166 protein-coding genes, 4 tRNA genes and 2 other RNA genes (2 of these 172 cut by a window edge) are annotated in these 172,157 nt (G+C 69.6%); 86 read left to right on the top strand and 86 right to left on the bottom strand.

Annotated features, from left to right (window positions below; all coding sequences use genetic code 11):
- From ASF60_RS19500 to ASF60_RS19475, 6 genes are all read right to left on the bottom strand, one after another.
- Positions 1–453, bottom strand: the 5' portion of a protein-coding gene (locus ASF60_RS19500; protein WP_056188931.1) for an NUDIX hydrolase. Its footprint begins 303 nt before the window's first position; the window shows 453 of its 756 coding nt (coding positions 1–453); it begins with the start codon at positions 451–453; its stop codon lies beyond the left edge, outside the window.
- Positions 398–889, bottom strand: coding sequence for a DUF983 domain-containing protein (locus tag ASF60_RS19495; protein ID WP_056189031.1), 492 nt, complete (start codon positions 887–889; stop codon positions 398–400). The genes ASF60_RS19500 and ASF60_RS19495 overlap by 56 nt, the downstream gene beginning before the upstream one ends.
- Positions 890–929: 40 nt before the next feature.
- On the bottom strand, positions 930–3,239 hold the full coding sequence (gene rnr, locus ASF60_RS19490) for a ribonuclease R (protein ID WP_056189028.1): 2,310 nt from the start codon (positions 3,237–3,239) through the stop codon (positions 930–932).
- 155 nt (positions 3,240–3,394) lie between these two features.
- Complete coding sequence (locus ASF60_RS19485; RefSeq protein WP_338011513.1) at positions 3,395–3,790, bottom strand: hypothetical protein; 396 nt, start codon at positions 3,788–3,790, stop codon at positions 3,395–3,397.
- Positions 3,791–3,912: 122 nt separating this feature from the next.
- Positions 3,913–4,491 carry an NADPH-dependent FMN reductase gene (locus ASF60_RS19480; protein WP_056188928.1) on the bottom strand — a complete coding sequence of 193 codons (579 nt, stop codon included), beginning with the start codon at positions 4,489–4,491 and terminating at the stop codon, positions 3,913–3,915.
- Positions 4,492–4,618: 127 nt separating this feature from the next.
- Positions 4,619–5,521, bottom strand: a complete 903-nt coding sequence (locus ASF60_RS19475; protein ID WP_056188924.1) for a LysR family transcriptional regulator — start codon at positions 5,519–5,521, stop codon at positions 4,619–4,621.
- Positions 5,522–5,641: 120 nt separating this feature from the next.
- Here ASF60_RS19475 and ASF60_RS19470 point away from each other — a divergent pair, with 120 nt between their 5' ends.
- Positions 5,642–6,412 carry an SDR family oxidoreductase gene (locus tag ASF60_RS19470; protein ID WP_056188921.1) on the top strand — a complete coding sequence of 257 codons (771 nt, stop codon included), beginning with the start codon at positions 5,642–5,644 and terminating at the stop codon, positions 6,410–6,412.
- A gap of 59 nt (positions 6,413–6,471) precedes the next feature.
- On the opposite strand, the gene ASF60_RS19465 is transcribed toward ASF60_RS19470, so the two are convergent.
- The 12 genes from ASF60_RS19465 to ASF60_RS19410 all read right to left on the bottom strand — a co-directional run bounded on the left by ASF60_RS19465 (position 6,472) and on the right by ASF60_RS19410 (position 16,544).
- A complete protein-coding gene (locus ASF60_RS19465) occupies positions 6,472–7,191 on the bottom strand; it encodes a cytochrome c biogenesis CcdA family protein (RefSeq protein ID WP_056188918.1) in 720 nt (239 codons plus the stop codon).
- 9 nt (positions 7,192–7,200) lie between these two features.
- On the bottom strand, positions 7,201–7,608 hold the full coding sequence (locus tag ASF60_RS19460) for a thioredoxin family protein (protein WP_056188916.1): 408 nt from the start codon (positions 7,606–7,608) through the stop codon (positions 7,201–7,203).
- Between the two features lie 36 nt (positions 7,609–7,644).
- A complete protein-coding gene (locus tag ASF60_RS19455) occupies positions 7,645–8,250 on the bottom strand; it encodes a rhodanese-like domain-containing protein (protein ID WP_082508082.1) in 606 nt (201 codons plus the stop codon).
- Positions 8,228–9,079 (bottom strand): quinoprotein dehydrogenase-associated SoxYZ-like carrier, encoded by an 852-nt coding sequence (locus ASF60_RS19450; RefSeq protein WP_056188914.1) that lies wholly within the window; start codon positions 9,077–9,079, stop codon positions 8,228–8,230. The genes ASF60_RS19455 and ASF60_RS19450 overlap by 23 nt, the downstream gene beginning before the upstream one ends.
- A gap of 165 nt (positions 9,080–9,244) precedes the next feature.
- Complete coding sequence (locus ASF60_RS19445; RefSeq protein WP_056188910.1) at positions 9,245–10,144, bottom strand: MBL fold metallo-hydrolase; 900 nt, start codon at positions 10,142–10,144, stop codon at positions 9,245–9,247.
- 71 nt (positions 10,145–10,215) lie between these two features.
- Positions 10,216–11,163: an L-histidine N(alpha)-methyltransferase gene (gene egtD / locus ASF60_RS19440; RefSeq protein WP_056188907.1), complete on the bottom strand. Its 948-nt coding sequence runs from the start codon at positions 11,161–11,163 to the stop codon at positions 10,216–10,218.
- Positions 11,164–11,165: 2 nt separating this feature from the next.
- Positions 11,166–12,131, bottom strand: coding sequence for a methyltransferase (locus ASF60_RS19435; RefSeq protein ID WP_056188904.1), 966 nt, complete (start codon positions 12,129–12,131; stop codon positions 11,166–11,168).
- A gap of 3 nt (positions 12,132–12,134) precedes the next feature.
- Entirely contained in the window at positions 12,135–12,890 is a 756-nt protein-coding gene (gntA, locus tag ASF60_RS19430; RefSeq protein WP_056188901.1) for a guanitoxin biosynthesis heme-dependent pre-guanitoxin N-hydroxylase GntA, read from the bottom strand.
- Between the two features lie 239 nt (positions 12,891–13,129).
- On the bottom strand, positions 13,130–13,828 hold the full coding sequence (locus tag ASF60_RS19425) for a hypothetical protein (protein WP_056188898.1): 699 nt from the start codon (positions 13,826–13,828) through the stop codon (positions 13,130–13,132).
- A gap of 236 nt (positions 13,829–14,064) precedes the next feature.
- Positions 14,065–15,477: a type I glutamate--ammonia ligase gene (gene glnA / locus ASF60_RS19420; RefSeq protein WP_056188895.1), complete on the bottom strand. Its 1,413-nt coding sequence runs from the start codon at positions 15,475–15,477 to the stop codon at positions 14,065–14,067.
- A 247-nt stretch (positions 15,478–15,724) separates the two neighbouring features.
- The gene (locus ASF60_RS19415) at positions 15,725–16,186 is read right to left on the bottom strand and encodes a GNAT family N-acetyltransferase (protein ID WP_056188891.1); all 462 of its coding nucleotides are present in this window, start codon (positions 16,184–16,186) and stop codon (positions 15,725–15,727) included.
- Positions 16,187–16,205: 19 nt separating this feature from the next.
- Positions 16,206–16,544 (bottom strand): P-II family nitrogen regulator, encoded by a 339-nt coding sequence (locus ASF60_RS19410; protein ID WP_003600526.1) that lies wholly within the window; start codon positions 16,542–16,544, stop codon positions 16,206–16,208.
- 194 nt (positions 16,545–16,738) lie between these two features.
- Here ASF60_RS19410 and ASF60_RS19405 point away from each other — a divergent pair, with 194 nt between their 5' ends.
- Entirely contained in the window at positions 16,739–18,244 is a 1,506-nt protein-coding gene (locus ASF60_RS19405; RefSeq protein ID WP_056188888.1) for a bifunctional ADP-dependent NAD(P)H-hydrate dehydratase/NAD(P)H-hydrate epimerase, read from the top strand.
- Here ASF60_RS19405 and ASF60_RS19400 read toward each other — a convergent pair.
- The gene (locus ASF60_RS19400; RefSeq protein ID WP_443136783.1) at positions 18,241–19,773 is read right to left on the bottom strand and encodes a multicopper oxidase family protein; all 1,533 of its coding nucleotides are present in this window, start codon (positions 19,771–19,773) and stop codon (positions 18,241–18,243) included. The genes ASF60_RS19405 and ASF60_RS19400 overlap by 4 nt on opposite strands.
- Before the next feature lie 203 nt (positions 19,774–19,976).
- On the opposite strand from ASF60_RS19400, the gene ASF60_RS19395 reads away from it, so the two are divergent.
- From ASF60_RS19395 to ASF60_RS19365, 7 genes are all read left to right on the top strand, one after another.
- Positions 19,977–20,061 (top strand) — tRNA-Leu (locus tag ASF60_RS19395).
- A 174-nt stretch (positions 20,062–20,235) separates the two neighbouring features.
- Positions 20,236–21,672 carry a trigger factor gene (gene tig / locus ASF60_RS19390; protein WP_056188885.1) on the top strand — a complete coding sequence of 479 codons (1,437 nt, stop codon included), beginning with the start codon at positions 20,236–20,238 and terminating at the stop codon, positions 21,670–21,672.
- A gap of 132 nt (positions 21,673–21,804) precedes the next feature.
- Positions 21,805–22,431, top strand: a complete 627-nt coding sequence (locus ASF60_RS19385) for an ATP-dependent Clp protease proteolytic subunit (protein WP_026176059.1) — start codon at positions 21,805–21,807, stop codon at positions 22,429–22,431.
- A gap of 235 nt (positions 22,432–22,666) precedes the next feature.
- Entirely contained in the window at positions 22,667–23,938 is a 1,272-nt protein-coding gene (gene clpX, locus ASF60_RS19380) for an ATP-dependent Clp protease ATP-binding subunit ClpX (protein ID WP_055955375.1), read from the top strand.
- Between the two features lie 275 nt (positions 23,939–24,213).
- Positions 24,214–26,640, top strand: a complete 2,427-nt coding sequence (gene lon / locus ASF60_RS19375; RefSeq protein WP_056188882.1) for an endopeptidase La — start codon at positions 24,214–24,216, stop codon at positions 26,638–26,640.
- A gap of 152 nt (positions 26,641–26,792) precedes the next feature.
- Positions 26,793–26,868, top strand: a tRNA-Val gene (locus ASF60_RS19370).
- Positions 26,869–26,967: 99 nt separating this feature from the next.
- Positions 26,968–27,249, top strand: coding sequence for a hypothetical protein (locus ASF60_RS19365; protein WP_244477029.1), 282 nt, complete (start codon positions 26,968–26,970; stop codon positions 27,247–27,249).
- On the opposite strand, the gene ASF60_RS19360 is transcribed toward ASF60_RS19365, so the two are convergent.
- The 4 genes from ASF60_RS19360 to ASF60_RS19345 form a co-directional block, all read right to left on the bottom strand.
- On the bottom strand, positions 27,250–27,822 hold the full coding sequence (locus ASF60_RS19360) for a CAP domain-containing protein (RefSeq protein ID WP_082508081.1): 573 nt from the start codon (positions 27,820–27,822) through the stop codon (positions 27,250–27,252).
- Between the two features lie 134 nt (positions 27,823–27,956).
- A complete protein-coding gene (locus ASF60_RS19355; protein ID WP_056188881.1) occupies positions 27,957–28,172 on the bottom strand; it encodes a hypothetical protein in 216 nt (71 codons plus the stop codon).
- An 80-nt stretch (positions 28,173–28,252) separates the two neighbouring features.
- Positions 28,253–28,329: transfer RNA gene (locus ASF60_RS19350), tRNA-Asp, on the bottom strand.
- 26 nt (positions 28,330–28,355) lie between these two features.
- Positions 28,356–28,432 (bottom strand) — tRNA-Asp (locus tag ASF60_RS19345).
- 376 nt (positions 28,433–28,808) lie between these two features.
- On the opposite strand from ASF60_RS19345, the gene rpmI reads away from it, so the two are divergent.
- The 8 genes from rpmI (at position 28,809) to ASF60_RS19305 (ending at position 35,886) form a co-directional block, all read left to right on the top strand.
- Positions 28,809–29,012, top strand: coding sequence for a 50S ribosomal protein L35 (gene rpmI / locus ASF60_RS19340; protein WP_018044555.1), 204 nt, complete (start codon positions 28,809–28,811; stop codon positions 29,010–29,012).
- Positions 29,013–29,060: 48 nt separating this feature from the next.
- On the top strand, positions 29,061–29,432 hold the full coding sequence (rplT, locus tag ASF60_RS19335; RefSeq protein ID WP_056188878.1) for a 50S ribosomal protein L20: 372 nt from the start codon (positions 29,061–29,063) through the stop codon (positions 29,430–29,432).
- Between the two features lie 214 nt (positions 29,433–29,646).
- Positions 29,647–30,729 carry a phenylalanine--tRNA ligase subunit alpha gene (gene pheS / locus ASF60_RS19330; protein ID WP_056188875.1) on the top strand — a complete coding sequence of 361 codons (1,083 nt, stop codon included), beginning with the start codon at positions 29,647–29,649 and terminating at the stop codon, positions 30,727–30,729.
- A 21-nt stretch (positions 30,730–30,750) separates the two neighbouring features.
- On the top strand, positions 30,751–31,047 hold the full coding sequence (locus tag ASF60_RS19325; protein WP_056188872.1) for a hypothetical protein: 297 nt from the start codon (positions 30,751–30,753) through the stop codon (positions 31,045–31,047).
- Complete coding sequence (locus ASF60_RS19320) at positions 31,047–31,529, top strand: hypothetical protein (protein WP_056188870.1); 483 nt, start codon at positions 31,047–31,049, stop codon at positions 31,527–31,529. The genes ASF60_RS19325 and ASF60_RS19320 overlap by 1 nt, the downstream gene beginning before the upstream one ends.
- A 17-nt stretch (positions 31,530–31,546) precedes the next feature.
- Positions 31,547–33,970: a phenylalanine--tRNA ligase subunit beta gene (gene pheT / locus ASF60_RS19315; RefSeq protein WP_056188865.1), complete on the top strand. Its 2,424-nt coding sequence runs from the start codon at positions 31,547–31,549 to the stop codon at positions 33,968–33,970.
- 15 nt (positions 33,971–33,985) lie between these two features.
- Positions 33,986–34,828 carry a DUF1186 domain-containing protein gene (locus ASF60_RS19310; RefSeq protein WP_056188863.1) on the top strand — a complete coding sequence of 281 codons (843 nt, stop codon included), beginning with the start codon at positions 33,986–33,988 and terminating at the stop codon, positions 34,826–34,828.
- 290 nt (positions 34,829–35,118) lie between these two features.
- Positions 35,119–35,886 (top strand): Bax inhibitor-1/YccA family protein, encoded by a 768-nt coding sequence (locus ASF60_RS19305; protein WP_056188862.1) that lies wholly within the window; start codon positions 35,119–35,121, stop codon positions 35,884–35,886.
- 132 nt (positions 35,887–36,018) lie between these two features.
- On the opposite strand, the gene ASF60_RS19300 is transcribed toward ASF60_RS19305, so the two are convergent.
- A complete protein-coding gene (locus ASF60_RS19300) occupies positions 36,019–36,393 on the bottom strand; it encodes a DUF2794 domain-containing protein (protein WP_056188858.1) in 375 nt (124 codons plus the stop codon).
- Positions 36,394–36,792: 399 nt separating this feature from the next.
- Here ASF60_RS19300 and bluB point away from each other — a divergent pair, with 399 nt between their 5' ends.
- The 7 genes from bluB (at position 36,793) to ASF60_RS19265 (ending at position 43,986) form a co-directional block, all read left to right on the top strand.
- Complete coding sequence (bluB, locus tag ASF60_RS19295; RefSeq protein WP_244477030.1) at positions 36,793–37,425, top strand: 5,6-dimethylbenzimidazole synthase; 633 nt, start codon at positions 36,793–36,795, stop codon at positions 37,423–37,425.
- Between the two features lie 197 nt (positions 37,426–37,622).
- Positions 37,623–38,153: a L,D-transpeptidase gene (locus ASF60_RS19290; RefSeq protein WP_056188852.1), complete on the top strand. Its 531-nt coding sequence runs from the start codon at positions 37,623–37,625 to the stop codon at positions 38,151–38,153.
- Between the two features lie 617 nt (positions 38,154–38,770).
- A complete protein-coding gene (locus ASF60_RS19285; RefSeq protein ID WP_056188848.1) occupies positions 38,771–39,799 on the top strand; it encodes a 2-keto-3-deoxygluconate permease in 1,029 nt (342 codons plus the stop codon).
- On the top strand, positions 39,799–41,067 hold the full coding sequence (locus tag ASF60_RS19280; RefSeq protein WP_244478507.1) for a four-carbon acid sugar kinase family protein: 1,269 nt from the start codon (positions 39,799–39,801) through the stop codon (positions 41,065–41,067). Before ASF60_RS19285 ends, ASF60_RS19280 begins: the two co-directional genes overlap by 1 nt.
- The gene (pdxA, locus tag ASF60_RS19275) at positions 41,064–42,065 is read left to right on the top strand and encodes a 4-hydroxythreonine-4-phosphate dehydrogenase PdxA (RefSeq protein WP_056188845.1); all 1,002 of its coding nucleotides are present in this window, start codon (positions 41,064–41,066) and stop codon (positions 42,063–42,065) included. Before ASF60_RS19280 ends, pdxA begins: the two co-directional genes overlap by 4 nt.
- Before the next feature lie 94 nt (positions 42,066–42,159).
- On the top strand, positions 42,160–42,933 hold the full coding sequence (locus ASF60_RS19270; RefSeq protein ID WP_082508080.1) for a DeoR/GlpR family DNA-binding transcription regulator: 774 nt from the start codon (positions 42,160–42,162) through the stop codon (positions 42,931–42,933).
- 81 nt (positions 42,934–43,014) lie between these two features.
- Positions 43,015–43,986, top strand: a complete 972-nt coding sequence (locus tag ASF60_RS19265) for a Gfo/Idh/MocA family protein (protein WP_056188842.1) — start codon at positions 43,015–43,017, stop codon at positions 43,984–43,986.
- A gap of 68 nt (positions 43,987–44,054) precedes the next feature.
- Here the strand turns inward: ASF60_RS19265 and ASF60_RS19260 are convergent, their stop codons facing one another.
- From ASF60_RS19260 to ASF60_RS19240, 5 genes are all read right to left on the bottom strand, one after another.
- The gene (locus ASF60_RS19260) at positions 44,055–45,212 is read right to left on the bottom strand and encodes an FAD-dependent monooxygenase (RefSeq protein ID WP_056188839.1); all 1,158 of its coding nucleotides are present in this window, start codon (positions 45,210–45,212) and stop codon (positions 44,055–44,057) included.
- Between the two features lie 76 nt (positions 45,213–45,288).
- A complete protein-coding gene (locus ASF60_RS19255; RefSeq protein ID WP_056188837.1) occupies positions 45,289–45,837 on the bottom strand; it encodes a cytochrome b in 549 nt (182 codons plus the stop codon).
- The gene (locus tag ASF60_RS19250) at positions 45,834–46,946 is read right to left on the bottom strand and encodes a catalase family peroxidase (protein WP_056188834.1); all 1,113 of its coding nucleotides are present in this window, start codon (positions 46,944–46,946) and stop codon (positions 45,834–45,836) included. Before ASF60_RS19250 ends, ASF60_RS19255 begins: the two co-directional genes overlap by 4 nt.
- A gap of 9 nt (positions 46,947–46,955) precedes the next feature.
- Positions 46,956–47,729, bottom strand: coding sequence for an anti-sigma factor family protein (locus tag ASF60_RS19245; protein ID WP_244478506.1), 774 nt, complete (start codon positions 47,727–47,729; stop codon positions 46,956–46,958).
- Positions 47,726–48,256: a sigma-70 family RNA polymerase sigma factor gene (locus tag ASF60_RS19240; protein WP_056188831.1), complete on the bottom strand. Its 531-nt coding sequence runs from the start codon at positions 48,254–48,256 to the stop codon at positions 47,726–47,728. The genes ASF60_RS19245 and ASF60_RS19240 overlap by 4 nt, the downstream gene beginning before the upstream one ends.
- 275 nt (positions 48,257–48,531) lie before the next feature.
- On the opposite strand from ASF60_RS19240, the gene ASF60_RS19235 reads away from it, so the two are divergent.
- Together ASF60_RS19235 and ASF60_RS19230 are read left to right on the top strand one after the other, a co-directional pair.
- Positions 48,532–48,801, top strand: a complete 270-nt coding sequence (locus tag ASF60_RS19235; RefSeq protein ID WP_056188828.1) for a hypothetical protein — start codon at positions 48,532–48,534, stop codon at positions 48,799–48,801.
- Positions 48,802–48,866: 65 nt separating this feature from the next.
- On the top strand, positions 48,867–49,997 hold the full coding sequence (locus ASF60_RS19230; RefSeq protein ID WP_056188825.1) for an FAD-binding domain-containing protein: 1,131 nt from the start codon (positions 48,867–48,869) through the stop codon (positions 49,995–49,997).
- A 60-nt stretch (positions 49,998–50,057) separates the two neighbouring features.
- On the opposite strand, the gene ASF60_RS19225 is transcribed toward ASF60_RS19230, so the two are convergent.
- The 4 genes from ASF60_RS19225 to ASF60_RS19210 form a co-directional block, all read right to left on the bottom strand.
- Complete coding sequence (locus ASF60_RS19225; RefSeq protein ID WP_056188820.1) at positions 50,058–50,954, bottom strand: 3'-5' exonuclease; 897 nt, start codon at positions 50,952–50,954, stop codon at positions 50,058–50,060.
- Positions 50,955–51,138: 184 nt separating this feature from the next.
- On the bottom strand, positions 51,139–51,405 hold the full coding sequence (locus tag ASF60_RS19220; RefSeq protein ID WP_056188817.1) for a hypothetical protein: 267 nt from the start codon (positions 51,403–51,405) through the stop codon (positions 51,139–51,141).
- Between the two features lie 200 nt (positions 51,406–51,605).
- A complete protein-coding gene (locus ASF60_RS19215; RefSeq protein WP_056188814.1) occupies positions 51,606–51,914 on the bottom strand; it encodes a cupin domain-containing protein in 309 nt (102 codons plus the stop codon).
- 76 nt (positions 51,915–51,990) lie between these two features.
- Positions 51,991–52,221 carry a DUF1674 domain-containing protein gene (locus ASF60_RS19210; RefSeq protein ID WP_056188810.1) on the bottom strand — a complete coding sequence of 77 codons (231 nt, stop codon included), beginning with the start codon at positions 52,219–52,221 and terminating at the stop codon, positions 51,991–51,993.
- Positions 52,222–52,305: 84 nt separating this feature from the next.
- Here ASF60_RS19210 and ASF60_RS19205 point away from each other — a divergent pair, with 84 nt between their 5' ends.
- Positions 52,306–53,676 carry an RsmB/NOP family class I SAM-dependent RNA methyltransferase gene (locus ASF60_RS19205; RefSeq protein WP_056188807.1) on the top strand — a complete coding sequence of 457 codons (1,371 nt, stop codon included), beginning with the start codon at positions 52,306–52,308 and terminating at the stop codon, positions 53,674–53,676.
- A 2-nt stretch (positions 53,677–53,678) separates the two neighbouring features.
- Positions 53,679–54,851, top strand: a complete 1,173-nt coding sequence (locus ASF60_RS19200) for a hypothetical protein (RefSeq protein WP_056188804.1) — start codon at positions 53,679–53,681, stop codon at positions 54,849–54,851.
- A gap of 165 nt (positions 54,852–55,016) precedes the next feature.
- Here the strand turns inward: ASF60_RS19200 and ASF60_RS19195 are convergent, their stop codons facing one another.
- The 7 genes from ASF60_RS19195 to ASF60_RS19165 all read right to left on the bottom strand — a co-directional run bounded on the left by ASF60_RS19195 (position 55,017) and on the right by ASF60_RS19165 (position 62,906).
- Entirely contained in the window at positions 55,017–56,237 is a 1,221-nt protein-coding gene (locus ASF60_RS19195; RefSeq protein WP_056188998.1) for a molybdopterin molybdotransferase MoeA, read from the bottom strand.
- Between the two features lie 107 nt (positions 56,238–56,344).
- Complete coding sequence (gene moaC / locus ASF60_RS19190) at positions 56,345–56,830, bottom strand: cyclic pyranopterin monophosphate synthase MoaC (protein WP_056188801.1); 486 nt, start codon at positions 56,828–56,830, stop codon at positions 56,345–56,347.
- A 10-nt stretch (positions 56,831–56,840) separates the two neighbouring features.
- Positions 56,841–57,692 carry an indole-3-glycerol phosphate synthase TrpC gene (trpC, locus tag ASF60_RS19185; protein WP_056188798.1) on the bottom strand — a complete coding sequence of 284 codons (852 nt, stop codon included), beginning with the start codon at positions 57,690–57,692 and terminating at the stop codon, positions 56,841–56,843.
- Positions 57,693–57,701: 9 nt separating this feature from the next.
- The gene (trpD, locus tag ASF60_RS19180) at positions 57,702–58,727 is read right to left on the bottom strand and encodes an anthranilate phosphoribosyltransferase (RefSeq protein WP_056188795.1); all 1,026 of its coding nucleotides are present in this window, start codon (positions 58,725–58,727) and stop codon (positions 57,702–57,704) included.
- 64 nt (positions 58,728–58,791) lie between these two features.
- Positions 58,792–59,406 (bottom strand): anthranilate synthase component II, encoded by a 615-nt coding sequence (locus tag ASF60_RS19175; protein WP_056188791.1) that lies wholly within the window; start codon positions 59,404–59,406, stop codon positions 58,792–58,794.
- 64 nt (positions 59,407–59,470) lie between these two features.
- Positions 59,471–60,994, bottom strand: a complete 1,524-nt coding sequence (gene trpE / locus ASF60_RS19170) for an anthranilate synthase component I (protein ID WP_056188790.1) — start codon at positions 60,992–60,994, stop codon at positions 59,471–59,473.
- Between the two features lie 7 nt (positions 60,995–61,001).
- A complete protein-coding gene (locus ASF60_RS19165; protein WP_056188787.1) occupies positions 61,002–62,906 on the bottom strand; it encodes a peptidylprolyl isomerase in 1,905 nt (634 codons plus the stop codon).
- Positions 62,907–63,156: 250 nt separating this feature from the next.
- On the opposite strand from ASF60_RS19165, the gene tpiA reads away from it, so the two are divergent.
- From tpiA to ASF60_RS19140, 5 genes are all read left to right on the top strand, one after another.
- Complete coding sequence (gene tpiA / locus ASF60_RS19160) at positions 63,157–63,921, top strand: triose-phosphate isomerase (RefSeq protein WP_056188784.1); 765 nt, start codon at positions 63,157–63,159, stop codon at positions 63,919–63,921.
- A 118-nt stretch (positions 63,922–64,039) separates the two neighbouring features.
- Entirely contained in the window at positions 64,040–64,798 is a 759-nt protein-coding gene (locus ASF60_RS19155) for a GNAT family N-acetyltransferase (protein ID WP_056188781.1), read from the top strand.
- A 165-nt stretch (positions 64,799–64,963) separates the two neighbouring features.
- Positions 64,964–65,374, top strand: a complete 411-nt coding sequence (gene secG / locus ASF60_RS19150; protein ID WP_056188778.1) for a preprotein translocase subunit SecG — start codon at positions 64,964–64,966, stop codon at positions 65,372–65,374.
- Positions 65,375–65,563: 189 nt separating this feature from the next.
- Positions 65,564–67,192 (top strand): CTP synthase, encoded by a 1,629-nt coding sequence (locus ASF60_RS19145; protein WP_056188775.1) that lies wholly within the window; start codon positions 65,564–65,566, stop codon positions 67,190–67,192.
- A gap of 140 nt (positions 67,193–67,332) precedes the next feature.
- A complete protein-coding gene (locus ASF60_RS19140) occupies positions 67,333–67,635 on the top strand; it encodes a hypothetical protein (protein WP_056188772.1) in 303 nt (100 codons plus the stop codon).
- 44 nt (positions 67,636–67,679) lie between these two features.
- Here the strand turns inward: ASF60_RS19140 and ASF60_RS19135 are convergent, their stop codons facing one another.
- From ASF60_RS19135 to ASF60_RS19125, 3 genes are all read right to left on the bottom strand, one after another.
- Positions 67,680–67,904 carry a hypothetical protein gene (locus ASF60_RS19135; RefSeq protein WP_056188769.1) on the bottom strand — a complete coding sequence of 75 codons (225 nt, stop codon included), beginning with the start codon at positions 67,902–67,904 and terminating at the stop codon, positions 67,680–67,682.
- 197 nt (positions 67,905–68,101) lie between these two features.
- A complete protein-coding gene (locus tag ASF60_RS19130; protein WP_082508078.1) occupies positions 68,102–69,016 on the bottom strand; it encodes an alpha/beta hydrolase in 915 nt (304 codons plus the stop codon).
- Positions 69,013–70,026, bottom strand: a complete 1,014-nt coding sequence (locus ASF60_RS19125) for an SDR family oxidoreductase (RefSeq protein WP_056188766.1) — start codon at positions 70,024–70,026, stop codon at positions 69,013–69,015. The genes ASF60_RS19130 and ASF60_RS19125 overlap by 4 nt, the downstream gene beginning before the upstream one ends.
- Before the next feature lie 189 nt (positions 70,027–70,215).
- Here ASF60_RS19125 and ASF60_RS19120 point away from each other — a divergent pair, with 189 nt between their 5' ends.
- From ASF60_RS19120 to ASF60_RS19110, 3 genes are all read left to right on the top strand, one after another.
- Positions 70,216–70,668 (top strand): DNA polymerase III subunit chi, encoded by a 453-nt coding sequence (locus ASF60_RS19120; RefSeq protein ID WP_056188763.1) that lies wholly within the window; start codon positions 70,216–70,218, stop codon positions 70,666–70,668.
- 368 nt (positions 70,669–71,036) lie between these two features.
- Positions 71,037–72,680, top strand: coding sequence for a S10 family peptidase (locus ASF60_RS19115; protein WP_156634302.1), 1,644 nt, complete (start codon positions 71,037–71,039; stop codon positions 72,678–72,680).
- A 10-nt stretch (positions 72,681–72,690) separates the two neighbouring features.
- The gene (locus tag ASF60_RS19110) at positions 72,691–73,077 is read left to right on the top strand and encodes a hypothetical protein (protein ID WP_056188759.1); all 387 of its coding nucleotides are present in this window, start codon (positions 72,691–72,693) and stop codon (positions 73,075–73,077) included.
- Positions 73,078–73,086: 9 nt separating this feature from the next.
- Here ASF60_RS19110 and ASF60_RS19105 read toward each other — a convergent pair whose 3' ends face one another.
- From ASF60_RS19105 to ASF60_RS19080, 7 genes are all read right to left on the bottom strand, one after another.
- Positions 73,087–74,100, bottom strand: coding sequence for a peptidoglycan -binding protein (locus ASF60_RS19105; RefSeq protein ID WP_056188756.1), 1,014 nt, complete (start codon positions 74,098–74,100; stop codon positions 73,087–73,089).
- A gap of 1 nt (position 74,101) precedes the next feature.
- Complete coding sequence (locus tag ASF60_RS19100; protein WP_056188753.1) at positions 74,102–75,097, bottom strand: MotA/TolQ/ExbB proton channel family protein; 996 nt, start codon at positions 75,095–75,097, stop codon at positions 74,102–74,104.
- A gap of 145 nt (positions 75,098–75,242) precedes the next feature.
- On the bottom strand, positions 75,243–76,064 hold the full coding sequence (locus ASF60_RS19095) for a TIGR00282 family metallophosphoesterase (protein WP_056188751.1): 822 nt from the start codon (positions 76,062–76,064) through the stop codon (positions 75,243–75,245).
- Between the two features lie 9 nt (positions 76,065–76,073).
- Entirely contained in the window at positions 76,074–76,682 is a 609-nt protein-coding gene (locus ASF60_RS19090) for a 5-formyltetrahydrofolate cyclo-ligase (RefSeq protein ID WP_056188749.1), read from the bottom strand.
- Positions 76,672–76,829: non-coding RNA, 6S RNA (gene ssrS / locus ASF60_RS24035), on the bottom strand. Before ssrS ends, ASF60_RS19090 begins: the two co-directional genes overlap by 11 nt.
- An 81-nt stretch (positions 76,830–76,910) precedes the next feature.
- On the bottom strand, positions 76,911–77,270 hold the full coding sequence (locus ASF60_RS19085; protein ID WP_056188746.1) for a cell division protein ZapA: 360 nt from the start codon (positions 77,268–77,270) through the stop codon (positions 76,911–76,913).
- A gap of 36 nt (positions 77,271–77,306) precedes the next feature.
- Entirely contained in the window at positions 77,307–77,588 is a 282-nt protein-coding gene (locus ASF60_RS19080; RefSeq protein WP_082504217.1) for a DUF4164 domain-containing protein, read from the bottom strand.
- Positions 77,589–78,094: 506 nt separating this feature from the next.
- Between ASF60_RS19080 and gap the strand changes: the two genes are divergently transcribed.
- The 8 genes from gap (at position 78,095) to ASF60_RS19040 (ending at position 85,410) form a co-directional block, all read left to right on the top strand.
- Entirely contained in the window at positions 78,095–79,102 is a 1,008-nt protein-coding gene (gene gap, locus ASF60_RS19075) for a type I glyceraldehyde-3-phosphate dehydrogenase (protein ID WP_056188743.1), read from the top strand.
- Between the two features lie 84 nt (positions 79,103–79,186).
- Complete coding sequence (locus ASF60_RS19070) at positions 79,187–79,639, top strand: hypothetical protein (protein ID WP_056188740.1); 453 nt, start codon at positions 79,187–79,189, stop codon at positions 79,637–79,639.
- A gap of 38 nt (positions 79,640–79,677) precedes the next feature.
- Positions 79,678–80,880, top strand: a complete 1,203-nt coding sequence (locus tag ASF60_RS19065; RefSeq protein WP_056188736.1) for a phosphoglycerate kinase — start codon at positions 79,678–79,680, stop codon at positions 80,878–80,880.
- A gap of 196 nt (positions 80,881–81,076) precedes the next feature.
- The gene (fba, locus tag ASF60_RS19060; RefSeq protein ID WP_056188733.1) at positions 81,077–82,150 is read left to right on the top strand and encodes a class II fructose-bisphosphate aldolase; all 1,074 of its coding nucleotides are present in this window, start codon (positions 81,077–81,079) and stop codon (positions 82,148–82,150) included.
- Positions 82,151–82,170: 20 nt separating this feature from the next.
- Positions 82,171–82,851 carry a thiamine phosphate synthase gene (locus tag ASF60_RS19055; protein ID WP_056188730.1) on the top strand — a complete coding sequence of 227 codons (681 nt, stop codon included), beginning with the start codon at positions 82,171–82,173 and terminating at the stop codon, positions 82,849–82,851.
- The gene (locus ASF60_RS19050) at positions 82,848–83,873 is read left to right on the top strand and encodes a tetratricopeptide repeat protein (protein WP_082508075.1); all 1,026 of its coding nucleotides are present in this window, start codon (positions 82,848–82,850) and stop codon (positions 83,871–83,873) included. The genes ASF60_RS19055 and ASF60_RS19050 overlap by 4 nt, the downstream gene beginning before the upstream one ends.
- 148 nt (positions 83,874–84,021) lie before the next feature.
- Positions 84,022–84,816 (top strand): inositol monophosphatase family protein, encoded by a 795-nt coding sequence (locus ASF60_RS19045; RefSeq protein WP_056188728.1) that lies wholly within the window; start codon positions 84,022–84,024, stop codon positions 84,814–84,816.
- Between the two features lie 48 nt (positions 84,817–84,864).
- The gene (locus ASF60_RS19040) at positions 84,865–85,410 is read left to right on the top strand and encodes an adenine phosphoribosyltransferase (protein WP_056188726.1); all 546 of its coding nucleotides are present in this window, start codon (positions 84,865–84,867) and stop codon (positions 85,408–85,410) included.
- Positions 85,411–85,548: 138 nt separating this feature from the next.
- On the opposite strand, the gene purQ is transcribed toward ASF60_RS19040, so the two are convergent.
- The 5 genes from purQ to ASF60_RS19015 form a co-directional block, all read right to left on the bottom strand.
- The gene (gene purQ / locus ASF60_RS19035) at positions 85,549–86,229 is read right to left on the bottom strand and encodes a phosphoribosylformylglycinamidine synthase subunit PurQ (RefSeq protein ID WP_056188724.1); all 681 of its coding nucleotides are present in this window, start codon (positions 86,227–86,229) and stop codon (positions 85,549–85,551) included.
- A complete protein-coding gene (gene purS, locus ASF60_RS19030) occupies positions 86,229–86,468 on the bottom strand; it encodes a phosphoribosylformylglycinamidine synthase subunit PurS (protein ID WP_056188721.1) in 240 nt (79 codons plus the stop codon). Before purS ends, purQ begins: the two co-directional genes overlap by 1 nt.
- Before the next feature lie 115 nt (positions 86,469–86,583).
- Complete coding sequence (locus ASF60_RS19025) at positions 86,584–86,820, bottom strand: hypothetical protein (RefSeq protein WP_056188718.1); 237 nt, start codon at positions 86,818–86,820, stop codon at positions 86,584–86,586.
- Between the two features lie 132 nt (positions 86,821–86,952).
- A complete protein-coding gene (locus ASF60_RS19020) occupies positions 86,953–87,555 on the bottom strand; it encodes an ActR/PrrA/RegA family redox response regulator transcription factor (RefSeq protein WP_056188715.1) in 603 nt (200 codons plus the stop codon).
- 54 nt (positions 87,556–87,609) lie between these two features.
- Positions 87,610–88,995, bottom strand: coding sequence for an ActS/PrrB/RegB family redox-sensitive histidine kinase (locus ASF60_RS19015; RefSeq protein ID WP_056188712.1), 1,386 nt, complete (start codon positions 88,993–88,995; stop codon positions 87,610–87,612).
- Between the two features lie 194 nt (positions 88,996–89,189).
- Here ASF60_RS19015 and ASF60_RS19010 point away from each other — a divergent pair, with 194 nt between their 5' ends.
- Both ASF60_RS19010 and ASF60_RS19005 read left to right on the top strand, forming a co-directional pair.
- The gene (locus ASF60_RS19010; RefSeq protein WP_056188707.1) at positions 89,190–90,491 is read left to right on the top strand and encodes a polyhydroxyalkanoate depolymerase; all 1,302 of its coding nucleotides are present in this window, start codon (positions 89,190–89,192) and stop codon (positions 90,489–90,491) included.
- A gap of 56 nt (positions 90,492–90,547) precedes the next feature.
- Complete coding sequence (locus ASF60_RS19005) at positions 90,548–91,282, top strand: M48 family metallopeptidase (RefSeq protein ID WP_056188703.1); 735 nt, start codon at positions 90,548–90,550, stop codon at positions 91,280–91,282.
- Between the two features lie 14 nt (positions 91,283–91,296).
- Here ASF60_RS19005 and ASF60_RS19000 read toward each other — a convergent pair whose 3' ends face one another.
- Complete coding sequence (locus tag ASF60_RS19000) at positions 91,297–91,674, bottom strand: hypothetical protein (protein WP_156634300.1); 378 nt, start codon at positions 91,672–91,674, stop codon at positions 91,297–91,299.
- Positions 91,675–91,942: 268 nt separating this feature from the next.
- Between ASF60_RS19000 and ASF60_RS18995 the strand changes: the two genes are divergently transcribed.
- The 4 genes from ASF60_RS18995 to ASF60_RS18980 all read left to right on the top strand — a co-directional run bounded on the left by ASF60_RS18995 (position 91,943) and on the right by ASF60_RS18980 (position 96,944).
- Complete coding sequence (locus tag ASF60_RS18995; protein ID WP_244478510.1) at positions 91,943–92,410, top strand: invasion associated locus B family protein; 468 nt, start codon at positions 91,943–91,945, stop codon at positions 92,408–92,410.
- Between the two features lie 95 nt (positions 92,411–92,505).
- On the top strand, positions 92,506–93,171 hold the full coding sequence (locus ASF60_RS18990; RefSeq protein WP_056188977.1) for a hypothetical protein: 666 nt from the start codon (positions 92,506–92,508) through the stop codon (positions 93,169–93,171).
- Positions 93,172–93,205: 34 nt separating this feature from the next.
- Positions 93,206–95,218, top strand: coding sequence for a glycosyltransferase family 2 protein (locus ASF60_RS18985; protein WP_056188700.1), 2,013 nt, complete (start codon positions 93,206–93,208; stop codon positions 95,216–95,218).
- Positions 95,219–95,222: 4 nt separating this feature from the next.
- On the top strand, positions 95,223–96,944 hold the full coding sequence (locus ASF60_RS18980) for a glycosyltransferase (RefSeq protein ID WP_244478505.1): 1,722 nt from the start codon (positions 95,223–95,225) through the stop codon (positions 96,942–96,944).
- Between the two features lie 6 nt (positions 96,945–96,950).
- Here ASF60_RS18980 and purC read toward each other — a convergent pair whose 3' ends face one another.
- Together purC and nth are read right to left on the bottom strand one after the other, a co-directional pair.
- Positions 96,951–97,745 (bottom strand): phosphoribosylaminoimidazolesuccinocarboxamide synthase, encoded by a 795-nt coding sequence (purC, locus tag ASF60_RS18975; protein WP_055955211.1) that lies wholly within the window; start codon positions 97,743–97,745, stop codon positions 96,951–96,953.
- A 223-nt stretch (positions 97,746–97,968) separates the two neighbouring features.
- Entirely contained in the window at positions 97,969–98,733 is a 765-nt protein-coding gene (nth, locus tag ASF60_RS18970; RefSeq protein ID WP_082508074.1) for an endonuclease III, read from the bottom strand.
- Positions 98,734–98,753: 20 nt separating this feature from the next.
- Between nth and ASF60_RS18965 the strand changes: the two genes are divergently transcribed.
- The 5 genes from ASF60_RS18965 to ASF60_RS18945 all read left to right on the top strand — a co-directional run bounded on the left by ASF60_RS18965 (position 98,754) and on the right by ASF60_RS18945 (position 105,116).
- Positions 98,754–99,290, top strand: coding sequence for a DUF2244 domain-containing protein (locus ASF60_RS18965; RefSeq protein ID WP_056188694.1), 537 nt, complete (start codon positions 98,754–98,756; stop codon positions 99,288–99,290).
- A gap of 1 nt (position 99,291) precedes the next feature.
- A complete protein-coding gene (locus ASF60_RS18960) occupies positions 99,292–99,870 on the top strand; it encodes a DUF3016 domain-containing protein (protein WP_244478504.1) in 579 nt (192 codons plus the stop codon).
- A gap of 195 nt (positions 99,871–100,065) precedes the next feature.
- Entirely contained in the window at positions 100,066–100,776 is a 711-nt protein-coding gene (locus ASF60_RS18955; RefSeq protein ID WP_056188692.1) for a response regulator transcription factor, read from the top strand.
- Positions 100,773–102,182 (top strand): HAMP domain-containing sensor histidine kinase, encoded by a 1,410-nt coding sequence (locus ASF60_RS18950; protein WP_056188688.1) that lies wholly within the window; start codon positions 100,773–100,775, stop codon positions 102,180–102,182. The genes ASF60_RS18955 and ASF60_RS18950 overlap by 4 nt, the downstream gene beginning before the upstream one ends.
- A 3-nt stretch (positions 102,183–102,185) precedes the next feature.
- Positions 102,186–105,116: a bifunctional [glutamine synthetase] adenylyltransferase/[glutamine synthetase]-adenylyl-L-tyrosine phosphorylase gene (locus ASF60_RS18945; protein WP_056188685.1), complete on the top strand. Its 2,931-nt coding sequence runs from the start codon at positions 102,186–102,188 to the stop codon at positions 105,114–105,116.
- Between the two features lie 22 nt (positions 105,117–105,138).
- Here the strand turns inward: ASF60_RS18945 and ASF60_RS18940 are convergent, their stop codons facing one another.
- Together ASF60_RS18940 and pepN are read right to left on the bottom strand one after the other, a co-directional pair.
- On the bottom strand, positions 105,139–107,529 hold the full coding sequence (locus ASF60_RS18940; RefSeq protein WP_056188682.1) for a PAS domain-containing sensor histidine kinase: 2,391 nt from the start codon (positions 107,527–107,529) through the stop codon (positions 105,139–105,141).
- A gap of 193 nt (positions 107,530–107,722) precedes the next feature.
- A complete protein-coding gene (gene pepN, locus ASF60_RS18935) occupies positions 107,723–110,353 on the bottom strand; it encodes an aminopeptidase N (RefSeq protein WP_056188679.1) in 2,631 nt (876 codons plus the stop codon).
- Between the two features lie 129 nt (positions 110,354–110,482).
- Between pepN and gloA the strand changes: the two genes are divergently transcribed.
- A complete protein-coding gene (gene gloA, locus ASF60_RS18930; RefSeq protein WP_056188675.1) occupies positions 110,483–110,923 on the top strand; it encodes a lactoylglutathione lyase in 441 nt (146 codons plus the stop codon).
- A gap of 81 nt (positions 110,924–111,004) precedes the next feature.
- Here gloA and ASF60_RS25225 read toward each other — a convergent pair whose 3' ends face one another.
- Positions 111,005–111,172, bottom strand: a complete 168-nt coding sequence (locus ASF60_RS25225) for a hypothetical protein (RefSeq protein ID WP_200935899.1) — start codon at positions 111,170–111,172, stop codon at positions 111,005–111,007.
- A 258-nt stretch (positions 111,173–111,430) separates the two neighbouring features.
- Between ASF60_RS25225 and rnpB the strand changes: the two genes are divergently transcribed.
- The 11 genes from rnpB to ASF60_RS18880 all read left to right on the top strand — a co-directional run bounded on the left by rnpB (position 111,431) and on the right by ASF60_RS18880 (position 125,725).
- Positions 111,431–111,841: RNase P RNA component class A (rnpB, locus tag ASF60_RS19540), an RNA gene on the top strand.
- A gap of 512 nt (positions 111,842–112,353) precedes the next feature.
- A complete protein-coding gene (locus ASF60_RS18925) occupies positions 112,354–113,343 on the top strand; it encodes a cytochrome-c peroxidase (protein WP_056188968.1) in 990 nt (329 codons plus the stop codon).
- A gap of 48 nt (positions 113,344–113,391) precedes the next feature.
- Positions 113,392–115,053, top strand: coding sequence for a methyl-accepting chemotaxis protein (locus tag ASF60_RS18920; protein ID WP_056188672.1), 1,662 nt, complete (start codon positions 113,392–113,394; stop codon positions 115,051–115,053).
- A 435-nt stretch (positions 115,054–115,488) separates the two neighbouring features.
- Positions 115,489–116,547 (top strand): 16S rRNA (cytosine(1402)-N(4))-methyltransferase RsmH, encoded by a 1,059-nt coding sequence (gene rsmH, locus ASF60_RS18915; protein WP_056188669.1) that lies wholly within the window; start codon positions 115,489–115,491, stop codon positions 116,545–116,547.
- A complete protein-coding gene (ftsL, locus tag ASF60_RS18910; RefSeq protein ID WP_056188666.1) occupies positions 116,544–116,972 on the top strand; it encodes a cell division protein FtsL in 429 nt (142 codons plus the stop codon). Before rsmH ends, ftsL begins: the two co-directional genes overlap by 4 nt.
- A 77-nt stretch (positions 116,973–117,049) precedes the next feature.
- On the top strand, positions 117,050–118,888 hold the full coding sequence (locus tag ASF60_RS18905; RefSeq protein ID WP_156634297.1) for a peptidoglycan D,D-transpeptidase FtsI family protein: 1,839 nt from the start codon (positions 117,050–117,052) through the stop codon (positions 118,886–118,888).
- Entirely contained in the window at positions 118,885–120,363 is a 1,479-nt protein-coding gene (locus ASF60_RS18900) for a UDP-N-acetylmuramoyl-L-alanyl-D-glutamate--2,6-diaminopimelate ligase (protein WP_056188664.1), read from the top strand. Before ASF60_RS18905 ends, ASF60_RS18900 begins: the two co-directional genes overlap by 4 nt.
- Positions 120,360–121,832, top strand: a complete 1,473-nt coding sequence (locus ASF60_RS18895; protein ID WP_056188660.1) for a UDP-N-acetylmuramoylalanyl-D-glutamyl-2,6-diaminopimelate--D-alanyl-D-alanine ligase — start codon at positions 120,360–120,362, stop codon at positions 121,830–121,832. The genes ASF60_RS18900 and ASF60_RS18895 overlap by 4 nt, the downstream gene beginning before the upstream one ends.
- A gap of 83 nt (positions 121,833–121,915) precedes the next feature.
- Positions 121,916–123,001 (top strand): phospho-N-acetylmuramoyl-pentapeptide-transferase, encoded by a 1,086-nt coding sequence (mraY, locus tag ASF60_RS18890; RefSeq protein ID WP_056188657.1) that lies wholly within the window; start codon positions 121,916–121,918, stop codon positions 122,999–123,001.
- A gap of 5 nt (positions 123,002–123,006) precedes the next feature.
- A complete protein-coding gene (gene murD, locus ASF60_RS18885) occupies positions 123,007–124,368 on the top strand; it encodes a UDP-N-acetylmuramoyl-L-alanine--D-glutamate ligase (protein WP_056188655.1) in 1,362 nt (453 codons plus the stop codon).
- Positions 124,369–124,465: 97 nt separating this feature from the next.
- Positions 124,466–125,725: an O-antigen ligase family protein gene (locus tag ASF60_RS18880; protein ID WP_056188652.1), complete on the top strand. Its 1,260-nt coding sequence runs from the start codon at positions 124,466–124,468 to the stop codon at positions 125,723–125,725.
- A gap of 9 nt (positions 125,726–125,734) precedes the next feature.
- On the opposite strand, the gene ASF60_RS18875 is transcribed toward ASF60_RS18880, so the two are convergent.
- The 3 genes from ASF60_RS18875 to maiA form a co-directional block, all read right to left on the bottom strand.
- Complete coding sequence (locus tag ASF60_RS18875) at positions 125,735–126,094, bottom strand: hypothetical protein (protein ID WP_056188649.1); 360 nt, start codon at positions 126,092–126,094, stop codon at positions 125,735–125,737.
- A gap of 22 nt (positions 126,095–126,116) precedes the next feature.
- The gene (locus tag ASF60_RS18870; RefSeq protein ID WP_056188646.1) at positions 126,117–127,448 is read right to left on the bottom strand and encodes an NAD(P)/FAD-dependent oxidoreductase; all 1,332 of its coding nucleotides are present in this window, start codon (positions 127,446–127,448) and stop codon (positions 126,117–126,119) included.
- Positions 127,449–127,706: 258 nt separating this feature from the next.
- Positions 127,707–128,351 (bottom strand): maleylacetoacetate isomerase, encoded by a 645-nt coding sequence (gene maiA, locus ASF60_RS18865; protein ID WP_056188642.1) that lies wholly within the window; start codon positions 128,349–128,351, stop codon positions 127,707–127,709.
- Positions 128,352–128,538: 187 nt separating this feature from the next.
- On the opposite strand from maiA, the gene dgcN reads away from it, so the two are divergent.
- Positions 128,539–129,570 carry an N-acetyltransferase DgcN gene (gene dgcN / locus ASF60_RS18860; protein WP_056188639.1) on the top strand — a complete coding sequence of 344 codons (1,032 nt, stop codon included), beginning with the start codon at positions 128,539–128,541 and terminating at the stop codon, positions 129,568–129,570.
- Positions 129,567–130,553 carry an N-acetyl-D-Glu racemase DgcA gene (gene dgcA, locus ASF60_RS18855; protein ID WP_056188636.1) on the top strand — a complete coding sequence of 329 codons (987 nt, stop codon included), beginning with the start codon at positions 129,567–129,569 and terminating at the stop codon, positions 130,551–130,553. The genes dgcN and dgcA overlap by 4 nt, the downstream gene beginning before the upstream one ends.
- Positions 130,554–130,557: 4 nt before the next feature.
- Here dgcA and ASF60_RS26045 read toward each other — a convergent pair whose 3' ends face one another.
- From ASF60_RS26045 to ASF60_RS18845, 3 genes are read right to left on the bottom strand one after another with little or no spacing between them, the layout of a single operon-like run.
- Positions 130,558–130,692, bottom strand: coding sequence for a hypothetical protein (locus ASF60_RS26045; RefSeq protein ID WP_274533567.1), 135 nt, complete (start codon positions 130,690–130,692; stop codon positions 130,558–130,560).
- The gene (gene cydB / locus ASF60_RS18850; RefSeq protein WP_056188633.1) at positions 130,689–131,729 is read right to left on the bottom strand and encodes a cytochrome d ubiquinol oxidase subunit II; all 1,041 of its coding nucleotides are present in this window, start codon (positions 131,727–131,729) and stop codon (positions 130,689–130,691) included. The genes ASF60_RS26045 and cydB overlap by 4 nt, the downstream gene beginning before the upstream one ends.
- A gap of 38 nt (positions 131,730–131,767) precedes the next feature.
- Positions 131,768–132,085 (bottom strand): hypothetical protein, encoded by a 318-nt coding sequence (locus tag ASF60_RS18845; RefSeq protein ID WP_056188630.1) that lies wholly within the window; start codon positions 132,083–132,085, stop codon positions 131,768–131,770.
- Between the two features lie 333 nt (positions 132,086–132,418).
- Between ASF60_RS18845 and ASF60_RS18840 the strand changes: the two genes are divergently transcribed.
- From ASF60_RS18840 to ASF60_RS18830, 3 genes are all read left to right on the top strand, one after another.
- Positions 132,419–134,416, top strand: a complete 1,998-nt coding sequence (locus ASF60_RS18840; RefSeq protein WP_056188626.1) for a sensor histidine kinase — start codon at positions 132,419–132,421, stop codon at positions 134,414–134,416.
- 91 nt (positions 134,417–134,507) lie between these two features.
- The gene (locus ASF60_RS18835; protein ID WP_056188964.1) at positions 134,508–135,206 is read left to right on the top strand and encodes a peptidoglycan-binding domain-containing protein; all 699 of its coding nucleotides are present in this window, start codon (positions 134,508–134,510) and stop codon (positions 135,204–135,206) included.
- A 31-nt stretch (positions 135,207–135,237) separates the two neighbouring features.
- Positions 135,238–135,579, top strand: a complete 342-nt coding sequence (locus ASF60_RS18830; RefSeq protein ID WP_056188623.1) for a DUF1491 family protein — start codon at positions 135,238–135,240, stop codon at positions 135,577–135,579.
- A gap of 37 nt (positions 135,580–135,616) precedes the next feature.
- Here the strand turns inward: ASF60_RS18830 and ASF60_RS18825 are convergent, their stop codons facing one another.
- The 3 genes from ASF60_RS18825 to ASF60_RS18815 all read right to left on the bottom strand — a co-directional run bounded on the left by ASF60_RS18825 (position 135,617) and on the right by ASF60_RS18815 (position 140,710).
- Complete coding sequence (locus ASF60_RS18825; protein ID WP_056188617.1) at positions 135,617–136,741, bottom strand: DUF2336 domain-containing protein; 1,125 nt, start codon at positions 136,739–136,741, stop codon at positions 135,617–135,619.
- A gap of 288 nt (positions 136,742–137,029) precedes the next feature.
- A complete protein-coding gene (locus ASF60_RS18820) occupies positions 137,030–138,664 on the bottom strand; it encodes a heme biosynthesis protein HemY (protein WP_056188615.1) in 1,635 nt (544 codons plus the stop codon).
- 126 nt (positions 138,665–138,790) lie between these two features.
- Positions 138,791–140,710: a hypothetical protein gene (locus ASF60_RS18815; RefSeq protein WP_443136782.1), complete on the bottom strand. Its 1,920-nt coding sequence runs from the start codon at positions 140,708–140,710 to the stop codon at positions 138,791–138,793.
- Between ASF60_RS18815 and ASF60_RS26305 the strand changes: the two genes are divergently transcribed.
- Positions 140,646–141,137, top strand: a complete 492-nt coding sequence (locus ASF60_RS26305) for a pentapeptide repeat-containing protein (protein WP_443136784.1) — start codon at positions 140,646–140,648, stop codon at positions 141,135–141,137. The genes ASF60_RS18815 and ASF60_RS26305 overlap by 65 nt on opposite strands.
- Here the strand turns inward: ASF60_RS26305 and ASF60_RS18810 are convergent.
- Entirely contained in the window at positions 141,059–141,784 is a 726-nt protein-coding gene (locus tag ASF60_RS18810; RefSeq protein ID WP_056188609.1) for a uroporphyrinogen-III synthase, read from the bottom strand. The genes ASF60_RS26305 and ASF60_RS18810 overlap by 79 nt on opposite strands.
- Positions 141,785–142,000: 216 nt before the next feature.
- Here ASF60_RS18810 and tsaD point away from each other — a divergent pair, with 216 nt between their 5' ends.
- From tsaD to ASF60_RS18785, 5 genes are all read left to right on the top strand, one after another.
- The gene (gene tsaD, locus ASF60_RS18805; protein ID WP_056188606.1) at positions 142,001–143,044 is read left to right on the top strand and encodes a tRNA (adenosine(37)-N6)-threonylcarbamoyltransferase complex transferase subunit TsaD; all 1,044 of its coding nucleotides are present in this window, start codon (positions 142,001–142,003) and stop codon (positions 143,042–143,044) included.
- Positions 143,037–143,930 carry a GNAT family N-acetyltransferase gene (locus tag ASF60_RS18800; protein ID WP_056188604.1) on the top strand — a complete coding sequence of 298 codons (894 nt, stop codon included), beginning with the start codon at positions 143,037–143,039 and terminating at the stop codon, positions 143,928–143,930. Before tsaD ends, ASF60_RS18800 begins: the two co-directional genes overlap by 8 nt.
- A 13-nt stretch (positions 143,931–143,943) precedes the next feature.
- Positions 143,944–144,975, top strand: a complete 1,032-nt coding sequence (locus tag ASF60_RS18795; RefSeq protein ID WP_056188602.1) for an NAD(P)H-dependent glycerol-3-phosphate dehydrogenase — start codon at positions 143,944–143,946, stop codon at positions 144,973–144,975.
- Positions 144,972–145,451, top strand: a complete 480-nt coding sequence (locus tag ASF60_RS18790; protein WP_056188600.1) for an opioid growth factor receptor-related protein — start codon at positions 144,972–144,974, stop codon at positions 145,449–145,451. The genes ASF60_RS18795 and ASF60_RS18790 overlap by 4 nt, the downstream gene beginning before the upstream one ends.
- Before the next feature lie 107 nt (positions 145,452–145,558).
- Positions 145,559–145,975, top strand: coding sequence for an EVE domain-containing protein (locus tag ASF60_RS18785; protein WP_056188596.1), 417 nt, complete (start codon positions 145,559–145,561; stop codon positions 145,973–145,975).
- 21 nt (positions 145,976–145,996) lie between these two features.
- On the opposite strand, the gene ASF60_RS18780 is transcribed toward ASF60_RS18785, so the two are convergent.
- Together ASF60_RS18780 and ASF60_RS18775 are read right to left on the bottom strand one after the other, a co-directional pair.
- Complete coding sequence (locus ASF60_RS18780) at positions 145,997–146,656, bottom strand: response regulator (protein WP_056188593.1); 660 nt, start codon at positions 146,654–146,656, stop codon at positions 145,997–145,999.
- The gene (locus tag ASF60_RS18775; protein ID WP_056188590.1) at positions 146,653–148,137 is read right to left on the bottom strand and encodes an ATP-binding protein; all 1,485 of its coding nucleotides are present in this window, start codon (positions 148,135–148,137) and stop codon (positions 146,653–146,655) included. Before ASF60_RS18775 ends, ASF60_RS18780 begins: the two co-directional genes overlap by 4 nt.
- A gap of 85 nt (positions 148,138–148,222) precedes the next feature.
- On the opposite strand from ASF60_RS18775, the gene ASF60_RS18770 reads away from it, so the two are divergent.
- Both ASF60_RS18770 and ASF60_RS24765 read left to right on the top strand, forming a co-directional pair.
- Complete coding sequence (locus ASF60_RS18770) at positions 148,223–149,137, top strand: DUF6925 family protein (RefSeq protein WP_156634293.1); 915 nt, start codon at positions 148,223–148,225, stop codon at positions 149,135–149,137.
- Between the two features lie 237 nt (positions 149,138–149,374).
- Complete coding sequence (locus tag ASF60_RS24765; RefSeq protein ID WP_056188584.1) at positions 149,375–150,325, top strand: hypothetical protein; 951 nt, start codon at positions 149,375–149,377, stop codon at positions 150,323–150,325.
- A gap of 180 nt (positions 150,326–150,505) precedes the next feature.
- On the opposite strand, the gene ASF60_RS18760 is transcribed toward ASF60_RS24765, so the two are convergent.
- Entirely contained in the window at positions 150,506–152,227 is a 1,722-nt protein-coding gene (locus ASF60_RS18760) for a DEAD/DEAH box helicase (protein ID WP_056188581.1), read from the bottom strand.
- Between the two features lie 420 nt (positions 152,228–152,647).
- Between ASF60_RS18760 and ASF60_RS18755 the strand changes: the two genes are divergently transcribed.
- On the top strand, positions 152,648–153,754 hold the full coding sequence (locus tag ASF60_RS18755) for an NAD(P)/FAD-dependent oxidoreductase (RefSeq protein ID WP_056188578.1): 1,107 nt from the start codon (positions 152,648–152,650) through the stop codon (positions 153,752–153,754).
- Between the two features lie 10 nt (positions 153,755–153,764).
- On the opposite strand, the gene ASF60_RS18750 is transcribed toward ASF60_RS18755, so the two are convergent.
- The 4 genes from ASF60_RS18750 to ASF60_RS24020 all read right to left on the bottom strand — a co-directional run bounded on the left by ASF60_RS18750 (position 153,765) and on the right by ASF60_RS24020 (position 155,823).
- Positions 153,765–154,190, bottom strand: coding sequence for a GFA family protein (locus ASF60_RS18750; protein WP_056188576.1), 426 nt, complete (start codon positions 154,188–154,190; stop codon positions 153,765–153,767).
- Positions 154,191–154,261: 71 nt separating this feature from the next.
- Positions 154,262–155,017: an FAD-binding oxidoreductase gene (locus ASF60_RS18745; protein WP_056188574.1), complete on the bottom strand. Its 756-nt coding sequence runs from the start codon at positions 155,015–155,017 to the stop codon at positions 154,262–154,264.
- Positions 154,977–155,582, bottom strand: coding sequence for a sulfite oxidase-like oxidoreductase (locus tag ASF60_RS18740; protein ID WP_056188961.1), 606 nt, complete (start codon positions 155,580–155,582; stop codon positions 154,977–154,979). The genes ASF60_RS18745 and ASF60_RS18740 overlap by 41 nt, the downstream gene beginning before the upstream one ends.
- Positions 155,583–155,658: 76 nt before the next feature.
- The gene (locus ASF60_RS24020; RefSeq protein ID WP_082487210.1) at positions 155,659–155,823 is read right to left on the bottom strand and encodes a YqaE/Pmp3 family membrane protein; all 165 of its coding nucleotides are present in this window, start codon (positions 155,821–155,823) and stop codon (positions 155,659–155,661) included.
- A 229-nt stretch (positions 155,824–156,052) separates the two neighbouring features.
- Here ASF60_RS24020 and ASF60_RS18735 point away from each other — a divergent pair, with 229 nt between their 5' ends.
- Positions 156,053–156,790: a hypothetical protein gene (locus ASF60_RS18735; protein WP_056188958.1), complete on the top strand. Its 738-nt coding sequence runs from the start codon at positions 156,053–156,055 to the stop codon at positions 156,788–156,790.
- 87 nt (positions 156,791–156,877) lie between these two features.
- Here ASF60_RS18735 and ASF60_RS18730 read toward each other — a convergent pair whose 3' ends face one another.
- The 5 genes from ASF60_RS18730 to ASF60_RS18710 form a co-directional block, all read right to left on the bottom strand.
- On the bottom strand, positions 156,878–158,191 hold the full coding sequence (locus ASF60_RS18730) for a DUF4167 domain-containing protein (RefSeq protein ID WP_056188573.1): 1,314 nt from the start codon (positions 158,189–158,191) through the stop codon (positions 156,878–156,880).
- A gap of 391 nt (positions 158,192–158,582) precedes the next feature.
- Positions 158,583–159,575, bottom strand: coding sequence for a peptide chain release factor N(5)-glutamine methyltransferase (gene prmC / locus ASF60_RS18725; protein ID WP_443136781.1), 993 nt, complete (start codon positions 159,573–159,575; stop codon positions 158,583–158,585).
- A 19-nt stretch (positions 159,576–159,594) separates the two neighbouring features.
- Positions 159,595–160,680, bottom strand: a complete 1,086-nt coding sequence (gene prfA / locus ASF60_RS18720; protein WP_056188570.1) for a peptide chain release factor 1 — start codon at positions 160,678–160,680, stop codon at positions 159,595–159,597.
- A gap of 81 nt (positions 160,681–160,761) precedes the next feature.
- On the bottom strand, positions 160,762–163,026 hold the full coding sequence (gene ptsP, locus ASF60_RS18715; RefSeq protein ID WP_056188567.1) for a phosphoenolpyruvate--protein phosphotransferase: 2,265 nt from the start codon (positions 163,024–163,026) through the stop codon (positions 160,762–160,764).
- A gap of 67 nt (positions 163,027–163,093) precedes the next feature.
- Positions 163,094–164,329 (bottom strand): aspartate kinase, encoded by a 1,236-nt coding sequence (locus tag ASF60_RS18710; RefSeq protein WP_056188565.1) that lies wholly within the window; start codon positions 164,327–164,329, stop codon positions 163,094–163,096.
- Positions 164,330–164,588: 259 nt separating this feature from the next.
- On the opposite strand from ASF60_RS18710, the gene ubiG reads away from it, so the two are divergent.
- The 3 genes from ubiG (at position 164,589) to ASF60_RS18695 (ending at position 167,050) form a co-directional block, all read left to right on the top strand.
- Positions 164,589–165,335 (top strand): bifunctional 2-polyprenyl-6-hydroxyphenol methylase/3-demethylubiquinol 3-O-methyltransferase UbiG, encoded by a 747-nt coding sequence (gene ubiG, locus ASF60_RS18705; protein WP_056188563.1) that lies wholly within the window; start codon positions 164,589–164,591, stop codon positions 165,333–165,335.
- 50 nt (positions 165,336–165,385) lie between these two features.
- A complete protein-coding gene (locus ASF60_RS18700; protein WP_056188561.1) occupies positions 165,386–165,964 on the top strand; it encodes a YbhB/YbcL family Raf kinase inhibitor-like protein in 579 nt (192 codons plus the stop codon).
- A gap of 111 nt (positions 165,965–166,075) precedes the next feature.
- Entirely contained in the window at positions 166,076–167,050 is a 975-nt protein-coding gene (locus ASF60_RS18695) for an NADPH:quinone oxidoreductase family protein (RefSeq protein ID WP_056188558.1), read from the top strand.
- A gap of 369 nt (positions 167,051–167,419) precedes the next feature.
- On the opposite strand, the gene ASF60_RS18690 is transcribed toward ASF60_RS18695, so the two are convergent.
- The 3 genes from ASF60_RS18690 to ASF60_RS18680 form a co-directional block, all read right to left on the bottom strand.
- Entirely contained in the window at positions 167,420–168,433 is a 1,014-nt protein-coding gene (locus ASF60_RS18690; protein ID WP_056188553.1) for an adenosine kinase, read from the bottom strand.
- Positions 168,434–168,525: 92 nt separating this feature from the next.
- Entirely contained in the window at positions 168,526–168,858 is a 333-nt protein-coding gene (locus ASF60_RS18685) for a hypothetical protein (RefSeq protein ID WP_056188551.1), read from the bottom strand.
- 215 nt (positions 168,859–169,073) lie between these two features.
- Positions 169,074–170,000 carry a sulfite oxidase heme-binding subunit YedZ gene (locus ASF60_RS18680; protein WP_056188547.1) on the bottom strand — a complete coding sequence of 309 codons (927 nt, stop codon included), beginning with the start codon at positions 169,998–170,000 and terminating at the stop codon, positions 169,074–169,076.
- Positions 170,001–170,244: 244 nt separating this feature from the next.
- Between ASF60_RS18680 and ligA the strand changes: the two genes are divergently transcribed.
- Positions 170,245–172,157: the 5' portion of an NAD-dependent DNA ligase LigA gene (gene ligA, locus ASF60_RS18675; protein ID WP_056188544.1), read on the top strand. 541 nt of this gene lie beyond the right edge of the window; the window shows 1,913 of its 2,454 coding nt (coding positions 1–1,913); it begins with the start codon at positions 170,245–170,247; its stop codon lies beyond the right edge, outside the window.

Below are 172,157 nucleotides of genomic sequence, written 5' to 3'. Positions count from 1 at the left end.
TTCGAGATCCGGCATCACCGCCGCCGCGCGAAACGCATCCCAGGTCCCCGCTGGCGTCGTCTCCGGCGGTCCGTATTCCCGAGTTCCGAGCAGCAGGCCGGTCTCCTCGTAGGTCTCGCGGATGGCCGCCAGGGCGAGGGCGCGCCCCAACCCGTTGCCCCCGCGCGGGACGCGGACCGCCAGCGCGTCGGACGCCCGCGCCGAGAGGGCACCGGCCACTGGCATGTGGCGATCGCACGGCTCGATCCGCCCGCCCGGGAACACGAATTTGCCCGGCATGAAGGCAAGCCCCGGATGGCGCCGACCCATCAGAATTTTGGGAATGCGCCGGGTACGGTCGAGAATGATCAGAGTCGCGGCATTGCGGGGCCGGAGCGCTGGCTTGCGCGCCGGCGCCTCAGGCGGGGCCGAAGCCGGCAACTCGGTCGGCGCTGCGCCCGTCACCTGATCCATGCCGTGTCTCCTCGCCCTGCGGTTCGGTGCCCGCACGCGGCACCGGTAGCTTGGCAAAGCCGTGCATGCCAAGCGCATATTGCAGGCCGACCACGGCGCCCTTCACGGGCTGCAGCAGTGCCAGCGACCCGAGCAGCGTCACGAGGGGCCAGAAGCTGAGCTGAAACCACAGGGGAACGTCGTAATTCATCTCGGTTTCGAGCAGGAAATACCCGACGATGTGACCGACGATGAAGATGACGATGTAGGGCGGCAGGTCGTCGGCCCGGTGATGCGCAAGTTCGAGATCGCAGACGTCGCAATGCGGCCGGACCTTGAGGAAGCGGCCGAAAATCCGGCCCTCGCCGCAATGGGGGCAGCGGCCGATGAAGCCGCGCGCCATCGCCCGCACCAGCGGTGTGCGTTCGTGGTGGCCCGGTTCGATTCCGTCCGTCATCTCGGCTCCTCGCATGACCTGGCAGCCTAGCCCCTTCCGCTCAGCGGCGCGAGCCGCGGTGACGCGACCCGGTGCTGCGGATGCCGGGCGGGCGCCCGGGCGCGCCGGGCTTGCGGATGGCGCGGTTCGGCCCGGGGCGTGCGGCACGCTCCGGCCGGGCCTGCCCCTCGGACAGCAATTCGAAGCGCAGGGCCCCGGCCACGGCAGCGGCTTCCACCAATCGGACCTCGACCCGGTCGCCGAGGCGGTGGGTCTCGCCCGAGCGCTCGCCCACCAGGGCGTGCTTGGCCTCGTCGTGCCGGTAATAGTCCGCCCCGATGGTCGAGATCGGCACGAAGCCGTCGGCCCCGGTCTCGTCGAGCTTGATGAACAGGCCGGAGCGGGTCACGCCGGAGATCTGGCCGGTGAAGGTGGCGCCGACCCGGTCGGCGAGATGGTGGGCGATGAGGCGGTCGATGGTCTCGCGCTCGGCCGCCATGGCCCGGCGCTCGGCGGCCGAGATCTGCTCGCCGATCTGGTCGAGGGCCGCCACCGTGACCTCCGACGACAGGCCGTCCGGGCCGAGGCGGCAGGCCGCGATCAGGGCCCGGTGGACGATCAGGTCGGCGTAGCGCCGGATTGGCGAGGTGAAGTGGGCGTAGCGACGGAGGTTCAGGCCGAAATGGCCGAGGTTCTGCGCCGCGTAGACGGCCTGGGCCTGCGAGCGCAGGACCACCTCGTTGATGAAGATCGCGTGCTCGGTCTCGGCCACCGTCCCGAGGATGCGGTTGAACAGGGCCGGACGCAGGATGCCTTCCTTGGGCAGCTTGATCCCGATGGAGGCCAGCACCTCGCCGAGCGCCCGCATCTTCTCCAGGGCCGGCTCGTCGTGGACGCGGTAGATCAGCGGCTGCTTGGCCTGCTCCAGAGTTTCGGCCGCGGCGACGTTGGCCTGGATCATGAACTCCTCGATGAGCCGATGGGCATCGAGACGGGCCGGCACCACGACGCGGTCGACCGCGCCGTCGGCCGTGAGCAGCACCTTGCGCTCCGGCAGGTCGAGGGCGAGCGGACCGCGGGCCTCGCGAGCCTCGCGCAGAGCCGCGTAGGCGGCCCAGAGCGGGCGCAGAACGGGCTCGAGCAGGGGAGCGGTGATGTCGTCGGCGAAACCGTCGATGGCGGCCTGGGCCTGGGCGTAGCTGAGCTTGGCCCGCGAGCGCATCATCACCCGGTGGACGCTGTGCCGGCGCTTCGCCCCATCGGCCGCGATGACCATGCGGACAGCCAGGGCCGGCCGGTCCTCGCCCTCACGCAGGGAGCAGAGATCGTTGGAGATGCGCTCGGGCAGCATCGGCACGACGCGATCCGGGAAATAGACCGAGTTGCCGCGCACCAGGGCTTCGCGGTCGAGGGCCGAGCCCGGGCGCACATAGGCGGCGACATCGGCGATCGCGACGGTGACGATGAAGCCGCCGGCATTGGCCGGGTCGGGATCGGGCGTCGCCATCACGGCGTCGTCGTGGTCCTTGGCGTCCGGCGGATCGATGGTCAGCAGCGGTTCGGCGCGCCAATCCTCGCGGCTCACCAGGCCCACCGGCACCACTGCATCGGCCTCCGCCAGGGTGGCCGCCGCAAACACGTGCGGGATGTGGTGGAGGTGCAGCGCGATCAGGCTGACGGCCTTCTCCGACCCCAGCGACCCGAGGCGCTCGCGGACCCGGCCCTGGGGCAGCCCGAAGCGGCTCTCGCGCTGGAGGCTGACGCTGACGAGGTCGCCATCGCGGGCCTCCCCCTCCTCGCCGGCCGGAATCGCGATCTCGCGCCCCTGTGCCCGCTTTTCGACGGGGATGATGCGTCCGCCGTCGGGACCGGCCCGGAAGATACCGATGATCTCGGCCTTGTTCTTCCCCAGAACCTTGATGACGCGGCCGGTGTAGCGGCCCGGCTCACCGGCGCTCGCTTCGACGCGCAGGAGCACCCGGTCGCCGATACCGGGCGCCGGCTGGCCCGGACGCTTGCCGCCGCGCGGCAAGGCGACCGTGATCTTCGGGGCGGGGCCGTTGCCGACGTCCCACTCGGCCGGGCTCGCCAGGAACTCGCCGTCGCGATCCCGTGCGGTGATGTCGGCCAGAACCACCGGCGGCAGACGGTCGGACGGTGCCAGCCCGCCGCGCCCACGCGCGATGGCGCCGTCCTCCTCGATCTCTTTCAGGATGCGCTTGAGACCGATGCGGTCGGCGCCCTTGATGTTGAAGGCCGCCGCGATCTCGCGCTTGCCGACCGTCTCGGTCGAGGCGGCGATAAAGGCGAGGATCTGCTCGCGGGAGGGGAGGCCGGCAGCGCCGGGATTCGGATTGATGCGTTTTGCCAAGGGATCCGGCTCGCTGCGCGGGCGCGAGGCCATACGCGGTAGAACATGTCTCGCCGGGAGCGGAAGCGCCGCCCGGCTGCTCTTGCTAACATGGGCGCTGGACGCCGCCCCGGCAACGGCATCCGCGAGGGCATCGGATCCGCCGTCGACAGGATTCAGCCGGTGGCTGCCGACTTGCGCAGGCGCTCGACGGCCGCATCGACGTCGAAGCCGGGCGCCGTAATCTCGTCGAGGGTGAACGGAGACAGAGCCGGGAAGCCGAACTGCACCTGGTTCTCGGCCTCGCGATACTCCGGCGCCTCGGCATCGCGGACCGCCAGGGTCCAGAATCCCTCGATGTTGAGGCTCGCCACCCGCGTCGGTTCGGCGGCGAGCGTCGCCTGCACGTCCCGGGCGGCCGCCCGCCAAGCCGTGCTCGCGTGATCGTCCGACATCAGGGCGGCCCGCACCAGGGCGGCGAGCAGGGTGCGGATCTCCGCGCCGGGAGATTTGTGTGTCGTGGACGGATCGGGCGTGGCGGCGATGGTGGACATGGTGGACATGGTGGACATGGGGGCCTCGGCTCGGGTGGTTCGGGTCGGGCGTCACACGGGCAAGCCCTGCGCCAGGGCCTCGTGATTCCAGTCCCTGCGACAGCGGCTCTTTCCCACGCTTTGGCCAAACCGGGTCCGTCTCAGTAGGGCGTGCCCTTGGCGCGCTGCGCCCGAAGCGCCTCGGCATACCAGACCAGCTCGTCGAGGAAGCGTTGGGCCGCCCTGGGCAGCCACTCATCCTGCGCGACGCCGGCCTCGTCGAGGGCCTTGCCGACGCGGGGGATGGGCAGCAGCGAGGGAATGCTCGATGCGCCGAGCTCGGCCAGCATGGCGCGCAACGGCATCGCCGCCCGCACGCCGCCATATTGCCCGGCCGAGTAACAGACGATGCCGGAGGGTCGCCAGGCATACTCCTCCAGGAAGTGGTCGAGGGTGTTCGCGAGGGCCGGCGGGATCGCATGGTTGTATTCGGCCGAGACGACCAGGAACGCATCGGCGCGGCGATACAGGGTCGCGAGGTCTTCGAGCACGGCCGGCGCGGTCCCCGCCGGGTATTCCTTGTACATCCGGTCGAGGAGCGGGAGGTTCAGCACGGCCGGGTCGACCAGCGGCGCCTCGATGCCGCGGCTTTCTAGGGCGGCGATCACGAAGCGGGCGGCGCGCAGGCCCTGACGGTCGGCGCGCACGGAACCGAGGATGACGGGGACGACGAGGGGCATCGGGATCTCCCTGACGGTTGCGGCCCATCGGTCCGCCGGATCGACGGCCGCGAGCGCTCTCGCTGATGGACCAAGATCGACCCGGTTGTGCAAGCCGAGTCGCGGGGCCGGCGATGCGCCGCCGCCTTCAGGTTGACGCCTGTCGATGCCGCAGGGCGTCGACCACCACGGCGAAGGCGGGGGCGTGCTGGCGCTGGCTCGGATAGTAGAGGTGGTAGCCGGGAAACGGCTCGCACCACGGGTCGAGAACCCGCACGAGCCGTCCGTCCGCCACATCCGCCAGGACCTGGTCCTCCGGCAGGTAGGCCAGCCCGAAGCCGGACAGGGCCGCCCGCCGGATCAGGCGCAGGCTGGTGAACACCAGCTGGCCCTCGACCCGGACGTTGATTTCGCGGCCCGCCTTCTCGAACTCCCAGGGGTAGAACCCGCCCCGGGTCGGACGGCGCAGGTTGATGCAGCGATGGGCCGTCAGATCTTCCGGATGGGTCGGCCTGGATCGTCCGGTGAAGTAGGCGGGGGTGCCGACCACGGCCATGCGCAGATCGGGACCGATCCGCACCGCCACCATGTCCCGCTCGATGTGCTCGCCGAAGCGCACGCCCGCGTCGAAGCGCTCGGTGACGATGTTGGTCAGGCTGCCTTCCGTGACCACCTCCACGGCGATGTCGGGGTAGTCCGGCAGCAATCTCGCAAGAGCCGGCCACAGGACGGTCTCGGCTGCGTGATCGGGTGCGGTGATCCGCACGAGTCCGGCCGGCTTGTCCCGCAGAGCGGTCAGTGCGGCGAGGCCGGCCTCGATCCCGTCGAGATGCGGCCCGATGCTGTGGATCAGGCGCTCGCCGGCATCGGTCGGGGCGACGCTGCGGGTGGTGCGGCTGAGCAGGCGGAGTCCCAGCCGCGCCTCCAGGTCGCGGATGGTCTGGCTGAGAGCCGGCTGCGACACGCCGAGCTGCGCCGCCGCGCGGGTGAAGCTGCGCTCGCGGGCGACTGCCAGGAAGGCAACCAGATCGTTCACGCTGCCGCGCGCCATTGATAACCTGGACTTATGAACCCATGCGGGTTTCAGCAGCTAATCGCTGATCCGCCGAGGCGCTAGGTCTCTTGCAGCATCCTCGGTCCCCGATCGAGGCGGAATCAGGAGACCTGCAGCATGACGATGGATCGAACCGGCGCCGACATCCGAAGGGTCGCTTTCGTGACCGGGGCGACGAGCGGCATCGGCCGCGCCACGGCGCTGGCCTTCGCCCAGGCCGGCATCAGCGTTGCGGTCGCCGACGTCGCCGAAGAGGCCTGCCGCGAGACGGCGCGGCTGATCGAGGCGACGGGTGCCCGGGCGATCGCCGTCCGGTGCGACGTGACGCGGGCGGACGACGTGCGGGCGGCCCTCGATCGGACCGTCGACACCTTCGGGCGGCTCGACTTCGCCTTCAACAATGCCGGGATCGAGCAGCCGGTAACTGCCATGGTCGATCTCAGCGAGGAGACCTTCGACCGGATCGCCGGGGTCAACCTGCGTGGCGTGTTCCTGTGCATGAAGTACCAGATCCCCCTGATGCTCGCGAGCGGGGGCGGCTCGATCGTCAACACCGCCTCGGGCGCCGGGGTGAAGGGCATCGCCGGTCAGGCGGCGTATTGCGCCGCCAAGTTCGGCGTCATCGGCCTGACCAAGGCGACGGCTCTGGATTATGCCGCGCAGAACATCCGGGTGAACGCCATCTGCCCGGGCATCATCGACACGCCGATGATGCAGCGCTTCACCGGAGGCACGCCCGAGGGCATCGCCCGGGTGATCGCGCAGGAGCCGATCGGCCGGATGGGCCGGCCCGACGAGATCGCCTCCGCCGTACTCTGGCTGTGCTCGGACCCGGCCGCCTTCGTCATCGGGCATGCCCTCGTGATGGATGGCGGCCAGACGGTCTAGGGACCGCGATGGAGCCGCCCGAACCAATCGATTCCCGAGCTGCGCACCGGGGCGCGGCGTCAGTACCGCGTCGTCAGCCGCGTCAGCCATTCAGGCGAGGCTTCGACGAGGCGGGTTTCCAGCGCCTTGTCGTAGCCGAGCACGATGGCGAGGCCCGTCACCACCAGGACGAGGCCGAGGGCGGCCTTGAGCCCCTTGCCGAGGCCCATCATCCGGTCGCGCCAGCGCACCAGCGTCGCGCGCGACAGGGTGCCGAGCAGGACCAGCGGCAGGGCGGCGCCGAGGCCGAACAGCACCATGGTGAGGGCGACGGACCCGAGATCGCGGCCCTGCGCGGCGAGGAGCGAGGCCGCCCCGAGGGTCGGCCCGACGCAGGGGCTCCAGACCGCGCCGAGGAGGAGCCCGACGCCGAACTGCCCGGACAGGCCCGCGGTGGAGAGGCCCCCGAAGCGGGCCTCGGTCCAGTCGCTCACCGGCCCGGCCGCGACCGCGAGCCGCGTCTGCGCCGCCGGCAGCATCAGCACGCATCCGAGCAGGATCATCAGAATGGCCGCGCCGGTGCGGAACAGGCCGGTGTCGAGGCCGAGGCCGAAGCCGATGGTGGCCACGAACAGCCCGATCGCCACGAAAGAGAGAGCGAGTCCGGTGGCCAGGGCCAGGGGGCCGTAGCGGTGCTCGGACGCGGCCGCGCCGAGGAGCAGCGGCAGGAGCGGCAGCACGCAGGGCGACAGCACCGACAGCAGGCCGGCGAGGAAGGCGAGTCCGAGGCCGTTGCCCATGGGGGTGCCCTAGAGGGTCTTCTCGACGAGGCCCTCGATCCATTCCGGCTGGGTCTCGCCGACCGAGCGGCCGGTCTCGGTCTCGCCCTTGAAGGCGATCAGGGTGCTCTGCATGCGGGCGTCGAACCGGCGCAGCACATCCTTGCGGGTGTCGAAATCGACCTCGAAGATCACCAGGTCCTTGAAGCGGGCCTGCTCGCCGAGCTTGGCCAGGATCGGCTTCTGGGTCTTGCAGATCGGGCACCAGGGGGCGCTCACCTCGATGAGGATCGGCTTGCCCGCCTTCTGCGCCGCCTCGAAGGCCTCCGGCGTGTAGGGCAACGCGTCGGCCGCCTGGGCCGGGACAGTGAGGCCCAGCGGAGAGAGGGACACGGGGGCGAGAGCCAGGAGCATGAGGATCGAGCGGCGGTTCGGCATGGGTGGCGTGACCTTCGGCAGGGAGAGGATGTGATTCTAGGGCCCGCCGCCCGTCTTCAGGGCGCGCGTCCAGGCGGCGTCGGGCCGGATCGCCCCCGTGTCATGCCTCTCCTGCCAGCCCTCGATCCCCGCCGGGAACCAGTGGACCGACCGGTAGCCCAGGGTGACGAGGCGCTTCCCCAGGTTCCAGCTGCCCCAGCAATCCGGGTGGCAGTAGGTGACCACGGGGCGGGTCCGGTCCCCCCGCGTCAGGGTCTCGATCCGCTCGGCCAGGGCGGCGGCGTCTTGGGCCGAGAGGGTTCCGGACCCGGCGCCCGGCAGCCAGATACTGTCCGGGATCGCCCGGTGGATCGGCCGCCACAGGCGCCCCGGCGCGAGATCGCGCGGCGTCGGATCGGATTCCGAGACGTCGATCAGGAGGGTGTTGCCGGCGCCGATCAGGGCCTCGACGGCCTCGGCGTCGATCACCGTGGCACCCGCCAGAGTCTTCGGCGTGTAGCCCTGCAGCGCGCCGTCCCAGTAGCCGGCGGGCTCGGGCACAGCGACGGGCGAATCCGCCGGCGCGGCGGCGCCCAGGAGGGTGGCGACCAGGACGAGGCCCGCGCGGCGTCGCAGGGCGTCAGTGACTGGCGGCCGGCACATCGAAGCTGCGCTCCCAGCGCCCACCCTGGTTGTCCTGCGTCACCACCGTGACCGGTCCCTTGCCGGCGGGTCGCAGGGCGAAATTGATCACCGGATTGGCCGAGATCGAGATGTCGCCCTCCATCACGAAGACGTTCTGCGTGCCGTAGGTGACGCTGATCCGGTTGATGTAGCGGGCTGGCGTGTACTCGCGGCTGACCTGGTTCATCTGGAGCCCGGTGAAGTTGGGATGGCGGATCATCAGCGTCGCGGCGATCGGCTTGCCGGAATCGGTTGCGCCGGGAGAGGCCGCGCCGGAAGCCGGGTCGGCGAATTTCAGACGCATGTCGCCCATGCCCTTCATCGCCTCGTCGTCGGTCATGCCCATCGGGGCCGAGCACCCGCCCGATGCCTTCACGAACTGGGTGGTCTGGATCAGGGCGCCGTCCTGGGTCTCGGCCACCGCGTGGACGTTGCTGTAGGTGTTTACCCGGATGCGCAGCTTCAGTTCCTCCGGGTCGGCGGCGGGACCGAAGGTGAAATGCGCGGCCAGGGGCGCCGGGTTGTCGTCGATGACCAGGTAGAGGCCCTTGATCCGGTCCTTGTCGGTCATGGTCATCGTCAGCGGCACGAGCGCGGCGTCGTTGGCGCGGTCCGGCAGGTCCATGCGGACCAGGGGCTTTGCGGTCTCGACCGCGCGATCCCCGAAGAGCGATTGCCGCAGATCCTTCCAGCGCGCCTCGCGCTCGGCGACGTCGTCGCCGGCCGCGGCCCGGGCGGCGCCCGATGCCGCCAGCCCGGTGAGCAGCAGGCCGGCCAGGGCGGCGGTGGCACGGTGGGACATCCGCATGGCGTGTTCTTCCTCGCACGATGGTGCAGGCTTTTTCGCCGGATGCGGCGGCCCTTCGGCGAATCTTACGCCAGGGTCGCGCGAATGTCCGCAGATCGGGTGATCGGTGTGGTGATATCCTGCGCAAGTTTGCGTGACGACGGGTGACGCGCCTGCCTTACCCTCTCAGCGCTCGCGGTAGGCCCCGCCATTCTCCGCCGTCGCCGGAGCGTCGACGTAGCGGCCCTGGCCCGGAACCGCGATGCGGTCGAAATCCTGCGCGAGCGCGTCGAGGGCCCGACGCATGTCGGGACCTGCCAGCGGGCGTCCGTGCCCGGTGATCACCCGCTCGGGCTTGAGCGCCGCCAGGATCTCGACTGAGCGCCGGGCGGCCGGCCAATCGGTGGTGAGGTACATGGGCGGGCCGTGCAGTTCGGGTTCCTGCATCATGACCGCGTAGGCGGATTCCTGAGCCGTGGTCACGAAGGCGTCGCCGACGATGAGCGACCGATCGCCTTCCCGCCACAAGGAAATGTGGCCGGGCGAATGCCCCGGGGTGTGGAGCCAGCGCCAGCCCGGCATCGACGGCACGCTGCCATCCTGCGGCAGGGCGTGCAGGCGTTTGCGGACGTCGACGGGGCGCGTCGGGTAGAGCGGCGCGATCCGTGCCATCACGCCGCCGCCCACGCTCGGGTCGGGCGCCGGATAGGCGGCGGACCCGTCGAGATAGGGGTGCTCCGCCGCATGGGCGTAGACCGGTGCGTCCCAGGCCTCGGCGAGATCTTCCAGCACCCCGACATGGTCGAAGTGCCCGTGGGTGAGAACGATTGCCGCTGGCCGCGCGCCATTGCCGAAGCGCGCAGCGGCGGACTTTTCGATCCGTCCCCGGGAGCCCGGGAGGCCGGCATCGATCAGCACCCAGCCGCGGTCGCCAGCGTTGGGTGAGCCGAACAGCACCACGTTGACGATGGCGAGGCGCTGATAGGCGAGATCGTCCGTCACCGCATGGGCCTCGCCGGCCTCGTCCCCATCGAGCCCCAGATCCTGAATGACGGCCTCCCGCGAGACCGGAACCTGCTGTGCCATGTTTGCTCTCCCGGGTTGATGCGAAGGGGACTCAGCGGAGTAGGGATCCGGCGAAGAGGCGATCCGGCCGATCAGCTCCGCAGCAGGTGAAGGCTGAAGCCGCCGCCCGTGCCGAGCCAGTGCGTTTCCGGATTCCAGCCACTTCCGGCCGCCAGGAGCGCGAAGGCCGCGGGCGTGTACTTGTGCGAGGTGTCGGTGCGGATGCTGTCGCCGGCGGCGAAGTCGATCCGGGTCGGGCCGAGTCGGACGCTGGTCGGCGTGGTCGCGGTCAGGTGGGCCTCGACCCGGAACGGATGTTCACACAGGCGCACCTCGTGCCGAAAGGCGTCCAGGTCGAAGTCAGCGCCAAGTTCCCGGTTCATCCGCTCCAGGATATTGCGGTGGAAGGCGGCCATGAGCCCGTCGGCCCCGCCATAGGCCGCCTGCAGCGCACCCCGCTCGATGGTCGGGTCGGCCCCGATCAGGAATAGGCAGGAGCCGAGGGCCTCCCGGGCGCGGGCCAGGAAGGCCCCGGCCTCGTCGGGCGTGAAATTGCCGATGCTGGTTCCGGGGAAGAAGGCCAGCACGGGCCCGCCCGACCTCGGCAGGGGGAGGCGGAACGGCTTGCTGTAATCGGCGCAGACCGCCTGCATGGCGACCTGCGGGTAATCCGGAGCGAGTCTCCGGATCGCCTCGGCGAGGTAATCGCCCGAAATGTCGACCGCGATATAGGCGGCCGGACGGTCGAGAGCGTCGAGCAGGGTGCGGATCTTGCGGCTGGCGCCGCTGCCGAACTCCACAACGGTGGCGCTCGGTCCGATCCGGGCCGCCACCTCCAATGCCACGCCCGGCAGCAGCGCGATCTCGCGCCCGGTCGGGTAGTAATCGGCGGTGTGGCAGATGCGGTCGAACAGCTCGGACCCGGCTTCGTCCCACAGATACTTGCCCGGTAGGGTCCGGGGCCGTGTCTGCAGGCCCGCCAGGGCATCGCGCAGGAACTCGGCGCGGTCGGTGTCCGCGATCTGCGGGGCCGCCGCCATGCTCAGCTCCGCGTCGCCGTCAGGACGACGAGCGCGATGCGCTCGACATCGCCATAGGCCGGGTCCGCGAGTTCCTCGCCGTACTCGTCGGGATCGAACTCGCGATAGGTCCAGCTCAGGCCGGCCTCGGCGCAGAGGGCGGTTGCCGCTTCGCGGAAGGGGTCGCGCCCCTCGACGATGGCGGACCCGGTGAACAGCACGAGACTGCCGCCGGGAGCCAGACGTGCGCGGGCCGCCTCCACCACCGCCAGGGACAGGCCGGCCCCGAGAGGGCCGCCACCGTGGCGGTAGGCGCGGGCGCCGCGATCGATCATGAATGGCGGGTTCGACACGATGAGGTCGAACTCGCCTTCGACGGCGGTGAGCATGTCACTCCGGTGCAGGCGCACGTTGCCGACGCCCGCCGAGCGCGCATTGACCGCCGCCGCCCGCAGGGCCGCCGGGTTGATGTCGACGAGGGCGACCTCCGCGTCCGGCGCCCGTTTGGCGATGCAGATCCCGGCGGCTCCGGAGCCGCAGCCGATATCGACCGCCCGCCGGACAGGGGCTTCGCGCTGCTCCAGATGGGCGACGACAGCCGCCGCAAAGCGCAGGGTGTCGGGGCCGAAGAACACCGCGTCGGCTGCGCTCGGCGGATAGGCCGAATGCAGGAAGAGTTCGCCGTCGAGGCTGGAGAGGCGGACGTTCGGGGTCCGGACGTCGCCCTGCGCCGAGACCGCTCCGGCGCGCTCCAGGGCGGTCAACACCGCCTCCGGCAGGATCTCGGGCGAGAAGGGGCGGCTCCAGCCGAGCACGTCCCGCAGGTTTCGGGCACGGGCGTTCTGGGGCCGCGCATTGACATGCGCGTGGGTGGCGGGCGTGACCGTCGTGAAGCTGTAGCCGGTCTCGCGCACGGCCTGCACCAGGGCGGCGAGGCTGTCGGGATCGGTGTCCGGGAACGGGATGGCCTGGGCGGTGACGGCGTCCATGCCTTAACCCTCCACGCCGTCGGCGACGAAGGCGCCCTTGCGCAGGGCGGCCAGAACCTCCGCGCCGTCCCAGCTGGCGGGCTTGGAACGGCGACGGAACGGGCAGGTCCAATCCTCGGGGACGGCCCGGCCGCTGAACTGGCGCGCGGCCGAGCGCTCGCCATGCCCGGCCAGCATCGGGTTGGGCGATCCCGCGAACGCGACATCGCGCTCGACGATGCTGTCGCGCAGATGCTCGTAGCGGCCCTCGGCCCGCAGACGTTGGAACTGGTCGTGCAGATTGAACACCAGGGCGGGGGCCGCGAAGCGCCGGGCCGGGCGGCTCGCGGCCGGATGCAGCCCCACGATGAAGAAGCCCTCGCCGCCGAGGCTCACCGAGAAGTGCGGGTCCTCGGGATCGGCGGCGACGCGGTCGTCATGCGGCTGGCCGAGATGCCCGTCCCGGTCGGACAGGGCCTGGACCCGCGCCCATAGGTCGGTCTCGAACCCCTCCTCGGAGGTGGTTGCGGCGCCCTCGAACAGGACGGCGAAGCTGCGGAACATCTCCGGCGACTGGAGATAGCGCGCGATGAAGGCCAGGAGCGCGGCGTAGATCCGGGCATCGTCGGATGCCTGGCCGATGCCGCGCGCCACCACCACCGTCATGCCCCCGCGCGACAGGGCCGATTTGGCGCCGACACAGGGGAAGGGCCGATGCCGGATGAAGTCGCGGAACCGTTCCGCCAGGGGGTGATCCGTATCGACGGGAGGAAACAGCATGGCCACTCAAGATCAGGAACAGCAACACGATGCTGCTGGACGCGCCTCACCGGTTCCAACGGCAAGCAACGCATGTGTTTTTCAAGACCAGGCTGGTACGGATGGAGCGGGGATACGCCTGCAGCCTCAAGTGAAGGTGCCGCGATAGCCTCGTGTTCCCTGAAAAACCGTCGCAGGCATGCACCATGAGAGGACATGTCGCGGCTCGACGACGGCTCGCGCCATCTGGCGGGGTCGGATCACCAGAGCGAGAATTCGGTGGCGAAGTCGGTTGTCTTCAGGCGCGCGCAGATTTCGGGTTCGGTCCGGCAATCGGCGCGCGGGCGTAGCGCCAGGGTGCCGTTCGGCTCCGTGACGAAGCGAAGCTGCACGGCCGGATCGTCGCCCCGCGTGTAGGCAAGGCCGACCTCGAAGCGCACGAAGTCGAAGCGGTCGCGATCGGCATAGACGATCAGGTCGCGCGAGACGGATTCGCCGGGATTGAGGTCGGAGGGTTCGCCGCCTGCGTCGGTGGCGCCGGCGAACAGGCGGCTCTCGCGCAGGATCGCCTCGCCGGGGCCGTCGAAGGTGTAGGCGCGCGCCGTGGTGGTGCGGTCGGGCGCCGTGGCGCCGTCCCGCGTCTGCGCCTCGAAGCGCACGCGCACGCCGGTCACATTGTAGACGAGACCGAGCACGCGGACGCCGGTCTGGCCGACATTTCTGCGCGTCACGGTGGAGCGGATGGCCACGTGCTGGCCGCGCTCGCCCGCCCGCACCAGGTTCGTGGTGACCGAGACGGCGGGCGGCTCAAGCGCCGGCTTGATCCGGGCCTCGTAGATGAAGGTGTAGACGGCCCAGGCCCCGGCCGCGAGGATCGCCAGGGTTTGCACCAGGGCATTGGCGCGCTCGAGGCGGTCGCCGCGCCGGAATCCGGTGTCTCCGGCGTCGTCCTTCGGCATTTCCTGTCCTGGTTCCCTCTCCGGCCGCTTCCCAGGCCCTCTGTCGGGGCGGCAAGCCGAGTGGATCGGTCATGGTTCCCCAGGACGCATCCATCTCCGGGCAGTGGCAACCTGAGACAGCACGGAGCCGAATCAGAACCGGGCGCCCGAAACGCGAGACGCCGGAGCCCCTCGCGGAGCCCCGGCGTCTCGGATCGTTCCGGGCGAGACGGGCACGAAGCCCGGCCCGCGCGCTCTCAGAGCGAGTAGTACATCGTGAATTCGACCGGGTGCGGGGTCATCTCGTAGCGCATGACCTCGGTCATCTTCAGCTCGATGAACGAGTCGATCTGGTCGTCGGTGAACACGTTGCCGGCCTTGAGGAAGGCGCGGTCGCGGTCGAGGTTCTGCAGCGCCTCACGGAGCGAGCCGCAGACGGTCGGGATCTTCTTCAGCTCGCGCGGGGGCAGGTCGTAGAGATCCTTGTCCATGGCGGCGCCCGGATCGATCTTGTTGATGATGCCGTCGAGGCCGGCCATCAGCAGGGCCGAGAAGGCGAGGTAGGGATTGGCCATCGGGTCGGGGAAGCGAACCTCGACGCGCTTGGCCTTCGGGTTCGTGGTCCACGGGATACGGCAGGAGGCCGAGCGGTTGCGCGCCGAGTAGGCGAGCAGCACGGGAGCCTCGTAGCCCGGCACCAGGCGCTTGTAGGAGTTGGTCGACGGGTTGGTGAAGGCGTTGAGCGCCTTCGCGTGCTTGATGATGCCGCCGATGTACCAGAGGCATTCCTGGCTGAGATCGGCGTACTTGTCGCCGGCGAAGAGCGGCTTGCCGTCCTTCCAGATCGACTGGTGCACGTGCATGCCCGAGCCGTTGTCGCCGAAGACGGGCTTCGGCATGAACGTCGCGGTCTTGCCGTAGCTCTGGGCGACCTGATGGATGCAGTACTTGTAGATCTGCATGTGGTCGGCGAGCAGGGTCAGGGTGTCGAACTTCATGCCGAGCTCGTGCTGGGCGGACGCCACCTCGTGGTGGTGCTTCTCGACCTTCACGCCCATCGACTGCATGGCGGCCAGCATCTCGCCGCGCATGTCCTGCGCCGAATCCTGCGGCGGCACCGGGAAATAGCCGCCCTTGGTGGCGACGCGGTGGCCGAGGTTGCCGCCCTCGTAATCGGTGAACCCGTTGGTCGGCAGCTCGGTCGAATCGAGCTGGAAGCCGGTGTGATACGGGTCGGAGCCGAACTTCACGTCGTCGAACACGAAGAACTCGGCCTCGGGACCGACATAGATGGTGTCGCCGATACCGGTGGACTTGAGGAAGGCTTCGGCCAGCTTGGCGGTGCCGCGCGGGTCGCGGCTGTAGGGCGCGCCGGTGGAGGGCTCGAGCACGTCGCAGACGATCGACATGGTCGAGGCCGAGAAGAACGGGTCCATGCAGGCGGTGGCCGGGTCCGGCATCAGCAGCATGTCGGATTCGTTGATGGCCTTCCAGCCGGCGATCGACGAGCCGTCGAACATCGTGCCTTCGGAGAACATCTCGTCGTCGATGAGGGAGACGTCGAACGTGACGTGCTGCCACTTACCGCGCGGGTCGGTGAACCGAAGGTCGACGTACTTGACGTCGTTGTCCCTGATTTCCTTCAGGACGTCGGCTGCTGTCTTGGCCATCCTCGGAGGTCTCCTTCATGTCTCGGCCCGTTGCGGCCGTGGTTTTGCCGCAGCGGGCATCGGCACGCCGCAGAGCGGAAGGGTATTGGGCGCCGAGCGTTTAGCGCAGCTACGGCGCCTCGGCCAGCGCAATTTCTGCGCGCCCGTGACTTGGCGGCTGTCAGAAGAGACGCAAAAACAGAAACTTAGATCTGTCTCTGGTGTTTCCGGGGTCGCCCACGGGCCGTGTCTTCGGTCCTGGCTGCCGTCAGCGCGGCAGGAGCTTGCGCATCTGGACGCAATCGGCGGCGTCGCCAACCAGCTCGGCGGCGTCCCACCCGAAGCGTTCCCAGTCCATTGCCTCGTAGAAGCCCACCGCGTCCTGTGCCGCGTTTACGAACAGCGTGTGGATGCCGAGTCCCCGCGCCTTGGCTTCGACCTCCGCGCCCAAGCTGCGGCCGAGGCCTCGACCCCGGCGGTCCGGTGCGATGGCCACCAGCCGGACGATGCCGGTTCCATCGCGGCGATCGTCGAGGCGTACGACCCCCACTGATTCGTTCCCGGAAATCAGGAGGAGCGGATGGTGGTTGGCACGACGGTCGTCGGGGTGGTTCTCGTCGTAGCCCGTCCGCCCGCGCGCCGTCCAAAGGTTGTCGCGCCGGAGGGTATGGTATCGGCGCCAGTCCGAGGGGCTGGTCACCGGATCGAGCCGGCAGGACGTCTCGGTCACGGGACCTGGCGCTCGCCGCTCAGATCGCGTCGGTGCCGGTCTCGCCGGTGCGGATGCGGATCGCTTCCTCGATGGTCGAGACGAAGATCTTGCCGTCGCCGATGCGGCCGGTCTGGGCCGATTTGCGGATCGCCTCGACGGCGCCCTCCACCAGCGCGTCCGACAGCACGATCTCGAGCTTCACCTTGGGCAGGAAGTCGACGACGTATTCGGCCCCGCGATAGAGTTCGGTGTGGCCCTTCTGGCGTCCGAAGCCCTTTGCCTCGATCACGGTGATGCCCTGAAGGCCAACCTCCTGCAGGGCTTCCTTCACCTCGTCGAGTTTGAAAGGCTTGATGATCGCTTCGATCTTCTTCATGCCGGGCGGGCCTGACCTCGATGCTGCTTGACCCATCGTTGGTATCATCGCCGTTCGGCCTTCGCCACGCCGATTTCTTCGGTGACGCCGGAAAACTGCACAAGGAATATGCACGCACCGCAAATCGTTTAGGCGATGAGCGAACCTGAGGCTGTCGCGTGAAGCCCAGAGGTGCATTCGAGAAGGGATTCCCCATGACCACCCTGCGACTGCTCAAGGTCGAGGCGATGCGCCGGGTCGATGCAGCCGCGATCGCGGGCGGAACATCCGGATTCGCCCTGATGGAGCGGGCCGGAGCCGCCGTGGCGGAGCGCGCCCGCGCCCTGGCCGGGGAGGGACTTCGCATCCTCGTCCTGTGCGGACCGGGCAACAACGGCGGCGACGGCTACGTGGCGGCGCGCCTGCTCGCCGAGGCCGGCCACTTGGTCGACCTCGCCGGGCTGGTGCCCCCCGGGGGCCTGTCCGGCGATGCGGCGCAGGCGGCCCAGGGCTGGAGCGGCCCGGTCCTGGACCTCTCCGCGATCGTCGACCTGGCGGCTTACGGCCTCGTCATCGATGCGCTGTTCGGCGCCGGTCTGGCCCGCGACCTCGAGGGCGAGACGGCCGCCTTGGTAGACCGCCTCGGGCAGGCGTCCTGCCCGATCCTCTCCGTCGACGTCCCGAGCGGAATCGATGGCGATTCCGGGGCCGTGCGCGGCGTCGCGGTGCGGGCGACCGAAACCGTCACCTTCGTGGCCCTGAAGCCGGGGCACCTGTTGCAGCCCGGCCGCGCGCATGGCGGCGACCTGCACGTCGCCGATATCGGCACCGGCCCGGCAGCGCTGGAGGCCGGCCTCGCCGGGGGAGCGCCGCTCTGGCGCAATGGACCTGGCCTGTGGGAGGCGGCGTTTCCGCGCCTGACCGCCGCGAGCCACAAGTACACGCGCGGGCACGCGGTCGTCCTGTCCGGGCCGGCCACCCGCACGGGGGCCGCCCGGATGGCGGCGCGCGCAGCGTTGCGGGTCGGGGCCGGCCTCGTCACCCTGGTCTCGCCGACCGGGGCGCTGGCCGAGAACGCCGCGCATTGCACTGCGATCATGCTGCGGGCCTGCGACAGCGCCGACGACCTCGACGACCTCCTGGTCGATGAGCGCCTCAACGTGGTGCTGGCCGGTCCCGGGCTCGGGATCGGCGCGGCCACCCGCGATCTGGTGGCGGTCGCCGCCGCCGCCGGGCGCGCCCTCGTCCTCGACGCCGATGCGCTGACGAGCTTCAAGGGCCAGCCCCACCTGCTCGGCGCCCATCTCGCCGATGGCGACGCCGCGGCGGTCCTGACGCCGCACGAGGGCGAGTTCGCGCGCCTCTTCGAGGGCACGGAAGCGGGCGATCCGGAGGCCGACAAGGTCGAGCGTGCGCGCCGGGCCGCCGCCCTGGTCGGGGCCGTCATCGTCCTGAAGGGGGCCGATACGGTGATCGCCGCCCCCGACGGACGCGTGGCGATCAACGATCACGGCACGCCCTATCTCGGCACCGCCGGCGCGGGCGACGTACTCGCGGGGCTCATCGCCGGGCTGCTGGCCCAGGGGATGGCGCCGTTCGAGGCCGCGGCGGCGGGAGTCTGGGTCCACGGCGATGCCGGCCTGCGCCACGGCCCCGGCCTGATCGCCGAGGACCTGCCGGACATGATGCCGGCAGTGCTGCGCGCCCTCGTCCCGGTTTAAGTCACCTCGAACAGCGTCCACAGGCCGGTATCGAAGCGCTCCAGCACCGTCGCGCTGATCAGCCAGCGCCCGGGATTGTCGGCCTTGAAGGCGATGCGCGCGGTACGGCCTTCGAGAAGCTGGAAGGTGTCGAGCCAGTAGGGCTCCCAGCCGTCGTCGAGGGGGTGGAGCAGCCGGAACGCGTGGCCGTGCAGGTGCAGGGATTGCGGGAACGCGGTCTCGTTGCGGATGGCCAGCACCACCACCTGCCCGCGCTTCACCGAGAACAGCGGCGCCATTCCGGCCGTGCCGGGGGCGCCGTTGACCGCCCAGATCCGGGTGGGATCGCCGGTGTAGCTCGGCTCGGCGGCCGGCTTGTCCTTGTCGATCCGGGCGCCGCCCGTGAGGGTGATGTCGCGCCGGACGGCATTCTGCAGCTTGACCTCGGCCGGCAGCAACGGGTTGTCGCCGATCTTCGTGATCGGCGGCCGCGGCGGCGCGGCGGCCTCCGCGGTGAGGCCCAGGGTGGCGAGCGCGATGCCGTTGCCGATCAGCGCCGTGATCGCACCGGTGGTCCCGGCCTCGGTCGGCATGTCGAGCATCAGGTCGTAGCGGGTGCCGGGCGGGAACGGCAGGGTGGCGCGAAGGGGCTCGAAGGTGTCGGTCGGCTGGCCGTCGACCGCCAGCACGTAGACCTTCACGCCGTCGAAGCGGATGCGGGTCGCCCGCGCATTGCAGACGTTGCCGAGGCGCAGGCGCAGACGGCTGCCGGGCCGGGCCGTGATCGGGGCCGGGACCGGCACGCCGTTGAGGGTGACGAGGCTGCCGAGGCGGCCGGAACTCGCCGCGAAGGCCGGCTGGCCGAAGGGCAGCAGAGCGTCGGCGTCGTCGAGGCGCCAGTCCTGCATCAGCAGGGTCAGGTCCTGGTCGACGGCGGGCGGGGTCGTCTCCTCGACGACGAGGGCGCCGGCGAGGCCGCGTCCCGAGGGCTCGCTGGAGCCACCCACCACCAGGGGCCGAATCAGGAACGTGCCGGCATCGGGCGGTACGAATGCGTAGGTGAAGTCAGTGCCCGGGGCGATCGGCGCCTGGGTTACGCCGCCGACCCCATCCATGGGGTTCTGGTTGCGCACCCCGTGCCAGTGCAGGCTGAGGGGTTTGTCGGTCCGGTTCTCGACGTTGAGCCGGGCCGTCTCGCCGCGCCGGACCCGGACCACCGGCGGCGGCGCCTTGCCGTCGAACGACCAGACCGGCGTCGGGACGGCGGGTTCCGGCTTCAGCCGCAGCGTGTTCGGCGCGGCCGACAGGGTGCGAGCCGGGCCGTCGGTGGCCGGTGCGCGCGCGGACGGAGGTGCGGAAGGGGGAGGCGTCTTCGTCCCTTGCGCCCGTGCGCCGCTCGGCAGCAGCGCCAGGGCCGCCACACCACCGAGCCAGGTTCGCCGCGAGGCCGAGACCGGATCGTTCGGGCCGAGCGATCGAGGGGTCGGCAGGGGATCTCGCAGCATAGAACCTCGCAGCATGGCATGGTGCAGCATGGAATGACGCAGCATGGGACTTCGGCGGAAGACCGGGGGCGGAAGACCGGGACGTCCGGGCAGCGCTTGTAGAATGCGGATTCGGCGGATGCCAATTCGGGGTCGCCCGGCCCGTCGCGGCGATCCGAACGGCCGCCTGATTTTTTTGCTGCGGCCCGTGGCGCGCGTGCTATAGGACCCCGCTCTGGCGGCGGAATGCGCGCTGGGCGTTGGCGCTTGCGGGCGTGGCGGAACTGGTAGACGCGCTGGATTTAGGTTCCAGTGTCGCAAGACGTGGGGGTTCGAGCCCCTCCGCCCGCACCAGTCCATCGCCGTCGGGAACGGATTGGCTCACAGCGATGGCCGGTCGGCCCGCCGCAGGGAGCCGGCCTTCAGCGGCGCGCAGTCCTGGCGCCGACCTCGTCGTGCCCGCCCGGGCGGGCCACGAGGGACCGACCGAATTTGCGCGATCACACGGACGACAGCGGAAAGACGACCATGCAGGTGACCGAGACACTCTCCCAGGGACTGAAGCGCGAGTTTCAGGTCCTGCTCGCCGCGAACGAGCTCGAGGAGCGCCTGACCAGCGAGCTGTCGACCCTCAAGGACAAGGCCCAGATCAAGGGCTTCCGTCCGGGCAAGGTGCCGGTCGCGCACCTGCGCAAGCTGTATGGCCGCTCCGTGATGGCCGACGTGCTGCAGAACGCCGTCAACGAGGCGAACCAGAAGATCGTCACGGACAACAACCTCAAGCTCGCTCTCGAGCCGAAGATCGAGTTCCCCGGCGAGCAGTCGATCGTCGAGCGCGCCCTCGATTCGAAAGCCGACGTTTCGTTCAACGTCGCTCTCGAGGTTCTGCCGACCTTCGAGCTGGTCGACCTGTCCGACGTCAATCTGACCAAGCAGGTGGCCAAGCCCTCCGATGAGGAGGTCGACGAGGCCATCACCCGCATGGCATCGTCCAACCGTGCGTTCGCGCCCCGCGAGGAGGGTGCCGCCGCCGAGACCGGCGACCGCGTCACCATCGACTTCGTCGGCCGCATCGACGGAACCGAGTTCGACGGCGGCAAGGGCGAGGGCATCGACCTGGAGCTCGGCTCCGGCTCGTTCATCCCGGGCTTCGAAGAGCAGCTCGTCGGCGCCAAGGTGGGTGACCAGCGGGTGGTCAAGTCGACCTTCCCGGAGGCCTACGGCGCCGCGCATCTCGCCGGCAAGGATGCCGAGTTCGACGTCACCGTGACGGCGATCCAGGCTCCGGGCGAGACCAAGATCGACGACGAGCTCGCGAAGAACTTCGGCATGGAGTCCCTCGACAAGCTGAAGGAGGCGGTCTCCACCGCCATCGGCAGCGACTTCGAGGCGCAGTCCCGGCGCAAGCTCAAGAAGGACCTCCTCGACGCTCTCGACACCAAATACGCCTTCGAGCTGCCTCCGAGCCTGGTCCATCAGGAGTTCGCCGCCGTGTGGGCCCAGGTCGAGCAGGACCTGAAGACCCGCGAGAAGACCTTCGAGGACGAGGGCACCACCGAGGAGAAGGCGACCGCCGAGTATCGCAAAATCGCCGAGCGCCGCGTCCGCCTCGGCTTGGTGCTTGCGCAGGTCGGTGAGACCGCCGATATCAAGGTGACGGACGACGAGGTGAACCAGGCGCTGATCGCCCGGGTGCGGCAATATCCCGGCCAGGAGCAGCAGGTCTGGGATTTCTACCGCAAGAACGCCCAGGCGCTCGCCGAGCTTCGTGCGCCGATCTTCGAGGAGAAGGTCGTCGATCACGTGCTCGCGCAGGTGACGCTCACCGAGGAGCCGGTCTCGAAGGAGGCGCTGTTCGCCGACGAGGACGACGCTTCGGCCGAGGGCGAGGCCAAGGCCGAGACGACCGAGTCGGCTTCGACCGGAACCGACGAGGGCCTGCCCGCCGTCGCCAAGGCCGACTGAGCCTGGCTGCTCCCACGAGGGCGGCGGGCTTGAGAGTAAGGCGATGTTCACCATCGCCGTAGTTCGCTGAAACGTCCGGTGCGCGCCCGATTCGCGGCGCGGCCGGACCCCTTGTAGCTGGGGCACGTGATGATGAGAGATCCGGTCGACTATTATAACAGCGCGCTCGTGCCCATGGTGGTCGAGCAGTCGAGCCGCGGTGAGCGTGCCTTCGACATCTACTCGCGCCTGCTGCGCGAGCGCATCATCTTCCTCACCGGTCCGGTGGAGGATTACGGCGCGTCGCTGATCGTGGCGCAGCTGCTCTTCCTCGAAGCCGAAAACCCGAAGAAGGAAATTTCCTTCTACATCAACTCGCCCGGCGGCGTGGTGACCTCGGGCCTGTCGATCTACGACACGATGCAGTTCATCCGCTGCCCTGTGACGACGCTCTGCGTCGGCCAGGCGGCGTCGATGGGGTCGCTGCTGCTGACTGCCGGCGAGCCCGGCCACCGCTTCGCCCTGCCGAACGCCCGGATCATGGTCCACCAGCCCTCCGGCGGCTTCCAGGGCCAGGCCACCGACATCCTGATCCATGCCCGCGAGATCGAGGCGCTCAAGAAGCGTCTCAACGAGATCTACGTGAAGCACACCGGCCGCGACTACGACACCATCGTGCAGGCGCTGGAGCGCGACAACTTCATGACGGCCGACGCCGCCAAGGAGTTCGGGCTCATCGACGAGGTGATCCAGAAGCGGCCCGAGCCCGCCGCCGCCTGATCGCGGGCGCCACATCTCGCAACGACCGCCGGACTCGTCCGGTCCGGCGCGTCGTTACGAGGCGGCTGCATTTCGCCGCCCCGCCTTGATCCCGTCGCGGTCGCGTGCTTGCATCGCCAGTCTGATCGAAGCCGGCAGATGCGCGCAGGTGACTGTTTCTTTAGGCGGACGCCATTAAATTCGAAGGATGCGTGTGCGCCCCGGACCGGCGCCATGCCCGCGAACGGAGACCGATATGAGCAAGACTGGCGGCAACGACTCGAAGAGCACGCTGTACTGCTCGTTTTGCGGCAAGAGCCAGCACGAGGTCCGCAAGCTGATCGCGGGCCCGACGGTGTTCATCTGCGACGAGTGTGTCGAACTGTGCATGGACATCATCCGCGAGGAATCGAAGTCCTCCCTGGTGAAGTCGCGCGACGGGGTGCCGACCCCGAAGGAAATCCGCCGCGTGCTCGATGACTACGTCATCGGCCAGGATTTCGCGAAGAAGGTCCTCTCGGTCGCGGTCCACAACCACTACAAGCGCCTCGCCCATGCCTCGAAGCACAACGACGTCGAGCTGGCGAAGTCGAACATCATGCTGATCGGGCCGACCGGCTCGGGCAAGACGCTGCTGGCCCAGACCCTGGCCCGCATCCTCGACGTGCCGTTCACCATGGCGGACGCCACCACCCTGACCGAAGCCGGCTATGTCGGCGAAGACGTCGAGAACATCATCCTGAAGCTGCTCCAGGCCTCCGACTACAATGTCGAGCGGGCGCAGCGCGGCATCGTCTACATCGACGAGATCGACAAGATTTCGCGCAAGTCCGACAACCCGTCGATCACCCGCGACGTCTCGGGCGAGGGCGTGCAGCAGGCCCTCCTGAAGATCATGGAAGGCACCGTCGCCAGCGTTCCGCCGCAGGGGGGGCGCAAGCACCCGCAGCAGGAGTTCCTGCAGGTCGACACCACCAACATCCTCTTCATCTGCGGCGGCGCTTTCGCGGGCCTGGAGCGGATCATCTCGGCACGCGGCAAGGGCACCTCGATCGGCTTCGGTGCTACCGTACAGGCTCCGGACGACCGCCGCACCGGCGAGATCTTCCGCAACGTCGAGCCCGAGGACCTGCTGAAGTTCGGCCTCATCCCCGAGTTCGTCGGCCGCTTGCCCGTGCTGGCGACCCTCGAGGACCTCGACGAGACCGCGCTGAAGCGCATCTTGCAGGAGCCGAAGAACGCCCTGGTCAAGCAGTACCAGCGCCTGTTCGAGATGGAGAATGTCGACCTCACCTTCCAGGAGGAGGCGTTGTCCATGGTCGCCCGCAAGGCGATCGAGCGGAAGACCGGTGCCCGCGGCCTGCGCTCCATCCTGGAGACCATCCTGCTGGAGACGATGTACGACCTGCCGGGCCTCGAATCCGTCGAGCAGGTGGTGATCGGCCCCGAGGTGGTCGAGGGTAAGGCCCGGCCGCTCTACATCCACGGTGACCGCAACAAGGAAGCCCCGGCCAGCGTCAGCGCCTGAGGCGCCGCGCGGGTCTCGTCAGGTCTGGGTTGAGCCTCGGGGCGGATGCTTGAAAACATCCGCCCCGATTTCCATCTCAGGCTCAGCGCGATGGCCGCACGCTCACCCGCCGAGGTGCGGTGTCCCGCCACCAGCCGCATCCCTGAACACGGTCCTCCGAGGGACCGTTTCTTCCCAACACGCTTCCGACCCCCTCGCGGCCCGGTCGGCCCCTGGCAGGATGCTTGCTCCCTGGGAGGAGCGACTGCCCGGCGTCCATCATGAGGAAGTCCGATATGACTCAATCGAAATCGCGCCAGCCGGTCGTTCCGGGCTCGACGGGCTCTTATGCCGTCCTTCCCCTGCGCGACATCGTCGTTTTCCCGCACATCATCGTGCCGCTGTTCGTCGGTCGCGAGAAGTCGATCCGCGCCCTCGAGGAGGCGGTCCGCACTGACCGTCACATCCTCCTGGCGACGCAGATCAATGCCAGTGAGGACGACCCCTCGCCGGACGCGATCTACAAGATCGGCACCCTGGCCAGCGTGCTGCAGCTGCTGAAGCTGCCCGACGGCACCGTGAAGGTGCTGGTCGAGGGCGCCGGCCGCGCCAAGATCTCGCGCTTCACCAAGTCCGACACCTATTACGAGGCCGAGGCCGAGACCCTCACCGACGAACTCGGTGACAGTGTCGAGGCGGAAGCCCTCGCACGCTCGGTCATCGCCGAGTTCGAGAACTACGTGAAGCTCAACAAGAAGATCTCGCCCGAGGTCGTCTCCGCCGTCACCCAGATCGACGAGCCCTCGAAGCTCGCCGATACCGTCGGCTCGCACCTCGCGGTCAAGATCGCGGACAAGCAGGCGATCCTGGAGATCCCCACGGTGGCGCAGCGCCTCGAGCGCGTGCTGTCGCTGATGGAGAGCGAGATCTCCGTGCTCCAGGTGGAAAAGCGCATCCGGACCCGCGTGAAGCGGCAGATGGAGAAGACCCAGCGCGAATACTACCTCAACGAGCAGATGAAGGCGATCCAGAAGGAGTTGGGCGACTCCGAGGACGGCAAGGACGAGCTGGCCGAGCTCGAGGAGAAGATCGAGAAGACCAAATTCACCAAGGAGGCTCGCGACAAGGCGGTGGCGGAGCTGAAGAAGCTGCGCCAAATGTCGCCGATGTCGGCGGAAGCGACCGTGGTGCGCAACTACCTCGACTGGATGCTCGGCATCCCGTGGGGCAAGCGCTCAAAGATCAAGAAGGACTTGCTCGGCGCCCAGGTCATGCTCGACGAGGACCATTTCGGCCTCGACAAGGTGAAGGAGCGGATCGTCGAGTACCTTGCCGTGCAGCAGCGTGCGAACAAGCTCACCGGCCCGATCCTGTGCCTCGTCGGACCTCCGGGTGTCGGCAAGACGTCGCTCGGCAAATCCATCGCCAAGGCGACGGGTCGCGAGTTCGTGCGTATGTCGCTCGGCGGCGTGCGTGACGAAGCCGAGATCCGCGGCCACCGCCGGACCTATATCGGCTCGATGCCGGGCAAGATCGTCCAGTCGATGCGCAAGGCGAAGACCTCGAACCCGCTCATTCTGCTCGATGAAATCGACAAGATGGGCATGGACTTCCGGGGTGATCCGTCGGCCGCCCTGCTGGAGGTTCTCGACCCGGAGCAGAACGCCACGTTCAACGACCATTATCTAGAGGTGGATTACGACCTGTCGAACGTGATGTTCGTCACCACCGCCAACACCCTGAACATCCCTGCACCCCTGATGGACCGCATGGAGGTGATCCGCATCGCCGGCTACACCGAGGAAGAGAAGCTCGAGATCGCGCGCAAGCACCTGATCCCGGGCGCCGTGAAGAAGCACGGTCTCGACGCGAAGGAGTGGCAGATCGACGATGCCGGCCTGCTGATGCTCATCCGCCGCTACACGCGGGAGGCGGGCGTCCGCAACCTGGAGCGTGAGATCTCCAACCTGATCCGCAAGGCGGTGAAGGAGATCCTCATCACCAAGGTGAAGGCCGTCGCCGTCACCGAGGAGACCCTGCCGGTCTTCCTCGGCCCGCCGAAGTTCCGCTACGGCGAGATCGACGAGGAGGATCAGGTCGGCGTGGTGACGGGCTTGGCCTGGACCGAAGTCGGCGGCGAGTTGCTGACGATCGAAGGCGTCATGATGCCCGGTAAGGGCAAGATGACGGTCACGGGCAACCTGCGCGACGTGATGAAGGAATCGATCTCCGCTGCGGCGAGCTACGTCCGCTCGCGGGCCGTCGATTTCGGCATCGAGCCGCCGCTCTTCGAGCGTCGGGATATCCACGTCCACGTTCCGGAGGGGGCGACCCCGAAGGACGGTCCGTCCGCCGGCATCGGCATGGCGACCGCGATCATCTCGACGCTGACGGGCATTCCGGTGCGTCGCGACGTGGCGATGACGGGTGAGGTGACCCTGCGCGGTCGGGTGCTCCCGATCGGTGGCCTGAAGGAAAAGCTGCTCGCGGCTCTGCGCGGCGGCATCAAGACGGTCCTCATCCCCGAGGAGAACGCCAAGGACATCGCCGAGGTGCCCGACAGCGTGAAGAACGGGATGGAGATCATCCCCGTCTCGCGGATGGACCAAGTGCTGCAGCACGCCCTGGTCCGCGTCCCCGAGGCGATCGAATGGGAGGAGCCTGCCCCGAAGGTCCGTCCCGTGATCGCCGACGAGGAATCCGCGACGGTGATCGCCCACTAGGGCGCTCATGCTCACCCCTCCGGGGCTGAGCAGACCCTGATGCGACACGAGGCCTCGGCGGATACGCCGGGGCCTTTTCTCTGCGGTGAGGGCTGCGATGCAGGCAAGAGGGTTGCGCCCGATCCTCCGCTTCCGCTACGAAGCGGCGCATCGGGCGGTTAGCTCAGTTGGTAGAGCGTCTCCTTTACACGGAGAGGGTCGGCGGTTCGAGCCCGTCACCGCCCACCAGACACCTGTCGTCAGGTCTGCTGTCCCATGAGGCGTGCAGGCGCGCGCGCCATCGCGTAGGACTCCCGGGCGAGCGACGATTTCTGCAGGGGGGCATCCGTGAGCGATGAAGCCGGAACGGATCTGCAGCCCGCGCGGGGATTCCCGCCGCCCTGGATCGTGGTCGAGCGGGCCGAGAGCTTCTGCGTCGAGGACGGCGAAGGGCTTGCGGTGGCCTGGACGTACTTCTCCGACGATGCCGATCGGCGGGCCGCGACCGGGGTGATGACCCGGGACGAGGCGCAGCGCATCGCCAAGGCCATCGCGATGGTACCCGAGATGCGGACGATCATCCGGTCCCTGCAGGATGGGCTGGCCGAGGCGGATACCGACGGCGCCTAGTCAGCCGCCGGTCATGACCAGGGCCCAGAAGCGCTTGTAGCGAGTGCCGGGTGCGTCCACCCGGGCGATGCCGACGCGCTTGAGTTGCGGCATCAACATGTTTCGGTTGTGCTCGGGTGAATTCTTCCAGCGGGCCAGCACCTCGTCGAAGGTGGCCGAGCCGGCGCTGAGATTCTCGGAGGCGTAGGCGCGGCCGAACCCGGCTTCCGCCATCCGGGCATTGAAGGTGCCGCCGATCTCGTGGCTCAGGCGCCCGGCCTTCGCGTTGGAGGCGGCCTGATAGGATGCGGCCCGGATCAGGCTCGAATCGATTACCACCGGGCCGAGGCCGTGCTGGGCCCGGTAGCGTGAGATCGCGGCGGCAGCCGCCTGTTCGTCGAGGATCACCACGCTGGTCGGCTGATCGGGTGCGAGCAGGCTCGCCGGCGAGCCGCAACCGGCCAGCACCAGGAGAAGGGATAGGGCGGCGATCCGCGCGCCGGCCTCGGACCCGGAGAATCTCGACCGAGGACAGGGGAGGGGGGTGGCGTGAACGGATGTCGCGATTTCGGGGGCTAGAGTTTCAGAAGGCATGGTTTGGGACGGGACTCGCGGCAGGCTTCGGGTGTGAAGGCCTTCCCGGTCCGATGCGGCGAAAACGCGGCGTGCTCCGAGTTGGGGCGCGCCGTCTCACGCCTGTGGTGCGTCGGCCACGGTCGGTGGAGCGATCAGATCCGCGTGCCGTGATCGCGGGGCGGCGCGCCGCAGCGCCAGGCCATGATGCGAAACTCGGGATGCGTGCCGATCCACTGGGCCAATTGCGGCTGGGCCACGTGCAGGCAGGCCGGGGCGTCCTCGACATCGAGGGCGAGCTTGCGCGACTCGCAGGTGTCCGGCGCGCGCGCGAGGCAGACAGTGAAATAGAGGAAGAAGACGCCCGACATCCGTCGCTCTCCGGTCCGATGACAGGAGAAGGGTAGGGCGGAAGGAGGCAAAAGCGAGATGAACCGTGTCGCGAACACGATGGCGCGGGCGACGGGACTCGAACCCGCGACCTCCGGCGTGACAGGCCGGCACTCTAACCGACTGAGCTACGCCCGCATCCTAGATTCGGAACAGAAGTGACGTGGCGCGGGCGACGGGACTCGAACCCGCGACCTCCGGCGTGACAGGCCGGCACTCTAACCAACTGAGCTACGCCCGCTTGACGTCCCGCCCCGTTTCCGGCGGTGTCGGGGGTGTAGGTTCCGGGCCGGGGGCTGTCAAGCAACCGCGCGCCGCAATTCCGAGGGAATTTCCAGCTGCCGACGTTGCGCGGGATCCCGCCTCGGGTCTGGCGCAGGACATTGCCGAAACTTGGGCCGGGGCATGGCTCGCGGCATGGCCAGAGCAGGGCCCGGAAGCTCGGCGCCAAACCCGGCATTGAACCCGCGTCGCTTTTCTGTCATAGCCCCCTCGCGTTGAACCGCCCGGCCGATAGGGCTGCCGTGGCGGTTCGTGCTGCTCCATCAGAAGCATCAACCGAGCGCATCTCTTCGATCCGAACCGGATCGGAGCCGCTGCGCGTTCAGGAGAGCCAAATGCCCAAGCTGAAAACCAAGTCGGGCGCGAAGAAGCGCTTCAAGATCACCGGCACCGGCAAGGTCATGTATGCCCAGGCCGGCAAGCGCCACGGGATGATCAAGCGGACGACGAAGCAGATCCGCAACCTGCGCGGCACCACCACCCTGTTCGAGGGCGATGCTGCCAACGTGAAGAAGTACTTCCTGCCGAACAGCCGGTAAGCCTTCACGACGCCGACACTGCTTTTTTCGTAATCCAGGAGAACACCCATGGCCCGCGTCAAGCGCGGCGTGACCAGTCACGCGAAGCACAAGAAAGTCCTCAAGGCCGCCCGTGGTTATTACGGCCGCCGCAAGAATACGATCCGGATCGCCAAGCAGGCGGTCGAGAAGGGCATGCAGTATGCCTACCGCGATCGGAAGAACAAGAAGCGCACGTTCCGCGCGCTCTGGATCCAGCGCCTCAACGCCGCGGTCCGTGAGCATGGCCTGACCTACTCGCGCTTCATCAACGGCCTGTCGATCTCCGGCATCGAGGTGGACCGCAAGGCCCTGTCCGAGCTCGCCATCCACGAGCCCGCCTCCTTCGCGGCAGTGGTCGAGTTGGCCAAGGCTGCCCTTCCGGCCGCCAAGGCCGCCTGAGGCGAGCCCGGCTCGCCCGCGAGCCGAGCGCTGTTCTTCACGAAAGGCGCGGCGCCCCCGGGGAGCCGCGCCTTTCGTCTTTTCGTACCACACGGGTGTTTTCCGGCTCCCCGCCGCTTGCATTGCGGGCGCCGCCCGGGAAAACCCTCGCCCCAGGCCGATCGAGCCCGCCCGGCCCTCTCGGGGTCGGCGCCGCAGCCGGTGAGTTGAATCGATGACCGATCTCGATACCCTCGAAGGCGACCTGCTGCGTCAGGTCGCGGACGCGTCCGACGAGGCCGCCCTCGATGCCGTGCGCGTCGCGGCCCTCGGCAAGAAGGGGTCGGTCTCCGAACTCCTGAAGACCCTGGGGTCGATGACGCCCGACGAGCGCAAGACCCGCGGTCCCCTGATCAACGGTTTGCGCGACCGGGTGCAGGGCGCCCTCGCCGCGCGCCGCGATGCGCTGGCCGAGGCGGCGCTGTCCGCCCGTCTCGCGGCCGAGCGCATCGACGTGACTTTGCCGGTGCGCGAGGCGCCGGAGGTACGCGGCCGCGTCCACCCGATCAGCCAGGTCATGGACGAGATCACGGCGATTTTCGCCGATATGGGCTTCTCGGTGGCCGAAGGTCCCGACATCGAGACCGACGACTACAACTTCACCGCCCTCAACTTCCCGCCCGGCCACCCGGCCCGCGAGATGCACGATACCTTCTTCCTGGCTCCAGACCGCAACGGTCAGCGCAAGGTGCTGCGGACCCACACCTCGCCGGTGCAGATCCGGACCATGCGGGCCCAGCAGCCGCCGATCCGGGTGATCTGCCCGGGCCGGACCTACCGGCACGATTCGGACCAGACGCATACGCCGATGTTCCATCAGGTCGAGGGACTGGTGATCGACAAGGCGGCCAACATCGCCAATCTGAAATGGGTTCTGGAGGAGTTCTGCCGCACCTTCTTCGAGGTCGAGTCGGTGAAGATGCGGTTCCGGCCGTCCTTCTTCCCCTTCACCGAACCGTCGGCCGAGGTCGACATCCAGTGCTCGCGCAAGGGCGGCGAGATCCGCTTCGGCGAGGGCACCGACTGGCTCGAAATCCTCGGCTGCGGCATGGTTCACCCCAACGTGCTGCGTAATTGCGGCCTCGATCCCGACAGCGTTCAGGGCTTCGCCTTCGGCGTCGGCATCGACCGGATCGCGATGCTGAAATACGGCATGCCCGACCTGCGCCCGTTCTTCGAGGCGGATGTGCGCTGGCTCGACCATTACGGGTTCCGGCCGCTCGACATTCCGAGCTTGGTGGCCGGTCTGACGGGCTAGGTCATCAGAGGGATCCAGGCCATGACCGCGACGGATATCGAAACGATCGTTCATCGGACCTTGAGCGAAACGCTTGGCCCGTTCGGCTTCGATCGCGCGGAGGTGCGCCCTTACGTCGATCACGCCGGAGACGAGGCGCTGGCGATCGTTGCTCACTTCAAGCCCTCGGCCGTACCGGCCGCCCAGCGCCCCTCGGTCAGGGCCATAGGCCTGTTGCGGAGCGAGCTTTTGGCGAATGGGGAGGAGCGCTTTCCCTATCTCGATTTCTCCGTGTCCAACGAGGACCTGCCACCCGACGATACGGCCGAGACCGAGTGATGCCGAAGCTGGGTAACCCGCTGGTCTATAATCTCCTCGAAGTTGCGGACGGCTTGGCGCTGTCGCCCGGTACGCCGAACGTCAGGAAAGCGGCCATGCGCCGAGCTGTCAGTACGGCCTATTACGCGGTGTTCCACGCGCTCTGTTACCTGTGCGCGGATGAACTGGTCGGCTGGAGCAGAACGGGGACACACGATCCAATCTATCGATCTGTGGATCATGGGTCTGCAAAAACGCGCCTCGCAGGCAAGGCCGCGGAACGGATCGGCTCGACGGTTCTCGCAATCGGTGCCGCATTCACCAAGCTTCAGGACGATCGACATGCGGCCGATTACGCGTCGCCGGTCCTTCCTGTCAGTCTGGAGCGGACCCAGACGATCATCGCTTCGGCTCGGCAGACCATTGCGCTGATCGAAGAACTGCAGAAGCCGCAACGTCTCGAACTCGCGATCCTCCTGGTCGCCAAACCCCGACCAATCTGAGTCGAAGAGCCGAACCCATGAAATTCACCCTCTCCTGGCTCAAGGACCACCTCGATGCCGAGGCCTCCCTGGAAACCATCGCCGAGACGCTGACGCGGATCGGTCTGGAGGTCGAAGGCATCGAGGACAAGGCCGCCAGCCTGAAGCCCTTCGTGGTGGCGCATGTCCTCACGGCCGAGCAGCACCCCAATGCCGATCGCCTGCGCGTGTGCACGGTCGACGCCGGCGATGGCCAGCCGCTCCAGGTGGTGTGCGGCGCCCCCAATGCCCGCGCCGGCATGAAGACGGTGTTCGCGCCCCCCGGCACCTACGTTCCGGGCCTCGACAAGACCTTGGCGGTCGGCACCATCCGCGGCGTCGAGAGCCACGGCATGCTGTGCTCGGGCGCGGAACTCGGCCTCGGCGAGGAATCGAGCGGGATCCTCGACCTGTCCGAGGACGCGCCCACGGGCCGGCCCTACGCTCTCTACGCCAAGCTCGACGACCCGGTGGTCGAGATCAATCTGACTCCGAATCGGCCGGATTGCACCTCGATCCACGGCATCGCCCGCGATCTCGCGGCGACCGGGCTCGGCGATCTCAAGCGGCCGCCGCAGCCGCCGGTCCGCGGGGAGGGCGCCTGTCCGGTGCCCGTCACCCTCGACTTCGCGGCGCCCGATGCGGGCCTCTGCCCCTATTTCACCCTGCGTCTCGTGCGCGGCGTCACGAACGGCCCGTCGCCCGACTGGATGCAGGCGCGCCTGCGGGCGCTCGGCCTGCGCCCGATCAACGCGCTCGTGGACATCACCAATTACCTGACCTTCGATCGCGGCCGGCCGCTCCACGTCTTCGATGCCGCCAAGGTGGCGGGCGGCCTCATGGTGCGTCGTGCCCGGGACGGCGAGACGCTGAAAGCTCTCGACGGCAAGACCTACGCGCTGAGCGAGGATACCGTCGTCATCGCCGACGACAACGGCGTCGAGTCGATCGCCGGCATCATCGGCGGCGAGGCCTCGGGCTGCGACGCGTCGACGACCGATGTCCTCATCGAATCGGCCCTGTGGGACCCGGTGAACATCGCCCAGTCCGGCCGCCGGCTCGGAATCATCACGGATGCCCGCTACCGCTTCGAGCGTGGCGTCGATCCGGCCTTCACCCTGCCGGGCCTCGACCTCGCCACCCGCCTCGTGCTGGAGATCTGCGGCGGTAGTCCGAGCCAGCCCGTGATCGTCGGCGAGCCGCCGCAGACGGAGCGCGTCATCGACTTCCCCTGGACCGAGACCCGGCGGCTGGCCGGCATCGAGCTGTCCCGGGCCGAGATGAAGGTGTCCCTGGAGGCCCTGGGCTTCCACGTCGCCGGCTCGGGCGACCGGGTGAAGGTGCTCACTCCGTCCTGGCGCCCGGACGTGGAGGGCAAGGCCGACCTCGTCGAGGAGATCATCCGCATCGCCGGGCTCGACCGCATCGAGCCGAAGCCGCTGCCGCGTATCGAGGCGGCGGTGGGCAAGCCGGTGCTGACCGTGCTGCAGAAGCGCACGCGCCTCGCCAAACGGGCGCTGGCGAGCCGAGGCCTCGTCGAGGCCGTGACCTGGTCGTTCATCCCGCACGACGACGCGGTCCTGTTCGGCGGCGGCGGGGCGGACTTGGCCTTGGCCAATCCGATCGCCGCCGATCTCTCGGACATGCGCCCGAGTCTGGTGCCCGGCCTGCTCCGCGCCGCCCAGCGCAACGCCGACCGCGGCAGCGCCGACGTCGCCCTGTTCGAGGTCGGCCAGTGCTTCGCCGACGACCAGCCGGAGGGCCAGACCATCCGGGCCGCCGCCATCCGGCGCGGGACCGCGACCCATGCGGGTGCGGGACGCCACTGGGATGCGCGGACTGACGCCGTCGACGCCTTCGACGCCAAGGCCGACGCCCTGGCCCTGCTGGCCGCCTTCGGCATTCCCACCGGCGGCCTGCAGGTCGTGGCGGGCGGGCCCGGCTGGTTGCATCCGGGCCGGTCCGGCACGCTCCAGTTCGGCCCCAAGAACCCGGTCGGCTTCTTCGGCGAGGTGCATCCGCGCGTGATGAAGGCCCTCGACCTCAAAGGACAGCTCGTCGCCTTCGAGATCACCCTCGACGCCGTACCGCTTCCCAAATACCGTCCCACCAAGGTGAAGCCCGCCCTCGGGCTGTCGGACTTCCAGCCGATCTCGCGGGACTTCGCCTTCGTGGTCGGACGCGATGTCGCTGCCGGCGAGGTGGTGAAGGCGGCGCAAGGAGCGGAGCGCAAGCTCATCACCGGCATCGACGTCTTCGACATCTACGAGGGTGTCGGCATCCCCGAAGGCTCGAAGTCGGTGGCGATCGCGGTCCGGCTCCAGCCGGTCGATCGGACCCTCACCGATGCGGAGATCGAGGCGGTGACCGCCCGCATCGTCGCCGAGGTCGGACGCAAGACCGGGGCGACTCTCCGCTCCTGACAGGACACCGCACGCATGCTCGATCCGGCTCTCGTCTCCGCGCTCTCGGCGGCCAAGCACCTCCCGGTCCGCGAGATGCGCGAGGCCCTGGCGGAGCCGGACCGGATCGCCGAAGCGGTGCTCGACGTCCTCGATCGGGCGGCCGGGCCGCCGGACCTCGCGGAGGCCGAGGCCGACCTGCTGTTCTGGGGCCTGCATGTCCTGGCAGCCGCGCGCGACACGCGGGTGTTCAAGCCGCTGGTGCGGCTACTGCACGCCGACGGGGAGGCCCTCGACATCCTGATCGGCGACGCCGTGACGACGACGCTGGCCAAGATCCTGGTCAGCGTCTTCGACGGCGGGGTCGATCCGCTCTCCGCCCTGCTGGTCGACAGCACCACGGACGGCATGGTCCGGCACGAGGGCTTCGCCGCCCTGGCCTATCTGACGCAGACAGGCCGGATTCCGCTGCCGGTGGCGCGCGACCTGCTGGTCCGCTTCGACGACAAGCGGACCGCTGTGGAGGGGGATGTCAGCTGGGCCGGCTGGGAAGAGGCCATCGCCCTGCTGGGCCTGCGCGAACTGGAGCCCCGCGTCCGTGCCGCGCGCCGCGACGGGCGGCTGACCGACGAGTTCAGCGATCCACCCTGGTTCGCCAAGACCCTGCGCCACGCGGAGGCGCGCCCCGACGACCTCTCGCGCTTCGACCCGGAGCGGTTCGGACTGATCGAAGACCCGGTCGCGGCTCTGGCCTGGACGGCCGAGGATGTCGGCCAGCCCGTCCGCAACCCGTTGAAGAGCGTCGGCCGCAACGACCCGTGCCCCTGCGGCAGCGGCAAGAAGTTCAAGAAGTGCTGCCTCGACAAGGCGGCGGCCTGATCCGCCGCACAGGCGCGCTTGGTTCCGAAGACCAGACCGGGGCACTGTGCCTTGGTTAACCGGGCCTCGTTCAATCCTCACCTGTCGACGGACGGATTTAATCCCCGACGAAAGTAGGAAAATAGCAGCACAGGCGGGTGCGATTCAGCCCTTTCAGCCTTGGCTGGCCCCTTGTGCAGGGCAGCGTGACCGAACATATTTCGTCCTGAGGCGCCGCAGGGTGCCAGAGGTCCTGTGCGTGAGCCTCCTTCCGAAATCACACGCTGAGAGAGCTTCCAAGGGAAACTCCCATGGCATTCGATAACAGCCCCTTCCGGTACGGCGCTCAGCCGACCGGGTACGCCGGTAGCCAGGTCGAGATCGACCAGGGTCTGCGCAGCTTCATGCTCGGCGTCTACAACAACATGGTCGTTGGTCTCGGGATCTCGGGTCTCGTGGCGCTGGGCCTCAACATGGCCGCCGTCGCGCAGACGGCGGCCGGCGGCCTTGCCCTGACGCCGTTCGGCCAGCTGCTCTACACCAGCCCGCTGAAGTGGGTCGTGATGCTGGCGCCGCTCGCCTTCATCTTCATCTTCTCGATGCGGATGGACCGGATGTCCGCCTCCTCGGCGCGCCTGACCTTCTTCGCCTTCGCGGCGGTGATGGGCGCCTCGATGTCCTCGCTTCTGCTCGTGTTCACGGGCGCCAGCGTGGTGCGGGTGTTCTTCATCACGGCGGCGACGTTTGGCGGTCTCAGCCTCTACGGCTACACCACCAAGCGCAGCCTGTCGGGCATGGGCTCGTTCCTGGTGATGGGCCTGATCGGCCTCATCATCGCCTCGCTGGTGAACATCTTCCTCGCCTCTTCGGCGCTTCAGTTCGCGATCTCGGTGATCGGCGTCCTGATCTTCGCAGGCCTCACCGCCTACGACACGCAGAAGCTCAAGGAGATGTTCCTCTATAGCGGCGCCGATGCCGAGGGTGCGGCCAAGCTTTCGGTCAACGGTGCCCTGACGCTGTACCTGGACTTCATCAACATGTTCCAGATGCTGCTCTCGCTCCTCGGCGACCGCCGCTAAGCGAACCGAATCTCCAACGAAGAAAAGGCCCCGGCGGGACACCGCCGGGGCCTTTTTCATGTCGAACGGGTTGGTCCGGCTGACAACGTCTGGGGAGCGGCGCCCCTTGCCCTCGGTGTATCGCCCCCCGCGTCACACCGCGCGCAGGGGCGGCTCCAGCACGGCCAACACCCGGGCGAGATCGGTGCCACGCTTCATCACCAGCCCGGAGGCTGCCACCACCGCGTAGGCGCCCTGACGCCGGGCTAGCTTCGGGTCCTTCTCGACCCGGTACAGTGGCATCTCCGAGCTGCGCCGATAGATCGAGAACACCGCCTTGTCGCGGCGGAAATCGAGGGCGTAGTCGCGCCATTCCCCCTGCGACACCATCCGGCCGTAGAGATTGAAGATCACGCGCAGCTCGGCACGGTCGAAGGCGATCTGAGGGGTGACCGGCACGTTCGGGAAGGGGATGACCCGGGCGGCAGGCTCGGGCAATCGCGGATCGGCACCGGTTGTTTCGCTCATCGTCGCTCCTGTCCGGGGATTGATCCCTCATCATGGTGCCGTGCCTTCCCACCCGCAAGGGCGGCGATTCGGCCGGGCGCCGGCAAGACCCATCATCACGATTTTGCCGCCGTCAGGCCCAGGGTCGGCCTTGATGAGCGCCGATACCTGTGGCCGAAACTTCGTCGATCCCGTGCCGGTGCGGCGTCCGATCTTCACGGCTCCCCAGCTCCTCGGCCGGCGCCCGGGTCCACGGGACCGACATTCCAGAGGTTTCGAGACCCAAGGACTTCAGGCCGCCTCTTCGGAGCGCGGCCCTTTTTTTCAAGTTTGCCTGCGAAGCCCGCGCCGCGACGAAAATCTTCTGCCGCGGCGGCAAAGTCCGGCTAAGAAGACTGAAATGTACCGCGGGGACGGATCGTGGCCAGCTTCGATGCCGATTTTCGTGAGACGCTCACGACCTTGTTCGCCTGGCGCCGCGACGTGCGCCGCTTTCGGACCGACCCGGTGGACGAGACGCTGCTGCAGCGCTGCCTCGACCTGGCGGCCTTCAGCCCCTCGGTCGGGAACAGCCAGCCCTGGCGCTTCGTCCGCGTCAGCGATGCGGACCGCCGCGCCGCGGTGATCGCAAGTTTCGAGCGGTGCAACGCGGCCGCGGCCGAAGCCTATCAGGCGGAGCAGCGCGAGGCCTATGTGCGGCTGAAGCTCGCGGGCCTGCGGGAAGCGCCGGTGCACCTCGCGGTGTTCTGCGACGAGGCCACGGTGACCGGCCACGGCCTCGGGCGGGCGACCATGCCGGAAATGCTGCGCTACTCCGTCGTCACCGCCGTCCAGACCTTCTGGCTCGCAGCCCGCGCCCATGGACTGGGAGTCGGCTGGGTCTCGATCCTCGAGCCTGGAGCCGTCTGCAAAACGCTGGACGTTCCCTGTGCCTGGAGCCTCGTGGCCTATCTCTGCGTCGGGTTTCCGGTCGAGGAGCACGAAGACCCGGAGCTTGTCCGTCACGGCTGGCAGCAGCGGCTCGCATCCGGCATGACCCTGATCGAGCGCTAAGGACCGTTCGGATCAACAGAGTCAATGAAGTCTAAAGATGAACACTCGGATTTAGCTTGATTGTGGTCGCGGGACTTTACCGCGCTTGCTGATTTCCGGGTCATACGGCACGCTCAGCACTTCGCTTTACCGGAACGAGACCTTGGATGCGCGATTGATGATCGGGCAAACGGTCACGCTTTCGGAAGGCACGGGTCATGGTTCGGCAGGGCAGATGGGTTTTGGCGCTCGCAGGGGCGGTCCTCGGGGTGAACGGCGGGGAAGCAAACTTCCTGGTGGCTTCGGCCCAGGCGCGCGAGGTCGTCGCCTTTCATGAAGGCGTGATGCCCGGCTCGATCATCGTCCGCACCTCGGAGCGCCGCCTCTATCTCGTCAACGGCGACGGCACCGCGATTCGCTATCCAGTGGCCGTCGGCAAGCCCGGCAAACAGTGGAGCGGCGCCACCCAGATCGACGGCAAGTATGTCGAGCCGGCCTGGTCGCCGCCGCGCGAGGTCAAGCGCGACAACCCGCGTCTGCCCTCGGTGATCGCCGGTGGATCGCCGTCCAATCCCATGGGCGTCGCCGCCATGACCCTCGCGGGCGGCGAGTACGCCATCCACGGCACCAACCGGCCGAATTCCATCGGCACTTACGCCTCCTACGGCTGTATCCGCATGTACAACCAGGACATCACCGACTTGTATGAGCGCGTCTCGGTGGGCACGCAGGTCTACGTGACGCGCTGACTCCGTCGCGCGCCGAGCGCGCGACGCGTCGAAACAGGCGCGCGGCGCGTCGAAACAGGCGCGCGGCGCGTCGAAACAGGCGCGCGGCGCGTCGAAACAGGCGCGCGGCTCTGGCTGGACAAGCGTGCCGGCGCCGCCAGGGTACGCCGTTCCAGCCTTGCGAACGCCGCCCCTCTCTCAGATCCGACGAAGAGCGCCGTCCCGCCCTGCCGGATCGGCTCCGACGCGACCATCCGATCGACGGGGCGGTTCTCGATCGGCATCCGCGAATCCGACAGTCCCGAGACGCGCAGCGCGGCCGTTGGCCGGGCGAAGGTCCCCTGTGCGAAGCCATCGCTCCGCCATCTCGCGTAGGCGGTTCGAGGCCGCCCCTGGCGCGACGCCACCGGACGCGCGCTGGCCTCCGCCGCATCGCTGGACCCGTCACTCGCGCCCGCCGTGCCTGTCCCGACCCCGCCAGTTGTGCGCGACTTGCGCAATATTATTGACGAACTGCGCAAAATGCGCAGATGATCGACGTCGTTCCGGGAGGAAACGTGTTCGTTGCCGATTGTTCGGCAGATCCGGGATGAAGTCAGAATCAAAATTGCGCAAAATGCGCAGGGAGATCGTCCGACATGCAGATCCCGATCAAACGGACCATCGAATCCGTGCCTGGCGGCATGATGGTCGTGCCGTTGCTGGCCGGCGCCCTGATCGCCACGTTCTTCCCCGGCACGCCGAAGCTGTTCGGATCGTTCACCGGAGCGCTGTTTTCCGGCGCTCTGACGATCCTGGCGGTCTTCTACGTCTGCATGGGCGCCAGCATCGATTTCCGCGCGACGCCCTACATCATGAAGAAGGGCGGCACCCTGCTGGTCGTCAAGGTCGGCATCGCCATGATCCTCGGCCTGATCTTCGGGCAGGTGCTCGGCGAAGCGCCGGTGGCGGCCGGCATGTTCGCGGGGCTGTCGACCCTCGCCATCGTCGCCGCGATGAACGACACCAATGGCGGGCTCTATATGGCGTTGATGGGCCAGTACGGGCGCCCGCGGGACGTCGGCGCCTACACCGTGATGTCGCTGGAGAGCGGGCCGTTCCTCACCATGGTGACTCTCGGGGTGGCGGGGCTCTCGGCCTTCCCCTGGCAGACGCTTGTCGGCGCGATCCTGCCGCTGCTCGTCGGCATGATCATCGGCAACCTCGACCGTGAGATGCGAGCCTTCCTCAGCCGGGCGATTCCCGTGATGATCCCGTTCTTCGCCTTCGCGCTCGGGGCGGGCCTCGACCTGTCGAAGGTCTGGCAGGCCGGCCTGCTCGGCCTCGCCATGGGGGTCGCCGTGGTGGTCTTCACCGGCATCCCGCTGTTCTTCGCCGATCGCCTGACCGGGGGGACCGGCGTCGCGGGCGTCGCCGCGGCCTCGACGGCGGGCAACGCGGCGGCGGTGCCGGCGATCGTCGCCTCCGCCAACCCGGCCTATGCCGATGCGGCCGGGCCGGCGACCATCCTGGTGGCCGCCTGCGTCGTCGTCACGGCGATCCTGGTTCCGATCCTCACCGCCTGGGTGTCGCGGCGCTTCGGCGATCCCGAAGTGGTTGGCGCCGAAGTGGCTGGCGCCGAGGAGGCTACAGATTCCGCCGCCGCGCCGACCGTTGCCGGCCGCTGATGATGTCCAACCGCTGGCTCATTCTCGCCGATGACCTGACCGGCGCCGCGGATTGCGCCATCGCGTTCGGGCGCCGCGGCCTCGCGGCCGCGGTGACCTGGGACGTCACCACCTCGGGCGATGTCTCCCCGGATGACTCCAGGCCCCTGCCGGTGCTCGCCTACGACGCGGACAGCCGCGGCCTGTCCGCGTCCGACGCCGCCGAGCGCCATCGCGGCCTCCTCGAACGCTGGCTCGAACCGGACAGGGTTCTGTTCAAGAAGATCGATTCGACGCTTCGGGGACAACCCGCCGCCGAGACCGCCGCCACGATGGCTTACCTGATGGAACGGACCGGCGCCGCCTTCGGGATCTGCGCCCCCGCCTTCCCGGCGACCGGCCGAACCACGCTGGCGGGCCACGTCCATGTCGCCGGACGTCCCTTGGAGGATGCCGAGGTCTGGCGCCGGGACCACACCTACGCCAGTGCCAATTTAGGCTTCGTGCTGGGCACGGCCGAGATCGAGACGACGCTGGTTCCGCTCTCCGCCATCCGCAGCTCCGATCTCGCGTCCCGTCTCGCCCGCATCGCCGAAGGCGGACCGGGCGTGGCGATCTGCGATGCCGAGACGGACGGGGATCTGGCGCGGATCGCGGCGGCGAGCCTTGCCGTGGCGCCGGTTCCCTTCTTCATCGGCAGCGCCGGGCTGGCCCACGCTCTCGCGGACACCCTTGCGCCCGCCCCGACGGGGGCGGTCCACATCCCCCCGAGCCGATCCGGCAGCCTGATCGTCGTCGGGTCGCTCGCGGCGGCCTCGCGCGCGGCCATGCGAAGGCTTGCGGCGCAAGACCACGTCGTCCATCTGCCGGTCTCGCCCGATACGCTGCTCGGCGATCTGGCCGGCCGGGCCGATCTGGCCGCCCGCGTCGCCGCCGTAATCGCGGCGGGGGACGACGCCCTGGTGGAGATCGCCATCGGCGACGCCCTCGACATGAGCCTCGGACCGCGCCTTGCGCGGGCGCTCGCCGAGGCCCTCGATCCGATCGCGACGCGGATCGGCGCCGTCGCGGCGACCGGCGGCGAGACCGCCGCCGCGCTCCTCGCCCGCTTCGGCATCGACGGGATTCGCCTCGTCGACGAGATCGAACCCGGCGTTTCCCTCGGCCTGACCCTGGGCCGTCTCTCGATTCCCGTCGCCACGAAGGCCGGCGCCTTCGGCGACGCCGAGAGCCTCATCCGTATCAGCGAGCGCCTGCGCGCCGTCCGAACCCAAGGAAGCTTCTCATGACCCGTCCGACCATCGCGATCACCATGGGCGATCCCGCCGGCATCGGCCCGGAGATCATCATGAAGGCGCTGGCGCACGCGGATGTCCGGGCCCTGTGCCAGCCCCTGGTGATCGGCGATGCCGAACGTCTCCGGCAGGCCGGCCGGCTCGTCGGCACCGACATGTCCGTCGAGTCCCTGTCCGATGCCGGCGCGGCGGACTTCCAGAAGACGGCGGTTCAGTGCCTGGACCTCCAGGTCGTCCCCGCCGACCTGCCGTTCGGCCAGGTCTCCCCGGTCGCGGGCGAGGCGGCCTACCGCTACATCGAGAAGGCCGTCGAGGTGGTCCAGGCCGGGCAGGCCCAGGGCATCTGCACCGCGCCGCTCTCCAAGGAGGCCCTCCACGCCGCCGGTCACAAGTTTCCGGGCCATACCGAATTGCTCGCGCATCTCACGGGTACGCCCGAAGTCTCGATGATGCTGGTTTCGCCCAAGCTCCGGGTCATCCACGTCACGACCCATATCGGGCTCATCGACGCCATCGCGAAGATCGAGCCCGGCCTGGTCGAGCGCGTGATCGCACGCGGCCACGGCGTCCTGGTCAAGGCCGGGATCGCCAACCCCAAGATCGGCGTCTGCGCGATCAATCCGCACGCCGGCGAGAACGGCCTGTTCGGCCGGGGCGAGGAAGCGGCCAAGATCACGCCGGCGATCGAGGCCTGCCGCGCCAAGGGCTGGGACGTGCGCGGCCCGCTGCCGGCCGACACCCTGTTCTTCCTGGCCGGACGTGGCGATTACGACATGGTGGTGGCGATGTACCACGATCAGGGTCACGGCCCGATCAAGGTGCTGGGCCTCGAGGCCGGCGTGAACATCACCGTGGGGCTGCCGGTGATCCGCACCTCCGTCGACCACGGCACCGCCTTCGACATCGCCGGGACCGGCATCGCCGACGAGCGCAGCCTGATCGAGGCCCTGCGTCAGGCCGTCGACCTCGCTCCGAAGGCGCAAGCCGCCTGAGACACGAGGCTTTCCGGCGGGGATGGCTGAAACCTCCTGGCCAGCGCCGCCGGGCTCAGCCATGACGCGGGACCGAAGGCCGGAGGACCGCCCCATGTCGATGCGCAGCCAGGAGCGCCGGAACCTGCTGCTGGAGGCCCTGAGCGTCGGCGAGATCGACGTCGACGAGGTCGCCCTGCGCCTGAACGTCTCCGCCTCGACGGTGCGGCGCGACCTTCAGCACCTCTCGGCCATCCGCGCCGTGCGCCGGACTTATGGCGGCGCGATCCTGGCGAGGCGCCCGCCGGAAACCACGCTGGCCGAGCGGCTCGCGGTGAACGGCGCCGAGAAGCGGGCGATCGCGCGGGCCGCCCTCGACCTGGTGGCGGATGGCGACACGCTGATCCTCGATGCCGGCTCGACCGTGGCCGCCTTCGGCCAGCTTCTCGCCACGCGGCGGCTTCGGATCATCACCAACAACCTGGCGCTCCTGCCCTTCCTCACCGAGGCACCGGGGCTCGACCTCGTGGTGCTGGGGGGGGCGCTGCGGGCCACCAGCATGAGCACCATCGGACCGCTCGCGGTCGAAGCGCTGCGCTTGATGACGGCCGATCGCGCGATCCTGAGCGCGGACGGCGTCGTGGCGGGGCGCGGCCTGTGCGAGGCCAGCCTGGATCAGGTCACGCTCAAATCGCTCATGATGCGGCAGGCCCGCGAGGTGATCGTGCTCGCCGATGCAAGCAAGCTCGGTCGGGCGGAGCAGACCGCCTGGGCGCCGCTCCCCCGGAACTGGACCTTGGTGACGGATTCGCACCAGCCGGCCGAGGAATTGCAGCGCCTCTCCGAAGCCGGCGCCGCATTGCGCATCGCGACCGCCTCCGAGACGTGAATCGGAAGCCTCCCGGGCGCTGGCGCCTGCGGCCCGAAGAACCTCGTCTCCGCAACCCTCATTCCTGAAAGCCTTTCGCCTATGACGCGCGACACCCTTGCCCTCGGAATCATCGGCGCCGGCATCATGGGCGAGCGCATGCTCGGCGTCCTGGCCGGGCCGGATGCCGGGTCCGTGCGGGTCGCCGGGATCTGGGACCCGTCCGAAGCGGCGCTCGCGCGCATCGCCGCCCGATATCCGGCGGTGCCAAGGCTGGCGGATGCGGATGCGCTCATCGCGGCCAGCGCCTGCGTCTACGTGGCCTCGCCGCCCGCCTCGCATCTTGGCTATGCGCGCCGGGCCGCGGCGGCCGGCCGGAGCCTCTTCCTGGAGAAGCCGCTGGCCGTCGATGTGGCGGAGGCGCGCCGCTTCGTGGATGAGGCCGACATCCGGGGCGCGGTCAATTTCCCGTTCGCCGCCGCGCCGGCCGTCGCCAGGCTCGTGCGCTGGATCGCCGAGAGTGTCGTCGGGACGCCGCGCCGCCTCACCATCGCGGTCGCCTTCGCGCACTGGCCCCGGCCCTGGCAGGCGGATGCGGCGAACTGGCTCGATGCGCGCGCCGAGGGCGGTTTCACGCGCGAAGTGGTCTCGCACTTCCTGTTCCTGGCCCGGCGTCTCCTCGGCCCTTTGGCATCGCTGGAGGGTCATGCCGACTTCCCGCAGGCCGGTCGGGCGGAGCGGGCGATCGAGGCGACGCTGTCGGCGGGCGGCGTCCCGGTCCGCCTTCGAGGCCAAGTCGGCGGAACGGACCTCGCCGACCACAACACCTGGACCCTGGAAGGCGACGCCGGCACCATTCGCCTGCGCGACTGGTCCATCGCCGAGCGGATGGGACCGGACGGGCATTTCGTAGCTGCGGAGGACGCGTTACCCAACGATCGCGCCCGGCTGATCGCCCTTCGGGGTCAACTGGACGGCGTCGTCCGGATGGCGCACGGCGAGCCGCATCCCCTCGCCACCTTCGCCGAAGCGCTGAACGTTCAGGAGATCGTCGAGAGCCTGATCGCCGCGTGAGCCCGTCCCCGGGAGACATCGACGGCCGGGATCGACGGGTCCGAACCGCCAGCGTTCGCGCGCGGTCTTCAGGCCGGGACCGGGATGCGCAGGGGTTGGTAGGTGGCCCGGTAGCTGCGCGGCCCGATGACCGGGAGCAGCAGGTTCCGGGCCCATCCGGGCAGCCGGGCGGTGCGTGACAGCCGGTCGGTCATGGCCTGGACATGGGCCACGCGGGGCCGGCGCAGGGCCTCGTAGGCCGCGCCCACCGTGCTCCAATCCGTCCGCTCGGCCAGCAGCGCGGCGAGCACCAGCGCATCTTCGAGGCCGAGGGCGGCGCCCTGGGCCCAGACCGGGGCGGTCGCGTGCGCGGCGTCGCCCACCAGCACCACGCGGTCCCGGGTCCAATGCGGAATCCGAACCTCCTCCAAAGGTGAGTGATAGAGCGCGCCCGGCCGGGCCAGGACCGCCTCGAGGGTGTCGCGCACGAGGCGCGGGAACGACGCGAAGCGAGCACGGGAGGCGGCCAGGTCCGGCCCCGGATTCGTACTCGGCGCTTGGCCGGACGCGGAAGCCCCCGAGATCGAGATCCAGCCGTAGACCTCATTCCGATCGACCGGGATCATCAGGAACAACCCGCCCGATCCGGCCCACAGCGTCCAGGCGTCGAGGCCCGGGTTCGGCGCCATGAAGCGCCAACTCGCCGGTGCCAGCATCGCCGCGCCGAGCGCGGCATCGCCGAACACGTCGCGTCGTACCCGGGAATGCACCCCGTCGGCGCCCACCAGGAGCCCTCCGGTCTCGACCTTGCCGTCCCGACCGTCGACCGTGACGCCCTGCGGCTCCGGCCGCACCGCGCCGATGTCGAAGCCGAGCCGGAGATCGGCCGGGGGAAGGTCGCGCGCCAGCAGGCGCAGAAGGTCGGTGCGGCGCAGGCAATGCGGACGCATCTCGTCTCCCCAGAACGCCGCCTCGTCGACGGCGAAGAGGAGGCGTCCGCTCTCGGTGCGGTACTCGCGTCGCCGCACCGGCGAACCCACCGTGCGCAGGGCATCGCCCAGGCCGAGCTGCGCGAGGGCCTGGACCGCGTTCCCCGGCAGGTTGATGGCGAGGCCCGCATCGGCCGGCTCGTCGCGCCGTTCCAGGGTCAGCGTCGGAATGCCGTGCCTGTGCAGCGCCCGCCGGGTGGCCAGACCCGCGATGCCGCCCCCGGCGATGAGCACCCGACCCGTTGCGGTGTGGTCCATCCGGCCTCGCCTCGTATTCTGTGGCGTGTTCATTGCGGTCGTGCTGATCGGGGGTCGTGCTGCTCAGGCGTCGTGCTTATCGCGACCGGGATGGCGTCAGGCGCAGGGCCATGCTGGCGAAGACACCGTCCCGGCGGATCAGCCCGTGCATCAAAGCCGCCCCGAGATGGGCCAGGATGAGGCCGAACAGGGCGTAGGCCAGGACCGTATGCAGCGGACGGAGCCAGGCATAGAGGCCGGGATCGCGCGGCAGAATCGGCGGAAGCACCAGCGCGCCGGCGAGTCCGATCGGATACCCGGCCGCCGACAGCATCGCCCAGCCGATCAGCGGCAGTCCGAGCATCAGCCCATAGAGCAGGATGTGGGAGGCATGCGCCGCCTGCCGCTGCCAGCCCGGAAGGTCGGCCGGCAGGTCCGGCGGCGGATGGCGCCAGCGATTGGCGAGGCGCAGCACCGCCAGGACCAGGATGCCGATCCCGAGGGGGCGGTGCAAAGCCACGAGGGCCTGATAATGCGCCAGCGAGGTCACCATCGCGACGCCGATGAACAGCATGGCGAGGATCAGGCCCGCCATGGCCCAGTGCAGCAGCCGTGCCGGCCGGTTGAAGCGTGCGGGGTGGCTCACAATCCGGCTCCTGACGCGGGGGTGTCGTGGACGGCGCTGGGCGACTTCGGCTCGCCGGCGCGGCGCGTGAAGGACTGGGAATAAGCCGCCGAGCGGGCGCTGAGCAGCGGATCGTCCGAGCCCGCGATGCCGGCGGGCAGCACCAGGGGGTCGAAATTGACGTCGCGGCAATTGCCGTCGGCCTCCGCCTCCGTCGCGGTGACGACGACGCTCCCGAGATCGACGGTCGCGCGGTCGGTCGGCCAGACCAGTGTCGCGTCCGCCGTGGGATCGCCCGTTTCGCCGAGCGTGGCGACGAGGTGCCAGCGCACCGGCGCTCGACGGACCGCGGACGCGAAGGCGTCGAACAGGACATTCTTGTCCGCCCGTGCGCTCTGGGCCGCGCTCTCGGCCGTGGCGGCCTGATCCGGCACGAACGCCCAGCGCACGGGCGTCTCCGTGCCGTCCCGGGCGACGAACCGGAAGGCGTTGAGGCTGCGGAAGGTGTCGTCGGCGAACCCGGCGGTGATCGTCCGCGCCTTTATCAGGGCGGCCGCCTTCGCGCTCTCGGGATGCCCCGCGAAGAACGCCTTCAGCGCGTCGGGGTTCGGCTTGCCCGTGCCCGGGTCCGGTTTGGCGGCGAGGAGCTGTTCGTAGAACGCCTCCGGGGTGCGGACCGGGAAGACCGGGATGTCGTTGTTACCGGTGCGCCATTCCTCGCCGTTGGGCAGGTGGAATCGCAGCGCGAGGCTGCGCACCGTGGTGGCTGCATCCGCCGCATAAGGCTGGCCGCCCGCCAGCGCGATGCGCCCGGTGACCGGCGTGACCTGCCCGGCGCCGAACAGCGACGCCTTCGACAGGCGCGCCCCCCGGCCGCTGCTCTCGAAGCGGCCGGCGAGGCAGAGCCCCTTGGCATGGTTGCGCCGGAATCCCGGATGCGGGCCGTTGACCCGCTCGAAGCGGTCGACGATCCGCGCCTGGTCCAGCGCGCCCGGCGAGAGCCAGCCGCCGACGGCGGCGAAGGCCCCGGCGGTGCCGGCGACGAGGCCCCCGATGGCGCCGAGCCGGAGGAGGACGGCGCGTGGGGTCAAGCCCGGATCGGCGCCCGTGAGGTCGTTCAGGATGGACATGGCGGACCTTCAGATGGCCTTCGCGGTGGCGCGCCGGATCGTATCGGCGAGGGGGTGCAGGATTGCGGGATCGGCGGCCCCGACGAGGCTGTAGCCGAGCCCGTCCTGGGCCCAGGCGTAGCCGTTCGCGGACGCTGTCGCGTAGGGCCGCATCGGCGCGTCGCCGGGCACCGACATGGGCCGCATCAGCATCACGAAGCGCGCGCCGTGGCCGTCATCGTACATCAGAAGCCCGGCCGGCCCCTGGGGCGTGGCGACGAGGCGCCCGCCCATGAGGCGATAGCCGGCGCCGCTCAGGTCCGGCACGCCGACCGGCCGTTTGAGCCGGGCCGAGAACCAGCCCGCGATCTCGTCCCGGTTGGTGGCTGCCAGCTCGACCGGACGGGTGTGGTCGGGGGCATAGACCGCGTAGTTCATGCTCGCCGACTGGGCCAGGGCCTCGATGCCGGTCGGCATCGGCGAGACCGCCTCGCGCAGGCCCCAGCCTCCGGCCCCTCCGACCAGGAGCAGAAGCCCGGCCGCCATCGCGTGCCACGCCGGACGAGGTGGCTGGCGGCGCGCCTCGGCGATCCGCGCCAGGTTCAGCCGGGCCGGCACCGGCTCGGCCGCGACAGGCGCGAAGGCGGCGCGCATCTCGGCGCGCAGGGCGACCAGACGCTCGACCCGTGCCCGCGCCTCGGGATGGTCGTCGAGAAAGGCCTCGACCTCGCGCTGCCGGGCCGCCTCGAGCCGCTCATCCACGAGGCCCTGGAGATCGTCTTCGCCGATCGGACGCATGGTCATTTCACCCTCCGCAGGAGCGGGCGCTTGGCCGGAACGGTCGCGTCGGCGCCGTCCATCAGTTGGATCATCCGGTCCCGCGCCCGGGACAGGCGGGACATCACGGTCCCGGTCGGGATGGCGAGGATGTCGGCGGTCTCGGCGTAGGACAGGCCCTCGACCGTCACCAGCAGGAGGACGCTGCGCTGCTCTTCCGGCAGGGCGTCGAGCGCGCTCATCAGATCCCGGTGGCGCAGGCCGCTCTCCTGCGTCGGCGCCACCGCGAGGTTGGCCTCCGCGGTGTCCTCGATCGGCAGGTGGGCGCCACGGCGGGCGCGTCGGCGCATCTGCGTCACCGCGAGATTGTGGACGATCGCGAAGAGCCAGGTCCGGGCGTCGCCATCGGCCCGGCGCTGGTGCCAGCGGCCGACGGCGTGCTCCAGGCAATCCTGCACGAGATCGTCGGCATCGGCCGGGTTGCGCAGCAGAGCCCGCGCGTAGCGGCGCAGCGCTGGAATCAGCGGCTCGATGAGGCGCATCATGTCCGTCATGTCCGGTCTCCTGGCATGGGCGGGGCTCCTCTTCAGTTCGGGCCGAACGCGCTTCGGAACCGGCTACGGGGGCATGGACGCGGCCGAGCCCCGATTATTCCACGCGCGCATCGAAATCTTTCTCGCATGCCTCGCGTCTTGCCCCTCGATGGTCTGATCTCGGATACGAAGTCCGAATTCTTTAGTGGCCGGTGGAATAAGCAACCGAACACATCGTCTGTCCGGCATCCCTGCTTGACGCTGTTGGATCAGGCAGGATCCACAGGAGGCCCGACATGACGATGTTCAAGACTGTTTCCGCCGTCGTTCTCGCATCTGCCGCCAGCATCGCGGCCCTGACCGGCGCCTCCCAGGCCCGGACTTTCCCGCACCCGACCGAGAGCCCGGCGATCACCGGCTCGATCCTGACGCCGCCGCGTTCGGCGGACTGGCTCGGCGGCCCGGACACCGACAGTGGCAATGCCCGCAACCCCGCCCTGCCGGGCTACGCTCAGGCCCGCGGCCAGGAAACCGGCGGCCCCGCCCGTGAGCTGATCCCGAACTAGAACGCCCCGGTCCGGTGGCGATTGGGTCGCATCGGCCACGGACCGGGCGGCCCTAGCTCAGGGCCATGTCCCACATTCGCCCCCTCACCCGCGCCGCCGGCCTTGCCCGCCTCTCCGAATTTCTCGGGGGCGCGGGCGTGGCTTATGCGGCCGACCGCAACACCGATCGGGGGCCGGGGGCTGCGCCGACCACGTCGGCGCTGTCGCCCTACCTGCGCCGGCGTCTCATCACCGAGGCGGAGGTCGTGGCGGCGGCCGACGCTGCGTTCGGCGACGGGGGCGCGGAGAAGTTCGTCTCCGAGGTGTTCTGGCGGACCTATTTCAAAGGCCACCTCGAAACCCATCCCTCCGCCTGGACCGACTCTCGCGCACTGGTCGCGGACGGGCATGCGCGGCTGGCCGCCGACCCTGGTCTGCGGCGAACCTACGAGGCGGCGATCGAAGGACGGACCGGCATCGACGGCTTCGACGACTGGGCTGGCGAACTCGTGGCGACGAACTGGCTGCACAACCATGCCCGGATGTGGTTCGCCTCGATCTGGATCTTCACCCTGCGGCTGCCATGGGCGCTCGGGGCGGATTTCTTCCTGCGTCATCTGCTCGACGGCGATCCGGCCAGCAACACGCTGTCCTGGCGCTGGGTGGCGGGCCTGCACACCCGAGGGAAGCCTTATGTCGCCCGCGCGGAGAACATCCGCCGCTACACGGACGGGCGCTTCGATCCGGTCGGGCTCGACGAATACCCGGATGCGCTCGACGAGCCGATGCCGCCGCGCGAGGTTCCGCTGCCGCCGGCCGACACGGCGCCGGAGGGCGAGGTCGCCCTGTTGCTGCACCTCGACGATCTCCACCCGGAGAGCCTGCCGCTGGGGACCGCGCGAGTCGTGCGCATCGGCGGCCTGATCGTTCATGCCGATGCCGCCGCCGATCGGGTGAAGGCGGCGGACGCCGCCGCGATGGCGGACGCCCTGTCCCGGGCGGAGGCCCATTTCGGGTGCGCGGCCGGTCCGGCCGGGGCCGATTGGGCCGGCGACCTCCCGGTGGTCACGGCCTGGGCGCCGGTCGGACCCTCGGCGGCGGCCCTGCCGGATGCCTGCCGCCGCGTCCGGCGCCCGTGGGACGAAGCCGCGTGGGCGCGGTCGACGCGGGGCTATTCCCGCCTGCGGTCCGTCATTCCCGCCCTGCTGGGGCGCTGAGTTCTCGCGCGCAGGCCGCGGAGGGGACGTGTCGGCAGTAGGGCACGTCCGACGCCGCCCTCAGGCTTCCGGATTGGTCCGGACCGAGAACCGGTCCCGCGCCGTGATGCGGTCCGCCACGAGGTCGTGGACCTCGCGCTGGTAGATCTCCCGGCACAGGAAGGCGCGCTCGACGTCGAGGCGGTCCTCCGCGATGTCGATGTACCAGCAACGGCGTCGGCCGCTCCAGCGATAACTGCGGCCTTTCAGAACGTCCTTCTGGGCGATCGGCGAGCCGGCGGCCCAAACCCGCACCGTCGGCTTGCGGGCGGTCTCCAGCAGGCACGACAGGGCCAGGCGTTTAGAGGTCTTCAGCGGGGCGGCCAACAGGGCAAGCAGCGCCCGGCAATCGTCGATGGCGCGATGCCCTTTGTGGAAGACGCCGTAATCCATCAGCAGGTAGCCGAGCTTCAGGCCCTCGTGTCCCTCGTCGCGCCAGGGCACCTGATGGCAGGAACAGGCCCAGTTCTTCTCCGCGAAGACCGGCCAGCGGGTCTCGCACATCTGCCGGTCGAAGCTGGCGTTGTGGGCGATCACCACGGCGGCGTCGGCCACCATGGCGTGCACCGCCGCATCGTCGATGGCCTGCCCGGCCACGTCGGCGTCGCTGATGCCGGTGAGGCGCGTGATCTCGGGCGGGATCGGGCGCCCCGGGTCCTGGAGCTGGTTCAGGGTCTCGAGCACCCGGTAGACCCGCCCGCTGGCACCATACGCGAACTTGATCATGCCGAGTTCGATCACGGCATCGCGGCTGTGATCCACTCCCGTCGTCTCGGTGTCGACGATCAGGCCGATGAAGGTCGGCTCGTCCGGCGGCTCGGCGCTGTCCACGAACGGCCTGATCTGGCGCAGCACCCGGTACGCCCCCGTGGTCTCGAGGGCATCCGCGATCGCATCAAAGGCGTGTGTCGGTTCCACGGCGTCCAGGCTCGGATGGTCTCCGGCCGCTCAGGCCGATGGGGCCGAGCGGGTTCGGCGGAAACCTAGGTGCAGAGCCGATCCGCCCGATAGCGGTTACGCCGCGAAATCCCCAGCAAAGTGCGAGGGCGGATGACGATGATCGGTGGTCCGTCCAGCAGGGTCGATGTCTTCGCAGGGTGGATCAGCGCTCAGGCTTGTCGAGGCCCAGGTATCCGTGCGCCTCCGCCGGCGTCATCGTCCGGATCGCCGCATCCGAAAACCCCAAGCTGCGAAGCGCGGTCCTCTGGCGATTGGTGATCATCAGCGAAATGGCGGGCGATGCGACGGCAGGTTCGGCGCGGAACTCCGGATCGTTGTCCTGTGCCCGGCGGCGGCGTTCCCCGAACACCGCGTCCGCCGTCTCGCGGTCCAGGAATCGGAACAGATCGTCATCCGATTCACCCGCCATCCGGTCCGCCCTCCCAGTCAATCGTCCTGTACCCATACCGGAGGTCGCAGCAAACCGGACGTCGATTCAAGCACGCGGGAGGACCGAGAGGACATGACGCGACGCCCACTCGACCGTCCGGCGGCCGGCGCAGGTCCGGGCTCCGTTTCAGAGAACCCGACCCCGCGCGGCCACGGCGGCCGCGCGGGACCTGCAGGCCCTCAGCGGGCCGGCGGCGACGTGGCCTCGACGGCCGTGAAGGCTTCGAGGATGCGGTAGGTGTGCTCGGCACCTTCCGGAACCAGCCAGGAATCGCCGGGCTCCAGCAGAACCTTCTCGCCGTCCACGATCAGCTCGGCGCGGCCGGCGATGACGTAGCCGACGGTCTCGTAGGGGCGCTTCGCCATCGGCTTGTCGGCGCTCGGCGCCTCGTCGCGCCACATGCGCATCGCCACGGTCTGTCCCCGGGCCAGGGCGACCTCGCCGTGCGGGCCTTCGCCTGCGTTGTTGCTCGAAACCTTGGTGGCCATCGGGTTGTCCTTCGGTGCTGACGCGGTGGCCGGAACAACGGAGGGGGATGCCGGACGTTCCGGCGGCAACGCGTCCTCAGAAATCGACCGCGATGCCCTTGATCTCCCAATCGTCGTAGCGCACCGGCTCCAGCCCGCCGCGGCCCTGGCGCTCGCGCTGGGCCGCGATCTCGGCGGCGTGGGCATCGATGGCGTCCCGGCGTTCAGCCGCCTCGGCCAGCGCGCGAGCCGCCTCCGGCGTCAGGCGCCTGTTCGCCTCCGGCTGGGGCTCATCCGCGCGGTTTTCCGTCGGTTCCGGGCTCGTCATGGCTTGCATCTCGGTGTGGCGGGTGGAAGGGCATCGCAGACAGGTCCGCCGCGAGCGGGCTCAAGAATTCAGGAAGTGGCATTCATGGCGACAGGTCGCAATACGGATGCGCCGACGGCGCCGATCGACCGCACCGTCGCGGGCCTCGCCGCCCGTCAGGTCGCTCACAGCGCGGTGGCCGACCTCATCGGCAAGACCCGTGGCTTCGCCCTCGAGGACGCACTCGCGCAGGCCGGCCGGAACGCCGGTCTCGACGCCGCCGATGCCGGGCTGGCTCGCGCCATCGCCACCGCCACCTTCCGGCGCCTCGGCTTCCTGCGCCGGGTCCTGGCCGAGCGCATGGCCCAGGGTCTGCCCGAGGACCAGCCGCGCCTCGTGGCGCTCCTGGCCACCGGGGCCGTGCAGATTCTCGATCTCAACGTGCCGGATCACGCCGCCGTCGATCTCGGCGTACGCCTCGCCAAGGCCGATCCGCAGCTCCAGCACCTCACCGGACTCGTCAACGCGATCCTGCGCCGGATCGTGCGCGAGCGCGAGGCGATCGTCGCCGATCCGGGGGACCCGCTCTCCGACAACACGCCGGACTGGCTCGCCCGGCGCTGGCGCGCGGCCTATGGCGACGAGACCGCGCGGGCCATCGCGGCCGCCCATCTCCAGGGCGCCGCCCTCGACATCACCGTACGGGGGTCGGCGGCCGAATGGGCCGAACGCCTCGGCGGCGTCGCCCTGCCGACCGGCAGCGTGCGCCTGCACGAGGTCCGCTCCGCCGTCGCCGACCTGCCGGGCTATGCCGAGGGGCAATGGTGGGTGCAGGACGCCGCTGCCGCCCTGCCGGCGCGGCTCCTCGCGGTCACGCCCGGCGAGCGGGTCGCCGATCTCTGCGCGGCGCCCGGGGGCAAGACCGCGCAGCTCGCCGCCGCCGGTGCCTCGGTGCTGGCGGTCGACCGGTCGAGCCCGCGCCTGGAGCGTCTGTCGCAGAACTTCGCCCGGCTCGGCCTGGAAGCGGAGATCCGGGTCGGCGATGCCTTGGCGATGCCCGAAGAGGGCGCTTTCGACGCCGTCCTCCTCGATGCGCCGTGCTCGGCCACCGGCACTCTCCGGCGCCATCCCGATGTGGCCTGGACCAAGACCGAGAGTGACATCAGCCGCCTCATCGGCCTGCAGAAGCGCCTGTTCGACAAGGCCGCCGCCCTCGTGCGGCCCGGCGGCCGCCTCGTCTACTGCACCTGCTCTCTGGAGCGGGAGGAGGGGGAGTACCAGGTCGCGACCTTCCTCACCCGCAACCCGGACTTCGAGCGCGTGCCGGTGCAGGCCTCGGAACTCGGCGGTTTGTCGGAGCCGATCGACGCCGCCGGCGACCTGCGCACGCTGCCGGCGCATCTGACCGGTGAGGCCCCGGAACTGCGCGGCGGCCTCGACGGGTTCTTCGCCAGTCGTCTGCGCCGGAAGGGTTGAGGATGCGTCCCGGCCGGATCGGAGGCGCCATCCGAGCGGCTGTCCGGTCCGGCGTCCTGTCGTGCGCCCTGGCGGGCGTTCTGCTGTCCTCCGTCACGGCGGCCCGGGCGCAGGTCGATCCGCGCATCCTGCCGCTCCACCCGGCCTATGCGCGCAATCCCACCTGCGCGCCGGTCGCGGCGACGATCCCGTTCGACGTCCATGAGGGCACCCGCGACGTCGCGCTGTCGCCCTCGCCGCGCGAGATGCCGCTGAACCAGGGCGAGAGCGCGATCTGCTTCGCCTACGCCACGGCCGACATGATCTCGCACCGGCTCGGGCGTCAGATCTCGCCCCTCGACGTGGCGACCAAGACCTACTTCGCCGATCCGGAACGCCTGACCGCGATCCCGGCCCTGCGCGCCCATCTGAAGGCCCATCCGAACTGGCGGGCCGACATCGCCTGGAGCCGCAACGCCGCCGAGATGTCCAACATCGGCAACCCCAAGCTGCTGCCGTATTTCGACAAGATCGAGGGTGGCGAGGAGGACACCGCCGCCCTGCTCTACAACATCGGCGGCCTGTGCGAGGATCGGGACCTGCCGTCCAACGACGGCTATCGCTACGCCGACCGGACCCTGCGGGCGCTGCGCTACCGCAGCCGCCTCGCGCCCCGGCCCCTGTGCTTCCGCAGCCTTGCCGGAACCGTGCCCCATCTGCGCGATTCCCGCACCGACACCTTCAACGCCGGCTGGATCGCCCACGTGGAGGCGCGCTGCCGCCGGGTCCCCTTGCCGGTGCCGCTGCTGCCGGTCTCCTATCGGGTCGCCGCCAACCAGGCGGAGTTCGCCGCCCTGCGCGAGGCCGGCCGGCCGCCGGGGCGCCGGGCGGTCGCCCGCATCCTGGCGATGATCGATTACGCCCTCGACCACGGCCGGGTGCCGACCATCGGCTACAGCTGGTACCTCCTGGAGGACCGCGACCCGAAGGACCCGGACCTGCACGCCGATCACGCCAGCCCCGTCATCGGCCGCCGCAAGGTCGGCGGCAGCTGCCAGTATCGGGTCCAGGACAACACCGGCGAATACTGCGCCCGGATGCGCGAGGGCATGCGCGAGGCCTGCGACAACGGTCGGGTCTGGGTCGATGAGGAAGCCCTGCGGCGCACGCTCTACAGCGTGACCTATCTTCGCTGACGGCGTCGCGTTTCGGCGCGGGAACCGAAACGCGGGTCCGGCCTGGACGAGGGCTGCGTCGGAGGGATGCGAGTCCCGGCTGGAGTTTGGCTGGGATCGGGGGAAACCGATTATCCCGACAAGACAAAGAAACCTGACGGACTCCAGTGCCTTGGAGCCGGGCGGTCAGAGCAGGCGCCGGTCCAGGCGCAGGATGCGGCAGGGCGCACCGGCCTTCGCTGCGGGGGCGTGCGGCGCGCGGATCAGCAGCGCTTCGGCCGATCCGAGGATGCGCAGCATCGACGAATCCTGGCGGTTCTCCGGATACACCACCGGCAACCGGTCGGGCGCCGTCTCGATGCGGGCGCGCAGGTAATCCTGGCGCAGGTCGTTCTCCGCGAGGTCGCAGCCGAGGATGGCCGGCTCCGAGGCATCCGCGGCCGCGTGCGGGTTGCCCAGGAGTGCCCGGATCGCCGGAACCACGAACAGCAGGCCGCACACCACCGACGCGACCGGGTTGCCGGGCAGACCGAGCACGGCCATGCGGCCGAGCCGGCCATGCATCAGCGGTTTGCCGGGGCGCAGGGCCACGCGCCAGAAGCCAAGGTCGAGGCCCCGGGCGTGGAGGGCCGATTGCACGAGGTCGTGGTCGCCGACTGACGCGCCCCCGAGGGTGATGAGCAGGTCCGCCTCCGCCGCGACGGCACGGCCGATGGCATTGTCGAGGGCCGCCAGTGTATCCCCGGCGATCCCGAGGTCGATCGCCTCGGCGCCGGATTCCCGGACCAGGGCCGCGACGGCGAGGCCGTTGGAGGCGACGATCTGGTCCCAGCGCGCCGGTTCGCCCGGCGCCACGAGTTCGTCCCCCGTGGCCAGGATCGCCACGCGCGGGCGTCGCCGCACGGGCAGGACGGCGTGCCCCCCGGCGGCCGCGAGGGCGATGCGGCGGGGATCGAGGACGTCGCCGGCCTTGAGCAGGGGGTCGCCGGCCCGGAAATCGAGTCCGCTCGGGCGGATGAAGCGTCCGGCCGGCACGGATTCCCGTGCCGTCACGGTTTCTGGGGCTGCTTCGGCGTTCTCCTGGATCAGGATCGCGTCGGCGCCCTCCGGGACGGGCGCGCCGGTGAAGATGCGTACGGCCTCGCCGGCCCCCATGGCGCCGGCGAAACCGTGGCCCGCCGAGCTGGTGCCGACGAGCCGAAGTGCGACGGGCGCCGCGTCGAGGTCGGCGCTGCGCACCGCGTAGCCGTCCATCGCCGAGGCCGGGAAGGGCGGCTGCGTGCGCAAGGCGGCCAGATCGGCGCCGAGGGTCCGGCCGGCGGCCTGCCCGATGGCGATCGCCTCCGCCGCGACGGGGCCGGGGATGCCGGCGAGAACCCGCGACAGGGCCTCGGCGACCGAGATCATGCCGGACCCCTTCCGACCTGAACCTTTGCCGCTCGGATCCTTGCCGCTCGGATCCTTGCCGCTCATATCCTTGCCGCTCGATTTCCGGCCAGGCGCGTCCTGGCCGCTCAAGCGTGATCCTCGGCTCGGTAGGCGCCGGAGCGGCCGCCATCCTTGGCCAGCAGGCGGATGCCCTCGATCCGCATGCCGCGATCGGCTGCCTTCACCATGTCGTAGATGGTCAGGCAAGCGACGGAGACGGCGGTCAGCGCCTCCATCTCGACGCCGGTCGGCCCGAGCACCTTCACCTCCGCCGTCACGCGCAGGCCGGGCAGGCTGTCGTCGACCTCGCAATCGACCCGGACCTTCGAGAGCAGCAGCGGATGGCACAGGGGGATCAGCTCGTGCGTCCGCTTGGAGGCCATGATGCCGGCGAGCCGCGCCGTGCCGATGACGTCGCCCTTCTTGGCGTCGCCCTCGCGGATCAGCCGCAGGGTTTCGGGCAGCATGACGACGCTTCCCGTCGCGCGGGCGGTGCGGGTGGTCGCGTCCTTGTCGGACACGTCGACCATGTTGGCCGCGCCGGTGGCGTCGAGATGGGTGAGTTCGGCCATCGTCGCGTCCTCAGGCCTTCGCGTCGCCGAACAGCAGGCGCCGGGTGGCTGCCGTCACGTCGGCCTCGCGCATCAGGCTTTCGCCGACCAGGATGGTGTCGAGGCCGGCCTCCGCCAGGCGGACCACGTCGGCATGGCCGGCGATGCCGCTTTCGGCCACGGCGATCCGGTCGGCCGGCACGCCCTCGGCGAGGCGGATCGCGGTCTCGAACGAGACCTCGAAGGTCTTCAGGTTGCGGTTGTTGATGCCGACCAGCCGGGTGCCGAGCGGCAGGGCGCGGGCCAGCTCCTCGGTGTCGTGGACCTCGACCAGCACGTCCATGCCGAGATCGTGCGCGGTCTCCACCAGGGCGGCGGCCTCGTCGTCGTCGAGGCAGGCCATGATGACCAGGATGCAGTCGGCGCCCCAGGCCCGCGCCTCGAACACCTGATAGGGCTCGAACAGGAAATCCTTGCGCAGGACCGGCAGGGCGCAGGCGGCCCGCGCCTCGGTGAGGTATTCGGGCTTGCCCTGGAACGAGGGCGTGTCGGTCAGCACCGAGAGGCAGGTGGCGCCGCCGGCCGCGTAGGCGGCGGCGAGCACGGCCGGGTCGAAATCGGCGCGGATCAGGCCCTTCGACGGCGAGGCCTTCTTCACCTCGGCGATCAGCGCCGGGCGCTTCTCGGCGATATGCGCCGCGATCGCATCGGCGAAGCCGCGCGGGGGCGAGACGTCGGCGATGCGCTTCTCGAGCTTGGTCTGCGGCACCCGCAGCTTCGCCTCGGCGATTTCACGCCGCTTGTAGGTCTCGATGCGGGTGAGCACGTCCTTGCGCTCGGCGGGAACGACGTGCGCGACGGACCCGGATTTGGGCTCGGACATGACGGGCTTTCAGGCGTGCGAGCGAAGGTTCGAGAGGCGAACCAGCCTATGGAGTGTGGCACGCGCGGCGCCGCTGTCGAGGGCCTGTCCGGCCCGGACGACGCCTTCCGCGAGGGAGCCGGCGGCCTCGGCCACCACCAGGGCGGCGCCGGCATTGAGCACGGCGATGTCGCGATAGGCGTTGCGCGCCCCGTCCAGCACCTCGGACAGGGCGGCGGCGTTGTGCGCGGGGTCGCCGCCCCGCAGGGCTTCGAGCCCGTGCAGCGGCAGGCCGACCTCGCGCGGATCGATGGTGAAACGCGAGATCCGGCCGCCCTCCAGCGCCACCACGGCGGTGGGGCCGGTCACGGTGATCTCGTCGAGGCCGTCGCTGCCATGCACGGTCCAGACCCGGTCACTGCCGAGTTCGGCGAGCACGCCGGTCAGCGGCTCGGCCCAGGCCGGCGACGAGACGCCGAAGAGCTGGCGCCCCACCCCGGCCGGGTTCGCCAGGGGACCCAGCATGTTGAAGATCGTCCGCGTCGGCAGCTCGGCCCGCACCGGGGCCACGTGGCGCATGGCGGCGTGGTGCGTCTGGGCGAACATGAAGCACAGGCCGGCCTCGGCCAGGCAGAGGCTCAGCTCGTCCGGTGCGAGGCCGATGCGGACGCCGAGCGCCGCGAGCACGTCGGCGGCGCCCGAGCGCGAGGTGGCGGCCCGGTTGCCGTGCTTGGCCACCGGCACGCCGCAGGCGGCGGTGACGATCGCCGCCAGGGTCGAGACGTTGTAGCTGCCCGAATGGTCGCCGCCGGTGCCGACCACGTCGATCGCGCCCGGAACGCTGCGCACCGGCACCATCCGCGCCCGCATGGCCTCGACGGCGCCGATGATCTCGTCCGGGGCCTCGCCGCGGACCTTGAGCGCCATCAGGAAGGCGCTGGCCTGGACCGGCGTGACCTCGCCCGAGAGCAGATCGTCGAAGGCCTGCCGCGCCTCGGCACGGTCCAGGCCCGCGCCGGTGGCGACCTTGGCGAGGAGGGGCTTGAAGGATTCCATGTGGCTCGGGCGTGACGGTCCGGCGCGGAGAACCGGAGTGATTCCAGACAGGCGACGTAACCCGTCAATGCACGCCGTCGCGGTCCTTGTCACGCGCCGCATTCCACGTGGCCGCGATGTCCAGGAAATTCCGCAGGATCTGCGATCCGTGATGCGACAGGATGCTTTCCGGGTGGAACTGCACGCCGTGGACGGGGAGATGCGCGTGGGCGAGCCCCATGATCAGGCCGTCGGCCTCCGCCGTCACCGTCAGGTCCGTCGGGCAGCCGTCGCGCTCCACCACCAGGGAATGGTAGCGCGTGGCGTCGAAGGGGCCGTTCAGCCCCCGGAAGATCCCGGACGCCCGGTGCCCGATGCTGGAGACCTTGCCGTGCATCGGCGTCGGTGCCCGCACCACGTCGCCGCCGAAGGCCTGGCCGATGGCCTGGAGCCCGAGGCAGACCCCGAAGATCGGGATCTCGGCCGACAGGTCCTTGACCACGTCGAGGCAGATCCCGGCCTCGTTCGGCGAGCAGGGGCCTGGCGAGAGAACGATCGCGTCGGGCCGGCGCGCGCGGATCTCCGCGATGGTGATCGCGTCGTTGCGCACCACGTCGATCGAGCCGCAGAGCGGGCCGATCAGGTGGACGAGATTCCAGGTGAAGGAATCGTAGTTGTCGATGACGAGGACGTCGGACATCGGAGCTTCGCGCGCGGGCATGGAGGCGGTGTGGCGCGAGTCCGGCGACCCGTCAACCGGTGCGCTATTGCCCCCGTCGCGCCCGGCTCGCGAACACCACCGCGTCCTCGGCCGCCCGGAACAGCGCCTTGGCCTTGTTGACGCATTCCTGCTGCTCGGAGGCCGGGTCGGAATCGTAGACGATGCCGGCACCGGCCTGGACGTGCATGCGGCCGTCCTTCACCAGGGCGGTGCGCAGCACGATGCAGGTGTCCATCTCGCCGCGCGCGCCGAAATAACCGATGCAGCCGCCATAGGGGCCGCGCTTCTCGCGCTCCAGTTCGTCGATGATCTCCATCGCCCGCACCTTCGGCGCGCCCGAGACCGTGCCGGCCGGGAAGCCCGCCGACAGCGCGGCCAGCACGTCGTGCTTCGGGTCGAGCTCGCCCTCGACGTTCGAGACGATGTGCATGACCTGGCTGTAGAACTCGAGGAAGAACGAGCCCGTCACCGTGACGCTGCCGATGCGCGAGACGCGGCCGACATCGTTGCGGCCGAGGTCGAGCAGCATCAGGTGCTCGGAGCGCTCCTTCGGGTCGGCCAGCAGCTCGTCGGCCAGCGCCTGGTCCTCGGCCGGATCGGCCCCGCGCCGGCGCGTGCCCGCGATCGGCCGGATGGTGACGCGCCCGTCGCGCACCCGCACCAGGATCTCGGGCGACGAGCACACGAGCTGGAAGTCCTCGAAGTCGAGGTAGCACAGGAACGGGGCCGGATTGGTCCGGCGCAGCGAGCGGTAGAGAGCCAGGGCCGGCAGGGTGAAGGGCGCCTCGAAGCGCTGCGACAGCACCACCTGGAAGACGTCGCCGGCGACGATGTACTCCTTCGCCCGCGCCACCATCCTGAGGTAATCCTCCGGCGTGGTGTTCGAGACCGGCTCGGGATGCGCGATGGCGCGCGGGTCGATCCGGGCCTCGACAGGCAGGGGGCCTTCGAGGATTTCGGCGACCCGCTCCAGGCGGTCCAGGACGGCTTCGTAGGCGGCGCGCGCGGAGATCCCTTCCGTCGGGCGTACCGGGCCGACGACCGTGATGAGGTCGCGCACCGAGTCGAACACCACCATGATGCGGGGGCGCACCAGGATCGCGTCCGGGACCCCGAGGGGGTCGGGGTTCGGCGAGCCGAGGGTCTCCATCGTCCGCACCATGTCGTAGCCGAGATAGCCGAACAGGCCGGCGGCCATGGGCGGCAGCGGATCGGTGGCGCCGTCCACCCCGATGGCGCTCTCGGCGATCAGGGCGCGCAGGCTGGCGAGGGGGTTCGCCTCTTCGGGCGTGAACGCCGACAGGTCCGGGCCGCGCGCCAGTTCCGCCCGTCCGTCCCGGCAGCGCCAGGCGAGGTCGGGGTCGAGGCCGATCATCGAGTAGCGCCCGCGCACCACCCCGCCCTCGACGGATTCGAGCAGGAAGGCCGTGCCGGAATGTTGCGCCCGCAGCTTCAGGAAGGCGGCGACCGGCGTCTCCAGATCCGCCACCAGGGTCAGGTTGAGGAGGGTCGGGCGACCCGCCGCATAGGTCTCCGCGAAGGCCGTAAAGGCAGCGTCTTCGGTCATTGCCGGCTCAGTACTCGCCGCCGCCGATCGCCCGGCGGACGGCCGCCTGGTTGACCGTGACGCCCACGGAGGTCTGCACGTCGCCGATATACTGGCCGAGCACGTCGTCGGCGATGGTCGGCTGGAAGCGCTTGGTGATGGCCTCGTCCTCCGGTGAGCCCGGCACGAAGGCCGGCATCGTCGCGGCCGTGACCTTGAACAGGGCGCGGCTCTCGCCGGCCTCGGCCGAGGCCGCCTTGTTCACCGGCGTGGCGAAGGCGCGGTTGACCACGTCGGCGGTCATGTCGCCCTGCGGCTGGTTGCGGGCGAGATCGGTCACGGTCTGGACGTTGAGCCCGGCTTCCGCCGCCACGGTCTCGACGGCCTCGCCCTTGTCGAGGCGGGCGGTGAGGTCCTTGGCCTTGGCGATGAGGCGGCTCTGCGTCTCGGCCGCGCGCCAGCGGGCGACGACCTCGTCGCGGACCTGGTCGAGGGGCTTGTCGTGGGCGCGGTCGATGTTGGTGATGTCGTACCAGACATAGCCGCCGGACTTGGTTCGCAACGGCTCGTTGTCGCTGCCCATCTCGGCCCGGAACAGGGCGGACAGGGTGGTGTCGCGGTCGGGGATGCCGTCCACGGTCTTGCCCTCCGGGTCGAGGCCCTGGGCGGTCACGGCCGGGATGGTGCGCAGCGGCAGGTCGCGCTCCTTGGCGATGTCGGCCAGCGGCTTGGTGTTGGCGCGCTGATCCTCGATGGCGTCGTGGGCCGCGTCGATCCCGCTGGTGGCCCGCTCGAGGGCGATGGTCTTGGCGATCTCGGCGGAGACGTCGGCCAGGGGCTTCACGGTCTCGGGCTCGATGGCGGTGACGCGCAGGAGCACCGTGCCGAAGCGGCCCTTCACGGGGGCGCTGACGCTGTTCACCGGCAGCGCGAAGGCGGCGTCGGCCACGGCCGGATCGAACAGCTCGGCCTTCGTCAGGGTGCCGAGCGACAGGTCCTTGGCATCGGCTCCAGTGCCGGCGGCCACGGCCTCGAACGGCTTTTCGCCGGCCTCGATCACCTTGCGGGCGGCCTCGGCGGCCGCGGCGTCCGGGAACACGATCTGCTGGATCGTGCGGCGCTCGGCCGTGCCGTAGCGGCCCTTCTCGGCGGCGTAGCGCTTGGCGATGTCCTCGGCGCTGACGGCCTCCGGCTTGGCCATCGCCTGCGGATCGAGGACCAGCAGGGTGACGGACCGGGCTTCGGGGGCGCGGAAAGCGTACTTGTTCTCCTCGTAATAGGCCTTCACGGCCTCCTCGCTCGGCGCCGGGATCTCGCCGGCCACGGAGGGCGGCAGCATCATCAGGGCCACGGAGCGCCGCTCGGTGGTGTAGCGATGCACCGCCTCGCGCAGGGCTTCGGGCACGTGGAGGTCGGCCGCCACCGCCTCGGCGAGCTGGAGGCGGGCCGCCACGGCGCGCTGCTCGCGCACGAAGGTGGCCTCGTTGATGCCGGCGCGCTGGAGCGTCTGGTAGAACAGGGCCGGCTCGAACTTGCCGTCCGCGCCCTGGAAGCTCTTCTCCTCCTGAATCGCCCGCAGAACCGCCGCATCGGGGATGCTCAGGCCGAGGGCCGCGGTCTGCTGGTCGAGGGAGGCCTCGCTGACGAGCTGCGCCAGCACCTGCCGGTCGACGCCGAGCCCCCGGGCCTGGTCCGGCGTCAGGGTGCGGCGGGTCTGGCTCTGATAGCGCTGAAGCTGGTTCTGGTAGGCGGTGCGCAGGGTCTCGGCCGAGATCTGCGCCTTGCCCACGGTGGCCACGCTGCTGGACGAGCCGGCGCGGAAGAACTCCTCGACGCCGAAGATCGCGACGCCCGCGATGAGGAAGGTGAAGACCACCGTGAGGATGATCTTGCCGAGCCAATGCTGGCTGGCCTTGCGCATGTTCTGCAGCATCGAACGTCCGGGTACCCGTCGGGTGGGCGTCGGGAGACGCCCGTCATTCCAGGGAAAGCCGCCCGCGATAGACCATCCGGGCTGTCACCGCAAAGGGCGTCCGGCGTTTGCGCCGCCTCCGAGCCTCTGTTACGGGCGGCGCAATCGCCAAGCGAAGCCATTTCTCGCCACGCAAGGTTTTATTGCCAGGCGAAGCGATGCAGGGCCGAGCGAAGCCGCAGAAGCCGAAACCACATCAGTGAGGAACGGGATGACGAAGTCGGGGCGACGGCCTCTTATTGCCGGCAACTGGAAGATGAACGGCCTGCGCAGCTCGGTCGCCGTGGTCGAGGCGGTCCGCCACGGCCTGACGCCCGACCTTCTCGATACGGTCGACGTCCTGATCTGCCCGCCCTCGACGCTGATCGCATCCTGCGTCGCCGCGGCCTACGGCTCGCCCATCGCCATCGGCGGCCAGAACCTTCATGCCAAGCCGAACGGCGCCTTCACGGGAAGCATCTCGGCCGAGATGCTGGCCGATCTCGGGGCCTCCTACGTCATCGTGGGTCATTCCGAGCGCCGGGCCTACCATCACGAGACCGATGACGGCGTCCACGCCAAGGCGCTCGCGGCGCGTCGCGCCGGCCTGTGCGGCATCATCTGCGTCGGTGAGACCCAGGAAGAGCGCGAGGAGGGCCGGACCCTCGACATCGTGCGCGCGCAGCTCGCCATCGGCGTGCCGAAGGGCGCCACCGCCAAAGATACGGTCATCGCCTACGAGCCCGTCTGGGCCATCGGCACCGGCCTGACCCCGACCCCGGCCGACATCGCCGAGGTCCATGCCTCGTTACGCGAGATGCTGGGCCAGCTCATCGGCGCCGAGGCGCAGGCCGTCCGCATCCTCTATGGCGGCTCGGTCAAGCCGAGCAACGCGCGTGAGCTGATGGCGGTGGAGAACGTCGACGGCGCCCTGGTGGGCGGCGCCAGCCTCGTCGCCGACGATTTCCTCGGCATCGCCCGCGCCTACATGCGCTGAGGTCCCGATACGCCGGGCCGGAGCGCCGGACATCCGCTCCGGCTCGGGATCGCCTTCACGGCACCGAAAATATGGACGTGTGAACCCGATAGGCCCGGCTCGGCAGGGGAGGGCGGACATGTCCTGGACGTCGGATGCGGATTTGCACTGGTCCGTCGAGGAGGCCTGTGCCAACGCCCGGCCTTCGCCAAACCAGATCGTGTTCGGGGGCTGGCTTCTGCGAGCCTCCGGCGGGCCGACCCGGCGCACCAACGCGCTGAACCCCCTGCGCGGCCGGCGCGACGATCCTGCGGCGGTGATCGCTGCGGCCGACGCGGTCTATCGCGGCCTCGGCCAGCCGCTGATCGTCCGCGTTCCCGATCTCGCCCCCGAGATGGATGCGGCTCTGGACCGCCTGGGCTTCCGGGCCGAAGGCGAGACCGACACGCTGTTCGCCGCCGGCGCGGCGTGCCACGCGCCCGCGCCGGCCGATCTCGTCCTCACGCCCGAACCCGATGCGGCCTGGTTCGCGGCGCAATCCGCCTGCGAAGGTCCCGTCTCCGCCCTCGCCGCGCAGACCTACCGGGCTTCGCTCGCCAGCCTCCTCCTGCCGCGTGTCTTCGCGCGGCGCATGCGGGACGGGCGGCCGGCGGCGGTCGGCTACGGTGCCCTCGATCGTGGCCTGCTGGTGCTCGAATCGGTGGTCACCCATCCGGAGCATCGCCGGGCGGGACACGCGACGGCGCTCGTCGCCGGCCTGATGGCCTGGGCTCGGGCGCGGCAGGCGGAGGGGGCCTGCCTGCAGGTCGTCGCCGACAACGGGCCGGCCCGGGCGCTCTACGAAACCCTCGGATTCTCGCGTCGGTTGTACGGCTACCGCTACCGGCGCCGCGACTGAGCCGGCCGGCCGGGCGCCGGTTGGCGCAGGCAGCCATCTGGTGTATGGCCCCACGACATTGTCGGCGGCGCCAGGACTCTCCGGCCCGTGGCGCGCCCGCGTCCGACCCGATGCCCGCCCGGGCCCCGGGGCCGGCGCGCGCATGATGAAGATTCCGGATTTCCGATGCAGACCGTTCTGATCTCGATCCACCTCATCGTCGTCCTCGGCCTGATCGCCGTGGTCCTGCTCCAGCGCTCCGAGGGCGGTCTGGGGCTGGGTGGCGGCGGCAGCGGCGGTGTCGCCGGCTTCATGACCGGTCGCGGTCAGGCCAATGCGCTCACCCGCGCCACCGCGATCCTCGCCGCCCTGTTCTTCACCACCAGCATGGCCCTGGCGATCCTGTCGCATCGCAGCGCGGCACCGCGCTCGATCCTCGACGGGACCGGCACCAGCCAACCCGCGACCCAGCCGAATGCCGGCAACCTGCTCGACACCCTGCGGAACCAGGGCGGCGCGCAGCCGGGCACTCCGGCGCAGGTGCCCGAGACCGCGCCGGCCCAGCCGGCCGTGCCGCAGGCGCCGCAATCGCGCTGAACGTGTTGAGCCGGGGCGTTCGCCGCACCGGACGATTGTGAAGAGCGCGGCGTCCGAGGCATCGGGCGCCGCACAGCGTTCCACCGCCACGCCGAAACGAGTGTCTCACCGCGCCTGCGACCGCATGGCGGGGGACAAGCGTTTTTGTCGTTTGGCGAATCGTTCTCCCTTGTTTATGGACCGAGGCCCATGACGCGGTACGTATTCATCACCGGCGGCGTGGTTTCCTCGCTCGGCAAGGGCCTCGCATCGGCGGCCCTCGCGGCCCTGCTCCAGGCACGGGGCTACAAGGTCCGCCTGCGCAAGCTCGACCCCTACCTCAACGTCGATCCGGGCACGATGAGCCCGACGCAGCACGGCGAGGTGTTCGTCACCGACGACGGCGCGGAAACCGATCTGGACCTCGGCCATTACGAGCGCTTCACCGGTGTCGCCGCGACCCGGGCCGACAACATCACCACCGGCCGGATCTATCTCGACATCATCACCAAGGAGCGGCGCGGGGATTATCTCGGCGCGACGATCCAGGTGATCCCGCACGTCACGAATGCGATCAAGGACTTCGTCCTCGAGGGCAACGAGGCCTTCGACTTCGTGCTGGTGGAAATCGGCGGCACGGTCGGCGACATCGAGGGCCTGCCGTTCTTCGAGGCGATCCGCCAGCTCGGCCAGGAGCTGCCGCGCGGCGCCACCGCCTTCGTGCATCTCACCCTGCTGCCCTACATCCCGTCCGCCGGCGAGCTGAAGACCAAGCCGACCCAGCACTCGGTCAAGGAGCTGCGCTCCATCGGCATCCAGCCCGACATGCTGCTGTGCCGCTGCGACCGGCCGATCCCGTCGGACGAGCGGCGCAAGCTCGGCCTGTTCTGCAACGTGCGCGAGACGGCCGTGATCGAGGCCCGCGACGTCGATTCGATCTATGACGTGCCGCTGTCCTATCGCGAAGCCGGCCTCGACCGCGAGGTACTGTCCCATTTCGGCCTGCCGTCGCAGGACGAGCCGGACCTGTCGCGCTGGCGCACCATCTCCGAGCGGGTGAAGAACCCCGAGGGCGAGGTCTCCATCGCCATCGTGGGCAAGTACACCGGCCTCAAGGACGCCTACAAGTCGCTGACGGAGGCGCTGACCCATGGCGGCATCGCCAACCGGGTCAAGGTCAACCTCGAGTGGATCGAGGCCGAGGTCTTCGAGCGCGAGGACCCGGCACCGTTCCTCGAAGGCATCCACGGCATCCTGGTGCCCGGCGGCTTCGGCCAGCGCGGGGCCGAGGGCAAGATCCGCGCGGCCCGCTACGCCCGCGAGCGCAAGATTCCGTATTTCGGCATCTGCTTCGGCATGCAGATGGCGGTGATCGAGGCGGCCCGCTCGCTGGCCGGCGTCACAGGAGCGAACTCCACGGAATTCGGTGAGACCGCCGAGCCGGTGGTCGGCCTCCTGACCGAGTGGCTGAAGGGCAACGAGCTGGAGCGGCGCGCGGCGGCCGGGGATCTCGGCGGCACCATGCGGCTCGGCGCCTATCAGGCGAGCCTGCGGCCGGACACCAAGATCGCCGAGATCTACGGCACCACCGACATCTCCGAGCGCCATCGCCATCGCTACGAGGTCAACATGGCCTATCGCGAGTGCCTGGAGGCCAAGGGCCTGCGCTTCTCCGGCCTCTCGCCGGATGGCCTCCTGCCGGAGACCGTCGAGCATGTCGGCCACCCGTGGTTCATCGGCGTGCAGTTCCACCCGGAACTGAAGTCCCGCCCCTTCGAGCCGCACCCGCTGTTCGAGAGCTTCGTCGGCGCCGCCATGGTGCAGAGCCGGCTGGTCTGAGGCAGCCCGAGGCCCGGCCGACGGGCTCGGCGGCGACCCCGAGACCCGGCGGCGCGGAACATCCGCTGCGGCTCTGCCATTGACAGCGGCCCGAGGCGTTTATCCGCCTCCTCGGGAAGTCCCCGCACCGGAGCCGCCGCATGCCGCCGACCTTCACCGCCGAATTCGAGACCCGTCGCGACGCCGAGATGAGCGTGGAGCATCTCGTCCAGGAGCATGGGCTCGACCGGAAGGCGATCATCGTCGTTTCTGCGGGCGACCAGAACAGCGCCGGGGTCGAGCAGGCCGGCGCAGACCTGGAGGACGGCCGCAACAAGACCGAGACCGAGGGCGAGCCCGCCCTGACCGGTGCGATCCAGGTTCGCGTCGAGGCCGACGATACCCAGCGCGGCGTCATCGACGAATCGTTCTCGACCTTCGGCGGCAAGATCCGCCAGGTTTGATCGGACGCTTGCGTCTGACCGGAGCCCCCGGTCGGGGGGCGCCCTCAGGCGGCGAGCTTGACCTCGACCGGGGCCACGGACGCCCGCGGTCCGAACAGGTGCTGATGCAGGGCGTTCGGGCAATGCGCCCGACCGGCCGCATCCGTGATGACGACCTCGGTCATCCCCGCCACCATCAGCGACCAGCCCTGCTCGACGGCGCCCAGGATCGAGCTGTGACGAAAGCTGAAGCGGCGCTCGGATACGCGCGCGCTGACGGTGAAGTTCACGGGGGATATCCTCATGTGATCGCGGCGCGGACCGATCTGGGGCACGCGCGCGGAAGAACGGATGAACGGATGAAAGGGCAGGGGAGGCGTCGGCGATCCGCAGGCCGGGTGCGGCTGCGAACAGATCGTGTGTGCCCTGCAATAGTGGCTCTTGATTGACGAAGCCTGAGGAGAATCCGGCGGCCGGCGATTTCTTTTCAGACCTTTTCGTGGCCCTGTCCGACGATGGCCCGCGTGGCCGCCAGCACGGCCTCCGGGTGCTGGTGGTGCAGCATGTGCCCGGTGCGCGCGAGCCCGCTGAAATGGGCGCCCGGAATGCGGTGGGACGCCCAGAGCCCGTGGCGCGGCGTGCTGACCACGATATCCGAATCACCCCCGAGGATTCGCACCGGCACCCGGCAGGTGTGATAGGCGAGGGCGCTCCGGATCAGGCCCGCCAGGAGGCCGGCCGCGTCCTCGCCCTCCGCCACCAGCTGCTCCGCGTTTCCCGCGAGCCCGAACGGATAGGCTTCGGCATAGGCCTGCGGCATCGTCCCGGGCAGGAACATGGCGTTCCACAGCAGCGGCAGCAGGGCCGGATCGGACGAGCGTCCGAGTAACCCCGACAGCCAGTTGCCGCCCGGCACCGCCCGGGGGCCGAACAGCAGGTGTTCGAGGCGGGGTTCGGGGAAGCAGATCGGCGCCAGCGCCACAACGCCCGCGATCGTATCGGGGAATTGCAGCCCGTACGCGAGGGCGACGGCGGCGCCGAACGAGTGCCCGACGATCACCGGCCGCTCCAGGCCGAGGGCCGCGATCCCGTCCCGGATCAGGGCGGCCTGTCGCCAGGAATGGGCATCGGCCGGTCCGCTGCGCCGGCTGAAGCCGTGTCCCGGCCGATCGACGGCGATCACCCGGAACTGCCCGGCCAGCATCGGCACCGGGCCGAGCCACATGTCCTCCAGCGACATCAGCGTCCCGTGGATGACGACCACCGGCGATCCCGCGCCGGTCTCCGCATAGGCGAGCGTCCGGCCGCCCCCGAGATCGAGGGTGGAGCGCGGCACCAGGCGCGCGGCAACGGTGGGCGACAGCACCCCGATGGGGCTGGCGATCGGCTCGGGCTCGCTCACAACGGGCGCCGGCGCCGACGGCTCTGGCTGGCGACGAGGGCGGTCGCGGCGAGGCCGAGGCCAATGCGGATGGCCGTCGCGGCGGGATGCAGCGAGGCTCGGGTGTAGGTGCTGGTGCGCCGGACATAGCCCGGCTGGTCGCCATGGGCCTCGCCGTCCTGGCCCGGATTGTGGAGCGCCCCTTTCGGATCGCGCGGCGTCTCGCTGCGCTTCTGAAAGGCGATGATCGCCGGGGCCAGCAGGTCGTAGGCGCCGGGCGAGAATTCCTTGAGGCTGGTCAGGGCCTTGCCGCCGCCGCCGACCACGATGTCCCGCTCGGGGTGTACGGCGGCATGCAGGATCGCGTGCGCCACCTCCTCCGGCCGGTAGACCGGCGGCGGCAGCATCGGCTCGTGGTCCATGTAGTTGCGAGCGCGGTGCGGCAGCGGCGTATCGATCGAAGTCGGCTTGATCAGCGTCACCGAGATCGGCGCGCCCTCGTGGACCAACTCCATGCGCAAGGCGTCGGTGAAGCCTTTGATGGCATGCTTGCTGGCGCAGTACATGCCCTGGAACGGGAAGGCGAGATCGCTGGCGACGCTGCCGATGTTGATGAGACTTCCGCCGCGCTCGCGCAGGTGCTCCACCGCGATCAGCGAACCGTAGACAGTGCCCCACAGGTTGGTCTGGAGCAGGCGCTCGTGGTCGGCATCGGTGACCTTGCCGAGCGGTCCGTAGATGGTCAGGCCGGCGACGTTGACCCAGGTGTCGAAGCCGCCGAACGCCGCGATCGCCCGGTCGGCGATGGCCTGCACGTCGGCGCGCTTGCCGACATCGGCCGCGACGGCGATAGCGTGGCCGCCCTGGCTCTCGATCTCCTGCGCGATGCGTTCCAGGGTGTCCCCGCTCCGGGCCGCCAGCACCACCCGCGCGCCGGCCTGCGCCGCCATCCGGGCCGTCGCGAGACCGATTCCGCTCGATGCGCCCGTGATGACGATGACTTGGTCGCGCAGCTTCTTGCGATGGTGCATGGTGGTGGCTCCCCGGGTGGTCGGTTCGGATCGCCCGAACGCCTGTTGGTACGGTTACTCACCGAACGCCCGAGGGTTCTGTCGTGGAAGGGCCTGCGCGGTTTTCACGCGCGCGTTTTCCGGGGCTCGCCCGGGTGGGGCGGGACGGACCGGCTGGCAAAGGCGCCCGATAGGACTACCTTGCAGCCTGTGACCGAGATCCTGTTCTACCATCTGCAGCACCAGCCCCTCGAGGCCGTCCTGCCGAACCTGCTGGAGCGCTCCCTGGAGCGCCAGTGGCGCGCGACGATCCAGGCCGCCAGCGAGGAGCGCCTTCAGGCCCTCGACGACCAGCTCTGGACCTATAGCGACGACAGTTTCCTGCCGCACGGGACCGATCGCGATGCCGATGCGGCGAGCCAGCCGGTGGTGCTGACCCTGAAGGACACCAACCCCAACGCGGCCTCGATCCGCTTCCTGGTGGAGGGGGCCGACCTGCCGCCGGATGCCGCCGGTTACGCCCGCATCTGCGTCCTGTTCGACGGGACCGACCAGGAGGCCCTCCTGCGCGCGCGCGCGCAGTGGAAGCAGGCCAAGGCAGCCGGTCACACCATTGCCTACTGGCAGCAGGACGAGGACGGCCGCTGGCAGAAGAAAGCGTGATCCGCTGTTCGGCCAATCGGCCTGGAGGATCTGACCCGGCGGCGCTCCCGCTTTCGGATCGCTTTCGTCCTCACGCAATACAGCGCAACACCGCCCCTCTTCCCAGCGAATCTCGGGTTCGTGGAGAGGTCTTGGTAGTGCCGCCACCCGTTGTCATCCCGGGGCCGCGCAGCGGAACCCGGGAACCAGAAACCCCAATCTTGCGGAGTCTTGCACGGTCAGCGGCCCTGGACTGCACGCCTCCGGCGCGCGCCTTCGGGTCCGGGTGCGCCTGCGCCGTCTCTTCCCCTGCGCCGTCTCTGAGTCGCTGGGTCGGGGCCGGTCTGACCCCGCCGCCGCATCGCGACCCGTCGCCGAGAGGATCCCCCATGAGACGACACGCCAAGAGACGACACGCCCTGAGAGGTTGCGCCATCGGCCTCGCGTCCCTGATGCTTGCCGCGCCGTCGCTCCAAGCCCAGCCAGCCCCGCAAGCCCAGCCCGCCCCGCAAGCCCAAGCGGCGGAAAAGGCGCAGGCGAGCGACAAGCCCGCAGAGGCGCGCAAAAGCGCGGACAAAGGCGCCGAGACGCGTGGCATCCCCGGCGGCAAGCTGCCAGCCGATGCCGTGACCGAGCACAGCGTCACCTTGCCGGGTGGCCGCGTCCTCGCCTTCACGGCCCGGGCCGGCAGCCTGCCGCTGGTGGACGAGGCGGGGAAGCTTCAGGCCGAGATCGCCTACATCGCCTACACGCTGAAGGGTCAGGACGGGGCGGCCAACCCGGGCGAGGGGGGGCGCCCCGTCACCTTCGCGCTGAACGGCGGGCCGGGTGCCGCCTCGGCCTACCTCAATATCGGGGCGATCGGCCCCTGGCGCCTGCCGGTGGAGGGCGCCAGCATCAGCCCCTCGGCACCCATCGGCCTCGTGCCGAACGACGGCACCTGGCTCGATTTCACCGACCTCGTCTTCATCGATCCCATCGGCACCGGCTACAGCCGCGCCGCCGACGGCGATGCCAAGCGCTACTGGAGCATCGACGCCGATGCCTCGGTGCTGTCCTCCGCCATCGCCCGGTGGCTGCGCACCAACGACCGCATGGCCGCGCCGAAGTTCTTCGTCGGCGAGAGCTACGGCGGATTTCGCGGCCCCCTGATCGCGTCGAAGCTCCAGGAGGAGATCGGGGTGGGCCTGTCCGGCATGGTGCTGCTCTCGCCCGTGCTCGATTTCGCCTGGCTGCAGGCGCCGCGCACCACGCCGTGGGGCCACGTCATCAAGCTGCCGTCCTTCGCCGCCGCCGCCATCGAGCGGGCGGGCGGCACGCCGACGCGCCAGACCATGGCCGACGCGGAAGCCTACGCCACCGGCCCCTATCTCGCTGACCTGCTCAAGGGTCCGTCCGACAGCGCCGCAGTCGCGCGGCTCGGCGACCGGGTCGGTGCCCTGGCGGGTCTCGACCCGGCCTTCGTCCGCCGGCAGGCCGGGCGCCTGTCGGGACAGAGCGTCCAGCGCGAGATCGGCCGCGACACCGGTCGGGTCGCGAGCGCCTACGACACCGGCGTGACCGGCTGGGACCCGGACCCGAGCGCGGCCTATTCAGGCTTCGAAGACCCACTGCTCACCGGGCTCCAGGCGCCGCTGACCAGCGCCATGCTGGCGCTCTACACCGAGAAACTGAACTACCGGGTGCCGGACCTGCGCTACGAGCTGCTCAACAGCGCGGTGAACCGGGGCTGGACCTGGGGCGGCGGCCGCTCGGCACCCGAGGCGCTCGGTGCCCTGCGCGGCGTGCTCGCCCTCGACGGCAACCTCCGGGTGCTGGTCGCCCATGGCTACACCGATCTGGTCACGCCGTACTTCGCCTCGAAGCTGCTGATCGACCAGATGCCGGCCTTCGGCGGCGGACGCCTCGATCTCGCCGTGTACCCCGGCGGGCACATGTTCTATTCCCGTCCCGATTCGCGCGCCGCCTTCCACACGGATGCGGCGGCTCTCTTCGCGGCCGCGCTCAAGGCGCGCAACGCCGCGCAGCGCTGAGGACCTGTCCGTGCCTGCTTCCTTCCGCCCGCGTCTGCTCGCTTCCATCGGTGTGATCGCGCTCGGCCTCTCGGCCTGCACCAGCACCGAGGAGGCCCGCGCGCCGGCGCCCGCTCCTGCGCCTGTCCCGGTGGCCAAGCCTGTCCCGGTGCCGACCTTCTCGGGTCCGGTCCTGACCCAGGAGGGGACCTGCACCGCCCCGGCCCCCGTGGGCGCGAGCGCCGTCGAGATCGGCATCGGCGAATGCGATTTGGTACGCCTGAAGGGCAAGCCGCCCACCGACGTCCTGGTCGGCGAGGGGCGTTCGGGACGCGAGGTGCAGGTGCTCTACAACGAGCCGGGCGCGAAGGAGCTGTACTTCTTCGTCAACAACCGTCTCGACCGGATCGTGAAGTGAGGCGCCGCCTCACCGCTCGGTGAGCTTCATCTCGATCCGGCGGTTGCGCGCATAGGCCTCCTCGGTCGTTCCGGCCTCGATCGGCTGGAACTCGCCGAAGGCGGCGGCGAGCAGGTGCTGGGGCGGGATGCCCTTGGCCACCATGGCCTGCACCACCGCGATGGCGCGGGCCGCCGAGAGCGCCCAGTTCGAGGGGAACTGCGACGACGCGATCGGCCGCGCATCGGTGTGGCCGTCGATGCGCAGCACCCAGGGAATGTCGGCCGGGATCTGCTTCGACAGATCGAGGATGGCTCCGGCGATCCGGTCGAGTTCCGGGCTCGCCTCGGGCTTCAGGCTGGCGGAGCCGGCGGGGAACAGCACCTCGGATTGCAGCACGAAGCGGTCGCCGACGATGCGGATGTCCGGGCGGTTGCCGAGAATCTGGCGCAGGCGCCCGAAGAAGTCGGACCGGTAGCGCGCCAGTTCCTGGACCTTCTGCGCCAGCGCGACGTTCAGGCGGCTGCCGAGATCGGCGATGCGGGCCTGGCTCTCGCGGTCGCGATTCTCGGAGGCCGCCAGCGCATCCTCCAGCGCCGCGAGCTGCCGGCGCATCGCCGCGATCTGCTCGTTCAGAAGATCGATCTGCGACGCGGCCCGGGCCGTGTTGGCGCGCTCGGCCGCCAGCTGCCTGTCGACCTCGCCCTGGCGCCCGGCGGAGCCCTGCGCCGCCTCGGCCTCGGCCTTCAGGCGATCCCGGTCGGCCTGCGCGCCCATAAGGGTGCTGCGCAGCGACGAGGCCTGCTCCTCCTGGCTCTTGCGGGTCGAGCGCTCCAGCGCCAGCAGGTCGGTGAGATCGGCGATCTGGCGATTGAGCCGGGTCAGTACCGAATCACGGCCGCTGATCTCCTGCGACAGGAAGAACTGCCCGACGACGAAGATCGTCAGCAGGAAGACCACCGCCAGCAGCAGCGTCGCCAGGGCATCGACGTAGCCCGGCCAGACGTTGAGGCTCCGGTCGCGGCGGACGCGGGTCGAGGCCATCTCAGTTCCGCTCGCGGGCCAGGCGCTCCAGCACCTGCTTCAACTCGCGCTCGCGATTCGCCTGGGCCTCGACCCAGTCGCGAATCATCTGCTGCTCGGCGCGCATGTGCTGGACCAGCCCCTGGATGCCCTCGGCCAGATTGGTCATCGCCTGCGTCGCCACCCGGCCGTTCGCACCCTCCGCGACCACCGCGGTCAGCCGGTCGACGGCATCCTTGAGCTCCCGGGCACTGGCGGGGTCCTGGACCGGAAGCGGCGCGGCCTGTGGCTTCGCGAAGGCCGCGACCTCGACGCGACCCTGCGGTATATCGCCGGACAGCAGCCAGTCCTCCAGCTCGTTGTGGAAGCGGGCATGGGCCTGCCCGGCCTGCAGGTCGAGGAAGCCGATGATCAGCGAGCTCGCCAGGCCGAAGAGCGAGGCCGAGAAGGCGAGACCGATGCCGGAGAGCGGTACCGCGAGCCCGTTCTTCAGCTCGTCGAACATCGCCGCGGCCTCGCCGCCGCCCCGCATGGTCCGGATCACGGCGCCGACCGCGCTCAAGGTGTCGATCAGGCCCCAGAACGTGCCCAGCAGGCCGAGCAGGATCAGGAGGCCCGAGACGTAGCGCAGGATCTCGCGTCCCTCGTCGAGGCGCGCTGCCGCCGTATCGAGGAAGGCGCGGGATGTCGGCAGCGTGACGCCGTCGTGCCGGGCCGCGATTGCGGGGGCCAGCGGCGCCATCAGCGGCGGCGCCCGGCTCGGGCTCTCGCCGGCCGCGACCGCGTTGACGTAGGCGGTCTCGCGGTAGAGCCGGATCACCTGTCCGAAGGCCAGCAGCACCGCGATCAGCAGGACGCCGAGGATCAGCCCGTTCAGGCCCGGATTGGCCAGAAAAGCCGGCGTGATCTGCCGGAACAACACGAAGGCGAGGAAGCCGACGAGGATCAGGAAGACCAGCATCCGAACGAGGTAGATGCCGGGCTTGGCGATCGTCGCGGGTGCGGTGGGGGTCGCCATCGTTTCGGGCACACTCTTCGACGCGGAACTGGCAGCCCGCGCGCGGCGGACCTCGGGACGAACCCGGCGGCACATTGCAGGGTGGTTCGGCCCCGATCAAGTCGCGGGAGGCGTGATCCCGTGGAAGCGCACGGCGTTGCGGCCCCTAATCCCAGTCGCGCGGCCAGGTCTCTTCCAGGTGCGGACCGAGCCGGACGGCCGCGACGCTCCTGGCTAGGCCGGTGGCATCGTCGGTCTCCACCGCGATCCCGCACAGGGTTCCCTTGCCCTGAGCGGCCTCGAGGCGGGCGCCGGGCGTCTTTTGAAGGAAGCGGCGCAGCGGCTCGTCCTTCTGCATGCCGAGGATCGAATCGTAATCGCCGCACATGCCCGCATCCGAGAGGTAGGCCGTGCCGCCGGGCAGGATGCGGTGGTCGGAGGTCGGCGTGTGGGTGTGGGTACCGACCACGAGGCTGGCCCGCCCATCGAGGAAGTACCCGAAGGCCTGCTTCTCGCTGGTGGCCTCCGCATGCACGTCGACGATGATCGCGTCCGCGACGGCACCGAGCGGACAGGCGGACAATTCCCGTTCCGCCGAGGCGAAGGGATCGTCGAGGGCATCCATGTAGATGCGTCCCATCACGTTCAGGACCAGGACGCGTGCCCCCTTCCGGGTCTCGACGACGGTGGCCCCACGCCCCGGTGTCCCCGCCGGATAGTTCGCGGGCCGGACCAGCCGCGTCTGGCGCTGGATGAATACCAGGGCTTCGCGCTGATCGAAGGAGTGATTGCCGAGCGTCACCGCATCGGCACCCGCCTGGAGAAGTTCATCGCAGATGGCTTCGGTGAGCCCGAATCCGCCAGCCGCGTTCTCGCCGTTGATCACCACGCAATCGAGGCGCCAGCGCTCGCGCAATCCGGGCAAGCGGTCCGTGATGACGGTCCGGCCGGGGCGGCCGACCACGTCCCCGAGGAAGAGAATGCGCATCGCGAAGGGTCAGGTCCGTATCAGCGGGACGGCGCCCGCTTCGGTCACGAGATGATCCAGGGGCTGGTCATGCGGCTCGGCGGGGACCTCGTCCACCGCCTGAACCGAGAAGGCGATTCCGATCGTGAGCACAGGGCCGTTGCGCGACAGGCGCTCGATGGCCTGATCGTAGTAGCCGCGACCGTAGCCGACGCGATGGCCGCGCCGGTCATAAGCCGCCAACGGAACGATCAGGGCAGTGGGATCGAGCGGGGGCAGATCGTCGTGCGGTTCGCTGAGGCCGAACCGTCCGGCCACCAGGGCTTCGCCCTCGCGCCACTCCCGGAACACCAGTCCGGCGGGCGTGACCTTGGGCAGAGCGATCCGTTGACCGCGGGCGAACAGCAGGCGGGCGAGGGGACGCGGGTCGACCTCGCTGCGGATCGGCCAGAACGCTCCGACGATTGCGGCCTCAGCGAGGGACGGAATGCCCATGACGACGCCGGCGATCCGCTCGGAACCGATCCTTCGGTCCTCGGACGGCATGGCGTCGCGTCGGGCCAGGGCCGCGTTACGCAGAGCCGCTTTCCGGGCGGAGATCGCGATGTCGGGGGGGGAAGAGTCTGAGTGCGGAGCCACGTGAGCCGTTGGAGTGTCGATCCCGGGAAACCTACAGTGTAGGTGGGCGCCGTGTTGGCCAAGTCCAGGGACAGGGCCAGGGACAGCTCCCTTGGGAGTCGATAAGGCCCCGGGGAAAAGTTCTCCTGACGGACCCGGCAGCCCCGCATCCCCCATGTAGCGTCGGCAGGGGAATGGCGCCAGGGGGGGTGCGGTCGCGGTCCGTCGAAATACCGGCGGATCGGGGTCTCAGCCGGCGGAAACCAGGTGTGCCAGGCGTTCGATCCGGTCCGCGCATCGTTCGAGGCCCGCAGCCACCTGCGCCTCCTCATCGGCTCGAACCGCATCGGCGGATTCCACTCGGGCTCGCAGAGCGGCCGTCTCCTGTTCCAGGGCGGCGAGGCGCCCTTGCGCCTCCTGCAGTTCGTCGGCCTGCATCAGCGCGGCCATGACGTGCAGCCGCATGTCGCCGATCTCGCCGAAGGCCCGTCGCATCTCGGTGATGCGGGCGTCGAGGCCCTGCGCCAGCGCGGTCAGGTGCGCCTCCTCACCATCGGCGCAGGCCATCCGGTAGTTCTTGTCGTCGATGGTGACGTTGATCTGGGGCATCGGGCTTCGGAGTGATCGACCGTGACGCGTCAGGAGTTAGCGGCTGGCGCGCGAGGGCGCCAGCACACCCTCGACCGCATCGATCGCCTGGCCGAGCCGATGCTCAACATTCGCCGAGGTCGCCTCGACTTCGGCCAACCGGGCGCTCGCGGCGTCGAGTTCGGCTGCGAGCCGCGCTCTGTCCTCCCCCATGATCGCCAATTCGGTTTCCAGGTCGCTGGGATCGCGCTCCGCCTCGAAGCGCTGGGTCACCGCACCTTCCAGCCGTGTCAACACGGATTCGAGGCGTTGCAGCGCGTGGTCGATAGCCTGGCTCACGGACGGTCGCTCTTCATGGTCCACATCTTTCTCGCGGGTGCCGATCCGCTGTTTCCGCGGGGTGTGGAGCCGCAGATCCACTGACGGAGGGCTGTCGGAGGACCGGGTTCTGCATTCGCACAGCCACAGCGTACCCGCATGCAGTCGTCGATCCAGCCCTCCGAGTACGCCATGTGACCTTTGCCAGGATTTGTCACCATGTTAGAGACCGGCCGCTCGCAGACCGGTTATACGGCATCCCGAGACACTTACAGGCAGCTTGTCAGGAGATCCGGCGATAGCCCGGGTGATCCGAGGAGCCGCCTGATCAGGGTCCCGCCGCACGCTTCCTCCGGTCTTCGGCCGCACATGACGGCCTGCATCGGCGCGACAATTCATCTGTCGTTCAACCGGGGCGGGCTGAGAGCGGACGACAGATCGAGGCCTGCCCGTCGGGCGCGCCGCGACGATCAACATGCTGAAGGGTGCCGCGAAGCCGGCGCCCGAATTTGGGAAGGACTCACGCCGTGTCGGTGAAGGTTGCCATCAACGGGTTCGGACGCATCGGCCGCAACGTCCTGCGCGCCATCCATGAGGCCGGCCGCCAGGACATCGAGGTGGTGGCGATCAACGATCTCGGTCCGGTCGAGACCAACGCCCACCTGCTGCGCTTCGATTCGATCCATGGCCGGTTCAACGCCAAGGTCGAGGTCGATGGTGACTGCATCGTCGTCGATGGCAAGCGCATCCGGGTCACGGCCGTGCGCAACCCGGCCGAACTGCCGCACCGCGAACTCGGCGTCGATATCGCCCTCGAGTGCACCGGCATCTTCACCTCGAAGGACAAGGCCAAGGCCCACCTCGACGCCGGTGCGAAGCGCGTCATCGTCTCGGCCCCCGCCGATGGCGCCGACCTGACGGTGGTGTACGGCGTCAATCACGACCAGCTGACCGCCGACCACCACGTCATCTCCAACGCGTCCTGCACCACCAACTGCCTCGTACCGGTGGCCAAGGTGCTGAACGATCTCGTCGGGATCGAGCGCGGTTTCATGACGACGATCCACTCCTACACCAACGACCAGCCCTCGCTGGATCAGATGCACAAGGACCTCTACCGGGCCCGTGCCGCCGCGCTCTCGATGATCCCGACCTCCACGGGGGCTGCCAAGGCCGTCGGCCTGGTGCTGCCGGAGTTGAAGGGCAAGCTCGACGGGACCTCGATCCGCGTGCCGACCCCGAACGTCTCGGCCGTCGACCTCGTGTTCACGGCCAAGCGCCAGACCACGGTCGAAGAGATCAACAACGCGATCCGGGCCGCTGCCGATGGTCCGCTGAAGGGCGTGCTCGCCTATACCGATCAGCCCAACGTCTCGATCGACTTCAACCACGATCCCCACTCGTCGACCTTCCACCTCGACCAGACCAAGGTCATGGACGGCACCTTCGTGCGCATCCTGTCCTGGTACGACAACGAGTGGGGCTTCTCGAACCGCATGGCCGACACGGCTGTGGCCATGGGCAAGCTGCTCTGAGCCACGCCATCGTGTGCCGGATCGCCCGTTACGGACGATCCGGCGCAGTTCCAGGCAAGCGCGCTACAGGCTGGTGTTCCTGACATGACAGAGACTTCCCCTACCGGACGCGACTTCATCCCAGGTAACCCAGCGTCGCCGCCCTCGACGGCGGCGACCGGCCCGGGCGCGACCCCGCCCGTGGTGGTCGGCAAGGCGGAACCCCTGCCGGCCCAGAACGGCGCGCCCGGCGGCGACCAACTTGCCCGGATCGAGGACAAGTGTGCCCGAATCGAGGACAAGTACGCCCGCTCCGAGGCCCTGCTCTCGCGGGTCGAGGAGAAGGTCGAGGGCGCAGCCGGCCGCATGAACGAGGCAGCCCGGCAGAGCGATCTCTCGGCCCTGCGTAGCGAAGTGCGCGCCATCGCCGACCGCACGCGCGGCCTGCCCGGCTCCGGCGCCTTGGTGTTGACTGCCGTGATCACCGCAGTGCTCACGGTGGCGCTCACCATCGCGGCGCAGCGCTTCCACCTCGACGCTCTGCTGCCCCCGCGCTGACCGCGTCCCGCTCCGATCCTTCCAACGCTCAGGCCCCGATGACCGCTTTCCGCACCCTCGACGATGCCGGCCCGCTTCAGGGCAAGCGCGTGCTCCTGCGCGTGGACCTGAACGTGCCGATGGAGGCCGGGCGGGTCACCGATGCTACCCGCATCGAGCGGATCGTACCCACCATCGAGGACATCGCCGGCAAGGGCGGTCGTGTGGTGTTGCTGGCGCATTTCGGGCGCCCGAAGGGTAAGCCGGTGGCCTCCGAATCCCTGAAGCCGGTGGTGGAGACCCTGAGTCGAAAGCTTGGTCGCCCCGTCGCCTTCGCCGAGGATTGCGTCGGTCCAGTTGCCGCCGAGGCGGTCTCTCGCCTGAAGGACGGCGAGGTCGTGCTGCTCGAGAACACCCGGTTTCATGCCGGTGAAGAGAAGAACGACCGGGCCTTCACCGAGCAGCTAGCCGCCAACGGCGATCTCTATGTGAACGAGGCGTTCTCGGCCGCGCATCGTGCCCATGCCTCCACCGAAGGTCTGGCCCATCTGCTGCCCGCTTATGCCGGTCGCCTCATGCAGGCGGAGCTCGAAGCGCTGACCAAGGGCCTGGAAGCGCCGACCCGCCCGGTGATCGCGCTGGTCGGCGGAGCCAAGGTCTCCTCCAAGATCGATCTGTTGCAGAACCTCGTCGCCAAGGTCGACATGCTGGTCATCGGCGGCGGCATGGCCAACACCTTCCTGCACGCGCAGGGCAAATCCGTCGGCAAGTCCCTGTGCGAGAAGGACCTCGCCGATACCGCCCTGCGCATCATCGAGGCGGCGAAGGCGGCCCAGTGCCGGATCATCCTGCCCGTCGATGCCGTCTCGGCCTCCGAGTTCAAGGCGAATGCCGCTCATGAGACCGTGCCGGTGGATGCCGTGCCGGAGAGCGGCATGATCCTGGATGCCGGTCCGGCCTCCGTCGCCGAGATCAACGCGGCCATCGACGCGGCCGCGACTTTGGTCTGGAACGGGCCGCTCGGTGCCTTCGAGTTGACGCCCTTCGACGCTGCGACGGTCGCAGCCGCCCGGCACGCGGCCGAGCGCACGAAGGCCGGGAAGCTCGTTTCCGTGGCGGGTGGCGGCGATACGGTCGCGGCCCTCAACCACGCGGGTGTGGGCGAGACCTTCTCCTACGTTTCCACCGCCGGCGGCGCCTTCCTCGAATGGCTGGAGGGCAAGGCCCTTCCGGGCGTCGAGGCCCTTCGCGCGAAGGCCTGAGCGAACGGGGCGCGGCAGACCGGGCGCGGGTGGACGAGGCTCCCAGATGCAGGGCTGCCTCCCCGGATTGCTGTCCCGCGAGAGTTGCAACGGATCGCCAAAGGTCCGAAAAGACGAACCAAATTCGAATGACCGTGCGCTTCGGCGCAATAATCGACGGATCGCCTCGGCGGCGATCGTATCTGAGGAGAAATCCATGGCCCGCATCACCCTGAGGCAGCTCCTGGACCATGCCGCCGAGCACGAATACGGTGTGCCGGCGTTCAACCTGAACAACATGGAGCAGGGGCTCGCCATCATGGCGGCGGCGGATGCCACGGATTCGCCCGTCATCCTCCAGGCGAGCAAAGGCGCGCGCGCCTATGCCAACGACATCGTGTTGGCCAAGCTGATCGACGGTCTGGTTGAGATCTATCCTCACATTCCCGTCTGCATGCATCTTGACCACGGCAGCGACGAAGCGACCTGCGCCACGGCGATCCAGTACGGCTTCACCTCGGTGATGATGGACGGGTCGCTGAAGGCCGACGGCAAGACTCCGGCGGATTACAACTACAACGTCGAGATCACCCGCAACGTCACCAAGATGGCCCACTGGGCCGGCGTCTCGGTGGAAGGTGAGCTCGGCGTGCTCGGCTCGCTCGAGAGCGGGCAGGGTGAGGCCGAGGACGGCCACGGCGCAGAAGGCGTGCTCAGCCACGACCAGCTCCTGACCGATCCGGACGAGGCGGTGAAGTTCGTCGAAGCCACCAAGGTCGACGCCCTCGCGGTGGCGATGGGCACCTCGCACGGGGCCTACAAGTTCACTCGGAAGCCCGATGGCGACGTGCTGGCCATGAACGTGATCGAGGAGATCCATCGCCGGCTGCCGACGACCCACCTCGTGATGCATGGCTCCTCGTCGGTGCCGCAGGACCTGCAGGACATCATCAACCAGTACGGCGGCGAGATGAAGCCGACCTGGGGCGTGCCGGTCGAGGAGATCCAGCGCGGGATCAAGCACGGCGTGCGCAAGATCAACATCGACACCGACAACCGCATGGCGATGACGGGCCAGATCCGGAAGATCCTGGCCGAGAACAAGGCGGAGTTCGACCCGCGCAAGTACCTGAAGCCCGCCATGGAGGCGATGACGAAGCTGTGCCGCCAGCGCTTCGAGGAATTCGGCACCGCCGGACAGGGCTCGAAAATCCGTCCGGTCTCCGTGGCGACCATGGCCAAGCGCTACGCCAACGGCTCCCTCGATCCGAAGATCGGGGCGGCGGGCTGAGGCCCGCGAAAGGACCCTCGATGTCGGAACCCCGCACCCGCCTCGCCCTGCTCAGCCCGCACCGGGTCGAGGCCGGTGACGCCGACGCGCTCGCCGCCGCGATCACGGCGGCCTGCGCGGCCGGCGATGTCGCGGCCGTCCTGCTGCGACTCGCCCCCGCCGACGAGCGCAGCCTCGTCAATCTGGTGAAGCGTCTGGCGCCCGTGGCGCAGGAAGCCGGGGCCGCCGTGGTGGTGGCCTGCACGGGCTTTGCCGGCGATCTCGTCAGCGTCTCGGCGCGCGGCGGGGCGGACGGCGTGCATCTCGACAAGGCGCGGGACGGCGATTTGCGCGACCTGCGCGAGCGCCTCGCCGATGGACGCATCCTCGGCGCGGGCGGCCACGAACAGAAGCACGCCGCGATGGAGGCCGGTGAGGCCGGCGTCGACTACGTGATGTTCGGCGGTCTCTACGCCGATGGAATCGCACCCGAAGCCGCGACGGTCATCGAGCGTGCGAGCTGGTGGACCGAGATCTTCGAGACGCCCTGCATCGCCGTCGCGCATACGCAGGACGAGATCGGCCCCATTCTCGAGACCGGAGCCGAATTTCTCGGTCTCGAGAGCGCGCTCTGGATCGGCGACCAGGCCGACGTGACCGCGATCCAGGCCGCGGTCGGTCAGGCGCGGATCGCAGCGGCAGCGCGGGACGCCGCCTCGTGAGGCTGGCGCTCGGCTTCCTGGCCCTGGCGCTCTGCGGCTCCGAGGTCCGCGCCGCGTCCTCACTCTCGCCCGAAGCGGCCAAGCCCGCGACGCGCGAGATTTTCACGGCGCCCCTCAAGGAATTGCCGACGCCCTACTCGCCGAACGCCGCTCGGGTGGTGCCGTTCACGTCCAAGCCGAGCGACAAGCCGGTGGATACCGCCTTCGGCGCCTACCAGCGCGGGCAGTACACCACGGCCTTCCGCGAGGCGACGAAGCGGATCGCCGCCGACCCCAAGGACGCGGCGGCGATGACGCTCTTGGGCGAACTCTACAACCAGGGGCTTGGCCTGAAGCAGGACCCCGTAAAGGCGGCCGAGTGGTATCGCCTCGCAGCGGCGCAGGGCGATGTCCACGCCATGGCCTCCCTCGGCCTGATGTCGATCGATGGGCGCGGCGGTGCCAAGGATCTGAAGGCCGGGCGGCAGTGGCTCGAGAAGGCCGCCGACAAGGGTGACACCACGGCGGCCTATAACCTCGCCCTGATCCTTCTGGGGACCGGTACGGAACCCGATCAGGCCCGGGCTGCCACCCTGTTCCGCAAGGCCGCCGAGGGCGAGATCGGCGCGGCCCAGCATGATCTCGGCGTTCTCTACCTCCAGGGCCGCGGTGTCCCGAAAGACCCGACCCAGGCAGCCGAGTGGTTCCGCCGGGCCGCCGATAACGGCGATCTCGCCGGTGAGGTCGAGTTCGCCATCCTGCTCTTCAACGGCATCGGTCTGCCCAAGGACGAGGGTCGGGCCGCACGCTACTTCCAGCACGCGGCGGCGCGGGGCAACGCCATCGCGCAGAACCGGATTTCCCGGCTGTTCGTGGTTGGGCGCGGCGTCCAGAAGAATCTGGTCGAAGCGGCGGCCTGGAACCTCGCGGCCTCCGCGCAGGGACTCTCGGACCCCTGGCTCGACGACAACCTGAAGACGCTGGATGCGGCCGAGCGCAGCCGGGCGGAAGCCCTCGCCGCCGAGCGCGCCAGGGTGAACTAGCTTCACCCGGAGGACGGCCCCGCCAAGACCGGGGGGTGAGTCCGCGCGCAAACGTGCTATGGCCGCGCGAAATCTCCCGGACTGCAGGGTCTTCGTACCCACGGTCCGGGCATCGACGTTCTTTGAACCGACTTGGACCTGCAGATCGATGATCAGCTCACCCCTCATGACCGTGATGGTCGACGCCGTCCGCAAGGCGGCCCGTGGCCTCAAGCGCGACTATGGCGAGATCGAGAACCTTCAGGTCTCGCGCAAGGGCCCGGGAAACTTCGTGTCGGCGGCCGACCGCAAGGCCGAGGAAGTCCTGAAGGATGCGCTGATGAAGGCGCGCCCCGGCTACGGACTGATCCTGGAGGAGACCGGCAACATTGAGGGGGCCGACAAGAGCCACACCTGGCACGTCGATCCGCTCGACGGCACCACCAACTTCCTGCACGGCATTCCGCATTTCGCGATTTCGGTGGGCCTGGAGCGCGAGGGCCAGATCGTGGCCGGCGTGATCTATGATCCGGCCAAGGACGAGCTGTTCGTGGCGGAGCGCGGCAAGGGGGCCTACCTGAACAATCGGCGCCTGCGCGTCTCCGGGCGGATCGACATGGCTGACGCCCTGGTGGCCTACGGCTCGCCCTATCTGGGCCGGGGGGATCACCCGAAGCTCCTGCGCGAGGTCGCGGCCGTGATGGCGGTGACCGGCGGCGCCCGCCGCTTCGGTTCAGCGGCCCTCGACATGGCCTACGTCGCATGTGGCCGGTCCGATCTGTACTGGGAACGCGATCTGCAAACCTGGGACTTCGCAGCCGGGATCATCCTGGTGCGCGAGGCCGGCGGGTTCGTCACCAGCGCGGATGGCGGCGCCGAGCCGCTGGCCGCCCGCTCCGTCGCCTGCGGCAATGAAACCCTGCATGGCGAACTCGTGAAGCTCCTGCGACGTGCCAACGCCTGAGGGCACCGTCCCGTCGCGCTTCCCACTCCCTCGACAAAGGCCGCCCGCATGGAACCCCGCCGCCATATCGCGTTGAAGGATTCGATCCGCTCGATCCCGGACTATCCGAAGCCCGGGATCGTGTTCCGGGACATTACCACGCTGCTGAGCGATCCGCGGGCCTTCCGGCGCGCGGTTGATGCGCTCGTCCATCCCTTCGCCGGCGGCCGGATCGATCAGGTGGCCGGGATCGAGGCCCGGGGCTTCATCCTTGGCGGGGCCGTGGCGCACCAGCTGTCATCCGGCTTCGTGCCGATCCGCAAGAAGGGCAAGCTCCCGCACACCACCGTGTCGATCGCCTACGCGCTCGAATACGGGACCGACGAGATGGAAATCCACGTCGACGCCATCAAGCCGGGCGATCGGGTGTTGCTGGTGGACGATCTCATCGCCACGGGCGGCACGGCCTGCGCTGCGGTGAATCTGCTGCGCCTGATCGGGGCCGAGGTGGTGGCGGCCTGCTTCGTCATCGACCTGCCGGATATCGGCGGCGCGCAGAAGCTGCGCGATCTCGACGTTCCGGTGCGAACCCTGATGGAATTCGACGGGCACTGAAACGCCCGTGTTTCGACCTCTCGTCGAGGGCGTGATTTCTCTGAAGCGAGCGGGAGCGCCGTCGCTCTTGAATCGAAACCGAGAGACCGCCCGATATCCTGGACGGTCGCTCTCGGCAGGGGTGCAGAATGGCGCGGGCTAAGCCGTCAGGCTGGTGAAGAGCCCTCGCCCGTCGGTTCCACCCACGAGACCTTCCACGAAGTTCTCCGGATGCGGCATCAGCCCGAGCACGTTGAGCTGCTCGGAATAGATGCCCGCGATCGAATTCAGCGAACCGTTGCGGTTGGCATCCACCGTCAGGTTTCCGGCGGCGTCGCTGTAGCGGAAGGCGACCCGGCCCTCACCCTCGAGGCGGGCGATCGTGTCCGGGTCGGCAAAGTAGTTCCCCTCGCCGTGGGCGACGCAGACGTCGATGACCTGGTCCTTGGTATAGGCCGAGGTGAAGCGGGTATCGGCGCGCTCGATCCGCAGAAGCTGGCGGTGGCAGATGAAGCGCCGGTCGACGTTGCGCATCAGGACGCCCGGCAGAAGGCCCGATTCGCACAGGATCTGGAAGCCGTTGCAGATGCCGAGCACGAGGCCGCCGCGGGCCGCATGGGCGCGGACCGCATCCATCGCGGCCGCGCGGCCCGCAATGGCGCCGCAGCGCAGATAATCGCCATAGGAGAAGCCCCCCGGCAGCACCGCCAGATCGGTTCCAGCCGGCAGCTCCGTGTCGGCGTGCCAGACCTTGACGACGTCGGCGCCGGCCTGGGTGAGGGCCCGGGACACGTCCGCATCGCGGTTGGAACCCGGGAAGACGATGATGGCGGCGCGCATCAGGCGATCTCGATGGCGTAGTTCTCGACGACGGTGTTGGCGAGCAGCTTTTCGCAAGCGCTCTTCAGCGTCGCCTCGGCTGCCGCACGGTCGTCACCCGCGATCTCGACGTCGAAGACCTTGCCCTGGCGCACGCTATCGATACCGGCGAGACCGAACGAGGTCAGCGCCGCCTCGATCGCCTTGCCCTGCGGGTCCAGCACGCCGGTCTTCAGGGTGACGATGATGCGTGCTTTCATGGGGTCGAACTCATCTCGTGTCGGGGCACCCTGCCGATAATCGGGAAATGCCGGACAGGCAACGCGAAACGGCCCCGGAGGGGCCGTTCAGGGTCGTCGAAGCGAACGGATCGGTTCAGCGCGTCGCCGATTTGCGATCCCGAAGGGGCTCGATGGTGGTGGCGCGGCGCCAGAGCTGCAGCATCACCCAGGCGGCGAACAGGCTGAACACCGCCATCAGGACATGCCCCACGGTCTCGCCGAGATCGAACATACCGGCCAGGGCCCAGCCCGCCGCGATGGCGACCGCGAACACTTCCGTGCCGACGAGCACCATCATGCTGAGAATGGTGATGAGGTTGCGCGTGTTCAAAGCTGTCAGTCCCGTTGCGGGCGTCACGCCGAGAGACTCGGCGCTCCCATCAGAAAGGGCGACGTAGCGCGAACCGGGCTGGTCGCGCAACGTCGCCCCTGTTGACCCTTCGGGTCTTACGAGCAGCGATGTTCAGCGCGGCGCGCGCTTGGCCAGGATGCGTTGAAGCGTACGACGATGCATGTTGAGCCGGCGTGCCGTTTCGGAAACGTTCCGTCCGCAGAGTTCGTATACTCGCTGGATGTGCTCCCACCGCACCCGGTCGGCCGACATCGGGTTCTCGGGCGGATCGGCCCGTTCCCCAGGCTGTGCCATCAGCGTTCCATGGATTTCGTCGGCATCGGCGGGCTTCGCGAGGTAGTCGAACGCACCGAGCTTCACCGCGGTCACCGCGGTTGCGATATTGCCGTAGCCGGTGAGAATGACGCCGCGCGCTTCGGGGCGACGCTCCTTCAGGCGAGCGATCACGTCGAGCCCGTTGCCGTCGCCCAGGCGCATGTCGATCACCGCGAAGGCCGGCGGGCGAACGTCGACGAAAGACACGCCTTCGGCAACGCTCTCGGCCACCTGGACTTCGTAGCCGCGCATCTCCATGGCGCGGGCGAGGCGCGTGGAAAAGGGCTTGTCGTCATCGACGATCAACAGCGTGCGGTCCGTAAAGGCCGCCAAGGGATCGTTGTCGGCAAGCTGCGCGATATCGGCACTCGGCGCCGTTGTTCCGGTATGCGTCAGCATCCGACGCTCCTCCGTCTGTCCTGAACCAATTGCGATCGGGTTTTCATCTGACGTTTATATAGGTGTCGCACCGGTTTCGGTTAGGGGTTGCCCACGATTCAATTGCGCATGATGCAGCGCGATGGCGTCCCGCTCGAAGATGTGGCGTGCCCAGCTGATGCGGACGACTGCGCCAGTCGCCTCGTGTTGCGAGACGTTCGACAACGTCAACTGCGCGCCCGAGCGTTCGATCAGTGTCTTGGCGATGAAAAGTCCGAGGCCGAGCCCCGCACCCGTACTGTCCGGGCTGTGCGACCGATCCGGGCTGCGGGTGGTCACGTAAGGCTCGCCCGCCCGCAGCAGAACCTCACTGGAGAAGCCCGGTCCGTCATCGCGGATCTCGAGCCAGACCCGTTCGAGGGTCCAACGCGCCTCGATGATCACCCGCGATGTGGCGAAGTCGACCGCGTTGTCGACGATGTTGGCGAGTCCGAACATCACGCCGGGGTTGCGTCGGCAGGCCGGCTCCGGGCCTTCGCCCTGATTCGAGACGTCGAGAATGATCCCCATGGCGCGCTGAGGCTCCACGAGCTCTTCGACGAGGTGGCTTAGGCTCACCGTCTGCAGAATACCGGTCTCGTCGCTGTCGAGGGACGTCAGCTTGGAGAGGATGCCGCGGCAGCGATCGACCTGATCGCGCAGCAACGCCAGATCCTCGCGGACCGCCGGGCTGGCGGTCGTGGCCAATTGGCGCGTCAGCTCCTTGGTCACCACCATGATGGTCCCCAGGGGCGTTCCCAGTTCGTGGGCCGCCGCCGCCGCCAAGCCGTCGAGCTGCGACAGGTGCTGCTCGCGCGCCAGGACCAATTCGGTGGCGGCGAGTGCCTGGGCGAGCTGGCGCGTCTCCTCCGCCACCTTCCAGGCATAGACGCCCGTGAAGGCGGTTCCGAGCAGGATCGCGGTCCAGATGCCCGAAATGTAGAGGAACGGCAGTTCGAGCCGGCCGTCGGCGAACCAGGGCAGGGGGCGGTGGACCAGCGCCAGCAGGGTGGCGAGGCCGATGGCGAGCAGGCCGAGCGCCAGCGTCCGCTCCGGTGGCAGCGCCGTCGCCGAGATCAGGACGGGAGCGAGGAACAGAAGCGAGAAGGGGTTCTGCAGCCCGCCGGTGAGGAACAGCAGGGCGGCGAGCTGAACGATGTCGAAGGCCAGGAGCAGGGCCGCCGAATCGTCGCTGAGGCGATAGCTCGCCGGAAACCGGATGCGGAGCGCGAGATTGAGCCAGGACGAGGTGGCGATGACCAGGAAGCACCAGCCGAACGGAAGCGGCAGGCCGAGGCCGAACTGCGCTCCGACCACCGCCGCACTCTGCCCGGTAATGGCGAGCCATCGCAGCCGGACGAAAGTATCGAGACGCAGATGCCTGGCGTCACGGACGAAGCCGTTGGTGCTCATGTCGATCATGTCAGAAGAACGATAGGGCCGGGTTGTCTCGCGTCTATCCCTCTGGGGTCAGCAGATCGCTCTTGTCGACCGGGCATTTGCGCTAGTTCGGACCGGGTGGATCGGCGCCAAGCGAATCGCGGACGAGCCGGGCGGCGCACTTCGGCCCATGGAAGGCTCGTAAGACGCGCGGCCCGAAGGCGGCGGAGCAGATCATGAACCTGTCCTATTTCTGGTACGAAGCGGCCCGACTCATGACGGCGCCGGCGCGTCTGGCCGCCGACATGGCGCGGCACAGCCTGCAGAATCCGGCCAACCCGCTGGCCTATTCGCCCTATGCGCGCTCTATGGCGGCCGCTTGCGAGATGTTCGAACGCGTCACACGGCGCTACGGCAAACCGAGCTTCGGTTTCACCAGCATCATCATCGATGGCGTGTCGGTGCCGGTGAGCGAGCGCGTGGTGTGGGAGCGCCCATTCTGCCGCGTTGTCACCTTCGATCGCGGCTTCGTCCGCGGACTCGCCGAGCCGCAGCCCAAGCTGCTGATCGTGGCGCCGATGTCGGGCCACTATGCCACGCTCCTGCGCGGCACCGTCGAGGCGATGCTGCCGCATCATCAGGTCTTCATCACCGATTGGACCGATGCCCGCATGGTGCCGCTCGCCGCCGGGCGCTTCGATCTCGACACCTACATCGACTATCTCATCGACCTGTTCCGCGACCTCGGGCCGAACCTGCACGTGATGGCCGTATGCCAGCCGGCCGTGCCGGTGCTCGCCGCCATCGCGGTGATGGAGGCGCAGGGCCACGCTCCGGTGCCGGATTCGATGACCCTGATGGGCGGCCCCATCGACACCCGGCGCTCGCCCACCGCCGTGAACTGCCTGGCCCAGGAGCGCGGCACCGCGTGGTTCGAGCGGAACTGCATCACCACGGTTCCAGCCGCCTATCCGGGCGTCTGGCGCAGGGTCTATCCGGGATTCTTCCAGCTCTCGGGCTTCATGGCGATGAACCTCGACCGCCACGTCAACGCCCATGCGGAGATGTTCGACCATCTCGTCACCGGGGATGGCGATTCGGCCGAAAGGCATCGCGAGTTCTACGACGAATACCTCGCTGTGATGGACCTCACGGCCGAATTCTATCTCCAGACCGTCAAGACGGTGTTCGTCGACCATGCCCTGCCGAAGGGGACGATGATCCATCGCGGCACGCGGGTCGATCTCGGCGCCGTGCGCAGCTGCGCCATCCTCTGCATCGAGGGCGAGAACGACGATATCTCGGGCGTCGGCCAGACCCAGGCCGCCCTCGACCTGACGCCGAACCTACCGCCGGAACGCAAGGCCTATCACCTGCAGACGGGCGTCGGGCATTACGGCGTCTTCAACGGCTCGCGCTACCGCACCGTCATCGCCCCGCGGATCGCAGCCTTCATCCGGGATATGGGGCGATCCTCGGGCGCCGCGGACGGGAACGGCGCGGCGATCGACGGGCCGGCCCCCGAAGCTCAGACCTGAGGATTGCGGTGCGCGGATCGATGGCGGAGGCCCGCGACAGCGGTTAAGCTGGCGTCATGCGATTGGCGTTGCTGCGCGGGGCGGACCCGGATCACCTCGACATCGTACACGAGGGCGAGAGCCTGCGTGTCCTGCTGCGGCGTCGGCCGACGGCCCGCCGCCTGACCCTGCGCGTCTCCAGCGCCACCGGCGAGGTGGTGATGACCCTGCCGACCCGGACGTCGGTCGGCGTCGCCCGGACCTTCGCGGTCAGCCACGGCGGCTGGATCGCCGCACGCCTCGCCCGGATGCCCGAGAAGGTGGCCTTCACGCCCGACGCGGTGCTTCCAGTCCGCGGCGTCCCGCATCGGATCGTCCATCGCGACCAACGCAGCGGCATTACCCGCCTGGAGCATGCCGGCGGTGAGCCTGTGCTGTCCGTGGCCTGCGACGCGCCGCATATCGGGCGACGGGTCGGGGATTTCCTGCAACGGGAAGCCCGGCGCGACCTCACCGAGGCCGTCGCCCGGTATACCGAGGCCCTCGGGCAGGGGCCGACGCGCATCACCCTGCGGGATACCAGGAGCCGCTGGGGCTCCTGCACGGCCCGGGGCGAACTCAACTTCTCCTGGCGGCTCATCCTGGCGCCGCCGCTGGTGCTCGATTACCTCGTGGCGCACGAGATGGGTCACCTGCGCGAGATGAATCACTCGGCACGGTTCTGGACCCTCGTCGGATCACTCTGCCCGCACGTGGACGAAGCCGAGCGCTGGCTGAAGCGCAACGGAGCCACCCTCCACCGTTACGGCTGAGGCAGCCGCAAGCCTCAGCCTCTTGCGCGCAGGACGCGGCCGCGAACGACCTGCTCGGCCGGCCAGGTGGGGCGGGGATCGACGTCGCCGGGGTTGAGGGTGCGCGGCGCGACGTTATCGCAAACCTCGCGCTGGCGCAGGATCACCGGCTGGCCGAATTCGTCCCGTCTGCGGATGATGCCGCCCTCCCGGCAGAAGCCCGCCAGCTCGGCGGCGTTTCCGGCCCGGCGTCCGCCCGGCGTCCGGGCGATCGGCCGGTGTTCGATCACCAGCGGACCGTCCCGGTTCAGCGAGCGTTCGATGTAGGTCGTCTCGCCCACGGGCAACGGCTCGGCGACGGCCGGTCCGGCGAAGGCAAGAGTGGCGAACAGGAGTGGGGCGCGCAGTCGCATGGATTCGTCCGTTGGCGAGCAAGCTTGGCGGTCAAGCGTGGCGGTCAGCACTAGAGGCTGTACGCGCGGCGCGATAGTCGGTTCCCATGGGCCGGCCTTCGCTTGACAGGCAATGGCCCAGCATGGTCGGAACACCCGTGTTTTCGGTTAACGGCTCGCGGGGCATCGGGCCAGACGAAAGGGTCGACGCGTGGGGTTTCGTGGAATGGTGCAGCGCGCACGCGGCCTGGTCGCCCGGGGTGTCGCGGCAGGCGCGCTTGGCGCGGCGATGCTGATCGTCGTCTTCGCCACGGAGGGTGCCTCCGCTCAGGGCATGGTCCGAAACACCTTCGGCGATTGGCAGTTGCGCTGCGAGACGCCGGCCGGCGCGAAGGCCGAGCAATGTGCCCTGGTGCAGTATCTCGCGGCCGAGGATCGGCCGAACCTGACCCTCGTGGTCATCGTGCTGAAGACGGCCGACAATCGCGGCTACCTTCTGCGCGTCGTCGCCCCGCTCGGGGTCCTGCTGCCGTCCGGTCTCGGGCTGAAGATCGACAAGACGGATGTGGGCCGGGCCGGCTTCGTGCGCTGCCTGACCACCGGCTGCGTCGCCGAAGTCGTGATGGATGACGGCTTGATCAAGCAGTTCAGCGCTGGCGCGCAGGCGACCTTCATCGTCTTCCAGACGCCCGAGGAGGGTGTCGGCATCCCGCTCTCGATGAAGGGCTTCGGCCAGGGCTTCGACAGCCTGAAGTGATGCGCTTCACAGGGGTCGGGCGTGCGATGCCGGTTGGATTCGGAAAGCGTGCCGGGCAATCAAGTTGGATCTGGGCAATGGATCTGAGCAAACGCATGGATAAAAGCCGACGCGCGGGCGGGCAGCGTCTCGGGTTCCTCCTGGCGGTCGCTCTGGCGGCGAGCCTCGTCGGCGCCGACACGGCTCGGGCGGAAGAGGGCAACATCTTCACCAACATGTTCAAGTACGGCGGGACCACCGTGCCGCCGTCTCAGCCGGACGACAGCGACCCACCCTACTGCCCCACGGTGGCGGTGCCGGAAGGCGGCGCGGCGACCCAGGCCTATGGCGGCCGCAGCGGCGACAGTGCGAGCCTTCGCCATCAGGTAACGCTCGGGCGCCTCGCCCGCGAATGTGCGAGGCTCCAGGACGGATCGATCTCGGTCAAGGTCGGGGTCGAGGGGCACGTTCTGCTCGGCCCGCTGGGCAAGCCCGGTCGCTTCGATGCGCCTGTCACCATCGCCATCAAGGCGGGGGACAAGACGGTGACGTCGCGCGTTCACCGGGTGTCGGTGACGGTATCGCCTGGGGAGGCGCAGGGGCTGTTCTCTTTCGTCGAGGACAACCTCACGGTTCCGGCCGCCCTGGCGCGCGACTACGACATCGAGGTCAGGCTCGGCGCCGCACCGCAGCGTGCGGCACCCCGCAAGAGAAAGCCTCCCGTCGCCGCCGCGACGTCCGAAGACCGCGTCGCCACGCCCAACAAGGACGCGGCAGAGTGAAGAATGAACGCGTGCGGGGGATGTCCTGACCGAATTGGGTCGCTCCGTCGCCTTCACGCTCGATCCCACGCAGGATCCCGTCTTCGACCGGCGTCTCGGCCTCTCGGCGCCGGCGCGCGGACGCTGGATCGTGCTGACCTACCGCGGCGACCCGGTGCCCCGGCCGCTGCGCCCGCTTCTACGCCTCACCCGTGACGACGGCCGCTGTGAAACCTTCGTGCTGCCGGCACCGGTCCAGGGCGCAGCCGTCTGGCTTGGCTACCTGCCGGCCGATTGCGCGGCGGTGGACCTCGCCATCGATGGGCGCGGCTTCGAGTTGGAACGGGTCGGCCTACGCTCCGAGGCGAGCCTGTTCGGCGAGTGCCTGCGCAAGCGGCCCCTGCGCGCCATCGCGGCGGGCTATAACCGCTTGAGGCGCCATGAGCGGCGCTATCGCGACATCCTGCGCGGTAGCTGCGCCGTCACGCCGCGCGGAGCCTTCGATGCCTGGGCGAGGGACCGAACGCGCGCCGATCGCGGCCCCGTTCCGGCAGGCCCCACGCTGCAACTGATCCTTCCGGCCCGGCGCGAGGAAGGCGAACGGGTCGCCGAGACGATACGCAGCCTCCAGGCCCAGCGGTTTTCCGCCTGGCGCCTTCACGTGGCCTGGGATCACGCGGGCGCCGATCCGATCCCCGCCGATGCCCGCATCGTAGAGGGCCGGTGGCCGACCGCCGGGTGTTTCGGCGATCTCGTCGGGCGGGCCGAGGTGGCGGCCCTGCTGACTCCCGGTGACAGGCTCGATCCCGACGCTCTCGCGATCCTGGTCCGCACCCTGTCGGACGCGCCGGCGTCGGAGATGATCTATGCCGACGCCTGCATCGGAGCTGGGACGCCCGAGAGCGCGCGACTGAAGCCGGACTGGAGTCCCGATCTCGCCCTCACCACCGCCTATATGGGCACACCCACGCTCTATGCCGGCGCGTTGCTGGAAAGCCTGCAGGCCCTGCCCCTGGACGCTCAGGATACGTTCCCCCTCCGCCTGGCTCTGAACGCCACCGGCGCGGTCTCCTGTGCGCGGGTCTCGCATGTGCCGCGAATCCTCTCGCAGGGAGAGGTGCCCGACTCGGATGCCGGGCAACGCCACGCCGCCGTTCTTCAGAGGTATCTCGACACGCACCGCCTCCCGGCGCGGGTCGAGGCCCATCCACGCGGCTTCGACCTCCTCTGGGCCCTGCCGGAGCCGCCACCCCTGGCCAGCGTGATCATCCCGTCGCGCGATCGTCTCGATCTCATCCGGGTCGCGGCCGATGGAGTCCTCAATGGGACGGCCTACCCGGCGATCGAACTGGTCATCGTCGACAACGGCTCCGTCGATCCCGCCGTCCTCGCCTATTACGACGGCCTGAAGCAGGATTCGCGCGTCCGCATCCTGTCCCATCCCGGCCCCTTCAACTTCTCGGCGATGATCAATGCCGGCGTGGCCGCTGCGCGCGGATCGGTGGTCGTCCTCCTCAACAACGACGTGGCGGTGCTGCGTGAGGATTGGCTGGAGGTTCTGGTGCGGCAGGCCTGCCGGCCCGAGATCGGCGCGGTCGGTGCCAAGCTGCTCTACGCGGACGGAACCCTGCAGCATGCCGGCGTCGTGGTCGGTCTCGGAGGCAGGGCCGGCCACATCCTGCGTCGCCGTCCGGCGGCCAGTCCGGGCGTCCTCGGCCGAAAGCGGGTGGCTCATGAGGTCTCCGCCGTGACCGCCGCCTGCCTCGCCGTCGAGCGGCACAAGTTCGACGCCGTCGGTGGCCTCGATGCGGAGACCTTCGCCATCGACTTCAACGATGTCGATGTGTGCCTGCGCCTCGCCGCCGCCGGCTACCGCACGATCTGGACGCCCCGTGCCGTCATGGCCCACCTCGAATCGACCAGTCGTGGCCCGGCGATCGGCGCGGCCCGGCTCCGCTTCGAGCAAGAGGCCGAGCGCTTCGTCGCGCGCTGGGGCGGGACCATCCGGCACGACCCCTATTACCATCCGGCCTTGTCGCTCACGACTTTCGGGGAAGACCTTGAATAGGCCGGTGGCGGGCGAGGCGTCGCCCGCCCTGGCCTTCGCGACGGCCGCGCGGGAAGCGGCGCCTGTGCGCTGGCTGAGGGCCGCCGCGATCCTCGCGCGATCTCCCCGCGAAACTGTCGCGATTCTGCGCGCACGGTTGGCGGGCAAGCGGGTCCGGGCGCAGCAGGCGAGAGCGGCCCTGTTCGGCCTCGATCATGGATCGCTCCAGGCTTCGCCGGCCGTCCAGGCGCGACTCCTCGCTGGAACCGCGACCGAATTTGCTCGAACCGACGTCGAGGATGTGGCCATTCTCCTCCCGGGAGATTTGGCAAGTTTGCGCCTTGCAGCGGCTTTTTCGGGCCGTGCCGCGGCTTGTCTGGGCCGTGCGGCGGCTTCGGCCTCGATCCTTGTCCTGACGGCACCGGGACATGCCCTCGTGCCGGGAGCGACCGATCGCCTGACTGAACTTTTCGCCCAGGCTCCGACGATCCAACTCGTCTATGGCGACGCGCTGCTCGGGCCGGTGACCGGTGCCGCGACGCCGCTGCTGCGCCCCGCCTTCGATCCCGAATACCTGATGGCCGTGGACTATATCGGACCGGTCCTGGCGATCCGCCGAAGCGCCCTCGCGGCCATCGTCGGCCCGGACGACGCCGCCAGCGGGGCCTTCGAACTCGTGCTGCGCACGGCCCGGCATTTCGGGCGCCAAGCCATCGCGCATCTGCCCGGCATCCTCTCCCGAAGCGATCCCGCGGAGAGCCCTCCGGCCGGCGACCCGGATCAGGCCGCAATCCTGCGTCGAAGCCTGGACCGGAGCGGTGGACACGCGATCGCGATCACCATTGAGCCGGACGGCATCCGGCGGCTGTCGCATCCGCTGCCGGAACCACATCCCCTGGTCAGCCTGATCGTGCCGACTCGCGACCGCGTCGACCTCCTCCGAACCTGCCTGACCAGCCTGATCGACCGCACAGACTGGCCGCGGCTCGAAATCCTCATCTGCGATAACGACAGTCGCGAGCCCGAGACCCTGGGGTATTTCCGGGATCTGACGGCGCGGGGCGTGGCCCGGATCATCCCGTGTCCGGGCCCCTTCGACTTTGCCGGGATGAACAACGCGGCCGCCGGCGCCGCACGGGGCCGGGTTCTCGCCTTCATCAACAACGACGTGGAAGCGCTGCATCCGGACTGGCTCGAACGCCTCGTGCGCGAGGCCCTGCGGCCCGATGTGGGGGCGGTGGGCGCCAAGCTGCTCGATGGGCAGGGCCGGATTCAGCATGGCGGCGTGCTGCTCGGCCCCGGAGGCCTCGTCACGCATGCGCATCGCTTCTTTGCCGGGAATGCCCCCGGCTACCTCGCGGGCCTGCGGGCGACGCGCGAGGTCTCGGCCGTCACGGCAGCCTGCCTCGTCGTGGAGGCCGCCAAGTTCTCGACGGTCGGGGGCTTCGATTCAGCGGCTTTCGCGGTCGATTTCAATGATGTCGACCTGTGCCTGCGCCTCAACGCGGCCGGGTATCGCACCCTGTTCGTCCCGGGGGCGGTGCTGCGGCACGACGAGGCTGCGAGCCGGCGCTGGACGCTCGCTGCGCGTGCCCGCCACGGGCGCGAGGTCGTGGCCTTTCAAAAGCGATGGGGGCCGCTGCTGGCGCAGGACCCCCATTATCATCCCGGGTTCGACCCCGATCTCGGCACCTATGCCCGCCTGCGGCCGGGCTGGCCCGGGGCCGGCCCGATACGCGCGCGCTGAACGGGCCTACTGGACCAGGCGCGGACCGCCGGTCTGAACCTTCTCGTTCTCGGACATGATACCAAGACGCTTGGCGACCTCGGTATAGGCTTCGATCAGGCCACCGAGATCCTTGCGGAAACGGTCCTTGTCGAGCTTGTCCGACGACTTGATGTCCCACAGGCGGCAGGAATCCGGGGAGATCTCGTCGGCGACGACGATGCGCATCATATCGCCTTCCCACAGGCGGCCGGTCTCGATCTTGAAGTCGACCAGACGGATGCCGACGCCGAGGAAGAGCCCGGACAGGAAGTCGTTGACCCGGATGGCCAGGGCCATGATGTCGTCGATCTCCTGGGGCGTCGCCCAGCCGAAGGCGGTGATGTGCTCTTCCGACACCATCGGATCGTTGAGCGCGTCGTTCTTGTAATAGAACTCAATGATCGAGCGCGGCAGCTGCGTGCCTTCCTCGAGGCCGAGGCGCGTGGCGAGCGAGCCGGCGGCGACGTTGCGCACCACCACTTCGAGCGGAATGATCTCGACTTCGCGGATCAGCTGCTCGCGCATGTTGAGGCGGCGGATGAAGTGCGTGGGTACGCCGATGTCGTTGAGATGCTGGAAGACGAACTCGGAAATCCGGTTGTTCAGCACGCCCTTGCCGTCGATGACGTCATGCTTCTGCGCGTTGAAGGCGGTGGCATCATCCTTGAAGTGCTGGATGAGCGTTCCCGGCTCGGGACCCTCGTAGAGGACCTTCGCCTTGCCCTCGTAGATGCGACGGCGGCGGTTCATAGGCGTGTACCGTGGTTTGAGGAAGTCCATGGGCCGTGACTCCTTGCGAGCGAACGATGCGGAATCCGCGGCGTGGCGGCCAGAGAGAGAGGCCGGGCCGAGAGACACGTCGTACGTCGAAAGCCTCCGCGACCGTGGCGCAAACTACCCGAAGCAAGCTGGCAGCACAACGCGTTGGCCGGATGGGTCCCATGCCGCCTGGGGAGAGCCGGGCGAGCGATCGGAGGCTTTTCGCGCGCGGCCGATCGGAGCGTCAGGCTGATGGCGTCGGGGGAGCCGGTGCCGAGGGAGCCGGTGTCTTGGCTGGGAATCGGCACAGGTCGGCGATCGGACAGCGATAGCACTCGGGCTTGCGCGCCTTGCAGATGTAACGTCCGAACAGAATCAACCAATGATGGGCGTTCAGCCGGTAGGGCGCTGGCACGATCGCCTCCAGCCCGGCCTGGACCTTGTCGGTGGTGGGCGCGACCACCAGGGGGATGCGGTTCGAGACCCGGAAGATGTGGGTATCCACCGCGATTGTCTCCTCGCCGAAGGCGACGTTGCGCACGACGCTCGCGGTCTTGGCGCCGACTCCCGGCAGCACCTCCAGCGCCGCGCGGTCGCGGGGCACTTGTCCGCCATGGCGCTCCACCAGGAGGCGCGACAGCGCGATCACGTTCTTCGCCTTGGTGTTGAACAGCCCGATGGTGCGGATGAAGTCCCGCACACGCTCCTCACCCAGGGCCAGCATCGCCTCCGGGGTGTCCGCGATGGCGAAGAGCGGCGCGGTGGCGAGGTTGACGCTGCGATCCGTCGCCTGCGCCGAGAGCACCACAGCCACCAGCAGGGTGAAGGGGTTCTGGAACTCCAGTTCCGCCCGCGGTTCTGGGTTGGCGGCGCGCAGCCGCGAAAAAATCTCGGTGACCGTCTCGGGTCCCACCGGTTCGGGCGTTGCGGGTACCGCTGCGACGATCGGCGCGGCGAGGCGCGCGGAGATCGATGATTTCCGGGGTCTGGTCGGCTGTCGGCTCGGCATCTGCGCGTTATATTCCCTGCATGGCGAGCGGCAATCATCACGTTCCACGGATCGGCCGGCATCCGGACGGCCTCGATCCCGACAGCATGGATCGGCCCGTGTTCCAGGCCACCATCCGGCCGCACCAGTCGCTCGGCCCCGACGGCTTCCGCATCGTGATGGGCCTGTGTTGCGCCGTCTCCCTCGTGACCTCGATCGCCTGCGTGCGGGCGGGCTTTTGGCCTGTGGCCGGGTTCTTCGGACTCGACATGATCGCCCTGTATGTCGCCCTCAAGGCCAGCTTCCGGCGCGGACGCTCCTTCGAGGAGGTGGTGATCACCCCGATTGAAGTGATGCTCGCCCGCGTCACCCATCGCGGCGAGCGGCGGGAATGGCGCTTCAATCCCCTTTGGACCAAGCTGACCCGGGTCGAGGACGAGGAGTACGGCATGCAGAGCCTCACCCTCGAATCGCGTCGCGAATTCGTCGTGGTGGCGCGCGACGCCTCGCCCCCGGAGCGCGAGGTGATTGCGGAGGGTCTGACGCGCGCCCTCGCGCAGGTGAAGAACGGATACTGAGATGGCTGCCGGCGGACGGGCCAGACTGGCGATGCTGGTTGCCGTCGGTGGACTCGGTCTCATGGGTCTCGCCCTTCCGAGCCTCAGCCTCGCGGGTCCCGCTTCGGCCACCCCCGCGCAAGCCCGAGTCACGGTCCGTTTCGTGGCACCGGAGCGCTACACCGATGCCGACGACCGGTACGGTTCGGGACCGGCCTTGCGCGGAACATTGGCCGAGATCCGCCGGATCATCGAGGCGTCCGCCCTCCGGGTGATGGGACCGGACGACACGCTCGTCGTCGACGTCCTCGACATCGACCGGGCCGGATTCGTACGGCCGGACCTCAACATCCCCTCCGGCCTGCGCTTGGTCAGCGATGTGACGCCGCCCGCCATCCGCCTGCGCTACGATCTGGGGCGCGGGAAAAGACGGATCGCTTCCGGCGAGGAGCGCCTGACCGACATCAACTTCCTGTTCGGCGCGCGCGGCGCGGCGGCCACCGGCAGCTTCGGCTACGAGGAAGAGCTGCTGCGCCGCTGGGCCCGCGAGCGGCTGTCCGCCCGCGACGGCGCCTCCGCCCCAGGCCTGCGCCCGCAGTAGGACGCGGCGTCCTCCGGCCGTCCGTCTCATCCGCGTTCCGGTCCGCACATGACCAAAGCGTCATGTTGCCGCCAGCCTCGCGCAACGGTTGCGCTCCTACCGTCCCGGTCTTGGATCGCGGACGGAGGGCGCAGCATGAACGTGACCGGACAAGGCGGTTTCGTAATCCCGGGCGAGCCCCTATCACTCCGTCCCATGCGTCTGCTCATCATCGAGGACGACCGCGAGGCGGTCGCGTACCTGGTCAAGGCCTTCCGGGAAGCCGGCCACACCGCGGACCATGCCTCCGATGGCCTCGATGGCTACGCCATGGCGCAGGGGGGCGATTACGACGTGCTCATCGTCGATCGCATGCTGCCCAAGCTCGACGGCCTGTCCCTCATTCGCTCCCTGCGCGAGCAGGGGGTGACCACCTCCGTCCTCATCCTCTCTGCCCTGGGCCAGGTGGACGACCGCGTGAAGGGCCTTCGCGCCGGCGGCGACGACTACCTGCCCAAACCCTACGCCTTCTCCGAACTGCTCGCCCGAACCGAGGTGCTGGCCCGGCGCCGGGCCGGTTCGGGCGCGGCGGCGGAGGCGACGGCCTACCGGGTCGGCGATCTCGAACTCGACCGCCTGTCCCATCGCGTCACCCGGGCCGGACAGGAGATCGTGCTGCAACCGCGCGAATTCCGCCTGCTCGAATACCTCATGCGCCATGCCGGCCAGGTGGTGACCCGGACGATGCTGCTGGAGCATGTCTGGGACTATCATTTCGATCCGCAGACCAACGTCATCGACGTGCATGTCTCGCGCCTTCGCGCCAAGGTCGACAAGGATTTCGAGCACCCGATCATCCACACCGTGCGCGGGACCGGCTACGTGCTGCGGGTCGACGAGGTGCGCGGGCACGGCACGGCGCCGTGACGACGTTCGACGACGCCCCCGGCGGGCGCCTGCGCAACCTGTTCCGCACCACGGCCTTCAAGCTCTCCGTCGCCTACCTGCTGGTGTTCGCCACCTGCGCGCTGGCGGCTCTGGGCTACGTGGCCTGGAATGCGAGCCGGGTCCTCGACGACCAGATGGTCTCTACCATCGAGGCCGAGATCAACGGCCTGTCCGAGCAGTACAAGGTCGGGGGCCTGCGCCGACTGATCGCCGCGGTGGAGCGCCGGGCCGGCGAACCCGGGGCCTCCCTCTACCTCGTCACCAACGCGGCCGGCGAGCGCCTCGTCGGCAACATCGCGGCGCTTCCGACCGGTCTCATCGTCGATCCGGGGCAGACGGAAGCCGACTACGCCCGCAACGGAGGATCGCAGAGCCTCGATCACCGCGCCATCATGCAGATCTTCGTACTGCCGGGCGGTTTCCGGCTCCTGGTCGGGCGCGACGTCGAAGAGCGCGACCGCCTGCGCTCCGTCATCGGGCGGACCTTCGGCTCCTCGGTGGGTCTCGTCGTGGTGCTCGGCGTGGTAGGCGCCTGGTTCATCGCCAGCCGCGTGCTGAAGCGGGTCGATGCCATGACGGAGACCACCCGCCGGATCATGGCCGGCGACCTCGACGGACGCCTCGCGGTGGCGGGCAACGGCGACGAACTCGATCGCCTCGCGCGCAATCTCAACGCGATGCTGGAGCGAATCGGCGAACTGATGCGGGGCCTGCGCGACGTCTCCGACAACATCGCCCATGACCTGAAGACCCCGCTGACCCGCCTGCGCAACCGGGCCGAGGAGGCTTTGCGCAGCGCCGAGTCGCCCGAGGCGCTGCGTACCGCTTTGGAGGGCGTGATCGAGGAGAGCGACGGCCTGATCCGGGTCTTCAACGCCCTCCTGATGATCGCCCGCCTCGAAGGCGCGAGCGCCCGCGAGGAGTTCCAGGTCTTCGACGTCGGTGCGGTGGTGCAGGCGGTGGCGGAGCTGTACGAGCCCCTGGCCTCGGAGCACGGGCTCGCCCTCGTCGTGGTGACCGAAGGCGACCCGCTGACCCTGCGGGGCAGCCGCGAACTGGTCGGTCAGGCCGTGGCGAATCTGGTCGACAATGCCGTCAAGTACGGAGGTCCGGACGGCGAGATCCGCGTGTCGGCCGTTCGGACCGGCGACACCCTGCGCCTCAGCGTTTCGGATTCGGGACCCGGGATCCCCTCCGACGCACGGGGGCGGGTGCTCGACCGCTTCGTCCGCCTGGAAGAGGCCCGCTCGCAACCCGGATTCGGTCTCGGCCTCAGCCTCGTCAACGCGGTGGTGCGTCTGCATCAGGGGACATTGGCCCTCGAAGACCATGCCCCCGGCCTTTCGGTCGTGATAACCCTGCCGGCGGGAGACGCGGGAGGATAGGGCATGTCGCAGGGGGCCAGCACGCCGAAGGGCACCCTTCGGGCGCGTCTTACGGCCGCGCCGGTGCTGTCCGATCCCGAAAGTGCGGCCGCTCGGCTGGCGGATCTGGAGTCCACGCTTCCAGCCGGGTGCCTCGATGCCCCCTTACGGGCGCTGCTGGCGGGACTGGCCGACCACGCGCCGTTCCTCTGGCAACTCGTGCTGCGGGAGCCGGACCGCTTCGCCGCCCTGGTCGAGGCGGAGCCCGATGCGTCTCTCGCGGCGATCGTGGCGCGCCAGCGGGTGGCGGGGCGGAGCGGCGATCTCGACGCCGTCGCGAAGGCCTTGCGGCGGAACCGGGCGGAGCATGCCCTGCTGGTGGCGCTCTGCGATATCGGCGGTCTGTGGCCCCTGGCGAACGTGACCCAGGCCCTGTCCGACTTCGCCGATGCCTCGGTCCTGGCCGCCGCCGACGCGATGCTGCTGCAGGCCGCGGCGGCGGGGCGTTTCCTGCCGCGCGATCCGGACGATCCGCAAGTGGGCTCGGGCCTCATCGTCCTGGCGCTCGGCAAGCACGGCGCGGGCGAGCTTAATTATTCCAGCGACATCGACCTCGTGGTGTTCTTCGATCCTGAGGTGGCGCCCCTCAAGGGGGACCTGCCGCCGACGCCGTTCTTCACCAAGCTGGCGCAGGGCATTGCCAAGCTGCTGCAGGAGCGGACCGCCGACGGCTACGTCCACCGCGTCGATTATCGCCTGCGTCCGGACCCCGGTTCGACGCCGGCGGCGCTCTCGCTGAACGCGGCTTACGTCTATTACGAGAATCTTGGGCAGAATTGGGAGCGGGCCGCCTACATCAAGGCGCGCGCCATCGCGGGCGATATCCCGGCGGGCGAGACCTTCCTGGCCAATCTGCGCCCCTTCGTCTGGCGCAAGTATTTCGACTTCGCCTCCATCGCCGACGTGCACGCGATGAAGCGCCAGATCCATGCCGTGCGCGGCCACGACACGATCGCGGTGGCGGGCCACGACATCAAGCTCGGGCGCGGCGGCATCCGGGAGATCGAGTTCTTCGTCCAGACCCAGCAACTGGTCTTCGGCGGGCGCAGGCCCGAGCTGCGCGGCCGTCGCACCATCGCGATGCTCGACGGCCTGACCCGGGACGGCTGGATCGACGCGACAGCCCGCGACGATCTCACGGCGGCCTACGACTTCCTACGCACCATCGAGCACCGGCTCCAGATGCTGCGGGACGAGCAGACCCAACGCCTACCCGCCGACACCGACGAACTCGACCGGTTCGCCCGCTTCGCCGGTTTCGCGACGCGCGAGGCTTTCGAGGCGGCGCTGCTTCACCATGCCCGCCGGGTCCAGGGCCATTACGCGCTGCTGTTCGAGGCTGAGCCCGACCTTTCCTCCGACGTGGGCGATCTCGTCTTCAGCGGGACGGGGGACGACCCGGCCACCCTCGCGACCCTGCGCAAACTCGGCTTTCGCGAGCCCGAGCGCGCGGTGGAGACCGTGCGCGGCTGGCATTTCGGGCGGCGCCCCGCCGTGCGCACCCCACGCGCGCGCGAAGTGCTGACGGAGCTGGTCCCGGCCCTGATGCAGGCGCTCGGCGGCACGGCGCATCCCGATACGGCCCTCGACACCCTCGACCGGGCCTTCGCCCGGATGCCGGCGGCCCTCGAACTCCTGACGATCCTGCGCTCGAACGAGCGACTTCGGCTGCTCTTCGCCGATCTCCTCGGTACGGCCCCGCGCCTCGCCGAGACCGTGGCGTTCAGCCCCCATGTTCTCGATGCGGTGATCGATCGCGATTTCGCCGAGGCCGAAACGGATGCCGGAGCCCTGGCGACGCAGTTCCGGGCGCGCCTGGGCAATCCGACCGATCATGAGGATTTCCTGGACCGGAGCCGCGACGCGGCGCGCCAATTACGCTTCCTCACCGGCGCGCGCCTGCTCTCGGGCGTCCTTTCTCCGGAAGAAGCCGGTCGCGCCTTCGCGGGCATTGCCGACGCGGTGATCGCCGCCACGGTGGAGCGCGTCTCCGCGGGCTTCTTCGCCGAGCACGGTGCGGTGCCGCAGGGGCGCTTCGCGGTCCTCGGTCTCGGCCGGCTCGGCTCGCGCCAGCTCACGGCCGATTCCGATCTCGATCTCGTGCTGGTCTATGATTTCGATTCCACCGACCGGATGAGTGCCGGGCCGAGGCCTCTGGACGCGGCGGTGGCCTACAACCGCCTGGCCCAGCGCATCGTCGCCGCCCTCACGGTGCCGACCCGCCGCGGGCATCTCTATGAGGTCGACCTGCGCCTGCGGCCCGGCGGTGGCCAGGGACCGGTGGCCGTGCAGTGGCGCGGCTTCCGAACCTATCAGGCCGAAGACGCCGAACTCTGGGAGCACATGGCTCTGACCCGGGCGCGTGTCATCGTCGGCGATGCGAGCCTCACGGGCGATCTCGACGGGGAGATCCGCGCCCTCGTGAGCCGTCCGAGGCCGGCGGCCGAAGTCCATCGCGCGGTTCGGGACATGCGCCGCCTCGTGGAAGCGGAAAAGGGTCATCGGGGGGCCCTCGACCTCAAGCTCGCCCCCGGCGGTCTGCTCGATCTCGACTTCCTGGCCCAGGCCCTCGTGCTCGGGCAGGCGCATGCGACGCCGAATCTCATCGGACTCGGGGCCTGCGCGGTGTTCAGCCGCGCGGCCGATCACGGCCTGCTTCGACGATCGGACGCCGACCGGCTCGCGGAGGCCTACCGCCAGTTCGACGATGTCCTGCACTGGCAGAGACTGATGGTCGAAGGCGATCCGGCCGAGGCCGCGCCGGTGGCCCTGTCGCGACTGGCGGTGGCGATGGGGGCGCCCGATGCGGCGCGACTGGTCGCGGCCCTGGACGAGACTCGCGTCGAGGTGCGCGCCCTCTTCGACCGTCTGCTCGGTGCCGGCGCGGCGGACTGATCCGCCCACTCGACCGCAGCGGTCAGATCTGCTCGGCCTGGGGCTCCATGCGCCGGGCGGTGGCACCGGCCGCGTCGCGCAGGGAGGCGACGGTCTCCTGGGCAGCTTCGATCGACAGGCTCCGCAGGTGCTCCGGCGTCGGGATGGGCATCCGGACCAGCACGATGGTGCCGAGACCTTCCTGGGAGCGGATGCGCAGGCCGCCGCCGTGCAGCTCAGCCATGGAGCGTGCGATGGCAAGGCCGAGCCCGGAGCCCTTGTGGCTGCGGGTGAGATTGGTCTCGACCTGCTGGAACGGCGCGCCGAGGCGGCTCAGGTGGGTCTTGGGGATGCCGATGCCGGTATCCTCCACGAAGATGTGGACGTGGTCGCCGGCGGGACGCGCCTTGATGATGATCCGGCCGTCGCCGGCCGGCGTGAATTTCACTGCGTTCTGCACGAGGTTCGTGAGGATCTGGTGCAGGGCACGCTCGTCGGCCAGCACCGTCAGGGCCTCGACCACGTCGACGCAGACGGTCAGAGACTTGGCCCGGGCGGCGTCGCCGACCAGCTTCAGGGTGCCCTCGATGGCGCCCGCGACCGCGATCTCGCGTGGGGCGAGCTTCACCGTCTGCGCCTCGATGCGCGACATGTTGAGGATGTCGTCGATGACCGAGAGCAGGTAGTCGCCGCTCGACCGGATGTCGCGGCAGTAATCGGTGTAGCGCGGCGAGCCGAGGGTGCCATAGACCTCGCTCTCCATCAGCTCGGCGAAGCCCATGATGGCGTTGAGCGGCGTGCGCAGCTCGTGGCTCATATTGGCCAGGAACTCGGACTTCGCCTGGTTGGCGCCCTCCGCTTGGGCCTTCTGGTCGAGGTAGCGCTCCGCGAGATCGGCGAGCTGCTGGGTCTGGAGTTCGAGGGTGCGGCGCGAGCGCTTGAGGTCGCGCACCGTCTCGATCAGCTCGCGCTCCGACTGGACGAGCTGTTCCTGGTGGCGCTTCAGGTTGGTGATGTCGGTGCCGACCGAGACGTAGCCGCCGTCCTTGGTGCGACGTTCGCTGATCTGGAGCCAGCGCCCGTCGGTCAGTTCGGCCTCGAAGGTGCGGGCGGTGGCGCCGCTCGGCTCGAGGTCGCGCAATTCCCGCCGCACGGGGGGCAGCACGCCCCGGCCCATGATCTCGGCGTAGCGCTTGCCCGGCGTGGCGTCCTCGGAGCTGAGCGCGTGCAGGTGGCGGAATTTCGAGTTGCAGAGGACGAGGCGGTTGCCGGTATCCCACAGCACGAAGGCCTCGGAGATCGCCTCGACGGCGTCACGCAGGCGCATGTCGGCGGTGGCGTTCAGCTCGGCGAGGTTGCGCTGCTCGGTGACGTCGAGGGCGATGCCGACGAGGTGGCGGCCGCCGTCGATGGTATCGGGCACGATCTCGGCCCGCATCCGCATCCAGACCCAGTTTCCGTTGGCGCCGCGGACCCGGAACTCGTGGTCGACGGTCGACTGGCTGGCGGCGAGGTGCCGGGCGAGGCTGTAGAGGTCGCCGTCGTCGGGATGCACGAGGGCGTTGACGTCGCCGAAGGAGAGAAATTCTCGCTCGCGGTGGTAGCCCAGCAGGGCGTACATCGAATCCGACCAGTAGATGCGCCCACGTGGGATATCCCAGTCCCACAGGCCGCATCGGCCGCGCCCGAGGGCCGTATCGAGGCGCTGCTTGATCTCCTCGCAGACCCGGTCGACGGCGTGGGCCCGGCGCGTCTGCAAGGCGTAGGCGATGCCGGTCCCGATGATCACCAGGGCGGCGGCCCCGAGCAGGATCGCCTGGTTGCGCATGCGCAGGGTCCAGGCGGCGGTGATGCCGGTGAGAGGTTGCAGCACCGCCACCTGGCCGCGCCCGCCAGGCAGGCTGCGCAGGGCCGCGATCACCACCGAACCGTCGGACAGGGTCACAGTCATCACGCCGGCGCTCTCGCCGAGGGTGCTGAGGGCCTGCATCTCGCCCAGATGCTCGGTGAGCGTCCGCCTCGGGCCGGGGAGGGGCGGATTCGCCGCCACGATGACGTCGTTGGGGGAAATCAGCAGGATTTGGCGCCCGGCATGGAGCAGGCCCGGCGGCAGCAGGGCGCCGAGATTGCGATGGGCCTCGTTCGCCTTGGCCTCGCCGTCGATGTCGATGTTCGCGAAGGCTGCCGCGGCGAGCCGGGTCACCGCCTCCACGTCGGTGGTCGCCGCGCGGATCACCTCCGCCCTCTGCGCCTGGAGCAGCATGGCCGCCACGGCGCCGAAGCAGATCAGGAATGTGGCGAACAGCGCCGGCAGGGCGAAGCGCAGCCAGGTCTCCGCACGGACGAACCGGACATGCGCGGCGTGTTGGGGCCGGTGGATGCCGAGAATCGTATCCGCACGCGCGGAGAGGGAAGCGGAATCCGCCTCCAGCATGAACGAACTCCGCAATTGGGATTGTCTGGCCTGGAGCGCGGATCAACCCGCGTTCCGAATCGTATACGATTCAACATTTCCGCCGGGGGTTTGTCCACGCGTTTTTTCCGGCCACGCTTGACTCCCCGCGCGAATCGAAGCGCGGAAATCCGTCTCCGATCCGTCTGAAAAACTGATTCCCGCCAAACACTTGCTAGCCGGCAAGCGTCCGCTGGAGGATGTCCGAAACGTCCCGTGACAGACCCGCAACACCCTGAATTTTCGTAAGCGCGGCCTTTGCCCGGTCGCGGCGTTCCGGCTCCATCATCCGCCACGATCCAAAAGCCGTCAGCAGGCGTGCGGCCACCTGCGGGTTGGTCGAATCGAGTGCCAGAACCGCGTCTGCCACAAGAGCATAGCCGGTGCCGTCCGGCCGGTTGAACTGAGTCGGATTTGCCATCCCGAAACTACCGATCAGGGACCGGACTCGGTTGGGATTGGTCATGGTGAAGGCCGGATGACCCTGGAGCCGGCGGATGCGCACCGGCGTGCCCTCGTCGGGAATCGTCGCCTGGATCGCCAGCCACTTGTCGAGGACCAGGGGCTCCGACCGGTAATCCGTGGCGAAACGCGCGAGCGCATCCTCGCGGGCCGGGCCGGAGACCTGGGCCAGGACCGCCAGGGCCGCGAGACGATCGGTCATCGTGGTGGCGGCCTCCATCTGGGCGAGGGCGAGACCGGTCGCGGCCTCGGGATCGGCCGCCGACATCAGGTCGAGGGCGGCGTTGCGCAACGCCCGCCGCCCGGCTGCCGCCGCATCGGGGCTGAAGGGCATGCCCGCCGGTTCAGCCAGTGCTTCACGCAGGCCGGCGAGCCGGTCGCGAAGGCACGCTCCGAGGTGCCGCCGCAGGGCATGGCGTGCCCGATGGATCGCGTCCGGATCGATGTCCGCCGCGATCTCGTTGGCCACGTCGGCCTCGCTCGGCAGGGCGAGGATCAGGGCGGCGAAGGCCGGATCGGACAGGGCCTCGGCGTCGAGGAAGGCGGCGAGCGCGGTGCCGAGGCCCTCGGCGCCAGCGTCGGAGACCGTGCCCGAGCGCGATCCCTGGACCAGCAGGCGCATGGCCACGCCCTGGGCCGCCTGCCAGCGGTTGAACGCATCCGGGTCGTGGCGCAACAGGGTCAGCGAATCGGCATCGGTCATCTCGATCTCGACCCGGACCGGGGCGGAGAAGCCGCGGAACAGCGACGGCACCGGGCGTTCGCCGACGTTCGTGACGACGAGGGTGTCGGTGTGCCGTTCGAGCACGAACACGCCGTCCTCCATCCGGTCGCTCCGCGCCGCGACGAGGGGACCGTCCGGCCCGACGAGGCCGAGCCGGATCGGAATCACCAGGGGCGGGCTGTCGGACGCGCCCGGCAGACTCTGCCGAAACTCCAGGCGGTAGGTCCGGGCCTGCCGATCGTAATGCGCCTGCACCGCGACGCGCGGCGTGCCGGGGCGTTCGTACCAGCGCGCAAAGGCGCTGAGATCGCGCCCGGAGGTCGCCGCGAAAGCGGCGAGGAAATCCTCCACCGTGGCGGCCGTGCCGTCGTTGTCGGTGAAGTAGCGGTCCATCCCGGCCCGGAAGGCTTGCGCGCCCAGGAGCGTGCGCAGCATCCGTACGATCTCGGCGCCCTTCTCGTAGACCGTGGCCGTGTAGAAGTTGTTGATCTCGGTGTACTGCCTCGGCCGAACCGGATGGGCGAGGGGACCGGCATCCTCGGGGAACTGCCGGGCGCGCAGGGTGCGGACCTCGCCGATGCGATGGACGGCGCGCGAGCGCATGTCGGAGGAGAATTCCTGGTCGCGGAAGACCGTCAGGCCCTCCTTGAGGCAGAGCTGGAACCAGTCCCGGCAGGTGATGCGATTACCGGTCCAGTTGTGGAAATACTCGTGCGCGATGATCGCCTCGATGGCCGCGTAATCCGCATCCGTCGCGGTCTCGGGCGAGGCGAGCACGTAGCGGTCGTTGAAGATGTTGAGGCCCTTGTTCTCCATCGCTCCCATGTTGAAGTCGGAGACGGCGACGACGTTGAATACGTCGAGGTCGTAGGCGCGGCCGAAGGCGGTCTCGTCCCAGGCCATCGAGCGCGCGACCGCGTCGAGGGCGTAATCGGCACGGTCGGCCTTGCCGGGTTCGACGTAGACGGCGAGTTCGACAATGCGGCCCTCGCTGGTGGTGAAGGGGCGCCGCACCAGATCGAGGCGTCCGCCCACGAGGGCGAAGAGATAGGCCGGCTTCGGGTGCGGATCGTGCCAGATCGCGAAGTGGCGCCCGGGGCCGGCCTCGCCGCGCTCCACCGGGTTGCCGTTGCCGAGGAGCACCGGCGCCTCGTCGCGGTCGGCCTCGATCCGGGTGGTGTAGACCGCCATCACGTCCGGCCGGTCGAGGAAATAGGTGATCCGGCGGAAGCCGTCGGCCTCGCACTGGGTGCAGTAGACGCCGTTGGAGCGATACAGCCCCATCAGCTTGGTGTTGGCCGTGGGATCGACCCGTGTGGCGATGCTGAGGGTGAACGGGCCGGCCGGGGGATGCACCAGCGTGAGGCTCGACGGGGTGAGGCTGTAGGCCTCGGGCGGAAGGGGCTGGCCGTCCAGGGCGAGGCCGACGAGGGTCAGGTCCTCGCCATCGAGCACCAGGGGCGCCCCGGGCCGCCCGGCCGGATTGGGATGGAGGGTCAGTTCAGCCCGCACCGTCGTCGCGCTCGGGTGGAGCGCCACGTCGAGAGCCACCGTCCCGATCAGGTAGTCGCTCGGGCGGTAATCCTCCAGGCGGATCGGGATGGGCGTTTCGGTGCGCATGCGGGGTCCTTCGGCTGCGGCGCCACTGTGCGGGCGAGGCGGCGCCGGCGCAACGCGCCGTCTGACAGGCGCGTTGACGCGCACCCACCTGGGGCCACATAGGCGCTGTTCCTCGGAGAGCACCAACCCATGCGATTCCTTCACACTATGGTCCGCGTCGCCGACCTCGACCGCGCCCTCGACTTCTACGTCAACACCTTCGGGCTTCAGGAGGTGCGCCGGGTCGACAACGAGAAGGGCCGCTTCACCCTGGTCTTCCTGGCGGCCCCCGACGATGCCGGCACCGCCAAGGAGACTCAGGCCCCGGTCATCGAGCTGACCCATAACTGGGACCCCGAGACCTATTCGGGTGGCCGCAACTTCGGGCATCTCGCTTACGAGGTCGATGACATCTACGCCTTCTGCGCCAAGCTGCAGGCTGCCGGAATCACGATCAACCGCCCGCCGCGCGACGGCAACATGGCCTTCGTGAAGTCCCCCGACGGCATCTCGATCGAGCTGCTGCAGAAGGGACCGGCCAAGCCGCCGCAGGAGCCCTGGTCCTCGATGGAAAACACCGGCACCTGGTAAGCTTCCAGCCTCCGACCGTGAGGGTTTGCAATCGCGAGAGCCGCCTGCACCGAAAGGTGCGGGCGGCTCTCGACCTTCGAATCAAGGCTCGGGCACGGGTGTGATGCCGAGTTGGCTGAGCTTGGCCGTCACGGTCTCGATCGGCCGACGCAGCTTCAGGCTCATCACCGAGACGGGGATGCCCTCGCGCGCCATCGCGGTGAGTTGCTGGACGGATTCGAGCGTCCAGGCCGTGTCGTTCGTCGCCATCGCTTCCTCCTGTTCCGAACGTCGTCTGCGGTGCGGGTCTGCCCGCCTCGCCCTTCGAGACGTGGCACTGACGAGGATGTGGACAAGGGGGCGGGCAAAGGGGCGGGCGAGCGGGCGGGCAAGTCCTCCTTCGAGATGCCAGCAAGCCGGGCGCCGGAAATCTCGCACCCCCGTGCGGAACATCGCGCCGGAAGTCCCCCGCGCCTTCTCACTCGGGCCTTGACCCCCGGCCCGCGCCCGGCGCACACCCGCGCCGGATCAGTCGGCCGGGCGGCCGCTCCGGGCCTCAGGCCCGGGGAGGAAAGTCCGGGCTCCATGGAGAGACGGTGCCGGATAACGTCCGGCGGGGGCGACCCCAGGGACAGTGCCACAGAGAGCAGACCGCCACGGATTGGCGTGAGTCGATCCGCGGTAAGGGTGAAAGGGTGCGGTAAGAGCGCACCGCGGACGCGGCAACGCGGACGGCACGGCAAACCCCACCGGGAGCAAAACCGAATAGGGGCGACACGGCGGGCCTCGCGGCCCGTTCAGGCCCTCTCTCCAGGCTCGTCGCCCGGGTTGGTTGCTCGAGGCGGTCGGTAACGATCGTCCCAGAGGAATGGCCGCCACGTTCGGATGCCGTCAGGCGTCCGGGCCCTACAGAACCCGGCTTAAAGGCCGACTGATCCACCTCGCGCTTTCGGGAGCTGCCCAAGAGGATACCGGCATGTCCGGGCTGCCGCGTCAAAATGCGCCGGACCGATTTCATGCGTGACGGCCGGGGTTCCGCCTCCGGGATCGTTCGTGCTCCGAGCCGGCGCAAGCATTTGGACGCCATGCCGTAAGTTATCGGACCGAATCCTTGGCGGAAATTTCGGTTTCAGATCAAGATCGAACCCTTCGAACCGGATGACCAAGGATTTCGATCGGATACGATCGAGCCAGAACGCCTGGCATCCGAAATTGTCTTCCTGACCCAACGAAGAACATGTTTCCGAAGTGCCAGAGACAGCTGGAAAACATGGAATGAAGATCCGTCATCCTTCGATTACATGGCGGAATCTATTGGCTTTATAAAATATTCAGGCAAGGAAATATTTAATTCAATTCCCGTATTCGGGCTTCCTCAAGTCGAAATTCGTTTCTTTCGACTATTGGCGGAACCGGTCCGAGGTTAGGCAATGGCTTTTCTGCGCGGGGTGATGATGCTGGCCGTCGGCATGGTGTTGTATGCGGGCGACGGAGCGACTTCGGCAGAATTGGACGATCTCAAAGCGCGTTACAAACGTCCGACCGCGATCCCGTTTCCGGAGGCCGCGCCCTATTCGCCGCAATTGGCGACGCTGGGCAAGATGCTGTTCTTCGATCCTCGTTTGAGCGGCAAGCAGAACCTGAGCTGTGCCAGCTGCCACAATCCCTCCTTCGGCTTCGAGGTCCCGGTCGCCGGTGCCATCGGGGCGACCAACACGCCGCTGGGCCGCAAGGCCCCGACCGTGCTGAACGCCGCCTGGATTCCGACCCTGTTCTGGGACGGGCGCGCGCCGGACCTCGAGACGCAGGCGATGGGGCCGATCACCGCGGATACGGAGATGGACGGCAAGTTTCCCGAGATCATCGCCCGCCTGAAGGGCACGCCGGAATACGCGGCCTGGTTCGCCAAACTGTTTCCCGGCAAGGGCGTGACACAGGAGGCGATCCTCACCGCGATCGCGACCTATGAGCGGACGGTTGTGTCCGGGTGGGCCCCGTTCGACCGCTGGGTGGACGGCGATGAGGCGGCGATGGCGCCAGCCGCGCAACGGGGCTTCGCGCTGTTCAACGGGAAAGCCGGTTGCGCCGGCTGCCACACCGGCTGGAACTTCACCGACAACCAGTTCCACGACCTCGGCCTCCCGACCAAGGATATCGGGCGCGCGGCCTTCGAACCGGATGCGCCCCTGGCGCGCCATGCCTTCAAGACGCCGGGCCTGCGCAACCTGACCTACCGCGCCCCCTTCGGCCATGCCGGCCAGTTCGCCAACCTGGAGTCGATCGTCGACTTCTACGAGACCGGAGGCATCGTCCGCCCGTCGAAGTCGCCGCTGATGAAGCCCCTCCGGCTGGCGCCGGAGGAGCGCGCCGACCTGATCGCGTTCCTGCGTTCCCTCACTGCGGAGCAGACCCGGACGGCGCTGCCGAATCTTCCGAACTGAAACCTGCCGAACGGCGCCTGAACCAAGTCCGATACGAGAGCCACCGCGATGTCGATCCGCTACACGATCCTGCTTCCGCTCCTCGGCTTCATGCTCCTGGCCGGTCTTCTCTCCGGCGTGACCGGCTGGGTCGGCCTCGGAGCGGTCGGCGACCTGTCCCTGCTCGGCTCGCGCACCACCGAGACCAACGAGGCGAGCCGCATCGCGCGTGACCGCTTCAACCGCGCCGAGGATCTGATCGCCCGCGTCAGCGCCATGACCGATCTGGTCGACATGGGCCCGATCAACCGCGAGTTCACGGCGGCGAGTGATCAGATCATGGCTCTCCTGGGCCGGCTCGAGGCTCTGGCCCAGTCCGATCGGATGCTGATCCTGGCCCGCAGCGCCCAGGCCGAGGCCCGGCAATGGCGCGCCGATGCGGAAGTCCTGCTCGGCCTCCGGCCCTCCGCCCAAGTCCCGACTCTGGAGCGGATGGCACAGGAGAACCAGCGCCTGCGGCAGCGTTTCGACGAGGCCGTCGCGCTGGCCGCCGAGGATGCGCGCGCCCAGATCCAGGCCACGCATGCCGGCACGGTCTGGAAGATCTGGGCCATGCTCGGCCTCGTCGGCGGCGTCGTCCTCGTCGGCTCCGGCACCGCGTGGTGGCTGGCCGGAACGCTGGCCCGTCCGCTGGAGCGCCTCACCGAGGACACCACCCGCCTCGCCAACGGCGACACCGACGTGGCCCTGGCGGCGACCCGGCGCCGGGACGAGATCGGCGACATCGCCCGGGCGGTGATGGCCATCCGCGACATGTCCCTGGCGGACGCCGCCGAGCAGCTCCAGACCACCGAAGCGGCGCGGCTGCGCGAGGATCAGGCCCGGCGCACCCTGCTGCGCGACCTCGCCGACCGCTTCGAGCGCTCGGTGGGCGGCATCGTCACCCACGTGGCCGAGGCGGTCACCGGGCTGCAGTCGTCGTCGGACACTATGCGGAGCGCGGTCGAGGGCACCGCCCTGCGCTCCACCAGTGCGGCTGAGGCCGCGCGGCAGACGTCCGGCAATGTTACCGCCGTGGCGGCCGCCGCCGACCAGCTCGGCTCGACGGTGGGGGAGATCGGGCGGCAGGTCGATCAGGCCAGCGAGATCTCCGCCGCCGCCGTGCAGGCCGCATCCCGCACCGGCGCGACCATGGCGGCGCTCTCCGCCGCCGCGACCCGGATCGGCGACGTCGTCGGGCTGGTCTCGACCATCGCCGGCCAGACCAACCTCCTCGCCCTCAACGCCACCATCGAGGCGGCCCGCGCGGGCGAGACCGGCCGCGGCTTCGCCGTGGTGGCGGCGGAGGTGAAGGAGCTTGCCTCCCAGACCAGCCGCGCCACCGAGGAGATCCGTCAGCAGATCGGGGCAATCCAGGCCGCCACCGGCGGCGCCGCGCTGGCGATCGAGGAGATCACGTCCCAGATCCACGCGATGAGCGGCGTCACGACGAGCATCGCCGGCGCGGTCGAGGAGCAGGGGGCCACCACGCAGGAGATCATGCGCAGCATGATGCAGGCCTCCTCCGGCACCGACCGGGTGACAACCGACATCTCCGAGGTCGCCCGTTCGGCCGACGCTGCCGGCCAGGTCGCCCAGTCTGTGGCGACCGCCGCCGATGCTCTCGCAGGTCAGTCACGGACCCTGCGGGCCGAGATCGAGAACTTCCTCGGCAACGTCCGGGCGGCCTGATCGCGATTGCTTGGCGACGACGGCCGAAGCCGCGTCCTCCGCGCGAGAAGTTCTGCCGCCTCGACGCCGACATCGAGGCGCCGGCGCGCATCCCGGATGTGCCTTTGACGCCCGATCCTTACGCTCGGTTAACCTTGCTGAGGTCTGATCGACGCTGGCCGCTTCCCCTCGGCCAGGTTCGTTGACGGCGCTCAGAGGCCCATGGTACCCCGATTCATCCCGTCAACGGCGAATTTCGGATCGACGGACGCAGCCTGTCCCAGGCAGGCCGGTGTCCGCATGCGCGGTCGCGTCTCGCGTCGACCCGGAGACGCCCCGTCTCTCCGAGCCGCGCCTGCGTGCTCCAGCCCCGTGGAAGGGACGCATGCGCCGCTTCACTCCCGTCGATTTCCGGCTCCGCTTCGGAGCGCAACGGCGGCACGCCGAGGCCATCCGATGATGCGTGCTCCTCGCGAAGCGCGGGTCCCGCGCGCCCTCGACGGCGCGCCGCACGTCCCCGTCCTCCTCGGTGAGGTGCTGGCCGCCCTCGATCTGCCCGGCCGCAGCCTCGCCGTCGACGGCACCTTCGGGGCCGGCGGCTACACCCGCGCGATGCTGCAGGCCGACCCAGGCGTTCACGTTCTGGCGATCGACCGCGATCCGGGCGCGATCGCGGGCGGCGCCCCCCTGGTCGCCGAGGCGGCCGGACGCCTGACCCTGGTGCCGGGCCGTTTCGGCACCCTCGACGCCTGCGTGGAGGGCGCCGGCCATGCGCTGGCCGATGCCGTGGTCCTCGATATCGGCGTGTCGTCGATGCAGATCGACCAGCCGGAGCGCGGCTTCTCCTTCCGCAACGACGGCCCCCTCGACATGCGCATGGAGCGCGCAGGCCCGAGCGCGGCCGACCTCGTCAACGAGTCCGAGGAAGCCGACCTCGCCGACATCATCTTCCATTACGGCGAGGAGCGCCGCTCGCGCGCCGTCGCCCGGGCGATCATCGAGGCCCGCCGCAAGGGGCGCATCGAGACGACCGCGGCGCTGGCCGACATCGTCGCCAGCGTGGTCTGGGCCGATCCGGCGAGCGGCATCCATCCGGCGACCCGGACCTTCCAGGGTCTGCGCATCGCGGTGAACGACGAACTCGGCGAGCTGGTCCAGGCGCTGCACGCCGCCGAGCGCATCCTGCGGCCCGGCGGTCGCCTCGCGGTGGTGACCTTCCACTCGCTCGAAGACCGGATCGTCAAGCAGTTCTTCTCGGCCCGCAGCGGCCGGGCGGCCCAAGCCTCCCGCCACCTGCCGAGCCTGGAGGCCCCGGCGCCCCGGAGCTTCGGCGCCGTCACCAAGGGACCGGTCCTGCCGAGCTCGGCCGAGACCGCCGCCAATCCCCGGTCCCGCTCGGCCAAGCTGCGCGCGGTGGAGCGCACGGACGCGCCCGCGCCCGAACCCCTGGCGGCCATCGAGACCCTGGCGGCGCTGCCGGCGCGGACGGGTCGGAGCGGAGGGGCACGCCGGTGATCCGTTTGCTCAACCTCATCGCGGTGCTCGGGCTGATCGGCTCGGCGATCTACGCCTACTCGATCAAGTACGACACCCTCTACCAGGCGGGACAGGTCTCGAAGGCCCAGACCCAGCTCAAGAAGGAGCGTCAGGCCATCGCGGTCCTGCGCGCCGAGTGGCAATTGCTGACGCGGCCGGACCGGCTTCAGGCAGCGGTCGATCGCTATCTCGCCCTCGAGCCCATCGGCACCGCCCATCTGGGGCGCCTGGCCGACCTGCCGGCGCGTCCCGATCGCGGCGACGAGATCGGGCGGCTCCTCGCTGCCACGGCGACGCCCAAGGAGAAGCCGGTGGCCGCTCGCGGGTCCGATGAGCCGCGCATCACCGGCAGCATCACGCCCCGCACCACCACGACCAGAACTCCGACCACGCCTTCGAGGTAGTGCCCGTGTCCGAAGTCCCGACTCACGACGCAGCCGAGTCGACCGGCGCGCCCGCCCGCGGGGAATCCGTCGCGTCCGTGGAAACCGTCGCCCCCCAGGGGCCGGCCTCCGCGCCGGGCGCCGCCCAGGTCGAACGGACGGTACTCGAGCCCGCGCCCGAGGCACCGGCCGCACCGCCGGTGTCGCGGGCCGAGTGGGTGCTCCGGCACGCGAAGGCGATGTTCCACCTCGCCATCGAGCGGTCCTATACCCGCGTCGGGCTCGTCGGTCTCGCCTTCGCGCTGGTGTTCGCCACCATCGCCGGGCGCCTGATTTTCGGGGCGGCCTTCCCGGAGCCCGATAACGGCGATCGCCGGATCGCGGCGGCCGCCACGACGGCGATCCGCCCCGACATCGTCGACCGCAACGGCGAGATCCTCGCCACGGATATCCGCACGGTCTCGATCTTCGCGGAACCGCGCAACATCTACGACAAGGACGAGGCGGTCGAACTGCTCACCGCCGTGCTTCCGCAGATCAACGCCACCGAGTTGCGCGCCAAGCTCTCCACCAAGAAGGGCTTCGTCTGGGTCAAGCGCGAGATCACCCCGAAGCAGCAGGCCGAGGTCCACCGTCTCGGCATCCCGGGCATCGGCTTCCTGCCCGACCACAAGCGCGTCTACCCGAACGGCGTCGCCGCCGCCCACATCCTCGGTGTGACCAACCTCGACAACATCGGCATCGCCGGCATCGAGAAGTACATCGACAACCAGGGCAACAAGGCGCTCAACGATTTCGGCCTCGTGGCGAAGCAGACCGACCTCGCGCCGGTCCAGCTTTCCATCGACCTGCGAGCGCAGTTCGCGGTGCGCGATGAACTCGCCTGGGGTCTGGAGCACTTCAAGGCCAAGGCCGCCGCCGGCATGATCCTCGACGTGCAGACCGGCGAGGTGATCGCGCTCGCCTCCCTGCCGGATTTCGACCCGAACGATCCGGCCGACGCGCTCAACCCCGACCGCATCAACCGCATGAACGTCGGCGTCTACGAGATGGGCTCGACCTTCAAGGCGATGACCCTCGCGATGGCGCTCGATTCCGGCAAGTACAACGTCAACTCCACCTTCGACACCCGTGGCGGCGTGCTGAACTGGGGCCGCCAGAAGATCCACGAGTATCACGGCACCAACCGCGTCATCACCATGCCGGAGGTGTTCACGCACTCGTCGAACATCGGCTCGGCAAAGATGGCGCTCGGCATCGGCGTGCCCGGCCACAAGGCCTTCCTGAAGAAGATGGGCCTGACCGACCGCATGCGGACGGAACTTCCCGAGAGCGCCGAACCGCTGGTGCCGCCGCGCTGGACCGAGATCAACACCATCACGATCGCGTTCGGCCACGGCCTCGCGGTGGCGCCGATCCAGGCGACGGCGGCGGTGGCGGCTATCGCCAATGGCGGCTTCCTGATGACGCCGACTTTCCTGAAGACCACGCAGGCGGACGCCATGGTGAAGGCCACCCGCGTGCTCAAGCCCGAGACCAGCGAGGCGATGCGCTTCATCATGCGCCTCAACGCCGTCGAGGGCTCGGCCAAGAAGGCGTCGATCCCGTACTACTTCGTGGGCGGCAAGACCGGCACCGCCGAGAAGGTCATTCACGGCCGCTACGTGAAGAACCGCCTGTTCACGACCTTCATGGCCGCTGCCCCGATGAACAACCCGAAATACCTCTTCGTCACCATCATGGACGAGCCGCAGGGCCTTCCGGAATCCGGCGGTTACGCGACGGCCGCCTGGAATTCCGGTGTCGTTACCGGCCGTGTGATCGAGCGGGTCGCGCCCATCCTCGGCCTGCCGCCGCAATTCGATCCGCCGGTCAAGCCCTTCCCCCTCATGGTGAAACTCGGCGCCTATCACGCGACGCAGGTGGACGGGCGATGAGCGGGCCGACCCTCGGCTCACTGTTTCCCGAGGCCGAGGCGGCCTTCGCCGGCCTACCCGTCTCCGGGTTGACGGCTGATTCGCGCAAGGTCGCGCCCGGCATGGTGTTCGTAGCCGTACCCGGCACCGTGGCGGATGGAAGGCGCTTCGTGGCGCAGGCCGCGCAAGCCGGTGCCGTGGCGGTGGTGAGCGAGGGCGCGCGGCCGGCCGATCTCGACGGAGCCGTGCCCTACATCGCCGTCGCCGATGTGCGGCGCAGCCTCGCACGCGCCGCCCGCGCCTTTTCGGGCCGGCAGCCGGCCCAGGTCGTCGCGGTGACCGGCACAAGTGGGAAGAGTTCGGTCACGGATTTCGTGCGCCAGATCCTGGCGCGCCTCGGCGTCGAGGCGGCGAGCCTCGGCACGGTCGGCATCGTCACCAGCCGCGGCGCGATCTATGGCTCGCTGACCACGCCCGATCCCGTCACGCTCCACGCCACCCTGGCGCAATTGGCCGATGACGGCATCGGATACCTCGCCATGGAGGCGTCCTCCCACGGCATCGAGCAGCGACGCCTCGACGGCGTCGATCTCGCGGCGGTGGGCTACACCAATCTCGGGCGCGATCATCTCGACTACCACGCCACCATCGAGGACTACCTCGCCGCCAAGCTCCGCCTGTTCACGACCCTGGCGCAGCCCGGCATCCCGGCAGTGATCAACCTCGACGGCGCCTATGCCGACGTGGTCGTGGCGTCCGCCGCCGCGCGTGGGCTCGACATTCACACCACCGGCACCAAGGGTGACACGGTGCGCCTCATCGCGGCCCGCACCGAAGGTTTTCATCAGCACCTCACCCTCCTGGCGCCGGGCACCAGCGGCGTTCTTGAGGAATACGGCGTCCGCCTGCCCCTCGTTGGCGGCTTCCAGGTGGAGAACGCGCTGCTCGCCGCCGGTCTCGTCCTGGCGACTCCGGCCGGTCAGGCGGATCGCCCCGGCGTCATCGCCGCCCTCGAACATCTCACCGGGGTTCCGGGCCGGATGGAGCGGATCGGCGAAGTCAGTGGCGGGCTCTGCCTCGTCGATTACGCCCACAAGCCCGAAGCGCTGGAGGGCGTGCTGACGGCGCTGCGCCCGTTCGCGACCGGGCGCCTGCGGGTGGTCTTCGGCTGCGGCGGCGATCGCGATACGGGCAAGCGCCCCATCATGGGCGCCATCGCGGCACGGATGGCGGACGCCGTCATCGTCACCGACGACAATCCCCGCAGCGAGAACCCGGCCGCGATCCGCGCCGCGATCCTGGCCGCTGCCCCGGGAGCGATCGAGATCGGCGACCGGGCCGAGGCGATCCGGACAGCCGTGCGGGCGCTCGCGCCCGGTGACGTGCTGGTGGTGGCCGGCAAGGGCCATGAAACCGGCCAGATCGTGGGGTCACAGGTTCTGCCCTTCTCGGACCACGACGTCCTCCGGGCTGCGATCGCGGAACGCTCACGATGACCCAACCGAACCCGCTCTGGACGCAGGACGCCTTGGAGGCCGCCACCGGCGGGACCGTGCACGGCGCGCCGAGGGCCATCACCGGCGCCTCCATCGACACCCGCACGCTGCAGCCGGGCGACTTGTTCTTCGCCATCAAGGGCGAGGCACGGGACGGGCACGATTTCGTCCGCGCCGCCCTTGAGCGCGGCGCCGGCGCGGCGGTGGTCGCCGCCGAACGCGCGCCGGACTTCGCCGGGGCCGGTCCCGTCCTGGCGGTTTCCGGCAAAGCGTCCGGCTCGGGTGACGATCCCGTTCTCGACGCCATGCGGGCCTTGGGGGCCGCCGCCCGGGCCCGCAGCCGGGCCGGCATCGTCGCGGTGACGGGGTCGGTCGGGAAGACCGGCACCAAGGAAGCGCTGCGTCACGTCCTGTCGGCGCAGGGAATGACCCACGCCTCCATCGCCTCCTACAACAACCACTGGGGCGTCCCTCTGACCTTGGCGCGGATGCCCGCCGATGCGCAGTTCGGCGTGTTCGAAATCGGCATGAACCATCCGGGCGAGATCGTGCCGCTGACCGCCATGGTGCAGCCGGACATCGCCCTGGTGACCACCGTCGAGCCCGTGCACATCGAACACTTCGCCTCGCTCTCGGCCATCGCCGACGCCAAGGGCGAGATCTTCTCCGGCCTGAAGGCCGGCGGCACTGCGATCATCGCCCGCGACAATCCGAGCTATCCGCGCCTGCTCGCCCATGCCCAGGCCTCCCGCGCGGGTCGCGTCATCACCTTCGGCGAGCATCCGGAGGCGGATATTCGCGCTCAGCGCATCGTCCTGCGCCCCGACCTCTCGGTGGTGGACGCGGTGGTGATGGGCATCCCCGTCACCTATCAGCTCGGCACGCCCGGCCGGCACACGGCGATGAACTCGCTCGGCGTGATGGCGGTGGTGCATGCGCTGGGGGCCGATCTCGCCCTCGCCGCCCTGTCGCTCGCCGCCCTGCGGCCGCCGGTCGGTCGCGGCGAGCGCACCGCGCTGGCGATCGGGGCGGGCGAGGCCTTCCTGGTCGACGAGAGCTACAATGCCAATCCGGCCTCGATCCGCGCCGCGCTCGCGACGCTGTCGGCCATCGAGACCGGCCCGCGTGGACGCCGCATCGCCGTGCTGGGCGACATGCTCGAACTCGGACCCGAGGGCGAAGCCCATCACCGCGACTTGGCCGGACCGGTGGAAGCGGCCAAGGTCGACCTCGTCTTCACGGCCGGTCCGCTGATGCGCAACCTCTTCGAGGCGCTGCCGGTGAGCCGGCGCGGCGCCTGCGCGGCCACCTCCGCCGACCTGCTTGAATCCGTGCTCTCGACCCTGCGCCCCGGCGACGCCGTGATGGTGAAGGGCTCGAACAGCATCCGCATGGGCCGGATTGTGGAAGCGCTCAAAGCCCGTTACGCGAACGCCCTAGCCGAACCGCCTCACGCCGCCGCGCGCTGAGGCGACCTTCATCACGGCCGGGGAGGGGACGCGTACCCCGTGCCTTCGGCCGAGTTTCGAACTGAACCACGGCCGGGTGCTGGATGCTGTATCTCCTGTCGGACTTGAGCGGCACCGTCTCCGCCCTCAACGTCTTCCGCTACATCACCTTCCGTACCGGCGGCGCGCTGTTCACGGCGGGCCTGTTCGTGTTTTGGTTCGGGCCGCTGATCATTTCGCTGCTGCGTCTGCGCCAGGGCAAGGGCCAGCCGATCCGCGAGGACGGCCCCCAGTCGCACCTGCTGACGAAGCGCGGCACGCCCACCATGGGTGGCCTGATGATCCTGGCCGGCTGCGTCGTGGCGATCCTGCTCTGGGCCAATCCGCGCAACCATTATGTCTGGGTCACCCTGGCGGTGACCCTCGGCTTCGGCGCCATCGGCTTCTACGACGACTATCTCAAGGTGACGAAGCAGTCGCACAAGGGCTTCTCAGGCAAGTTCCGCCTCCTGCTGGAAGCGGGTATCGCCCTCGCGGCCTGTGTGCTGATCTCGGTCTACTCGGCCCCGACCCTGCAGAACCAGCTCGCCTTCCCGGTGTTCAAGGACGCGCTCCTGAACCTCGGCTGGTTCTACGTGCTGTTCGCCGCCTTCGTCATCGTGGGAACCGGCAATGCCGTGAACATGACCGACGGCCTCGACGGCCTCGCCATCGTGCCGGTGATGATCGCCTGCGGCACCTTCGGCGTCATCGCCTACCTCGTCGGCAACGTGTTCACGGCCGGCTACCTGCAGGTGAACTACGTGCGCGACACCGGCGAACTCGCGGTGGTCTGCGGCGCGGTGATCGGGGCGGGGCTCGGCTTCCTGTGGTTCAACGCGCCGCCCGCGCAGGTCTTCATGGGCGATACCGGCTCGCTGGCGCTCGGCGGTCTCCTCGGCACCATCGCGGTGGCCACCAAGCACGAGATCGTGCTGGCGATCGTGGGCGGCCTGTTCGTGCTCGAGATGATGTCGGTGATCATTCAGGTCGCGTCGTTCAAGCTCACGGGCAAGCGGGTCTTCCGCATGGCCCCGATCCACCACCATTTCGAGCAGAAGGGCTGGAAGGAGCCGCAGGTCGTGATCCGGTTCTGGATCATCGCCGTGATCCTGGCGCTGGCCGGCCTCGCCACTCTGAAGCTGCGCTGATCCGCATGACGCCCGTCACCACCTTCGCCGGCCGGAAGGTCGCCTTGTTCGGCCTCGGCGGCTCCGGCCTCGCCACCGTGCGCGCCCTGATCGCCGGGGGCGCCGACGTGCTCGCCTGGGACGATTCCCCGGAGAGTACGGCGCGGGCGCGCGACCAGGGCATCACCGTCTTCGACCTGAACGAGGCCGACTGGACCGGCTTCTCCGCCCTGATCCTCGCCCCCGGCGTGCCGCTGACCCACCCCGTTCCCCACTGGACCGTCACGAAGGCGCGCGAGGCCGGCATCCCGATTATCGGCGATATCGAGCTGTTCGTCCGGGAGCGCCGCGCCCTTGCGCCGGGCGCACCCTTCGTCGCCATCACGGGCACCAACGGCAAGTCGACCACCACGGCGCTGATCGCCCACATCCTGACGGCGGCCGGCCGCGACGTGCAGATGGGCGGCAATATCGGCACCGCGATCCTGTCCCTGGCGCCGCCGGCGCCCGACCGCATCCACGTGATCGAGCTGTCCTCGTTCCAGATCGACCTGACGCCGAGCCTCGACCCGAGCCTCGGCATCCTCCTCAACATCACGCCGGACCACCTCGACCGCCACGGCACCCTGGCCGACTATGCGGCGATCAAGGCGCGGCTGGTGGCGGGGGCGGACCGCGCCATCGTCGGGGTCGACGACGATCTCAGCCGGACCATCGCGGACGCCTGGACGGGGCCTTGCGTCCGCATCCATGTCGGAATGCCGGATGCCGATTTCGACGGCCTGTCGGCCCGCGACGGAACGGTGTTCGACGCGGACGGCACCCCGATCGCGGACCTCAACGGCATCGGGTCCCTGCGCGGGGCGCACAATTGGCAGAATGCCGCTGTGGCGGCCGCCTGCGTCCGGGCTCTCGGGATCGGCGATGCCGAACTGGTGGCGGGTCTCCGGAGCTTCCCCGGTCTGCCCCACCGCATGGAAGAGGTCGGCCGGCGCGGGCGCGTACTGTTCGTCAACGATTCGAAGGCCACCAACGCCGATTCCACCGAGAAGGCCCTGACCGCCTTCCGCGACATCCACTGGATCCTCGGCGGCAAGGCCAAGGAGGGCGGCATCGCATCCCTGGCGCCGCTGTTCGGCCGCGTCGCCCACGCCTATCTGATCGGCGCGGCAAGCGACGCCTTCGCCGCCACCCTGGAGGGCCGGGTGCCCTACACCGCCTGCGGCACCCTCGCGGTCGCCACCGCGAAGGCGGCCGAGGCCGCTGCGGCGTCGGAGGCGGCCGAGCCCGTGGTCCTGCTCTCGCCGGCCTGCGCGTCCTACGACCAGTTCCGAAGCTTCGAGGATCGCGGGGATCGGTTCCGGGATCTGGTGCGCGCGCGGACCTGAGGACAACCGCTTCTCGAAATCTCAATCATTCCCGCGCCTGATGGAGAGCAGGTAGCGCGCGCTCGCCCCCTCGGCGGCGCGGGGATGGGTTGAGTGCATGGCGTCCACGATGGCACCCGGCGCGGCGCGCTGGCAGGCGGGAGCCTGGGCCCGTATCCCCGTTCTCAGCGTCCTGAAGCGCCTCGCGACGCTTCTCCTCGTCGCCTTCATCTTCTTCGCCTGCTTCGCTTTTTCCGACACCTCGCCCTACGATGTCGTGGCGATCCCCACCATCGTGCTGTGGCTCTGCCTCGGCCTGCGCCTGCATCGGGGCATGGTGCCTCTGCTCTGGCTGCTGATCCTCTACGTCAGCGCCATCACGGTGGCGCTGATGCCCTTCGTCGACCAGCCCCTGCCGGTGACCTGGACGATCCAGCTCGCCTATCTCGCCATCACCGGCGTGTTCTTCGCCATGCTGTTCTCCGACGACACCGAGGCGCGGATGGAACTGGCGCTCAAGATCTTCGTGGCGAGCTGCCTGCTGTCGAGCGCCTTCGGCATCGTGGGCTATTTCGGATTCATCCCGACCGAGGACCTGTTCTACAAGTACGGCCGTGCCTCGGGCACCTTCCAGGACCCGAACGTGTTCGGCTCGTTCCTGACGCTGGGCGCGCTCTACCTGATGCATGGCCTGCTGCTCGGTACCAGCCGGCGCCCGATCCTCTCCTCCGCGATCCTGATGGTGATCGTGGCGGGCATCTTCCTGTCGTTCTCGCGCGGCTCCTGGGGCGGCACGCTGATCGCCGTCGCCGTGATGGTGGGCAGCGTCTACACCACCACGCCCTCGGCGCGCTTGCGCCGCCGCATCGTCATCCTGACGGTGCTGGCTGTGGCCGCCACGGCGGTCGCCATCGTGGGATTGCTGTCGATCGGCGACACGGCCGAGATGTTCTCGAAGCGCGCGGCAGTCACGCAGGATTACGACACCGGCGAGACCGGCCGCTTCGGCAACCAGATGCGCGGCCTCGCCATGCTCCTGGATGAACCGCTCGGGATGGGGCCCCTGCGCTGGCGCCTGATCTTCGCGCTGGAGCCGCACAACACCTATATCGGCAGCTTCGCCAATGGCGGCTGGCTCGCCGGCGTGACCTTCATCGGCCTCGTGCTGACCACCAGCGTGGTCGGCTTCCGGTTGATGCGCCGCGACACGCCCTACCGCCGCCACGCCCAGATCGTCTGGCCGGCCCTGCTGATGTTCTTCCTGCAGGCGGTCCAGATCGACATCGAGAAGTGGCGCCACGTCTACATGATGCTCGGCATGGTCTGGGGCCTGGAGGCGGCCCGCCTGCGCTGGCTCGCGCGCGAAGAGCGCGGCTGAGGCTGCGTTTCAGCCGCCCTCGGGCTTCGACGCGTCCGTTTCCGGCTCCCCAGTCTCCGAATCCTGACCTTCCGGCTCCGGGTCGGCCGTCCAGGCCGTGGCGAAGGCCGCGAGGTGGCGGGCATCCGCGAAGGCCAGGACGGTGACCGCCCGGTCGACCGGCATCGCGCCCGGATAGGGCGACAGAAGCACCTTCTCCTCGGAGAATCGGGCGCCCGGGGCGTGCTCGGCGAGCCAGGCTTCGGCCTCCGGGGAGAGGCGGCTCGGATCGGCCGCGTCACGGGCCCGCGAATCGCCACGCAGGACGAGGACATAGGAGCCGAGCGCCGGATTGCGCTGCTGCACCGCTTTGACGATGTCGAGAAACATGCCGATCGGGTCCCGGTTGTGCTCAGTGCAGTTTCACGCGCGACTCGGTGCGCCGGGTCAGCGCGCGAGCCACCGCGTCGAGGGTCGTCTTCACGGTGCCGTGCAGGGCCTGCTCGTGCATCTTGTACAGGGAACGGTACATCATGCGGGCGAAGAGCCCGGCAATGAACATGTTCTTGCCCTTGATGAACCCCATCAGGCTGCCGACCGTCGAGTATTCGCCCAGCGACACCAGCGAGCCGAAGTCGCGGTATTTGAAGGCTTTCAGCGGCTTGCCGGCCATCTTGTCGGGGATGATCTTGATGAGGTGCGTCGCCTGCTGGTGAGCCGCCTGCGCGCGGGGCGGGATCGGCGTATCCGACCCCTTCTCCACGAGGTAGGCGCAGTCGCCCATCGCGAAGATGTCCGGGTCGCGGGTGGTCTGCAGGGTCGGCGTGACCACGAGCTGGTTGTTGCGCGTGGTCTCGAGGCCGCCGATCTCGTGCAGGAACGGCGGCGCCTTCACGCCGGCGGCCCAGACCACGAGTTCGGAGGGGATGAAGCCGCCATCGGCGAGTTGCACGCCCTCGGGTCGGACCTCGGTCACGCGGGCGCCGGTGCGAACCTCGACGCCGATCTTGTCGAGCAGCACCATGACGTCGCGGGACATCCGCTCCGGAACGGCGGGCAGGATGCGGCTCGCCGCCTCGACGAGGGTGATCTTCAGGTCCTTGGCCGGATCGATGCGGTCGAGACCGGTCGCCGCCACGTGGCGGGTGGTGCGATGGAGTTCGGCGGCGAGTTCGGTGCCGGTGGCCCCGGCGCCGATAACGGTGACGTGGAGCTGGCCGGGCCGCACCGGTCCCGGCTGGGTGTGGGCGCGCAGCATCCCGTTCACGAGGCGCTGGTGGAAGCGCACCGCCTGGCTCTGGGTGTCGAGCGCGATGGCATTCTCTTTCACGCCGGGCGTACCGAAATCATTGGTGGTCGAACCCACCGCCATCACCAGGGTATCGTAGGCGATCTCGCGGACCGGCGTGACCTCGCGGCCCTCGGTGTCGTGGCTGGCGGCCAGGTGAATCACCCGCTTGGTCCGGTCGAGCCCCGTCATCTCGCCGATGCGGTAGCGGAAATGGTGCCGGTGGGCGTGGTGCAGGTAATCGACCGCATGGTGCCCCACATCGAGGCTGCCGGCGGCGACCTCGTGCAGCAGCGGCTTCCAGATGTGGGTCCGCGCCCGGTCGACCAGGGTGACGTGCGCCTTCTGCGTCCGACCGAGCTTTTCGCCGAGCTTGGTCGCGAGCTGCAGCCCCGCCGCTCCGCCGCCGACGACCACGATGCGGTGCAGATTGTCCTCGGATTCGGCCGGTACCATGACGCTCACACTCTCGATCTTGTCGTCTTGTGTCGAAGTCTTGTCTGATGCTGAAATCTTGTCGAAACCTTGCGGCGGCGTGCCCCCGATGCGGAGCGACGCGACGAGATCCGAAAGCTTAGTTTAGAAGGATTAGAAACCGACCGCCATTCCTATCAGGCAGGGCTGCCCAGGAGACAGGGCTGCCCAGGAGACAGGGCTGCCCAGGAGACAGGGCGACTTATCAGACCGGGATGCCTCGCGAACCCGGTCCATGCGTCACGCCGGTGCGCCCGGCTGGCGCAGGGGATGGGCGCGGGCGAAGGCGTCCTGGGCCAGGCAATCCTCGGCGATCCGCTGCACCGTCGGGAACGGTGCCGTGTCGACGCCGAAGATGCCGGTGCCGACCCAGAGGCTGACGAGGCAGAGATCGGCATGGCTGACCGCATCGCCCTGGGCATAGCGGCCGGTGCCGGGCTCGCGGGTCAGGCGCGTCTCCAGGGTCTTCAGCCCGGTCGCCATCCAGTGGCGGACGAAGCCGAGCATGCGCTCGCGCGGCAGGTCGTAGGTCTCCATCAGGAAGTTGCGCACCCGCGGCACGTAGAGCGGATGGGTGTCGCAGGCGACCACCTGGGCCAGAGACCGGGCCCGCGCCCGCGCCCGCGGATCGCTCGGCAGGAGCGGCGTCGCCGGGTGGATGTCCTCCAGGTAGTCGAGGATCGCCAGCGACTGGATCAGCGGCGGCCCGTCGCCGTCGAAGACCGCCGGGACCGCTCCCTGCGGATTGATCGCGAGGAATTCCGGCTTGAACTGCTCGCCGGCATCGAGGTCGAGGAAGGTCTCCTCGTAGGCGATCCCCTTGAGGTTGAGGGCGACGCGGACCCGGAACGCGGCAGCCGAGCGCCAATTGCCGTACATCTTCATGCGCGCACCGTTTCCTTGCTCCGCGGATTCTTGTCCGTCTCTCGTGCGAGACGACCACACCCGACATCGCGCCGCCCCGCAAGTGCGTTCTACCGGCCAGCATGGCGGCGCGTACGATTTGGCAGCGCCGTGTTCATCGCGCATAGACAGGCCCCGAGGCCCCCATCCTCGGACGGTGAGTGACGCGATGCAGATCGAAACGCCCTACCTGATGTTCCTCGGCGACGTGCCCGATCGGCTCGCCGCCAAGACCGCCTACGGCATCAAGGATTGGCGCCCCGAATGGTGCGTCGGTCAGCTCCGCCTGCCGGGCTGCGCCGCCGATCTCGGGATTCCCGATCTCACTCTGGCGGAAGCGGTGGCGCAGGGCTGCCGCACGATGGTCATCGGGGTCGCCAATGCGGGCGGCGTCCTGCCGGAGCATTGGATCGCCGAGGTGGTGGCGGCGCTGAACGCCGGTCTCGACATCGCCAGCGGGCTGCATGCGCGCCTCGGCGCGGTGCCGGCCATCGCCGAGGCCGCCGAGCGCAACGGCCGCCAGTTGCACGACGTCCGCCACACCGCGGAGACCTTCGCCACCGGCAAGGGCACGAAGCGGCCCGGCCGCCGCCTGCTCAGCGTCGGCACCGACTGCTCGGTGGGCAAGAAGTACACCGTGCTTGCCCTGGAGCGCGGTATGCGCGAGCGCGGGCTCGATGCGGATTTCCGTGCCACCGGCCAGACTGGCGTCTTCATCTCCGGGCGCGGCGTCGCCATCGACGCGGTGGTGGCCGACTTCATCTCCGGTGCCGTCGAGTGGATCGCCCCCGCCGCCGTGCCGGACCATTGGGACCTGCTCGAAGGACAGGGCTCGCTGTTCCACCCGTCCTTCGCCGGCGTCAGCCTCGGGCTGCTGCATGGAGCCCAGGCCGATGCCTTCGTGGTCTGCCACGAGCCGACCCGCACGACCATGCGCGGCGTCCAGCATCCGCTTCCCACCATCCGTCAGGTCATCGACCTGACGGTGCAACTCGGCAGCCTGACCAATCCGGACATCCGCCCGGTCGGCATCGCGGTGAACACCCAGGACCTGGAGGAGGGGGCGGCCCGCGCGCTGCTGGTCGACCTCGCCCGCGAGCACGATCTGCCCGCCACTGATCCGGTGCGCTTCGGCGTCGAGGCCATCGTCGACCGGATCGTCGCCGAATTTCCCCCCGCCATCACGGGGGCGAGCGCGTGACCCGGCGCCTCGACGTCGCGGTCGAGCGCTTCCCGATCGCGGGAGCCTTCACCATCGCGCGGGGCAGCCGCACCGAGGCGGTGGTGGTGCTGGCCACGATCACCGACCCGGAGGGCCGCATCGGGCGCGGCGAGTGCGTGCCCTATGCCCGTTACGGCGAGACCGTCGAGAGCGTCACCGCGCTGATCCGGGATCAGGCCGAGGCGATCGCCGCCGGAGCGACCCGGGCCGACCTTCTGCTTTGCATGACGGCGGGAGCGGCGCGGAACGCCCTCGATTGCGCCCTGTTTGACCTGGAGGCGAAGCAGCTCGGGCGGCCCGCCTTCGAGATCGCCGGCCTGTCGGCGCCGGCGGTCGCCACCACGGCCTATACCCTGAGCCTCGGAGATCCCGAGAGCATGGAGGAGGCCGCCCGCAAGGCCGCGCACCGGCCGTTGCTCAAGGTGAAGCTCGGCGGCGTCGGCGACCCGGAGCGCATCGCCGCCGTTCGGCGCGGAGCGCCGGATTCCCGTCTCATCGTCGATGCCAACGAGGCCTGGCGAGCGGAGACGATCGAAGCCAACCTGGCAGCCTGCGTCGCGGCCGGCGTCGGCCTCATCGAGCAGCCGCTGCCGGCGGGCGAGGATGCGCTTCTCGCCGATCTCGCCCGGCCGATCCCCATCTGCGCCGACGAGAGCCTGCACGACCGGGCCGGCCTCGACGCTCTGAGCCGGCGCTACGACGCCATCAACATCAAGCTCGACAAGGCCGGCGGTCTCACCGAGGCGGTGATGCTGGCGCACGAGGCGCGGGCGCGCGGCTTCTCGCTGATGATCGGCTGCATGGTCGGCACCTCGCTGGCGATGGCGCCCGCCATGCTGCTCGCCCACCATGCCGATTATGTCGACCTCGACGGCCCGCTGCTCCTGGCACGGGACCGGGAGCCGGGTCTGCGCTTCGACGGCAGCCTGATCCACCCGCCCGAACCCGCGCTGTGGGGCTGAAATCTCAGCCCTTCACGATGAAGCGCAGGGCGTAGACCAAAGCCGTGAAACTCACCAGGCTGAAGGCATAGAAGGCGACGAACCAGAGCAGCCGCTTGCCCGTCATCCGGGTCTTGGGCAGGGGCGCCGGATCGCTCAATGCCCGTAGCCTCCGATATCCTCGGCCACCTTTCCCCGGAAGACCCAGTAGGCGTAGCCCGTATAGGCAAGGGTCAGCGGCATCACCACGGAATACCCCACGAGGGCGAATTGCAGGGCGCTGACCGCGTTGGCGGCCTGCCAGATCGTGAAGTGCGGCGGCACGATGTAGGGGAACAGGCTGATCGCGAGGCCGAGGAAGCCGAGCAGGAACAGCACGATCGTCAGGAGGAATGGCGCCACGTCGCGCCCGCTGCGGATGCCCCGGAAGATGCCCCAGGCGACCAGGGCGGTCACCACCGGCACCGGTGCCACGTAGAGGATGTTCGGCCACGAGATCCAGCGCCACTGAATGTCGAGGCCGAGGAACGGCACCCAGGCGCTCACCACCGCCATCGACACGATGGTGGCGGCCAGGAACTGCAGGCTCTTGCGCCGGGCCCAGATCTCCAGTTCCCCGGAGGTCTTCATCACGCACCAGGTCGCCCCGAGCAGGCCGTAGCCGCAGACGAGGCCGATGCCGGTGAGCACGCTGAAGGGAGTCAGCCAGTCCATGGTGCCGCCGGCGAAGCCGCGACCCTCGACCTTGAAGCCCTGGACGAAGGCCCCGAGCACCATGCCCTGCGCGAAGGTGGCCACCAGGGAGCCGTAATGGAAGGCGTTGTCCCAGACGAACTGCGAGCGATCGGCCTTGAACCGGAACTCGAAGGCGACGCCGCGGAAGATCAGCGCGATCAGCATCAGGATGATCGGGATGTACAGCGCCGGCAACAGGATCGCGTAGGCGACGCTGAAGACCGCGAACAGGCCGCCGCCGCCCAGCACCAGCCAGGTCTCGTTGCCATCCCAGATCGGGGCGACGGAGAGCATCATCCGGTCGCGCCAATTGCCCTTCCGTGCCGCCGTGAACAGGATGCCGACCCCGAGGTCGAACCCGTCGATCACCACGTACATCGCCACCGCGACCGCCAGGAGGCCGGCCCAGACGAGAGGCAGCCAGAACGCGGCACCCTCGTAGTTTATTCCGAAGCCGAACATCGTCTAGCCCCCTGTCGCCTCTCGCAACATGTACCGCATCAGCGGCCCAGCCGTTCCCCGCTTTCGCCGAGCCTAGCGCGATCGGCGTGGGATTGCGCGCCGCGCCACGGGACTTTTCGATCGATCTCCGCCAGCGTGTCCCGGGATGCCGGCAGCGGCGAGGCCGCCATCCGGGCGATCTCGGCCGCGCCCTCCCGAAGCGCCGTCTCGCGAAGCGCGTCCGGCAGGGCGCCCCAGACCGCAGCCGCGGCGAGAGCCGGGTCCGGCGCGATCGGGCGACCCATCTCGGCGGAGCGCTGCAGCGCCAGCCACGACAGCACGCCGATGACCAGGCCGGCGCGGATGAGGAACGACATGGGTCCGGCCCGGGGGCGCACCGGCAGGGAGCCGGGCAGGCGCGCCCGAACACTCCGCGCTCACCGGTAAACACCCCCTGACGCCAGCGGGGTCGTTCGTCGAAATGGTAAACGCAAGCTTATCCAGGCATCGTTACGGCTATCCCAGCCTAGTGACCCGAAAACGACTATCGCACCGACCGATGATGGTTACGACCCGGAAAGCATGACGAGACAATAGGGCCGTCCTGCGCAAGACTCGCTTAAGTCGCGTCTGCGAGGTTCGGATCAGTCGAGTTTTCGTCGAGCCAAGGGGCGTCGGAGTGGCCGGTCAGGTCCGTCTCCGCGCTGTGCGTGTCGGTATTGCGTATCTACAGTGCCCTGGCGTCCCTCATTGATATCCGCCTCGCCGGACTCGTCCACGAGTCGGTGAGCGAGGAGAGCGGTGTCCGCTTCCGGCACGAGCGCTTTCTCGTGTCTCGTCTGGCCACCGGCCTGATGATGATGCTCTGCCTGCCGCCCTATCTCGTCCTGCGCGGCGTCCCGACCGGCATCGAGGCGCTGGCGATCGCGGGCCTGCTGCTGCCGATCTTCGCCGCGGTGCTGCTGTCGCGGACCGGAAGCCTGTGGCTCGCCCACGGGATCTCGTCGGCCGGTCTCACCGGCGTCGTGGTCTGCCTCGCCATGATGACGGGCGGCGCGGAATCGGCCGCCGCGATCTGGCTGGTGGCGATCCCCCTCGAGGCGGTGGTGTCGGGCTCGCGCCGGGCTACCCTGGCGGCCGCCATCGTGGCCGCCCTCGGTGCCCTCGCGGTGGCGCTGCTGCCGCCGCTCGCCGAGGGAACGCCGCTGCCGGAATGGTCGCGCGCCCTGGCCATGCCGGTCTTCGCCATCACGGCCATCGGCCACATCGCCGCCCAGGCCCTCGAACATTTCCGCCATGAGGGCCGCTGGCTCGCCCGGCTGCGCGACAACGAGCGGCGCGACCGGATGCTGCTCTCGGCGATCGACGACCTGGTGACCTGGCACGACGAGAACGGCCGCGTGCTCGAAGCCAGCGCCTCGGCCACCCGGTTCGTCGGTGCCGAGCCGACGCTGCTGCACGGCCACGGCCTGCTGGAGCGGGTCCATGTCGGCGACCGTCCCCTGCTGCTCCAGGCGCTCAGCGATGTCGCCGCCCACGGCCGCCCCGCCACCGTCCAGTTTCGCCTGCACCTCGACGCCGCCGCGATCCGCCCGGACGGGATGCGCGGCGAAGGGGTTCGCGGCGAAGGGTTTCGGGCGGACAGCCAGCGCGACGGCGCCCCGCGGGTGATCTTTGCCGAGATGCGCATCCACCGCATCGAGGGCCCGGCGACCGGCGTCAGCATTCCGGGACGGCTGCAGTCCAGCGTCGTCGCGGTAACCCGCGACGTGACCGAGCATCGCCGCCACTCCGAGGAACTGGAGCAGGCGCGGGCGGAGGCCGAGCGCGCCGACGAGGTGAAGAGCCGCTTCCTCGCCAATGTCAGCCACGAACTGCGCACCCCGCTGAATGCGATCATCGGGTTCTCCGAGGTCCTGGCGGGGGAGGGCGGCCTCGCGACCGATCCCGAGCGGACGCGCGAATATGCCGGCATCATCCGCAATTCGGGCCAGCACCTCCTCGAAGTGGTCAACACCCTCCTGGACATGTCCCGGATCCAGAGCGGCCACTTCGACTACGCGCCGGATACGCTCGATATGCGCGCCCTGGTCGAGGCCTGCTGCGATCTCATGCAGCTGAAGTTCGATCAGGCCGGGGTGATCCTGGTGCGCGATGTCGGTCCCGTGCCGGTGGAGATCACCGCCGACCTGCGCGCCTGCCGGCAGATGTTCATCAATCTGCTGTCGAACGCGCTGAAGTTCACCCCGCGCGGCGGGCGCGTGGAAGTCGGCCTGCGCTGGTCCGGCCAGAACCTCGACCTGATCGTGGCCGATACCGGGATCGGGATCAGCGCGGCCGATCTGCCGCGTGTGGGCAGCCCGTTCTATCAATGCGCCGGCGGCTACGAGCGCACCCACGAGGGCACCGGGCTCGGCCTCTCGGTGGTTCAGGGTCTCGTCGGCCTGCACGGCGGCGCCATCACTCTGGAGAGCACCCGCGGGGAGGGGACCACCTTCACCGTCACCCTGCCGCGCGCCTGCCGGGTCGCCGGCGGCAGCATCCCGACCGCGGCGATCCGGGCTCGTCCGCGCCCGCCGATGGTCGGCGGCAGCCTCGTGGCGGCCGCAGGGGCCGGGCCGGTACCGAAGCGCCGGACCATGGGACTGTTCGAATCGAGCCCGGAGCCGGTGCGCGAGAGCTACGTCCCCCTGCGGCGGGCCGGATGAGCCGCCGCCCGGATCCCCGTCACGCCGAATGTGTCGGGCATCGCGCCATGCGGTGCCCGTATCCCGTTGCGATCCAGACCGAGGAGCCATGATGCGCGAGCCGCAAGCACGCCGCGACCAGCGAGAGATCGTCGTCCCGTCCCGGAGCCGCGAAGCCCGCCCCGCCGGTCATCGGCGCCCGGCGGCCCGGGCTTCGGGCCGCTTCACGGCCTTCGGCGCCCTGGCCGCCGGTGCCGGCCGCGCCTTCCTGCGCCATCCGGGAGAAGTCGTCGGGGTCGTCGTCGTGCTCGGCGCCGTGTCGATGATCTGCCTGAATGCCCTCGGCTACCAGATGGGTCGGCACCCGGCGCCGATCTTCCCGAAGGTCGCCGCCAAGCCGGCCTTGGCCCGCGTGGCCGAGGCACCGAAGCCGGCGGTCCCGGCCGTGAAGCCGCCGGTACCGGCCTCCGAGGTCGCGCGCCCGGAGACGGTCCGGGCCGAGCCCGTGAAGGCGGAGGCGGCGCCCCGGACCACGCGTGACGGCATCGGCGATCTCATCAAGGCCGGCGAGCCCGCGGGCGCCGAGACCACCGCCTCGGTGGCGAGCCTCGGCGGCCTGTCGATCGCCCAGGCCCAGCGCGCCCTGGTCAAGCTCGGATACGGTCCCCTGAAGGCGGACGGGCTGATGGGGGCGAGCACCCGCGCGGCCCTCGAGCGGTTCGAACGGGACCGCAAGCTGCCGGTCAAGGGCGAGCCGTCCCAGCGGACGTTCCGCGAACTCGCGACCCGCGCCGGCGCGACCCGGGGCTGATCCGCCGGAAGGGCGTGCTATAGCCTCCGGCATGGCACGCCTGCGATCGGATTTCTGGGTCTCCGCCCATCTGCGCCGTCTCGGCATCGAGGGCATCGCCGCCGTCCAGCGCCGGCGCGGCTCGGCCGAGGCCGGAGCCATCTTCGTGAAGGTCGATCGCCTCGACGGCCGCGCCGATCTCTACGGCCCGGCCCCGCAATCCCTGGTCGACACGGAGGCGGATGGCGACCGGCGCTTCGTGTCGCTCCTGCAGGAGGCCATGCCGGCGGACGTGGAAGTCCGCCTCGGCAAGGAGCTGCGTTTCGACGACGATCTCTGGATCATCGAGATCGACGACCGCGCGGGCCGCCACTGCCTCGATCTCGCGGAATAGCCGGCGCTGCCTTCGTGCGGACCGGGCGGCCTCCCGATCAGCTCGACTGGCGCAGCCGGGTCGGCAGAAGGGTGCGCAGGGGCGGTCGCTCGGACGCGACCTGCTGCTGGCGCAGGCGCGGCGCGTCGGGGGCTGCGTAGGGCTGATGCGCCGTCGCGGCGGCGCGTTCCTGCGGCGTCCAGTCGAGGATCGCCGCCAGGACGTCGCGCGCGGCGGCGCGGGGCAGGGTCCGGAACAGCTTGACCAGGTTGAACACGCGGTCGACCGAGCTGGCGACGGTCTCGTTCAGGGTCAGGTAGATGTACACCGCCTCCTCCTCGTGGAGGCCGGCCGCGCGCAGGGCCACCGTCAGCAATTCATAGCGCAGTGACGGGTCGGGGGTGGCGGTAAGAAAGCCCTTGGGCAGTCCGAGCAGCTGGGTGATCGCCCCGATGAAGCCTGAAATGTCGCCGCGGGCCGAGAGCTCGGTGAGCACCGTACCCGCCTCGCGGGGTGCGGGCGGGAGCGGCCTCAGGGCTGCCGTGGCCATCATGGCGTGCCCGATCGCCTCGCGACGGGACTCGTCGGCGTAGAGGAACAGCGGGGCGACATCGGCATGCGCCAGGTCGCGCCGGGCCAGGAATACCCGGGCGAGATCGGGCCTGCGCCGGGCGCGCCCGACGAGGCGGGCCAGCATCTCGCTCGGCGGGTTCGCGGCCGGGTTCTGGGCCAGCGCCTTGTCGATGGCGGGATCGTCGCGGGCGATCAGTTCGGCGAGGGTGGCGCGGCTGAGATCGTGCCGGCTGGCAATGGCGGCGCCGATTTCGGCGCCGTCGCTCAGGGCCGCGTCGATCATGGGCTGGATCAGGATGGGGGCGCCGGCGATGACGGCGTCCCGGGCGCCGCCGCCCCGGGCGATCAAGGCCGCCAGCAGGGCGGGCGGGGTGTCGGGAAACGGCGCGAGCTTGCGGGCGACCGCCTCGGCGGTCTCATCGTCCACGATCGGGATCAGGCCGCCTGCCAGGGAGGCGAACGACGACATCGTCTTTCGGTCGCGAACCGACGCGGACAGAAAGAGGTCCGTCTGGACACGAAGGATGACGGGTTTCAGATCGAGGTTGTCGAGACGCGACAATTCGATCAGGCCGGAGAGGTCCGGCGCATCGTCGAAAGATGGGGACATGGCACTTCGGTTACGCAGAACTCGCTGATCCCGAGGATTAGCGGAATTGCGTGAACCGACCTTTAAGCACGGCGCCCCGGGAGCGTCCCTGCTTGCGCCATCCTGCTCAGGTCATCCTTGCTTGTGCTTTCGTCGATCGGGCCATGTGATCGGACCATGATCGCCAAGAGGCCCGACCGCGGGGCCGGGCTTCTGAAACCCGGCCCGGAGTTTTGGGCCGCCGAGGTTGATCCGGCCCGCCGGGGCTTGTGCGGCCCGCCGGGGCTTGTGCGGCCCGCCGGGGCTTGGCTATCCGGCCCGCCGGGGCTTGGTGGTGTCGCTCTGCGATTTCGGCGAAGGGAAAACGACCGGGGTCGCCGTGTTTCCGACGATCGGACCGGAATCCGGCTTTGCCGCGGCTGCCGCCATGCCGGCGGCCACGGGTGCCGTGCCGCTGGGGGCACTCGACGGGAACAGCACCGTCGCGGTTCGAATCTCGGTCGACGTTTCGGACTTCGGCACCGGCGTTGTGGCCGGGGACGGCGTGGACGGGGCCGGGATGGTCCCGGGTGCGGAAAGCCTGCCCTCCGTCATGGCTGGGTCCGCCTTGGGCGCGGATTCGCCGTTCGCATCGCCCTGTGCCTCTTCGGGACCGGCGAGGAGTTCGGTCGGCGTCTTCCACACGAATGCGTCCAGGCGGCCGCTGACCGGCGAGACGGGAGCCCAGGTCTCGGAGGCGATGCCGTCGGCGATCCACAGCGGGTCGCGCGGTGCGTGGGCGGCGCGCGACAGCCACTCGCGGGCGCGGCCCGAGCCGCTGCCGTGCTCGGCTTCCTCGATGCGCGCCATGGTCAGGCAGGTGCGTACGGTCGGACGGTCGGCCAGGAGCGGCGCCAGGGCATCGCGGGCCTGTCCGAATTCGCGAGCCTCGTAAGCCGCTTGCGCCATGGCGAGACGGGCTTCCGGGTGCCAGGAGGAGATCTTGGCCAGGGTTTCGGCCCGGGCCATGCGGTCGCGCACGGAATCGCCGGTGCGCAGGTTGAGGTAGGTCTTGGCGAGGTCCGGGTGCGGGCCGGTGCGCCAGGTCGCCTCGAGGATCTTGGCCGCTTTGCGCAGGTCGCCCCGTCGCACCATCAGGCGCGCCGCGAGAACCGAGGCCGGAACGAGATCCGGTGCGAGCTTGACCGCCTTCAGGACCCGCTCGGTGGCCGCTTCCGGCTCGCCCGCCTCGCGCTCCTGCGCGGCGGCGGTGAGCAGCACCGCGCGCTGGCGCCGGGCGGTGGTCTTGTCGATGAGGCCGAGGGAAGCGCGACGCTCAACCGTCTCGTTGGCGCCGCTCCAGTCGCCGTCGGCGCATTGCGCTTCGAGAACGGCCTCGTTGGCCCAGGTGACGCTGGGGGCGAGGCGGGCGGCCTCGGCCGCATAGGCGCGGGCGGAGGCATCGTCCTCGCGACGGCGTGCCTCGACGAAGAGGCCGCGCAGGCCGAGCACCCGTGTCTCGGGATCGTTGACCATGCGCTGGAAGGCCTGCTCGGCCGCCTCGCGATCGCCCGAGATCTGAGCGGCCTGCGCCTTCAGCAGCAGGGTCAGCGGCTCGGCGCCCAGCAGGCGCTCGGCATCGCTGGCGTGCCGGCGGGCGGCCAGCGGATCGCCCGACCCGACCGCCACCATGCCACGCGACAGGGCCGAGAAGCCCTTGGCCCGGCGCCGGTCGCGCGAGCCGCGCACCAGGGTCTCCGGCAGGGTGATGAACCCGCGCACGATGGCCCAGATGAAGCCGATCACGATGGCGGCGATCAGGACGCCGATCAGCCCGATGGCGAGGCTGGTGGCCACCTCGTAGCCGTTCCACACGATGGTGACGGTGCCGGGATGGTCGGCGACCCAGGTCGCGCCGTAGGCGGCAACCGCGAGAAGGGCCAGGAAGGCGAGGGCGCGCCACATGAGATCAGAAGCTCCTGGGAGGGGCGTCGGCGGATCCGGCGACACCGAGAGTCGGGGGCGGGAGCGCGTGGCGCTCCCGCGCGAAATAGGTGAGGCCGCCGGTTCGATGGATCGGCGGCCGCCGGATCAACGGGACGCGCCGGTGGCCGGCAGGCCCTTGAAGGCGTCGGCAAGCAACCCCTGAGCCGCATCCGCAGCGGCAGCCCGCGACGTCAGCTTGGTGCCGAAGTCGCCCGCGACCGCCCGGTCGGCCTCGGGCAGGGCCGCGAAGGCGGCGGCCGCCTCCTTGATCGCGCCGCGATCGAGGGCGTCCTGGACCTTCGGAGTCTCGTCCGCCGCGGCCGCGTTGGCTCCGCCGCCGGTCGCCGGTGCATCGACCCGGCGCACCTGCACGATCGACTCGGCCATGCTCATCAGCTTGGTGCCGATGTCGCCGCTCTCGGCCACGGCCTTGCTCTGGGCCGCCCGGCGCTGTGCCGCGATCTTCTCGGCGATCGGCCGGAATTCGGCCGCCAGGGTCCGGGCCGTCGGCGCGCCCTTGTCGGCGAAGACCGCCACGGCGGTCAGGCGGGCCGGGTCGCCCGGCTCGAGTCCACGCAGGGCCGCCAACGCGTCCGCGTAGGGCGCACCGGTGTTGAGGGCGGTGGCGATCCGGTCGGCCGAGACGACCCGGAGGGCCGCCTGCAGGGTCGCGGTCTCAGCCCGCTCCGAGACCGCCTTGTCGAGCCCGGCGATCTTTTCCGATTGGGCCTGAAGTTGGCGTTCCACGGCCTTCGCCGCCTCGGTCGCCTGGGTCTTGGCGGCGTCGGCCACTTTCTCGCTGGCCTGGGTCGCGGTCTGGACCGCTTCCGTCGCGGCCTGGACCCGCGCTTCGAGGGATTGCTGGAGCGCCGCCACCTTCTGGCTCAGGGCCTGCGCGGCCTCGGCATTGGCCTTGGTCTTGGCCTCGACGTCGCCCTGGAGCGCGGCGAGCTTGGGGGCGAGATCGGGGGTCGCGACCGGCTTCGGTGCGGCGTCGACCTTGCCCTCGATCGCCTTCAGGCGCTGCTCGAGGGCGCCGATCTGCGGTGCCACGGCGGGCAAAGCCGCCATCCGCGCCTCGCCGCCCTGGTCCCGCCCGGGCTCCTCCTGGAGAGCCGAGACGCGCTGGTCGAGGGCATCGAGACGGGCCGTCAGCTCGGCGGGTACGGCGGCCGGAGCCGCCGAGCCCTCGGCGGGTGCGGTTGTCCCGCCCTGGGCCGCGTTGGCCTTCTCCAGGGCCTGACGCGCCGTCGACAACGCCTCGGGCACCGCCTTCAAGGCGGTCTCGTTGGCGGCCACGCGCTTGTCGAGGCCGGTGATGGCGTCCTTGGGCGCCAAGGCGGCGATGCGCTGGTCGAGGGCGTTCAGCCGCGCGTCGTCGCCCGCGGGCAGCAGGCCGCTGCGGGCGACACCGAACAGGAGACCGGCGCCGACGACACCGCCGAGCAGGCCGGCGGTGGCCAGCGATCCGAAGCCCGGACCGCGCGCGGCAGCTGGCGCCGCCGCTGCGGCGGGAGGCGCGGGCGTGATGCGCGGCGTGGTGGAACCGGCCGGCTTCGGCGCCTCGCCCTTCGAGGGCTCAGTTTTCCAGGCGTCCGGCTTTCCGGCGTCCGGCTTTCCGGCGTCCGATTTGCCCGCCCCCGGCGCGGATTTCGGATCGCCCGGCTTCGCCCCGGCGGCCTGGGCACCCGACGCGGCACCGGCCATCCCGGCCGCGACCGTGGCGGCTGCGGCGGGCTTCGCCGGCGGCGCCGGGTCGGGAAGGCGCTTGGCCTTCAGGTCGATGATCGGCCCGTCGGTGACGGACGAACCGGGACGCCCGCCGGGCGGCGTCGAGCCGAATGCACCGGACTTCGGCGCCTCGGGCTTGGCCGTGTCCGGCTTAACGGTGTCCGATTTACCGGCCTCCGGCTTCAGGATCTCGGCCTTGGCCGCTTCGGTCTTCACGGCGTCGGTCTTGGTGCCTTCCCCAACGCTCTCCCGGGCGGCCTCCGTCTTCGGAGCCTCACCCTTGGGGGCATCCATCTTCGACGGCTCGGACTTCGGCGGCTCGGACTTCAGCGGCTCGAACTTCGGCGGCTCGGATTTGACGGGGCCGCCGGCGGACATGTCGGGCTTGGCCGACGCCTCGCCCTTCGGCGGCACGGGCTGGCCCGGCGTCGACGGCTTGGCGGGCTCGGGCGGCCGGTTGCCGGTGGGAGATCCCGGACGGTTGGCGTCGCTGTTGGGTGGTTTCACGGTTCAAGGCTCCCTTCCCGTCTCCCGCCGCCCGGCCACGCCCCGTTCGGCGCATCCGGCGCCCGGTGGGTCGTGGCTGGCGGCGCAGCTTGTTGCGCTCGTCCTAGCATCAGGGCCGCCGCCGGAGCGAGGCCCTTATCGGAATCCTGTTGGCCCGGAGGCCGGCAGACCCGCGAGGAGCGCGTCCTCGTCGGGTCGATCGGCCACGAAATGAACCGTGATCCCGGCCGACGCCAGGGGCACGGCCACGTCTGCCGACAAGCAGTAATGCATCAGAGCTGCGAAGGCTCCGCCGAGGCCGGCCGCCGTAGCGAGATCGTGCGCCGCCTGCGCACTGCGCCGCGAATAGTGAAGCACGGCGTCGAGCGCGTCCGCGCCGAGCGCCTCCGCCACGGCCTCCGGCAGCGCCGCCGCGATCCGTGCGGCATAAAGTTCGCGCGCTGCGAGCCGGTAGCCCGCGGCGATCAGGGAGGCCGCCGGCTCCGCCTTGCGCTCGGCGCCCGCCGCGTGAAGCAGGGTGGCACCCGGCTCCAGCACGGACCGGACCAATTCGGCGAGGGTGCGCGCATCGCCCGCCGCCACCCGGACATCGCGGAATCCCGCCTGCCTCGCCAGCGCCCCGGTCCGCGCGCCCACCGCGAAGATCGGGACCGCGCGCAGCCTGTCCCGGTCTTGCGCGGCGAGGGCCTGCACCGCGTTGGCGCTGGTGAGGATCAACCCGGCGAACGCGCCCTCGGGCAGCTGCGCCCCGGTCGGCGCCACGGCCAGGACCGGCGCCACCAGGGGGCGATGCCCGAGCCCGGCGAGACGGTCGCCCGTCCGCGTCGCTCCCGGTTCCGGCCGCGCCACCCAGATCCGCATCCCGCCTCGCATGTCTCGAAAACCCGGATGCATCCAATGCCGGTCCGGCGCCGGGAGGCAACCCATCGTTGCCGCGACGGGAGGCGGGCGTTAGGGTACGGGCGACCGGACGGGCCGGCGCGACCACCTTCGGCGCGCGGTCCCGTGCCTCGCTGTCCCCTCTTGCCCGCATCCCCACCCGATTCCCGCCCGCGAAACGGAAACGACCCGCCGTCCATGATCGTCCTCGGCATCGAAACCACCTGCGACGAGACCGCGACTGCCGTGGTCATGCCCGGAGAGGGCGGCCGCGGGCGCATCCTGTCCAACGAGGTCCTGAGCCAGATTGCCGAACACGCGGCCTATGGCGGTGTGGTGCCCGAGATCGCGGCCCGCGCCCATGTGGAGGTGCTCGACCGGCTCATCGAACGGGCGCTCGGCAGCGCCGGGATGAGGCTGTCCCAGGTCGACGGCATCGCGGTGGCGGCCGGCCCCGGCCTGATCGGCGGCGTCCTGATCGGCCTCGTCACGGCCAAGACCTTGTCGCTTGTCGCGCGCAAGCCTCTGATCGCGGTCAACCACCTCGAAGCGCACGCGCTCACGGCCCGGCTCACCGACGGCATCGGCTTCCCCTATCTCCTGCTCCTCGCCTCGGGCGGCCACACCCAGCTCGTGGCGGTGAAGGGGGTCGGCGATTACGTCCGCCTCGGCACCACCATCGACGACGCCATCGGCGAGGCGTTCGACAAGGTCGCCAAGCTGCTGGGCCTCGGCTATCCGGGCGGCCCCGAGGTGGAACGGCTGGCCGAGACCGGCGATCCGGAGCGCTTCGCCCTGCCGCGCCCGATGATGGGGCGGCGCGAGGCCAATTTCTCCCTGTCCGGCCTGAAGACCGCCCTGCGGATCGAGGCCGAGAAGCTGGCCCCGCTCTCCTCCGTCGACGTGGCCGATCTCTGCGCCAGCTTCCAGGCGGCGGTGGTCGATGTGGTGGTCGACCGCCTGCGGGTGGCGATGCGCGACTTCGCCTCCGTGGCCGGCCATCCGACCGCCCTGGTGGCGGCGGGCGGTGTCGCCGCCAACGGGGCGATCCGCCGGGCGCTCACCACCCAGGCCGGCGAGGCCGGCCTCGCCTTCGTGGCGCCGCCTCTGGCCCTGTGCGGCGACAACGGCGCCATGATCGCCTGGGCGGGCATCGAGCGCCTGCGCCTCGGCATGGTCGACGACCTGACCGCGCCCGCTCGCGCCCGCTGGCCCTTCGCGGAGCCCAAGGCGGTTGCCTGAGGCCGAACGGGCGCGCTGGCGCGACCTCGTCGAGCGGCGCCTGCCCGAGGCCGTGCGGCCCGGCTGGCCGGTGCGGGCGGATCACTGCTTCGCCCGCATCCTGCTCGACAACACCTGCGGCGCACCCTGGCGCGAGAGCGTGAAGGCTCCCGCCTGGGCCAACCTGTCGGGCGACCAGCTCGCTGCCGCCATCGGTCTCGGCGAGGCGGTGCTGGCGGGCCGGGCGGATCTCGGCTGGCTGAACCGACGCTCGCTGGCCCTGCGGGACAAGCTGCGAGCGCCTGGGCCGGACACGCCGACGATCGCACCGCCGCCGGAACAGCTTCGCGACGGAAGCCTCGTTCTGCGCCGCTGGCAGGCGGGCGACGAATCCCGCCTCGCGGCCCTCAACGCCGATCCCGAGGTGATGCGCCATTTCCCGGCGCTCAAGGATGCAGCCGCCAGCGCGGCCGAACTGCGCTCGCTCGAGCGTCGGTTCCGCATCGACGGGTTCGGTCCCTGGGCCGTCACGATCACGGGGGGCGCCTGCATCGGACTTGTCGGCGGCGCCCGGCTGATGCGGCCGATGCCGTTTCCCGGCGGCGATCGGCCCGGCGAGACCGTCGAGATCGGTTGGCGCCTCGTGCGCTTGGCCTGGGGCCAGGGCATCGCGACCCGGGCGGCCCGGCTCGCCCTCGGCGATCTGTTCGGCCGCTGCGGCCTGTCCGACATCGTGGCTTTCACGGCCGAGGGGAACGTCGCCTCGCGGCGGGTCATGGAACGCCTCGGCATGCGGCCGGCGGGCGGCTTCGCGCACCCGGCCCTGCCCGAGGGGCATCCGCTCCGGGCGCATCGCCTGTATCGTCTGTCGGCGGTGGTCGGCGAAACGCCGGACTCGGGTGCTTGAAGAGGTTTTGCGCATGAGCGGGCTCGACACGGCGACCCACCGCGACTCCGGCCCCGGCCCTGACGTCGGCGTCGTGGGCGGTGGCGCCTGGGGCACCGCCCTGGCCAACGCGGCGGCGGCGGCGGGCCATTCCGTCACCCTATGGCTGCGCGACGCCGCCATGGCGGCGCGGCTGGAGCAGGCTCGGGAGAACGCGCGCTACCTGCCCGGCGTGCCCCTGCACCGGCGCATCGTCGCCACATCCGATGCCGGCGCCCTGAGGGCGGCCGGAACCGTCCTGATGGTCACGCCGGCCCAGACCCTGCGCGGCGTGCTCACCGAACTCGGCCCGGCCTTCGCGCCGGGGGCCGCGATCGTGCTCTGCGCCAAGGGCATCGAGCGCGGCAGCGACGCCTTCATGAGCGAGGTGGCGGTGGAGGTGCTCGGCGTCTCGGCGCCGGTGGCGGTGCTGTCCGGCCCGAGCTTCGCCGCCGATGTCGCCCGCAACCTGCCCACGGCCGTGACCCTGGCGGCCTCGGATTCGCGCTTGGCGGCCCGCCTGGCCGGCACGCTCTCGGGGCCGACGCTGCGGGTCTATCACACCGACGACGTGCGCGGCGTCGAGATCGGCGGGGCGGGCAAGAACGTGCTCGCCATCGCCTCCGGCATCGTCGCCGGGCGCGGTCTCGGCGACAGTGCCCGCGCCGCCCTCATCGCCCGGGCCTTCGCCGAACTCATGCGCTTCGCCCGCGCCTATGGCGGCCGGCCCGAGACCCTCATGGGCCTGTCCGGCCTCGGCGATCTGGTCCTGACCGCCTCGTCGCCGCAATCGCGCAACTTCACCTTCGGCGAGCGCCTCGGCGCCGGCGCCTCGCCCGAGTCGGCCTCCGGCGGCAAGCTCGCCGAGGGCGCCTTCACCGCCGCCGCCCTGGTCGATCTCGCCCGTAAGCGCAGCATCGAGATGCCCGTGGCCGAAGCCGTGGCGGCCATCGTTTCCGGCGGGGCCAGCGTGGACGGCGTCATCGCCGCCCTGCTGGCGCGGCCTTTGCGGGGAGAAGCCGAATGAGCCAGTACCCGATCCTGGCCTTCCTGGCCGGCACCGGCCGGGATGACCCCGGCAGAGACGGTGCCGGACGCACCCTGCGCGACATCCTGGCCTTCGACGACGCCCATATCGAGGGTGTGCACGATTACATCCAGTGGTGCTTCCCCCTGCACGAGGCGAGCCTGGCGGTGCCCGGCGCGCCGGTGCTGAGCCGGGCCGAGGCGGAGGCAATCCGAAACGATCCGGCGGCCCTGTCGGGCCTGCGCGCCGCCCTCGGGCGGATGACGCGGTTCTATGCCGAGACGGAGGGCTGGCTGCGCAGCCACGACCACAACCATCTGCGCATCACCCGCATTCTCTCGGCGGTGTCCGACCTTCTCGGTCCCGAGGCGGCGGCCGAGTTCCACGCCTTCGTCAACGCCCGCAACGCCGGGGCCGGCGCGCCGGTCAACGGGCCGAGCCTGCGCTACTGGGACAACGCCTTGCGCCGGGCCTGACTGCCACGCTGAGAAAAGCGCCGGGCCTGACGGCCACGCTGGTAAAGCGGGCGGGCCTGACGGCCACGCTTGTCTCGTGTATGGAGCCGGCGTCTCCGGAGAAGCGCATGGCCTATTGGCTCTACAAGTCCGAGCCCTCGACCTGGTCCTGGGATCAGCAGGTCGCGGCGGGGGCCACCGGCACCCACTGGAACGGCGTGCGCAACCACGTCGCCAAGAAACACCTGATGGCCATGGAGGTCGGCGAGCGCGGCTTCTTCTACCACTCGAACGAGGGCAAGGCGGTGGTCGGCATCGTGGAGGTGATCCGGCCCTACTACCCAGATGATTCCGACGAGACCGGCCGGTTCGGCATGGTCGACCTGCGCGCCGTCGAGGCCCTGCCACGAGCCGTGACCCTGGAGGCGATCAAGGCCGAGCCGCGGCTCGCCGCCATGGTGCTCGCCAACAATTCGCGCCTCTCGGTCCAGCCCGTCACCGAGGCGGAATGGGCGATCGTGCGGGAGATGGGCGGCCTCGGCTGAGCGTCCGGGGGGACGCGGCCCTCAGCCCTGGCGCTGCGCCTGCGTCACCGCCACGTGGATCAGCTCCGCCAGCGTGCGCAGACCGAGCTTCTGGCGCATCAGCGAGCAGGCGTTGGTGATGGTCTTGTAGCTCACCGACAGGTCGCTCGCGATGGCGCCATACGACTTGCCCTGGGCGAGGCGTTGCAGGATCTGCAATTCGCGCGGCGTCAGCTGGGTCTCGGGCGTGCGCTTCGGGTCGGTGCGCAGCATCGCCACTTCGGTGGCGAGGCGCGGGTCGAGGTAGGGCCGTCCGGATCGGACCCGCTGGAACGCCTCGAACAGCTCGCCCGAGGCGTGGTCCTTCAGCACGTAGCCGAGGGCGCCGGCTTCGAGCGCACGCGAGACGATCACCGGATCGTTGTGCATGCTGAAAACGAGGATGCGGACCGCCCGGTTGGCGTTGCGCATCCGCCGGATTAGTTCGAGCCCGGCAAGGCCGCTGCCCTGGAACGTCAGGTCACAGATCACCGTGGTGGGACGCAGGCGCAGGAAGCTGCGATAGGCCGCGACCACGCTGGTGGCGTCGATGATCCGTTCGATCCCCGCATCCTCGAGCACCCGGCGGCAGCCCTGGAGCACGATCGGGTGATCGTCGATGACGAGGGTCGGCGCCTCGGCGGTGGTGGCGATCGCGTTCATGCGCTGGGAATCGGACTCGGGTCGACGTCCCGCTCATCATCGAGCGGAATCATGATCCGCACAACTGCGCCGGGCTGGTCATTGTCAAGCCTGAACGTGCCCCCGAGGGCTTCCACCCGCTCTCGCATCCCCGAAAGACCGAGGCCGAGGCTGTGGTCGGCCGGGATGCCGGTGCCGTCGTCATGCACCGTCAGGCGCAGGACCCGGCCGGCCGGCGCCGCCTCGTCGCGAACCTGCACGGTGACGTTCCGGGCCCCACCGTGCCGCACGGCGTTGGTCATGCTCTCCTGCATGCAGCGGAATACGGTCAGGTCGGTCACGTCGCCGTAGCCGCGCGCCAGGCCCTCGAAGCTCCCGGCAAACCGGGTCCCGGTGTGGCGGCGCCGGAAATCGCGTAGCAGCAGGTCGAGGCATTCGGTCAGCGGCACCTGCCCGAGGGCGTGCGGCCGCAGCCGGTTGAGGAGTTCGCGGTTCCGGGTCTGGACCTGACCGACGATGCTGGCGATGTCCTGGGCGCGCTGCTTCAGCCGCCCCCGGTCCGGTGGGGCCTCGGCCTCGGCCATGCGGACCACGGAGGCGGCGGTCGCCTCCAGGGCGAAGAGACAGGGGCCGAACTCGTCATGCAGTTCCAGCGCGGTGCGGCGGCGCTCGTCGTCCTGCGCCGACAGCAGCTGGCGGTTGAGCCGCCCGTTGGCGGCCCGGGTCTCCGCCAGCGCCTGGGCCACCCGGTTGAACCGGGTGGCGATGGCGGCGAGTTCGCGCGAGGCCGGGGGCTCCATCCGCACGGTGTAATCCTGCTGTTCGAGCTGGATCAGCCCCTCGGCGAGGTCGGTCAGCGGCGCCAGCACGCGGCCGAAGGCGACCGTGAGGGCGGCGAGCAGCCCCAGGCTGAGGCACAGGCTGGCGAGTGACAGAGAGAGCGCATAGACCCAGACCTCGTCGATCTCGTCGTGCGGCTGGGTGGTGATGCGCGCGGTGCCGATGCGCTGGCCCTGGGCCACGATCGGCAGGTCGTGCTCGCGAATCGCCGGGGCGATCAGGGCGGCGAACCAGGCCGGCGCGGCGTGCTGTTCGTGCCGGACCCGGCCGAGGCCGCCGGTGACGACCTTGCCGGCGGCGTCGAGCACCGTGACCCGCACGTGGCGCAAGTCGTGGATGCGCAGGTTCAGAGTCTGGAGGATGCCGGCCGGCGGCCCCGCCTGGGCGAGATCGATGGTATCCGACACCAGAAGCTCGACATTCGTCATCGCGGCCTGCATCTCGACCTCGACGGCGGAGCGGGCGTTGACGACGATCACCGCGCAGGACACCAGGGCGGCCAGGACATCGATCGCCAGCACCAGCACGATCATCCGGGTCCGTGTCGGCCAGGAGGCCCAGAACGGACGGCGGCCCTCGTCCGCCGACGCTGCGGGCGAGGCGGCGTTGCGGTGAGTCAGGCCCCATCGGGACCGGGGCGCGGAGGCGGCGTCGTGAGGCATGGAAACCGGGGTTCGACCGTCGGACGGGTGGCGCGGAGCTGCCCCGCCCTGTGTAGCCGACCCGGAGCGCGATGGCATGGGGCCGATGCCGATGTCTGAACGGCCCGATCTTGACGGGGTCGCCGAACTCGTCACGGGCGCGCTGGCCGATCCCACGGCGACCTGGACCCTGGGCGGGTTCGGGGCGCTGGCCCGCTTCAGCCGCACCGGCGACGAAGCCGCGACCCCGCTCGCATCCGGACGCCTCGGCCTCGTCACCCCGCGGGGCGGCATCGCCCTCGACCCGGCCGGGGCGATCCCGGTCGCCTACGAGACGGCCTTCGCCGGGGGCTGGAGCCATGCCGTCGCCTTGTGCCGGCCGGCGACGCTCCATCCCTGGCCGGGGTCCCGCCCGATCGCCGAGGCGGGTCGCGACCCGAATGCACTCCGGCCCGAAAATCTTGGGGACAACTGGTTCGACCTCGGCCTCGACCTCCCCCAGGGGCGACTCCGCCTGCGCTCGGCCGATCCGGATGCGCTCAGAATCCTCCGCGCGGCGGTCGGCCGAAACCTTCGTGACGATCCCGGATTCTGGCGTGACCTCGACGCGATCCCGATGGTCGACCACGTGGTAATTACGCCCCTCGGCCGCATCGAAATCTTCGGCGGGTCGGCCGGCGCGTCCGACGGACCGCGCGTCTTTCTCGTGCCGAAGATGCTCGCCCTCGGGCGAACGCACCCCGCCACGGCCACGATCCCGGCCGGCCTGCTGCCGGTCGCTCTCCTGGTGCCGCCCCATCCCTGCGCCTCGCCGGAGCGGGCCTTCGATCCCGCTCGCCACGCGGACTTCCAGGCGATCCTGGCCCGCTGGGGCGCGCCCGATCTCGTCGCCCTGAAAGCGCGGCTCGCCGCCGGCGAGGCTCCGGCGACCGGCACCACCAATCGCATCACCCGGAACATCGCCCGGGTGGTACGACTCCAGGCCGAGGCGATGACGATTCGGCACGGGACCAAATTCTGATCTGAGAAGTTCTGAGCCGATACGCGTCGTTAAACCTCTTCGGGTTATTCAGATTCGCGACGTGTCCCGTCCTATCCTCTGCAAGGCGGAGGCTCAGGACATCTTCATGCCCCATTGCGCGGTCTTCTTCGTTGCACGCCGGTGCCGTTCGTCTGCGGTCGCCGCGCGGATCGCGTCGCGTGATCGACCGGCCACGGTCAACACCCATGTTCCCCAGCGTGCGAGATGTCTGAGACCATGATGTCCGTGACGATCGACCCTTCCGAGACGCGGCGCCCCGCGAGTCCGGCGCCACGCCCATCCCACGTGAACCTCCGCATCGTGCTTCTGTCGAGCCTCGGCGTCCTCGGTCTGGCGGGTTTCGGGGTGCTGGCCTTCACCACCCTCGGCGATCTCGCCGGCCCTCAATTCACCCGCCCGTCGCTGGCGAAGATCTCCGCCGCTTCGCCGGTGACCAAGCACTCCGCGTCCGAATGGCCGGACCTGCGCGACGGCGTTCCGGCACTGGCCCCGTCTCAGCCAAAAGCCGCCGCACCGGCCCCGGCACTCGCCATCGCGGCGCCTGCGAAGGTCGAGCGTCTTCCGGCCGCAGCAACGCCTCTCGTGGTTCAGGCCGCCGTCAAGCCGCCGGAGCCGCCGTCCTTGCCAGCCTCGGCGCCCGTGGTTCAGGCCGTCGAGGTCAAGATCCCCGAGAAGCGGTTGGAAGTCGCCGCCACACAGAAGCCGGTCCGTCTACCGCCGATCGAGAACGCTGCGGTGCTGCCGCCGGCTCGTCCGGCCTCGCTGATTCCAGCGACACGCACGGCCGCGGTCATCGCGCCGCTTTCCACGGAGACGACCCGGTCACGGGCGACGAACGGCATCTTCACCGCGCTTCCGCCCGAGCGTGAGACGACCCTGCGCAAGCCCGTCGCCACCGCGGCCGCACCGCATGCCAAGCCTGCCGCTGCCAAGACCGCCGCTGCCAAGACCGCCGCTGCCAAGCCCGCCGCCGCCAAGCCCGCCGCCGCGAAGGTGGCGTCGGCCGCCGCGCCCGAGGCGATGCCTGCCAGTGCAGCCGCCGAGGAGTCGGAGCAGACGGAACTCTTCGGCCTGAAGGTGCCGTCCCTGGCCCCGGCCGGACGAAAAATCGCCGAAGGCGTCGAAGCGCTCGGGAACGCCGTGAAGAGCCTGCCCGATCACTTCTGAGGGCGATCGCCCGGATCTTGCTCACATCGGTCGCCTCACCTGGTCCGGGTCAGGACCAACGACTCGATCGAGTCTACCGCCAAGCACCCACAGGGCGCCCATTTCGTATCTTGCGAAGCCCTCCGCCCGGGACGCCTGATCGTCGCCGAACGAGGCGCCCAATGGGCGCCTCCTGCCGGTTCAGCGAGGCGCGCGGCTGGTCCGCGGCTTCTTGGCGATCTCGCGCTCGTGGCGGGCGCCGCGCGGGCTCTTGAAGGCCTTCGCCCCCTTCTCCTCGCGATCGGGCTCACCGCCTTCGAGCAGGGGCTCCACCTGTATCTCGGGCGAACCGTTCTTGGCGAAGGTCTGTGCGAAGCGCGAGGCGGCACCGCCCCGGACCTCGAACTTGGTCTCGCGGTCGAAAATCCGGATCGCTCCGATTTCCTGGCGGCCGATATTGCCGCGCCGTGTCAGCATCGGCAGGAGCCGGCGCGGATCGGCATTGTCACGGCGGCCGAGATTGAGCCGGAACCAGACCGATGGTCCCTCGGCATCGATTCGCGCCGTATCAGCGGGATCGTACACGGGCCGAGTCTTGCGCTCGGGGCCGGCGCCCGGATCGGTGACATCCTCGGGGGCGGGCAGGCGCGAGCGATAGATCCGCGCCAGGGCGGCGGCGAGTTCCTGAGGCGTGCGCTGGCCCATCAGGGTCTCGGCCATCGCCAGATCTTCCTCGGCCGGAGCCTCGGTGAAGATCGGATCCTGCCACATGCGTTCGCCGTCGAGGCGGCGGATCTCGTCGGCGGTGGGCGGACCGGCCCACTCGAACGAGACCTTGGCGATCATCAGCATCTGCTCGGCCCGGCGCCGCTTCGAGGCCGGGATCAGCAGCAGGCTGGTGCCCTTGCGGCCGGCACGCCCGGTGCGACCCGAGCGGTGCTGCAGCACCTCCGCGTCATGCGGCAGGTCGGCATGGATCACCAAGCTGACGGTGGGGAGATCGATGCCGCGCGCGGCGACGTCTGTCGCTACACACACCTTGGCCCGGCCGTCGCGCAGGGCCTGAAGGGCGGCATTGCGCTCGCCCTGGCCGAGTTCGCCCGAGAGCGCCACGGCCGAAAAGCCGCGTTCGGTGAGCACCGCCTGGAGATGGCGCACCGCGTTGCGCGTGTTGCAGAAGATGATCGCGGTCGGCGCATCCATGAAGCGCAGGGTGTTGACCACCACATGCTCCAGCTCGCGCGGCACGACGCGGATGGCCTTGTAGGTGATGTCCGAGTGACCGCGCTCCTGACCCTTTACGGCGATGCGCAGGGCGTCGTTCTGGTAGCGCTCGGCAAGCGTCGCGATGGCTTTCGGCAGGGTCGCGGAGAACAGCAGCGTGCGCCGCTCCTTCGGGGTCACCGACAGAATAAATTCAAGGTCGTCGCGAAAGCCGAGGTCGAGCATCTCGTCGGCCTCGTCGAGGACGACGGCGCGCAGATCCTGAGTCGCGAGGTTGCGCCGCTCCAGGTGGTCGCGCAGGCGTCCCGGGGTGCCGACGACGATGTGGGCGCCGTCGTTGAGCTGGCGGCTCTCGCGACGCGGGTCCATGCCGCCGACGCAGGAGATGACGCGGGCGCCGGTCTCGGCATAGAGCCAGCTCAGTTCGCGCTCGACCTGAAGGGCGAGCTCGCGGGTCGGCGCGATGACCAGGGCGAGGGGAGCACCGGCGGGGCCGAAGCGCTCGGCCCCGTCAAGCAGGGTCTCGGCGAAAGCGAGGCCGTATGCCACGGTCTTGCCGGAGCCGGTCTGGGCCGAGACGAGAAGGTCTCGTCCCTGGGCTGCCGCCTCGATGACGGCGCTCTGCACGGGCGTCGGGTCTTCGTAGTCGCGCGCGGTCAGCGCTCGGGCGAGCGGGGCCGGCAGGGTGGGGAAGGGCACTGTGACGGAAGCCTTAGGGGGCAAGCAGGCGAAACACGCGCCGGGGAGGGCTCGCGACAGGGCGCGATCGTCTCCGAGCCGACGGGATTCCGACCTCGAACGGTTACGGATGGTTCGCCTTGTAGCGGGAACTGGGTCGCAGCGCCATGACCGTGCGTGCATGCCCGATGCTGGCTCCGCGCGCGTCGGCGCCCGAGCAGTCGCGCGCCTCCGTGCTCAGGCAGTTGCCCGATGATCATCGATCGCGATGACCCGAGGGTAAATGGCCCGAGGGTATCTTGTGCGGAGCGGATCGATCGGGCACCTGATAGCCGGTACGGACGATGGGTCGAGGGCCAGCGTTCCGCGCCCTGTCCCTGGCGTCGACATCGTTCTGGTGGACGTCTTCCCCGTCGATCTTCGCTTCATCGGCTGGCCGTGATGGAAATCCTTGTCGTCGGTGCCGGTATCGTAGGACTGGCCGTGGCCCGGGCGCTGGCGATCCGCGGCCATGCCGTGGTCGTGGCCGAGTCCGAGGCGTCGATCGGCACTGGCATCTCGGCCCGGAATTCCGAGGTGATCCACGGTGGGATGTACTATCCTCCCGGCTCGCTGCGGGCGCGCCACTGCGTGGCCGGGGCGGCGATGCTCATGGCCTTCTGCGATAGTCACGGCGTGCCCTATCGGCGTTGCGGCAAGCTCATCGTCGCCACCGACGAGTCGGAGCGAGCGGCCATCGCCACGATCCTCGACCGCGGTGATGCCAACGGCGTTCCCGGTCTGGCACTGATCGACGGCGCCGAAGCCCGCGTCCTCGAACCGAATCTCGCCTGCGTCGCCGCCCTGCACGCGCCGGGCACCGGCATCGTCGACAGCCATGCCCTGATGCTGGCCCTGCAGGGTGACCTGGAGGATGCCGGCGGGGCCGTCGCCTTCATCAGCCCTGTGACTCGAATTTTGCGGATTCCCGAAGGCTGGCGTGTGACCGTCGCCGGTGAGGATCTGGTGTTCGACGCGGTGATCAATGCGGCCGGACTTGGCGCCCAGGCACTTGCCCATCGGGTCGAGGGCTATCCCAAGGTACAGATCCCCCGTCAGGTTCTGGCGAAGGGCAGCTATTTCGGCTGCACCGGGCGACCGGCCTTCTCGCGCCTGATCTACCCGGCGCCCGTCGAGGGCGGCCTCGGCATCCACCTGACGCTCGATCTGGCCGGGCGCATGCGCTTCGGCCCCGACGTGGAATGGGTCGACCGCCTCGATTATAGGGTCGATCCCGCCCGCGCCCAGGCGTTCGCGCAGGCGATCCGACGCTACTGGCCGGGCCTTCCCGATGGGGTACTGACGCCGGATTACGCGGGCATCCGCCCGAAACTGACCGGACCCGGTGAGCCGGCCGCCGATTTCCGTATCGACGGCCCGGCCGAGCACGGATTTTCCGGCTTAGTCCATCTCTTCGGCATCGAGAGTCCGGGCCTGACCTCAAGCCTCTCCCTTGCGGAGGACGTGGCCGACCGTCTCGTCGGGGCCGAAAGCCGCCATCCCGTCTAAGGACTGGTGGCTAAGCCTCCGGGACGAAACGGAGCGTTCCGGCGCGGCGAGTCGTTCCGCCGGTGTCGCTCGGATGGTTCACGCCGTCGAAGACCGGCATTTCGGGAAAGTCGAATGGGCTGACTCCGTCGAGGCAGGCCACGTTGACGCCGTACTGGTGCGAGTTCGATCGGCGTTGATGATGCGTATAGATCCCGCAGCGTGAGCAGAAGAAGTGCTGCGCCGCGCCGGTGTTGAACCGATAGCGCGTCAGCAGGTCCGCCCCTTGCAGGATCTCGACGCCGCCGCCCTCAGCCGAGACCACAGCGGCCCCGCGCATCCGACAATACGAGCAGGTGCAGCGCCGGATTGTGCCAAAGCCGTCGCTCAGCGTCGCCGCGAAGCGAACGCCTCCGCAATGACATTGCCCGAAAAATCGATCCGACCCATCCGGCATGTTGATTCGATCCTCGACCGCCGGACGCGATCTACAACCGGTCTCGGCTGCCGGACAAGACCATCACGACTTCAGCTGCCGAAGCGCTCGGTCCGGATCAGGCGCGGGTCCACCCCCGCATCGACGAGCAGGTCCGCCGTTCTCCCTACAAAGGCATTGCCGCCGCAGATGTAGATGTGACCGGGCTGTCCCAGCCGCTGGAGCGCTTCGCCGATCATGCCAGCATCGACGCGCCGGCCGCCGGCGCGGGTTAGGGTCAGCATCAGCGCGAAATGCGGTTCGTCCCGGGCGCGTACGGCCAACTCCTCGGCCGCGATCGCCTCAGCCGCGTCGCGCACCGAGTAAAGCAAAAGGGCCGGGACCTCGGGAGCCGCCGCCGCACGGTGGCGCAGCATTGCCAGCAGCGGCACCACGCCGGAACCGCCGCCGACCAGAAGGAGCGGTCCGCCATCCTCCGGCCGCCAGACGAAGGCGCCGCCGATCGGCCCGCGCAGCTCAATCGTGTCGCCGACCTCCGCCACCGTCTCGAAGAAACCCGAGACCTCGCCCTCGGGCAGCCCCTCGATCATCAACTCGATGATGCCGTCCTGGCTCGGCGCCGAGGCGATCGAATAGCTGCGATGGGCCTGATAACCATCCGGAGCGGTCAGGCGCACGTCCACATGCTGCCCGGCCAGCACCGGGCGATCGAAGGCGACCTGAAAGCGATAGCTCTTCACGCGCCCGGTGACGGGCCGGATGGCCGTGAGGATCGCGGACTGCCAGGGGAGGGGGGGCGCGGACGGCTCAATCACCAGTAAAGCGCTGCTCGCGCCAAGGATCGCCATGCATGTGATAGCCGCGCAACTCCCAGAAGCCGCCCTCGTCGCGCTGGGTGAAGCGCAGGCCCTTCACCCACTTGGCGCTCTTCCAGAAATACAGGTGCGGAACCAGCAGACGCGCCGGGCCGCCGTGGTCAGCTGGGATTGGCGCCCCGTCGTAATGGGTCGCGACCATACCTTTGCCTCCGACGAGGTCCCCCACCGGAACGTTGGTGGTGTAGTCGTCGTAGCCCTCGGCCAGCAGGAAGGCTGTCGGCGCGGCGATGCCCGCATCGGCCAGAATGTCGTCGAAGCTGACGCCTTCCCAGGCCGTGTCGAACTTCGACCACTTCGTCACGCAGTGGATGTCGCCGCTCCAGCGTGTGCGCGGAAGGGCGGTGAACGCCTCCCAGGTCCAGGATTTCAGAGGGCGCGAACCCTCGCGCAAGGTGAAGGACCACGTGTCGAGATCGAGACGGGGATTCGGTCCGATCTGCAGGACCGGAAAATCCTCCGTGAGGTACTGCCCCGGGGGCAGGCGCTCCCGAGTTGCCTCCGGGGGCTTTCGCCCGGTGAAGCCGCGTGTGCTCATCCTGCCCTCGCCTCCATCGTTCCGCCGGCTTGGGTACCAACCCGGCGCTCAACCCTGGCGGACGGATACCATCGGCTCAGCGATCACGCAGCACCAGCCACAGGGCATGGATGGTGCCGGGCAGGACGCCCATCAGCGTGAGCAGAATGTTGAGCAGAAACTGCAGGCCGATGCCGGTGGTCATGAGGACCGCGATGGGCGGCAGGAAGATTGCGAGAATGATGCGGACGAGGTTCGACACGGTCGCTCCGAGAACAATGCGGTCGCAGGATCGCGGCCGCGACGGCCCAACCGGAACACGATCGCGGCGGACAGGTTCCCGCTGCGTTGGGACAAGGGCTGGTTTTCCGCCGCGCCGAATACGGATTGCTGCGGTGAATCATCTCCGTTGCTGATGTTCGGACGGCTCTTCGCTATGCCGTGTGGAAACGCGGGCGATCCGCGTGCCGATCGCTTGGCTCGAGATCCCCGTGCTGGTCGAACTGTTTCATCTGCTCGTGACACCCGTTCCCCTGCGCCTTCGGCGGCTGGGATACCTGCGGGAGAGCGTGCTGCTGCTGTCGCGCGGCCGGCGCTGCCACGCTGCCTGGGCGCCCCATCTTGCGGCGTCCCGGGCCGCGATCCTGGATGCCTGCGAGGGCCTAGACCAAACCCGCATCGCCGTCGTTCTCGGGTCGGGGCTGCTCCAGGACGTGCCGATCGCGGATCTGGCCCGCCGCTTTCGTGAGGTCCACCTTGTCGATGCGGTGCATCTGTGGCCGGCGCGCCGCTTGGTCCGAACTTATTCCAACGTCCGGTTGATCACTGCCGACCTGAACGCCGAGCCGGGCCGGGTCGATCCGCTGCCGGCGCTCTGCGGTGGCGCCGAGGTCGACTTCGTGGTGTCCGCCAACCTCCTGTCGCAACTGCCGATCCTGCCGCTCGACCGGCCCGGCCTGTTGCCGCCCGATCTCGGCGGTCGCATCGTCCGGGCGCATCTAGAAGGCCTCGGGCGGTTGCGGGCACGCGTCTGCCTCCTCACCGACATCGAGCAGTTCGAGGAGGACCGGACCGGCCGGATCACCGACCGGATCGATCTTCTGCACGGGGTGCGCCTCGATCCTCCCGACCGGGACTGGATCTGGGAGATCGCGCCCTTTGGCGAGGCCGCGCGCCATCACCGCCTGCGCCATCGGGTTCAGGCCTTCCTGAATTGGCGCACCGCCTGACACGGCGTGCCAGCCCAAACGCAAGAAGCCGCCCGATCGGGGCGGCTTCCTGTGAAGTTTGTCGAAGGTCGCGCGGACGCGCGGGTTTTATTCGGTGACGGACGACGGATCGTCACCGCCGACGCCGCCCTCGGGGGCTTCAGAGCCCTCGAAGCGGGCGCGGCGGCGCCGGCGCGGCTTCGGGGTCGCGGGCGTCCCCTCGTCGGAACCGCCGGGGCCGGTACCAGTGTTCTGGGATTCTGCCGAGGCTGCCGGTTCGGCCGTCCGCTCGACGGCCGGAACGGGACGCGGCGGCGTCATCAGGAAGGCCGGCAGGGCGGCGACGTCCTCGGGATTACCGACCGGTTCACGCTCCTCGCGACGCCGGCTGCGACGCGGCGCGGCATCGTTCGTCCGGCTCGCCCGAGGCGTCTCCTCGCGGCTCGAACTCGGCCGAGCCGCGTCCTGGCCACCGAACTCCGATCGGTTGGCGTCCTGACGCGGGGACTCGTTCACCGGCTGATCGGTTCGCCCGTTTTCGTAGCGAGGCGTTTCGGACCGGACCGGGGCAGGGCGGTTGAAATCCGGGCGCGGCTGATCCTGCCGGCCCGCATCCTGGCGCCCGTAATCCTGACGCGGATTGTCTTGGCGCGCACCGTCCTGGCGGTTCTGATCCGGCCGGAAATCCTGTCGGTTGGAATCCTGTCGGTTGCCGTCCTGACGACCGAAATCGTCACGTCGGTTGTCCTGCCGGTTGGAGTCCTGCCGGTTGTCCTGTCGATTGTTGTAGTCCGGCCGGTTGCCATCGCGCGGGTTGTCGAAGCGCTGGGGGCGGTCGCCTCGATTGGCGAAGCGGTCGCGGCGGTTCTGCCGGTTGTTGTCCGAGCCGGAATCCGGCCGGTTGGAATCCTGTCGATTCGAATCCTGGCGGTTCGCGTCTTGCCGGTTGGATTCCTGCCGGTTGGAATCCTGTCGATTGTAATCCTGGCGGTAATTCTCAGCCCGCGTCTCCTGTCGCACCTCCGGCCGGCCCTCGTAGGCCTGCGGCTGAGGCTGCTGACCCGGATCGCCGTATTCCTCGTTGTAGGAATTGGCACCGTAGCTGGAGGCAGCGTAGCCCTGCGGGGCGGCCTGACCCTCGTCGTCGCCCTCGTCGCCGTCGTCGTCGAAGCCGCGAGCGTAACCGCCCACCTGTTGACGGGTCTGTTCCTGAGCGCCCGAGATGATCCGGAAATAGTGTTCGCCGTGCTGGAAGTAGTTCTCTGCCGCCACCGGGTCGCCACTGGCCTGCGCGTCGCGGGCCAACTGGGCGTACTTGTCTGCGATATGCTGGGCAGTGCCGCGAATCTTGACGTCGGGGCCGTTCGATTCGTAGGAACGCGTAAGCGGATTGGGACCTTTGGGGCGGTTGCGACCGCGCATCCGTCTATTCTGGTTTGGTCTCATCGGTCTCGATTGACCCTCGTTCGTCTCGGAGCGTCTGATGATGCGGCGGGTTCTGGGCGGTCACGACACCGCCTGAGGCAGGCTCGTCGCTGGCGCCGCGTGATCCGGGTCCGATGTGTCCGTGATCGCTTTCGCCGTGCTTTGCCGTCTCTGTCCGTTGACCAAGGCCCGCTCTGAGCGTCCAGGCGTCCTTCGGTTTTCAGGCACGAAGTTGATCAAGCTCCAGCGCGTCGTCCCGCGCGCACCAGCCTGATCGTGGGGAGATCTTCTAAGGGTGTCGCAGACCGAAGCCACAACCCGCCTTACCTCAGTCCATCTTGATGGACCGTTCGCGATCTGCCGGCGAGACTAGCCGTTCGCCGAGAGGTCAACAAGCGTTTTTTGTCCTCTCGCCGGGTGAGAGCTCAGTTTTTCCGATTTTCACACCCTCCCGGCCGGTCCTGACCGTCTCGTCAGGGGTGAAGGTCACCACCCGGGCATGTCCAGCGAGGTCGTGAGTGATCCGCCCAATCCCGAGCCCGGCCTCGCGACCGAGAGTGGCCACCGCGTCCGCCTGGTCGTAGCCGACCTCGAAAACCAGTGCGCCGCCGGCAGCGAGCCCGGCCGGGCCGTCCGTCAGCGCCGCGATGATCGACCGGTAGGCATCGAGCCCGTCCGCCCCCCCGTCAAGCGCCACAGCCGGATCATGCTCACGCACCTCGACGTCGAGGTCCGGGATCGTCGCGCTCGGGATGTAGGGCGGGTTGGAGACGACGAGGTCGAAGGAGCCCGCGAGGGCTGCTGTCCAATCCGCCACCACGAAGGCGGCGCGGGCACCGACGCCGTGCGCCTGCGCATTCGCGCGGGCCTGAAGCAGAGCCGCCCGCGAACGATCGACGCCGATGGCGGTGCTGTTGGGCAGCTCGTTGAGCAACGCCACGAGAATGCAGCCGGAGCCGGTGCCGAGATCGAGGAGACGCAGCGGCGTGCGGCGGTCGGGCTGCAGCGCCAGGGCCGTTTCCACCAGGGTCTCGGTGTCGGCGCGTGGAACCAGTGTCTCGGGGGCGAGCCCGAAGGACAGGCCCCAGAACTCCCAGGCGCCGACGATCCGGGCCACCGGCTCGCCCCCGAGCCGGCGATCCAGAGCAGCCGAGAGTTTGGCCGCATCGTCCGTTCCCAGGGGAGTCCGGCCCCTGAGGACGAGATCGGTCGAGGTCAGGCGCAGCACGTCGAGCAGAAGAAATCGGGCGTCGCTCGCCGCGATGCGTTGAGCGGCGAGCCGGTCGGTCATCACCCGCAGGGCCTCGGTCCGGCTCATGGCCGGATCGAACGGAGGCGCCTCGGCGTCGCCGACCCGTTCCGGCGCGGCCCCTCCCGTCATCGGTCCGATGCAACGGTCATCAGGCCATACCCTCGGCCGCCAGCAACTCGGCCTGATGCTCGGTGACGAGGGCATCCACTAGTTCATCCAGGGCCTCGCCGGCCAGAACTTCCTCCAGCTTGTAGAGGGTCAGGTTGATGCGGTGGTCGGTGACCCGGGCCTGGGGGAAATTGTAGGTGCGGATGCGCTCCGAGCGGTCGCCCGAGCCGACCTGCGATTTGCGGTCGGCGGCGCGAGCGCTGTCCTTGGCGGTCCGCTCGGCGTCGTAGAGCTTCGCGCGCAACAGCGACATCGCACGGGCCCGGTTCTTGTGCTGGGAGCGCTCCTCCTGGACGAAAATCACGATGCCGCTCGGAAGATGCGTGATGCGGATGGCCGATTCCGTCTTGTTGACGTGCTGGCCGCCGGCGCCCTGCGACCGCATCGTATCGATCTTCAGATCCGCATCGTTGACGACGATGTCGACCTCCTCCGCCTCGGGCAGAACGGCCACGGTCGCGGCGGATGTGTGGATGCGCCCCTGCGCTTCGGTGTCCGGCACCCGCTGGACCCGGTGGGCGCCGCTTTCGAACTTCAGGCGGGCGAACACGCCCTTGCCCTTCACCTCGGCGATGACCTCGCGATAGCCGCCGACGGTGCCCTCGCTCTCCGAGATGACCTCGACCTTCCAGCCCTTGGCGTCGGCATACTTGCCGTACATCCGGAACAGGTCACCGGCGAACAGGGCCGCCTCGTCCCCGCCGGTGCCGGCCCGGATTTCCAGGATGGCGCTTTTCTCATCGGCGGAATCCTTCGGCAGCAGGATCAGCTGCAATGCCCGGTAGGCGGTTTCCAACCCGGCCTCGGCCTCCGGCTTCTCGTCGGCGGCGAGCGCCCGCATCTCGGAATCGCCGCCCGGCTCGTCGATCAGCGCCTGGATGTCGGCCAGATTCTGCGCGGCGGCGCGATAGGCGTGGATCGCCGCGACGACGCCCTCCAGTTCGGACAACTCGCGTGACAATTGCACGAAGGTGTCGGAATCCGCCGAGCCGGCGCTCAGCGTGGCCGTCACGATGTCGTGGCGCGTCAGGATCGCGTCGAGGCGTTCTGCAGGAATAGGGGTCATCGCCCGTCGAAAACTCTCACCAGGAACAAGGGCTCGTCGGACCGGAAGCCAGATCGACGACGGGGTCGCGGCACGACCCAGTTAGATAGGAACCCCGTGCGCCTTCGCGAAGGCCGCCAGGGCTGGCCGCAGGGTGGCACCGTCGCCGGCCCGGGCCAGTTCGGTGTGGATCAGGTCGGAGACCGCGTTCACGTCGAGCCCCAGCACCATGGCCTTGACCGGGCCGATGGCGGCCGGAGACATCGAGAGGTGGCGGAAGCCGAGGCCGATCAGCGCCATGGCTTCCAGCGGGCGACCGCCGATCTCTCCGCACACGGTAGCCGGGCAGCCGGCCGCGGCCGCCCGCTCGGCGATGATCCGGAAGGCCCGCATGGCCGGGACGCTCAGGGTGTCGAAGCGGTCCGCGACGCGCCGGTTCTCGCGGTCGACCGCGAACAGGAACTGCATCAGGTCGTTGGATCCGACAGACAGGAAGTCCGCTGCCTTGGCGATCTCGTCGATCTGGAACAGCAGCGAGGGCACCTCCACCATCACGCCGAGCTTGCAGTCGCTCGGCAGGGCGTGGCCGTGGCGGCGCAGATGCGCCTTCTCGCGCTCGACGATGGCCTTGGCGCGGGTGAACTCGTCCACCGTCGCCACCATGGGAAACATGATCTTCAGCGGTCGGCCGCCCGAAGCCTTGAGCAGGGCGCGCAACTGAACCCGCAGCAGGGCCGGGCGGTCGAGGCCGATGCGAATCGCACGCCAGCCCAGGGCCGGATTCTCCTCCTCGAGAGCCGGCATGTAGGGCAGGATCTTGTCGCCGCCGATATCGAGGGTGCGAATGGTCACCGGAAGGTCACCGGTCGCGGCGAACACAGCTTCGTACAGCGTCTGCTGCTCGGCCGCCGACGGCATGCGTTGGGCCACCATGAACTGCAGCTCGGTGCGGAACAGGCCGATGCCGTCCGCGCCGGTCTCGTGCAGATGGGTCAGGTCGATCAGAAGGCCGGCATTGAGCTGCAGGCCGATCTTGGTGCCGTCGAGGGTGACGGCGGGCACGTCGCGCAGCGCCCGGTACTGCTCCTGCCGGCGGGCGCGGAGGCGCACCATCTCGGCATAGGCCGCCTCGATCTCGGGCCCCGGCCGGACCTGGATCTCGCCGGTGGCGCCGTCGACGATGATCGCGTCGCCGGCATCGCACAGGGCCGTGGCGTTGGCGATCTCACCGACCGCCGGAATGCCGAGCGCCCGGGCCACGATGGCGATGTGGCTGGTCGGGCCGCCTTCCTCGAGCACGACGCCCCGCAGGGCCGTGCGGTCGTAGTCGAGCAGGGCTGCCGGCCCCATCGAGCGGGCGACCAGGATCGCGTTCTCGGGCAGCACGCGCTGCGCCCCGTTGCCCTCGGCGCCGATCAGGGTGCGCAACAGGCGGTTGGCGAGGTCGTCGAGATCGTGCAGCCGGTCGCGCAGGTACGGGTCGCTCTGGCGCATCATCCGGGCGCGGTTGTCCGACTGGACGCGCTCGACAGCGGCCTCGGCCGTGAGTCCGGAATGCACGGCTTCGCGCATCCGGCGCAGCCAGCCCTTGTCGTGCGCGAACATGCGCACCGTCTCCAGCACCTCGCGCGATTCCCCCGTGCCGATGCTGTCGCCGCGTTCGACCAGGTCGTCGATGGCCGAGCGGACCTCGCCAATGGCAAGCTCCAGCCGCTCGACCTCGCGCTCGACATTCTCGGCGATGAGCTTCTTGATGACGATGCGTGGCTCATGCAGCACCACGTGCCCGAGGCCGATGCCATCGGCGAGCGCCACGCCGCGCTGGCTCACCGGCCGGCGCGCCGCCGAGCCCGCGCCCGGCGCCAGGGCCTGAAGCTCGCCCGAGGCGATCATCTCCGACAGCACCATGGCGGTGGTCTGGAGCGCTTCGATCTCCTCCTCGGAATAGACCCGGTAGGTCTTGTTCTGAACGACGAGGACGCCGAGCGTGTTGCCGGCGCGCAGGAGCGGCACGCCGAGGAAGGCGTGATAGGCCTCCTCACCCGTTTCCGGTCGATACGAGAAGGCCGGGTGCGACTGCGCGTCGGAGAGCGACAGCGGCTCGGCCGTCTTGGCGATGAGGCCGACGAGGCCCTCGTCCGCCCGCATCCGGGTCAGGTGGACCGCTTCGCGGTTCAGGCCCTCGGTGGCAAACAGTTCGAGGATATTGTCATCGCTGAGCACATAGACCGAGCACACCTCGGCGATCACGTTGGCGGCGATCAGCGTGACGATGCGGTCGAGGCGAGCCTGTGGGCTGACCGGCTCCGCCATCGCTTCGCGGAGGCGGCGCAGAAGCAGGCGCGGGCCTCCGGGCGCAGCGGGCATGGTCTCCTCGATCCGGCTTCGGCCGCGGGCTCCGGTCCGCGCGCAGGCGTGCGCGCGCTCCGGCTCGTCAGGCCTGGTCGAGGCCGTATAGCGAGTGGAGCGTGCGAACGGCAAGCTCCGTATAGGCGGCATCGATGAGGACGGAGAACTTGATCTCCGATGTGGTGATGGCCCGGATGTTGATGCCTTTTTCGGCCAGCGCCCGGAAAGCCTTGGCGGCGACGCCCGCGTGGCTGCGCATTCCGACGCCGATGGCCGAGACCTTCACCACGTCGGTGGCCCCCTCGATCTGGGCGAAGGCGATCACACCGCTCTGCGCGTCGAGGATCTTGCGGGCGCGATCGTAGTCGGCCGAGGGGACCGTGAAGGTCATGTCGGTGGTCGACTGATCTCCCGACACGGTCTGGATGATCATGTCGACGTTGATGTTGGCGTCCGCCAGGGGGCCGAAGATGGCGGCGGCGATGCCGGGGCTGTCCTTCACGCGACGAAGCGTGATCTGCGCCTCGTCCCGGGAAAAGGCGATCCCGGTGATGATCTGCTGTTCCACGATGTCGTCCTCGTCGCAGATGAGGGTGCCGGGCCGGGCATTGTCCGGCGGATCGAAGGAGGAGCGCACCGTGGTCGGCACGCGATGGACCATGGCGAGTTCGACGGAGCGAACCTGCAGGACCTTGGCGCCGAGCGACGCCATCTCGAGCATTTCCTCGAAGGTCACGCGCTCCATGCGCTTTGCCTTCTGCACCACGCGCGGATCGGTGGTGTAGACGCCGTCGACGTCAGTATAGATGTCGCAGCGCTCGGCCCCGATGGCGGCCGCGATGGCGACAGCGCTGGTATCGGAGCCGCCGCGCCCCAGGGTGGTGACCCGGCCGGTGGCCTCGTTCATGCCCTGGAAGCCGGCGATGACCGCGACTTCGCCGCGCTGGAAACCCGCATTGAGGCGCGCGCCGTCGATGCCCTCGATGCGGGCCGAGCCGTGCGCGTCCGAAGTCAGGATCGGAATCTGCCAGCCCTGCCACGAGCGGGCCTGGATACCGATCTTCTGGAGAGCGATGGCCAGGAGCCCGGCGGTGACGAGTTCGCCCGAGGCCACCACGGCGTCGTACTCGGCCTCGTCGTAGATCGAATTGGCGTCCTTGACCCAGGCGACGAGTTCGTTGGTCTTGCCTGACATCGCCGAGACCACGACGGCGACCTCGTATCCGGCTGCGACCTCGCGCGCCACGTGGGCGGCCACGTTGCGGATGCGCTCGACATTGGCGACGGACGTGCCGCCGAACTTCATCACCAGACGGGGCATGTTCTCACCAGATGGAGCCTGTCGCGTCCGCGACGCGTCGCAAGAGCCAGGGGTAGTGGCAAGAGCCAAGGATAGCGGCAGGAGCCAGGGAAAGCGCAACAGCCAGGGATTCGGCCGGTCTCGGGTCGAAATTTCCACGCCCCGTACCGCCTGCCGCGTCGCTTGGCTGCTGTACCGGACAGGGCTTCGGCGGGTACAAGGGCCGCCCGGGCGTGTCAACAAGGGGGTACGCCCACCCCGCACGAGACATGCCGAGACGATGACCGGACCCACAGGCGCCTCCATCGACCGCGACGAGGTCGCCCGCTTCGAGGCCATTGCGGCCACTTGGTGGGACGAGGCCGGCCCGATGCGGGTCCTGCACCGCTTCAACCCGGTCCGCCTCGCTTACGTGCGAGATGCCGCGGCCCGCCATTTCGGGCGCGACCCGAAGGCGCCTTTTCCCCTCGATGGCCTCGCCCTTGTGGATATCGGCTGCGGCGGCGGCGTCCTGTCCGAGCCGCTGGCGCGCCTCGGCGCAACGGTCACGGGCCTCGATCCGGCTCCCACCAACGTCAAGGTGGCCCAGGCCCACGCCGATGCCGAGGGCGTGCCGGTCGATTATCGGGCGCGCACCATCGAGGACGTGGTGGCCGGCGGCGAGCGCTTCGACATCGTGCTCGCCATGGAGGTGGTGGAGCACGTGGTCGATATGCCGGCCTTCGTGGCGCAGGCGGCCCGCGCGGTGAAGCCGGGCGGCCTGCTGTTCGCCGCCACCATCAACAGGACGCTGCGGTCCTACGCTCTGGCCATCGTGGGGGCGGAATACGTCCTCGGCTGGCTGCCGAAGGGCACCCACGACTGGGACAAGTTCGTTCGGCCCGACGAACTCACCCGCGCCGTCGAGGCCGGCGGCCTGCGCGTGACCGACACCACGGGCGTGGTTTTCAACCCGCTCGACGGCTCGTGGCGCCCGAGCCGGGACACCGCAGTCAACTACATGATCGCGGCGCAGCGCCCGGCCTGAACCTTCGGTCTGGCAAGGGGTTGGTCGGCGTATCCGCCGGGAGATCGCCGTTGCTCGAGAAAATTCCGCATGCCGTGGGCGCCGCCCTGTCTGGCCTCAAGGCCGGGCTGGACAGGACCGCCTACCGGACCGATTTCGCCGCGGCGCCGGAGGGCCTGACGCTCACCAGTCCCGCCTTCGACGACGGCGCTGCGATGCCGGCGCGCTTCACCGCGGACGGGGAAGGCACTTCGCCGCCGCTGGCCTGGACCGGCCTGCCCGCCGGCACTGCCCGCGTCGTGCTGCTCGTCGAGGATGCCGGAAGCCCGACGCCGAATCCCCTCGTCCACCTGATCGCCTGGGACCTCGATCCCGATGCGCCGCTATCGGAAGGCGCGGCGAGCCAAGCCGGTTCGCGTCTCGCTCTCGGCAAGAATCTCGAACTTGGCAAGAACAGCTTTCTGAAATCCGGCTGGCTGCCGCCCGATCCGCCCACTGGCCACGGGGCGCACGCCTACCTGTTCCAGGCCTATGCCCTCGACCGGGGGCTGGATCTGCCCCAGCATCCCGGCCGAGGCGCCTTGCTGGAGGCGATGGCGGGAGGCGTGCTTGCCAAGGGCTGCCTGGTGGGAACCTACGAACGCCCCTGACGGCCGCAGTGCCTGCACTATGGATCGCAGTGCCTGCACTTTGGACCGTAGTGCTTGCGCAGGCCGCCGTGTCGGTGCAAGCGCCGATGCGAACATCAGGGAGGTGTGGGCATGAAGGCGCTGCTGTGTACCCGACTCGGGGAACCTGAGGATCTGGAACTCGCCGATCTGCCGGATCCGGTGGCCGGTCCGGGTGAGGCCGTGATCCGCATCACGCTGGCGGCGCTCAACTTCTTCGACACCCTGATCATCGCCGGGCGCTACCAGGTGAAGCCTGAACTCCCGTTCTCTCCCGGCGGCGAGGCCTGCGGCGTGATCGAGGCTTTGGGCGAGGGGGCCGAGGGCTTTTCGGTGGGCGACCGCGTCATCGTCCACCAGAAGTTCGGCACCTGCCGCGCGCGGATCGCCGTCGCCACCCGGCACCTCACCCCCGTGCCGGACGGCGTCTCGGACGAGCAGGCCGCCGGGCTGACCATCACCTACGGGACCTCGCTCCACGCTCTGCGCGACCGCGCCCGGCTTCAGCCCGGCGAGACCCTGGCGGTGCTCGGCGCCTCGGGCGGCGTCGGCCTCGCGGCAGTGGAACTCGGGGCGATCCTGGGCGCTCGCGTCATCGCCTGCGCGTCCTCGCCGGAGAAGCTTGCCGTGGCCGAGGCGCACGGCGCCCCGATGGGCCTCGATTACGCCGCCGACAACCTGCGCGAGGGCCTGCGCCGCCTCACCGATGGGGAGGGGGTCGACGTGATCTATGATCCCATCGGCGGCGACTACGCCGAGCCCGCCCTGCGCTCGCTCGGCTGGAAGGGGCGCTACCTGGTGATCGGGTTCGCTGCCGGTGACATCCCCCGCATTCCCCTCAACCTTGCCCTCCTGAAGGGCATCGACATCCAGGGCGTGCACTGGGGCGTCTTCGTCGAGCGCGAGCCCGAGGCGCATCGGGCCAACCAGGAGCAGTTGCTGGCCTGGGTGGCGGAGGGACGCCTGACCGCCAAGGTCCACGGCGTCTATCCGCTCGCCGAATACGCCGAGGCCCTGGGCATCCTCAAGCGGCGCGAGGCCGTGGGCAAGGTGTTGCTGCGGATGTGAACGGCACGCCTCTTATTCGTCAGTTCTGGCGCCCGTAACTATGCGACCCTACCCAGGGGGCCGCCGCGCGACGCGCGTCCCTCCCGCTTTGACAGGGGGATCGCACAGGCTTGTTCCACGAGCCGGAAAGGCTCGGGAAGCACCCCGTCACCCCGTCACCCCGTCACCCCGGGGCCGCGCAGCGGAGCCCGGGACCCGGGAAGCACTGGTGTTGCAAGGATTGCCACGGTCGGCGGCTCTGGATACCCCACCGTCGGAATCCCTGAATTCCGGGTTCGCCTGCTGCGCCCCGGAATCACGCGCGGTTCAGACGCGTTCTTCTCCGTAACCAGTTGGAGTGAAGAGCCCGCACCCTCGGCTTTCAGCCCCTCAGAGCAGGCCCTGGGCCTTGGCCAGCGCCACCAGGTCGTGTTGGGGCCGGGCGCCGATGTGCTGGATGACCTCGGCGGCAGCCAGCGCACCGAGGCGGGCGCTGGCGACGTGATCGAGGCCGCGGGCATGACCGGCAAGGAAGCCGGCGGCGAACAGGTCTCCGGCGCCGGTGGTGTCGACGAGTTCATGCACCGGGGAGGCGGGGACCGATTGCACGTCGCCGCCCTGGATCACCAGGGCGCCCTCGGCCGAGCGGGTGACGAGGCCGAGCAGGTCCTTGCCGCGCGCGGCGCTCTCGTCGCGCAGCGCCCGGATCGCCGCATCGGCGTCCTCGGTCTCGTACAGGCTCTGCAATTCGGCCATGTTGGCGAACAGAATGTCGACGCTGCCGTCGCGGATCAGGCCCAGGAATTCCTCCCGGTAGCGTCCGACGCAGAAGGCATCCGACAGGGTGAGGGCTGCGGAGTTGCCGGCCTTGTGCGCGATGGTCACGGCCTTGCGGAACGCGTCCTTGGCGGCCGGCGGGTCCCACAGGTAGCCTTCGAGATAGACCACGCGGGCGGATGCCACCGTCGCCTCGTCCACATCGGCCGGGGACAGGCCCTGGCAGGCGCCCAGATAGGTGTTCATGGTGCGCTCGCCATCCGGCGTCACCAGGATGAAGCAGCGGGCGGTGGCCGGCCCGTCGGTGGCGGCGGCGATCGGGAAGCGGACGCCCGTGGCCTTGAGATCGTGGGCGAACAGGCCGCCGAGTTCATCGTCGCGGACCTTGCCGACGAAGCTCGTTCTGGCGCCCAGCATGGCGGCGCCCACCGCCGTGTTGGCGCCGGACCCACCCGACACGATGGTGGCCGGACCCATGGCGGCGAACAGGGACTCGGCCCGCGCCTCGTCGATCAGTTGCATCGCACCCTTGGGCACGCCCTGGGCCGCGAGGAAATCCTCATCGGTCTGGGCGATCAGGTCGACGATGGCATTGCCGAGGACGAGGAGGTCGAGGGATTCGGACATCGGGCCGTCCAGTCTGGCGTGCGGGATAAAAACTGCGCTGCGCTGTGGCATCGCCCCTCGCGGGGGTCAACCCGCGGTCCGACGCCAAGGGTTCACTGGAAAATCTTGACCTCGCACTGGGCGTACTCGTTGCTCGCCTTCACGTAGTTGGTCAGAGCCTGGATATAGGCCTCCAGCTTGGGTCGGAACGCGGCGATCTCGACGTTGTAGGCCTTGATCGCGTCATTGTAGCTGTAGGCTTCCCAGCCCGGGCATCCACCCTTTGCGTCCAGGCAAGGCGGCTTGGCGGGCAGCGTCGGCTTGACCGGACGCATCGCGGTCGACGGGGCCTCCGGCGGCGTGCAGGCCGCCGAAGCCGCATCGCTCATCAGCAGGCACCCGAGCGCGAACGCCCCGAGCGGGCCGCGGCCAATCCACTTGCGCATGCTGGGCGTTCCTTGCGTGTTGCTGGGTCGGTTCATGCCCGCGGGATGACGGGTCGACAAGCGCCACACTGGTAAACGCCTGTGCGCCGAGCCGACGCAACGCGTATCGGACCGGCTCGGCTTGTCATCGAGGGCATCCCGCTGGAACAGACCTGCCGCTGGCAGGAATTTTCGACCGAAACGATCGTCACGCGAAATGCCGGGGCGCTCGGCGCTCAGCCGGCATGCACCGGCCGGCGCGCGGGCATCGCCGCGGCCGGCTCCGCGACCGGACCCGCAGCGGCTTTTCCGGATGCCCCACGCCCCTTGCCGCCCAGGCCCACCCGCACCGCGTTGACCACCGGTACGCACAACCCGAGGGCCAGTACCCACCAAGCCGGTCGGATGGTGTCCGGAACGTCGAGGTTGGCCGAAAGCACCAAGCTCGCTGGAATGCCGCTGGCCGCGCCGTACCAGGCTGCCTCGAGCAGGGCGGTCAGGAGGGCGGCCGCCAGGGCTAGGCCGAGAAGCGTCAGCGGGTTGGTGGGCCACCGGAGCCGCTGCATGGCGCGATGGCCCATCAGCAACAGGAAGGCGCCGGTCCAGAACACCGGGTCGGAGACGTCGATCTTGGCCTGGAGATAATAGTGGATCAGGCCGAGGACAGCGATCGCGTAAACCATCCTGTGAAGGCGCGGCCAAGCCTTGCCGAGCCGGCGAATCATTCCGTCCGTGGAGGTGACGCCGAGCACCACGAGGCCGAGGAGCGCCACGAAGCCGATGGTCAGGTAGATCCGGGTCAGGATCTCCGTGACGACCTTGGTGAGCACGAAGTTCTGATCGACGACGTAGAGCATCAGGTGGATCAGCCCGTAGGCCAGCACGGTCAGCCCGAGCATGCGCCGCACCAGGATCAGCTTCGGCAGGTTCGCCACGCGCCGCAGGGGCGTCACCGCCAGCGACAGCATGAGGAAGCGGACCGCCCATTCGCCGGTGCCGTGCAGCAGGGCGGTGATCGGCTTGGCCCCGAGCGCATCGGCCGCGTAGGCGCCCGCGAGCCAAAGGCCCGGCACCAGGGCGAACAGGAAGGTGAGGAGCTTCAGGCCGGAGACGCGACCGGAGCGGTCGCGCCAGGGCGCGGAGAAGGCGGGCGGGGCTGGCATGGCGATCCGGAATCGTTGATCGGTTGCATGAAGAGATAGGGTCTGGGTGGACCCGGTGAGGCGGCGCGGCGTCGCAGGCAGGCAGGCGGGTCACGGCGATGCGACGGCACCAGGGACTCATTCGCCAGCGGCGCGCGCGGGTTACAGGCTGTGGAGGGCGGCGCGTCAGCCGGAACCTCTTCCCGTGCGGCTGCGGTTTCCGATTGCTATAAGCGCACCCCGCACCCGACCACGAAGCCGCTTCATGTCCGCAGACAACGCCGTCGACAGCCTCGAGACGATGACGCCGGAGGCGGCGCGGGCCGAGCACGCCGATCTCTCCGAGCGGATCGCTGAAGCCGACCGGCTCTATCACCAGGAGGACGCGCCCGAGATTACGGATGCGGAATACGACGCCCTGCGCCGGCGCCTGGAAACGATCGAGGCGCGGTTCCCGGATCTCGCCGGGACGGGTACTGCCAGCACATCGGTGGGTGCCAAGCCATCCGAGAAATTCGCCAAGGTCCGGCATGCCGTGCCGATGCTCTCGCTCGGCAACGCCTTCGCGGACGAGGAGGTGACCGACTTCGTCGCCCGCGTCCGGCGCTTCCTGAACTGGCCGGAGGCGGAGCCGCTGGCCTTTACGGCCGAGCCGAAGATCGACGGGCTCTCGCTCGCACTCCGCTATGAGGACGGGCGCCTCGTCACCGCCGCGACCCGCGGCGACGGCGAGGTCGGCGAGGACGTCACCGCCAATGCCCGCACGGTGTCGGACATCCCGCAGCGGCTTGCAGGTCACGACGTGCCGCCGGTCTGCGAGGTGCGGGGCGAGGTCTACCTTTCGCACGCGGATTTCGCCGCCATCAACGCCCGTCAGGAGGCTGCCGGCAAGGCGCTGTTCGCAAACCCGCGCAACGCCGCGGCCGGTTCGCTGCGGCAGCTCGACCCGGAGATCACCCGGTCGCGTCCGCTCAAGTTCTTCGCCTATGCGTGGGGCGAGGTGGTGCCGGCGCTCAACGGGACGCAGCACGGCGTGCTGGAGCGGTTCCGCGCTTGGGGCCTGCCGGTCAACGACCGGACGAAGCTGTGCCCCGACGCAGAGGCGATGATCGCGCATTACCGCAGCATCGAGGCGGAGCGCGCCAGCCTCGGCTACGACATCGATGGCGTGGTCTACAAGGTCGACGACCTCGCGTTGCAGCGCCGCCTCGGCTTCGTCTCGCGCTCGCCGCGCTGGGCGCTCGCCCACAAGTTCGCGGCCCAGAAGGCGCTGACGGTGGTCGAGGACATCGAGATCAATGTCGGGCGTACCGGCTCCCTCAATCCGCTGGCGAAGCTCAGGCCGGTGACGGTGGGCGGTGTCGTGGTGTCGAACGCCACCCTGCACAACGAGGGCTACGTCCAGGGCGTCGGGGCCGACGGCGAGCCGATCCGCGACGGGCGCGACATTCGGGTCGGCGACACCGTCGTGGTGCAGCGCGCCGGCGACGTGATCCCGAAGGTCATGGACGTGGTGCTGGAGAAGCGCCCGCCCGATGCGAAGCCCTACGTCTTTCCAACCCACTGCCCCGCCTGCGGCAGCCGGGCGGTGCGCGAGATCAACCCGCGCACGGGCAAGCTCGACGCCGTGCGACGCTGCACCGGCGGTCTGATCTGTCCCGCGCAGGGAGTGGAGCGCCTGAAGCACTTCGTCTCGCGCAACGGCTTCGACCTCGAGGGCTTCGGCCAGACCTATATCGAGGTTCTGTTCGAGGCCGGGCTGGTTCGCCAGCCGGCCGACCTGTTCCGCCTCGAGTTCGAGCCCCTGAAGGCCGCCATCGTGGCCCGCCGCGAAGCCCTTTCGGCCGAGCGCCGGACGGAGGGCGCGCCGGCCCCGAAGAAGCCTACCAAGAAGAAGGGCGAGGAGGAGGACAAGGCGATCAAGAACCTCCTCGCCTCGGTGGAGGATCGCCGCAGCCTGCCCCTCAACCGGTTTCTCTTCGCCCTAGGCATCCCGGACATCGGCGAATCCACCGCCAAGGCGCTGGCCAAACGGTTTTCCGACATGCCGGCGCTGATGGAGGGCGTCGCGGCTGCGAGCCGCGATCAGGCCGGACCGGACTGGATCGAGCTGTCCGCGCTCTCGCGCATCGGGCCGACCACCCGCGACCGGCTCCTGGAATTCGGTTTTCCCCGCGA

The organism is Methylobacterium sp. Leaf113, from assembly GCF_001423325.1.
Lineage (GTDB): Bacteria > Pseudomonadota > Alphaproteobacteria > Rhizobiales > Beijerinckiaceae > Methylobacterium.
The sequence above is the reverse complement of the archived record's forward strand: the minus strand, read 5'-3'. Positions and strand labels throughout refer to the sequence as shown.

Excerpts from the sequence above, each read along its gene's own strand:
- ASF60_RS19355 (WP_056188881.1), bottom strand. The coding sequence starts at position 28,172 with ATGTCGGGCGTCTTCTTCCTCTATTTCACTGTCTGCCTCGCGCGCGCG.
- pdxA (WP_056188845.1), top strand. The coding sequence starts at position 41,064 with ATGACCCGTCCGACCATCGCGATCACCATGGGCGATCCCGCCGGCATC.
- ASF60_RS19450 (WP_056188914.1), bottom strand. The coding sequence starts at position 9,079 with ATGCGGATGTCCCACCGTGCCACCGCCGCCCTGGCCGGCCTGCTGCTC.
- ASF60_RS19300 (WP_056188858.1), bottom strand. The coding sequence starts at position 36,393 with ATGAGCGAAACAACCGGTGCCGATCCGCGATTGCCCGAGCCTGCCGCC.
- ASF60_RS19445 (WP_056188910.1), bottom strand. The coding sequence starts at position 10,144 with ATGGCACAGCAGGTTCCGGTCTCGCGGGAGGCCGTCATTCAGGATCTG.
- ASF60_RS19305 (WP_056188862.1), top strand. The coding sequence starts at position 35,119 with ATGGCATTCGATAACAGCCCCTTCCGGTACGGCGCTCAGCCGACCGGG.
- ASF60_RS19360 (WP_082508081.1), bottom strand. The coding sequence starts at position 27,822 with ATGCCTTCTGAAACTCTAGCCCCCGAAATCGCGACATCCGTTCACGCC.
- ASF60_RS19040 (WP_056188726.1), top strand. The coding sequence starts at position 84,865 with ATGGAACCCCGCCGCCATATCGCGTTGAAGGATTCGATCCGCTCGATC.
- trpD (WP_056188795.1), bottom strand. The coding sequence starts at position 58,727 with ATGGAATCCTTCAAGCCCCTCCTCGCCAAGGTCGCCACCGGCGCGGGC.
- ASF60_RS18830 (WP_056188623.1), top strand. The coding sequence starts at position 135,238 with ATGGCACGCCTGCGATCGGATTTCTGGGTCTCCGCCCATCTGCGCCGT.
- ASF60_RS19085 (WP_056188746.1), bottom strand. The coding sequence starts at position 77,270 with ATGCCCCAGATCAACGTCACCATCGACGACAAGAACTACCGGATGGCC.
- moaC (WP_056188801.1), bottom strand. The coding sequence starts at position 56,830 with ATGGCCGAACTCACCCATCTCGACGCCACCGGCGCGGCCAACATGGTC.
- ASF60_RS18960 (WP_244478504.1), top strand. The coding sequence starts at position 99,292 with ATGGCTGCCGGCGGACGGGCCAGACTGGCGATGCTGGTTGCCGTCGGT.
- ASF60_RS19105 (WP_056188756.1), bottom strand. The coding sequence starts at position 74,100 with ATGGCCTCGACCCGCGTCCGCCGCGACCGGAGCCTCAACGTCTGGCCG.
- ASF60_RS19285 (WP_056188848.1), top strand. The coding sequence starts at position 38,771 with ATGCAGATCCCGATCAAACGGACCATCGAATCCGTGCCTGGCGGCATG.
- ASF60_RS19140 (WP_056188772.1), top strand. The coding sequence starts at position 67,333 with ATGCCGCCGACCTTCACCGCCGAATTCGAGACCCGTCGCGACGCCGAG.
- ASF60_RS18810 (WP_056188609.1), bottom strand. The coding sequence starts at position 141,784 with ATGCGGATCTGGGTGGCGCGGCCGGAACCGGGAGCGACGCGGACGGGC.
- secG (WP_056188778.1), top strand. The coding sequence starts at position 64,964 with ATGCAGACCGTTCTGATCTCGATCCACCTCATCGTCGTCCTCGGCCTG.
- ASF60_RS19115 (WP_156634302.1), top strand. The coding sequence starts at position 71,037 with ATGAGACGACACGCCAAGAGACGACACGCCCTGAGAGGTTGCGCCATC.
- ASF60_RS19265 (WP_056188842.1), top strand. The coding sequence starts at position 43,015 with ATGACGCGCGACACCCTTGCCCTCGGAATCATCGGCGCCGGCATCATG.
- egtD (WP_056188907.1), bottom strand. The coding sequence starts at position 11,163 with ATGGCGGCGGCCCCGCAGATCGCGGACACCGACCGCGCCGAGTTCCTG.
- ASF60_RS18740 (WP_056188961.1), bottom strand. The coding sequence starts at position 155,582 with ATGAGCACACGCGGCTTCACCGGGCGAAAGCCCCCGGAGGCAACTCGG.
- ASF60_RS19100 (WP_056188753.1), bottom strand. The coding sequence starts at position 75,097 with ATGGCGACCCCCACCGCACCCGCGACGATCGCCAAGCCCGGCATCTAC.
- pheT (WP_056188865.1), top strand. The coding sequence starts at position 31,547 with ATGAAATTCACCCTCTCCTGGCTCAAGGACCACCTCGATGCCGAGGCC.
- ptsP (WP_056188567.1), bottom strand. The coding sequence starts at position 163,026 with ATGCCCGCTGCGCCCGGAGGCCCGCGCCTGCTTCTGCGCCGCCTCCGC.
- ASF60_RS19400 (WP_443136783.1), bottom strand. The coding sequence starts at position 19,773 with ATGCTGCGTCATTCCATGCTGCACCATGCCATGCTGCGAGGTTCTATG.
- ASF60_RS19065 (WP_056188736.1), top strand. The coding sequence starts at position 79,678 with ATGACCGCTTTCCGCACCCTCGACGATGCCGGCCCGCTTCAGGGCAAG.
- ASF60_RS19240 (WP_056188831.1), bottom strand. The coding sequence starts at position 48,256 with ATGACGGACATGATGCGCCTCATCGAGCCGCTGATTCCAGCGCTGCGC.
- ASF60_RS19485 (WP_338011513.1), bottom strand. The coding sequence starts at position 3,790 with ATGTCCACCATGTCCACCATGTCCACCATCGCCGCCACGCCCGATCCG.
- ASF60_RS19125 (WP_056188766.1), bottom strand. The coding sequence starts at position 70,026 with ATGCACCATCGCAAGAAGCTGCGCGACCAAGTCATCGTCATCACGGGC.
- trpE (WP_056188790.1), bottom strand. The coding sequence starts at position 60,994 with ATGACCGAAGACGCTGCCTTTACGGCCTTCGCGGAGACCTATGCGGCG.
- ASF60_RS18780 (WP_056188593.1), bottom strand. The coding sequence starts at position 146,656 with ATGAACGCGATCGCCACCACCGCCGAGGCGCCGACCCTCGTCATCGAC.
- ASF60_RS19235 (WP_056188828.1), top strand. The coding sequence starts at position 48,532 with ATGACGATGTTCAAGACTGTTTCCGCCGTCGTTCTCGCATCTGCCGCC.
- ASF60_RS18770 (WP_156634293.1), top strand. The coding sequence starts at position 148,223 with ATGCCGATGTCTGAACGGCCCGATCTTGACGGGGTCGCCGAACTCGTC.
- ASF60_RS19480 (WP_056188928.1), bottom strand. The coding sequence starts at position 4,491 with ATGCCCCTCGTCGTCCCCGTCATCCTCGGTTCCGTGCGCGCCGACCGT.
- ASF60_RS19425 (WP_056188898.1), bottom strand. The coding sequence starts at position 13,828 with ATGCCGAAGGACGACGCCGGAGACACCGGATTCCGGCGCGGCGACCGC.
- ASF60_RS19385 (WP_026176059.1), top strand. The coding sequence starts at position 21,805 with ATGAGAGATCCGGTCGACTATTATAACAGCGCGCTCGTGCCCATGGTG.
- ASF60_RS18820 (WP_056188615.1), bottom strand. The coding sequence starts at position 138,664 with ATGTGGCGCGCCCTCGCCTTCCTGGCCCTTCTCGCGGTTGCCGCCTAC.
- ASF60_RS19260 (WP_056188839.1), bottom strand. The coding sequence starts at position 45,212 with ATGGACCACACCGCAACGGGTCGGGTGCTCATCGCCGGGGGCGGCATC.
- tsaD (WP_056188606.1), top strand. The coding sequence starts at position 142,001 with ATGATCGTCCTCGGCATCGAAACCACCTGCGACGAGACCGCGACTGCC.
- rplT (WP_056188878.1), top strand. The coding sequence starts at position 29,061 with ATGGCCCGCGTCAAGCGCGGCGTGACCAGTCACGCGAAGCACAAGAAA.
- purC (WP_055955211.1), bottom strand. The coding sequence starts at position 97,745 with ATGGACTTCCTCAAACCACGGTACACGCCTATGAACCGCCGCCGTCGC.
- ASF60_RS19250 (WP_056188834.1), bottom strand. The coding sequence starts at position 46,946 with ATGTCCATCCTGAACGACCTCACGGGCGCCGATCCGGGCTTGACCCCA.
- ASF60_RS18920 (WP_056188672.1), top strand. The coding sequence starts at position 113,392 with ATGTCGATCCGCTACACGATCCTGCTTCCGCTCCTCGGCTTCATGCTC.
- lon (WP_056188882.1), top strand. The coding sequence starts at position 24,214 with ATGACTCAATCGAAATCGCGCCAGCCGGTCGTTCCGGGCTCGACGGGC.
- ASF60_RS19230 (WP_056188825.1), top strand. The coding sequence starts at position 48,867 with ATGTCCCACATTCGCCCCCTCACCCGCGCCGCCGGCCTTGCCCGCCTC.
- ASF60_RS25225 (WP_200935899.1), bottom strand. The coding sequence starts at position 111,172 with ATGGCGACGAACGACACGGCCTGGACGCTCGAATCCGTCCAGCAACTC.
- ASF60_RS18940 (WP_056188682.1), bottom strand. The coding sequence starts at position 107,529 with ATGCTGGAGGCGGATTCCGCTTCCCTCTCCGCGCGTGCGGATACGATT.
- purS (WP_056188721.1), bottom strand. The coding sequence starts at position 86,468 with ATGAAAGCACGCATCATCGTCACCCTGAAGACCGGCGTGCTGGACCCG.
- rsmH (WP_056188669.1), top strand. The coding sequence starts at position 115,489 with ATGATGCGTGCTCCTCGCGAAGCGCGGGTCCCGCGCGCCCTCGACGGC.
- ASF60_RS18695 (WP_056188558.1), top strand. The coding sequence starts at position 166,076 with ATGAAGGCGCTGCTGTGTACCCGACTCGGGGAACCTGAGGATCTGGAA.
- ASF60_RS19325 (WP_056188872.1), top strand. The coding sequence starts at position 30,751 with ATGACCGCGACGGATATCGAAACGATCGTTCATCGGACCTTGAGCGAA.
- ASF60_RS19290 (WP_056188852.1), top strand. The coding sequence starts at position 37,623 with ATGGTTCGGCAGGGCAGATGGGTTTTGGCGCTCGCAGGGGCGGTCCTC.
- ASF60_RS18795 (WP_056188602.1), top strand. The coding sequence starts at position 143,944 with ATGAGCGGGCTCGACACGGCGACCCACCGCGACTCCGGCCCCGGCCCT.
- ASF60_RS18870 (WP_056188646.1), bottom strand. The coding sequence starts at position 127,448 with ATGGTACCGGCCGAATCCGAGGACAATCTGCACCGCATCGTGGTCGTC.
- ASF60_RS18965 (WP_056188694.1), top strand. The coding sequence starts at position 98,754 with ATGGCGAGCGGCAATCATCACGTTCCACGGATCGGCCGGCATCCGGAC.
- ASF60_RS19070 (WP_056188740.1), top strand. The coding sequence starts at position 79,187 with ATGACAGAGACTTCCCCTACCGGACGCGACTTCATCCCAGGTAACCCA.
- pheS (WP_056188875.1), top strand. The coding sequence starts at position 29,647 with ATGACCGATCTCGATACCCTCGAAGGCGACCTGCTGCGTCAGGTCGCG.
- ubiG (WP_056188563.1), top strand. The coding sequence starts at position 164,589 with ATGACCGGACCCACAGGCGCCTCCATCGACCGCGACGAGGTCGCCCGC.
- nth (WP_082508074.1), bottom strand. The coding sequence starts at position 98,733 with ATGCCGAGCCGACAGCCGACCAGACCCCGGAAATCATCGATCTCCGCG.
- ASF60_RS18730 (WP_056188573.1), bottom strand. The coding sequence starts at position 158,191 with ATGCGCGGTCGCAACCGCCCCAAAGGTCCCAATCCGCTTACGCGTTCC.
- ASF60_RS19010 (WP_056188707.1), top strand. The coding sequence starts at position 89,190 with ATGAACCTGTCCTATTTCTGGTACGAAGCGGCCCGACTCATGACGGCG.
- ASF60_RS19270 (WP_082508080.1), top strand. The coding sequence starts at position 42,160 with ATGTCGATGCGCAGCCAGGAGCGCCGGAACCTGCTGCTGGAGGCCCTG.
- ASF60_RS18835 (WP_056188964.1), top strand. The coding sequence starts at position 134,508 with ATGCGCGAGCCGCAAGCACGCCGCGACCAGCGAGAGATCGTCGTCCCG.
- cydB (WP_056188633.1), bottom strand. The coding sequence starts at position 131,729 with ATGTTCGGCTTCGGAATAAACTACGAGGGTGCCGCGTTCTGGCTGCCT.
- clpX (WP_055955375.1), top strand. The coding sequence starts at position 22,667 with ATGAGCAAGACTGGCGGCAACGACTCGAAGAGCACGCTGTACTGCTCG.
- ASF60_RS18845 (WP_056188630.1), bottom strand. The coding sequence starts at position 132,085 with ATGTCGTTCCTCATCCGCGCCGGCCTGGTCATCGGCGTGCTGTCGTGG.
- murD (WP_056188655.1), top strand. The coding sequence starts at position 123,007 with ATGACGCCCGTCACCACCTTCGCCGGCCGGAAGGTCGCCTTGTTCGGC.
- ASF60_RS19405 (WP_056188888.1), top strand. The coding sequence starts at position 16,739 with ATGACCACCCTGCGACTGCTCAAGGTCGAGGCGATGCGCCGGGTCGAT.
- ASF60_RS24765 (WP_056188584.1), top strand. The coding sequence starts at position 149,375 with ATGATGTCCGTGACGATCGACCCTTCCGAGACGCGGCGCCCCGCGAGT.
- ASF60_RS19205 (WP_056188807.1), top strand. The coding sequence starts at position 52,306 with ATGGCGACAGGTCGCAATACGGATGCGCCGACGGCGCCGATCGACCGC.
- mraY (WP_056188657.1), top strand. The coding sequence starts at position 121,916 with ATGCTGTATCTCCTGTCGGACTTGAGCGGCACCGTCTCCGCCCTCAAC.
- ASF60_RS19195 (WP_056188998.1), bottom strand. The coding sequence starts at position 56,237 with ATGATCTCGGTCGCCGAGGCCCTGTCGCGGGTTCTCGCCGGCATCCCC.
- ASF60_RS19055 (WP_056188730.1), top strand. The coding sequence starts at position 82,171 with ATGTCGGAACCCCGCACCCGCCTCGCCCTGCTCAGCCCGCACCGGGTC.
- glnA (WP_056188895.1), bottom strand. The coding sequence starts at position 15,477 with ATGGCCAAGACAGCAGCCGACGTCCTGAAGGAAATCAGGGACAACGAC.
- trpC (WP_056188798.1), bottom strand. The coding sequence starts at position 57,692 with ATGTCCGAGCCCAAATCCGGGTCCGTCGCGCACGTCGTTCCCGCCGAG.
- ASF60_RS18955 (WP_056188692.1), top strand. The coding sequence starts at position 100,066 with ATGCGTCTGCTCATCATCGAGGACGACCGCGAGGCGGTCGCGTACCTG.
- ASF60_RS19000 (WP_156634300.1), bottom strand. The coding sequence starts at position 91,674 with ATGCGACTGCGCGCCCCACTCCTGTTCGCCACTCTTGCCTTCGCCGGA.
- ASF60_RS18945 (WP_056188685.1), top strand. The coding sequence starts at position 102,186 with ATGTCGCAGGGGGCCAGCACGCCGAAGGGCACCCTTCGGGCGCGTCTT.
- ASF60_RS18875 (WP_056188649.1), bottom strand. The coding sequence starts at position 126,094 with ATGTTTCTCGACATCGTCAAAGCGGTGCAGCAGCGCAATCCGGCGCTC.
- ASF60_RS19435 (WP_056188904.1), bottom strand. The coding sequence starts at position 12,131 with ATGGACGCCGTCACCGCCCAGGCCATCCCGTTCCCGGACACCGATCCC.
- maiA (WP_056188642.1), bottom strand. The coding sequence starts at position 128,351 with ATGAAGATGTACGGCAATTGGCGCTCGGCTGCCGCGTTCCGGGTCCGC.
- ASF60_RS19005 (WP_056188703.1), top strand. The coding sequence starts at position 90,548 with ATGCGATTGGCGTTGCTGCGCGGGGCGGACCCGGATCACCTCGACATC.
- ASF60_RS19465 (WP_056188918.1), bottom strand. The coding sequence starts at position 7,191 with ATGGGCAACGGCCTCGGACTCGCCTTCCTCGCCGGCCTGCTGTCGGTG.
- ASF60_RS19475 (WP_056188924.1), bottom strand. The coding sequence starts at position 5,521 with ATGGCGCGCGGCAGCGTGAACGATCTGGTTGCCTTCCTGGCAGTCGCC.
- ASF60_RS19220 (WP_056188817.1), bottom strand. The coding sequence starts at position 51,405 with ATGGCGGGTGAATCGGATGACGATCTGTTCCGATTCCTGGACCGCGAG.
- ASF60_RS18995 (WP_244478510.1), top strand. The coding sequence starts at position 91,943 with ATGCTGATCGTCGTCTTCGCCACGGAGGGTGCCTCCGCTCAGGGCATG.
- ASF60_RS19280 (WP_244478507.1), top strand. The coding sequence starts at position 39,799 with ATGATGTCCAACCGCTGGCTCATTCTCGCCGATGACCTGACCGGCGCC.
- purQ (WP_056188724.1), bottom strand. The coding sequence starts at position 86,229 with ATGCGCGCCGCCATCATCGTCTTCCCGGGTTCCAACCGCGATGCGGAC.
- ASF60_RS19165 (WP_056188787.1), bottom strand. The coding sequence starts at position 62,906 with ATGCTGCAGAACATGCGCAAGGCCAGCCAGCATTGGCTCGGCAAGATC.
- dgcN (WP_056188639.1), top strand. The coding sequence starts at position 128,539 with ATGCAGATCGAAACGCCCTACCTGATGTTCCTCGGCGACGTGCCCGAT.
- ASF60_RS19215 (WP_056188814.1), bottom strand. The coding sequence starts at position 51,914 with ATGGCCACCAAGGTTTCGAGCAACAACGCAGGCGAAGGCCCGCACGGC.
- ASF60_RS18815 (WP_443136782.1), bottom strand. The coding sequence starts at position 140,710 with ATGGATGCCCCCAAGGGTGAGGCTCCGAAGACGGAGGCCGCCCGGGAG.
- ASF60_RS19245 (WP_244478506.1), bottom strand. The coding sequence starts at position 47,729 with ATGACCATGCGTCCGATCGGCGAAGACGATCTCCAGGGCCTCGTGGAT.
- prmC (WP_443136781.1), bottom strand. The coding sequence starts at position 159,575 with ATGACGGGAGGGGCCGCGCCGGAACGGGTCGGCGACGCCGAGGCGCCT.
- ASF60_RS18895 (WP_056188660.1), top strand. The coding sequence starts at position 120,360 with ATGACCCAACCGAACCCGCTCTGGACGCAGGACGCCTTGGAGGCCGCC.
- ASF60_RS18690 (WP_056188553.1), bottom strand. The coding sequence starts at position 168,433 with ATGTCCGAATCCCTCGACCTCCTCGTCCTCGGCAATGCCATCGTCGAC.
- ASF60_RS19210 (WP_056188810.1), bottom strand. The coding sequence starts at position 52,221 with ATGACGAGCCCGGAACCGACGGAAAACCGCGCGGATGAGCCCCAGCCG.
- ASF60_RS18755 (WP_056188578.1), top strand. The coding sequence starts at position 152,648 with ATGGAAATCCTTGTCGTCGGTGCCGGTATCGTAGGACTGGCCGTGGCC.
- ASF60_RS19015 (WP_056188712.1), bottom strand. The coding sequence starts at position 88,995 with ATGATCGACATGAGCACCAACGGCTTCGTCCGTGACGCCAGGCATCTG.
- ASF60_RS18925 (WP_056188968.1), top strand. The coding sequence starts at position 112,354 with ATGATGCTGGCCGTCGGCATGGTGTTGTATGCGGGCGACGGAGCGACT.
- ASF60_RS19020 (WP_056188715.1), bottom strand. The coding sequence starts at position 87,555 with ATGCTGACGCATACCGGAACAACGGCGCCGAGTGCCGATATCGCGCAG.
- ASF60_RS19320 (WP_056188870.1), top strand. The coding sequence starts at position 31,047 with ATGCCGAAGCTGGGTAACCCGCTGGTCTATAATCTCCTCGAAGTTGCG.
- ASF60_RS19460 (WP_056188916.1), bottom strand. The coding sequence starts at position 7,608 with ATGCCGAACCGCCGCTCGATCCTCATGCTCCTGGCTCTCGCCCCCGTG.
- ASF60_RS19155 (WP_056188781.1), top strand. The coding sequence starts at position 64,040 with ATGTCCTGGACGTCGGATGCGGATTTGCACTGGTCCGTCGAGGAGGCC.
- ASF60_RS18900 (WP_056188664.1), top strand. The coding sequence starts at position 118,885 with ATGAGCGGGCCGACCCTCGGCTCACTGTTTCCCGAGGCCGAGGCGGCC.
- gntA (WP_056188901.1), bottom strand. The coding sequence starts at position 12,890 with ATGCTGTTTCCTCCCGTCGATACGGATCACCCCCTGGCGGAACGGTTC.
- ASF60_RS18750 (WP_056188576.1), bottom strand. The coding sequence starts at position 154,190 with ATGCCGGATGGGTCGGATCGATTTTTCGGGCAATGTCATTGCGGAGGC.
- ASF60_RS19495 (WP_056189031.1), bottom strand. The coding sequence starts at position 889 with ATGACGGACGGAATCGAACCGGGCCACCACGAACGCACACCGCTGGTG.
- ASF60_RS19470 (WP_056188921.1), top strand. The coding sequence starts at position 5,642 with ATGACGATGGATCGAACCGGCGCCGACATCCGAAGGGTCGCTTTCGTG.
- tpiA (WP_056188784.1), top strand. The coding sequence starts at position 63,157 with ATGACGAAGTCGGGGCGACGGCCTCTTATTGCCGGCAACTGGAAGATG.
- ASF60_RS18685 (WP_056188551.1), bottom strand. The coding sequence starts at position 168,858 with ATGCGCAAGTGGATTGGCCGCGGCCCGCTCGGGGCGTTCGCGCTCGGG.
- ASF60_RS19045 (WP_056188728.1), top strand. The coding sequence starts at position 84,022 with ATGATCAGCTCACCCCTCATGACCGTGATGGTCGACGCCGTCCGCAAG.
- pepN (WP_056188679.1), bottom strand. The coding sequence starts at position 110,353 with ATGCGCACCGAAACGCCCATCCCGATCCGCCTGGAGGATTACCGCCCG.
- ASF60_RS18825 (WP_056188617.1), bottom strand. The coding sequence starts at position 136,741 with ATGTCCCCATCTTTCGACGATGCGCCGGACCTCTCCGGCCTGATCGAA.
- ASF60_RS19145 (WP_056188775.1), top strand. The coding sequence starts at position 65,564 with ATGACGCGGTACGTATTCATCACCGGCGGCGTGGTTTCCTCGCTCGGC.
- ASF60_RS18680 (WP_056188547.1), bottom strand. The coding sequence starts at position 170,000 with ATGCCAGCCCCGCCCGCCTTCTCCGCGCCCTGGCGCGACCGCTCCGGT.
- ASF60_RS18775 (WP_056188590.1), bottom strand. The coding sequence starts at position 148,137 with ATGCCTCACGACGCCGCCTCCGCGCCCCGGTCCCGATGGGGCCTGACT.
- ASF60_RS18710 (WP_056188565.1), bottom strand. The coding sequence starts at position 164,329 with ATGCCCCGTCTGGTGATGAAGTTCGGCGGCACGTCCGTCGCCAATGTC.
- ASF60_RS18990 (WP_056188977.1), top strand. The coding sequence starts at position 92,506 with ATGGATAAAAGCCGACGCGCGGGCGGGCAGCGTCTCGGGTTCCTCCTG.
- fba (WP_056188733.1), top strand. The coding sequence starts at position 81,077 with ATGGCCCGCATCACCCTGAGGCAGCTCCTGGACCATGCCGCCGAGCAC.
- tig (WP_056188885.1), top strand. The coding sequence starts at position 20,236 with ATGCAGGTGACCGAGACACTCTCCCAGGGACTGAAGCGCGAGTTTCAG.
- ASF60_RS18745 (WP_056188574.1), bottom strand. The coding sequence starts at position 155,017 with ATGGCGATCCTTGGCGCGAGCAGCGCTTTACTGGTGATTGAGCCGTCC.
- ASF60_RS18880 (WP_056188652.1), top strand. The coding sequence starts at position 124,466 with ATGGCGTCCACGATGGCACCCGGCGCGGCGCGCTGGCAGGCGGGAGCC.
- ASF60_RS18790 (WP_056188600.1), top strand. The coding sequence starts at position 144,972 with ATGAGCCAGTACCCGATCCTGGCCTTCCTGGCCGGCACCGGCCGGGAT.
- prfA (WP_056188570.1), bottom strand. The coding sequence starts at position 160,680 with ATGACCCCTATTCCTGCAGAACGCCTCGACGCGATCCTGACGCGCCAC.
- ASF60_RS19410 (WP_003600526.1), bottom strand. The coding sequence starts at position 16,544 with ATGAAGAAGATCGAAGCGATCATCAAGCCTTTCAAACTCGACGAGGTG.
- ASF60_RS19095 (WP_056188751.1), bottom strand. The coding sequence starts at position 76,064 with ATGCGCATTCTCTTCCTCGGGGACGTGGTCGGCCGCCCCGGCCGGACC.
- ASF60_RS19455 (WP_082508082.1), bottom strand. The coding sequence starts at position 8,250 with ATGTGCCGGCCGCCAGTCACTGACGCCCTGCGACGCCGCGCGGGCCTC.
- ASF60_RS18785 (WP_056188596.1), top strand. The coding sequence starts at position 145,559 with ATGGCCTATTGGCTCTACAAGTCCGAGCCCTCGACCTGGTCCTGGGAT.
- ASF60_RS19175 (WP_056188791.1), bottom strand. The coding sequence starts at position 59,406 with ATGTCCGACGTCCTCGTCATCGACAACTACGATTCCTTCACCTGGAAT.
- gloA (WP_056188675.1), top strand. The coding sequence starts at position 110,483 with ATGCGATTCCTTCACACTATGGTCCGCGTCGCCGACCTCGACCGCGCC.
- rpmI (WP_018044555.1), top strand. The coding sequence starts at position 28,809 with ATGCCCAAGCTGAAAACCAAGTCGGGCGCGAAGAAGCGCTTCAAGATC.
- ASF60_RS19310 (WP_056188863.1), top strand. The coding sequence starts at position 33,986 with ATGCTCGATCCGGCTCTCGTCTCCGCGCTCTCGGCGGCCAAGCACCTC.
- ASF60_RS19200 (WP_056188804.1), top strand. The coding sequence starts at position 53,679 with ATGCGTCCCGGCCGGATCGGAGGCGCCATCCGAGCGGCTGTCCGGTCC.